This window comes from Bacillus sp. NMCC4 (assembly GCF_002998555.1).
GTDB lineage: Bacteria > Bacillota > Bacilli > Bacillales > Bacillaceae > Bacillus.
On the sequence record NZ_PVRA01000006.1, the window covers coordinates 1 to 210,946 of the forward strand.

The following is a 210,946-nucleotide window of genomic DNA, read 5'->3' on the forward strand; positions in this document are numbered from 1 at the left end:
GAATACATTTATTATTATAACAACATTCGTATTCAAACGAAACTAAACAACCAATCACCGATAAACTATCGGCAATTGGCTGTATAAAGGTGTTTTGATCCCTGTCTCAAAAACGGGGGTCAGTCCCGACTTCCAGGCTTTTTTTACATATAAAGTATTTGCTTTAAGCGGCGGACACCCTCTTGAATCATGTTTTCGTCCGTACAGGCGAAGCCTAGCAGTAATCCCTTTCGATTGCTCTCAAAACAATAAGGACTTAATGGATAAATGCCAACGCCCGCTGCTTTGGCTGCTTCAATACTGCCTTTTTCGTCAAAGTCTGGCGCTCCTTCTAAAAAGACATGAAGACCCGTATCGGTTCCATAGATATGAAAGTGCTTGTCAAAGTGTTGTGTCAAAAGGGCATCCATCATAGCAGCCTGTCTTTTTTTATACAGCTGTCTCATTCGCCTGACATATCGCGTGAATTCTCCTTCTCTGAAAAAAGAAGCGAGTGTGATCTGTTCCATAATGGGCAGCTGTCTTTGAATGAGTGATTGCAGGGAAGCGATTTCTTTTATGACCGCTTTGGAGCCGATAATGGCAGCAAGGCGGATGCCGGGTGTCAGCACCTTGGAGAAGCTTAAGATGTAAATCACATGGTCGGGTGCTTCTGAAAATAATGAAGGAAGCGGTCCGCCATGATAACGATAATCTCCATCAAAATCATCCTCTAGTATATAAGACTGATGGCTGACAGCAAATTTCAGCAGCTGCTGCCTTCTGTTGACACTCATACATACACCGGTTGGACGCTGATGGGAGGGCGTCACCGCAATCAGCTTTGTTTGCCGTGGCACTGTATTCACCATGATTCCTTCTTCATCGACGGGTGCGGGATAAATGTTCATTTCACGATGCATAAATGAAAGCCTTGCCCCAGGAAAGCCTGGATCTTCAACAGCTACTGTATCGCCTTTTTTAAGCAATACCTGTGAAATCAAATCAATGGCTTGCTGCGTGCCACCTGTTAACACCATTTGATCTTCTTCTACATCGATTCCGCGTTCTACAGATAAGTATTGGCGTATTTCTGAACGTACTTCCCATAATCCGTGCGGGGAGGAATAGCCCCAATCTTTCATATCTAATCGCTGTAATGCTTTCGTGAGCGACCGTTTCCATATATTTTGAAAATGTTCATCGATGGCTGGCTCCTGATGTCGAAAATCAATATCGAGTTTCTCATGAAATTGATTGGCCGACAGCCAGTGGTCCATTTGTTTCTCCGCCTCTTGAAAGTGTGGTCTTACCGGAAGAGGGAAAGGCGGCTCACTTTGATGGGGAGTGGAGGCTGCATAGTGGTCACTCGAAATGACCTTTGTACCGCCTCTTCTAGATGTGCTGACATATCCTCTTGCCAGCAGTTCATCATAGGCAAGCTGTATAGTTGATCTTGATACATTGAGCTCCTGTGCTAATACCCGTGTTGGTGTTAACTGATCGTCAGGATTCAGTTTTTGTGAATGAATTTGTTGAATGATCCCAGTCACGATTTGCTGCCAGAGCGGGGTTGTACTTGAGCGGTCTAAATAAATATACATCGGACACCTTCTCTCATTGTCACATATAACATGATGATGACACGGAATTATGGAGTGGTCAATAGCATCATTTTTGGATATAGGAAGTAAGCCAAAAGGTGTGTACACTGTTCTCATATGCTTATGACTAGAGGAGAGAGTCAAATGATCCCTGCATCTAAAGAAGAAACAGCACACCTATCCATCATTCCATTTATATTCGTTTTATTTGGTCTTTTTATGATTACGACCGCAGTGAATCTGCAAGTGCCCCTTTATACGTTGTATGCCGAACAAGCAGGGTACGGAAAGGCGGCTACAGCACTTGTATTTGCTGCATATGTGTTCGGACTGATTCCAGTCTTGCTTTTTATTGGCGGCATATCTGATCGGGCTGGACGCAAACCGGTTTTATTGGTCGCGCTAAGCTTTTCGTTATGTGCTACCCTATTGATGATCGTGCACCCTACCATACAAATGCTCTTTGCGGCCCGGCTACTGCAAGGGGTGGGGCTTGGCCTGAGTGTTGGCACATGCACCGCTTATTTGATTGCTTTATATCCAGAAAAATCAAGCTGGATTCCAACTTTTATTGCGTTATGCAGTTCGGTTGGCTTTGGGGGCGGTGCTCTTTTTACGGCACTGCTTTCTTTTCAGCGTATGTCGCTTGCGCCTCTTAGCTATTGGATTGTGCTGGGCCTTTTAATCCTAACCATCGTGGGTGTCTTCTTTTTCGTTCCGCCTGTACAAGGAGATTCAGGTAAACCGATGATGAACATGCCAACATTTCCAAAAGGAACAATGCCGGCGAATGCAGCGATTGCCATCGCGTGGTCGGTGTGCGGCCTCGTCATTTCGGTTTTGCCAGCACAGCTTAAATTGAATGGATATGAATTATGGGTAGGGCCGGCACTCTTTTTGATTAATATGGCAGGTGTCCTGATGCAGCCTTTTGTTCGAAAGATGAATAGCACAGTAGCGCTCTTTGCCGGGTTTATCTGTCTTCCATGCGGATACGGCCTTTTGCTATTTGGAGCAAATAGCGGGTCCATCCTTCTTGTGCTTGCCGGAACGATGCTTGCGGGTACTGCCTGCTATGGATTTACTTATTTAGGTGGTCTTCAGCTTATTGTCGAACGGGGGAAAAAGGAGGCAGCTAGAGCCGTTGCAGGGTTTTACTTGTTTGCCTATTTAGGCCTGGGTATTCCGAGTGTTTTTATCGGTCTTTTTGCTGATCTGTACGGGACCCAGATGGTGTTAACCGTCTTTTTCTTGGTCGTTTTGGCTGCTTGTCTCATCCTTTTGATCTCAAGTGTCAGACAGAAACAAAAGTGAGGAGTCCCGCTTTCTCTTTTTCCTTCTGTTCGTTTAAAATAAAGGCATGAGAGGGGAAGATGACATGAAAAAATTGCAGCTGGACGGCGCATCGTGCAGGTCGCAAGAAGAGCTTCATGACCAACTAAAAACAGTTTTACACCTTCCTGACTATTACGGGAAAAATCTTGATGCCCTATGGGACTGTTTGACAGGAGAAGTAAATCTTCCAATAGAGCTGACATGGGTAAATTTTGAAACGAGCAAAGACGCTCTTGGCGAGTATGCAGAAAGCGTAAGGCAGTTATTTCAAGAAGCAGAAGAGGAATTGAAAGGACAATTTCAAGTGAGCATTCAATAATGGTGAAAAAGCAGCCGCTGCCGCAGGCTGTTTTTTCATGAGTTTCCGTCTTTCTCAATCTGCTATTGAATATTTTACTAGATATGATAATATATGAACTGTCGCTTAATTGATAATGATAATCATTTTTAGCGGAAAGAGCTTGATAGAAAGAGAGAAACCAGTATGAAGTTGTATCAATTAAGTTTATTATTTGTATGTTTGGCATGTGTATCACTGTTTGTCGGTGTACAGGATCTGTCCATTTTACAGATGTTTCATTTAACAGATGAACAATTACATACGTTAGTTTCAAGTCGCATCCCGCGTCTCATGAGTATTGTGCTTGCTGGCATGAGCCTTAGTTTATGCGGCTTTATTATGCAAAGCATGACGAGGAATAAATTTGTTTCACCAACCACTGCAGGAACGATGGATTGGGCGAAGCTTGGTATTTTAGCAGCAATGCTTGTTTTTACACATGCGAGCCCGCTCATGAAAATGGGAATCGCGTTTCTATTTACTTTAGCTGGGAATCTTCTTTTCTTAAAAATCCTGCGGCATATTAAGGTGAACGATACGATCTATGTACCGTTAGTCGGCTTAATGTTTGGCGGGATTGTCAGTTCAATATCTACGTTTATAGCCTATAAATATGATCTGATCCAAAACGTATCTGCATGGCTTCAAGGGGATTTTTCTCTTATTGTTCAGGGGCGTTATGAACTGCTCTATGTGAGTGTTCCACTATTGATCATCGCGTATTTATATGCTGACCGCTTTACAGTGGCGGGTATGGGTGAGAGCTTTGCCATCAACTTAGGTTTAACGTATAAACGTGTGATGGCGGTTGGTTTGGTGATCGTTTCGATGATTACATCTGTCACCATATTAACTGTCGGAATGTTGCCATTCCTAGGCTTAATCATTCCGAATATTGTATCGATCTACCGCGGCGATCACTTGAAAAAGAGCCTTCCGCATACAGCCTTACTAGGAGCCATTTTTGTTCTGATTTGTGATGTGCTCGGAAGGGTGATCATTTATCCATATGAAATTTCAGTTGGGCTCATGGTAGGCATCGTCGGAAGTGCGATCTTCCTGTACATGTTATTAAGGAGGAAACGCTATGCATAAGAAACGTACATTATGCCTGATTGCAGCCATTGCAGCCGTGCTGATCGTGATTTTCATTACCTTTCAAATGGGGTACTGGCCGTACACAGTGCCAAGTCGTTTAAAGAAAGTGCTGGCGATGACATTGACGGGAGGCGCGATTGCCTTTTCATCTGTTGTCTTCCAAACCTTGACCAACAATCGAATCTTAACGCCGAGCATACTGGGTTTAGACGCACTGTACTTGTTTTTGCAGACAGCGATTATTTATCTGTTTGGCTCGGCCAATTTTATGATCGTCAATAAAAACCTGAATTTTTTCCTTTGCGTTGGGCTGATGATTCTATTTTCTGTGCTGTTATATACGGTGATGTTCAAACGCAAAAATAAACACATTTTCTTGCTTCTGCTTGTTGGTATTGTCTTTGGGACATTGTTCAAAAGCCTTTCTTCTTTTATGGAAATGCTGATTGATCCAAATGAATACCAGGTCGTACAAGATAAATCCTTTGCAAGCTTTAATCACATGAACACAGATATCTTACTCATTGCTTCTGTTTTATTTGCGGCGCTGTGCCTTTACATTTGGACATTCCGCTCCAAATTAGATGTCATGTCACTTGGGAAGGAGCATGCGGTGAATCTGGGAATTGACTATGACAGCATCACAAAAAAGATGCTGATCGTGATAGCCGTTCTTGTGTCCATCGCAACAGCACTTGTCGGACCGATTACGTTCCTCGGCTTACTCGTCGTGAACGTGGCAAGAGAGCTATTTCGTACATACCGGCATACGTACTTGCTGCTAGGCTCTTTTTTCATCAGTGTGATTGCCCTTGTAGGCGGGGAGTTTCTTGTCGAAAAGGTATTTACTTTTCAAACGCCGCTGAGTGTCCTGATTGATTTAGTAGGCGGATTGTATTTTATTTACTTACTTTTAAAGGAGAGTCGTTCATGGTCGTGATGAAGGGAGTCAGTAAGACATATAACGGAAAAACAGTGCTTCACGAAACAACTGTCAGTGTGAAAAAAGGACAGCTGACCTCTCTCATTGGTCCAAATGGTGCGGGTAAGAGCACGCTTTTGTCCATCATGAGCCGCCTGATTCAGCCAGACACAGGTGCAGCTTATTTACAGGACAAACCATATAGCGCGTATCCTCCGCAGGAGCTAGCGAAAAAGATGAGCATTTTAAAGCAGGCCAATCACATGAGTGTGCGCCTGACCGTACGGGAGCTTGTCAGCTTTGGCCGTTTTCCTTACTCACAGGGCTATCTGACAAAAGAAGATGAGAAGATGATCGATGTGTCTCTTCAATACATGAGGCTTGCCGATATCCAGCATCAATATGTAGATGAACTGAGCGGCGGACAAAGGCAAAGAGCCTTTATTGCGATGGTGCTGGCTCAGGATACGGATTATATTTTCTTAGATGAGCCTTTAAACAATTTGGATATGAATCATTCTGTTGAGATGATGAAGCTCTTTCAGCAGCTCGTCAAAGATCTTGGGAAAACAATTGTTGTGGTTCTCCATGATATTAACTTTGCATCTGTGTATTCCGATCATATCGTCGCTTTAAAAGATGGACAGGTGATCAAAGAAGGCGGAGTAGAAGAAGTGATTCAAACAGATGCACTTGAACAAATTTATGACATGCGCATACCGATTGAAGTCATTCACGGTGAGCGTATTTGCTTATATTTTTCCTAAAAAAATGAAGAGGTGATCAAGTATGAAAAAATGGAAATGGATGATGACTGTATTAACAGCGATTGTTGTACTCGCTGCCTGCGGGAACCAAGGAAAAACAGAAGGAACAAAAGAGGAAACCGTCACGGTAAAAGACATGCTCAATAAAGACGGCGTGAAGATCAAGAAAAACCCGAAAAAAGTCGTCGTGTTTGATATGGGAAGTCTTGATACGCTGGACAAACTAGGTGTGGATGTGACAGCTTTACCAAAACAAGTCGTGCCTAAATATTTATCCAAATATGAAGGTGACAAATATGAGAATGTCGGCGGTTTAAAAGAGCCGAACTTCGAAAAAATTGCAGAGTTAGATCCTGATTTGATCATTATCCAGAACCGTCAATCAGATGCATTCGATGAATTTTCTGAAATTGCTCCTACGATTTTGATGGATGTAGACACTGCCAACTATATGGAATCATTTAAAAAGAATGCCACGACGTTAGGGGAAATTTTTGATAAGGAAGACGAAGTCAAAAAAGAACTAGCAGCCATTGATCAAAAAGTAGATGCATTAAAGAAACAGGCAAAAGAGTTGAAACAGAATGGTTTAATGATCATGGCCAACGACAGTAAAATGACAGCCTTTGGTGCTAAGTCAAGATACGGACTCATCCATGATGTGTTTGGTATCACGCCGGCAGATCAAAAGCTTGAGCCATCTGACAAACACGGACAAAGCATTTCATATGAGTACATGGTCAAAACGAATCCGGATTACTTATTTGTCATTGATCGAGGCGCAGCGATCGGAGAAGAAACTTCTGCGAAACAGCTTGTTGAAAATGATTATGTGAAATCAGTCAAAGCGGTCAAAAACAACCATGTGGTGTATTTGAACTCTGACATGTGGTATTTATCTGGCGGCGGCCTTGAATCATTGACTGCCATGATTGATGAAGTAAAACAAGGAATTGACCAAAAATAATGGAAGAAAAGCTGCTCATACTGAGCGGCTTTTTTTTATTGTGGATTCATAAAAATATGTTGCGTGCAGGAAACTTTCATCAAAATATGTTATAGTGGAACCTACATTGATAGACTAAGATAGAGTGAGGGTTCGGAAAGGATGAAGGAAAAAACAAGATCAAAAAGAAGGCTGAGACCTTGGGTGAAAGCCGTGCTGTTTATCATGGCTTTTGTCATGGTGATGGCAGTGTCCGTGACAGGATATGCTTACTATAAAATTTCAAAAGCGTCGGATAAGGCGCAAGTGTCATTAGAAAGAGGAGACACCTCGCAAAAGCGTGTGAAAGCTTTTGATCCAGGAAAAGACAGCTTCTCGGTGCTGCTGCTTGGAATTGACAGCCGTCCAGGTGAAACGGTAGACGAAGCAAGAAGTGATGCGGTCTTACTGGCGGCGGTGAACCGAACAGAGAAAACCATCAAGCTCCTCAGTATTCCTCGTGATTCTTATGTTGATATACCGGGAAGAGGATATGATAAAATCGCCCACGCCCATGCGTTTGGGAGTGCAGATTTGTCAGTCAAAACGGTCGAAAACTTGCTGAACATTCCTGTAGATTATGTGATTTCAGGGAACTTTAAGGCGTTTCAAGACATTGTGGATGAGTTAAATGGAATTGACGTCACGATTGAAGATGAAGGTATCGCAAAACAAATGGAAAAGGATTCAAAGGGAAAAGTTCATGTGCAGACAGGCGCCCATACATTAAATGGTGAAGAAGCATTAGCCTTTGTGAGAACGAGAAAGGCAGACAGTGACCTCATGCGCGGAAAGCGCCAAATGGAAGCACTTCAAGCCATCTTTGAAAAATCTAAATCCATTTCTTCGATCCCGTCATATGACAACATCATTGATACACTTGGTGATAATGTTTCAACCAATCTGTCCATGAAGCAGTTTATCGGTCTTTTCCCGTTATTGAGCTCATTGAAATCAGTGGATACCATTCAGCTGAAGGGCCATGATTATCAGCCTGGGAATGTGTATTACTTTGAGTTAGATGGCGCTGGATTAGAAGAAGTGAGAACAGAGCTGAGAGAACAGCTTGAATTATCATAAATAAGTAGGAGCCTGCCGCTGTGGCAGGCTTTTTGCTTTGAATGGGTAAGCGCGACAATGAAGCAAATTCAGTTCGCTTGATGAAGAAAATACTGAGTCAGCAGTTCCTCTACCCGGTGGCGTATACGTGGATTAAAGTATTTATGCTTTTCTTCATAGCCATCTATGATAAATAGATAAGTTGTAAATCCTTCATCGTGTTCAATTTGCTGTACCTTCATTTTTTCTTTACGTAAATGCTGCTTCAGTTCATAAAGTGCTTTCTGTGCTTCCTTTAAGGCAGAGGTCACAAGCTGAATGTATGGTTCATTTAGTTTAAATGTTTGATGTTGTTTTAAGTGAGTCAAATCACGATTGAGGATGGAGATGACCATTGGAAGAAAGATGGCCTGTTCCATCATCTGAAGCTGTATTCTTGATAGTCTCGTCATGTCCAAGCCTGCTTTCTTTATATATGTATAGAACACTTGTTCTTATTTATTATATCGAATGAGTCAACCAATCTCAAGGGGGCAGGGTGGATTCATTTGTATATTTTTATGTTTTCCATGTAAAATGAAAAGTAGACAAACCTTGAAGGAGTCAAAGAAGTTGACATCATTTCTTTCCCTATTTACTCATGAAAATATCACATCATTTTTTGAAAGCTACAAGGCCTTTGGACCGATTGTGGCCATATTGCTACCCTTAATAGAAGCATTTCTTCCGTTTTTACCACTCGTTGCGTTTGCTGTAGCGAATGCAAATGCATTTGGCCTTTGGGAAGGCTTTTTATTGACCTGGATTGGCGCAAGTGCAGGGTCTATTCTTGTCTTTTTGCTGATCAGAAAATTTGGACAGATGAGAATGCTCAACTTTATCAGTAGGCATCCTTCCATTAAAAAATTGATGCTTTGGGTGGAGAAGCGAGGGTTTGGTCCGTTATTTATTTTACTTTGCTTTCCTTTCACGCCCTCTGCTGCTGTCAATGTTGTAGCGGGTTTATCAAGAATTAGCTTTTGGCAATTCTCATTAGCTGCTTTATCTGGCAAGTGTGTCATGCTTTTTATCATTAGTTTTATTGGCTATGATCTTTCTGCTTTAGTTAAGAATCCGTTAAGAAGTGTTTTTGCGGTTCTAGTTATCGCGTTATTATGGTATGTTGGAAAGAGAGTAGAAAATAGGTTGAACATTCGAATGAGCAAGCGTGAGGACAAAGGAGGCTCTTAATGAAAAAGAAGCCATTGCTATGGTTGATGATTATTACAGGCATCGTCTTATTGTTCCAAGTAAAGAATTTCATGTTTGTCACGTACAAAGTAGAAGGGGTTAGTATGGACCCAACTTTTACAGATGGAACAGAATTATTAATCAATAAGTTCTCGCCAAAACTCACGAAAATTAGCCGGTTTGATTATGTGTTATTTCACGGACCTAAAAATCAAATCTTGATCAAACGGGTCATTGGACTCCCAGGAGAAACGATCAAGTATGAAGATGATCAGTTATTTGTCGATGGTGAAAAAAAGAAGGAACCTTATTTAAAAGAGCAGAAAAAACATAAAATGGGGAACGTCCTGACAGGAGATTTTCAGCTGAAAGCCATCACAGGAGACGATAAAATCAAAAACAATCATTACTTTGTGGTTGGAGATAACCGAATACATAGCTTTGACAGCCGGCATTTTGGCACCATTTCAAAGGATCAAGTCGTCGGTGTCAAAAGGAATACCAGCGAATAAAAAAGGCGCTCTGCATATGCAAAGCGTCTCTTTTTTATTTTGCGGCTTTATAATCAGGCTGCCTTTTTGCCCAGACATGATGTAAGAACCGGAAAAACGGTGGCAGCATTGCAATGACGAGAATAATTCTGACGACTTGTACAGCCACAACAAAGGTAGAATCCTCGTGAAGTGTGACCGCTGTTGTTGCCATCTCTGCAATACCGCCAGGCGAAAAGGCAAGAATGGCTGTAATGACAGAAATGCCTGTAATCTCAGCAATGGCAATAGAGCTGAGGACAGTCGCAGCAATTAGCCCGGCTGAGCTGACGACAGCCACAATGAGAGTGTTTTTTAGTCCAACAAACATCTGTTTATTCATTTTTGATCCGATGGTTGCACCTAGAAATACTTGAGACGCAATGTTCGCTTGTGCCGGCCAATAAGGAATCAAATCATAACCTATGAGTGCGCCCGCACCAACTTGAAGAGCTGCGACGCCTAGCATGCTGCCGATCAGCCAAGGGGCAGGGAAATGAAGACGAACTGCCAGGCGTGACATGAGCCAGGCACCTAAAATAAGTGCAGCGGTCCAAGAGATGTTTGACAGGGTGAAAACGCCCGAAGAAAAGGCACTTCCTTGCGTAGCTACAACCGCATCCGCTTCGTTTTTTGTATTTAAATAAAACACTGTAAAAGGGATAGTGAGTACAACCATTAATACACGTATCGTTTGCACGAGACTCACAACAGCTGTATTTGCTCCCACCTCTTGGGCAATCCCCGGCATAGCGGATAAACCGCCGGGGGCAGTTCCGACAAAGCTTGTCAGCATATCTGTTTTGCTCAGCTTCCATAAGACAAAGCCTGAGAGCATCGCCAGTAGAATAGAAAAGACGAGCATGAAACTCACAGGGAGCCAATTTTCAGCGAAAATGTGAAGGACCTTCATATTCATTTTCTGTCCGAGTTCGATTCCGAGAATGAATTGACCAAGGAGCAGCCATCTGCTGTGAATACGTAAGGTGCTAGTTCCTTTACGCTGAAACAGGGTGGGGCGGCGCATGGCAATAAAAGCTGCTGTGATTAATGTACCAACCATCCAGCCAATAGACATTCCTGTTAAAGACAAAAGAAATCCACCTAAACCGCTTATCGCAATCAGAATGAGATCGGTTCGAAGGCTGTTTCCTTGTTTCATCACATGTAAACCTTCTTCCTATATGTTTGTTCAGTAAGTGAAATGTTGTTATCTTCACTATAATACAAAAGTCTCTATAAATAAAATACGATTTTTTTTACCATTTTCATAAGATTATCTTATCAATAAATGGTTAGCAAATTCTTATAAAGAAAGAAATAATTTTTACCAAAAGCAAAGTCAATATACAACGATTTTCCCCTATTTATCTTATCAGTTGACTATCATTTTCAATTACACTACAATGCTTATTGTTAATTAAGATTTTATTGATAGAAATGCTTATTTCAGCTATGTTAATTATGTAAAAATGCCTTAAATTATATGTATTTTATTAGTTATGGAGTATTTGTGGAGTACAATACTCCATTTTTTTGTTCTCAATAAAGAAAAAAGAAATGAGCTGTACTCATTTCTAAAGGAACGACAAAGAATCTAATTTCTTCGAAAGCTGCTTTTGTCTGCTAGGGAAGAGATGTCCATAGGTATCTAAAGTGAAGGTTACTGATTTGTGTCCTAAGCGTTCGGAAATCAATAGTAATTCTTCACCTTGATGTATTAGTAGTGAAACATGTGAATGTCTAAAGCCATGAAATTTAATTACTTTTAAAGATTGACTTGTTGATTCATTTATCTTGTGGCAAGTTTCTTTGATGAGTTGGTTGATATAATGAGTGCTGGGGATTTTCCCATCTTTTTCAAAGATTGGAGTCTGTGGTGTTTGAATTAAACCTAATTCATCATACTTATTTTTTTGCTGTTTTCTCCATTTTAGTAACATATCGGTTAGTTTTTTGTTGATGCTGATTGATCTTATAGAGTTGGGTGTTTTCGGTGTAGTGACAATATTTTTTTGGTTTAATCTGTGATATGTTTTGTTGATGTTTATTACTCCTTCTATTGTATCTAAATCTTCCCAAGTTACTGCTTGTGCTTCTCCTATTCTTGTGCCTGTCAAATATGCGAATGTATATAGTGTCTTATAATAATTTTGTTTTGGCTTCAGAAAGTTTATAAACAATTTGAAGTCTTCAGGAGTCCAGATGATTATTTTATTAGAAGTGTCTCGAAGATTTTTTACATCAACACAAGGATTCTTTTTAACAATTCCTTCTTTAATTCCTATTGAAAAAATGTTGTGTAGAATTATCATAATTTGATTTATTGTTGATACTTTTAAATCTTTATTTATTAAATGTTGCCTGAAATTTGTTACTTCTGTGTAAGTGATTTTATTTACAAGGGAATCTTTGAAGAATGGAACGATATGTTTATTAATCGAAAGTGTTCTGTTATGTACAGTAACTTCTTTTAAATTTTGTTCCATATGATTAAAATATAGAGCTAATAAATATTTAAAATTTGCATTCTTTTCATAATCTAATTCACCATTTCGGTACTTACTTTTAATGCGGTAATAAATTTCTTCGGCTTCTTTTTTGGTGCTGGCAATTTTAGTTTTTCTTCGTCTTGCTCCGGTTATGGGATCGAAGCCTACACTTATATCCACTTTATATTTTCCATTAGACATTTTTTTTATAGGCATATCTTAAACTCCTTTCTATACAATTATTTTCCCAACGTTCTGAAAGTTTTGAGGAGTTGGATTAAACAACCTAAGTTGAGCAGCTTTTTGTTCTACAATAAATTCTGGTAAGTCATTAAGAAAGGCAATTTGTTGTATTCTCCATTTATTTAGATGATAAGTAAATGTGTTTATTAAGTTGTCGGGTAATAAAAGTTCAGCAGCGAAGACGTTTGCTTGATCTTCTAATTTCTTTTCTAACTCAATTGAACAATTGTGTAATTTAAAAGAGTTTAAATCTTTGTGTAAAAAGTAGTGTCCTAGTTCGTGAGCTATTCCGAATTTTTCCCATTCATAATTAGAGTTTATGTGTATGAGATAGGTATCTGTATTTTCATGATACTGTAAACAACCTCTTACGGTGCCTAGGTCGTTTTTAAGAATTGGTATATTTAAGGATTGGCAAATATTATAAATGTCGTTGCCATTATGCTCTTTTAATAAGTGTTGTACTTTGTGTTTGATTCTTTTGTCTGTATAAATCTTTATCACTCTTTCTTTTTCATGGCCTCGGCATACTCAATGCCATTTTTTAAAGCTTTTTTTATTAGATTGGCTGTTTCCTCATCAATGTCACCATTTTTGAGGAACATAAGTGTTTTTTCTTCTTTTAATTCTTCAATGGCTTCATTAATAGCCTTTTCTAAATTATTTCTTTCTTTACTAGGGCGATCCAATAAATAGTCAGTGGAAACATCAAAGAAGTTAGCAATTTTATTTAATGTGTCACTTGTTGGAAGTATCTCTTCATTCTCGAAGCGAGCAATAGAACTTTGACTTAAATATAAAAGATGTGCAAGTTCTTTTTGGGTAAGTTTTTTTGATTTTCTTAAAGTTTTTAATTTATAACCAAAACTCATATTTCCGACCTCTTTTTTTCTTATAATATTACATATAGTAATAAAATAAACAATGAACATCAGTTTTTTATGCGTAATATGCATTTTTTATGTTGACTTTATGCGTATACTCATTTAATATAAGGTTAAGAAATGATTATACGCATATTTCAGGAGGCGATATGATGAGTTTTTTAAACGTCAAAGATGTCCAGAGAATATTGAATGTTAAACAGGCAACTGCATACGAAGTCATTAGAAAATTAAATGCGCAGTTAACAATGCAAGGGTATCAAGTTGTTAGAGGTAGAGTGGACAAAAGTTATTTTGAAAAAAGTTACCTTTATTCAGATAGTAGAGAAAAGGTGACAGGCTAATGAATTATTCTCAAACAAAAGACACAATGAAAAAGGCTGTATCATTAGCAAAGCAGCTTGAAGGGAATTGGTCAGCGAGAATGAAGATGGCACTTAATAAAGTGTACATAGAGCATTATTTATCGCAGCCATTGACACGAGAAGTAATTGAAAAGTTGTTACTAAAAGGGATGTCATTTCGACGAATCAAAAAACATTATAATGTCGGAATGCAAGAAATTTCTTCTCTTCTCGCTAAATGAATAGTGTGAGTTTACACCACTATAAAGCGTGAGAGAAAAGAGAGGTTGTGAAGTAATTGAGCCTTTTAGAATTTTTCGATCAATCCTTAAAGAGGTTTGAAAATGAAAAAGAACCAATTACATTTGCTCTAGCAGCAGTAATTCAAAAAAAGATTGATGAGTCACTGCACGAAGAATATGAGGAATTTGATCAATGGTTTAGACAAACGTTTTATTCAGAGGGGAAGCCGACGCATTATTTTAGGGTGCCTCTTGTTGACGAATCACCAGTCATATTCGGCGGTAAACCAAAAGTTATTCTTTTGAATGGCCCATATGTGAGTGGAGTATCTGTTTAAAAAGGAATGATGTTCCTTGAAAAATACATACAGACAAAAAAAGCGTCCTTGACTGTATCAAGAACACTCATAATAAAACCTAGACAATTTTATTATATGTGATTTTTGATCAAAAGTCATGCGTGAGTATTTGACGATTAACAGTAATCATGTTTCAAATACTGTAGCAGGCTAGAAGAAGCGTGCGAAATAGCTGTAAGCAGCTTGATGATCATAAATGATCTACTAGGTTGCCATGACTGGCTATGCTGTGAGCGACTGATAAGCGCCATGAGGACAGATTCAGAGTCGGAGCGATTCTTTTTTAAATATAAATCTGGAGGGCATTAAATGACCATCCAATATTTTAGAGATTCAGAAGGTAAAAAAGGTTCAATTGGAACGAAAGTGATAATTATTCATGCATTTTGGAAGTCTGTTGAAGAGAAGATTCTTACTGTAGATCGAATAGTCAGCATAGGTGAGGGAAGAACTCGCCTCTATTTTAAAGAACGTGGTTTTGCTAATCCAAAGTTAGTTAAAATTATTGAAAAATAAAAATCGTGATGAACACGTAAAAAGAGGAGATTTATAATGGAATTGAAATTTATTGTACCTAATATTTCAGAAACTTTCGGCGAAGTTAAATTTATGGGCTTAAATCGTGATCGATTCGTCTTTGATAGAGTACGTAACCAAAGAACGGATCAATTGGAATCAAGAACTTATAACTTAGGGTCTAGCTGTCAAGGTGGTCAAATTGAAGTTACATTGCCCGCAACGGTCGAACTTAAAGAGTTTGATTTTATGAGTAGTGTTGAATTAGTAAATCCAATTATTAAAGCGCAAGCACGTGCCAATGGAAACTTTGCTAATGTGTCGTGGACTGTTGTTGCTGATGATATTATTCTTAAAGGCTCAAATGCTAATGCTGCAAAAGTAACACCATCAGCCCCAGCGACAAATGATAAAAAGTAATAGTGTTAGGGGTGGATGACCATTTCTAAGCTATGGAAGTATAAAGGGACAAAGATTCGTCCTAGACATAAAAATAACGTGGTGAAAACAGGTGCATTAATAAGTGTACCTGTTTTTTTGTTGCTCATGATACTCTTTTGGAAAGATCATCTTTGGATTATATATGATAAGGGTTTAGAGGCTACATTTCAAAACTTCACCTTTAATAAGCCGTTAATTATTAAGAGTTTATTGGTGTCTCTCATAGTACCTGCGGCTTTAATTTTTGTGTGGTATTTCATCTTTCATCATAACTACAAAAAAATTTATCATAGGCAGAAAATAGCACGAATGATATTTTCTAATAAATTCTATGAAACAAAAAACGTAAAGAGTAAGGTGACTGATAGGATGATTCAAAAAATCTCCTATTTTCCTAGGTTTTATTATAGGGTCAAGGATAATCATTATATTATTATCAAAATTGCTATGGATATGAGTCGCTTTCAACAAAGGTTTATGGAATTGAACAAGGAATTTGAAAATGGGTTATTTTGCGATTTGGTCTCAACTGATATGGAAGAAGGTTATTACACCTATAAGTTGCTATTTGATGCAGGAAGAAACCGCATATCAATCGATGAAGCGGTCGTTGAAAAAGGTTCTATGACACTAATGAAACATATTAAATGGGATTTTGATTCGTTACCGCACATGCTTATTAGTGGTGGCACAGGTGGGGGGAAAACATACTTCATTCTTACCCTTGTAAAGTCTTTTGTTGCTTTTGGTGCGGATGTACGTATATTAGACCCTAAAAATGCCGATTTGGCTGATTTAGAAGGAATTTTTGAAAGGAAGGTGTTTTCTCGTAAAGGCGGTATTATGATGACTTTGAAAAATTCTGTTGAGGATATGATGCAGAGAATGGAGGATATGAAAAGTCATCCGAATTATAGAACTGGGGAAAACTATGCTTATTATGGATTTAAGCCTGTTTTTATCATATTTGATGAGTACGTGGCGTTTATGGATATGCTAGATTTTAAGGAGCGTGATAAAGCGATTCAAGATATTAAGCAAATAGTCATGCTTGGAAGACAGGCAGGCTTTTTTCTCGTTGCAGGAGCGCAACGTCCAGATGCGAAGTATTTTGCTGACGGAATAAGAGACCAGTTCAATTTCCGAGTATCTTTAGGAAAAATGTTTGATACAGGTTATGGGATGCTTTTCGGTGACACAGATAAAGCATTTGTAACTAAAGATATTAAAGGAAGAGGCTATGCATATGCAGGATCGGACAATATTATGGAATTTTATAGCCCTTTGATACCAAAAGGTTATGATTTTATTGAAGAAATCCGACTTGCTAAGGAAGGAGCGCAGGGCGCGCAGGCGGCGACAGCCGCAAGCGACAGCGAAAGCGCCCGAAGTGACTTAGGAGGAGTGAGCGCAGCGAATGACGGGGAAAATGAAACCCCCCCACGCTAACAGGGGGGTAGTAATGTAAAATGAATAGAATAGAAAGTGCTGAAAATCCTTTAGTATCAATGGTTGACTACATACGTGTTAGTTTTAAAACACATGATGTAGATGACATTATCGAAAATATTTTGCACATCAATAAGGATTTCATGACAGAGAAACAAACTGGCTTTTATGGTTATGTGGGCACTTGGGAAATGGATATGATTAAAGTGTTCTACAGTACCGAAGGTGATGACAGAGGAACTTTGATAGAGTTTTCTGGTAAAGGATGCAGACAGTTCGAATCCTTCCTAGATTGCCGAAAAAAGACATGGTTTGATTTCTTTCAAGAGTGTCTTGATAGAAAAGGTAAATTCACAAGATTGGACTTAGCCATTGACGATAAAGAAACATATTTTTCAATTCCCGAGCTATTACAAAAAGCTCAACAAGGTGAATGTATTTCTCGTTTTAGAAAGTCGGACTATAATGGTTCATTCAGTTTAAACGATGGGCTATTGGGTGGAACAACTATGTATTTCGGTTCTAAAAAATCGGAAGCGTATTTGTGCTTCTATCAAAAGGGACATGAACAAGCTGAAAAATTTAATATTCCGTATGAAGAAATTCAGGATTGGAATAGATATGAAATCCGTTTGAAAAATGATAGAGCGCAAACGGCTGTGTGTGAGTTGATCAAGGAACGAGATTTAACTTATATAGCATTGCAGATCATCAACAATTATATAAAGTTTGTTGATCCTAACGAAAGAGACAGGCGATTTTGGGAACCAAGTGAATTTTGGTCAAGATTTGTCGGTGATGTGGGTAAACTGAGTTTGTACATGAAGCCGGAAAAGGACTTTTATGAAAAGTCCCGTAACTGGTTGAAAAATAGCTGTGCACCCACAATGAAGATGATCTTAGAAGCTGATAGAGCAACAGGTCAAAATGATTTGTCTGACATGATAATAAACGCAGAGTTGCAAGATAAGCATGAAAAGATGTTGGAAACATTCTTAACGCCAATTCATGAAATGGTGGTTTGATTTTAGGTGCTTGCTGCTAATAAACACAGGTGATGCGTATATCGTTTGTGTCAACGGTAAGCGCACCGTAGGGAGCATTAAGGAGTTGAAACAATCAGCGCCCCCAAACCCTTTTAATGTCTCAAAAGGTCATCACACCTTTTGAGCTGCCTACCGGCGAGGGAGTCCCCCGAAGAATCGGGGGAATAGGGGGATGAGTTCTTAAAGGATAGTCAAAAGACTGTCCTTTTTGTTTTGATGAAAGGAAGGGATTGTTTTGAATGAAACAGTGCATGACCTTAAAATAATGCACCAGTTTTTTTGGGCATTAAAAACAGGGATAAAGGGTTTTGAAATTCGCAAAAATGACAGAGATTTTCAAGTAGGTGATATCGTTCGTTTACGTGAATATAAGGAAGGACAGTATACAGGAAGGCTTGTTTTGGGGAGGATCACTTTCATAACTTCCTTTGAACAGAAAGGTGATTATGTTGTTTTGAATTTCAAAAGGCTTCGATTGGATGAAGCTGTGTAAGTATGGGGGGATGACTTTGGCGAGTAAATTAAACACAAAAATTCTTGTTGTTGAGTCCAATGAGCCTAACTATAAAAACATTGCTGAAGCAGTTTTAGTATTAACAAGGGACGTTGATCTCTCCTTTAAGAAGGATGAAGCCGTATGAAGTATGAAGGGTATCAAAAATTCGCTTTTAACTGCTTTTCAATATTAGTTCCGATACTTTCTTTGTTGTTGAGTTTTTATCTTTTAGTGGCTGTTTTAGCGTCTTTTCTTTATGTTGAACAAAGTGATTTGATGAATGCATTAGGAATAACTATTTTTGTGTTTGGTCCTTTATGTGTGATCTTTACGAATATATATCATTATGTGAAAAAGGATAGTTTGCTTAAAAGATTAATTAGGAAAATGTGCGATTTAGAAATGTCTTTCTTCTATATCGTTGGCATGTTTCTATTAGTTTTTTTACTCCTGCATAATGGAATTGCTTTTGTTGTTGACTGGTGGAATAGGTGAACCATCATGAGCCAATGGAAAGGGTTAGATCATAGGCTGAATAATTTGGGTTTTATGGTTGGTGTTCCTTCTTTGGTGTATGAAAGGCAATTGAGTCGTGAGTGGTTTTTGATTGTAGAGGGGGAACGTATAAAAGGATTTTCGGAATATAGATACTCCTTTTATAAAACTAAGTTTATGAAAGATGGAAGGATGACCAGTACCAAGGTATTTATAGAAAGAACCAGTGTGAGACAGGTGTATAATAAGGTGCTAAATTACATCAATTATTTGGAAAAAAACTAAAGTTTTTGATGTAAAATACTACAAAAAATGGTATAATTGTATTAAGAATAAAACGAAAAAAGAAGGAGTCGGGGAGACTATGAAAGCGAAAAAAGTTGTAATTAGTCTAGGGTTGGCGGGCGCATTAGTTGGTGGAACTATTTGGGGGTTCTCTGCTGCAAACGCAAAGCAGCAGACACAAGATAAACACCAACCAAAAACAGCTATTGTTAAAGAAAAGGCGGAAACTAAGAAACTTAAACCGAAAAAAGAACAAGTGAAGAAGAAGGAAGTAAAAGAGATAAAAGAAGTTAAGAAGGAAAAGCCTAAAAAGGTAAAGAAAGTCGAAAAGCAGCAAAAACAGGTCGTTAGTGAGCAGCCGCAACAAAAAGAAAGAATTGTTGCTGTCAGTGAACCGAAAAAGAATAGCAATAGTAGTGTTAGTAATGCTCCTGTGAAAAAACAACAAACAAAAGTATATAGAAATACAACTGGTTCTTCTAGTCCTTCAAAAAGTCATGTTCAGCCAAAAAAGAAATACGTGAGTAATGGCGGTTCAAATCACCGCCAAAGTAAATCCAGTTCGCCTAAAAAATCAACTGCTGTTCCTAAAAAGTCCCCTAGTTCTTCTGGTGGAACATCTACTACAGGTGAAAAAACTGGCGGGGGGAAAATAAAAAATTCTGATTCAACTTATGAAACTGGTACGTTTGATGCTAATGATTTAAATGGTGTCCCGTGGGATGAATTGAATAAGTAATTAACTGAAGGTGTTCAAAAATTTGAGCACCTTTTTATTTTTAGGGGGGGAAAAGTTTTTAATGATTAGAAGGAGATCATTTAAAAGTATAGTCTTACTCATGATTGTGGTTATGTTTTCTGTTTTTCCGAAAGCGGAAGCGACTGAGGGAGGCGTGAAAACCTTCGGTATAAACTATGATGGCTATTTAGAAATGAATGGTGAAGTTCTGTATATGTCCGTTGATGGTAAACGAGAGAAAGCAACGCTAGAAGAATTAATCCAGAAGGGGGACAAAGATCAAGAACTATTATTAGAAAGCGATATTGAAGAGAATGATAAAGGAGTTTTATCTTTTATATTCTCGTTTTTTGCTACTGGTAAAGTAAAGGCAGCAGCACCCAAGATTGAATATAAAGGTGCAATTAAGTATCGTGGCTCAGTAGTAGGGGATTTTAGAGTAGACGGTAAACAAGCATTTTGTTTTCAGCATTCTAAAGCGTCTCCCCCTACGGGATCAAAGTATAAAGAATCTGTTCCTTACGACAACGAAAAGGTACAAAGGGCTTTGTATTATGGTTGGGGTGGTCAAGGTAATATTTTTACGGATAGAAAACAAGGGATTGTAATTACTTCTTTAATACTCGATAGGCTGTATTCAAATGGTGATTCGGGAAAGAATCTCCCTGGCTATGAAAAATTGTGGGATTTAACCTTGAATGGAAAAGATTTAAATAGAAAAGTAAGATTCACAAATACTAAACTGACTGTAGCTGTAAAGGGAAACAAGCAAGTTTCTGAAACGACGAAACTTAATGCGGACAAAGAGAATTATGTTACAATTTCTGTTCCTAATGGTATAACTTTAGTTAATGAAACAAGTGGTAAGAAGGTAACTGAAGGCAAAATGAAAGTTTATGGGGAACAGAAAATACATCTAGAAGCTGATTTAGATAAAAAATATAATTACAGCACTGGGGAATTAGGCAGCAACATGAAAATATTTCAGCCTTTAATAACGAAGCCTAGTGGGGGGAATACACAGGTTTTGGGTTATGGGGATTGGTATACTGACCCGAACAATACAACATCTTTTACTGCTGTATTTAAAGTGCGCCAGAAGAAAATCAATGTGCAGCACATTGATAAATATTCTGGAGAAGTCTTGGAAAAGGAGAGCTATACAAGAAACATAGGTTCAACGTATTCATTTACGCCTAAAGCGTCCATTGCAAAAGGGAAAGAAAAATTCATCCCTGTGAACACCAACAAGAAAACGGGCACATTAGGAAACAAAGATGTGACGGTAAAGTTTTATTACATTTTGGAGAGATCTGTGACGGTTAATTATTATGATAACCGTACAGGCGATAAGATCAAGGAAACCAAAAAGTATAAAAAAGTGCGTGGTGAAAATTATTCAGAAAAACATCCTACAATAAAAGAAGGTGAATACACATACCGTTATGTGAAATCGACAGGAGACAAAGAAAGTGGAACGATTGGCGGCAAGAATATTGTCATCAATTATCATTATGATAAGCCATTAGCAAAGCTATCGTTTGATAAGCTGCAAATTTATACAGCGCAATGGGAAAAGGGTCTTCCTGTCAAAGTGTATTTATCAAAGGATTTGAATTACAAGTCTAGCTTGAAAGATATGAATGACAAAAAAATCACAGTGGCGTTATATCGTGGCACGACAAAAGTCACGTCAAAAACGTATACTGCAAAAGAATTGCCTAAGAAAATTAATATGACAATTCCTTCAAAGTATTTGAAGATTAATGACAAGGCTCTTTACACTGTGAAATTCACAGGCTTCGACAAAAATGATTTTAAAATTTCTGCTGCTGTATCTGAATTAAGTACGGATGGATATGCAGCAAGCGAAAAAACGATCAAGGCAACTTCTGAAAAGCAAAAAGAATTGTCATACAAAGGCGTTGTGATGACTGAAAAAACGCCATCAGCAGGAAAGGTTTATTATGAAACACTTACTTTCCCATTAGCGAAAATTGAAAAGAAGAAAACGGGCTATGGAACGAAACGTGAAATTGATCTTCATTATGAAAATGAAATTGGCAGCAGCATTAAGCCATCATTTGACTTTGAAGTTCCCACACGTTTAGTCGATAGTTATTTGTCGTATAAAAAAAGCGGCGATAACTCGATGATTACTATGGAACAAACGAAAGCGACTAACAAAAAACAGGGAGAAACGTCAGTCTATGACCTTGTGTATGAGCTTCCGCATATAAACGTTGAGCGACACACAGGCAACCTGTTCAGCGATCAACAGGTGAATGATAAAGACAAAAGAATTTCTTATGAATTGATTGACGGAGGGCGAAAATTTTACACGCCAATTTGGTCAGACTTGGGGAATTACGAAACGAAAATCAAGTCAAAACCAATGGGTGTCAATTTAATAAAGACAGAAGTCACCGAACAATTGGAGCTTTATGCGTCCATGTATGCTCACATGGACAGTAAAACCATAGATCAAGATGAAGTGTTGCTGAAACCTGTTTATGCTAGTGATCCATTCCCTAATGGATTACCAGAAGGATGGACTAAAAAGGACTTAGATTGGGTCATGTCTAATTAATTTTGCATCTGTATCAGTATCAATTAAGGAGAGATGAAGATATGAAAAAGGAAATAGAAATATATTTTGTTATTGTTGGTTTTTTCGGATGTGAGGATGGAGTTAGTACGAAAGAGATTGGTGCATTCGGTAGCTATCCCAGTGATGATCAAATAAAGTGTGCTGTGGAAGAGATGTCTCATTCTCAAAAGAACTTTTTATATTTGAAGGTGGAGAAAAGATACAGTTAAGTGATGCGAATATTGCTTGTGTCAACGGTACCGGAACGTAGTGAGGATAAGGAGTTGAAACAATCAGCGCCCCCAAACCCTTTTAATGTCTCAAAAGGTCATCACACCTTTTGAGCTGCCTACCGGCGAGGGAGTCCCCCATGAGTGGGGGAATAGGGGGAAGAGTTCTTAAAAGATAGTCAAAAGACTGTCCTTTTTTGTTTCAAAAGGAGGTGAATGTAATGCCATGTGTGAGGATCAAAAGACTGTAAAAACTAAAGCTTTTTATCTTACTAACAGAGATCAATATATTCTTGATTTAGAGGATAATGGTCTATTAGATGATGGAGAATCAATATACTCGGAAGCCCTTGAAGAATCTCTTAATTCGTTTGGAGAAATAGTTAGGACAGAAGTTTATGCGTATAGAGAAGAAATAATAGAGGATGAATTTCTAAAAGGAAAATTAATACGACTAGAATTTAGGGTGATACCATCCGAGAGTCATTCGGAATTAATAGAATTGTGCTATATGGGGTACAGCATACTTTTAAAATGAAATCTTTTCTGAAATAAAGGAGGGAAAACATTGATTTTACATTTATGCTGGCTTTGAAGTACAAGATTAATGGAAGGAGATTATAAATAATGTCATTTGTTTTTGAAAACATATCTACTTTCCAAAACGAGCTGCAAAGGGTTGGGTCTCAATCGCCTAGTGGCTCTTTTTTGAGAGCTTTACGAGAGAATGTTGCAAGTGGGGCTGAATCTTTTGAGGTTCATGGAAATTTGGAAGAAGGAGAAGACTCTTATATTTTGAGAGTCTTCTTTACAATTGATGGCTCGAATGAAAATGCTGAAACGCCTATAGCTGCTTTACCTGTCTGTCGCTTTGATTGTTTGTGGCTGGAAAAAAAGAATGAAGATTAAAGATAAATAAGGAGGTATTGAAAATTGAGCTATGACTTAAAGAACCAAAATGACTTGGTAAACGAGTTAGAAAGAGTCGGATGTTTAGGAGTCTATCACAACATAATGATGGAACTCGATTATTTTCCAGTAGATGAAAAAGCCGTCGTTGTTGAATTTGTCAAAATTGAAGGGATTCGCCATAGGCTTGCGGTGACTTTTGTGCGTAATGAAGGAAAAGGCGATCAGTTTTGGCGATCGTGGTCATTTGATCATTTGGTGCTAGAAAAAAGAGAGTGAGGGAGCTGGAAAGGAGGTTAAAGATTATGCAGCATAGTTTTATAAATTACGGTACTTATCAAAAACAAATGTCTGAAATCGGCTGTTCTTCCTTAGCAGATGATTTGTATATTCAACTTGTCGAACGTATAAAAGGTGGAGAAACTGGAGCAATTGATCTTACAGGAAATATTACTTTAGGTGATAAGGACAGTAATGGGAATTACAAATTAAGCCTTGTGACTGTTTCTTTCAATGCTCATATGAATGACGATGGGGTATGTGAAGTGTCTTTTGAACGTGTCAATGTCTCGGAAGTTGATTGGTGAAAAAATCCGTTGAAGGGAGGGAGGGGATTTGAAAGAATTACCCTTAAAAATGATCTTACTGGCGTTTGCGATATTTGTTGTTAGTATTCTTGTCTATTACTATACGACTGATTACAAGCAGCATAGCATTATCAACACTATGAATGAATCGGCTCGTATAGCCAGTATGCGGAATGTTGATAACAGTATCCGTACAGAAGAAGGAAAGGTTGAATTATCCGAAAGGGCTTTTGAATTGAATTTTGAAAGCTCTTTTAAAGAAAAATCCAACGTAAATCTTGGGAAAACATCTTTCAAATATCAGTATTTGAAAGACATAGATGGGAAAATGAAAGCTGTAAAAATTGCTTTGACTGACGAAAAAAAGAAAACCTATCGGACGACATTAGTCGTCGATAAGCCGAAAGGAGAACGTAAATGAATAATGCTGCAAATGTTGCGGTTGATGAACGAAAGCAATTGATAGAGAAGGTTCGGGCGCATTTGAAACGACATCACAAGTCTGACTTGTTGAATGCTTACGTTGATTCACAAGAGAGACAGAAGATGAAAGAAACACTCAAAAAAGATTTCCCACATTTGAGTGATGAAGAATTGGAATATTCCATGAGGGAGATTGTAGGATTCGGAGTAATTGAAGAAATTATGGAGCAATATAAAGACGTTACTGATATTTCCTTCAATGGTACACACCTTGATGTTGTAACAAACACAGGAAAAATACGATATGGGAAAATTGATGAAGAATATATTGTGAAGATCATTAAAAAATTTGGAAATGCATGCAAAAAAGAGTTTACACCCAATTCTCCAATTATAGATGCAACCTATGGAAATTTGCGCTTAAATGCTGTTCACAAAAATATCGCTCAATATGGAACTACAATGGCCTTGCGAATTGTAAGACCCAGATTGGCGCTTACTAAAGAAAATTTTACTGCTTTTGCACCAGAATACGTCTACTCAATTTTTGAAGCAATTATTGCTTCAAAATCAAATGTTATTATCAGTGGAGAAACTGGCACTGGTAAAACAGAATTACAAAAATTACTGATCTCAATGATTGACTACAAAGATCATATTATTATGATCGAGGATACACCAGAGAGCCACGTAAAAACTCTATTTCCTGATAAGGATATCAAATCATGGGTTACGAATGCTTCTACAAGCATTGGAGATTTGGTGAAAGCTGGACTAAGAAATAATCCAGTTTGGATGATTCCTGCGGAAGTTAGAGGTAAAGAAGCCAGTGAAATGATACAGGCTGCCCTGACTGGTCATAGATTGATTGCTGGACTTCATTCAGAAAGTGCGCGAGCTATTGTATCAAGACTTATCAATATGATGAAGATGGGGGATGTAATTGATGAGGAATCAATGAAAGAAGACCTTTACCGTTATTTAGATTTCGGAGTGCATCTTGAAAAAATTACTGGGAAAGATGGAAAAGTAATTAGGTATCTAAAAGAGATCGTGGAGTTTTTGCCAGGTGGTGAAGTCTTGACGGTTTTTAGGTGTGATCTAACAAATGATGGTTTCAAATATCATGATGGTGGAAGAATAAGCAGCAACTTTGTCAAAAGAATGATGGAAAAACTGGTCCCGATTGAGTTGCAAGAAAAACTAGCTGAAAGGTTGACTATGCATGAAGTTAATACGTAAGAGGAAACTCTATAGGTTAAATGAAATTCATGCGATGGCTCAAGCATTTGGGCAACCATTAAAAAAGAAGGCATATGTTAAATTCGCTGTAGTCCCTTTTCTTTGCTTTGGTGGGTTTTCATATCTCCTTTTCCATTATTGGTGGATGGCTTTGGCTGGTGGATTTATAGGGAGCTTATACGGGTGGTTCTTTCTAATGCAAAAACAAGTCAAGAACGACTATGAAAGAGCAGCCCTTGAAGAAAGAAACAGGTTCTTGAACAATATGACGCAGATGCTAACCAATGAGAATATGACTTTATTAGAAACCTTCTCTACCTGTACTGGTTATGCAGAAGGGGAGTTGAAAGAAAAGCTTATTGATTTAAGAGCTGTCTTGGTTGATGGAACTGAAAAAGAAATAATTGAAGCGTTTCGTGTGTTGAGAGATTTTTATAAAAGTGATGTGCAATTCGATCAGTTCTTGGAACAACTGGCAATTATGTTAGTCGAAGGGAGCACATCTATTGATTCATTACGAGACACTAAAAACTTTCACAATCAAATTCTAGTGAAGCAGGAAAAATTTATTCAAATGAAAAAAGCTCGTAGACGTGACTTTAATACGATGATTTTTTATTCAGTAGCATTTATTGGTGCTTTGATGTTTTCGTTCACCATTCCAAAATTCATCAACATCTATGCACATACTGTGGTGGGAATGATTACGAGTTCCTTGTACCTGCTTATTATATTTGGGCTGTACCACTCTTTTAACAAAAAGTACTTCGATGACACCATAACGGAGGTGAAGATTTAAATCGTGAAAAATAAAAAGAAGACAAATTTAGGCGGTCAATCTATGACGGTCTTTTCTTTTTGGGAAAAAATCGCCGAAAGCGATTTGAAAAACATGATTGATTACTTAAATGAAACTAATGTGAACAGTTTTCAGAAGCAGCGTTTGTTTAAGGCTTGCTTATTTTTGCTGATGGGTATTCCCGTATTCTTTCTGAAACCCATGATTTCATTAGTATTTTTAGGGCTTGCGTTTGCTTTTTATTTCTATGAGTATCTGCGAGTTAAGTCAAAATTCAATGCAGCTCGCTTTCAAAAGGAGCTTGTTTTCTTGGAGTTTTCCAAAGAAATTTATATTTATTTGTTGGAAAACAAGACAACAATCTATTCTGCATTTGAAAAAATGAAAGAAAGGGAGCAGGAAGGCGTTTTAAAAGATGCCTTGCAGGATTTACTAATCGACTTACATGAACGTCCCGATGATGTGCAGCCGTTTATAGATTTTGCCAATAGAACGAGTGGCAGCGATAGGTCAAAGCTCTTTATGATAACGCTCTTTGAATATCATCAAAATTCAAAAGACGATTCGATCATCTATCAGCTAGGGAAAATGACTAGCGAACAATTATTCTTAGTGGTGGATGAAATTATCGAATTCAAACATGGAAAGTTTTTAAACTTTCCAATGAAAATAACAATGCCTGTAGTTGCTGTCGTGCTTGTCTTTTTCATTTCTCTTCTAGTGGATAGTCTAAAAGCTATTCAATTTGGGGGCGGTTAAATGTTAGACGGCATTCAAATGACGTTTTTAAAAATCTATATTGTTCTTCTGTCAATCTCCTTAATTGTTGATGTGACAGGATATTGTATTCGATTGAATCAGACCAATGATTTTAAGCAACAAGTTAACTATCAAATAGAGAGGAATGGGGGGTTAAATTCAAATGCTATTAAGGAAATTGAGAAGAAGAACAAAGAAGCGTATGGGGGCAGTTTTCAAGTTCACAGCGACTCTTTAAACAAGACTTTGCCATATGGTAGCGAGGTCACTTATAAAATTACCACAACGTATAACTTTCAGCTTGGTGGTCATAAAGAAGTGATCGAGGTAAAAGGAGGGGCGCTGTCTTTAATTAGGTGAGGAGGGAGGTAAATGGCCGGTAATATCATTAGGATAGGAATGCTATCCTGTTGGGCTGTGGTCTTAGGAACGTGTGTTTATATTTTTAAAAGTCATTACCCTGATTTTATGACAGGGGTTCAATTATTTGTTGAAAGCATCACAGAAGGTATGTATTAAAAAAGTTAATCAAAGGAGAATGAAAAAATGACAGGTCAAAATATTACAGAAATTGGTTGGGGAATTATTGGAGCAGGTGTAATTGTGATTATGGGAGCAGCAGTACATGCATTCTTTCCAGATTTGATTCCAGAGATTTTAAACGGAATGAAATCACAACTTCTCGGAATTTTTAAGAAGTAATTTTCTGGGGCGAGTCTTTCGGGGCTTGCTCTTATTTATTGAAAGGAAAGAGATTTCTTAAAAGAAAGGTAGGTTATTATGTCTTTTCCGAAGTGGATCGCCAGCATTGCTAGGTATTTTTTAATTGCTTTATTGTTTTTCATAATACTTATTGCATCTGGTGTTTCTCTATATAGATTGTTTACTCATGAATCTATTGTTATACGTCACTTTTCTGTTAATTCTTTGGGGTTTCCCTTGATATTACTAGCTCTTTACTGCTGCATCCGTTTGCTCAAGTGGTCATTCAATGCAAAGGAGGAGGAAAATGAAAAAGAAAAAGAATGACAGTAAGGTGGCTACCGAAAACAATCCAATGCTTTCAGCTTTTAAGAAGAAGTTGAAAGCTGTTAAAAAGCCAGAAAAGAAACCTAAATCAATTCCAAAAGATCGTTCAAAAATGATTGCTGTCGGAGTCTGGACAATGATTGGAACGCTTGTCATTTTTGTTTTCTTGTCTGTGTTGCTGTCGATCAATACTAGGTCTGTAGTAAACGACATTGAAAGGAATCAAGTGAAGAATAGCAAACAAAAAGAAGAAGTGTCTATTGTTGCTGGTGAGCGTTTTTTATCTGGATTCATTGAGCAGTACATCAATGTGAAAAATGAAAATGATGCTATTGAACAGCGACATAAAAAACTAATGACTTATCTTGCTAAAGAAAGCGATGAATTAGAACAAGAAACATTATTTGCTATATCTGGTGCGCAAGGTGATCGAGTTTTAAATAATTACACTCTTTTCAATGTGAAACAGGATAAAGAAGCGACTCTATTTCAATATGAAATCGAGTATTCAAACATTGTAAAGGTGAAAAAGAAGGAACATGAAATTAAAAAACAAGCATTGCTGAACATTCCAGTAAAAAACAAGGGAGATCAATTTGCAGTCAGCGGAACTCCCTACATTTCAGAGATATATGACCTCAAAGGTGATATTGCGAACTCGAAAGAGGATCGTGAGGAGTATGACGGAGATCAAACAGCAGCTGTAAAGGAGTTCTTGCATACTTTCTTTCGGAAATACGCCGAAGAAACAAAGAACGATATGACTTACATCATGAAAACACCAGAGACTTTAAATGGTCATCTGGTATTTGGTGATGTCGAAAACTTCAGCATTTACAAAAATGATGATGGCTTTGAAATATCTTCTGTTGTCATTTTTAAAGAAAAAGAAACGAGCATACCGGTAAAAGAACGATTTACTTTGTTCGTTACCAAAAACAGTGGTCAGTATTATGTAAATCAACTAAAACATCAATAAGGAGTGGAGAAAATGGAGTTTTTAGATTATCTGATCTTAGGAGCCAAAGCAGACTTACCAACAATAGGCGGTGTACAAAGTTGGGGGAAGCAAATTGTTGCGCAGGTTATAGCAATTATAGCTATGTACTTGATTACAAAGCATCTTGCGAAAGTAAGTATCGGTAAAATGGTGGGTGCAATAGTGTTTACAAGTGCTGGTGTATGGTGCATTCAAAACTGGTCTACTGTCACAGGTTGGGTTGGTGCACTACTTAAAACGATGTAAGAGGTGATAGTGTGTCGAGGTTTGTATTCAACTATCGCAAAGCAATGAGGGAACCAAAGAAAATTCAAAGGATAACTGAAAATTATAGTTTACCATTTGCGATAGAGTTGATCCCGATGATCAACTATTTTATTTTTGTCGCTATTAGTTTTGGCTTTTTCTTAGGTGTTAGGAAGTTTTTTCCTAGCGCCTTTGAAAATACTTATGTGATCGTGATCTTTGGCATTCCACTAGGTTTAACAATTTTAATAACCAAGATTAAACCAGAAGGAAAAAATATTTATCTGTATTTTTGGGGTTTGATAAAGTATCTTGTTCTAATCAAATTGCCAAAGAGAAAATATTGTAATGATAAAATTATGGACTTTGCAAATGATCAAGAAATAAAATTCAAGTCTCTAGTAAAGGTGGTGCGGAAAAATGGTGGTGAATTTGAAAACACCAATGAAGAGTATATTAAACAACATGATCTTGACGAAAACGGGAGACGTTTGGGCGTATTATCGGATCAAAAGTAGCTCAATCCCAAGCAGAAATCAAAGTGAGATAGAAGATTATAAAGGCAAGTGGACGTCTTTTTATGAAGAAATAACAGAGTATGAAGATTTCCATTTGATGATGTATCCGAGTCGCTTTGATCTCGAAGGGCGTTTGAATGTATTGAAAAAGGATATACATGAGGACTCTATGGAAGTTGCTTCTTATTACATGCAGGAAAAAGTGAGTGTTTTGCAGCAACGCTTGGGGAGATTGACCAGACCCGACTTTATTATAGGTATTAAATTGAACAAAACCCTTCTTAGTATGGATGCTGATATTAAAGATAACGTTGTATCTATGTTTAACACTGTCACAGACACCGTTGTAAATATGCTTGGGTGGGAACAAGATGTATCATCCCAATTTTTTGAACAATATAAAGAGATTGAGGATGATTTGGCGAGTACGGTTACATCTGTGTTTGGAGAGAGATTGAGAGAAGCCGAGCTTAAATATATCAATCGTTATCACTTTATAAGAGGGCTTTATCACGATGTTGAGGAAGAAAGCCAAAATGGAGATATTCATTCAATTACAAACACTGTTATAGACCCAACAATTCCAGGCTCTTTAAAACTCGTTAGTGATCAAGATGAAGGTCATATTTCAATGATTGTTGTTGACGAATTTCTAGACAATATGGCAAACAGTAACCTATTTTATGAGGTTCAGTCTTTGCCTTTTCCAGTGGAGGTAGAGGTAAAGGCAAAAGTAGAAAGTAAGTCTATGACAAAGACAGCATTAAATATTAAGCACCAGCAATTGAGAGAAGAACAAAATGAAAAGTATAGTGTTGGAGACGAAAGCGACCAGTCAACCATGACAAGTGCGTTTCTCGTCAAAGACCTTCAAAATAAAATCAAAAAAGAGGAAGTGTCTTTGATTAACTGGCTTGCGGTTGTGATTGTTGATGGACGAACAAAAAAAGAATGCACTGAAAAGGCTCGATTAGTCGTGAGACATCTAAAAGGGGCAGGAATTAAATGCAGAATTCCAATCGCTGATCAACTGTCTTTGTTTTATAAAATGTTGCCTGCTGAAAAGTTAGATTTGATGGACAAAAATTGGGTTCAGAAGACAACCCAAAACGGCTTAGCAGAATGTTTGCTAGGTGTTGATTCTTTTGTTGGTTCTAAGATCGGTTTTTTCCTCGGTTGGGGTGATCGCTTTGATAAGCATACAGATTTAGAAAGCGCTATACGATCAAGTCGAGACTTTGTTTTGTTTCATCCTTTTCTTGCTAATCAGCAAATAAAAGGATCTAAAACCAGATCGCCACATTGCCTAATAACAGGCGATACTGGTAACGGAAAATCATTTTTAGCGAAACTGATATACACGTATATATCCTTCATGGATATAAAATCGCTTTATATTGATCCGAAAAAAGAAATGAGAAAGTGGATTAAGAAAGTTATCAATAATCCGCAAACACGAAAAAACTTTCCTTTGTATATTGATCATTTGAAAAAGTATCATTTCATCACGCTTGATCATGAACAGGAAGAAAACTGGGGCGCATTAGACCCAATTACCTTCATGCCGCCAACTAAAGCTAAGGACTTGTTAGAAGTTATATTTGAACAGGTCTATGATTTTAAAGGGAAAGATGATGTGAGCACTGCTTTTTTGAGAGCCATTACAAAAGTTCTCGAAATGAAAGAGCAAGGTGAACAAGTAGGATCGCTGCATGTTATTTACGAAATGCAGAGACATAAAGAAGAAGTAGTGCAAAAAGCTGGAGACTATTTATATGAGGTTGTACAGGACTCTATCATGAAGCTGTTAGTTCATGATGGTTCTAATCCTTCACTATCCCTCAGTGAACGAATTACTATCTTGGAAGTTGAAAATATGGATTTACCAGACTTCGGAGAGCGTATAGAAAATTTCACGAAGTCACAATTGAAATCAAGTGCGGTCATGTTTGCACTCGGTAAATTCTGTGAATTGTTCGGTATGAATGCGGATGAAAAAACAGCCGAGTTCATAGACGAAGCATGGATATTTACAGCTTCACCACAGGGTAAAAAAGTAGAGCGTCAAATGAGACGTATTGGACGTTCTTATAACAATGCTGAATTCTTCATCTCACAATCAACAAAGGATGCTTTACATGAGGATGACACAGGAAACTTCGGTGTCGCATTTGCTTTCGATGAGCCGAACGAACGTGAAGAAGTCTTGAAATGGATGAATCTTGAACCGAGTGAGGAAAACAAAAAAATGCTTGAATCCATGTTTCAAGGTCAATGCTTATTCAAGGATATTTACGGGCGTACTGCAAAAATTTCAATTGAATGTTTGTTTGATGAGTGGATGGGAGCATTTGAAACAATTAATAAAAGTGATGTTGCGTATGCTGAAGAGATGTATTTGTAATTCTTGAGTTAATGACCTTAAACTTGTCCTAATTAAAAAATTACACATACCCATCTACATGTATATAGATATGTGTAATTATGTTATAATTCAAATATACGTCACTTAACATAAGTTAACTTAACTTAAGTTATGTTAAGTGACTTTAACTACACTACACTGTATTGCACTACACTTTTATTAAATAAAACAATTGCAAATAATACACACCTTATCTTGTCTTTCTGGACATTTTTCAACGATAAAGGGCGAAGAGAAGGCGGCAGCACAGCGGTATTAGACGAAAGATTATACATGAGATGCAACAAATAATTGCAAAATGATGTGTTTCCATTTTGAATAAAGTACAAATAACACATATCTTATCTTGTCTTTCTGGACGTTTTTCAACGATAAAGGACGAAGAGAAGACGGTAGCACAGCGGTATTAAACGAGAGATTATACACGAGATGCAACAAGTAATTGCAAAATGATGTGTTTCCATTTTGAATAAAGTACAAATAACACATATCTCACCTTGTGTTTCTGGACATTTTTCAACGATAAAGGACGAAGAGAAGGCGGCAGCACAGCGGTATTAAACGAAAGATTATACACGGGGCGCAACAAATAATTAAAAAATGATGACTTTCCAGTTTTTTTTCTTGGAGCTAAAAGATGAAGAGAAAGCATAAGCAAGGCGTTAATAAATAACAAATAACATATATATCCGATGAGGTCTTCTAATTTGAAGGCGGAGGAAAAACAAAAAATGGCCCAACAATGGACCATTCTTTGCTTGTTTACTTGATGAAAATCAAATGTGTTTGATTAATAGCAGCATATTAATGATCAGATTACTAAAGGCAATGATCAAAAATAATGCTGTGCTTATTTTCATCAAATTTTTCACCTCCTTTGGGGTGAAATGAGTTTGGGCTACTGCCATAGCCTAAACTCTTTTTAAATTATACATTAAATCACCAAGGATTTGGTGCTTTTATGCAAAAAGTAAATTTTGAACTTCAAGTTATATAAATGGACTAGTAAATAGTCATTTTTAAGCCGTTCCTTAAATGGACGGCTATTTTTATTTCAATTTATGGGAGTGATGAGATGAAAAAGCATTTAATCATTGTTTCTATAATCCTCTTAATATTAATTTCTATTATGGCTGTTGCAAGTGCGGAGGATAAAGATGGTGATAAAACAGTACAACCGAAAGTAGAGAAAGTGGGGGGAGTCGAGCTTGAAATAAGTCGATTTCCATTGGAGCATTATCAAGCCCACAACCAAGCCGAGGATGGAATGATAAAGGGAGCGATTGTTTCTTTGTCTAATGTAATGCTAGGCACAACGCAAATAATAGTTCTTGTCGTTGATAAAGCGATGGACTTATTTATGAGTGCTGAACCGATAGAAGGATTTAGTGATGCTGTGACAGATGTCTCAAAGAAAATGTACAGCGTTCTAAAGAATAGTTTCGGAGAAATAATCTTTGTATTTATGATAGGCTTCGTAGTCTATCTATTTTTAATTCGTGGAAGTTTTAAAGAAGGTATGAGACGTTTTGTTTTATTTTTTATGGTCATGATTGTGGCAGGACTGTGGGTCGGTAAAGCTGGATATTGGATAGAATCTCTTAATGCTTTGTCGATAGAAGCACAAGGGAAATTAATCACAGTTGGTAATAAGTTGACCGATTCGTTTTCGAGTAAAGGTGATTCTTCTTTGACCATGGATGACGTAAAAAAAGGTCAAGAGCTTAAAGGGACGACAGCCGTTCTTAGAAATTTTTATTTTAATGCTGCCTTGAAAAATCCTTATTTGGTGACTAACTATGGTACACCGAATGAAAAAACAATTTTGAAGAAAGGGGATGGAAAAGGTGGTCTTGATCGCATAGACACGCTACTGTCTTTCAAATTGACCAGTGAGGGTAGAAGTGCAAAGAAAGAGTTCATTAATGATAAAGAGGTAAAAGAATATAAAAACCAAAGTATTGCAGAGGGAAGTATTTATGCACAGTTAGGCTATTCATTTATAGGGATGCTTGCCGCAATTTCTCTAGGCGTTCCGTTCTTTTTGATTCCGTTTCTTAACTTCTTGATTCAAATTATCGTTCTGGCGATCGCATTCTTTCTTCCTTTTGCGTTTATTCTTTCTTATGTTCCACAATTTGCCTATAGTGGCTTTGTGTCGCTTGGGAGGATGTTCGCTTTGTTTATTATGAAAGCAATGCTAACTCTTGTTCTTGTATTTGTTTATGCTGTCTGCGTAATTGTTAATAAGACCATCCCCCCTACCAATTTAGGGATGTATTTTTTAAATGTGGCAGCATTGTCGGCTATTCTGATCTTTGCATTTTTAAAACGTGACAAGATCATCAATTTTGTTACGGCTGGTAAAGTCCAGTCTGTAGACGCAAATTTATTAGAGAATACTAGAAAGGCAGTCGTTCAGCCTTCATGGGAAGGTGCGAAAAAAGTCGGTAGTGGTATTAGCGAATGGAAAAAGAAACGTGATGCCAAAAAAGCTGCTGAAGAAAAGAAAAAGGCAGAAGAAGAGCAACAGTATTTAGCAGAAAGACGAAGTGCGCCACAAAATCAATCAACTACTGGAAATTCTAAATTTGATAGAACTTCACAAAATAATTCTTTGAAAAATGATGCGTCTGCGAAAAAAGAAATTGAAAGAGGGCGGCAGCTTGATGGTTCAAGTATAGATTCTAAAGCAGATGATTATAAGCCACCGTTGTATGTGACAGATGGAGAAGATGTGGAAAGAACAGATCAAAAGGAAACAGGTGCAAGTGCTTCTAATCAATTACCAAAAGTGGATATTGAAAGAAGCGAACAAGCAACAAAAGACCAACTTGCGGAGGAAAGTAATAATAAGACAAATGTTTCTAATCAACTACCAAAGGTTGATATAGAACGAGGTGAACAAGCAACAAAAGATCAGTTGGCAGAAGAAAGTAATAACATGTCAAACGTTTCAAATCCTATGTCGAAAGTGGATGTAGAAAGAAGCGATCAAGCAGCCAAAGATCAACTAGCAGAAGAAGGGAACAATAATTCAAGCGCATCAAGCAAAATACCAATGGTGGATGCTGAAAGAAGTGATCAAATTAAAGAACATATTGCCGAAGAAGAAAAGACCAATAGTCCAAAGGCTTCAACATCAGTTCCTAAGGTTGATGTTGAAAGAAGCGATCAAGGTTTTAATGAAAAAACGTTAACAAACGTAAGTAATCAAAAGCCTTTGAATGCTGTTCCTAACGTAGCAAGAAATGAACAAATAAAAGTAAGTTCATCTGTTCCAAAAACTGAAAATGAAACAGTTAAGACGTCAGATACACAACCAAAAACTAAAAGAGTTATTCAGCAACCGAAACACGTAAAAATTGAGTTAGACCAAATAGAGAGCCGTCAAAGCAAAAGTGATCGAGGTAATCGAACATGAAAAAGCTATTGACGGCTTTTTTTACTTCTCTTCCAATTATCTTTTTTGGAGGAATGTTGATTGTGGTTGTGTTGATTTTTGGTGGAAGTAATCAAAAAGAAGAAATTGGGGGTGGAGATGAAGAGTTTGTAACAAATGGTATTGCTCCAGAAATTGAAAGGCTGCGTCACGTATTTGAGAAGTATGCCCGTAAAGAAGGTGTTTACGATCAATTGAATATCATCATGGCTCTTACTATGCAGGAGAGTGGTGGGCGTTACCTCGACATCATGCAATCAAGCGAATCAATAGGTTTGCCGCCTAACTCTATAACAAGTCCAGAGTATTCCATTCAAGTAGGAGTAAAGCATTTTGCGGCTGTCTTTAAAAAAGCAGGTGGAGACGTGCGCCTTACATTACAGTCTTACAATTATGGTGGTGGATTTATTGACTTCGTAAAAAAACGTGGGGGAAAGTATACAAAAGCCCTTGCGTTAGAATTTAGCAGATTCCAAGCTCTTAAATTGGGTTGGCGTAGTTACGGTGATCCAAACTATGTAGATCATGTTATGCGCTATTTGAAGGGCGGTGGCACTGTAAAGCCTGTCAACGGAGCTATGGAGGGATATGAAACTGTAATGAATGAAGCTCTTAAATATGAAGGGAATCCATATCAATGGGCTGGTTCAACTCCAAAAACGGGTTTTGATTGTTCGGGTCTTGTGCAATGGGCTTACAGAAAAGCGGGTATTTCATTGCCCAGAACTGCACAAGAACAATACGGTATCACAAAAAAGATTGCTGAAAGTCAGGCAGTACCAGGAGACTTAGTCTTCTTCACAGGTACGTATCAAGGTAAATTTATCACACACGTGGGAATTTATGTAGGGGATGGAAGAATGTATAATAGTAATGACAGTGGCGTCCAATACTCTACTCTTAAAAAGGGATATTGGCGTGAACACTTGGTGTCGTTTGGAAGAATAAAAAATTAGGGGGATTTTATGAAAAAAGTATTTTGGGTATTGGGTGGTGTGATTTTGATTTTAGGGATTACGAGTTATTACATGACATACAGCAAGTTAAGTGCTGAAAAAAATCAAGCTCTAAAAGAAAAACAAAGGATCGAGAATAAAATGAATCATATGACGAATTCAGAAGCTGCTGACATGAATCAAAAGTTTTTTGAAGCGTTCTTTCAATATGAAGATGCTGATGATCGAGAAGGTGCGGTTAGAAAGCTAGCAACCGATAAGGCTATGAGTTATGCGTTTCCTTCAAAGAGTCCTGAAAAACATAGTGTAACAATGCAGGGAGATTTGTTATCTCTCGAAAGCTATTCAAAGAAGGTAGATGAAGACAGGGAGCTTTATTTGAATGAAGCAAAAATTGCGCTTACTGTGAATGCTGTGACAACTAAACAAGAATTGATTATTCAAACAGAATTGAAAAAAGAAAAAGGTGGATGGGTTGTTGATAACGTTCAAGTGAAAGGAAGTAATTGATTAATAGTGTAAAAAAATAGATATATTTGTTATTATTTACGAAAGTAAGAATAATCAAGGAGGTGTAAGGGTTATGCGTGATTTGATACCATATGATCTAGTGACTACCAAGTTGAACGATTGGTATAGAGCCATCAAAATAGAAAACGTTGATTTGGCGAGAGAAATTAAGCAGCAAGTGAAGTTTGAACTAGATAGTATGGAGGAAAATCAAGATGCCCGTTTGTATTTTTCTTTATTGGAATTTAGACACGATTTGTTAGAAAGTCATCTTAATGCAAAAAATCCTCAAGATTTAGACAAAACATATCTGACATTGAAAAAAGTTGAGAGGCAAGAAAATTTGACAGGTATGTTAGAGTATTACTATTATTTTTTTATGGGTATGTATGAGTTTCGGAGGAAGGAACTAACGACCGCAATATCTGCTTATAGAAAAGCTGAAATGATGATTTCTGAAATTAATGATGAAATTGAGCAAGCTGAGTTTTATTTTAAAGTTTCTTATGTTTATTATTATATGAAACAAACTTACTTTTCTTTAAATTACGCTGAAAGAGCTTTAAAAATTTACGAAAAGTATGATGATTATTTAGTGCAAGCTCTTAGATGTCGGTTTGTAATAGGTGGCAATTTAATAGACGAATCGAAGTTTAAGAAAGCTCTTCATATGTTTCTAGAAATATTAGATATTGCTGAAAAAAATAAACTGGCTCATATTAAAGGGATGGCACATATTAATGCTGCTATTTGTTATGAGGAATTGAAGCAGTATGGTGATGTATGTGAACACCTTGATCTAGCTCTAAATTACTTAGAGAACCATAATAACAGTTTCGTGACAAAGGCTTTATTTAATCAAACTCATGTTTATTTAAAAAGAGGTATGTTTTTAGAAGCAAAGTATTATTATATTAAAGGGTTAAGATATGTAGAAGAATTTAATGATGAAGAATACAAGTTGAAATTTAAGATTTTAACCGGTTTATATTATGAAGATGATCACTCATTAATTTTGGAAGCTTTCGATTCCCTTTTAGAGAAAAACATGTATGCTGATGTTGAAAACTTGGCTTTGGAAGTGGCTGAATATTTTAGTTCAAATGAGAACTTCAAACTCGCAAATGATTACTTTAGAATGAGTATTGATGTTAGAAGAAAAATTAGAGAGGAGGAGCTTATTGATGAAAAAAATTCTGGTTACATCTATAATGTTGATTAGTCTAGTTGCATTTTCACAAATTGTTGAAAATAATATTGATAAAACTGAAAATGTATATCAAGTTGCTGATAGAGTGGCAGCATAATTTAATGGGGAGTTCATTTGTTCTTTTTAAAGAATTATCCAGATGAACTCCTTTAATTTTCAAGAAGTATGCAATGTTATTGGAGTAAAATGGAGTATCAAAAAAACTGTATTATAAAGAAAACCCTAGGAATCAAGGGATTATAGTTGAAAATTTTGCTTATTTACACTACAATGCTTAGTGTGGGGTGATAACATGAAAATTCCTTCTTTTAAATATAATGAAAAGGGATTGAATCGTTTTTTTGGTCCTTTAGAGGGAAGAATTATGGAGATCCTTTATCAAGGTGAGGATATGCCGATTAAAGAGGTGCAGCAGAAGCTGTCAGATGAAAAGCCGATTAATTTCAACACGGTGATGACTGTGCTGAACCGCTTAACCGAAAAAGGAATTGTGGAGAAAAAAACAAAAGGGCGCTCATCTATTTATAATCCCATTTTAACAAAAGAAGAATTTCTAAATGAGCAAACAAAATGGATTACGCAAGGATTGATGGACGATTTCGGTCCATTGGCAGTGAATCATATGGTGGATGCGATTGAAAGTGCTGATCCTGAATTACTCAAAGTTCTAGAAGCAAGGCTAGCATCTAAAAAAGAGGAGCAGCAAAATGAATAAAATGAAGTCGAGTCTGCTGTTTTTAGGCGGTATATTGATTGGTTTAGCCATTTTTTATCAGATGGGGTATTACGTGCTTTCAAGCTTTTTTGGCTGGAACCAAGCATATAACCTGATCCATGTATGCCAGTCCGTGCTCGAATTTTATGGATTCACTCCTTTAAAGTATTTTCTAGATGCCTTAGTCCTCTACACATTGGGATTTGCAATTTTCTATATGGCAAAGCAAATCAGCAAGTACATTCAATTCAAACGACATATGATGTTGGCATTCGAACAACAGTCAACCGAATTTCTGTCAGAGAAATATCAAAACGATATCATTGTGTTTCACTGTCAAGAACCGCTTGCCTTTGCAATGGGGATGCTTCACCCAAAGGTTTATTTATCAACAGCCCTCATGGACATGCTGGATAAAGAGGAGATTGACGCTGTTATTCATCATGAATTGCATCACAAATACAGCTATGATCCCTTAAAAGCTTTCATGTTCTCAATGCTCACAAAAGTCATTTGGTACATTCCAGTGTTAAAGCATATGAGACAAAGCTACTCTGTTTTTCGCGAAGTGATTGCAGATGACTATGCCATTCAGCAGACAGGTACTGAGCTTGGAGTAGGGCAGGCCCTTTTGAAACTGATTAAAAAGAAAACCCAGTTTCAAAAACAAACAAAGTTTGCGGTGTCCTTTGGAGATCGGGCATTGAATTTAAGAATACAAAAAATCTTAAATCCAACTTACAATATTCCTTTTAATGTACCAATTATTCCAATTGTCACATCAGCCATTCTGATGGTGGTCTTAATGATTATGCTCAACTTAAATTACTAATTTTTTTACTTATTAACATTACATTATGTAGTGTAAAAACAGGAGGAATTCACTATATGAAAACGAATCAAGAAATAGGAACACTTTTTGTACGCGTTATTTTAGGTATTATTTTCTTTTTACATGGACTTCAGGCATATCAAGGAGGACTGGGAGGAACAGCAGCATTCTTTGGGCAAATCGGTTTACCCGAATTTATGGCCTATATTGTCAAGACAATTGAGCTAGTCGGGGGTATCGCCTTGATTTTAGGTCTAGGAACACGTATTTTCGCAGCATTATTTGTACCAATTATGGCTGTAGCGATTATTACTGTTGGTTTTTCTAAAGGATTTGTTGGCGGTTATGAATTTGAACTTTCTCTGCTCGTCATGGCGCTTTATTTAACACTTAGCGGCAGTAAGCTGCTGTCAATTGATGGGGTTCTCAAGCATCAGCAGCAAAGCAATGAAGCAAAATTTCATTAAAAGATCATGAAAAAACTCCTTCTGCATTTGTGGCAGAGGAGTTTTTTTAATGGTCAAATTCTCATTTTCTCGTTTGAAAATGAGGAAGGGATGTGAGACTTTGCTACATTTAGCGCTAACTTTGACATATTGAAGGAACAAAAAATCGATTTCATTTTTTGACGGAACATACGATCTCCTATTAAAATAGGACTATCTAAGACACATGGTGCGTTAAAAGGTATAAAAACCATACAGCATGCTGCTGTTCATCTTGAGCGATACGTTTCATTAGCTCTTTTGTTCCTTGGTCACGGACATAGTCTGATACGCTTAAGTAAAAATCGACCGTTTTTTGTTCATCTTTAAAGGCAAACATAAGTCCTTCTCTGAATTGTTCTGGACAAGGTTCTGTTACGCTTGGTTTGTGGTTTCTACCTGTTAAAGAATAATATAGCTTTGAAAATAGTTGATAGTGTCTGACTTCATCCTGACGTATTTCTTGAATGACCTTTTTCGCCTCAGGGTTTTTTGCTTTTTGGGCAAGTTTTTCGTAGCATTGGATCGCAGAATATTCACCATTGATCGCCTTCTCAAGGTCTGAAATGATCCTTGTGTTTTGGCGCATGTCATATGGCGAGTAGTCATAGTAATCGTAATACATGATATTGCCAGCCTCCTTTTTGTTCATGATGGTTTATGATATGAAAAGAGTGAGGAAAGGTGCCTATGTTATTTCAATCAGATAGGAGAACGGGAACGTGATAGGAAAATAGCTATTTCCCTTTATTTTCGCTAGAATATGAGTACATAAGAAAGGTGTTGTGGAACGTGGAGATTCAGTTTTTAGCAGGCAGATCGGGGAGTGGAAAAACGACTGCAATCTTAAAGGAAATCAAAGAACAGCTTCGGCTTGATCCGTTGGGTCCGCCAATCATTTTTTTAGTCCCGGATCAAATGACATTTTTAATGGAATATGAGCTTGCAAAAACGTCTGAAGCTGGCGGAATGATCAGGGCCAAAGTATTTAGTTTCACACGTCTTGCTTGGTCTATTTTACAGCAGACTGGCGGAGCGAACCGGCAATTTGTGACAAGCACAGGAATTCAAATGCTTTTAAGAAAAGTGATTGAAGAGCAGAAAGAAAAGTTTAAAGTGTTCAAAAAAGCGAGTGATAAGCCGGGATTTGTGGAGCAAATTGAAAAGACGATGGCTGAATTCAAAAGGTATTGTATGTTGCCGGAGGATATTGAAAAAATTTCAATGTCGAGCATGTATTCAGAGTATACAGAAGAAAGACGGGCAGCCGAAAAATTGCATGATCTGCATGTTCTTTATCAGCAGATGGAGCAGCATTTACAAGATGAATATGTGCACTCAGAAGACTATTTGACACTTCTCACGCAGCAAATTCCTTCATCTGAAGAAATAAAAGGAGCACACATTTATATAGATGGTTTTTATCAATTTACACCGCAGCAACTTCTTGTCATTGAACAGCTCCTGCTGCATGCAGCAAAAATAACTGCTGCTTTCACAGTGGATCGCTCCTATCATGATAGGCAGCCAAATGAACTTGATTTATTTCGTATGACAGGGAAAACGTATTTCCAGCTCTATCAGCTTGCTAGAGAGTGCGGAGCTGACATTTCTGAAAACGTTTTGGAAAGAAATAAACGGCACATTTATACACCAGATCTTGCTTATTTAGAACACCAATATGAGCAGAGACCAGTGCAGCCATATCAGGAAAACACCCCTCATCTCACAGTGTCTAAAAGTGCAAATAAACGAGCTGAAATTGAGGGTGTAGCCAGAGATATACTTGATTTAGTGAGAGAAAAAGGACTTAGATTGAGAGATATCTCGATTGTTGCACGACATGTAGACGACTATAAAGATACATTAAAAGAGGTTTTTCGAGATTGCGATATTCCTTTTTTTATTGATGGAAATGAATCGATGCAGTATCATCCGCTCATTGAATTGATTCGTTCGAGCTTGGATGTCATAAAGGGAAACTGGCGGTATGAAGCGGTATTTCGCTGCGTGAAAACAGAGTTCTTATTTCCGCTTGAACTCGCTAAGAACAAAGCGAGAGAGCAGGCAGATCAGCTCGAAAACTATTGTATTGCTTATGGTGTAAAAGGAGAACGCTGGACAAACGGTTCCCGGTTTCATTACAGGCGCTTCCAATCATTAGATGAGGATTTTGGACAAACAGATCAAGAAATTGAAATGGAACAAATGCTAAATGACGTCAAAGAATGGATCGTGCCCCCGCTTTACCAGTTGCAGAAAAGGCTCAAAAAAGCGCAAAAGGTAAGAGACATGGTAGAGGCTGTCTATGTCTTTTTAGAAGAGATACAAGTACCAGATAAGCTTGAAAAAGCGAGGCTTGAGGCTGAAGAAGCAGGTAGATTAGCTGAAGCAATGCAGCACGGACAAGTATGGGATGCGGTTATTCAATTAATGGATGAATTTGTTGAAATGCTAGGTGAAGAAGAGCTCTCATTTCCTTTATTCCAACAAATGATGGATACAGGATTAGCTTCTCTAAAATTCGCTTTGATTCCGCCTTCACTCGACCAAGTATTTATTGGAAGTATGGATTTATCGAGAATGTATCAAGTGAAGTGTACGTTTATCGTTGGTGTAAATGATGGCGTTATTCCCGCACGCCCCTCTGATGAGAGTGTATTGTCTGAGGATGACCGTGAATGGTTAAAACGAGCAGGAGCAGAGCTGGCAGAGACAGGAAAGGAACGGCTGCTAGATGAGCAATTTTTAATTTACCAAGCGTTATCGAGTCCATCACGTCATTTGTATCTATCCTATTCGGCTGCTGATGCAGAAGGACGTTCTCTTTTGCCTTCGACACTTATCAAGTATTGCCAAGAGCTTATGCCAAATCACCAGCAGGCTCTTTATGTGTTAGATCCAGAACAACTGGATGACGAGGAGCAATTAAAATTTGTAGCGAATGAGCATGTTTCGTTATCGTATACCGTTTCACAGTTGCAGCAATGGCTCAATCAATATCCCATTAGTGGTGTATGGTGGAGTGTCTATAACTACTTAATGACATCTCCTCATCGGGATGTATCAAAAAACATCATGTCAAGTTTGTTTTTTACAAATCGAGCGAAGCCATTAAAGCCTAATGTCACAAAAGAGCTTTATGGTGATCATATTCAGGGCAGTGTTTCAAGAATGGAGAAATTCAATGCGTGTGCATTTTCTCACTTTGCTTCCCATGGGTTAAAACTAAAGGATCGACAATTTTACAAATTGGAAGCACCTGATATCGGCCAGTTGTTCCACTCGGCTTTAAAACATATTTCAGATACGCTTGTTGAACAAAAAAAGGATTGGAAAAACCTAACGAAGGAAGATTGTGTCACTTATTCAAAACATGCGATTGAACAGCTTGCTCCGCGTCTTCAAAAGGAAATTCTATTAAGCTCTAATCGGCATGCTTATATTAAAGAAAAGCTCCAGAAAATCTTGATTCGAGTCTCTTCTATATTAAGTGAACATGCCAAAGTGAGTGGATTTTCTCCAGTAGGGCTAGAGTTAGGTTTTGGGGGGCAAGGGCCATTGCCGCCGTTTACTTTTCAATTAAAGAATGGCTGCACGATGGAGCTTGTCGGAAGAATTGACCGGGTAGATAAAGCAGAAGGTTCAAAAGGGCTGCTCTTGAGAATAGTCGACTACAAATCCAGTGAGAAAGGTCTTGACTTAGCAGAAGTATACTATGGGCTGGCCTTGCAAATGCTCACTTACTTAGACCTGACCATTACGTATTCGAAAGAGTGGCTCGGGGTTGAAGCGACGCCTGCTGGCATTTTATATTTCCATATCCATGATCCGCTCATTCAAGCACCTATTCCGCTTGCGGAGGATGACATTGAGCAGGAAATATTCAAGAAATTTAAAATGAAGGGTTTATTGCTTGAAGATGTAGAAGCAGTAAAACTCATGGATCAAACGCTTGATTCAGGTAGATCACAAGTCATTCAAGCCGGCTTGAAAAAGGATGGGTCTTTCCGTTCTGACTCTGCAGTTTTAAGTGAAGATCATTTCCATATACTCACACAACACGTTCGGCGCACATTTGAAGAAGCAGGCGAAAGAATTACAAATGGAGAGGTCGCAATTAATCCATATAAATTGAAGGATCAAACACCTTGCCGCTTTTGTTCATTCAAGTCTATTTGCCAATTCGATGAATCAATAGAGGATAATGATTTTAGGGTGCTCACCTCTGAGAAAGATGATGTTGTGATAGACCGGATCAAAAAAGAAGGGGATCAGTATGCAAATACCAAAACCGAATAACAGTACGTGGACGGATGACCAATGGGAAGCCATCGTTTCAGAAGGACAAGATATCTTGGTTGCGGCGGCGGCAGGGTCAGGAAAAACAGCTGTTTTGGTTGAACGGCTGATTCGAAAAATGACCCGGCCTGAACATCCAGTTGATGTGGACCGTCTGCTCGTTGTGACTTTCACAAATGCATCTGCGGCAGAGATGAAGCATCGGATTACAGAAGCACTTGAAAAAGAATTAGCCAAAAACCCTGGGTCCCTTCATATGAGAAGGCAGCTGTCCCTCATGAATCGTGCCAATATTTCTACCTTGCACTCCTTTTGCTTGCAGGTTTTGCGCACCTTTTACTATGAAATTGATCTTGACCCAGGCTTTCGTTTGGCAGATCAAACAGAAGGAGAATTATTAGGAGATGAAGTGTTAGATGAACTGTTCGAGGATGAATATAAGGCTGGAAAGCCATCATTCTTTGAACTGGTTGATCGTTACACTTCTGACCGCCATGACTTAGATTTGCAATGGCTTGTGAAGAGAATTTATGAGTTTTCTAGGTCTCATCCTTTACCTGAGCAATGGATGAGGGCATTCCTTTCACTTTATGATGTAGATGCACAAACAAAAGTAGAAGAATTACCGTTTTATCCATATATCAAAGAAGATCTTTCTCTCGTTCTCCGGAGCTGCCAGGAGCTGCTTGAACGAGCTCTTTCGCTATCAAAAGAGCCGGATGGCCCAGCACCGAGAGCAGCGAATTTTATAGATGATTTAGAGCAAGTCAATGAATTAATCCGTCATCAAGATGATTTTGAGAAGCTTTATGAGCTTTTGCCGAACGTCAATTTTAAAAGGCTCAAAACGTGCAAAGGTGACGAATATGACCCTGCTTTATTAGAAAAAGCCACTGATGCACGTAATCAAGCAAAAAAACAATTAGAAAAACTAAAAGATGAATACTTCATGCGCAGTCCTGCCCAGCATTTAAAAAGCTTAGCTGAAATGAAGCCAGTTGTGGAGACGCTTGTAGAGCTTGTGATCCAATTTGGTGAGCGTTTCGAGAGAGCGAAGCAGGAAAAGTCAATTGTCGACTTTTCGGATTTAGAGCACTATTGCTTACGCATTTTAGCGGAGCAGGATGCAGAAGGACATTTGATCGAAACAGAAGCTGCCAAGTACTATCAACAGCAGTTTGAAGAAGTGCTCGTTGATGAATACCAGGATACAAACCTCGTACAAGAAACGATTTTAAAGCTTGTGTCTAAAGGGGAACATTCTGCAGAGGGCAATCTGTTTATGGTTGGTGATGTAAAGCAGTCCATTTATCGTTTTAGACTGGCTGAGCCCATGCTCTTTTTAAACAAATATAAACACTTTCAACCAGACGGCAAAGAAACAGGGAAGAGAATTGATTTAAATAAAAACTTCCGAAGCCGTTCAGATGTTTTAGATAGTACGAACTTTTTGTTCAAGCAGCTGATGGGGGAAACAGTTGGAGAAATTGAATATGATGAACAAGCTGAATTAAAGCTTGGAGCGAGTTATCCAGAAAGCAAAGATACAACGACAGAAATGCTCCTTGTCCACTTAGATCAGCAGGAAGCAGAAACCGGCGAAGAGCGAGAAGAACTTGAGACCGTCCAATTTGAAGCGAGAATCATTGCTAAAAAAATAAGAGAATTGGTGGAGCAGCCATTTCAAGTGTACGATGCAAAACAGCAAATGACCCGTAACTTGCAGTATCGTGACATTGTCATTTTGCTTCGGTCTATGCCGTGGGCCCCGCAAATGATGGAAGAATTAAAGAAGCAGGGAATCCCAGTATATGCGAATCTTTCCTCTGGTTATTTTGAAGCAACAGAGGTGTCTGTCATTCTTTCTTTGTTAAAAGTCATCGATAATCCGTATCAGGATATTCCGCTTGCAGCTGTTTTAAGATCACCTATTGTTCATTTAGATGAAAATGAAATGGCACTTATTCGAACGAGTGATAAAAAAGGCACTTATTATGATGCTGTAAAGGCATTCATGAGTGTGACGCATTCTGATCACCCTACATGCAAAAAATTAGAGCGATTTTTCCAATTGCTGCGTAAGTGGCGTGATTTCTCCATCAATCATTCGGTGGCAGAATTAATTTGGGAAGTATACCGAGATACGCAGTATCTTGATTATGTTGGCGGGATGCCTGGAGGTAAGCAGCGGCAGGCGAATCTTCGTGCCCTTTATGATCGAGCCAAGCAATATGAAAAAGCTGCCTTTAGAGGGCTATTTCGATTCCTTCGTTTTATTGAAAGAATGCAGGAGCGTGGAGATGATCTTGGTGCGGCAAAAACGTTCAGTGAAACAGAGGACGTTGTGCGCATGATGACGATCCACAGCAGTAAAGGATTAGAATTTCCAGTCGTCTTTACTGCAGGACTCGGCAGGAACTTTAATATGATGGACTTAAACCAGTCCTACTTACTTGATAAAGAGCTAGGCTTTGGAAGCAAGTATATCCATCCAGAGCTGAGAATTAGTTATGCGACATTACCGCTTGTGGCGATGAAAAAAAAGATGAGAAAAGAGTTATTATCTGAAGAGCTGAGGGTCTTATATGTGGCGCTCACAAGGGCTAAGGAAAAATTATTTCTGGTCGGCTCTGTCAAAAATCAGGTGAAAGCATTAAGCAAATGGCAAAATGCCGCGACTGGAGAAGAGTGGCTGCTCCCTGATTTTGAACGTTATCAATCGAAAACATACTTAGATTTTATTGGCCCTGCCCTTATCCGTCATCAAGCGATGTCATCTGTTTTAGAAGAAACAGGCGATGTTGTTCTTTCGCATCCGTCTACATTCACTATCTCGTTTACGCAAGCTTCTGATCTTCTAAAGGAAGATATGTCACTTGAAAAGAAGCAGCAAGACGAGGTAGTACAAGCATTGATGGATGGTCTGCCTGTTGAAGGATATGGTGATGCTGATGAGAAGGTGGCAGAGAGACTTTCATGGAAATATCCATATCTAGCGGCCTCGCAAGTCGGCACAAAGCAGTCTGTTTCCGAGATAAAAAGGATGAAAGAAATACAGGATGAGTACAGTGTTCCTTCTTCTATTCGAAAAGCTCGTGCAACATTGTATGACCGGCCGGCTTTCATGAAGAAAAAAACACTCACTGCCGCAGAACAAGGCACCGCAATGCATACAGTCATGCAGCATATCACGCTTCCTTCTGAGGAGCCCTATGATGAATCACGTATAAGGCACCTGCTCGAATCCTTACAGCAGCGAGACTTGCTAACAGATGAGCAAGTCCAGTCAATTGATCAAGAAGGAATTGCTGCTTTCTTCTCTACTTCAATTGGTCAAAAACTGCTGAAAGCGGACTGGGTAAAACGAGAGGTATCATTTAGTATGGTGTTACCTGTTAAAGAGGTATACAGTCATATTGATACTGAGGGAGAGCCTGTTCTGATTCAAGGAATGATTGACTGTTTATTTGAAACAGATGGAAAGCTATATTTACTAGATTATAAAACGGATAGAGTGCAAGGCAGATATACAGGTGGACTTGACGCTGCTGAACCTATCTTGAAAAAGCGCTATGAAACCCAAATAGCGTTATATGCAAAAGCAGTAGAGCGTTTGACAAACAGAACATTAGAGGAGAAAATTCTCTATTTCTTCGATGGGAATTTAGAAATCTCTTTATAAATGTATCGGAATGAGAGGTGAATCACATGAGGATTCTGCATACAGCGGATTGGCATTTAGGGAAAACCCTTGAAGGTCGAAGCCGGCTTGATGAGCAAGCACAGTTTTTAGATGAACTGTATCAAATCGTGAAAGACGAACACATTGATGTCATTGTGATGGCCGGTGATGCCTTTGATACAGTGAATCCGCCTGCTAGAGCAGAGCAGCTTTTTTATGAAAGTCTATCTGCCTTATCTGATAAAGGAAAACGGCAGGTAGTGGTCATCTCAGGCAATCACGATAATCCGGATCGCTTATCAGCCGCATCTCCTTTAACAAATGATCAGGGTATTCATTTAATTGGATATCCGACAAATGACATCATCCGTGTCGATGTTCCTTCTTCGAGTGAACGTTTATCCATTGCAGCACTCGCTTATCCGTCTGAGGCTAGACTAAATGAGGTGCTGGCTGAAACATTTGAAGAGAAAGTGCTTCGTGATCATTACAATTTAAAAATTCAACAAGCGTTTCAACATTTAAGTACTCAATTCCAGCCGGATACAGTTAATATTGCAACAAGCCACATTTATGTGGCAGGAGGAAGTCAAACAGATTCAGAAAGACCGATTGAAGTAGGCGGCGCATATACCGTTGCGGCTGAAAGCCTGCCAGAAGCAGCTTGCTATGTTGCACTTGGTCATTTGCACCGCCCGCAAACGATCAAACGTGCCAAAACGATTGCCCGGTATTCTGGATCACCTCTTGCTTATAGCTTTTCTGAATCAGGCTATGCCAAATCAGTCACAATTGTAGAGGCAAAACCTAATGAAAAGGCAAGCTGGAAAGAAGTGTTTTTATCAAGCGGAAAACCACTTGTGAAATGGAAGGCGACTGAGGGACTGAGTCAAGTGCACGAGTGGCTGGATGAAAAACGTGATCTTCAGGCGTGGATTGATTTAGAGATTCATTTAACAGACCAGCTCTCTATTGAAGAGATTCATCAGCTCCGTAAGCAGCATAGTGGGTTTGTTCACATTCGACCAAAGTTCAAAGAACTACAGCAAATAGAAGAGCAAAAGCAAGTGGAAAAGCTCTCGATCGAAGAGCGGTTCGTGAAATTTTATGAGCGCCAGACAGGTGGCGGTCTACCCGATGAAAAAACAGTCAAACTGTTTTTAGAGCTAGCCAATGAAATGCAAGAGGAGGAAGCGACTTGAAGCCGATTACGCTGACCATTAAAGGACTTCATAGCTTCAGAGAAGAACAAACAATTGACTTTAGCTCATTATGTGATGCAGGTGTGTTTGGCATATTTGGACCGACAGGAAGTGGAAAGTCGTCCATATTAGACGCCATGACCCTGGCACTCTATGGCAAAGTGGAACGTGCGTTAAATAATACACATGGTATTTTGAACCAAGCGGAAGAAAAGCTGTCGGTTTCCTTTACATTTGCTTTGCAAAAGGAACACCATATTTCTTATAAAGTTGAACGTGCTTTCAAACGAGCGGATGAAATGAAAGTCAGAACGACATTATGCCGCCTGATTGAAATCGGTGATACGCAGACCGTTCTCGCAGATAAAGCGAGTGAGGTCAATCGTAAAGTAGAAGAATTACTCGGATTAACCATTGATGATTTTACGCGAGCGGTTGTCTTACCTCAAGGGAAATTTGCAGAATTTCTCTCCCTAAAAGGGGCAGACAGACGTCAAATGCTTCAGCGGTTGTTTAACTTGGAAAAGTATGGGGATCAGCTCGTCAAGCGTTTGCGTGCAAAAGCTCAGAATCAATATGGGCAAAAAAATGAACTGCTGGCTGAACTGAATGGTTTAGGGGAAGCTGGCCCAGAGGCGCTGGCAAAAGCAAAGGAAGCAGCAGAGCAGGCAAAAGCCATTTTTCATGAGAAAAAACAAGCGCGGGACGAAGCGTTCACTGCTTTTACAAAGGCGCAAGCGATCTGGCAGTATCAAAAGGAACAAGAAGCTTATGAGACTGAACAAAACAAACTGAATCTACTGGCACCATCAATGGAAGAGAAAAAGGCCAAGCTCAATATCGCAGAGCAGGCAGAGGCGCTAAAGCCCTATGCGGATGCATTAACAAAGGCTGAAAAACAGCTTTCTCAAGCATCAAAGGAGAAGCAGGAAGCAGAAAAGCAGCTGCTGCATCAACGAACGATCTATGATCAAATGACGCATGAGTATGAGCAAGCCCGGCAAAAGAAAATAGAGACTGAGCCAGAACTTCTCCAAAAGAAAGAGCAGCTGATTCATCTAAAGGAAATTGAACGAAAAAAAGAGACAGCTTTTCAGGAAAAGACAGGAATAGAACAGCAAAAAAATGAAAAAACGCAGCAATTCATACAAAAGAAAAAAGAAGCGGACAATCTTCAATCTCTATTAGAGCGTGCACTGACGAAACAAACACAGCTGAAGCATGAGCTGGAGCAGTTACAAGTCTCAGTAAAAGAACGGAAAAGTGTACAGGATGCTTTACGTTTAAGTGAAAATGTTGAAAGAATAAACCGCAGCATTCAAAAAGAAAAGCAAAAGCTGGAGGAGCTCAAAAAGCGAGCCTCACAGACTTCAGAAGCATATGAAAAGCTTCAAAAACAGCAAAACGACCATCATGAAAAAATAGACCAATCGTTTCAAGCAATTGAACACCTCTATTTTTATGTATGTGAATTCGAACGAGCTCTAACAGAATGGAATAAAAAAGAACAACATCAGAAGCTCGAAAAATTAAAACAGCGTGATGTTGTAAGGGCGGCTGAATTAAGAAAAGAATTAGCGGCAGAGCTAGTAGATGGTGAGCCATGTCCGGTTTGTGGATCAATTCATCATGATCCAAAGGCTTTGGAATCCAATGACCATGAAGAAACCGTGGCACAAGTCGATGAAGTCATTCAACGGATGGACAAAGAGCTCAAGCAGGCAGAGGAGTATGCGAGAGACATGTATGCCGCAAAGCAGCTCCTCGAAACGAATGCCAATCAATTAGTGAAACAATTCGCTTTCTTATCTCAGAAAGCCCCGGGAGCAGAAGTAGCTGCAGCAGTAGAAACCGTACAAAATCCGCAGTCTTTGCAGGATCTGATGCAAGAATGGAGAGGCATAAAGCAGGATATTCAAGAAGTTGAACGTAAACGAGCTCGTTTAATGGATGAAACGCATAATCAAGCAGCAGAGATGAGCAAGATGAAAGAGCAAATGACTTTTGAACAGCAGCGCATCGAAGAATTAGAGGTGCTGATCAAAGAGCTTCAATCTGAGCTTTCAGAGCAAACGACTCAATTTGAACAGGCCTTCCCTCATTTTACATTGAATCAAGTACAAGAGCTGCAAAAGCAAATCGATGAAAAGGACCAACAAGCGGAAGGCTATAAAGAACGTATTGAGAAAAGCATTTCGTTTTTGGAAGAAAAACAGCTAGCAAAAGAGCAGCTGCAGACAGCGATATACAATGTCGAGAAAGAACTTGATAAACTAGCGCATCAGCTAGAAAGTCAGCATCAGCTTATCCATCAATATGAAACAGATTTAGGCCGATATCCATTAAAAGCTGCCTCTATTTCTGATGAACTTATTGAGGTTGAACATTCTCTTGCTCTTCTTTATGAAAAAGAACAGCAATCGTACAAGCAATTGCAGCACGCACAGCAGTTGTTTAGTGAGGCGCAAAGCCATTTTTCAAGCAGTGAGCGTCAGCTTCAAGAGGCGAACCGGCGAAAACAAGAAGCAGAAGCAGCATGGGAAAAAGAAACAGAATCCTCTCCTTTTCATATGCCGCAGGAAATTGAGTCTGCTTCAATGGAACAGGCAGTACGTCAATCGGTCAAACAGGAAATGGAGGAATTTGAGGATAAAAGAAAGGAATGTGCCGCAAACTTAAAGCGAATTTCTGAATTACTGAAAGAAGAGTCACTGGATGAAAAGCAGTGGACTGACATTCAGCACAGAAAAGATGCAGCTGAAAAAGCATTGGAAGAAGCGACAGCAATGAGTGGGTCCGCACATGAACACCTGCGTGTGATTGAAGAAAATCATCAGCGCTTTGCAAGTATTCACGAACGCTTGGAAGCACTGCAGCAAGAAATTGATCGCCTCGATAAACTGCAAACCGTTTTTAAAGGGAATACGTTTGTTGAATTTTTAGCAGAAGAACAGCTGGAAAGTGTCAGTCGTGATGCATCCGCCCGCTTGGGTATGTTGACGAGACAAAGATATGCGATTGAGGTCGACTCAGAAGGCGGCTTTGTTATGCGTGATGATGCAAATGGTGGTGTCAGGCGTCCTGTGTCCAGCTTGTCCGGCGGGGAAACCTTCCTGACATCGCTGGCGCTTGCCCTTGCTCTTTCTGCACAAATTCAGCTGAGAGGTGAATTCCCGCTGCAATTCTTTTTCCTTGATGAAGGATTCGGTACGCTCGATCAAGACTTGCTTGATACGGTCATTACCGCATTAGAGAAACTGCAGTCTCACAATTTAGCAGTTGGTGTGATTAGCCACGTGGAAGAATTGAAAATGAGACTGCCGAAGAAACTGATTGTCCATCCAGCAGATCCAAGCGGGAAAGGGACAACGGTCTCAATGGAATTAATGTAATTGTTGAGGTGATGACAGGGTGGCAAAGCAAACCATTGGATTATGTGAGCTGTGCGGAAGACAAAATGTCCTGCTCACAGAACACCACTTAACACCAAGAGAAGAAGGTGGGGCTTTTTTAGCGACTGCCTTCCTGTGTATCCCCTGCCATAAACAAGTGCATGCACTCTTTACAAACCAGGAGCTTGCCGCACGCTTGAACACACTTGATGCACTAAGGCAGGATGAAAAGCTTGCTTCGTACATCAAATGGATTCGAAAACAGCCGGCAAGCAAGCTGGTTAAAACAAAAAAATCGAGACAACGCAGAAAAAAATAAGCATAAAAAGCGCTCCTCTAAATGAAATGACTGTAGAGGAGCTGCTTTATGCATTGCCTACCATATTCTGATCATTTAAGTCAGGATCCACATAGTTGGTGGCGCTAATGCCATTATTTAATATCAAGAAATCTCCGGTATTTCCCGCTCCAGAGCCTAAAGCAGATTTTGACGAACTTTTAGGCGACAGGTAGAATGAGTCACCGACGTTTACGACGCCTCCAGAAATAGAGTTAATGTAAATGGGTCCGACAATTGCTGGCATAATCGACATCCTTTATTCGAAGTCATATCACCATCATATGCGTAGGTAGATCCATTTGTGAGTTTGGCGGACTTTCGTCGTTGCTAAATAACTCTCGAATATGCTTCACTCTTGCAACGCCATTCACTCCACACGTAGAGCCAATTTGAAACACAGAGGAGGAAGACACCCCTTCTACATGTATTGAAGACACTTTAATCACAGGCTTTTCATGGTAAAATGCTGTTCTGACGGATCGTTCCGGCAGCATCAATGGAATAGGCTCATAATACACTTCAAATTCTTTCGCATTTAAGTTTTCTGCTTCATTGCCATAAAACAAACTAATGGTTCGTTGAACAGCTAACACCTTAACCTTCGGGCATAGCTCCTGAGTATCACCGATTTGAACAACACTTGAAATCCCCACAGAATTCACCTTCGTGAAACTCACTTGAGATGTGCGCTTTATCATTATCGAGGTGCCAGAGGAACAAACGGGCCAATGATAAGAGATTCTGGCGGTGTATCAAAAATGGAGGATAATTGTACATGATCTGTGTCCCCGATGATAAATAGGGAAGAGGACGAAACCCCAACTACTTTAATGCATCCGGTCTCGATGTTGCGGTTGACGACTGTGAAATTCATCCGTTTTCCTCTCCTTTCGTTTCATTTGGAATATGGGCTAAGAAATGCTCAATCGCTCGTTTGACATCATGCTTCACATATTCAGCAATTTGCTCTGAACGCTGCAGCGGGGTCATATCTTCCCGGTGCGGGAGCTGTCCTGCATAGTATTTGATTCTGCTGTCAATTTGCTTGCGAATGTCCTCAATGATGTGGTGTTTGTTGCTCTCATCAAGAGACCCTTCATATCGCTGCTCTAGCTCTTCAAGAAGTTCTGGCGCTTCTTCATTTAAGAATGCGTCGACAAGCTGGCGTGTTTGATTGAAAAATTGATCAGCCATTTCTTGCTGCATCATTCCAATACCCGGGGTTGTTGTTTGGCCCACTTCAAAGTTTTGAACACTGTTTGGATCAGATGGATTGAGGCCGATGTTCAGTGTGCCTTCAAGCCGCTCGATTTTCAGTTGATCAAATTGATAATCAATCCGTTCAATCGTCGTTGTCGGTTTATCTTTGATCATTTGCATTTCCTGCTGAAGTTCGTTAAGCCTTTTTTCAAGCATCATAATTTGTTGTGTTTGCTTTTGAATGATGCCATGCACCTGTGAAGCGTTGCTTTGATAATCATACATTGACATACACCTCCGGGGATAGCAGATGAACTTAAGTTGTTGGTGACTGAAGCGGTACAAAAGGTGTTGTGATTGCGCCTTGGGATTCTTCAATTCCTTGTGTACCTGCTGCGGCAGGTGCTGCTTCTACGTAGCTGCCCGTGTTATACAGATTAGAAAGAGCTTTAATTGAACCAGCGCTCCCAATTTGCAGCACAGAGGAGTTACTGACAGACTCTACACGCAAATAATTAATTTGTATCGCTTGATTAATATAGAAGTTCAACGGATTCTCACTCCTTACAAGTTACCAACAAGCGGTTGATCAATGACATCACTGTCGTACGTATTTGTCACACTTTTATAGTTGCTAATGCGCAATTGATCACCAGTGTTAAAACTGCCTGCGCCAGCAAACGTTTTAACCTGACTATTTGGAGAAATGGTGATGCAGTCTCCAACATGAACGACTCCGCTCGTTCCGACGGCATTTACTTTAAAGGCTCCAACAATAGCCGGCATAGCGGTGCACATCCTTTATAAAAATAAGGCACTTTGTTTTTGGGCGTTTCACCATAGCTTATGATGGGTCTTTTAATGTGTGATTGTCTTTTTGAAAGCTTTTGATGAGAGGAATTAGGTGTATGGTTTACCCTTTTTTAGAGCATTCATTCGAGGTGTATTTGATGCCTTTATTTAAGAGTGTATCAAGCTCTTGACTGCACCTGATGGTTTCTTCGGCATTCATCCCGAATTTTTTTGCTGTCTCAATTAAATGTAATCTTTTTTGTTCAATTTCATAATTGATCATAACGGACGCCAACTCTCACATTTTTTATATAATAGAAGGATATGGTTAGTATACCCTATTTTTCTATAAAAAAAGCTGTTTCGTCAATATGAGTAATAAAGTGACAAAATTCGAAAGCGTCCTTACGTGCCATATATCTCTTTTCTTATTTCAGCCTGTAAATAACGTCGTCTTTTGTTGATATACTGCCGGATGACCTCTCGTTCTGATTGTAGGATGTCTTTTCGATCTCTCGTATAAGGATCATCTCCAATTCGGTTCTCGATAGAGGCATGCCATTTCTCGATGATTGGACAAAGCCGGTCTTCTAAAAAATGTGTATCGAGTACATGCTGAAAAAGCGTGTAATAGGCTCTCTTAAATGAAGGGATATCTAGTAACCTAGCAGTTAAAGTATTAAAGCCGTTTACTGGAATATAATCAAATGCCATTTCTTCTCCATGAATGTCACGGCCCCATGTCGCATCATAATCCCAAGGAAGTACTTGAAATTTTCCTTGTTCATTCACATAAAGAGCGTAGTTATGGACAAAGCCGTCAAAGTTTTGTGTGCACACGACACCAATGAGCCAGCGGAAATACTGTGTTACATCTAGGTATTGCTCAATTTTTTCTGCAAATATGTCATCTTTCGCTGTGTTGAGAAAGTAAATAAATTCACTCAGCTGCTGATCGTGTTGAGAAGTCCCCGTTTTTTTCTCGTACCCGAGGAGAAGGTGTTTTTTGGGCTTTTTATCAAACGAACTCAAAAGGGAGAAGTTGGCATCGTCATCGACTGCATAATAAATGCCGCCTCCTGAAAGCTGCCTTTTCTGAAAAAAGTGCTCATCGACGGATTCTATTTTTAAATAAATGCCTTCTTTTCTACCATTTATAGTGAGAAACACATGAGAAGCAGCAGGGCTTAGCACCCCTATCTGCTCGAAGAAATAAAAGGACAGCCTGTTTCGGATAAACGAAGGGTCATTGTACTCTGCATTTAAATGAAAGATAGATTCGCCTTGTCTTTGCTTTGGCTTACGATATTCAATTTGATAGGACTTTTTTTTCAGCTTTCTAATGTGAGACCCGCGGTATGAAGCATAAATATGTGATTTGATCTGGCCGGTTTTCAAAATGGCCTCAACAGGTTCGTCGTTCCATATGTCTTTTCTTAATTCAATCAGGTCCTTTGGATGAATCCAAATATCCATTTGCTTTAAAGGTTCTGTGGTCATGCGTTCATCATCCTCCTATGCTCTTCTTTACGATATGAAAATGAAGGAATGTCCTGTACCCGTTTGTTAGGTATTCATGGAGTTTTAAAAGAAAGGGGCATCCGCCAAGAACACTTGTCTACCAAGTCTCGTAACATAAAGCAGAGAAGATAAACAGCTTGATCTGTTTGTTTTGTCAAAGTATAGACTGGGAGGGGAATCGTTCGTGAGCACATTTGATCATTCACATATTGAACATGCAGTGGATTCACTTCGAAGTGAAGGACGTGATCATCACTTAGATCGTGAACCAGAATCGAGACGATCGCACAAGTCAGCACGTTCTCGCCATTCAAAACGCCGTCATTGGTTCTTTGGTGGAGGCGGATGCCGTAAATCACACCGCAGTAAAAAAAGCTGTAAGAGCTATCGTTCGAAAAAAAGTCGCTGTTCAAAGAAAAGCGTGAAAAGTGAGAAACCATGCAAAAGTAAAAAGTCGTGCAAAAGCAAGAAATCTTGCAGAAGTAAAAAGAGTGAACCGAAAAAATCATGCCGCAGCAAACACAGATCCCATCATAAGAAAAGCTGCCGCAAGTCACATCGCAGCCATCGATCTAAACGATCTCATCACCATAGAAGCTGCCATCGATCTAAACGATCTCATCACCATAAACGCAGCCGCTCTTGCAAAAGATGTGGAAAGAAAAAGCATCATTCCCACAGCAGAGGAAATGTTGATCGCAAATGGGACCAAGGGAACATGTGGGAGTATCGCCGCTACCGCTAAACATCAGATCATCTTTTTTGAAACCCTTTTTAAAAGAGAGTATGATAAAAAAGGGTTTTTTTTATTTCATAGAGAAATAAAATGAGACATCATCACTTAGCGAAATGAAGATTGTGAGGGGAAGACATGAAGTTTTTTACAGGTGAGATACATAGCAGAATGTTTATTGGGGTAGTGATTGATGATGAATGGGTCATGGACGTCAAAAAGGCAGAAGCCAAATTATTTGAGCTTGAGACACTGCCAAACTCTTTAGCTGAATGTATTAATATGGGGGACAAGTTTGTTGTGCATGTCAAACAGCTCCTTGACTGGGCTGAGAAAAAAGAAGAAGACCGCGGTTCTTATGTATATCCGCTTTCGGAAGTGAAACTCCATGCGCCGATTCCAAAGCCAGCTAAAAACATCATGTGTGTTGGAAAGAATTATCAAGATCATGTCATGGAGATGGGAAGTGCAGCGGATATTCCTAAAGATGTGATGATCTTTACAAAGGCACCTACTTCAGTCGTTGGACATGAAGCGGATATTCTCCTTCATGAAGATGTGACCAGTGAGCTGGACTATGAAGGGGAGCTTGCGATCGTGATGGGCAAATCAGGGAAGAGTATTCCACCTGAAGAGGTCCGTGATTATCTATTCGGTTACACCATTTTAAATGACGTAACGGCAAGAGATTTGCAGAAAAAACACAAACAATTTTTCATAGGTAAAAGCTTAGATACAACCTGCCCGATAGGACCTTATATTGTGCATAAGTCAGTGGTCGAGGATCATGGTGCGCTCCATGTGGAAACAAAGGTAAACGGAGAGGTTCGCCAGTCTGCCAGTACAGAATTAATGATTTTCTCCATCGAGAATATTGTTTCTACTCTTTCAAAAGGGATGACACTAGAAGCTGGTGACATCATTGCAACGGGAACACCTTCTGGGGTTGGCAAAGGCTTTGAACCGCCTAAGTTCTTAGCTTCAGGGGATCGAATTGACATCACGATTGAGCCGATTGGAACGCTATCGAATCGCGTCAAATAAAGAGTGCGATGACACAGGATTGTCGCTTTGTGTTCGACTTATTTCGTGGTACGATGAGAAGGTAATTGTTCTGATAAAGGGGGAAATAACAGATGGGAACGCATTTACATATTACAGCATGGGTGCTAGGGATTATTTTATTCTTCGTTGCCTTTGCTCTAGCAGGTAAAAATGACAAAGGTGCTAAAATTGTGCACATGATTGTCAGACTATTGTACTTGATCATTATCGCAACAGGCGTAGAGCTGTATGTTCGCACAGGAATGAAAATTCCAGGTTTCGGTGGCGAGTATATCGGTAAAATGATTCTCGGTATCCTTGTGATCGGCTTCATGGAAATGGTTCTTGTACGCAAGAAAAAAGGAAAATCGGTGACTGGTGTATTGATTGGTTTTATCGTATTCGCCATTGTGACCATTCTTCTCGGTTTACGTCTGCCGATCGGTTTCCATATCTTTTAACATAAAAAGGGCATTGCTTATACGAAGCAGTGTCCTTTTTATATGCCATCAAACTGTGAAACCGACCGGTGACCGTCAGAAGTGGTCCATTCAAAACGAATTTGACCTGCGGCGGAGTCATGGTGACATTGAAGGGCAAGTGATTGTGAATCTGTCGAAAACTGAAAGAAAGAAACTCGTTGAAAAGAATGAAAGGAGGAGAAAACACAATCGTAGACGGAAAAACCAAGCTGCTCTACCTGTGCAATGATTTCATAAAAAACGTTTTCAGGAACGAACATCAGGAGGTCAAGCCATCCTTTGGCAAGTGATGCCGTATATTGAATCACTTCACCGCCTTGTACTTCTACTAGCTGCCCACTTTCATGAAGTATCATGGACCCGAGCAGTTCCCCTTTTGTCCACCTGCCATTTTCCTTCAAACAGATCATCGTGCTTTGAAGACTTTCTGGCAGCATGATGTCTCCTTCTTCATCTTCAATCAGACAATACCCGTTTTCAATCAGTAAATACCCGCTGCACCATCTTCGACTGCAGCGTTCAAGCTGCTTCATTCGTTTTTCCATTTGCAAAAGCTCCTTTCCTCTTTCTTTTCTTACCAAATCATGCTTGTCCTATACGCCCGAGAAAAAAAGGACAAATCAACTATCAAGGAGACGATGCATAAACTAAGAAAGGCTGAATGAGAACACTTGAGGAAAAACGGATGGGAGCTGATGATGATGTGTGGAATAACAGGCTGGGCAGACTTTAAAAAGCAGCTCATCCAACAGGATCATGTAATCAATCAAATGACAGATACATTATCTAAAAGAGGGCCAGACGATACAAATACGTGGAAAAGTGAGCACGTTCTATTTGGGCATAAAAGGTTAGCGGTTGTAGATGTAGAAGGCGGAAAACAGCCGATGACATATACACATCAAAACCATGCTTATACCGTTGTATACAATGGAGAGCTCTATAACACAGAAGATATAAGAAAAGAATTGTTAAAAAGGGGCCACCGCTTTCTTGGACATTCTGATACAGAGGTTCTTCTTCACGCCTACACAGAATGGAAGGAAGAGTGTGTGACCCATTTTAATGGTATTTTTGCATTTGTGATCTGGGATAGTGAGCGTGAATTATTATTTGCAGGGAGAGACCGGCTCGGCGTCAAGCCATTTTTCTATACAGAACGTCATCATTCCTTTTTATTTGGTTCGGAAATCAAAGCGCTACTTGCTCACCCTGATATGAAAGCAAAAGTCGATCATGAAGGATTATCGGAGATCTTTGGTTTAGGACCGTCTAGAACACCAGGGCAAGGAGTGTTTAAAGGGGTAAAAGAGCTGAGACCTGCTCATGCTTTGACTTTTTCAAAAGACGGACTGCGTGTGTGGAGATACTGGAATGTCAAAAGCAAGGCGCATACGGACTCACTTGATGACACCGCCCAGCACGTCAAGCATCTCTTTACAGATGCCGTCACAAGACAGCTCGTTTCTGATGTGCCTGTTTGTACATTTTTATCGGGTGGCGTCGATTCGAGTGCCATTACCGCCATTGCCGCTAAGCACTTTGAGAAAATAGGGAAAGCACCGCTTCATACGTATTCGGTTGACTACGAAGGAAATGATCAATTCTTTGAAGCAAGTCAATTCCAGCCGAATGCTGACGGTCCATGGATTGACCGCATGACCAAGGCGTTTCAAACGAATCATCACAGCTGCGTCATTGGACAAAAGGAGCTGGCTGCTTATTTGAAGGAAGCGGTTGAGGTCCGAGACTTACCGGGTATGGCAGATATTGATTCTTCTTTGCTTTGGTTCTGTCGAGAAATTAAAAAGGACTTTGTTGTCGGTTTGTCAGGTGAATGTGCGGATGAAATTTTTGGAGGTTATCCTTGGTTCCATGCGGCAAATGAAACGAATGGTTTTCCTTGGATGAGATCGACGGAAGCTAGAACGCAGCTCTTACAAGATTCGTGGCAAAAGAAGCTGTCACTAAGAGAATATGCACAAAGCAAATATGAAGAAACCGTGGCTGAAACGCCTCTTTTAGATGGAGAAACTGGAGTGGATAAAGCCCGGAGAGAACTTTTTTACTTAAATATGGTCTGGTTTATGACAACGCTGCTAGATCGAAAAGACCGAATGAGTATGGGGGCGAGTCTTGAGGTACGAGTGCCATTTGCAGACCATCGCCTTGTCGAATATGTGTGGAATATTCCTTGGGAAATGAAAATGCATGGAAATCGTGAAAAAGGGGTTTTACGAAAAGCATTAGAGGGAATTTTACCGAATGAAGTACTTTATCGCAAGAAGAGTCCTTATCCGAAAACACATCATCCAGCCTATACCCAGGCTGTGAAAGAGATGTTAACAGATTGCCTTGCGCAAAAAGATTCTGTCCTTCACGAATTTCTAGATGCACATCAATTAAACCAGCTGATTGAAACGGAAGGAGCCTCCTTTCAAGTGCCTTGGTATGGCCAGCTCATGAAGGGCCCGCAGTTAATCGCTCATCTGGCGCAGATTCATCATTGGTTTGAAACGTATCGAATTGATATAGAAGCGTAATAAAGGGTCGGCTTTCTTACATTTGTTGAAGGGAAGCCGGCTTTTTTAATACATAGCATGAGACGAATAGAGCACATCAAAAGTTGATCTAATCTTTCTAATTTGTATAATTAACTTAAAGTGAATTAATTTGGAGGAAAAAGGATAATGAAAATCATTGTGATCGGAGCAGGACCAGGGGGACTTGCGGCAGCTATGATGCTTCAAAGCAAAGGACATGATGTTCAGGTATACGAAAAACAGCCCTTTGTTGGCGGACGTAACTCTAAGTTTCAACTCGGTGATTTCACGTTTGATACGGGTCCTACCTTTCTCAGCATGATTCATATTGCAGAGGAGTTGTTCACCTTTGCTGGTAAAAATCTTTATGACTATATTGATGTGATCGAATTAAAAGAAATGTATAGATTGATTTTTCAAGACGATCAGCTAGATATGATTCGAGATCGTGATGAAATGTATAGACGGTTAGAAGCCTTTGCACCTGGTGAGGGCGAAGGGTATTTACGATTTATGAACGATACAAAGCGCAAAATGGATCAGCTTACACCTATTTTACAAAGTAAAATGGATCGTTTTCATCACTATTTGCGTCCAAAGGTGCTCAAAGCACTTCCGCAGCTTTCATTGAATAAGAGTTTATATGATGTGCTGTCAGATTATTTCTCAAATGAATCAGTGAAATATGCGTTTACATTTCAATCAAAGTATTTAGGCATGTCACCGTGGGAGTGCCCTGGTGCTTTCTCCATTCTATCGTTTATGGAACATGACACAGGTGTTTTCCATCCGAAGGGCGGGGTCAATCAGCTGTCAGAAGCGATGGCAAAAGCAGCGGTTGAAGCTGGAGCGACGATTCATCTGTCAGCTGGCGTCGAAAAATTGCTGACGGAAGGCAGGAAAGTAAAAGGCATTCGCTTAGAATCTGGGGAAGAAATACAGGCAGATGAGGTTGTCGTAAATGGAGACTTTGCACATGTGATGACAAAGCTTGTAGAGCCAGGACTTTTAAAGAAATATAGCGAGAAAAAATTAAAAAAGAAAAAATTCTCATGCTCCACCTTTATGCTTTATTTAGGATTAGATACCATGTATGAGGAGCCGCATCATACCATCGTATTTTCCGATGATTATGCTCAATTTGTCAAAGGCATAACGAAAACGTATGAGCTGCCAGATGATCCTTCTATTTATATTCAAAATGCAAGTGTCACAGATGACTCGCTTGCGCCAAAAGGAAAGTCAGCTCTTTATGTGCTGGCACCTGTTGCCAACAATCAAAGCGGTATTGACTGGGAAGCGCATCAAGATGAATTTAGAGAACTTGTGCTGGACACACTTGAGCGAAAAACCGGTTTTAAGAATGTGAGACAGCATATAGAAGTCGAACGGATGATCACACCGAAGCGATGGGAGGAAGACCTTTACGTATACGAAGGAGCTACATTTAACCTTGGCCACCAGCTGACGCAGATGATGGTCCTAAGGCCGCACAATGAATTTGATGAATTGGACCATTGCTGGCTCGTAGGAGGAGGGACGCACCCAGGAAGCGGGCTGCCGACCATTTTAGAATCAGCACGTATCACGACAAATGCGATTCTTTCAAAAGAGAAACATACGCACAAAACATTGCCGCACCAAGAAAAGGGGAGTGCCTCATGAAAAAACATATATTGATTGCAGGTGGCGGGATTGGCGGGATGATCTCAGCACTTTATTTAAAAAAAGCTGGACATGATGTCACGCTTGTCGAAAAAAATGAGCGACTTGGCGGAAGACTTGCTTTTGTACGTGAGAAAGGATATAAAGTAGATGAAGGTCCGACCATTGTCCTACTTCCTGATATGTTAAAAGGTATTTTACATGAGGTTGGAATGGACGAAGCATCTCTTGATCTTTTGCAGCTTGATCCGCTGTATACGATTCAATATCAAGATGGAACCTCCTACACGAAGTACTCTGATGCATTTCGTCAGCTAGAGGAAATCAGACGTGTATTTCCAAAGGAAGATCAAGGATTTCTAAGGTTTATGGAAGAAATGACAGACCGTTTTCAAGAAGGGCAGCAAGCCTTTCTAGAGAAATCATTTCATGAAAAACGTACATTTTTTACAAAAGCAAACATGAAGATTTTAATGAAATTAAAGGCGTATCGAACGGTTCAAAGTGCTCTGAAAAAGTATTTCTCAGACGAACGCCTGCGAGATGCATACGCACTGCAAACCCTCTATGTCGGAGGGAACCCGTATGAAGCATCTGCTATTTATTCGCTCGTTTCATATAGTGAGCACGCACATGGAATCTACTATTTAAAAGGCGGCTATGCGAGCTTAGTAGATATACTGGAGAGGCAGCTCATAAAAATGGGTGTGCATGTAAGAAAAAATGAAGAAGTCACGGAGCTAGAGTTTGAGGGGAAACGCGTGGTTAGAGCAAAAGTCAGTGACGACCGTATAGCAGCTGATGCATTTGTGATCAACGGAGATTATCCAGCTGCGTTAAAACAGCTTGGTTTAGACGAACAAGATCGGCGTAAATACGTGCCGTCTTCTGGCTGTGTGATGGTGTATCTAGGGTTAAACAAGATGTACCATGATGCGCCTGTTCACCAATTTTTTATGGGCGAACACTTTGATCAGCATATGAAAGAGGTTTTTCAAACGAAGACGATCCCTCAAGATCCGTCGTTTTATACGTTTAATCCATCGATTATTGATCCATCTCTTGCCCCGGAAGGCTGTAGTGTTTTATATATGCTGATTCCCGTTCCCTCAGGAGATCATATCAACTGGGAAGAGGAGACGGATTTTGTAGAGAAAATGGTCGATCGTCTTGAGAAAAGAGGCTTTCCAAGATTGCGAGAGTCGATTGTCTGGAAAAAAATCAGAACACCAAATGATTCCTTGCGAGAAGGATTGTTTGAAGGCGGCAGCTTTGGACTTGCGCCTAACTTGTTTCAATCAGGTGTCTTCCGCCCGCAAGTGAAGGTAGCTGAGACGGGCAATCTTTATGCGGTAGGTGCTTCCATCCATCCTGGCGGCGGGGTGCCGATCGTGATGCAAAGTGCGAAGCTGATGGCTTCTGTGCTGTTAAAAGATTTGAATGACAGAAAGGAAGTGAAACTAAGTGGTTGATGTACAAACAGCATTGAAATTGTGTGAGGAGACCATTCAAACCCATTCCAAAACGTTTTACCGTGCCTTTTCCATGCTGCCTAAAAAGAAAAGACAGGCCGTCTGGGCTGTGTATTCCTTTTGCCGGAGAGCAGATGATATTGTAGATGAGTCCCCCTCACCAAAAGAGGAGCTTGCCTCCTTTCGAGAGACGTTTGATCGATTTTTACATGGTGAGGTAGATCGGAATGATCCGATGTGGGTAGCGCTAGAACATACATTTCAAGAGTTTCGTATGGATGAAGCCCCGTTCCGTGACTTGCTCCAAGGTCAGGAGATGGATTTAGAGCAGCACCGGTATGAAACGTTAGATGAACTGCTCATCTATTCCTACCATGTGGCTAGTACCGTTGGACTCATGCTGCTTCCCATTATTGCACCGCGTAAAAAAGAGCAGCTGAAAGAAGCAGCGATTTCATTAGGGATTGGCTTGCAGCTGACCAACATCCTTCGTGACATCGGCGAGGATAAGGCTGAAAGAGACCGCATTTATTTGCCAAAGCAAGTCATGGATCAATTCGGATATACAGAGCAAGAATTGCAAGAAGGCATTGTCAATCAAGCATTTCAGCACGTATGGGAGTACATTGCCTTTGAGGCAGAGGCATACTACGAGGAGTTTTTTGACCATCTTCATGAATTCCCGCTTTATTCACGTATACCAGTGAAAGCAGCTGCTCACTTTTATAAAGCCATTTTAGATAAAACAAGAGAAAATGAATACCGCGTGTTTACACAGCGATTATTTATTTCAAATCAGGAAAAAGCACTTACTTTAGAAGATATTACGTAAAAAAGGACTGCACCCGCAGTCCTTTTTATGTGGAAGAAAAGCGATACTCTGTCCATACCCTTGAACGCCACCGCCTATACATAAAGATGCCTCTTACCCATTCATCCACGATAAAAGAAATCCAAACTCCAATGAGACCCATCTCAAGCTGAATGCCTAAAAAGTAAGCGATCGGAAGCCCAATGCCCCACATTGAAATCATCGCCATATACACTGGAAACTTCGCGTCACCAGCAGCCCGCAAGGAATTAATAATGACCATATTAAAAGAACGGCCAGGTTCCAAAATAATTGTCAATAGGAGGAGTGTGGCGGCGATTTGAATGATCTCGCTGTTGCTAGTGAAGAAAGCAAGCAAATGCGTCGATGATAAAGATAAAGCAGTGGAAGAAAGAAGGGAGATGCCAATGGCCCAGTATAAGCTTTTCATGCATCTGTGATAGGCAGCATCGAATTCCTTCGCCCCAATATGGCGCCCGATTAAAATTTGTGTCCCTTGGCTAATGGCTGCACCAAATAGCATAATGAACATCATTAAATTTTGAGTATAGACCTTTGCTGCTAATGCCTGCGTCCCCATAAACGTAATAAACAGTGTAATGATCATTTGAGAGCCGTTATAAGAAAGCTGCTCTCCAGCAGAAGGAATCCCGATTTTCAGAAGCTTTTTTAAATGTGTCCGCTGGATGTGAAACATCTTCTTCAGTGAAAAGCGTAATCCAATTCGGCGGCGTACAATGAGGATCATTGCCATTAATCCGATCAACCGAGCAAGTGAGGTAGAAAAAGCGACCCCCATCACACCTAATACGGGGAAGCCAAACGGACCGAAAATGACCAGATAGTTACCGGCAACGTTTAGCAAGTTCATTCCGATGGTGACATACATCGTATCTCTTGTATATCCGTAGCTTTTTAAAATAGCACTATACGTCATAATGAGCGCTTGAATAAAAGAAAGCAGTCCGACAATTTGTAAAAATACCGCCGCATCCGGCATGAGCTCACTTGATAGGCCCATCAGGTGTAAAATGGGAACAGCTAATACAAACATGAGAAGACTAATGACAAAGCTAATCAAGAAGTTGGTTCCTAGTGAGACATAGGCGACTTGAGTCGCTTCCTGCCTGCGGCTAGCTCCTAAAAGCTGCGCAATCACAATCGTCGTTCCAGTTGTAATGAAACTGAACATGACAATCAATAAATTCAGGAGCTGGTTGCTTACACCAACTGCGGCAACACTATTATCGGAATATTGACTGAGCATGAGGGTATCCGCGCTTCCCATGAGCATATATAAAGAGATTTCAATAAAAATAGGCCAAGTTAATGCAAATAATGAAGGATGGGTTTTCTTACCCCTAGCTTGAACCTTTTGAATTGGCAGTGATTGAGGTTTCATCAATCAACCTCCTTTCGTATAAATCCGATTTATAGTGTACCTTGCATCGACTATAATAAGAAGAGATGAAACCGAAACTTATTGGAGAAATCCGACTTCATAAGGGGATGAATATGAATCGATTTATTACATTTACTGTACCGCCGTTCCCGGTTTATATTGCTTCAGGCAAAGGTGTATTTCATCAAGGAGAAAGACATATCTCTAGAACCTTCACTGTGTTTGATCTTCTTTATGTCACAAAGGGGGAACTATGGATCACAGAAGACAGAGAGGCTCATCACGTAAAAGAAGGAGAATATATCATTCTCTCACCTGGCTTGTCTCATGGGGGACACCTGCCATGCGAAGAAGAAACTCACTATGAGTGGCTGCATTTTTCAATTGATCCATTTGAGTTGACGAATCGGCTGAGAGAACACTGGTTTGATATGAAACAAAATCAAGCCACCTTTGAAAAGCCGGCAACATATGAATTTAGCCTGCCTCGTATAGGAAAAGTGAAAGGAAGAAATGTGTTCGAAAAACATCTTTCAGCAATGCGTGCACTAAATGATGACGCGTCTGAACTGCCGCTGAAAAAGCAGCTTCAGTTTGAGGAAATGCTCATTCATTTACAAAAAGAAGCATTTCATATTCCAAGTGCAAAGGAGAATGTCGCCTCAGAAGTGGTTCATTATCTTGAGCGTCACTTTATGAAGAAACTACAAATGGAAGAGCTTGCAGAGAAGCTGCATTATCATCCTGATTACATGACAAGGTGCATGCAGACGGTATATGGACTGACGCCAAACCAATACATCAATCGTCTCAAGGTCGAAAAAGCCAAAAGCATGCTTGCCTCAACGAATGATAAAATCGCAGCTATTGCTGATCACGTAGGCATTGACGACCCTACTTATTTTTCTAAACTGTTTCGGCAAAACGAAGGCATGACGCCTATCGAGTACCGTCATCTAGCAAAAAGAACGACAAAGTAAAGGAACGTGAACAGATGAAAAGGGAAAAGGAAGAGCATGTGAGCATACAAGCATTAAACGAAGCCGATTTAGAGATGGTATGGCATTTAAAATTCAAAGCACCAGATCAGTCCTATCGAAAGTGGAATGCCCCATATTTTTATGAACACGAAATCCCGCTTGCTGCATTTAAAAAACGATACTTACAGGACACATCCATTCCGCCAAAGCTATATGGCATTGAAATAGACGGCGAAATCAAAGGCACCGTGTCATATTATTGGGAGAATGAACGTACACGGTGGCTTGAATGCGGCATTCTCATTTATGACTCGCGCTTTTGGAGCGGTGGCGTTGGGACAAAGGCGTTAAGTCTATGGACTGATGAGTTATTTACACACATTGATATCCCTCGAATTGGTCTTACCACATGGTCGGGAAATGAACGGATGATGCGGTGCGCAGAGAAATGCGGATTTGTCCTTGAGGGGAGACTGCGAAAGGTCCGTTACTATCAAGGAGAATATTATGATTCGATGCGCTATGGGATGCTGAGAGAGGAATGGAAAAGCCTCCCGCGACATGCTACTTAACAATGATGAATCGTTTTAGGACAAAAGGATCGAATGTTTGAATAAACTGAAGAAGAAGGGGGGCTAAAAAGCATAATAGAGAACATGTAATTTACATAAGGAGGAGTTTGAACGTGAGAATTACGGGGTTATTCGTTTCACTTGCTGTTGCCATTTATTTATGGTTTGATGCGCCAAAGCATGATAAAGACAAATGGCTGTGGGCCATTTTAGGTGTCCTATTTAGTACCATCGTTCTCGGTATTTATTTGATCAAGACAGAGAGGAAGGGACTTGGCTGGACCATTCTCATTTTAACGATCTTGTTTTATCTCATGCTGCTCATCTCTGTTTTGATCGGTATCATTCTTTTTTATCAGGTGAGTCCTTCATGAAGAAGGGCTTTTTTCTTTTACCTTTTGCGCAGGCACACCTGCAATAACAATCTTCTCCTCGTGAAAAGAACGGTTTACAACAGCATTTGCTCCGATTGAAATATGATTTGCAATATAGATGTCCCCAAACAGCTTAGCACCAGGGCCAATCCATACATGATCCCCAATGGTTGGCACATCCTTTTCATGATGGTTCTGACCAATATTCACCCCTTGATGAATATCACAAAATGCCCCAATTTTTGCATGCTTGTTCACAATTAAGAGACCCGTATGATTGATTCTAAGGCCAGGGCCGAAGACACCAATCGGAATATCAAAGCCAAGCTGCATGCCTTTCTTTTTATGTAAATAGCGATAAAACCATTTGCGAAGTGTAGCGCCGCTATTAGAATAGTATTCATATTTTCGTAAAATCCTTTGATATTTCCATATATCATCCCCAAACCACTTAGGTCTTTTGCGCTTAATGGCTAATGCTTTCTTGTCCTGAGCTAAATAGTGGTGAAGATCATGCTTTGTTACAATCATCAGATCCCTCTCCAATCCCTTTTGTTTCAGAGAAATTATACCATTATAACCATTTATATCAATATAGAATGACGTTTCTTTCTTTCTTTTTCTACATCACTTTCATCCACTTACCTGTATAAAATAAGTGCTTTGTCATGAATAGAACAAAAGAACCAGGAAGAATGATTTGTAATTTTTTTCTACATCATTCCGTCTCACGCGTTTATTTACCTTATAGCAGTAGAGGTTTGTCAAAATGACACGAAATTACTCGCTAAAAAGAGAATATAGCATTCATATGCTTTTCGAATCATCTTTTTGAATACAATTGACTTTCATATCTCACATCCTCTAGGCTAGTAAATGAAAATGATAATCTTTATCAATTGGAGGAGTGTTTTATTATGTCCATCAAAACCGTTTCTAAAAATCAGCAATTTTTAGAGCAGCAAAGTCAAAGAGAATCGAATGCAAGGTCTTACCCGAGACGGTTCCCATTAGCCATGCAAAAAGCCGAGGGTATGATCGTGACAGATGCGGATGGCAGAGAGTTTTATGACTGCCTGGCAGGCGCAGGAACACTTGCACTTGGTCACAATCATCCAGTTGTGATAGAAGCTATTGAACGTATGCTTCATGAAAAAAGACCGTTGCATACGTTGGACATAACCTCAGAAATTAAAGAAGAGTTTGTGAATGAAATTTTTTCTCACTTGCCAGAAGAGTTTGCAAAGAGAGCCAAAATTCAATTTTGTGGGCCAACTGGTGGTGACGCCATAGAAGCAGCTATTAAATTAGTCAAGACAGCGACAGGTAATCGTTCCATTCTTTCATTCCACGGTGCGTATCACGGTGCGACACATGGCACGATGTCATTAAGCGGGAATTTATCTCCAAAGGAAAGAGTGCAAGGGTTAATACCTGATGTTCATTTTATGCCTTACCCATATGAATATCGCTGCCCATTTGGAATTGGAGGGAAGGATTCGCACCGCATTTCAAGTTCGTATATTGAGCGCGTATTAAATGATCCTGAAAGTGGTATTCTTCCGCCAGCAGGTATGATCTTTGAAGCAGTGCAGGGCGAGGGAGGCTCCATTCCAGCATCTATTGAATGGATGAAGGAAATGAGAAGAATCACAAAAGAAAAAGGGATTCCGCTCATTATTGATGAGGTTCAATCAGGCATCGGCCGAACAGGTAAGATGTTTGCCTTTGAACATGCAGGAATTGTACCTGACGTCATTGTGCTGTCAAAAGCCATTGGTGGAAGCCTGCCGCTTTCAGTTGTGATTTATGATAAAGATTTAGATCAATGGAATCCAGGTGCACACATCGGGACATTTAGAGGGAATCAAATGGCGATGGCTGCAGGAACCGCTACGCTTAAATTTATAAAAGAAACCAACCTGCTTGATCATGTAGAACAGTTAGGAAATCGTATGCAGGCTCACCTAAAAGACATTCAAAAACAAGTACCTGCTCTCGGTGATGTTCGAGGAAGAGGTTTAATGATTGGCGTTGAAGTAGTCAATCCAAATGAGAAACAGGATGTGGACGGAAGCTATCCAGCGAATCCAGAGCTGGCCAGTCTTATTCAAAAGAATTGCTTCGATAAAGGCTTAATTGTGGAGACAGGAGGCCGTTTCGGAAGTGTGATTCGATTCCTGCCGCCACTCATTATGACAGAAGAACAGCTTGAAAAAGTCATCGCTATTTTTAAAGAGGCCGTGTACGATGCAATCAACTAAAGCTTCTGTGGATTCATTATTTATGAATCAAAGCCAGCTTGGAAGAGAGTCCTTCCAAGCGGCTCTTCATACATCTATCGACAGCTTACTGGAGCAATGGCAAAAAGACACAGGACCATACAGCGGAATATTGCCTGGGAAATTAGCGGCTAGTGTCGAATCGTTATTCCGATTTCAACCGTTTGGAGAATCAATTGAATCTGTCTTTCAAGATATAAAAGAACATCTTTTGCCGCATTTGATTGATGTATCGCATCCTAAATGCTTGGCACATCTGCATTGTCCGCCGCTCATTCCTGCACTTGCCGCAGAGGTGATGGTGAGTTCCTTTAACCAATCAATGGATTCCTTTGATCAAAGCGGTATTGCTTCTTTGGTTGAGGAGGAAATCCTCAAGTGGCTATGTGCAAAGTTTTCTTATGGCGGCTTAGCAGATGGGACATTTACAAGCGGTGGAACCCAATCTAACTATATGGGGCTGCTTCTGGCGAGAGATGCCTTTTGTGAAAACACATGGCAGTGGAATGTTCAGCAGAAAGGCTTACCAAGTGAAGCTCACCGCATGAGAATTCTTTGCTCTAAAAATGCTCATTTTACGGTGAAAAAATCTGCATCCCAGCTCGGTTTAGGGGAGCAGGCTGTTGTACTGGTCGAGACGGATGAGCATCACCGAATGGACCTCAATGATTTGAAAAAGAAGATGGTTGAATTAAAGGATCAGAACCTGCTTCCTTTTGCGGTAGTAGCGACTTGCGGGACAACTGATTTTGGAAGTATTGACCCGGTTCGAGATGTGTATGACATCGTCAAACCAGACGGTCTGTGGATTCACGCAGATGCTGCCTACGGCGGAGCACTTGTATTAAGCGAAACCTACCGAAGTAAATTAGCCGGTATGGAGCTTGCTGATTCAATCACGATCGACTTTCATAAGCAATTTTATCAGCCGATTTCTTGCGGGGCATTTTTGCTGAAGGATAAAAGACATTTTGGTTTGATCGATTATCATGCAGATTATCTTAATCCAAAGGAAGATGAACTAGATGGTATTCTACATCTCGTCAATAAATCTATCCAAACGACGCGCCGGTTTGATGCTCTGAAGTTACTTCTCTCTCTTCGTCTAATTGGAGAAGAAGGATTTGGTGACATCATTGACCATACCATTCATTTTACGAAGGATGTGGCCGCGCTTATTGAGAGAAATGATCACCTTGAAGTAATCAATCCTGAGCCAGAAATCAATGCGATTGTGTTCCGATTTAAGGATGAGCACCGAACAGATGACATCAATAAAATCATTCATCGGACATTGTTCAAAACGGGAACTGCTGTCATTGCGAAAACAGTGGTTGATGGCCGAACATGCTTAAAATTCACTTTGTTAAATCCGAGAACGACAATCACACATATTGAGGAAATCCTTTCTGACATCGTTGATATCGGGATCGCTCATATTCAATTCGGGAGGGTACTACGTTGAGTCAATATAAACAAATGGCTGAAAATGCAACTATGCAAAGCTTTTTAAACTGTTTTTTACGTGAAACAGGAATCGATCGATCTGCAAAAAAAGAGACGAGAGCAGATGGCTCGCTTGTATTCATCGCAAAACTAGCAAAGCAAGATCTAGAGCTTGTGATTCCGATCCGATATGTTTCATCTGTTGGCCGCCATCTCTTTGATTTTCCGATTCGCTTCCGTCCGCAAGGCAGTGAACAAGAGGGCGCAATCGCCGATTACACGACACTTGTTGCTCTATGTTCAAAGGAGCTTCTCATTGAATATGGCCGCACAGATGCAGAGGATGAATTCATGCTTCGCATCATTTTAAGCTGCCGAAATATTGAACGATTCTTAAAGGAGCGAGAAAGTGATCGAGCAGCTCTTTCTGAAGCCGATTTTGAGTATATCGAGGCTGAGCAGTCACTTCTTCTTGGACATTTAACGCATCCCACTCCAAAAAGCAGACAAGGGATGACGGAGGAGGAAGAAGCGGTCTATTCTCCTGAGCTGAAAGGGGCTTTCCAGCTTCATTACTTTAAAGCGCACCATTCGATTGTGCTTCAGGATTCGTCTATTGCACAGTCTGCGGCAAGCCTCATGTTAGAAGAGCTCTTGCGCCAGGTACCAGAAGAAACAGAGAGACTGAATACGTTAACAGAAAACGGAGAATATGTGCTCATTCCGATTCACCCGCTGCAAGTCAAAGTGGTCATGGAGAAAGCGTTCGTCCAGCGTTATATAGAGGAAGGGAAACTGACTTATTTAGGACCGCTGGGGTCTGAATACACAGCGACCTCATCCTTTAGAACTGTCTATCAAAAAGATTCTGCTTACATGCTCAAATTCTCTGTTCCTGTGAAAATTACAAACTCCTTACGTGTCAATAAACAAAAGGAACTGGATCGCGGAGTTGAGATGTCTCGCATTTTAAAAACAGAATTAGGCATTTCTTTATACGATAAATTCTCTGGATTCCGGGTCATTGAAGATCCTGCCTATTTATCCATTCAAGGAGAAGAGGCGGAATCTGGCTTTGAAGTAGTCATTCGTCAAAATCCATTTTTGCATCGTGAAAAAGGGGCAAGCTTAATTGCTGGATTATGTCAGGATCATGCGTATGGTGGAAAATCGCGATTAGCAGGGATCATTCATGACCTTGCAGACGCAGAAGGCCGATCAACAGATGCTGTGAGCCAAGATTGGTTTAAGCAATATTTAACCATTTCGTTAGAACCGATGCTCTGGCTGTTTGAAACATATGGTCTTGCACTGGAAGCCCATCAGCAAAATGCTGTTGTGCAAATGAAGGCTGGTTACCCGGACACCTTCTATTATCGTGACAACCAAGGCTACTATTATAGTGAATCGAAAAAGGATAAACTCGCAAACCTTGTCCAAAACTTGAGCGTGAGAAGTGAAACCATTTGTGCAGATGATGTAGCCGTTGAGAGACTGCGTTATTATTTCTTCTTTAATCATTTATTTGGTCTCATTAACGGCTTTGGCACAGAAGGACTGGCAAAGGAAGAAGACTTGCTGGCACTCGTGAGAGACACATTGCTCGCTCATGAGGAAACATACGGGGCATCTGAACTGACAAACAGCCTTCTCCGCTCAAAGGAGCTGCCTTCAAAAGCGAATTTGCTGACACGGTTTGAAGATATGGATGAGCTGACAGGATCTCTGGAAACACAGTCTCGTTACACAGCTGTCTTGAATCCGCTCTTTTTACATAAGGAGGCGCTGATTGGATGAGGCATCGTATTAGGTTTATTCGCGCTGAATATGAAAGGGATGTCCGGCTTGTCCACAAGTGGATGCAAGAAGAGTATGTTCACCCATTTTGGCATTTGAATATTCCGTTTCCTGCTTTTGAAAAGCATTTTTATCAGGCGATTCATGATCCGCATCAAACTCTTTATTTAGGAACAATTGATGGGACGCCAATGAGTTATTTTGAGGCATACAACGTCAAAGGTGACGTCATTGAATCCTACTATCAGCCTTCTCCGCATGATCAAGGAATCCATCTATTAATAGGGGAGCCGGATTATGTGGGGAAAGGATTTGCGGCCCCGCTGCTTCAGGCAATGACAGCCTTTCAATTTGAGCAGAACAAACGAACAGAAAAAATCGTCGCTGAGCCGGATATTCGCAATGAAAAAATGATCCATGTATTTGAAAAATGCGGATTTGAACGTGTAAAACCAGTCAATTTACCCGATAAAACAGGTCTTTTGATGTTTTGTGATCGAGAACGATTCGAAAGGAAGTATAACCATGACGCGGTTCAACAAGCAAAATAATGTAGTGGATGTAATTGGAATCGGCATTGGTCCGTTTAACCTGGGACTGGCCGCATTATCTGAAGAGGTAAATGAAATCGACGCTTTGTTTTTTGAAAGAAGTGAAGCCTTTCATTGGCACCCAGGTATGCTCATTGAAGGGACGACACTGCAAGTCCCCTTTTTAGCGGACCTTGTCAGCATGGCAGATGTGAAAAACAAATATAGCTTTCTTAACTATTTGCAGGAGCAAAACCGTTTGTATTCATTTTACTTTCTAGAGGATTTTCATATCCCGCGCAAGGAATATAGCCATTATTGCCGCTGGGTCGCAGATCAGTTAGACTCTTGCCGATTTGGCATGAACGTCGAATCTGTCTCATTGATTGAGAAAGCAGGAGAAAAGCGATATGAAGTGCATGTCCGTCATGTGAATGATCAAACCGTAGAGGTATTTGAAAGTAAGCATCTCGTCTTAGGAATTGGTACACAGCCGGCGATACCAGCATCGCTCCAGCCAGCTTTAGGAGAGAAAGTTTTTCACTCTGCTGACTATTTAAAACGAAAGAAAGAAGGCTGTTTTAAAGGGAAATCTGTGACAGTTATCGGCTCTGGCCAAAGTGCGGCAGAAGTGTTTTATGATATTTTATCAGATGATGAGGCAAAGGATATTCACTGGTTCACACGCTCTAAAGGATTTTTCCCAATGGAATATTCAAACCTTGGTCTTGAATATTTCTCTCCAGATTATATTGATTTCTTTTATGAGCTTCCCCAAACAAAAAAGGATGCTTTGTTAAAGCAGCAAGACTTGCTGTATAAAGGCATCAGCTCTGCAATGATCCGTGATATTTACCATTTGCTTTATGAACGTTCTGCCTGCGGAGAGCAGTTGAACACAGTGCTTCAAGCAATGACAGAGGTCAACTTGATTGAGGAAACAGCGGACGGCTTGTCCCTTTCATGCATGCAATGGGTCAAAGAGGACACCTTTACCCATGAGACCGATATTGTTGTGCTGGCGACTGGCTATCAATCGGTACTGCCGCCGTTTATCAACCCAATTTCTCATCATATTCAATGGGACGATCAAGGACGATTCCAGGTCGAACGTGAATATCGTTTAAAAACAAATACAATGGGTGAAAATGATATTTTTGTGCAAAATGCTGAGCTTCATACACATGGGGTTGGCGCTCCGGATTTAGGGCTTGGCGCTTACCGAAACAGTGTAATTATCAATGAACTTGCTCGTCAAACCGTGTATCCACTTTATCAAAAGCACGTCTTCCAGACATTTGGTACACACAAGAACGTTAACACATTTGAAGAAATCAAAGGTTAAGGAGGATGAAGCGATGAGTGTACAAGATGAATTGAAAAAAGCGGTGAATCCTGCTGCTTGGAAAAAGGCAAATCAGCGAATGGTGGCAAAAATGCTGTCTGAATACATGTATGAGGACATGCTTCATCCAGTGCAGCTAGATCGTAAGGATGGCATCGCTCAGTATGAATTAATCATTCACGAACATAAGAAATATCGCTATCTCGCAAAACCTCGTTTGTTTGATAGTTTTGATACAATCGCTGAATCAATCGAGTGCTGTCAAGACGGAAAATGGTCAAAGGATGTCAGTGCGATTGTGTTTTTACTAGACATTCAGCCGCTCATTCCAATGTCTTCTGATACAACAGGCCATCTTATCAAAGAGCTTCATCATACCCTGTTAGCAGATGTACATTTGCTGTCGAAAAAAGCACTTCGTGCGGATGAACTGACAGATACAGATTACGCTTGGATTGAAGGAGAGATGACAGGCCATCCTTGGATTGTGTATAACAAAGGACGAATTGGGTTCAGTTACGATGACTACCTAGCCTATGCACCTGAAAGGCAAGAAAGTGTGCAGCTGTCTTGGATTGCTGTTCACCGGGACCTTGCGACATTCCATGCGGTCGATCATGAAAATTATGAGCAGGTGATCGCCAAAGAATTAGATGAAGTCACGATCCGTCAATTTCACCGCGTGTTAAAGGATGAAGGATTGAATGCAGCTGATTATTATTTGATGCCTGTTCATAAGTGGCAGTGGACGCATATGATTATTCAGCATTTCCCGGAAGATTTGGCCTTGCGCCGGATTGTGTATGTAGGAGAGGGACTGGATCAATATATCCCGCAGCAGTCCATCAGAACCTTTACAAACATCTCAAATAAAGGCAAGCATCATATTAAACTGCCAATGAGTATTTTAAATACACTCGTGTACCGGGGACTTCCGTCAGAACGGACAGTCATTGCCCCTCGTATTACAGCGCATATTAAAGGGATTGCGGATCAAGACTCATTTTTATCGGATGTCTGCCGCGTGATTTTACCTGGTGAGAACGCAAGTATCAATGTCGATCATCCTTACTACAGCAAACTGCCTGGTGCGCCGTATCAATATCTTGAGATGCTCGGTGTGATTTTTAGAGAAAGCATTTATACGTATTTAGATGAAGGAGAGAGCCCTGTTACACTTGCAGCACTCACTTATGAGGATCATGAAGGTGAGCCATATGTGAAACAGCTGATTGAAAAATCTGGTCTCTCAGCAAAGGAATGGATGGCGAAATTTTTCCATGTGGTGATGCCGCCGCTGCTGCACTTTATGTATCAATACGGCACCGTCTTTTCACCGCACGGACAAAATACGATTCTTGTGTTAAAAGATCATCAGCCGCATCGTTTGGCGATCAAAGATTTCGTTGATGATGTGAATATTAGTGATCAGCCGCTGCCTGAATTAGCTTCACTAGGAGAAGATTTAAAAGAAGTGCTGCGGAGTGAGCCGCCGGAAGGGTTAGTGCAGTTTATCTTTACAGGACTGTTTATTTGTAACCTGCGTTACGTATCAAATGTGTTAGACAATCATCAATTGTTAGATGAAACGACTCTTTGGCGCTTGCTTGCAGAAGAAATTCAGCATTATCAAAAACAATTCCCGCAGCTGAAGGACCGTTTTGAACTATTTGATCTATTCCAGCCGAAGCTGACAAAGCTGTGCTTAAATCGTAATCGAATGATTGATTATGGGTACGGAGATGGAGATGACCGCCCGCATGCGTCAGAGCATGGGAAGGTCAAAAATGCACTCGCTCATGTTCTTTCGTCCGCCTGTGAGAAGTAATAGAAAAGCTGTAGACATCAACTGTCTACAGCTTTTATTTTTTACGAAAATGCTTGAGAGGCAAGGAAATAAAGAAGTGCGGGATCGTTCTGCTTTTCTTTTCCGCGAATCATCATAAAATGCGCTTTGTTTGTTTTCGTAAAACCTGCTTCAACAAGTGTTGCGTGCAGGCGCTCAGCTGTTTCCTCCTGCATATCTAAACGAATCGCACCCGAATAAGACGAGATGAGCGAATGGATGAGCGAAAGAGCTGTAAGTTCATCAATTGCTGCAAGCGGTCCAATCATTAAATTGGCAGGTGTTTCAACGCCAAACGCAAAGCCAGTTGTTTCGTGATGTTCATTCTTTGCAATGATACGCCGTGCTGCCCGGTTCATCCGGTTTTTTAAAAAGCTTGATCGATTTGTACCTGCGCCTTTTTCATCAAGTGCTTCAATGGACGGAAGGTGCGTTTCATCGGCAGGAGACAGGTGAATGTCATCTGACACACGAAGCGCCTCTGGGTTCGATTTTTGCGCTTTGTAAGTATGAATGTAACCAGCCGTGTGAAACCCGATTTTTTCGTAAACAGGCCGCCCTTGGACAGTAGCAGTTAAAACGACAGGAATGCTTTGATCACTTTGACCTATCAGGGTGTCAATCATTTTCCGTGCAAGACCTAATCCGCGATGTGTCTCAGATACAATGACTGCCCCAATTGACGCCAATTGATCATATTGGAAAAGTCCCGCACATGAGATGACTTGTCCGTCCGTTGTTGAAAAACCTGTGAAATATCCATTTGTTAAAAGAGATGTGAGTTCTTCCGCATTGTAATCAGGCCATTCTACCTCTTTAGACAATGCGATGAGATCTGGTATGTCATCAATTGTTAATGCTCGTTGAACAACGTTTGTCATGACACGCAACTCCTTCTTAGCTGAATTCATTTATATGTATCGTACCATAAGAAGCATAGTGTAAAAATTGGTGTTTACAATCAAAAAAGAACCTCCAATTCCGGAGGCCCTGCATTAATGAACATTAAAATATCGAGCTTCAGGATGAGAAACGACGATTGCTGAAACAGATGCTTCAGGTTCCATCATGAACCCTTCTGTCAGATGGATGCCAATTTTTTCAGGCTGAAGCAGCTTGAACAGCTTTTCTTGGTCTTCAAGATTTGGACAAGCGGGATAACCAAAGGAATAGCGCTGCCCTTGATATTTTGCCTGAAATCGTTTTTCCATTGTGAAATCGACTGGGTCAGGGAAGCCCCATTTGTCACGAATCACTTGGTGGGTTCTTTCGGCTAATCCTTCTGCAAGCTCAAGCGCCAGAGCTTGGACCGCATGCATTTTTAAATAATCTCCTTCTTGCTTAAATTGCTGCGCAACTTCACGTATACGCGCACCAGCTGTGACGGCAAATAAGGCAATATAATCTTTCTCGTTTTCGCCGCTTTTCCGCACATAATCAGAAATAGAGCGGTACGGAAGCTTCTCCTGTCTTGGGAATTGGAACGTTTCAATGATGCGGTCAGGCGCTGCGGGATCATAAATACGCAGATCATTTCCGTTTGAACTGGCAGGGAAAAATTGATACACAAATGCCGGCGCAAACCAGTTTTTCTCTCTGCCTTCGTTTAGAAGGTCTGTGACAAGCTGCTTTAATTCCAATGCTTTTGGATGCTGGTTAGCTAACAATGTTTTGACCTTTCCTTTTAATCCAAGGTGGTGACCAATGAGCATTTGTTCATTCACATAAGGCATAATGTGATGCAAATCGATGTCCCGCACATAATGACGTGCCATAGTCTCTGGCGTAAAAATAGGTGCCTGCGGGAGTGCCGCACGTTTTTCTAGTAATTCAATGACAGCTTGTGGCTGCTTTGCTTCTTTCTCTTTGAAAGGTGCCACAGGCTCTTCTCCGGACTTTGTTTGAAACTGAAGAGGATTCGCTTTTAACTCATTGGCTAAAGATAAGCCGTCCATGGCATCTTTTGCATAAAGAACCGGTCCGTCATAATGAGGCGAAATCTTCATTTTCGTAAATTTCCGAGAAAGTGCAGCGCCGCCGACCAAAATGGGCACGGAAATATTCGCTTTTTGTAAATCCTGAGCGGTGAGTACCATTTGCTGAGCTGATTTCACAAGCAATCCTGATAATCCAATCATATCTGGTTTTTCCTTTTGCACAGCTTCGATCAATGTTTGAGGTGTCACCTTGATGCCGAGATCGACCACTTGAAAGCCATTATTGCTCAAAATGATGTCGACAAGGTTTTTCCCGATATCATGGACATCTCCTTTTACAGTTGCAAGTAGAATCTTACCTTTCCCGCTTGCATGCTGCTTTTCCATATATTGCTCGAGATACGATACAGATGCCTTCATGACCTCTGCCGATTGAAGCACTTCCGCCACAATCAGCTCGTTTTGATTAAAAAGACGTCCAACCTCAGCCATTCCCTGCATTAACGGACCATTGATGATATGAAGTGGTGATTCAAATTGCTCTAGAGCAAGGGATAAATCATCGATAAGTCCTTCTTTTGTTCCTTCGACGACGTAGAGTGCCAGCCTTTCATCAAGTGATATGGAGACCTTTGGTTTTTTCTCCGTTTTCTTTTTGCCTCGGTAAAATTGGGTGAATTCAGCAAGTGTTTGATCATTTGTTTCATAGAGCAGCGTTTCAGCCAGCTTGATTTCTTCCTTTGGAATGGAAGCGAAGCGTTCAAGCTTTTCCGTATTCACAATGGCGTAGTCAAGTCCTGCTTGGACGCAGTGATACAAGTAGACGGCATTCAAGTTTTCTCTGCCAAGAGGCGGGAGTCCGAAAGACACGTTGCTGATGCCTAAAATCGTCAGGCACTCAGGCAGATTTTCCTTGATCATTTTGATGCCTTTGATCGTTTCTTCGGCAGCCCCAATATACTGCTCATCTCCAGTGCCTACTGGAAAGACAAGTGGATCAAAAATGATGTCACTTGCGGGAATTCCATATTTCTTCGTTAATAGATCATGAGAGCGTACGGCAATCTCGAGCTTTCGTTCTGCTGTTACGGCCATCCCTGTTTCATCGATCGTGCCGACAACAAGTGCACCGCCGTACAGCTTCACAAGAGGGAGAATTTCTTCAAACCGTTCTTCGCCATCCTCGAGGTTAATGGAATTGATGATGGCTTTCCCTTGGGAATACGTGAGCGCCTTTTCAATCACGTGTTTATCTGTTGAATCAATGACAAAAGGGGCTTTGACTTTTTTCATGGCCTCTTGTAAAAAGCCTTCCATGTCAGCTGCCTCGTCACGGTCTGGATCAGCGAGACACACATCAATCACGTGAGCGCCGTTTTTTACCTGTGCGCGAGCAATTTCTGACGCTTCTTCAAATTTTTGTTCCGCAACGAGTCGTTTGAACTTGCGTGAACCAATAACATTGGTCCGTTCTCCTACAAAAAGAGGACGCATTGATTCCTCATACATAAGGGGCTCAATTCCTGATACGGTATGCTGAGACGATTCATGCGCGATGTGACGCGGCTGAATCGTGCGTACTTCATCTGACAAAGCTTGAATATGTGCAGGTGTTGTTCCGCAGCAGCCGCCAACAATATTTAACCAGCCTTCCTTCGCAAAAGCGGCGATTTTTTTAGCAAGAGAAACAGGGGATTCGTGATATTGACCTTCTTCATCTGGAAGACCAGCATTTGGATAGCAGCTAACCGCTGACTTGGCGATGGAGGAGAGCGTGCGGATATGGTCTGTCATAAATTCAGGACCAGTCGCACAGTTAAGGCCGACACTAATTGGTTTCATATGTTCAAGAGAGATATAAAAGGCTTCAATATCCTGACCAGCAAGGGTGGTTCCCATTGGTTCAATTGTACCTGATACCATGAGTGGTAATTGAATGCCTGCCTGCTGAAAGGCTTCCTGAATGCCTTTGAATCCAGCTTTTACATTCAGCATGTCTTGGCTTGTTTCTAAAAGAAGGGCATCACATTTGCCATCAATCAGGGCGCGGGCCTGCTCCTCATAGTTGGCAACGAGCTCACCGAAGGTTGTGCCGCCTGTCACAGATAATGTTTTTGTTGTGGGTCCCATTGCGCCTACAACAAATCGAGGCTGCTCCGGCGTGGAGTAACGGTCAGCTTCGTCCTTTGCCAGCTGGGCAGCCCGTACATTGAGTTCATAGGCAAGGTGGCCAAGCCCGTATTCATCAAGGACGAGCTTTGTAGCCCCGAATGTATTTGTTTCAATGAGATCGGCACTTGCTTCAAGGTATTCCCTATGAATCGCGCGGATGATGTGAGGGGCTGTTACATTCAAATACTCGTTACAGCCCTCATACTCTTCTCCGCCAAAGTCTTCTGCTGTGAGATTGGCATTTTGAATCATGGTCCCCATTGCACCATCAAGGACGAGGATGCGTTTCTTTAGCTGTTCAGTGATAGTTGACATGGATGTTTGACTCCTTTTCTTTCTGATGAATGTAGGTGGTCAGTTCTGCTGTTAAATCTGATCGAAGGAAAGGGGTAATTAAATAAATGCCATTAAACAATTCACAGGCTGTATCTAATAAAGAGCGGGCAATCGCTAAGCCTTCTGCTCGCTGCTTTTCCTTATCCTCGCCAGCCTTGGCCATAATGTCACGAATGGAATCAGATAATTTGATGCCTGGAATTTCATGATGAATAAACTCTGCATTTCGGCTGCTTGTTAACGGCATAATGCCAATATAAATCGGTTTATCCAAATGACGGCTCTCCTCATGAATTTTCACAAGCTGTTCCTCAGAATAAACAGGCTGTGAAATAAAATAATCAGCGCCGTATTCGATTTTTTTCTCAAGACGTTTGACCGCTTTATCAATGTGACGAACATTCGGGTTAAACGCGCCAGCTACTGAAAAATTGGTCTTTTTACCAAGCGGCTTCCCTGAGAAAGAAAGACCTTCGTTAAACTGCTTGATCAGCCGGATCAAATCAAAGGAGGTTAAATCATAAACCGACGTTGCACCTGGGAAATCTCCAATCTTAGAAGGATCGCCTGTAATGGCTAAAATATCAGTTAAACCAAGTGTGTCGAGACCCATCAAATGGGATTGAAGCCCAATCAAATTACGATCACGGCACGTAATATGGACAAGTGAACGCATATCAAGCTGCTGTTTCAATAATGCGCCGCAAGCCACATTGCTAATGCGCGGGGTCGCAAGAGAATTATCAGCTAATGTCAAGGCATCAATGCCTGCATTCTTTAACTCATTTGCCGCGACGAGAAATTTTTCGAAGTTCAGCTTCTTCGGCGGATCAAGTTCTACAATAATCGTCCGTTTTTCCGCAGCCAGCTCATCAAGACCTGGTTCAGTCCGCTGATCTTGAATCGAAATGATTTCTTCTTTTAATACTTTCACTTCTTTTTCAGTGATCGGCGCTAAATCCTTGACCGCTTCAGCCATTGCGTGAATATGCTGAGGCGTTGTTCCGCAGCAGCCACCGATAATACGTGCGCCTTGATTTCTAAATTCAAGTGCACTTTTTCGAAAATAATCGTTATCTGTATCATAGACGAGTCTGCCTTCTTCAAGAGAGGGAAGACTGCTGTTAGGATAGACTGATAAATGGGAATTTTCTAAAATCGGTACGCCTTCGAGTGCCTGAATCATATGATAAGGGCCTAGCCTGCAGTTGATGCCGACGACATCTGCGCCAAGAGAGGACAATTCAGATAAACCATCCTTGAGCGGGGTTCCATCCTGCAAAACACCTTGTTCATGCATGGAGACGTTCATGACAATCGGGAGAGTCGTTTCTTTGCGTGCAATTTGGAGAACGGCCTTCGCTTCTTCCATGTCATAGTACGTTTCTAGCAATAATCCGTCAGGCTGTTCATTTAATAGAATGTACAACTGCTCTCTAAAGCTTCGTTTAATTTCTTCAATAGAGTAGGCATTTTTGTTAAATGTTCGAATGCCGCCGATCGTTCCGAGTACATAAGCGGAGCCTGCGGCTGCTTTTGCGATTTGTACGGCCTTTGTATTGATGCGCTTCGTTTCTTCCTCTAAGCCGTAGCGGGATAGTTTAATATAATTCGCACCGTACGTATTTGTTTGGATGATGTCAGCACCAGCCTGCACATATGCCTCATGCACGCGCTTTACTTCCTCTTCTTTCGATAAATTTAATTCTTCAAAGCAGCGGTCAATGCCGTAAGAGTATAAAAGTGTTCCCATTGCACCGTCAGCAATCAGTACGCGGTTTTGTAAGTCTTGTAATAGGCCCATTGGTTTCCTCCTTATTTCTATGTAACAAAAAAAGCCTTCTGATAAGAAGAAGACTTTTTGGCTGTATCGTAATTCTTCTCCTTATCTTCCAAGCAGTTGCTTGCTGGATTTAGCACCTTGGTCATAGAAAATATATTTCTACTACACCGGTTGCTGAGGCTTCACAGGGCCAGTCCCTCTGCCTCTCTTGATAAGAAAGTGATATGAACATGTCAATGAATTGAACTTCCATCAACTGTATCGAAAAAATCGAAAATAATCAATGGAAAATTTGAAATTTATCGAAAATTTATAAATTGAACGTCAATCGGTAAATCTGCCTTGCGCATAAGTGAAATAACCTCTTGTAAATCATCTTTATTTTTCCCTGTTACACGCACTTGGTCATCTTGAAACTGTGACTTCACTTTGATGCCGGATTGCTTAATGAGTGCATTGATCTTTTTGGCGTTGTCTTGATCAATCCCGCTGATCAGCTTCGCGCGCTGGCGTACTGTTCCGCCAAGGGCATGCTCGGTTTTTCCGTAGTCGATGTTTTTGGTAGGAACATCTCGTTTGATCAGCTTTGTCACAAGCACATCTTTTAGCTGCTCCAGCTTAAAGTCATCATCAGAGATGAGAACAAGCTCTTCTTTTTCAAGAGAAATATCACTTTTACTTCCTTTAAAATCATAACGGTTTTTAATTTCTTTCAGCGCTGCTTGAACAGCGTTTTGCACCTCTGGCAGTTCAACCTTCGATACAATGTCAAATGAGCTTTCTTTTGCCATAACACATGACCTCCATGTATAGATATTGCGTCTATTTTATCATGCAAATAGGAGAAGAAGAAACTTTATCGAAGAGACGAGTCAAAGAGTTCAGCCGGCAGCGGTATAAATCGTGTCCAGTTTGTCCACTTTAGCTAACAGAACTAGAGATGTTCATGTGAGGAGAAGTATAGTAGAATAAAGTGAATCAAAAGATGAACGAACGCTCTTTTATGGGCAGATAGGAAGGAAGAGAACATGAGACCAGGTGAGCAACTGACCTTGCAAATAGAGAACGAGATGGAATACGGCTACTTTTTGACAGATGGTGAAGATTCGGTCCTCTTGCACCGCAGTGAGATGACAGAGGATATTGGTGACCGAGATGAAGTAGAGGTCTACTTATATGTAGATCATGAAGAAAGACTGGCTGCCACGATGAAAATACCTACAATCAATGCGCATACATATGGCTGGGTAGAAGTCGTAGACGTGGTAGAAGACATGGGCGCATTTGTCGATGTCGGGCTGTCAAAGGATGCACTTGTTGCAACAGAACACCTCCCGCCTTTTGAGGAAGCATGGCCAAAAAAAGGAGACAAACTCTACTGTATGCTGAAAGTCACAAGCTACGGCAGAATGTTCGCAAAGCCAGCGACTGAAGATGTGATCAGTGAATTGTTTACTGAGGCACCTGAAACCTTAATGAACAAAGAAATCACTGGTACCATTTATCGCTTAATTGCGACAGGCTCTTTTATGCTGACAGATACAGGCGTGCGTGGGTTTATCCACCGTACGGAACGAAAGGAAGAACCAAGATTAGGATCGACCGTGACAGGACGCGTCATTGCAGTGAAAGAGGATGGAACCGTGAACGTTTCTCTGCTTCCTAGAAAACAGGAAGCGTTATCTGTCGATGCAGAAGAAATCTTAACCTATATGAGAACGAGAAATGGTGCCATGCCTTATGGGGACAAAAGTGATCCAGAAGACATCCGCGAAAGATTCCAAATGAGCAAGGCAGCCTTTAAACGAGCATTAGGTCATTTGATGAAAAATGACTTAATCTACCAAAAAGAGGGCTGGACATACGAGAAAAAATGAGCAGCGTGAAAACAAACCCTGACTTCAAGGGTTTTCATATCACACTGAAAAGAAGAAAAAGGGATAAAATCATCATGATTTTATCCCTTTTTTTATATTTGTTATAAATAATGGGTTTTTTCAGTGAAAAAAGTCATGAAAAAAGCTGAAAAACCTTCACTTAATCATTGAAACAACGCCTCTCAAATCCGATAAGAAAGGAGTAAGGATGATAAAAGGAGTGTGTGTGTGGATGAAAGTGAAAATTTCATTGCTTCTGGTGGCAGCCCTGCTTATGGTGCTCGCCGCATGCAGCAATCAGCAAGGGAAACCACCGGCATCAAATGCGAAGCATATTGGCGTTATGCTCACAGATGATGGTCTTGGTGATCAATCATTTAATGATTCATCATTTAAAGGATTAGAAAAAGCACGTGATGACCTAGGGATTGAATTTGATTATAGAGAAATTGCAGAAACCGATACATATGAAAAAGGACTGACCGAGCTCGTAAAAGATGGCAATGACCTCGTCATCGGAGTAGGCTTCAGTATGCAAGAAGATTTAGAAAAAGTCGCAAAGAAATATCCGAAGAAGCAGTTCCTTCTCATCGATGCCATATCTGAGCTGAAAAATGTGACCTCCGTGACGTTTAAAGAAGAGCAAGGCAGCTATTTAGCGGGCGCACTTGCTGCCATGACAACGAAAAGTGATGTCATTGGATTTGTTGGCGGTGTCGATGCGGATTTGATCCATCGTTTTGAAAAAGGGTTCCAAAAAGGCGCTAAATCAGTAAATCCGAACATCAAGATCTTATCCACCTATGCTAATACGTTTAGTGATGCGGGCAAAGGCAGTAAAATAGCCAAAGGCATGATCAAAAAGAAAGCTGACGTTTTATATGCCGCAGCTGGCTATACAGGTGTCGGTGTATTAAAAGAAGCGCAAGCGCAGGGCAAATATGCCATTGGTGTAGATAGTGATCAGTACTACACCGCTGAAAAAGCGGTAATTTCGTCCATGGTAAAAAAAGTCGATGAAGTGGTCTATCAATTCAGCGAACAGCTCGTCAAGAACAATCAAATCAAAAATGGGCATGTTATCTACGACTTAAGCAATGACGGAATCGATATGGCAAGAATTCGGGTGCTGAAGAATGCTGAGACATTGACCAAAAAAGTAAATGAACTGAAGCAGAAACTTCTAAAAGAAGAGGGGGACGCATCATGAGCTTGCGCATCAAAATTTTACTCAACTCACTCGTCTCACTTCTTTTAGCAGTTGGCGTAATCGCCTTTATCATTGTCAGTATGACAAAGATCCAATCATCAAATGAAACAGAAGTTCAAACCTTATTAAACGTTCAAAAAACAAAAGCAAGCTTTGAAAGCGTCGAACAAGCCATGACCAATTATTCAATGACACTTTCTGATGAACAGCTAGAGGTTGTTCAAACCGATATTTCTACAGCAAAAAAACAGCTGCAAACGTTAAACAAACATGCAGGAAATATCAACAAAGATGCATTAACAAGGTTAAATGCAAAATATGACACGTGGACCAAGGAAGCAAATAATGCCATTGGTGAAAAAAACGCATCGGATGCAAGACGGGTCGCTGCAAGAATTGATGGTGTTTTAAACGACGTCCATACAATGAATAAAAGAGCAGAAGAAGCGTATAAACAAAATCAAGAGAATACATCTGATAATGTGCAATGGATCATCACCAGTGCACTCGTTGCAGCCCTCACACTAATTGTCATTGCTGTCTTTTTAAATATTGGGTTAACAAGATCCATCGTGACCCCTATCAAATCACTATCCTACCGAGCGAAGCAGATCGCAGAAGGCAACCTTGCTGTCGAACGGATGGACATTCAGCGCAAGGATGAAATCGGCGGCTTGAATGAATCCTTTAATCAAATGACAGATCAGCTGATTAGTCTGATTAAAGAAATCAGCAATGTCTCAAGTCAAGTAGAGACATTCTCGATCCAGTTAGATGATGAAAACAAAAAGCTGATGGAATCTGCAAATCAAGTATCTGTCTCGACAGACGAAATGGCAAATGGGTCACAAGCCATTTCAGAGGATCTCCAGCATGGCGTCAGTTTGATTGAAAAAATGGATCAGCATGGACGTAAAAATTCTGAACGTTCACAAACAGTCATCCAAAGTACTGAGGATGCCATAGAAGCAGTGGAAAGTGGAAAGCACACGTTAACAGAAACAAAAACGGCGATTGAAAAAAATACACATGCCACAAGGCAAATCGAGCAGTCAGCAGGAGAATTCACGCAATACGCCAGCGGCATCTCGGCCATGGCCAAAACTGTTTCTGACATTGCGGATCAGACAAACTTACTTTCGCTAAATGCGGCGATTGAAGCGGCAAGAGCAGGTGAAGCTGGAAAAGGCTTTGCTGTTGTTGCAGATGAAATTCGTAAGCTTGCCGATGAATCATCTAACGCTACAAGACAAATCTTTGATATGGTCAGTCATATTGAAAGAGGCATTCAATCCATTAGTCAAACTGTCAAAGAAGGAGTCAAGCTTTCACTTCAACAGCAGGATGCGATGGACAAAACCTCACACTCCTTTGAAGATATAGAAACAAAAGCGCAGCACATTAAACAAGAAATGGCTGTCTTAAATGACCAAATTGTTCAATCAACAGAGCTTGGCGGACAAGTGCTGAACTCGATTGAAAATATTAGTGCGGTTGTAGAAGAAACAGCAGCTGGCAGCGAAGAAATTTCTGCCTCTGCCAATGAACAGCTGCAATCATTCCATCAAATGAACAAACAGGTAGAAGAACTGATGAGTATGACGGCAAGGTTAAATGAAACCGTCCATCGGTTTAAACTTTCATAAGTCATAAGAAAAGCACCCTTCCCGTGATGTGTCAGGGAAGGGTGCTTTTTATGATGGTTTGCCTGTAAAGAAGATTGCAAGCGTGCCTGGGCCTGAATGGGACCCAACAGCCGCGCCGACAATCTGAATATCAATTTCTTTTGGATGAAATTCGGCTTCAATCAATTGTCTCATGTCTTCTGCAAGTGCAGGATCATCACCATGACTAATGCCCACCGTTTGATTTGGCCAATCCGTTCCACGTTCTTTCATCAGTTCAATAATGCGTTTCAACAGCTTTTTACGTCCGCGGATTTTCTCAAGTGGTATGAGCTTTCCATCCTCGACGTGTAAAATGGGCTTAATGCTTAATAAACCGCCAACAAATGCGGACGCTTTACTGATTCTTCCGCCTCTTGCTAAATACGATAAATCGTCTACAGTAAAAATATGTTGTAAAGATTCGCAAAAATGCTTTACAGACGTTTCAATTTCTTGTATTGTATTTCCGTCAATGGCAAGTGATTGAGCGTGTTTGACAGCAAGCCCATAGCCGAGTGAAGCACATTTAGAATCAATGATTCGCAAATCAAAATCAGGGTATTCTTCCTTCACTTCGTTTGCCATCATCACAGCTGTTTGGTATGTACCGGAAAGCTCTGATGAAAAGGCAACATAGATTGCAGATGTATGAGTTTGTGCGAGAGAAACAAAGGCTTCTTTGATTCGGTTTGGTGAAGCTTGTGACGTCTTTGGGCTGGCACCTTGTCTCATCGCATCAAATACTTGTTTTGGTTCAATGGTGATCAAATCTTCAAATTCCTGCTCGCCAAGTAACACACGCAGCGGAATGAGCGTCATGTTATGTTCATCATAATAAGAAAGAGGCAGATCAGCAGCACTGTCTGCTATGATATGAACAGTCATCAAAATCCCTTCTTTCTAAAAATATCAGCCATATTTTACATCTTTTTAGCCTAACTATATCACAGAAATCATCTTTTCGTGTTCAAATTCTAAATTTTAGGGAAAACCATAGAGAGAATGGTAAGTGGAGGAATGACAATATGTTCATTGGAGAAGCAAAAAAACTCATTGTCGTCGTCATTGGTGCACTGCTCAATGCGATTGGACTGAACTTATTCTTAATCCCAGCTGATGTATACGCGAGCGGGTTTACAGGGGTAGCCCAGCTGTTATCCAGCTTAATGGATCAATATGCGCCATTTTATATATCAACAGGGATCCTATTATTTATTTTAAATATTCCAGTCGGCATTTTAGGCTGGATGAAAGTTGGCCGTTCCTTTACGTTATACAGCATCATCAGTGTTGCACTGACGACCATTTTCCTCGGCATCTTACCGGAAACGAGTGTTTCACAGGATATATTACTAAATGCTGTGTTTGGCGGCGTCATATCTGCACTCGGGATTGGGATCACCCTCAAATACGGGGCATCAACAGGAGGGCTCGACATCCTTGCCATGATCTTAGCGAAGTGGAAGGATAAACCAGTCGGCACATATTTCTTCATTTTAAATGGAATCATCATCTTTACAGCAGGATTATTACAAGGTTGGGAGAAAGCATTATATACCCTTGTCACATTATATGTGACCACAAGGGTCATTGATGCCATCCATACAAGACATGAGAAGCTGACCGCGATGATTGTGACGAAGAAAGCTGATGAAATCAAAGAAGCCATTTATGGAAAAATGGTCAGGGGCATTACGACTGTACCTGCAAAAGGAGCTTTTACCAACGAGCAAAAAGAAATGATGGTGATCGTCATTACAAGGTATGAGCTGTATGAACTTGAACAAATTATTAAAGAAGTCGATCCAAAAGCCTTTACAAATATTGTGCAAACAACCAATATTCTAGGATTTTTCAGACGAGATTAAAAGGTGGGTAGCAAATGAAAAAAGGGTTGGTGCTTCTTCTCGTTTTATTGATTTTAGCCGCTTGTGGACAACAAAAAAAGGATGAACCAGACAAGGAGGTATCCGGTCAAATGGGAGAAAAAACGGTTGTACTCACAGTAGACCCCGTCCAGAAAGGTTCTTCGGTTCAATTTAACATGTCGCTGAAAAATGAATCAGATCGAGATATTGAATTTACTTTTAACACAAGCCAGAAATTCGAGCTCAGTGTGTATGACGAAAACGGAAATGAACAATACCGCTATTCGAAAGACCGTATGTTCACACAGGCCATCCAATCATTTGTGCTGAAGAAAGGCGAAGCCTATGATTTTCAAGATACGTGGTCAAACGGTGTCAAGCCGGGAACGTATGAAGCGATCGTCACATTTAAAGGAAAAGCAGAAGGGCTGAAGCAAATCACGGAAAAGAAAACGTTCCAAGTGAAATAAGTGCTTCCTGCTTCATGAGAATCAGAAAAAGCTGTCCAATGGTGGACAGCTTTTTTTATGTTAGAGATCATCGAGCAAGTCTTGGAAGGTATGCAGCTGGTTTCTTTCTGCATCTGTCGAATTGGCAAATGCAGAAGATACGGCATTTTTGGCTCGTTTGACCGCCTGTTGACGCTCTAACCCAGATGAAAATGAAGAAGTAAGGGCTTCTTCAGTAAATGATTTGGCTTGATCAAAAAGTTCGTTTCTCACAATGAACCTCCAGAAGCATCAGTCTTCATATTTCCCCTGTCCGCTGCCGCTTCTTCAAGTGTCGAACGATAAGGAAAACGTGCGTCATGCAGACTGACTGAATCTTTACCTTGTTGTATAAAGCGTTTCGATTTGCTTCTTTTACCCATTCGGAATCCGCCCCTTTACACAAGCTGACAGGACAACCTGTCTAACGGTAGTATGCCCGCTTCCTTCGGTTATGTATGAATGGAAAAATTAAAGCGAGAAGTAATTCGTTAGAAACTTTGCAATCCCATCTTGTTCGTTCGTATCAGTGACTTCGTTTGAAACACGTTTCACCGCATCGATTCCATTGCCCATTGCCACGCCGCATCCAGCAAATTCAAGCATTTCTAAATCATTGTCTTCATCTCCGAATGCCACAATCCGCTCCTGTGGAACGCCGTAATAATCACTGATCTTTTGCAGTCCAACGGCCTTGTTCATGCCTGTTTTAATGATTTCAATCACGTGCCACGGAGCAGCCCATCGCCGGTGATCAATCACTTCTGCATGAACATCTGATAAATAGCTGCGAATGGCTCCGACGTCCTCTTCTTTTGCATGGATTAACACGCTCGTCACATTTTCTCCAAGGTTGTCCCGAAGGTCTCCCACGGTGACTTTATTTGCATTCATATTAAATATATCAATGAGCTTCTCATCATGATAATGGAAATACAAATCGTCTAACACTTCAGCTAACACATTGTGCACTTTATACTCCTCACTAATGTCTACAAGCTGTTTAACGACTTGGAGATCAAGTGACGTATGAAATCTGCCCCATTTTTCATCAAGAGGATGATGGACAAACGCTCCATTAAAATTCACAATGGGTGAATCAAGCTGTAATTGCTGATAATAAGGAGAGCTGGAACGAAATGGCCGGCCGGTTGAAATACAGACATGATGCCCGCTGTCTTTCACTTTTTGAATGACGTCAAGCGTGTGTGTAGAGATGGTTTTATCATCTTTTAATAACGTGCCATCCAGGTCAAGTGCGATTAGATAAGGTTTAGTCTCCATAAAATCTCCTTTGATCTGTAAGTGATAGGAGGCAGTTCGTGCGGCGCCTCTATCTATAGTGTATCTTTATCACATCTTTGTTGTCTACATGTTAAAATAAACAAAGACGGGAATGATAAAGGAGGATTCATAGGCTGTGATCACCATTGATGAGCAAACTGAACACGATATTCCATTTTTACATATCGTAAAAGCTGAAAATAAAGACAAACCGCTGCCGCTTGTATTTTTCATACACGGATTTACAAGTGCACGTGAGCACAACTTACACTTCGCCTTTCATTTGGCAGAAAAAGGCATGAGAGTGATTTTGCCTGACTGTGCTTATCATGGTGTAAGATCAGAAAACCTCAGCTTAGAGGAACTGGCATCAAAGTTCTGGGAAATTGTCCTGAACGAAATACGTGAAATCGATATACTCAAAACATACTTTCAAGAAAAACAATTGATTGAAGCCGATCTGATAGGTGTTGCGGGTACTTCCATGGGCGGTATCACCACCTTTGGTGCACTGGCCAAGCATGATTGGATTAAAGCAGCAGTCAGCTTGATGGGCAGTCCGAAATATACGACATTTCTACAAGCACAAATCATGGACATGCGGCACAAAGGGTTGATGAAAGAGATTACAGACGAAGAGGTTCATCAGCAGTTAGACGCCCTGCGCCCTTATGATTTAACGCTGCAAACAGATCGATTAAACAAAAGACCACTGTTATTCTGGCATGCAGAAAACGATCCAGTTGTCCCTTACCGGCATGCAAAGGCTCTTTATGACGAGTTAGCAGCAACCCAATATAAAGAAGACCCGCACCTGATTCGTTTTACCACAGACGGACAAGCTGGCCATAAGGTCTCAAGACAAGCAATGTTTGAAACGATTGACTGGTTTGTGACACATCTGAAAAGCACAAACGTTTAGTCAAAGGAAAAAGTACGTTATACTAATGGAAAAGGAGTGGATATCATGGATGAAGCATTGAAAGAAAATATTTTAGGCGCCCTAGAACAGGTGATTGACCCTGAGCTAAATGTCGACATCGTCAACCTTGGACTTGTCTATGATGTCGATCTTGATGAGAATGGAAAAGCGGATGTCACCATGACCTTAACATCAATGGGCTGTCCTCTTGCACCAATTATCGTGGATGAAGTCAAAAAAGCATTAAGTGATCTTCCAGAAGTAAAAGAAACAGAAGTTCACATCGTATGGAATCCGCCTTGGACACGAGACAAAATGTCAAGATACGCAAAAATCGCGCTCGGTATTCAATAAGCAAAAATGAAAATGCCTGGTATGAGTTGAACTCATGCCAGGTTTTTTTTATGAAAAAATAAGGTGGAGGAAGAGAACGTATTGATATAATGGGTGTAATATAACAGATCGGAGCCTCATAATGAAACGAAAATGGTTATGGATTGTTCTTTTAGTGGGATACGCTGCTGCATTTTTTGCATCAATCACCATTCGTGAGGAGCAAGCACACAAAAGCCAAGATCTTGAAGCCTTTACAGATGTCAGTCATCTTATGCCTGTCAAAATAAAAAAAGTCGTTCAAGGAAAAGAAATAGACACTTTAAAAGAAGTATTAAAAGAAGCGAAAGCAAAAAACCTGCCGATATCCATTGCAGGGAAACAGCATAGCATGGGTGGCCACACGTATTATGAAAATGGCATCGTGCTTGATATGACCAAATTCCGTCAGATTTTAGCATTTGATGAAAAAAAGAAAACCATCCGTGTCCAAAGCGGCGCTACATGGGATGATATACAAACTTATGTGAACCCCTACGGTCTTGCCGTGAAGGTCATGCAATCACAGAATATCTTCACGATTGGCGGTTCTCTCAGTGCAAACGCACACGGACGTGACATTCGCTACGGATCACTCATTGACACGGTTCGTTCCTTTAGGCTGCTAAAGGCAGATGGGGAGATCGTTACAGTGAAGCCAGGCGATGATTTGTTTACAGCCGTGATTGGCGGATATGGTTTGTTCGGCGTGATTTTAGATGTTGAGCTTTCGCTAACGAGAGATGAATTATACAAAATGGAGACAACCTCTCTTGATTATCGTGAATACACCGATTATTTTCAAAAGCATGTCAAACACAATAAAGAAGTACGCATGCATCTCGCAAGAATCTCAACAGCGAAAACAAACTTTTTGAAGGAGATGTATGTAACGAACTATTCCCTCTCAACTCATCAAGAGCTCGAACCATACCGAGAGCTAAAGGAAGATCAGCTCGTCATGCCATTGAAATTTATGCTCGGCCTTTCAAGAAGATTTGATATGGGGAAAGATCTGCTCTGGAATTTGCAAAAAAAGTATTTCCAAAGTCAAAATGATCAGCTGATCACAAGAAACAATGTGATGCGTTCAGATTCTGCTTTTTTAGAATATGAAAATGAGTCAGACACAGATGTGCTTCAGGAATATTTCGTCCCAGTTGACCGCTTTCGTGCGTATATCGATGAAATGAGAGACTTTTTACAACAGGAAGAATTGAATTTAATGAACATCACGATACGCTACGTACAAAAAAATGAAAAAGCGGATCTCTCATATGCGAAAGAAGATATGTTTGCCCTTGTTCTTTTAGTGAATTGTGGTTTTGAGAAAGAAGAGAAGGCAGAAGCAGAGCGGATCATCCGGCAAATGACAGATATCACGCTGCGGCACCATGGAAGCTATTACTTACCGTACATGCCTTATCAAACGAAGGCACAAATGAAGCGGGCGTATCCTAAAACCGATGTATTCTTCCAAAAGAAAAAGCAAGCAGATCCAGATGGCAGGTTTATCAATTACTTTTATGAAAGGTACAATACACAATGAATGCAAAAGCAATGAAATGGTTCGTCTACTCACAAAGCCTGCTGTTTTTCGCCAGCAGTTTGATTTTCCCTTTTTACATTCTTTTTATTAAAAATGTTGGTTCAAGCTATTCACAGTTTGGTCTTGCCTATGGCCTCTTTGGTTTAAGCGGAGCGTTTATTCATTTACTCTTAGGGAAACTACCCGAAACTACTGACAGGCGTCTCTTTTTAATCATTCATTCGTTCGGTATGGCGTTTCTTTTACTGCTATTTCCGCATATAACAGAAGTGGAGCAAGTGTATATGATTCAGCTTGCACTTGGTGCGTTAGGCGGCTTTCAAAAACACGGGGAGAAACTGCTCGTCACGGAACTGACAACAGGTAATAAAAGAATGAAGGAGGTTGGCCACTATCATTTTTGGACAGCTCTTTTTTCATCCATCGCGATTATGCTTGGCGGTCTGTTTGCTGATTTCTTTACCGTTCATTTCATTTTTTATGCAAGCTCCATATTATATTTATGCAGTGCGCTCATGGTCATCTATATCAAAAACGAAAGATAAATCCGCATGTCTCATGAAGATATGCGGATTTTTTGTTGAAAAAAAATGAAAACAAATATTAAATATACAATTGAATTAATTTTTATACATGTTATAATGTTAAATAATTTCACAAAGATCAAGAGGGTGTATTGACGTTGAAAATAGGTATTATAGGTGCTACAGGGTACGGTGGTGCGGAATTGGTTCGTATCTTCAAGCATCATCCACATGTGGAGGAATGTATATTGTATTCATCAAGTGGTGATGGGCAATTATACAGTCAATCTTATCCGCATCTGACAACTATTACTGATCAAACATTAAAAGCCATTGATCCAGCTTCCATTGTGCGAGAAACAGATGCTGTGTTTTTAGCGACACCAGCAGGCGTATCAAGTGAACTTTCGCCGAAGCTCATGAATCAAGGAGTGCCCATTATTGATTTATCAGGTGATTTGCGCATTCAAGATGGCGCAACCTATGAAGCTTGGTATAAACGAAGGGCAGCTGATCAAGCATCTGTTCAACAAGCTGTGTACGGATTATCTGAATTAAATCGTGAAACAATTGAGCAGGCTGAAGTTATTGCAAACCCAGGGTGCTTTCCTACCGCAGTTCTTCTCGGTTTAGCACCGCTGATGAAACAGAATCTAATCGATGAATCTATGATCATAATAGATGCAAAAACAGGCGTGTCCGGTGCAGGACGATCTGCCTCACTTGGAACACATTTTTCAGAGCTAAACGACAATTTCAAAATTTATAAGGTAAATGAACATCAACATACACCTGAAATAGAGCAAATATTAAGAGAATGGAATCCGCAAACGGCGAACATCACATTTTCAACGCATCTTGTCCCGATGACAAGGGGGATTATGGCGACGATGTATACACAGCTGAAATCAGATATCACAAAAGAGGAATTGATGAAGCATATGAAAGGCTTTTATGAAGATTCCTATTTTGTCAGAGTGAGAGATCACGGCGTGTATCCGCAAACAAGGGAAGTCTACGGCAGTAATTTCTGTGACATTGGCTTTCATTTAGATGAACGTACAGGCAGACTCACGATTGTGTCTGTGATCGACAATCTCATGAAAGGCGCAGCCGGCCAAGCGGTTCAAAACTTCAACATCATCAAAGGCTTAGATGAAGAGGCGGGCCTCACAATGACACCTCTCTATCCATAAGAACAGGGGAGACAACAAACATGATCGAATTGAATGAAAAAAGCATTGTAAAAATAGACGGTGACGTATCATCACCAAAAGGCTTTGAAGCAAAAGGGATTCATATTGGATTACGCTATTCAAAAAAAGACCTTGGACTGATTGTCAGTGAGGTGCCGGCAGCGAGTGCAGCGGTATATACACAAAGTCACTTTCAAGCTGCACCTCTACAAGTCACTCAGAAAAGCTTAAAAAAGACAGGGCAATTAAAAGGTGTCATTGTCAATAGTGCCATCGCCAATGCATGTACCGGTGAGCAAGGTTTGAAGGACGCATACGAAATGCAGGCAGCCTGCGCAGATATGTTAGGGGTAGAACCTGATTACATTGCTGTTTCTTCTACTGGTGTCATTGGAGAGTGTCTGGATATGGATAAAGTCAAAAAAGGCATCTCGCAGCTGAAAGAAGCAAAAGCAGGAAATGGTCATTTTGAAGAGGCAATCTTAACGACAGATACAGTCATTAAAAATACAACATACACCCTGACGATAAACGGCAAAGAGATTCTGATTGCAGGTGCAGCAAAGGGCTCTGGCATGATTCATCCGAACATGGCAACGATGCTTGGCTTCGTGACAACGGATGCAAATGTCGAACAGGAAGCCCTGCAAAACGCACTTCGTGACATTACCGATGTGACCTTTAATCAAATTACCGTCGATGGGGAAACATCGACAAACGATATGGTACTCGTAATGGCAAATGGCATGGCAGAAAATGAAGCACTCAATGAAAAGCATCCAGAATGGCCATTGTTCAAAGAAGGATTAAAGCTAGCTTGTGAGGATCTTGCCAAAGAGATTGCAAGAGACGGAGAAGGTGCAACGAAATTAATTGAAGCGCAAGTTGCTGGCGCCAAAAATAATTTAGAAGCCGGCATCATAGCGAAGAAAATCGTTGGTTCAAGTCTTGTGAAAACAGCCGTCTACGGCACCGACGCCAACTGGGGGCGAATCGTTGGAGCCATTGGTCATAGTGCAGCTTCCGTCACACCACAAGAGGTAGAAGTTTATTTAGGCGGACAATGTCTGTTTAAACATAATGAACCGCAGCCATTCTCAGAAGAGGAAGCAAAAGCGTATCTAGAGCAGGATGAGATCACGATTTTGATTCAAATGAATGAGGGAAATGGTAAAGCAGCAGCATGGGGCTGTGACCTTACCTATGATTATGTGAAAATTAACGCGAGCTATCGCACATAATGAAGGAGATAGACATGGATAAAACGATCGTATTTAAGTGTGGAGGTAGTGTCATTCGAGAACTTTCAGATACCTTTTATGAAAATGTCCGCTCACTTCAAGCTGCTGGATTTAAGCTGGCTATCGTCCATGGTGGAGGTCCTGAAATCACTAGCATGCTGCAAAAATTAGAAGTGAAAACAGAATTTGTTGATGGACAGCGCAAAACAACGAAGCCTGTGTTAGAGGTAGCCGAAATGGTCCTCTCGGGAACGGTCAATAAATACTTTGTGTCAGAGCTCGCAAAGCATGATATCTCATCTGTCGGCGTGTCTGGGAAAGATGGGCAGATGCTTGTCGCGGATTTCCTCGATCAAGACGTGTACGGATACGTTGGTGAAATCAAAGAAGTCCATCCAGAGATGGCAGAAGCATTAATGGAAAAACAATTTATTCCTGTGATTGCACCGCTGTCTATGACAGAAGAATGCCAAACGTTAAACGTAAACGCTGATTTAGCAGCATCAGCTGTCGCAGGAGCCATGAAAGCTGATAAGCTCATGTTTGTCACAGATGTGGAAGGCATTTTAAAAAATGGTGAATTATTAGATGTCGTCACCGAACAAGAAGCCCTTTCACTCATTGATGAAGGCATTATTTCCGGGGGAATGATTCCAAAAGTGCAATCCGCTTTGAGTGCTTTATCAGGAGATGTGGATGAAGTCATGATCGTGAATGGCAAAGGCAGTATCTTTACAGGGGAAACCTTTAAAGGAACAAGAATTGTGAAACAAAAGGAGGCGGTCCTGTGAGTCATCTCTTTCAAACGTATGGACGGTGGAATGTTGAAATTAAAGAGGCAGCAGGTTCTTGGGCAGTCGATACAAATGGAAAAAAATACTTAGACTTTATACAAGGCATTGCGGTTACAAATCTAGGCCACAATCACCCAAAGGTCAATCAAGCCATCAAGAAGCAGCTTGATCACGTCTGGCATGTATCGAATCTATTTGAAAATGGACTGCAGGAAAAAGCAGCAGAAAAGCTTGCGGCAAACAGTTCAGGAGACCTCGTGTTTTTCTGCAATAGCGGGGCTGAGGCAAATGAAGGTGCGATCAAATTAGCGCGTAAAGCAACAGGGAAAACAAATATCGTGACATTTTTGCACTCTTTTCATGGGCGCACGTATGCTGGTATGGCTGCTACAGGTCAAGATAAAATTAAAACTGGCTTTGGCCCTATGCTGGAAGGCTTTCATTATGTACCGTTTAATGACCCAGACGCTATTGCCACGTGTGAAGTCGATGATGTGGCAGCGGTGATGCTTGAGGTTGTGCAAGGAGAAGGTGGAGTAAATCCAGCGACAGCAGAATTTCTAGAAGCCGTTCAAGCGTTTTGCCAAAAGCATGAAGCACTGCTGATCGTAGACGAAATTCAAACGGGTATTGGACGTACAGGAACAGCGTTTGCATACGAACAAACGGGACTTGATCCTGATATTATCTCTTCTGCTAAAGGCTTAGGAAACGGCTTCCCAGTCGGTGCGGTCATAGGGAAAAAGGCTTTAGGAGATGCATTCTCACCAGGTTCACACGGAACAACCTTTGGTGGCAACATGCTTGCCATGGCCGCAGTGAATGCAACACTCGATGTCATTTTCAAAGAAGAGTTTCTTTCAGAAGTCAAAGAAAAAGGCGCTTATCTGTTAGAAAAGCTGCAAGATCTGAAACAACTGAATATTGTAAAAGAAGTACGCGGAAAAGGATTGATGGCAGGGATTGAATGTCATCAGCCAGTCGGTGATTATATCACAGCTCTTAGAGAACAAGGGTTGCTGGTACTTCCAGCTGGTCCAAATGTGATTCGGTTATTACCTCCGCTGAATGTAGAAAAAGCAGAAATAGATCATGCAATAGAAGCGATTACTCAGGTTTTAGCAAATGAAGCAGTGACGGTATAAATTTTTTTACACCAAAACGCATAAAAATGCATTTATATTACTAATTATTCAATTTGGGGTGACACAAGCATGAAAGGTTATTTAAATTTAGAAGATGGAGCCTCTTTTGAAGGAGATCTGACAGGAGAAGCTGGCATGACAGGTGAAGTGGTTTTCTTTACAGGGATGACAGGTTACCAAGAGGTGCTCACAGATCCTTCTTATAAGGGACAAATCATTGTTTTCACATATCCACTCATCGGAAATTACGGTATTAATCATGAAGACTTTGAGAGCAAAAAACCACAAGTGAAAGCTGTCGTTGTGTATGAAGCAGCTGATCATTTCTCTCATCATCTTGCAGCGGTTAGCTTAAAAGATTATTTACAGAAGTGGAACATTCCGCTTCTGACGCATACAGATACACGTGCAGTCGTGCAAAACATCCGGGCAAATGGGACGATGAACGCTGTGATCAGTGTAGACGAAAACGAAACACCGCCGGCCATGAAACAAGACAATGTGGTCGCACAGGTGACAGAGGACGAGATCTACACACAAGGCAGCGGCGAGGAACATGTAGCGCTCATTGATTTTGGCTTTAAAAAATCAATTGCAGATTCGCTTGAAGCGCGTGGCTGTAAAGTAACCGTCATTCCGTACAAACAGCTGGAAAAGGTGTTTGAGATCAAGCCAGATGCGATTCTGCTGTCAAATGGACCTGGTGATCCCAAAACAATGAAGCCATATTTAAAAACCATTCATGACATCATGATGACCTTCCCGACACTTGGAATCTGCTTAGGTCATCAATTAATCGCTCTCGCACTTGGCGGGGATACGTATAAGCTTCCATTTGGCCACCGCGGGGCGAATCACCCTGTACAAGATACAGAATCCAAACGTGTTTTCATGACAAGTCAGAATCACAGCTATGTGGTGAATGAAAAAAGCATGAATGACAAAGAAGTGGACGTGAAATTCCTTCATGTCAATGATGGATCTGTAGAAGGTTTCATTCATAAAGAGAAGCTAATTATGTCAGTTCAATTTCATCCAGAAGCACACCCAGGTCCTGCTGAAAGTGAATGGGTATTCGATGATTTTATTGAGAAAGTGAAACAAGCAAGGAGAGAAGTTGCACATGCCTAAAGATCAAAGCATACAAACCATTCTAGTCATCGGGTCTGGTCCAATCATCATTGGTCAGGCAGCAGAATTTGATTACTCAGGAACACAAGGATGTATAGCCTTAAAAGAAGAGGGCTACAAAGTCATTTTAGTGAATAACAACCCAGCAACCATTATGACAGACGAATCATTTGCTGATGAAATCTATTTTGAACCGCTTTCAGTTGATTCAGTGACAAGAATCATCGAAAAGGAAAAACCAGATGGTCTTTTAGCCAACCTTGGCGGACAGACCGCTTTAAACCTTGCTGTCGAGCTAGAAAAAGCCGGTGTGCTGAAGAAGCATGGGGTAACCCTGCTCGGAACGTCAGTTGAAACAATTGAAAACGGTGAAGATCGAGAGAAATTCCGTGCTCTCATGAAGCAGTTGAACGAACCTGTGCCAGATAGTGAAATTGTGGATAATGCGAAAGATGCCCTTCAATTTGCAAAAGAAGTAGGCTTCCCAGTCATCCTAAGACCAGCATACACACTTGGCGGAAAGGGCGGCGGAATTGCCTTAACAGAAGAAGCGTTTAAACCGCTCATTGAAGGAGCCCTTTTAGCGAGCCCGATTCATCAGTGTTTAGTTGAAAAAAGCATCGCTGGCTTTAAAGAAGTCGAATATGAGGTCATGAGAGACCGTCAAAATACGTGTATTACGGTTTGTAATATGGAAAATATCGATCCAGTTGGTGTGCATACAGGAGACTCGATTGTCGTTGCACCTTCCCAAACATTAACAGACCAGGATTATCAAATGCTTCGTTCAGCGAGCCTGAAAATCATTTCAGCACTGGATGTAGTCGGCGGATGCAACATCCAATTCGCCCTTGATCCACTCAGTAAAGAATACTTTGTCATTGAGGTGAATCCACGGGTCAGCCGTTCATCTGCTCTTGCCTCAAAAGCAACAGGCTATCCAATTGCTAAAATGGCGGCAAAGCTTGCGGTAGGCTATACACTAGACGAACTCAAAAACCCGCTCACAGGCACAACTTATGCTAGTTTCGAGCCGGCACTCGATTATGTCGTCGTGAAATTCCCACGCTGGCCGTTTGATAAATTTAAACAGGCAGATCGTCAATTAGGAACAAAAATGAAGGCGACTGGCGAAGTCATGGCGATTGACCGTAATTTAGAGTCAGCCATTCAAAAAGCCGTCGCCTCCCTTGAAATCAAAACAAAGGGCTTCTACCTGCCAGAATTGAAAGACCAATCGACTGAACAACTATTTGAACTGATCAAAACACCAGACGATCGACGTTTCTTCGCTGTCATGGAGCTTCTTTCAAGACAAGAAACGGTCGAAACGATTCATCAAGCGACGAAAATTGATCTATTCTTCTTACATGTGTTCAAGAATATGATCATTCTCGAACAGGAATTGAAGAACCATGAAGGAACGCTCTCAAAAGACACCTTGAAAAAGGTAAAGGAAAAGGGCTTCCTTGATGAAACGATTGCTTTTCTTACAGGCCACAGTGAAGAGGCTATTAGACAGCTTCGTCAAGAATATGACATTACGGCTTCATTTAAAATTGTCGACACATGTGCGGCAGAATTTGATGCAAAAACGAACTACTTCTATTCCACATACTTTGGCAAAAGTGATGGAGAGCATCAGGAGAAAACAAAGCAGCGTGCACTCATCATTGGCTCTGGTCCGATTCGAATTGGGCAGGGAGTCGAGTTTGACTATAGTGCAGTTCATGGCGTTCTTACCCTGCAAAAGCTTGGCTTTGAAACCATCATGATGAACAACAATCCAGAGACGGTCAGTACGGATTATGAGATCGCAGATCGTTTATATTTTGAACCCATTACATTAGAGCACATCTTAAACGTTGTCGAAGCAGAAAAAATTGATTTCGTCATCGTCCAATTTGGCGGACAGACTGCCATCAATGTAGCAGAAGGCTTAGAAAAAGCCGGTGTCACGTTGTTAGGTACATCCTTTGACACGCTAGATGCGCTCGAAGATCGTGATTTGTTCTATCAGCTTCTTGATGAACTGAATCTTCCTCATGCAGAAGGAAATACGGCTGACTCAAAAGAAGAAGCACTCGCACATGCCAGAATCATTGGTTACCCTGTGTTAATTCGCCCATCGTATGTCATTGGCGGAATGGGGATGATCGTTGTCCAGTCAGAAGCACATTTGACATCATTGCTTGATCAGCCAGATCATTTGCCGTACCCGATCTTAATTGATGAGTATGTCACTGGAAAAGAAGTTGAAGTGGATCTGATTTCTGACGGAAAAACGACCTTCATTCCAACGATCGTGGAGCATATAGAGAAAGCGGGCGTCCATTCAGGTGACAGCTTTGCCATTTTACCAAGTGTCTCCATCAGCGAAGACATCAAACAGCAGGTGCATACTGCGTCCGAACAAATAGCGAAGAAATTAGCGTTTAAGGGCATTATGAATATCCAATTTGTGATCAAAGGGGATCAGGCGCTTGTACTAGAGGTAAATCCGCGGGCAAGCCGGACGGTTCCAGTCGTCAGCAAAGTAATGGGCATTGACATGATTCCGCTTGCGACTCAATTATTAGCGGGTGCGACGCTTGAAGAACTGAACCCTGCAACGAAAAACAAAGGGGGAACAGCGGTCAAATTCCCAGTCTTCTCATCACATGCCATTCAAGATATTGACTTAAAGCTGACACCTGAAATGAAAGCGACAGGAGAAGGAATGTGTGTAGGCAAGAACGCCGAAAGCGCTTTGAAAAAAGTGTTTGCGTCAATCTGGCATCAGAAAGGCAGCCTCTTTATAAAAGGCAGTGAACAATTGGTAGATAAAGCGAAACATGCAGGCTTTGACGTCTGGACGGACAGCTTTGAAACTTGGCTGCAAAACGAAGATAAGTCGCTTCATATCCATTTAGGGGAAGATGAAGAGGCAAAAGAGCAGCGTGTAAAAGCACTCACACATGGCGTCCAAGTTCTAACCGAAGATGAAACAGCTCAAGCATTCCTGCAAGGGAAAAATGGAGATGTATCACCAGTATCGCTCAAAGAATTATATAAAAAGGAAGTGACGGCATGAGTCAAGTCGACGTGCAACCGGCATTATACGGAAAAGACTTTTTATCGTTAAAAGATTTCTCAATCAATGACATTGCTTATTTAATTGAAAAAGCGGAAGAAATGAAACAAAATCCCTATCAGGATTTATTCAAAGGGAAAACGTTAGCGATGATCTTTGAAAAATCGTCAACTAGAACCCGTGTATCGTTTGAAGCGGGAATGACGCAGCTAGGAGGACATGCGCTCTTCCTCAGCTCAAATGATTTGCAAATTGGCAGAGGAGAAACGATCAGTGATACGGCACAAGTGCTGTCTGGCTATGTAGATGGCATTATGATTCGGACCTTTGAACATGAGAAGGTCGAGGAGCTAGCACAATACGCGTCTATTCCTGTCATCAATGGACTGACTGACTACTCCCATCCATGTCAGGCACTTGCTGATTTATTGACAATCAAAGAAGTAAAAGGAACATTAAAAGGAATCAAAGTAGCCTATATTGGTGACGGAAATAACGTGGCTCACTCCTTGATGGTTGGCTGTGCGCAGCTAGGCTGTGACATTGCTGTTGCATCACCAGAAGGCTATGAACCGCTCCAAGAAGTAACAGACACGGCACGTGAGTTTGCAAAACAATCGGGCGCAGAAGTCATCGTTACGACAGACCCTGTCGCTGCTGTTCAAGATGCAGATGTCATTTATTCCGATGTGTTTACAAGCATGGGGCAGGAAGAAGAAACAGAGAAACGTCTTGCTGAATTTAAAGAATATCAAGTCAATGACGAACTAATGAGTTATGCAGCAAAGGATTATATTTTCCTTCATTGTCTCCCGGCACACCGCGGAGAAGAAGTGACAGCAGACATTATTGACGGGCCGCACTCAAAAGTTTTTCGGCAGGCAGAAAACCGTTTGCATGTACAAAAAGCGTTAATCAAAGAGCTCATGTATCAACAAACCAATTAAATGAAAAGTGTCCCTGACTCGTAGGAGCAGGGACTTTTTGCATAAAGGATTGGAGAGGCAAGTGACGGGACATAATAACATCATCGAGAAAGGAGGATGGGAATGGGTCAGAAGCATCAATTTAAATCAGGGAATAAAGCACCGAATAATGGTGTGTATATCGAGATCGGTGAAACCGGCAGTATGGTGAAAGATCCTTTAAAGATTAAGCTTCAAGCAGGCGACGTCTTTCCGGATAACTCGAACCATAATCGTGTTTGGACCTACCAAAGAAAGCCATAAGCAATTGACTAAGAGTCAGAAGGAATAAGTCTTTAGAGGCATGTGTCATGCCTCTTTTTTCTTTATAATAAAAATCAATTAAGTTCCAATTTTCAAAAAACAGTATAAAAAAAAGAAAATTTAAGGTAAAATATGTAATTGGAATATATTGTTGAAAGGATTTGTGTGATGGAAAAGACGAATCTCAGTGAAAGTGTTTGGAATAAACGCTTCACCTCATTATTCATATCAAGACTGATTAAAAACACAGGAGAAAGTTTTGCTTTTACATCCGTCCTTTGGCTATTGATTTTGAGAGGGGATGGAGCACTCGGTACAGGACTTCTCCTAGCAGTAACCGTTCTTCCTTCATCTTTGTTAGCCCCAATACTAGGACCTCTTATGAAAAAGCACCATTTGTCTAAATGGATGTTCGCTTCAGACGTCGTTCGAGCAACAATTGTACTCATTATTCCGCTTCTGCATTTTTCGCATCTATTGCCTTTATGGTTATTGATCTCATTAATGGTTATTCAATCGGCAACAGGTGCAGCATATAATCCAGCCTCTGTGGCCATTTTACCGCAGATTGTTCCGAAGCATCTGATTCAAAAAGCAAATGCCATCCTGCAATCTTCTTTTGAGATTGTCGCACTTGCAGCAGTCATGGTGGCTGGTCTCTTGGTCAAATTAATCGGACCTGCAGATACCCTGCTCATCACCACTGCCTTATTCATCATATCCGGCCTGTTTATTATCGGCGTCAAACTAAAGAAAACCGATGAAGAAAAAGCAGCAGGCATTAAACAAGCAAAGAATACATATTTGTATAACTTAAAAAGAGGTTTTCTCGTCGTCAAAAATCATCACATTTTATTTGCACTGACGCTGTATTGTATTTTAATGAATGTCGCCGCAGCACCGTGGCAGGCACTATCTGCTGTATACGTAGCAGAAGCACTGCAAAGCGATTCCATGGTGTATTCCATTTTAAGAGGTGTTGCCGCAGTCGGCGCGTTTATGATGGGCTTTGCTCTAGCGAAAGTGAAAATTAAGAGATTTGGTTTGTTCTTTATTGTCGCTGGTATGATTGAAGGAGCTGCGTTCTTTATCACAGGGATGAGTACATGGCTGCCGGTCGTTCTACTTGCATCCTTTATATTCGGTGCCGCCGTTAGTGCGATCAATGTACCGGAAATGGTCATTATTCAAACGTCTGTCGACCAAGACGATCAGCCGCAAGTATACGCCGTGATCAATGCTTCATCAAATGTTTTTCTCCCGCTTGCAGCTGTCGTATCAGGTGTTCTGGCAGAAAGGTTTGGAGCAGGACCTGTCATTGCTGGCGGTGGGGTCCTTGAAATTTTATCCGGTATCGCGATCTTCCTGTTTACAGGGCTTGCGAAAAGCCATTTGACAGCAGACAAACAGAAGTCCGAAACCGTCGAGGTGTAATCGATAAAAAAACCCCCTGTAGCTGCAGGGGGTTTTAGCGTACCGCTTTTCAATCAAAAAGAAAAAGAGCTAAAATCAACATCATTTTAGCTCTTCCTCAGCAATCAAGTCTTACGTATTAAGAGTGTTTTGTTGAACTTTCCGTTTCTTTCATTGGACTTACTTCAGCAAAGACGAATAAAATAACCGTAAACACCACTGCAAGAATAGAAGTCAAAGTAAAGTCATAAGCAGCGCCATTCATCGAGGCAACGATGTAGCCAGCCATATGTGTCAGCAGAAAAGTCCAAATGAGGGTGATAATATAATGCATAATCCCACCGTCCTTTATGTAACAATCTATTGATTATCATACCATAGATACGAGTGAGGGGAAAAGACTGTTTTAGCCTTTATGTGACCATTTTAAGACCTTCTGCTATAAAAATAAAAAGAATTCTTCTCTCTTTAGGGGATTTCCTTATTCCTACAAGAGTTGTTGTTCATATCATAGAAAGCAGAATCACTGAAAGGAGGCTGGCCATATGGGTGTAAGCGAACGGTTTTTCCAGCTTGGTTCCCAGTGGAACGTCATTCACCTTCCTCAAAAACCAAATGGCTTTGGCATTCTTATCCTCGGTGACCGAAATCACTTTGTGCAGGAAAATACATCATTCTGGCTTCAGCACTATGGAAGAAACCAGCTTTTAACTGCCTTAAAGGATGAAGGATATACATTGTTTAATAGTCATCTTCATGGGAATCACTGGGGATGCGAAGATGCTGTTTTTAGTGCAAAGCAGCTCGTTCATCACACATTAAAACAAGAAATATTAAACCGGGAAATTCATGTGCTGGCAGAGGGGATGGGCGCACTCGTTGCCATGAGCCTTGCTGAAGAGATGCCAGAAGTGCTAAGGTCCATTGCGCTCGTGAATCCATGTCTGCATCTCTATGCACAACGAGAAAGAGAAAAGGAACACAAATTCTTTTATAAACAGCTGATCAAAGAATTAGCGAAAAGCTACGGCTGCTCTGAAAAGGAAGCGGAAACGTACCCGCTCCCTGCTTGCCCTGTTCATTCTGCTCATGTACCGATTCACATATGGCAAAGACTAAACGGCGCACCGTATGCATATGAACTGCATGCAAAGCCTTTTATAGATCAGCATATGAAGAATCCAGAGCATTGTCAGATCGATCTCACCTTGCATATGTTTGATCATCCGAGAAGAATCTTTCAATCCATTCACAAGTTTTATAAATCGCATGAAAGAGAATTGTGATGAATAGGATGATAACAGCCCTTCATGGAAAGGGCTCTTCTTTTTATTCGATAAGCTAAAAAAGGGGACATGAACATGGAAACAGGACTGATCATAGGGGCAGATGAATTTTTTGGTCTAGCGCTGTGTGAATATATGATGAAAGAGGGCATTCAAGTGGATATCACATGTCCTCATGATCATACAGAAGAGCAAAAGATGTTATTAGAAGAGCGAATGATGTGGCTCGGCAGAAATGATCTCTTCCGTGTCATTGACCTTCAGGATGGAAAAGACACGTATGACCTCATCTTTATTCAATCAGAGGAATCAGATAAACGACACAAAGACATGAAAGCGAAGCATGGCATGTACCGGGTTCTTTACGAAAAACCCGAAGACGAATCGTCCAATCAGAATGTGCCGGCTGTTATTCTCCCTCGCATGTTCGGACCATGGGCACTTAATAAAGAAAGAACTAAGCGTGATGAAGCATTTTTTGTAGAAGATGTGGTAAGGGATTTGTTCAAGTGGTCATCGGGCTCTGAACAAAGACAGGAAATGATATATGAATTGAAGGTAGAAAGACAAACGGATGACAAACAAGCAGAAGAAATGATGGTAGAATGGAAAAGACAAAACTCAACATTTTTCGACAAAAAGCAAGAATGATCTTCCATCTTATCTTTTTTCAGTATAAAATAAACCTATATTTAACATACAGGTTCATGCCTGCATGTGGCAAAGGGAGTTGAACATGGCATGAAGTATCAGCGGCTTTTCATGATCTTTTCGTTCCTTCTCCTATTATCTGCCTGCTCACAGGCACCTTTAAAAGGACAGATTGAGAAGGTGGGTTTACTCGTCCCCGATACAATTAATGATCAAGTTTGGGGAACGAAAGGTTATAAAGGCTTATTAAATATTCAATCAACATTTGGTGTAGATGTTTATTATAAGGAAGGAATGGTCGACAAAGAGAAAATCGTTGATGCCATTGAAGAATTTCACAAAAAAGGAGTCAATTTGATTATTGGCCATGGCAATGAATACAGCGAAATTTTCAACTTAATTAGTGAAGATTATCCGAAAACACAATTTATCACGGTAAATGGAAACAAGCCTCAGGCGGATAATGTCGCGAATGTGACGTTTAAAGGTGAAGCGATGGGTTTTTTCGGAGGCATGACAGCAGCACATATGTCAAAAACAAAAAAGATTGGTATTCTTGCTACATATGATTGGCAAAGCGAAGTAGATGGCTTTATCAAAGGTGCAAAATATCAAGATGAACATGTACAAGTGCTTGCCGAGTTTGTCGAAAACTGGGATGATGCGGACAAAGCCGTGGAGCTCTATCAAAAATTGAAAAAGCAGGGCGTAGATGTTGTATATCCAGCAGGCGATGGTTATAATATCCCTGTCATTGAACAAATCAAAGCCGATAATTTATCAGCGATCGGATATGTCACTGATCAATCCAACCTCGGCAGTCATACCGTCTTAACAAGCACAGTCCAGCATGTGGATAAAGCGTACACTATTATTGCGAAGAAATTTAATGAAGGCAAGCTAAACGAACAAGGTGACTACTCCTTTGATTTTAAAGAAGGAGTGATCGAAATGGGGAAATTTAGTTCCACCATTGACCGTGCTTTTGTGAAAGATATTGAAAGTGATATTGCGACTTACAAAAAAACTGGCAAACTGCCAAATGAAAAGTGAGGATACGACGATGCAGCACGAAAAATCGATGGAGTTTTTACAAATTGCCATGAAGTATTTTCCGCAGGCAAAAGAAGAATTAGATAAAGCGGGTATTCAGCTTGAGCCCGAAGCTCTTCAGCCGCTTTTATCATTGTTTACATCTGTCATGCAAGAGGCATATGAGCTGGGGAAAGCAGATGCAGAATCAGAAAAAGCCACAGAATAGTGGCTTTTTTTATGATAATTTTTTCTTGAAGGCACTAATCATAGGGCCAACATCTTTAAACACAGGCTTCAGTTCATCGATGGAGTTCATAATGTTCCCAATTTGATTCATGACATGCATGTAATCAATTGAGTCTTCACTTGGAGATGTCTCCTCACGTTCCTCCTTTGCTTCTGTCTTGCTTTTCTCCTTTTCAAGCGGCTGGCCAAACATCATAGCCGAAAAAATATCTTTTTGCGCCATATCACATGCTCCTTTCTACTATCGGTATATCAATAATCTATGAAAAAAGTGAGAGGAAAGGTTAGACGTTTGTATTGCCAAGGAGAAAAAAATAAGGTAAAATTAGTACCAGATACTAATATAAGATCACAATATTACATGCTCGTATGAGTAAAAGGAGTCTTATTCAATGAATGCTGGAATTATTGGCCTTGGCCGCTATATACCTGAAAAAGTGTTAACAAATCTTGATTTAGAAAAAATGGTTGAAACTTCTGACGAATGGATTCGTACTAGAACAGGTATAGAAGAAAGAAGAATTGCTTCTGATGATGTCAATACATCTCATATGGCGCTTGCTGCTGCAAAAAAAGCATTAGCTGACGCAGATGTGGCTGCAGAAGATATCGATATGATTCTTGTGGCGACAGTCACGCCAGATCAAGCATTTCCGACAGTCGCTTGTATGATTCAAGAGCAGCTCGGTGCACATAAAGCATGTGCAATGGATATTAGCGCTGCGTGTGCTGGCTTTATGTATGGGCTTGTTACTGGAAAACAATTTATTGAATCAGGTACGTTCAAGCACGTGCTCGTCGTTGGCGTTGAAAAGCTTTCTCGCATTACCGACTGGGATGACCGCAATACAGCTGTTCTGTTTGGAGATGGAGCAGGCGCTGCTGTGTTAGGAGAAGTCAGCGAAGGTAAAGGAATTCTCTCATTTGAGCTTGGAGCCGATGGAAGAGGCGGGAAGCACTTGTACTTAGATGAAAAAGATCATACAATCATGAATGGACGAGAAGTATTTAAATTTGCTGTAAGACAAATGGGCGAGTCAAGCGTAAACGTCATCGAAAAAGCTGGACTATCAAAAGAAGACGTTGACTTCTTGATTCCGCATCAAGCAAATATTCGCATTATGGAAGCAGCCCGCGAACGCCTAGAGCTGCCAGTTGAAAAAATGTCGAAGACAGTCCATAAATATGGAAACACATCAGCAGCATCTATTCCAATTTCACTATGTGAAGAAATCGAAGCCGGAAAAATTCATGACGGCGATGTGATTGTAATGGTTGGTTTTGGTGGCGGATTAACGTGGGGCGCAATCGCTATGCGATGGGGCCGATAAAAGAGTGAGGTGCACAAATTAATGGATAAAAAACGAGTAGTTGTTACAGGATTAGGTGCTTTGACACCTCTTGGCAACGATGTAGAGTCAACATGGAAAAATGCTGTAGCAGGTGTATCAGGAGTTGGACCAATCACACGTGTCGATTCAAGTGAATATACCGCAAAAGTAGCAGCAGAACTAAAAGATTTTAACATTGAAGATTACATGGAGAAAAAAGAAGCGCGAAAAATGGCACGCTTCACGCAATATGCAGTCGTTGCTGCTCAAAAGGCGCTAGAAGATTCACGTCTTGAAATCACAGATGAAATCGCACCGCGTGTTGGTGTATGGGTTGGGTCTGGTATTGGCGGACTTGAAACATTTGAAGAGCAGTTTGAAGTGTATTCAAATAAAGGGGCAAGACGCGTAAGCCCATTCTTCGTTCCAATGATGATTCCAGATATGGCAACAGGCCAAATTTCAATTGCACTTGGCGCAAAAGGGGTTAACTCTTGTACAGTGACAGCATGTGCAACAGGGACAAACTCAATTGGTGATGCATTTAAAGTCATTCAGCGCGGAGATGCAGATGCGATGATCACAGGCGGAACAGAAGCGCCGTTAACAAAAATGTCGTTTGCAGGTTTCTGTGCGAACAAAGCCCTTTCGACAAATCCTGATCCAGAGACAGCAAGCCGTCCATTTGACAAAAACCGTGACGGATTTGTTATGGGTGAGGGTGCAGGGATTATTGTTCTTGAAGAACTCGAGCATGCGTTAAAACGCGGGGCGACGATTTATGCAGAAATTGTTGGATATGGTTCAACTGGAGATGCGTATCATATTACAGCACCGGCTCCAAACGGAGAAGGCGGCGTCCGCGCAATGAAAGAAGCGATTCGAGATGCTGGTTTGTCTGTGGAAGAAATTGATTATATCAATGCCCACGGAACAAGCACACCTTACAATGATAAATTTGAAACAATGGCCATTAAAGAAGTGTTCGGAGAGCATGCGAATCAGCTTGCCATCAGTTCGACAAAATCAATGACAGGTCACTTACTTGGCGCAGCAGGCGGAGTAGAAGCTATTTTCTCTGTTCTTGCGATTAAAGACAGCGTCATTCCTCCAACCATTAACCTTGAAACACCGGATGAAGAATGTGATCTTGATTATGTGGCAAATGAAGCACGTTCAAAAGAAGTACAAGTGGCTCTAAGTAACTCACTTGGCTTTGGCGGACATAATGCGACAATTATCTTTAAAAAATACGAAGCGTAATATTTCCTAAGAAGGCGGCGATCTATAAACAGATCGCCGCTTTTTTGCATATGATGAAAATGGAGGTGTTTAGCGGTATGGGTCTAGTCAATACACAATATCTCATTCATCAATCATCATCATTTCAGGAGCTGGCATCGCGCTTTATTCCTTATTTTAAAGGGGCAGAGGAAAAAGAATGGTCCTCTATTCTCTCCCACCTGCAGCATCACGGAATGATTCGGTCTTTTAGATCATGCAAAGACATGATCGACAAGCTCAAAGAAAAAGGGTACTTCCAGCTCGTCATGAAAGAATACCAAACGCTGCAAAAGCAGTGGAAAGGCCCTGACATTCCTGTCTTTATTTTGCCAGTTAATGAGAGCAGCAAAGAAATTAGAGAACAATTTTATTATCAATCCGGCATGGCATTTGACGACAAGGTCTTTCTCTTTTTGTCGCCAAATACTCTGAAAGAACGTATCGGTACATTGCTGACTCATGAATATCACCATGTATGCAGGTTGCATTTTCTCACGAAAGAAGAAAAAGATTTTACATTCCTTGATACAATCATGATGGAGGGGCTCGCTGAATATGCTGTGTATCATAGATACGGAGAAAGCTATACAGCCAAATGGACCACTCTCTATGACGAAACGCAGCTTCAGCACTTGTATAAGAAATGGGTATCCAGTCATCTTGATCAAAAAGTGCAGGACGACGAAAGACTGATACAGAACCTCCTTTATGGAAAAGGGAACTACCCCAAAATGCTTGGTTACGCCACCGGGTTTTATATCGTGAAAAAGTATTTCAGTGAGCACCAAATCAGCGAGGAGTCTATGATTGCAGAGCCGTCCGAAACTTTTTTAAAGGCGGTAGACTCATAAAGTGAATGATTAACATAAAAAGAGACATATTACAAATTTACTAAATTCTTCTTGATTTCGTCATAACAATGTAATAATATACAAATATAAATTTTGATAATTCTTTTTATTCAAAAAAGACAGAATTTTTTATTCATTTCTATTGTCTATGGAGAAAGGGGCGAATGAATGACCAAGCTGCTTGAAGTGCAAAACTTAAAAACATATTTTTTTCGAAAAAAAGAACCGATACCTGCTGTTGATGGCGTTGATTTCAGCATCAACAGAGGAGAAACTGTCGCATTAGTCGGTGAGTCTGGATCTGGTAAAAGCATTACGTCCTTATCCATTATGGGGTTGATAAACGGCACTGGTGGAAAAATTATGGACGGTTCCATCAAGCTTGATGGAAAGGACCTAGTTACATATGGAGAAAAGGAATTATGCAGCATTCGTGGTAATGACGTATCTATGATCTTTCAGGAACCCATGACCTCACTTAATCCCGTCCTAACCATCGGGGAACAAATAACAGAAATCCTCATCTATCACAAAAAACTTTCAAAAAAAGAAGCGACGAAAAAAGCGATTGATCTGCTGAAGATTGTTGGTTTTTCCAGACCGGAACAAATCATCAAAGATTACCCGCACCGTTTATCAGGCGGCATGCGGCAAAGAGTGATGATTGCCATTGCGCTAAGCTGCGATCCGAAGCTTCTCATTGCAGATGAACCGACAACTGCCCTAGATGTAACGATTCAAGCCCAGGTGCTCACATTGATGAAAGATTTATGCACGACATTTGGTACATCTATTCTTCTCATTACTCATGATCTAGGTGTCGTGTCTGAAGTGGCAGATCGAGTCATTGTCATGTACTGCGGACAGGTTGTTGAAAATGGGACCGTCGAAGAATTATTTGATCAGCCGCTTCATCCTTACACAGAAGGGCTGCTTGAATCGATTCCTGTCATTGACGGAGACATACAGCCGTTAACGGCGATCAAAGGGAATGTCCCTGCGCCAGATCAGCTTCCGGCTGGCTGCCGCTTTGCTCCTAGATGCCCGCAAGTGAAGGAGCGCTGCCTAGGAGAGCTGCCTAAGCTGAGGACATTTGAAAATGGCAGAAGCGTCAGATGCTTCTTATATGAGGAGGCAGACCATACATGACCCTTGCTCAAAATCAACCACAGCCAACAGATCTAACAGAGAAAGAAACCATCCTTGAACTGAAACAGATCCGAAAACATTTTCCGATTAAAGCGGGCGTCTTTCAGAAGAAAGTCGGTGCAGTTAAAGCTGTTGACGGCATAGACTTGAAGATTTATAAAGGTGAAACGTTAGGCATTGTTGGGGAGTCAGGGTGCGGTAAATCTACACTAGGCCGGACAATGATTCGCTTATATCAGCCAACTGACGGTCAAATCTTTTTTAAAGGGCAAGATATCTCCCGCGTATCAGAATCAAAGCTAAGACAATCAACACGAAAAAACATCCAAATGGTTTTTCAAGATCCCTTTGCATCACTCAACCCTAGAAAAACACTTCGAAGCATCATCAAAGAACCCTACAAAACACATCACTTATATTCCTTAAAAGAAAGAAATGAAAAAGTAGAACAGCTTTTATCAAAGGTGGGCCTTCATCCAAGCTTTGCAAATCGCTACCCTCACGAATTTTCTGGCGGGCAGAGGCAGCGAATCGGCATCGCTCGTGCGCTTGCCATGAATCCCGAAATGATCATCGCAGATGAGCCGGTATCAGCACTTGATGTATCCATTCAGGCGCAGGTGATTAATCTGATGGAGGAGCTTCAGGAGGAATTTGACCTGACATATCTATTTATCTCTCACGATTTAAGTGTGGTCAGGCACATTAGTGATAGAGTCGGCGTGATGTATCTGGGCAAAATGATGGAGCTTGCCGATAAGCACAGCCTGTATGATGAACCGCTCCATCCATATACACAGGCACTGCTTTCTTCTGTTCCTGTTACCCGTAAAAAGGGTCAGATCAAAAGAGAACGTATCATGCTTCAAGGCGATCTGCCAAGTCCTGCGAATCCGCCAAAAGGCTGCGTATTTCACACAAGATGCCCGCATGCAAAGGGAATCTGTAAAGAAAAAATACCAGCATTTCAGGAATTAAAAACAAACCACTTCGTTGCCTGCCACCTCTACGACGCTTAATCAGCTTGGAAGATCTCATCTTTGAGAGGGGGGATGAAGCGGCATCTGTCGTCATTTCTAAAAAAGGATAGGGGGAATTGTATATGGAAGGTAGAAATAGAAAACCCATTTTGGTCAGTTTACTGCTGATCTTTACACTCATGCTTGCGGCTTGCTCTAGTGGAAATAAAACATCTGGAGACAGTGAAAAGAAATCAACTGGAAAACCTGTACAAGGCGGAGACCTTGTCATCGGTTCAATTGCAGAGCCTACGTTATTTAACTCGCTGTATTCAACAGACGTGGCAAGCTCTGATATTGAGGAAAGAATCTACAGCTTCTTACTTCAAACTGACGGAAAGCTGAACCCTCAGCTATCGCTGGCAGAGGATATTAAAGAATCTGATGACGGCAAGCAGTTTGATGTGACCATTAAAAAAGGCGTAAAGTTTCATGATGGTGAAGAACTGACGGCTGATGATGTTGTGTTTACATACAGCATTCCGATCAATAAGGACTACAATGGAGAGCGCGGATCAGGCTTTGAAGTATTAGATTCCGTTAAAAAGACAGGGGATTACTCAATCGAATTCAAGCTCAATAAAAAAGATCCCTATTTCTATAATGTCACACTAGGAAGCTATGGCATTTTGCCTAAGCATATTTTAGGTGATGTGCCTGTAAAGGATCTCGGTGAAAATGAATTTAACCGAAAAAATCCAATTGGTTCAGGTCCATTTAAATTTGCCGAGTGGAAAGAAGGAGACTACGTTAAACTAGAAGCCTTTGACGATTATTGGGATGGACGTCCATACCTTGATACCGTCACGATTAAAACCATTCCTGATCAGAATGCAGCGATTGCCCAGCTGTCAGCAGGCGATATTGATTTCTTTGCTGTACCGGGAGCAGAGCTGCAAACAGCTGAAAAAGTCAGCAACATTAAAATTGAATCTGATCTAGGGCTCAATTATTCATACATTGGCTGGAACCAAAAAAATGATCTCTTTAAAAGTAAAAAGATCCGCCAAGCGCTGACACATGCCATTGATCGCCAAACGATTGTCGATCAAGTGTTAGATGGAGACGGCAAAGTAGCCAACATTCCAGAAAGTCCGCTGTCATGGAACTATCCGAAGAATGATCGTGTTCCAGTATTTGAGTTTGATCAAGAAAAAGCGAAAAAGATGCTGAAAGAAGAGGGCTGGGAGGATACAGATGGAGATGGCTATCTTGATAAGAACGGCAAAAAATTCTCCTTTGTCTTAAAGACCAACCAAGGAAACAAAGTCCGTGAAGACATCGCTGTCGTTGTCCAGCAGCAGCTCAAAGAAATTGGTGTTGAAGCGAAGCCGCAAATTGTGGAATTCAGTGCACTCATTGAGCAGACGACACCGCCTAAATGGGATTACGATGCGCTGCTGCTCGGCTGGAGCCTTGCCACATTCCCTGATCAATTCAGCATCTTCCACTCAAGCCAGTCAGAAAAAGGCTTGAATAACATCTGGTATAAAAATGAAGAGGTCGATAAGCTGTTAGTGGATGCTAAGAACTTAAGCGATCGAAAAGAATATTCAAAGGCATATGAAAAAATTTATGAACTGATCGCAGAAGATCAGCCATATACGTTCCTTTATTATGCCAACTCACATCGCGCGATGCCATCTAATCTCCAAGGCTACTCTTACCACCCGAAAGATGAGTATTACAAAATCGAGAAATGGTGGATTGAACAGTAGGCTGCTATTGAAGAAGGGGAGGTTTCTCCCCTTTCAGTGTGAAGACAAACCTTTCTATTCGGTGTCAGTCCGGCGCGCTGGTGCTCACGGTGATTTCATTCACCAAGCACCAGTTAGATTTAAAGGGTTCTCATATCACGCTGCAAAGAAGACAGAGGGCTAAAATAAAGACTATTTTAGCCCTTTTTCATCACAGTATGGCGATCCGATGAAAAAGGAGTTGTGCATATGGTTACATATATCATTAGAAGGACACTGCTTTCCATTCCCATCTTATTTGGGATTACCATTTTGTCCTTCGCCATTATGAAAGCAGCACCAGGCGATCCGATGTCACTCATGATGGACCCGACCATTAGTGCCGCAGACCGGGAAGCCTTTATTGATAAGTACGGCTTGAACGATCCTGAATATGTGCAATATATGAAATGGCTTGGCAATATGCTTCAAGGTGACTTTGGCACCTCCATTGTTAAAAAGGGAACGCCCGTGGCTGATTTGATTTTTGCCCGGCTGCCAAATACCCTCATCCTCATGATCTTTTCTACATTAGTCGCACTGATTATCGCCATCCCATTTGGTGTTCTTTCAGCAAAACGTCCATATACAAAGCTTGACTATGGCATTACGGTTACATCTTTTATCGGACTGGCTATTCCGAACTTTTGGTTTGGACTCATTCTGATTATGGTTTTATCTGTGAATCTAGGATGGTTCCCGACAGGCGGTGTTTCTACCTTAAATGCCGATTTTAATGTGTTTGACCGGCTCCATCACATCATTTTACCAGCCTTTGTTTTAGCAACTGCTGATATGGCAGGGCTCACCCGGTACACAAGGTCGAGTATGCTTGATGTCATGAGGCAGGATTATATTCGCACCGCAAGAGCGAAAGGCTTTCGAGAAAACAAAGTCATTTTCAAGCACGGGTTAAGAAACGGTCTTATGCCTGTCATTACGATTTTCGGATTGATGGTTCCATCCTTTATTGGCGGCGCAGTCGTGGTGGAACAAATTTTCACTTGGCCAGGGCTTGGAAAGCTGTTCATCGATTCTGCCTTTTCGAGAGATTATCCGGTCATTATGGCGATGACTGTTATTTCCGCAGTGCTCGTGGTGGTTGGAAATTTAATAGCGGATATTCTATATGCGATCGTTGATCCGCGTATTGAATATTAGAAGGGAGCTGAAGCACAATTGGCACAGCCTAATATGGGAACACCTCCTGTTGATCTCAAATTAAAAGAGGGTCTTCCGCCAAAGCCAGAGACGATGCTGCGTTTATTTTGTGAGAAATTTTTCAAAAATAAACTGGCGGTTGCCGGCTCCGTGATCTTATTGGTCATTATCTTTTCAGCCATTTTCGCTCCAGTGATTGCCCCTTATGCACCAGAGCAGCAAGATTTATTGAAGCGGCTCCAGCCGCCAAGTGCTGAGCATTTGATGGGAACTGACAAGTTTGGCCGAGATATTTTCTCAAGGGTGCTTTATGGAGCGAGGGTCTCTCTGCTAGTTGGCTTCGTCTCAGTGGTCGGGGCGATCACCATTGGCACCGTCGTTGGAGCGGTAGCAGGGTATTTCAAAGGATTTGTTGATTCTATCTTAATGAGATTTGTTGATGTGGTATTGTCGATTCCTGACATTTTTCTATTGATCACGCTTGTTACCATTTTCAAACCGGGCATTGATAAATTGATATTAATCTTTGCTTTGACCGGCTGGACCACAACCGCGAGACTGATCCGCAGTGAATTCTTATCACTACGAACAAGAGAATTCGTACTTGCGGCAAGAACCATTGGAACGAAAAACCATGTCATCATCTTTTCGCATATTTTACCGAACTGTATCGGTCCTATTATTGTGTCAGCTACACTAAAAGTAGGTTCCGTCATTTTAGCCGAATCAACGCTGAGCTATCTAGGGTTTGGCATACAGCCGCCAACAGCAAGCTGGGGCAACATGCTGCAAGATGCACAAAACTTCTCGATTATGGTGCAAGCGTGGTGGTATCCGCTCTTCCCAGGTTTACTGATATTGCTGACCGTTTTATGCTTTAATTTCTTAGGAGATGGGCTGAGAGATGCGCTTGATCCTAAAAAGCTAAAGTAATGCCTCATTTTTTATGACAAGATGAAAGGGACTCTGCGACACGCACTTTGTTTTCTTTATAAAAATAAAAAAATGCACGCCATCATTCGCTCCGCTTGAAGTTTTGATAAAGTTGGAATAATTTCTCTATCCCTTGCCCATACTGTGGACAACAGTTTTTAAAAAGTGAGGGATTGGTTATGTTATTTCTTCATGACGTATGGGTGAATTGGTTTGAAGGGGAAGAAAATGGCTACAATGTCTGTCATTTTCATGAGTGGCGCAAGGAGGATAGCGTTGAGCTGTTAGATCAAGTGCCTTTACTCAAGGTGCAGAGTCCTTTGTTTGATTACATAGAGAATGATCTTTCAGAGCTGCCGAAGACGCTGCTAGAATCTGTATTTGAGAAATCATATATTCGAAAAAATCATGAACGGCGTAAATTAGAGTATTGCTTTGTGGTCACAGACGGCATTCGAATCATTGCCGTGGATACGATTGGGTACTCCATTCCTGTGAGGAAAAGCCGTTTAATCCCAAGGCAGGAGCAATTGGTGTATGAAATGGTGAAAGATGTGAAGGCTGAGGAATATGAATTCTCTCAGGGCAGCCTTGAGTCGGCGAAGGAGTATCATATTTTGTCATTGCCGCCGCAGCACATCAGTGGATTAACGAGAAAAGAAAGACAGCTGAAGCAGCTAATGTTTATGGCGCTCGATCAATTAAAAGGTCTTCAAAACAGGGCGGAGATTGCGTATTGGTATACGGAATGGAACCCGCACATGTACAACCAAATCAAACGAATGTCATTCGAAGAGATTTGGAACATGCTTTACAATGAAACCATTGATGGATGGTCAGAGAATCATTTAGCTTTCTGTGAAAAAATGATTAAAGGACAGCCGTTTTTTGAAAAGCTTTGGGAAATGGAAAACGAATCAAAGGTGAATTAGAAAAAGCTTGCAGCGTGATGTGCTGCAAGCTTTTTTTATTTGCGTTTTCTGCCAAGACCCATCGCATTCTCCATTTTTTTCAGCATTTTGTTTGCTGCGCGGTTTGCTTTTTCAGCACCTTCGTCAAGAATGCGGTCAAGCTCGTCTGACTCAATGAGTTCATAGTACCGATCTTGTATTGGTTTTAAAGCATCAACGACTACGTTCGCAAGATCTCCTTTAAACTCACCATACCCTTTGCCTTCGTACTTTTGTTCCAGCTCTGAAATCGATACGTTACCTAATACAGAATAAATCGTCAGCAAGTTGGCAATACCAGGCTTGTTCTCTTTGTCGTATTTGACGATGCCTTCTGAATCCGTCACAGCACTTTTGATTTTCTTTTCTAGCTGCTTTGGTTCATCTAATAAGGTAATGAAGGATTTTTGGTTCGGATCGGATTTGCTCATCTTTTTCGTTGGATCTGTTAAAGACATAATCCGAGCGCCTTCTTTTGGAATTTTCACTTCAGGTACAGTGAAGATGTCATTGTATTTTCGATTAAAACGTTCAGCAAGCGTTCTAGTCAATTCAAGATGCTGCTTTTGATCTTCTCCAACAGGGACTAAATCAGTACCGTATAATAAAATATCGCCAGCCATTAATGGGGGATACGTTAATAGGCCTGAAACAACCGCTTCCTTACCAGCGGATTTGTCCTTAAATTGGGTCATTCTTTCTAATTCCCCAATATAAGCAACACATTGCAGCATCCATCCTGCCTGGGCGTGAGCAGGTACCTCTGATTGGATAAACAATGTTGCCTTCTCTGGATCAAGTCCAACTGCTAAATAAAGAGCTGCTAAGCTTCTAATATTTTGGCGAAGAGCTAGCCGGTCCTGACTCACCGTAATCGCATGTTGATCGACTACACAAAAATAGCCATGATAATCATGCTGCAAATCGACAAATTGCTTCATTGCTCCAATATAGTTCCCTAAAGTCACAGAACCGCTCGGCTGAATGCCTGAAAAAATTGTCTTCTTTGTCATACTAAAACCTCTTTTCTTCAATATAAAAAGGCCCACCCGTCACTTTTCAACAGAAAAGGGACGAATGAACCGTGGTACCACCCTTGTTATTTCACATAGAAATCACTCAAGACGTTGATATCGGAGACTGCTCCGTCTAAGCCTACTAACTTTCAAAAGTGTTCGGTTAGCTGCTCCAAAGCCCATTCCATACATGCCATTATCTGCTCGCACCAGCCGCAGACTCTCTGTAAATGGTGAATATATGTACTCTTCTTTTTCATCGCAACAGTATGTCTATCTATTATAAAGGATGACCATAAAAAAGTCACGAAGCCCCCAAGTGACCTTCTCATCATGCCGTTTGACACTTAAAATTTTAGATAAAAAACCAACTATCTGTCAGAATTTTTTAAAAAAGGATGATTAATTATATGTATAAAACATTATTCCTGCTGAATTTGTTAAATTATTTTAATCAATTTACGCTTTAATTTGTTGAAGTGATTGAGACTTTAGTTTATAAAAATCCCTCTTTATCCCCATTTACGTTTTTTTAAAATATATGAAATTGATATTGCAATAAATTATTCTATTCATTATAATTAATTTGTTCACACGTTTGTGCTAGGCTCTTTACATAGTGAAAATTCAGAAAAAACAAAAGAAATAGAAAGTAAGCTATTTAGGGACTTTTTTACGCTATTTCTTAAATCTGAATCTCATCTTCTATCGAGACCTTTGAACTAAAACATATTATAAGGGGGAATACAGTTGAAAAAGCGTTGGTCTGTTGTTACTTTAATGCTTATTTTCACACTTGTATTAAGCGCTTGTGGTTTCAGCGGAAACAAATCAGGCGACAGCACGAGCAGTTCTGGAGAGGCTAAAACAACATTAAATGTGAATATCTCCACTGAGCCTTTTTCTCTACATCCGGGATTGGCAAATGATTCAACTTCAGGAAGTGTCATCCGTCAGACTTTTGAGGGATTAACAAGAATTAACGCTGAAGGTAAGCCAGAAAATGCAATGGCTTCTGATATCAAAACAAGTGCTGATGGTAAAACATACACATTCACACTTCGTGATGCAAAATGGTCTAATGGTGACCCTGTCACAGCTAAAGATTTCGAATATGCTTGGAAATGGGCATTAGATCCTAAAAATGAATCTCAATATGCTTACCAGCTTTATTATATTAAAGGTGCTGAAGCAGCGAACAAAGGGAAAGCGAAAGTTGCTGATGTTGGCATTAAAGCTAAAGACGACAAAACGCTTGTAGTTGAGCTGGAGAACCCAACACCGTTCTTTACTGAACTAACTGCATTCTATACGTATATGCCAGTCAACAAAAAAGTGGCTGAAAAGAATAAAAACTGGTTCACAAATGCTGGTGAAAACTACGTATCTAACGGACCATTCGTTCTTTCTAAATGGAAACATGGCGGTTCTATCACGCTTGAAAAGAACAATGAATACTGGGATAAAGATACTGTGAAATTGAAAAAGATCAACATGTCTATGATCAAAGATACAAACACTGAGCTTAGCATGTTCAAAAAAGGCGAGCTTGACTGGGCTGGTTCACCAACTGGAAGCCTTCCAACTGAGTCTTTAAAAACATTGAAAAAAGAAGGCGGTCTTAAAATCCAAACGATCGCAGGTATCTATAACTACAAATTCAACACAGAAGTAAAACCTTTAAACAATGCAAACATCCGTAAGGCCCTTGCATACTCAATCAACCGTCAAGCGATCGTTGACAAAATTACGCAAGGTGAGCAAGTGCCAGCTATGGCAATCGTTCCTCCAACAATGGAAGGATTCACTGATAACAAAACTGGCTACTTCAAAGATCACGATGTAGCAACTGCGAAAGAATTTCTTGAAAAAGGTGTGAAAGAATTAGGTTATAAGTCAGTTTCTGATCTTCCAGCATTGAAACTTTCTTACAACACAGATGAAGGCCACCAAAAGATTGCACAAGCAATTCAAGAAATGTGGAAGAAAGACTTAGGCGTGAAAGTTGAACTTGATAACTCTGAGTGGAACGTATACATCGACAAGATCCACAGCGGAGATTACCAAATCGGACGTATGGGCTGGTTAGGTGACTTCAACGATCCAGTGAACTTCCTTGAGCTTTACAAAGATAAAGACGGTGGAAACAACGACACTGGATGGGAAAGCAAAGAGTACAAACAATTGTTGAATGATTCTGCGAAAGAAACAGATAAAACGAAACGTGAAGAAATGCTGAAAAAAGCAGAAGAAATCATCATCAACGATATGCCTATAGCACCAATTTACTTCTACACTCAGCTTTGGGTACAAGATCCAAAACTAAAAGGTGTGGTTGTATCTGGACTAGGTGATGTTCAATACAAATGGGCACATTTCGAAAAGTAAGAATTATAGTGTAAGAGATCTACGGCAAGGATCTTAAGGTATATGGAGGATGTCTCTCCATATACCTTTCTTGCTGATTAGAGAAAATGTTGTAAAATCATGGAGGTGCAATTCCGTTGCTTAAATATATCGGTAAGCGATTAATATATATTTTAATCACACTGTTTGTTATTGTAACTGCAACTTTCTTTCTCATGCAGGCAGCACCGGGTGGTCCATTCTCTGGTGAGAAGAAACTTCCTGCTGAAATTGAAGCAAACCTAAACGAGCACTACGGGTTGGACAAGCCCTTATTTGTTCAATATGTAAACTACTTAGGTTCAGTTGCAAAATTAGATTTTGGTCCCTCATTTAAATATAAAGGACAAACTGTAAATGACTTAATCAGTTCTGGATTCCCCGTTTCCTTTACCCTCGGAATTGAGGCAATTCTCCTCGCATTAGCATTTGGTGTATTGTTTGGGGTCCTTGCAGCGCTCTATCATAACAAGTGGCAGGACTATACGATTGCCATTTTAACGATCTTTGGAATTTCAGTTCCAAGTTTCATTTTAGCTGCGCTGCTACAATATGTATTTGCATCTGAGGCAAGCGTTTTAGCGATTTTCCCAGTTGCAGGATGGGAGTCTTGGGCCAGCACCGTACTACCTTCTATTGCACTTTCCTTCATGCCTATGGCATTTATCGCTAGACTTGCACGGTCAAGTATGCTTGAAGTTCTAAACAGTGATTACATTAGAACGGCTAGAGCGAAAGGATTAACGAAATCAGCTGTGACGATTAAACACGCAATTCGAAACGCATTGTTACCTGTCATTACATATATGGGACCAATGGCTGCTTCAGTGTTAACAGGTAGTTTTGTCGTGGAGAAGATTTTCGGTATTCCTGGATTAGGCTCTCACTTTGTCACAAGTATTACAAACCGTGATTACACCGTCATCATGGGTGTCACAGTCTTCTACAGTATTATTCTATTAATCAGTATTCTAGTCGTTGACGTCCTCTACGGTATTATCGATCCTAGAATTAAACTGACGAAGGCGAAGAAAGGGGTCTAACACATGGAAGAGATGAGAAAAGATTTATTTGTTCCTGCGACAGCTGACGCAGCAGAATCTGAAAAAATTTCTAAACCTAGTCTATCTTTATGGAAGGATGCTATGCTTCGCTTCCGTGCAAATAAACTTGCAATGGTTGGTCTTTCAATCATTTTTATTATTGTGATGCTGGCCATCTTTGTTCCGATTTTTTCTAAATATGATTACTCGACGACCGATTTACTGAATGCAGACCAGCCACCTTCAAAAGAGCACTGGTTCGGTACAGATGATTTAGGACGTGACATGTTTGTCCGTACATGGGTCGGGGCAAGAATTTCGATCTTCATCGGTCTTGCTGCAGCGGTCCTTGACGTGATCATCGGTATTATCTGGGGAAGTATTGCTGCGTTCAAAGGCGGCCGTACAGATGAAGTCATGATGCGTATCGCAGACGTTTTATGGGCAATTCCAACACTATTAATGGTTATCTTAATGATGGTTGTTCTGCCAAAAGGATTATTAACAATTATCCTCGCCATGACAGTCGTAGGCTGGATAAACATGGCACGTATCGTTCGGGGACAGGTTCTACAATTAAAGAGTCAAGAGTACGTTCTTGCTGCACAAACATTAGGTGCGAAAACATCTAGACTTTTATTTAAACACTTAATTCCAAACTCAATGGGACCAATTCTTGTCACAATGACACTCACCATTCCTTCAGCTATTTTCACGGAGGCATTCTTAAGCTATCTAGGACTTGGTGTACCGGCTCCATTAGCGAGCTGGGGAACAATGGCGTCTGACGGAATTCCGGCCATGACGTACTATCCTTGGAGATTATGGTTCCCAGCCGCATTTATCTGTATAACAATGTTTGGTTTTAACGTGGTTGGAGACGGACTAAGAGACGCTTTAGATCCGAAGTTGCGTAAATAAGGAGTGATTAGGATGGAACGTGAACGTATTCTAGAGGTGAAAGACCTTGCAATCTCATTTAAAACATATGGTGGAGAGGTTCAAGCCATTCGTGGTGTGAACTTCCACTTAAATAAAGGCGAGACACTTGCTATTGTAGGTGAATCTGGCTCTGGTAAAAGTGTGACATCACAGGCCATCATGAGATTAATACCGATGCCGCCGGGTTATTTCAAGCGCGGACAGATCCTGTTTGATGGGCAAGATATCGTCAAGAAAACAGAAAAACAAATGCAAACCATTCGAGGAAAAGACATCTCAATGATCTTCCAGGATCCGATGACTTCTTTGAATCCAACGATGAAAGTCGGGAAGCAAATTACAGAAGTACTGTTCAAGCACGAACAAATTTCAAAAGAAGCGGCTGAAAAAAGAGCCATTGAATTACTGGAGCTTGTTGGAATTGCAATGCCTGAAAAAAGAATCAAGCAATACCCGCACGAATTTAGTGGCGGGATGAGACAAAGGGTTGTCATCGCGATGGCGCTCGCAGCAGATCCAAAGCTATTGATTGCCGATGAGCCGACGACAGCACTAGATGTAACGATTCAGGCGCAAATTTTAGAATTAATGAAAGAAATTCAGCAAAAGGTTGAAACATCTATTATCTTTATTACGCATGATCTAGGTGTTGTCGCCAACGTCGCTGATCGTGTAGCCGTTATGTATGCAGGACAGATTGTGGAGACAGGGACTGTTGATGAAATTTTCTACAATCCAAAACATCCATATACGTGGGGACTTTTAGCATCAATGCCGAGCCTTGACACAGATGGCGGAGATGAAGGAAAGCTGACTGCAATCCCAGGAACACCGCCAGATCTGACAAACCCGCCGAAAGGAGATGCATTTGCACTCCGAAGCGATTATGCAATGAAAATTGACTTTGAACAAGAACCGCCAATGTTCAAAGTATCAGATACGCATTATGTGAAATCATGGCTACTTCATCCAAATGCACCTAAAGTTGAACCGCCTGCTTCTGTAAAGGCGAGAATGCGTGAACTAGAAGGTAGCTACGAAAAACCTGTATTAGTAAAAGAGGGTGAATAGCATGGCAGAAAAACTGTTAGAAATCAAAAATTTGAAGCAACATTTCCATACAGCAAGAGGGACTGTGAAAGCAGTTGACGGAGTTTCATTTGATATTTATAAAGGTGAAACACTTGGCCTTGTAGGGGAGTCTGGTTGTGGTAAATCCACTACGGGCCGCTCCATCATTAGACTTTATGATGCGACAGATGGTGAGGTTCTTTATAAAGGGGAAAGTGTACACGGGAAGAAATCAAGACAAAAAATGCTTGAGTTCAACCGTCAAATGCAGATGATCTTCCAAGATCCATATGCCTCACTCAACCCTAGAATGACAGTGCTTGATATCATTGCAGAAGGCATCGACATTCATGGCCTTGCGAAAACAAAGCAAGCACGTAAAGAGCGTGTATACCAATTGCTTGAAACCGTTGGATTGAACAAAGAGCATGCAAACAGATACCCGCATGAATTCTCAGGTGGTCAAAGGCAGCGTATCGGAATTGCCCGTGCATTAGCAGTTGAACCAGATTTCATCATCGCCGATGAACCAATCTCTGCATTAGATGTGTCGATCCAAGCACAGGTCGTCAACTTAATGAAAGAACTTCAAGAAGAAAAAGGCTTAACGTACTTATTCATTGCCCATGACCTGTCTATGGTAAAATACATCAGCGATCGTATTGGTGTGATGTATTTCGGAAAATTGGTTGAGCTGGCACCAGCGAATGAATTATACGAAAATCCGCTTCATCCATATACAAAATCATTACTATCTGCGATTCCGCTCCCAGATCCAGATTATGAGCGTAACCGCAAACGAATCAAGTATGATCCATCTGTTCACAAAGGAACGAACACCGAGTTCCGTGAAGTGAAGCCAGGTCACTTTGTGAGCTGCACAGAGGAAGAATTCAAAGAGCTTCAAGCTAAACAATCATAAGAAGAAAGAAGCGCTGCTATGTCAGTGCTTCTTTTTTTATTTTACAAAAAAATAAGATGATGGTAATTTCTAGATAACAACAAGCAGGTTCTAGGAGGAAATCAGATGTCCATATGGAAGACGTTTCGCTACTCATTATTTCACTTTCTAATTGTATTCATGCTTTTTTCAACGTCTTTTTTGAGGAAACCAAATGGGGGACAGTGGATGCTCGTGTTTATGGTGCTCATTGGCATTGTGTCTTTTTCGGTGGAATATATGCTTAACCGAAAGACAAGCAATCAGAAGCAAGAAGCACGGCGCATGAAGTATCTTTATTTCATTATGTTTCAAATAGCGATGACACTTATCCTCTTTGTTTGTTTTCAACTACTCATGGACCGTTCGATATAAAACTTTTTTCTGTTGTTTGAAAAAAAGTGAAACTAGTGAAGACTTTGCTGCGTCTTACTAGTACAGGCGTTTAAATAATAGGAAATCGGGAATATCTAAGGAAGTGGTTCTTAACGATATCATAAGGAGCGGATCCATGAATTGGTATGAAAAGCTCAGTGAATACTTCCCGATAGAAGAAATGAAGTCAAAAGAGCATATGGAAGCTTTATTAAAGGAAAGAAGTGATGTTTATCATAAGGAGGAAGGACCTCATCATGTGATGATGTACGCCGAATTTGATTCTTTCATCTTTATTGATTATTTATTTGTTTCCAGAGATGCAAGAGGTGAAGGCCTCGGATCAAAGCTCATTCATAAGCTGAAGGAAAAAAAGAAACCGATCTTGCTTGAGGTCGAGCCTGTAGATGAAGATGATGCAGATACTGCAAAACGCCTAAAGTTTTACCAAAGAGAGCACTTCAAGCACGCAGAATCAATCGGTTATAAACGCAGGTCACTTGCAACAAATGAAGTGAACCGCATGGAAATCCTTTATTGGTCGCCTCTTACAGATAATGAGGAAGAAATGATGGAGGCTATGAGGAAGACCTATGAACGAATCCATACGTATAAAGATGAAGAATGGTATGGGCAGTCGTATGAGGATGTTGATGATGTATTGAAGGTCATTGAAAATAGAAAACAAAAAAATATTTTCGATCATCTCGACTAAATGAGAATGTTCAGACATCAAACGGCACCACAAAATGAATGAAATTGTCTAGTTTTTGTCACAAAAATTGCAAGAAAATCTGTTCACACTTACTTTTTTATAGTATAATCACTATAAAGATTACTTATTTAGAACAATTTTAATTTAAGAATACAGATCAATATTCATTCTACAAATTGAGGAGTGAAGATTTATGGTAACATTATACACATCACCAAGCTGTACATCATGTAGAAAAGCAAGAGCGTGGTTAGAAGAGCACAATATCCCGTATCAAGAGAGAAACATCTTTTCTGAGCCTCTTTCAATCGATGAAATCAAAGAAATTCTTCGAATGACTGAAGACGGTACAGATGAAATTATCTCAACACGTTCAAAAGTATTCCAAAAGCTAAATGTGAATGTTGAGACAATGCCTCTTCAACAATTGTATAAACTGATCAATGAGCATCCAGGTCTTTTAAGACGTCCAATCATCTTGGATGAAAAAAGACTACAAGTTGGCTACAATGAAGATGAAATTAGACGTTTCCTTCCAAGAACGGTTCGTACATTCCAACTAAGAGAAGCTCAGCGACTTGCTAACTAATTGAAAAACGAAAAGCTGCCGATCATTTGGCAGCTTTTTTTATTTGTTTTCAGCTGTTTGTTCGTAAAATAAGCTGGCTAAAATGACCATTACAACCGTTAAAAACGGGAGCATGAATTCAAGAGTCGCATGCTGAGCCATAAATTCATTCAATTTCACATCACGAACAATCATTTCACCGCCAGTAAAAGCCAAAAGAGCACTTCCTCCGTATAAAAGAAACGGGAATTTGGTTAAAGCGGCATGAATTAGCTTACTTCCCCAAATAATAATCGGTACTGAAATCATAAGGCCGAAAGCGGTCAGCAGCATGTTGCCTTTTGCCGCACCTGCAACTGCAATCACATTATCAAGTGACATAAAGAGATCTGCAATCACAATGGTCTGAACCGCACGCCAAAGGGAGCCGCTGCTTTTAATGCGAATCGATTCTTTCTTTTGTTCAATTAACAAATTGTATCCTATATAAAGGAGAAAAAGCCCGCCGATAAATTGCAAATAAGGGATGGTCAATAAATAAACTGCGGCACCTGTCATCGTAATTCTCATCAGCACTGCCAAAAGTGTACCGATCCATATGGCTTTATTGCGTTTGTCATTTGATAAGCTGCGGCTAGCCATCGCAATGATCAACGCGTTATCTCCGCCTAAAATCAGATCTATGCCAATAATCATCAGTAAGGATATGATCCACTCTGTTTCCATCCATTTCACCTCATGTCTAATAGAGCTCGTACAACCAATATATGAGGACAATTCAAATATATGTTTCTGTAAGTTTTCTCTGCAAAAAATGCGTTTTTATTTCTTTTATTCATGTTTTATCATAAAATAGACAGTACGAAGCAATACCTCAATTCTTTAAAAGGTTAACATGTAGACGGAACGGGTAAAGTGTAGTAAAGTACTATTAATTGGGAGCTTGTATGTCCCTTCAACATCTTATATAGAAGGGAAGGTTGGCAAAATGGAAATCGAAAGAATTAATGAACATACAGTGAAATTTTATATTTCCTACGGTGATATTGAAGACCGCGGATTTGACCGTGAAGAAATTTGGTATAATCGTGAACGCAGTGAAGAGCTGTTTTGGGAAGTAATGGACGAAGTGCACGAAGAAGAAGAATTTGCAGTTGAGGGACCTCTTTGGATTCAAGTGCAGGCACTTGACAAAGGTCTTGAAATTGTCGTGACGAAAGCCCAACTTTCTAAAGATGGACAAAAGCTCGAATTGCCGATTCCAGAAGATAAAAAAGATCAAACAGATGAAGAAAGTCTAGACGCACTGCTTGATGATTTTCAAAAAGAAGAGCAGGATCAAGAAGACCATAATGAGAAGGACAAAAAACTTCAACTTCAATTTGTGTTGAAAATGGATGACTTTGAAGATTTGATTGCACTTTCTCAATTAAATATGCAGGATTTTACCACAAGTTTATATTCGTTTGAAAACCGTTATTATCTATATGTTGACTTCCACGAGGATTTGTCAGATGAGCAAGTGGAGAATAAGCTCAGCATTTTGCTTGAATATGCTCATGAATCAGTGGTCAGCATTTACAGACTGAAAGAATACGGTCAGCTGATTATCGAAGGAAATGCCCTTGAAACGATTCAACAGCACTTCTCGTAACCAACAAAAGTCGATTTCTATAGAGGAATCGGCTTTTTTATCTGAATGAATAGGTAAATAAAGAGATCGGCAAGGAGAAAATGAAATGAGAAATTTAGTCAAAGTTCTATTTTTTCTTATCATTACGATAGGTGCTTATTTAGTCATTCAATTAATTGCTGGTGATTTAGCGGTAAGTGTATTAAGTTCTGTCAGTGTTCTATTCACTTTATCGATTATCTTCATCGGGTTTGTCATATTCTTGGAGAACCGGAATCCATCTCAAACAATAACGTGGCTTGTCCTGCTTGGCAGCTTTCCGTTATTCGGCTTTCTGTTCTATATTTTCTTTGGACGCAATATCAAAAAACGCAGGCTGTTTGAAAAGAAAGCCATTCTAGATGAACAGTTAATCCAGGAAGATGAGCATATTCATAGAGAAGCGATTGAGAAAATGACGCATATGGGTGATCATCAGCAGCTCTTATTTAAGCTGGCCCACAGACTCGGACATACCCCTATTACGTATCGCACGTCCTCTAAAGTCCTGACGAATGGAGAAGAAACATTCTCTCATATTTTTGAAGAAATCAAAAAGGCGACACATCACATTCATTTAGAATATTATATTCTCCGCCACGATGACCTTGGACAAGAATTAAAAGATATTCTCATTGATAAAGCGAAAAATGGCGTGATTGTCCGCTTTTTATATGACGATGTAGGAAGCTTAAAGCTCTCTCGTCAATATATTGCTGACCTCGAAAAGGCCGGCGTTCAGATCGTTCCATTTTTACCTGTGAGACTACCCCTGTTAAATAATAAAATCAATTTCCGAAATCACCGAAAAATTGTCGTGATTGATGGAGAAGTTGGATTTGTTGGCGGGCTGAACATTGGAGACGAATATTTGGGCAGAAGCAGACAATATGGTTTTTGGCGTGACACGCATTTGATGATTAAGGGTGAAGCTGTACGTGATCTGCAGCAGATTTTCATGCAGGATTGGTACTATATGACGAATGAAAGATGCGCAGGTGTAGACTACTTTAAAGATTTCAGTCACCTTGAGAGCACAACAGAAGGCGTACAAATGATTGCTGGCGGTCCTGATAAACAGTGGGAGGTCATTAAAAATCTCTTTTTCTCCATGATTATCTCTGCCAAAAAGTCTATTTGGATCGCTTCACCGTATTTTGTGCCGGATGATGATATTTTGTCTGCATTAAAAATTGCTGCATTAAGCGGAGTAGACGTACGGATTATTGCTCCGAAGAATCCAGATAAACGGATCGTCTTCCATGCGTCCCGTTCATACTTCCCAGAGCTTTTAGAAGCAGGAGCAAAGGTGTATGAGTATGATCAAGGCTTTATGCATAGTAAATTTATCATTGTGGACAGCGAGCTGGCTTCGATAGGAACGGCCAACATGGATATGAGAAGCTTTCATTTGAATTTTGAAGTGAATGCCTTCCTATATAAAACGAAAAGCACAGAGAAGCTCGTGAACGACTTCTTAGGTGATTTAGAGCAGTCGCATGAAATTGTCCCAGAAGAATTTGCAAAGAGACCGTTAAGGGTAAGACTGTTTGAATCCACAGCAAGATTATTATCACCATTACTATAAAGATTGTATTTTCCCCCTTTTTATCAGGGGGTTTTTTCATTTTCCTCAGGAAAACATCAGTAAAATCATGTTTTGATATGATAAAAGTTCAATTTGCCTATTCGCTTCTTAATAGACGAACAAGCTATAATACGGTCATCAAAGAGTAAGGGGCGAGCAGAATGAATACAGCGATCATGGATAATGGAAAGCTTATTCGAATTACACATCATTTATCTAAAAACCGGCTGGAGCATGTAAGGACGACGTGCAAATTTTATTGTCCTGATTGCAGGGAAGAGGTGCAATTAAAGCTTGGTGAACAACGTGTGTATCATTTTGCACATAAACAGCTGACAGCATGTCCACTAGCCTCAAGCGAAACGGCTTATCATCAGGCGGGGAAAGAAGCCATCATGAATTGGCTTCAGCAGCTGGGACATAAACCGGTGCTTGAAAAGTATGTGTCAAAAGTTCATCAGCGTCCTGACGTGGCCGTCTCTATTGGAGGAACAAGCTATGCAATTGAATATCAATGTTCAAATATTTCCCGGCAAGAGCTGCGTAAAAGAACGGCAGGACTCCGTGAAGCGGGGCTCATCCCTATATGGGTAATAGGGGCAAATCGTTTAAAGCGAATATCTGCCCAGCTCTTTTCCTTCTCCTCCATTCATTGGGGAATGTTAAGGGAATCACAGAAAGGGAGTCTGATTTTTTACTGTCCGCTCCAGAATAGATTCATCCATCTTGCTCAACTTCTCGTATTTCAACCAACGAAAATATGTGCCGCCATGACTGTCAGACCGCCAACAGCATACCGCGAACTTTCGGCGCTCCTATCTCAGCCCTCAAGCAAGCGTCCAGTCTTCAAGCAATGGCTTAGATGTATACAGCAATTTAGGCAGCGGCCTCCCCGCATTTTATCAAATGAAAGCAAACGGTTGAGAGACATTTTCTATGAGCATCATCAAATGGCTTTCCCTTTTCTGCCAACTGAATTATTTATCCCGCTAAAAGAAACGTATATTTTTACAAGTCCTGTTTATGTCTGGCAGGGGTGTCTGTATGATTGGATGATGAGGAAAAAAGGAAGCAGTCCAGTAACGGTTCAACTGCTGATGAAAGAAATCAAGCGGTGTGTCCAGATGAAAGAAGTAAAGCTCCGATACGGTGATGTTTCAATAGAAGAAATACAAGAGGTCATCACTGCATATGTTAAGGCGCTTGTCAGACAAGGGTTTTTACACATGACGAAAGAGGGTAATTATGAAGTAGCGTCGAATCAAATGCCGATACGAACAGTAGATGAAGCGTTCAAACGAGATGCTTTCTTATTTCATTAGCATGTTTCATGCCCACTTTGATCATGATAAGAAAAAGGTGGTGCTGCGATTGAATAGAAAGAAACGCTTTTTTCTCATTTTTTTAGTCTGTTTGGTATTTATTTCTGCATATGATTTGACAAATATAGTTCAAAACAAAGAAGATAAATACAACACCAATTTCTTTCACTTTCCGAAAGGTTGGTTCAACACAACTTATGCAAGGGGGATTCATATGACTTCACAAAGCAAAAATAACCATTTACCAGACAGAAGCGAAGTAAAAGAAGAAAACAAATGGCGTCTTGAAGATATTTTTGAAAGCGTTGATGCATGGAACAAGGAATTCGAAGCTGTCAAAAAAGAAATTCCTAAGCTAGCCCAATTTAAAGGCAAGCTGGCCCATTCTGCTGATGTACTGTATGAAGCCCTAACCTTTCAGGATCAGCTTTCTGAAAAGCTTGGTAAGCTTTATACATATGCGCACATGAAATACGATGAGGATACAACTAACTCATCATTTCAAGCGCTGAATGATAAAGCATCGAATTTATTTACACAGCTCTCTAGTACTTCTGCTTATATTGTTCCAGAGATTTTATCGATTCAAGAAGATAAATTGCAGCAGTTTATTCTGGAAAAAGAAGAATTAAAACTGTATTCCCATGCTCTCGAAGAAATTAATAAAGAGCGTCCACATATTTTAAGTGAGGAGCAAGAAGCTTTATTAGCTGAGGCCTCTGAACCACTCTCAACTTCATCTACTACTTTTAGTATGTTTAACAATGCTGATATTTCGTTCCCTTCTGTAAAGGATGAAAATGGGGAAGAAAAGAAGATTACCCACGGCAACTTTATCACATTTTTAAACAGTGATGACCGTGAAGTGAGAAAGAATGCCTTTAAAGCTGTGTATAAAACGTATGATCAGTATAAAAACACGCTTGCTTCGACACTGAGCGGTTCGATTAAAAAGGATAATTTTTATGCAAAAGTACGAAATTATAACTCAGCAAGAGAAGCGGCACTATCTCGGAACAGTATTCCAGAAGAAGTATATGACAATCTGATTGATACAGTTCATCAATATTTACCGTTATTACACCGTTATATTGAATTGCGTAAAAAGGTATTAAAGCTTGATGAAGTGCACAATTATGACTTGTATACACCACTTGTAAAAGATGCTGGTATGAAGCTAACCTACGATGAAGCAAAAGATTATATGCTAAAAGGGTTAGCGCCATTAGGAGAAGAATATGTGTCCGTGTTAAAAGAGGGACTGAGCAATCGCTGGGTAGACGTTTATGAGAATAAAGGGAAACGCAGCGGTGCGTATTCATCTGGAAGCTATGGTACAAATCCATATATCCTCATGAACTGGCAAAATAATATTGATAATTTATTTACACTGGCTCATGAATTTGGGCACTCTGTCCACAGCTACTATACAAGAAAGCATCAGCCATATCCGTATGGAAACTATAGTATCTTTGTAGCTGAAGTGGCTTCTACGACAAACGAAGCGTTACTTGGCGAATACCTGCTGAATCATCTAGATGATAAAAAGCAGCGTTTGTATGTGTTAAATCACTTGTTAGAAGGATTCAGAGGAACGGTATTCAGACAGACGATGTTTGCTGAGTTTGAGCATCTTATTCATGTGAAAGCGCAAGAAGGAGAGGCTTTAACGCCGGAATTTATGACGAACCTTTATTACGACCTGAATAAGAAGTATTTTGGAGACGGCATGGTTGTGGATAAAGAAATCGGATTAGAATGGACGAGAATTCCTCACTTCTATTACAACTATTATGTATATCAATATGCAACAGGCTATAGTGCTGCACAGGCATTAAGCAAGCAAATATTAGAAGAAGGAAAACCTGCGGTGGAGCGCTACACAGACTTCCTTAAAGCAGGAAGCTCTGATTATCCAATCAATGTGTTGAAAAAAGCAGGTGTTGATATGGCTTCCAAAGAACCAATCAAAGCAGCATGTCAATTGTTCGAAGAAAAGCTGAAAGAAATGGAAGAGCTCATCTCTAAAACGGGTGAGTGATGAAAAGACTTCTGTCAGACGCGTGAGTGCAAACTCATCTTTTGACAGGAGTTTTTTTCTCATAAAAAAAGACCTCTTCGCATATAGAGGCCGCTTCTTATCATCAACCTTTAAATCCCTTAAAGGTCTTCCGGTGGTTCATTCGATAAAGTGTAAAAAGAATAGAAGCAAATAAGAGTGGGGATGTTAGATAAAGAGGAAGCATTTTCATTAAACCTAATATATTTAAAAAGAAACATAAGCCAATGGAAACAAGTCCAATGGTTGTGCTGCGCATGCAGATCCCTCCATTTTTTCGTTACTTTCACTATATGAAAGTGACAACCCTCTTATGTTTTGTGACAAAAATATGAACATATAGTATATCTGTTGTCATAAGTCGACAAAATTTGATATACTACAGATGTGAAATTAATCACATACAAACATTACCCCTTTGTTTGACCGTGAAAAATTTCTCCCATCCCCTTTGTTGTCGTTAAGACATAGTGAAACCGCGCTTATCCCGGCGCGGTTTCTTCGTGCTTAAAAATAGAACGTATATTCCTTTTTAGGGTAAAGAAAAAACATGGGTCAGCACCCATGTTCATTTTCACAGCGGTAGAGATCAAGATCTGAATGATGATCATCTACTTTATAGCGCCAAAACATTTCTTGATGTACTTGTACACGTTCTACCTTTTTAGCGAAAGCCAGCTTTTTCATTTCTCGTTCAACTTCTTCAAGTGTCAGGTCATAAACGACAGCAATCTCTTTTGCAGATGCAAATTGAAAGTAAGCAATAAACCATTCAATTGGAGGCCGTTCTGAAGGTGTTGGTTTTTCACCAATCATTTCAAAAAGGATTTCCTCGTATACATCATAAGAGTACGCACCTGAAATTTTTAAACCTTCATCCCCGTTTACTGTATTAAAAAAGGCAAAGGTTGGAAGCTCAGATACGTCCATTTCAGCTGCAATTTTCATATCACATTGTAGTGCTTTAACAGCACTTTGAGAATGAATATCGCGCTGGAATTCCTCGATGTCCAGTCCAGCACTTTTTGCATTTTCTAGCAGCAAATGTTCACTTGTCACATCTTGCTGATGGCAAAAAAGTGATTCTTGAATGAGACGCAGAAACTTCATTCCGCATTTTCTGCCTTGAAGCTCAGCCGCTTTTAATGCAAGCGAGGCGAGGTAGGGTGAAGTCACAATTTGTTCGGACAGCATTTGTTCTTTTTTGGTCTGAGTTTTGGTAGCAAATTTCCCCCATGCTTCGGTCAGTAAATGCTTTTTTCGTTTTCGATTCAATGCATTAATACTAGAACTTGTCACCGTTCGTAAAGTGAAAAAACGGCCGTACTTCATTTTCAATTTTTTAATGGATGGCTCTAATAACCAGCAGTCTGGACTTAGAGGGTCAATGAATACATAGATTTCAATCGGCTTTTGAGGATGTCCGTGACAGTGTGAGAAATATTGATCGTGCGTATTGCAGCTCAAGATCGTCCATCCTTTTCAGGTGTTTGATTGACCATATGACGAGCCGTTAGAGAAAGCCGCTCAAATAAAAAGTCACGAATATCGCCGGTTAATCCTACTTGATCCATCGCATCCTCCATGCATTCAAGCCATGCGTCAGCCCGCTCCTCAGTAATCGGAAAAGGGAGATGTCTCGCCCGCAGCATAGGGTGACCATGCTCCTCTGTATAAAGCGGGGGTCCGCCTAAATATTGAGTTAAAAACTGTTTTTGTTTTCTTGCTGTTTCTTTTAAGTCATCCGGGAAAATAGGATGAAGCAAAGGATGACACTTTACATTTTCATAAAAAGTATCAACAAGTTGCGATAGAAGTTCCTCTCCAACCGCTTCGTAAGGTGCGTTAAACGATTGTACCATGTTGACTACTCCTTTTACTCGTAGTTAATAGGATGAAGCGCCCTATTGTGAATTCATTTATTTCAAAAGTGATATTCAGTTTGTTCTATTTTATTGTTTCTATTCTTGTATACTTATTTTAACAACCTCAACTCAATTCCACAAACAAACCGCTTTGGTCTATTGGAAATAAGGGGAGAGGCGGGTTCCGTGATCAATTGACCATATCATAACACATTCAGTCAAAAAAGGGTGAAAAGCGACATACAAAAAACCGAAGAGGTTATTCTCTTCGGTTTAAGCGAAATATTGTGCTGTGATTTTCTTTACATAATTTTGTGTTTCTTTAAATGGTGGAATGCCACCGTATTTATCAACATTTCCTGAGCCTGCATTATAAGCAGCTAAGGCAAGTGAGACATTTCCATTATATTTCTGAAGCATTTGTTTTATATACTTCGTGCCGCCTTCGATGTTTTGGGCCGCATCAAAGGCATTATTCACACCAAGTGACTTAGCAGTAGATGGCATAAGCTGCATGAGGCCAAGTGCTCCTGCATGACTGACCGCATTCGTACGATAGCCGGATTCTTGCTTGATGACCGCATGAATCAGCTTCTCTGGAACGCCATGCTTTTGAGCCATTTGTGACACGATTTGATTAATTTCTTTTGATGATGAACCGTTTGAAACAGCCTTTTGAAGCGGCGGCGTGTAGCTGTTGTTTAAGACATTCCCAATGCCGTTCGCTGTATTCAATTGAGCGTCATTCGCATATGAAGATGGAGATTGAAGCTGCTCACTGCCAGCGATAGCAGACAAGTATGGGTTTGTACGCGCGTATTGCGTGTTCGGAGCCGTTGATGGGTCCGTTCCCATAAACGCAGAAATAGAAAGCGGCAGGCGTGATAATTCTGATCCGCCTAAAAAATCTTGCAGCAGCGACTGAAATGAAGCTTGTGCATTCGATTCTTGGCCGGCCGGTATTTGTGTTTGTCCAGGGTCTGATTGTAACGTTTTAAGCGCTTGAAGCTGCATAAAGGATTGAAGTTGATTGACGTTCATCATGTTCCTCCTTCAAGGAATTCATCTATTCTGTGTTTTCATTTTCTCTTCATAAAAACGTACGACTTTGTTTTTCGTGTTTCGTACAGGGATTTGGAATTTTTGGAGCAATGCGGAGAATGCGGCTTGTCCGATTTCCAGGTCGCTCACTTCAAATTCAAGTTCATAGTCCTCTACTGTTAAATATCGGCTGTGATCCAAAACAATTAAGCCTTCTTTGATCATTTTTTCAGCTCTTGACGTTTCAAGTGAACCAAAATACACAATTTGATCCTTTTGAATGTTCAGATGGTCTAGCCTGTCAGCCACTTCACCTTCTGGCAGCTGAAAATCGTCAAGGCTTGATGGAGGAGCGATCGTTTGGTGGGTTTCGAGCAAGCCTATTTCGTGTGGTTCCTTTAACGTGAGAACCCACTGACCGTCTTTTTCTCTCATTCTTAATGCTGCGAATTGAGATTTTATATCAAATTGGGGTGTATCAAAGTAATAGTTGGTTTGTGTGTGAAAATCCGAATCCTTCAATTGAAAATGTTGTTTCAACTGTTCAAATTCTTCTTTCATTAACAATTGCTTTAGTTCTATTTCAATTTCCTGTGCCATTTTGACATCAACCTTTCATTTAGAGGAAATATGATTATTGTACATGAAGTATGTTCATCATGTAAAAGACTGTTTTTATCTCTTATTTCTCTTTCCGCATGTGCCAAAATCAATGGATAATTACGTGAAAGGATCATTTATAAGAAGAAAATAGGATTTTCTCAAAAAGTTCGGTTTATCAATATTGAACTCGATATGATAAAATAAAGCTGTACTTTGTTGTAAAGGAGATCATGATGCAAAACCGAATTGAAATCGCAGAAGCAACTTTAAAAGAAGACAGGCTGATTTTGACGACCAAGTCAGAAGAGCAAATCCAAAAAGCAAAAGCATCAGGACAAATGCTTGTTGATTCTGATCACTTTGCGTTCGTTTACATACTTGAAAATGAGGAGTTCTTTTCATATCTTATCTTAGGGGAACATACATGGGCTCCATTAAAAGAAGCAATGAATCTTGACATCCCTGTCTATTTGGCAGCGGGAGGACATTCGTTAGAACTCATTCAGCTTCATCAAGAATTACATTATTTAATCGACAATATTAAAGACAATGCCAATTACGGAGATATGGAAGAGAAAGTGAAGAGCACATTCCTCTGAAATAATTAGGTATATGGAATTGGGGGAAGTTTCATGGACAAAAAACAATGGGATCAATTCCTCGCACCGTATAAACAAGCAGTCGAAGAATTAAAAGTGAAACTAAAAGGCATTCGAAAGCTGTATGAATTCGAGGATGATCATTCACCAGTAGAATTTGTCACAGGCCGAGTGAAACCCGTTGCCAGCATATTAGAAAAGGCAAAGCGTAAAAACATCCCAATGCATGAAATCGAAACAATGCAGGATATTGCTGGGCTTCGCATTATGTGCCAGTTTGTAGAAGACATACAAGTCGTGAAAAAAATGCTTCAGTCACGAAAAGACTTCGTGGTTGTTGATAAACGAGACTATATTGCAGAGCATAAAGAAAGCGGATACCGTTCGTACCACCTTGTTGTGTTATATCCGCTGCAAACGATCAATGGAGAGAAGCAGCTCCTCGTCGAAATCCAAATTCGGACACTTGCGATGAATTTTTGGGCGACCATTGAGCATTCTCTGAATTATAAATATAGCGGGAATATCCCGGAGAAAGTCAAGCTGCGCCTTCAAAGAGCTTCTGAGGCAGCATCTCTTCTTGATGATGAGATGTCTGAAATAAGAGGGGAAATTCAAGAAGCACAAGTGGCATTTTCCCGGAAAAAGAAAAACGATAGCTAAGCCTGAGCTTGATCAAATATGATGCTGCCCTCTCATAGCAGCAAGGTGGAAAAGGAGAAGAATTCATGAAATTTGCAGTTTCTTCGAAAGGGAATTCTGTATCTGACACACTCAAAAATAAAATTCAGACCTACTTATTGGATTTCGGGATGGAACTCAACGAAGAGGAACCGGATCTTGTCATTACGGTTGGTGGAGACGGCACCCTTCTTTATGCGTTTCACCGTTATAGCGACCGTCTGAATGAAACAGCTTTTGTCGGTGTTCATACAGGTCATCTTGGTTTTTATGCTGACTGGGTGCCAAGTGAAATTGAAAAACTCGTCTTAGCTATTGCGAAAACGCCTTATCACATTGTGGAATATCCGATCTTAGAAGTCATTGTCAGATACAACGACGGCGGCAGAGAAGAGAAATATTTAGCGATGAATGAATGTACCATTAAAAGTATGGAAGGGACGCTTGTGGCAGATGTTGAAATTAGGGGTCAGCTGTTTGAAACATTCAGAGGTGACGGTCTTTGTCTGTCTACACCGTCTGGCAGTACAGCCTATAATAAAGCACTTGGAGGCGCCATTATTCATCCTTCCATTAGAGCCATTCAGCTGGCAGAAATGGCTTCAATCAACAACAGAGTGTTTCGAACGGTCGGTTCACCGCTTATTTTGCCAGACCACCATACTTGTGTCATTAAACCGATGAATGATGTCGATTTTCAGGTAACCATTGATCATTTGACGCTGCTTCATAAGGACGTTAAATCCATTCAATGCCGGGTAGCAGACGAGAATGTCCGTTTTGCCCGATTTAGACCTTTTCCGTTTTGGAGAAGGGTGCAAGATTCCTTTATCGGAAAAGGAGAATAAGAAAGAGGTCGTTCTCGCTGGAATACTTTACGCTAAACAAAACCATGACAGCCAAAGAAGAAGGGCTGCTTTTAAAGGATTATTTAATAGATCTTGGCATTTCGAAAAGGATGCTGACGGATATTAAATTTGATGGCGGTGATCTCCTCATTAATGGAGAGCATGTGACTGTGAGATACAAGCTGCATAAGGGAGACAGGCTCACCATTTTATTCCCAGAGGAAAAAGTGAGTGAAGGGCTGAAGCCTGCTCCGATTCCGCTTGATATTTTATTTGAGGATGAGCATGTCCTTGTGCTGAATAAAAAGCCATATATCCCGTCCATTCCTTCTCGGGAGCACCCAGAGCACAGTATTGCGAATGGATTGCTGCACCATTATGCAGAGCAGTCTGTTCGGCTGACGGTTCATTTGGTGAACCGCCTTGATCGTGATACATCGGGCGTCATGCTCGTGGCCAAGCATCGCTTTGCCCACAGCCTTTTATCAAAAGCGCAAAAAAGTGGAGCGGTCAAACGAACATACAGAGCGTTTACACATGGCATGATCTCGGAAAAGTATGGAACCATTCGTGCAAAAATTGCCCGAAAAGGAGATAGTATCATCGAGCGAATGGTCGATGATACTGGACAGGAAGCAGTGACGCATTTTACAGTGCGAGCGGTGGATGCTGAGTTGAACATGTCAGATGTGGCTCTATCACTTGAAACTGGGAGAACACATCAAATTCGTGTTCATATGAAGTATCTTGGTCACCCGCTCATCGGAGATACGCTATATGGCGGAACGAGTGAGCGGATGAACCGGCAGGCACTGCATAGTGAGACTCTTGTCTTTCCTCATCCGATGACTGGGGAGGAAATGACATTCTCGGCTCCGCTTCCTGAAGACATGAAATCATTGCTGCTTTAAATAGAGAAACCCGGCTACCTGCAAGCGCAGGACCGGGTTTTTTTATGATGTGAAATGCTGAAACCTTGAATCTTCATAAGGTATAGAGGAAGGAACAGAGACCGTTTCAAGCTCAGGATATGTGAGGGCAGACAGCCGGTGGCCAAATACGCAGCCTGTATCAATATTGACGGTTCTGCCAACGAATCGGGGTTCTTTCACTGGTGTATGTCCGTATACAATCCACGGTTTTCCGCGATATTCCTTTGCCCAATCCTTCCGCACAGGTCGTCCATCTGGCCATGTTTCTCCTGTGACCGCGCCAAATAATAGATAGGATCGCATCTGTTTGTTCGGCTTTCTTCCAATGTCCTTTTCCTTCATCGCTGCGTGAGCAATAATCAGTTCATCAGGAATGAGTACATCGTAAAGCGGAGCCTTCTCAAATAGCTGCTTAAATTCATGTGACAATTTGGTTTGTTCATGAAGGGGCAGCTTTTTTATTTCGTTCACTGTGGTTTCGATGCCATGAAGTAATTTCACGGGATTTCCTTTCAAATAGCGATAAAGCTTAAAGCAATGGTTGCCAGGTACGTAGCGGATCGCGCCGTGTGCGTAGGCATGAATGACAAATCGCATCACATCTACTGACTGAGGGCCTCGATCTGTTAAATCACCGACAAGGGCTAGCGTTCTTTTATCAGGATGGACGGGTAATCCATGTTTGAGTTCGTATCCTAGTTTGTGTATGAGGGTAAGCAGCTCTTCGTAGCAGCCGTGGATATCTCCAATGATATCAAATTTCATAAGATTTCCTCCTGATCTTTCTCATCCATTCATCGGGGTTAAAGAAGTTTGAATTTTAGAACATATAACGAATGGCTTTCTTTTCATTTAGGCAATTGTTAAAATCAATGCTTTAACGTAAAACTTAAAAGATTAAACATCAATGTTAGGAGGCTTTAGCCAATGGAGCATACATCTGTTTCATCACTCGTTGTCGTTATTATTGTCGCCTTTTTCACCCCACTTTTATTGCACCGATTTAAGCTGACCATTCCGGTCGTTGTTGCTGAAATCATCATGGGGCTCATCATTGGAAAAAGCGGTCTTCAACTGGTAGTTGAACATGATGCATGGTTAGACACGTTATCCATGCTCGGTTTTATTTTTTTGATGTTTTTAAGTGGACTTGAAATAGATTTTTCTTCTTTTGAGTCAAAGAAGAAAGCACGAGAACTGCCAAATGGTCTAAAAGAACCAAATACGTTTAAGGCAGCCACGATTATTTTTCTTGGCGTATTTAGTATTTCTTTTATCCTGTCCTATGCGTTTGTACTTGCAGGGTTTATCCAAAATGCCTTTTTAATGACGCTCATTATATCGACCATCTCATTAGGGGTCGTGGTTCCTACCTTAAAAGAGGAAAAGTTAATGCAGACGAATATCGGTCAAATCATCTTGCTTGTCGCCGTCATTGCTGATTTGGTGACGATGATTTTACTTGCTGTGTTTTCCTCCATTTATGGCGATGGTACAGGGAATATGTGGCTTCTGCTCTTATTATTTGCTGCGGGCATTCTGCTTTATTTATTTGGCCGCGTATTTAAGACAAAGTCGATTTTTCAGTCCATGTCAAAAGGGACCGTGCAAATTGGGACAAGGGCGATCTTTACTCTCATTATAGTCTTAGTTGCCTTATCTGAATCACTCGGTGCTGAAAATATTCTTGGGGCGTTTTTAGCGGGCGTACTTGTGTCCCTTCTTTCGCCGAATAAAGAGCTTGTCCAGCAGCTGGATTCATTTGGCTACGGATTTTTGATCCCCATCTTCTTTGTGATGGTCGGAGTGGATTTAAATATATGGGCACTGTTCAAGGACCCAACCATTATGATCATGATCCCGCTGCTGTTTATTGCATTACTGGTTAGTAAGCTCATCCCGATTCTTTATTTGAAAAAATGGTATGACATGAAAAAAGTGATCGGTTCTGGCTTTTTATTAACATCGACGTTATCACTCGTCATTGCAGCTGCGACGATCGGGGAGCGGCTCGGAGTCATTGACCATAAAATGTCTGGAGCGCTGATTCTAGTCGCGGTACTGACGAGTATTTTAACGCCTGTTTGGTTTAAAGCGCTGTTTAAAAAAGAACAAGCTGCGAGCCATAAAAAACGTGTGACCTTTATTGGTGCAAATCAGCTGACCTTACCTGTCACACTTGATTTACATCAGGATGAATATGATATTCGGATTTTACATGTTTTTCAAGAAAATAAAGAAGCGCTGCTTGCTGACTCCATCTTTGAAGTCGAATCGATTGAAGAGTACGACGATGAGACGCTGCGAAAGGCAGGCGTTGGCCAGGAGGATGTCCTCGTCGTCGCAACAGGCAGTGAGACGAAAAATAAGGAAATTGCTATATTTGCAAAGGAAGAAGGAGCGAAACAAGTCATTGCTAGTGTCAACAAAGCTGAGACAGAGCTGACATTGAAGGAAGCAGGCATTGATACGTTTTCTAATTTCCTATCATCTAAAACGGTGCTAAGAGCCTTGATTGAAGCACCGGATGCGATTCGATTATTAACAAATGAGGATACTTCTTTGTATCAAATTCAAATGAACAATCATCGTTATCACAATGTCATGCTGAGGGAGTTTCCGTTTACCGGTGATTTGGTCTTTGTCCGTATTTTCAGAGGGGTAGACAGCTTAGTACCACATGGAGATACGACGCTTAAAAGCGGCGACCGTGTGCTTGTGTCAGGCTCTCGTGAGTATGTGGCAGGACTAAGAGCCCAATTAGAGTAAGAATGAATCCTTGACCAATGAACAATTCCTGATTAAGATAGAAGTACAACATCATATATTTGATCCACTAGGGGAGTCCTTTAAAAGGGCTGAGATAAAAGTGTCGACTTTTAGACCCTCATTACCTGAACAGGTTCATACCTGCGTAGGGAAGTGGTGCGGTTTTTGACTATGCTTTTTACAAATTCCAAGCCACTTTCCACGCGGAAAGTGGCTTTTTTATATGGAAAAACAGGAGGAGAGAAACATGACGTTTTCAACTGAATGTAAAGAAGCAGCAGCAACATGGTGGAATGGAAGCTTCACACACCCATTTGTCAAAGGGATTGGAGATGGCACGCTTTCACTCGATCGTTTCACGTATTATGTGATGCAGGATTCATATTATTTAACTCATTTTGCAAAGGTGCAAGCATATGGCGCAGCGATTAGTGAGGACTTACATACGACGGGCAGAATGGCGTATCATGCGCAGGGTACGTATGAAGCAGAGCTGTCGCTGCATAGAAAGTTCACAGAGCTTTTGCAGATTTCAGATGAAGCCATCGAGAACTTTAAGCCTTCTCCGACTGCTTATGCGTATACCTCTCATATGTACCGATCTGTGAAAAGCGGGCGATTTGAAGAGATTTTAGCCGCATTATTGCCGTGCTACTGGCTATATTATGAGGTGGGTGAAAAGCTGAAACAAACCACACCTGACCATCCGATTTATCAGGAATGGATTTTGACATATGGAGGGGATTGGTTTAAGGAGCTCGTCTTTGAACAGGTCAACCGCTTTGATGAACTAGCCGAGAAAGCACCAGAACATGTACTGACCAATATGAAAGAAAATTTTGTGATTTCAAGCTATTACGAATACCATTTCTGGGAAATGGCGTATCAAAAAGAAACATGGCAAACAGCATGCTTAGATGGGGTTGGTGCAAATGGAACTCCACGCAGTGACAAATGATTCGCTTCCTGTGGATGAACTGATCAAACAAATAAAAGCCATCGTACCTGAAGTGGATTTTATTCATATCCGGGAACGGTCTAAAACAGCAAGTGAGCTTGTTGATCTCGTGAAAAGACTCTTTTTAGAAGGTGTACCGAAAGAGAAGCTCATCATCAACGACAGAGTAGACGTTGCACTGCTCACCAATATTCACCGGGTACATCTCCCAGGCCATAGCTTTTCGCCAAAAGAGCTGCGGCAAAAATTCCCTCACCTTCATGCGGGTGTCTCTGTTCATTCGATAGAAGAAGCGAAAGCAGCGGAGAAAAATGGAGCAGAGTATGTCATGTTTGGGCACGTATATGACACCACTTGTAAACCAGGACTTCAGGCAAGAGGCGTACAGCTTGTGAAAGAACTGACATCTGCACTGTCTATTCCAGTGGTGGCGATCGGTGGATTGACACCTGACCGCATTCCAGAATTGAAACACGCGAATGTGAAAGGGATTGCTGTCATGTCTGGGATTTTTACTCATCATCAGCCGCGCATGATGGCACAAGCATTTTCTAAACAGGTAAAGGAGCATCCTTATGAAGAAGCATTATGACGTTGCAATCATTGGTGGTGGAATCATAGGAATGTCCATTGCCTATCACCTTGCAAAAGCAGGAAAGCAGGTCGTCTTATTTGAGGCGAATGAGGTAGGGAAGCAAACGACAAGTGCGGCTGCTGGGATGCTCGGTGCACATGCTGAAGGAGAGGGTCATGAGGATATTTTTTTCCAAGCAGGCAGAGCAAGCCAGGCATTGTACGAGAAGTTAAAAGTCGATCTACAACATGAATCTGGTATTGATATTCGGACATCAGCGGGCGGTATCATGAAGGTAGCTTTTACAGAAGAAGAGAAACAAGCACTTTGCCGGATGCAGTATTTGTCTACATTTGATTGGCTTGACGCAAGCAGCGTAAAAAAATGCATGCCTCAAATGGCAGATAACATCTTAGGGGCAGGTTTGATTAAAGAGGATGTTCATGTCGAACCTTATGCGGTATGCCGGGCATTTTGGCAGGCGGCGGTCCGGTACGGGGCGGATGTGAAAGAGTGTACATCTGTGATTGAAGTGAAGCGGGAGAAAGAAGCGTTAACAATTAGAACAACGAAGGGAACATTCACATGTGATGATCTGACTGTAGCGAGTGGTGTATGGTCTGGCCGTTTTTTTGAAGAGCTTGGATTATCTCATTCTCTTTATCCAGTAAAGGGGGAGTGTGTGTCTGTATGGAATAATGGCCCAGCACTCGCACACACCATTTACCATGATCATTGTTATATCGTTCAACGAGATAGCGGCAAACTGGTCGTTGGCGCAACGATGAAGCCAAACGAATGGCAGGCTGTTCCAACGCTTGGCGGCATCGAAGCTGTGATTCAAAAGGCGTCTCAGCTTATGCCTTCGATCAAGGAGATGCCGATTGATCAGTGCTGGGCCGGTCTTCGCCCGGCGACAAGCGACCGGCATCCCTACATTGGAAGACATCCAGAAGATCAGCGTATTCTTTTTGCTGCAGGGCATTACAGAAATGGCATTTTACTTGCCCCGATTACTGGAGAGATCATTCGCGACCTGATATTAGGTGAACCGGTCAAAAAGGAATGGCTTCACGCGTTTCGTATTGGCCGAAAGGAGGCACTGTTTGTATGAAAATTCAATTGAATGGCAGAATCGTTGATTTCGATCAAGAGAATGGAACGATCTATGATCTGCTATCAGCCTATCAGCTTGAAAATAGAGTAGTGATCGTGGAAAAGAACCAAGAAATTATTGACAAAGAAGCGTTTCAACAAGTAAAAATTCAATCTAATGACACGATTGAAATCGTTCACTTTGTAGGAGGAGGATGACAACATGCTGCACATTGGCGGAAAAACATTCACATCAAGATTATTACTTGGTACAGGGAAGTATCCATCATTTGAAGTTCAAAAAGAAGCCGTGAACGTATCAGAAGCAGAAATTTTAACCTTTGCTGTGAGAAGAATGAACATTTTCGAAGCATCTCAGCCTAATTTTTTGGAGCAGCTTGATTTATCAAAATATACGCTGCTTCCGAATACAGCTGGTGCAAGTACTGCGGAAGAGGCAGTTCGTATTGCTCGTTTAGCGAAGGCTTCTGGACTGTGTGACATGATCAAGGTAGAAGTCATTGGCTGCTCAAGGTCTCTTCTGCCAGATCCAGTCGAAACGTTAAAAGCATCGGAAATGCTACTCGAAGAAGGGTTTATCGTGCTGCCCTATACATCTGATGATGTGGTGCTGGCGAGAAAATTAGAAGAGCTCGGTGTCCATGCTATCATGCCAGGGGCTTCTCCGATTGGTTCAGGTCAAGGCTTACTAAACCCTCTGAATCTCTCATTTATTATCGAGCAGGCGAAGGTACCGGTGATTATTGATGCTGGTGTAGGCTCTCCAAAGGATGCAGCTTATGCGATGGAGCTAGGGGCTGACGCTGTATTACTGAACACAGCGGTGTCTGGTGCAAAGGACCCTGTGAAAATGGCAAAAGCCATGAAACTGGCAATTGAATCAGGAAGACTAGGCTTCGAGGCAGGACGGATTCCTTTGAAAAATTATGGGACAGCAAGCAGTCCGCAGGAAGGAATGCCGGCATTTTGAGCACACGTTATTCACGTCAAGAGCTCTTTCAGCCAATCGGCACAGAGGGGCAAAAGCGGCTAAATGACTCAAAGGCCGTCATTATTGGTGCAGGGGCGCTTGGAACAGCTAGTGCTGAAATGCTCGTTCGTGCTGGCGTTGGATCTGTCACCATTTTGGATCGAGATTATATTGAATGGAGCAACCTTCAGCGTCAGCAGCTTTACACGGAGCAAGATGTGCATGATCGGCTGCCAAAGGCTGTGGCGGCTGAAAATAGACTCAAGCAGGTGAACAGTGACGTACATGTCAAAGGAATTGTCATCGATGTGACCGCTCAACATATTGATAAACTTGTCAGCGGGGCTTCGATTATCGTGGATGCAGCGGATAATTTTGAGGTGAGAATGATCGCAAATGATGCAGCTGTCAAACATCAAATTCCGTTCCTTTATGGAGCCTGTGTCGCCAGCTACGGCATTCAATTCACTGTGATTCCTGGTGAGACGCCATGTTTACACTGCCTGCTTGAACATTTACCCGCACAAGGCATGACCTGTGATACAGCCGGTATCATTAGTCCAGTGGTGCAGCAGGTGGCGGCCTATCAAGTGGCAGATGCCCTTAAATATTTAACAGGCCATCAAGTGACGCCAATTTTAAGATCCTTTGATTTATGGACCAATGAACGATCTGACATCCGATCAGCCAGTTCCTTAAAGAAGAAGCAATGTCCAAGCTGTGGGCTGAAGACATATCCTTTTCTCTCCTATGACAAGAGAGCGAAGGCAGATGTACTATGCGGCCGCAATACGGTACAAATCCGCAGTGCTGCTGAAATCCCGCCGCCATTACACGAAGTGGCTATTCGCTTAAAGAAAGCAGGAATGGATGTGCTTGAAAATCCGTATTTACTTTCTTGTCAAAAGGATGAATATAAGCTTGTTTTATTTAAAGATGGCAGAGCACTTGTACATGGTACAAATGATATGGCCAAAGCAAGAACCATTTATCATCAATGGATTGGCTAATGAGAGGTGTGATGAAATGACGATCAAAAAAGCATTCACCATCGCGGGTTCTGATTCGGGCGGCGGAGCTGGCATTCAGGCAGATTTGAAAACCTTTCAGGAGCTCGGTGTGTACGGAATGTCTGCGATCACAGCGATTACAGCACAAAACACACTTGGCGTTCACGGTATATACCCTCTTTCAATCGAGGCGTTAAAAAGTCAAATAGATGCAGTCGCAGAAGACTTGCTGCCAGATGCCGTCAAAACAGGAATGCTGTGGAGTGCCGAAATGATCAATACGGTTGCTGAAAAAACGGTTCAATATGAGATGAAGCTGATTGTCGATCCAGTCATGATCGCAAAGGGAGGGGCTTCTTTATTAAATGAAGATGCGGTCTCTGCGTTGAAAACACACTTGCTGCCTGTCAGCTATGCCGTAACGCCGAATCTTCCTGAGGCAGAAGTGCTGACAGGCATGCGCATTCAGACAAAAGAGGATCGCTATCTAGCAGCGGAACGTCTATATGAGCTTGGTACGAAACATGTCGTGATCAAAGGGGGACACGGCCCCTCTGGCGGTATGATAACAGATCTGTTGTATGATGGAAAAGGCTTTATAGAAGTCACAAACGAACATATCGATACCCCACATACACATGGCACAGGCTGCACGTTTGCAGCGGCATTAACAGCTGAAATTGCGAAAGGATACTCCATGAGAGAGGCTTTTGAAACAGCAGAAACCTTTGTCCATGAAGCCATCAAATTCCCTTTGAATATTGGCGCTGGACATGGACCTACCAACCATTTTGCTTATCAGCAAAACAGGCTCAAACGATAAGAGAATCGAACCGTCTTCACTTGCGAGGACGGTTTTTTGATGAAAAAGAAACTTTCTTTCAGCGGAAATTGTCATTCTCTCATGATCTGTGATAATATTGTGATCAGGTACTAATACTATGTCTTGAAAAAATAGGAGGCTTTATTACATATGAACTTTTCTTTAGAAGGCCGTAATATCGTGGTGATGGGTGTTGCCAATAAACGAAGCATCGCTTGGGGAATTGCCCGCTCACTTCACGAAGCTGGAGCTCGTTTGATTTTTACTTATGTTGGAGATCGTCTTGCTGAATCTGTAAAAGAACTTGCAAGCACACTTGAGCGCAATGATTCAATCATTCTTCCATGTGACGTGACAAGTGACGAAGAGATTGAAAAATGTTTCGCTACAATTAAAGAAAAAGTACAAGTCATTCATGGCGTTGCGCATGCGATTGCATTTGCAAACAAGGAAGAACTTGTCGGTGAATACTTAAACACGAACCGTGAAGGTTTCCTTTTGGCGCACAACATTAGTGCATACTCATTAACAGCTGTAGCAAAAGCAGCACGTCCATTGATGACAGAAGGTGGAAGCATCGTCACGCTTACATACCTAGGCGGAGAGCGTGTGGTATCTAACTACAACGTAATGGGTGTAGCGAAAGCAGCACTTGAAGCAAGTGTGAAATACTTAGCAGCTGATTTAGGCGCAGAAGGTATCCGTGTGAACAGTATTTCTGCTGGTCCAATTCGTACGCTGTCTGCAAAAGGCATCAGCGGCTTTAATACAATCCTGAAGGATATTGAAGAACGTGCACCGCTTCGCCGTACAACGACTCCTGAAGAAGTTGGCGATACAGCTCTATTCTTATTCAGTGATCTATCACGCGGCATGACAGGTGAGAATCTGCATGTTGATTCTGGCTTCCATATCATTGCCCGCTAAACGAATCATTGAATTGCAGCATACCAAAGATGGGTATGCTGTTTTTTTATTTTTCTTCTGATTTGAGACATCCGCTCATATATATAAGGAATGAATCATTCGGGAGGGATTAGTATGTCAAATAAAGGTGATGAGAACCAGAAGCCGCTTATGTATATTGTTCAGCCGAGCTATGATGAATCAATGCCGGCCATGCAAAATATCGTGAGAAAACGAAAGAAATCAGAAAAACCGCAAGAAAGTCATCAGAGTGCAAAAGACGTGATCGAAGAAAGCACGCACGAGGAACCCGTGGCTCAAGAAATAGAGAAGAAAAAAGAAGTCGGGCCGCCTGAACTTCAGCAAGAACAAGACATCACACAAGAAGCAGAACTTGCACAAGAACAAGACATCACACAAGAAGCAGAATTTACACAAGAACAAGACATCACGCCAGAAGCAGAGCTTACACAAGAACAAGACATCACACAAGAACCAGAACTTATACAAGAACGAAAACCCCAGCGAGAAGAGGAAAAGCCGCCAGAAGGTGTATTTCATGAAACAAAAGAAGAACGTAGAAGAAAACGAGTGAAAAAGCCTTTAAGTCAGATGAGTATTGACGAAAAAGTCGATTTTCTCACAAGCCTGCCTCATAATATGCCAAGAGCCCTTTGCCTGATTGAAGCTGATGGTAAAACATATAGAGGGATTATCATGGATCGAAAAGAAGATCTAGTGGTCATTCGAACAGCGGGCGGGGGAAATCCAGTTGAATTAGCAATAGATGAAATTTCCTCGATTCATCCGCTTGGCTTTTAACGAATAAAAAAAGTCCCATAGAGGGACTTTTTTTGTTAGCAGTTACGGTTGATGAGTCGTGGATTTAAGCACTCGATTGCGCAGAAGCAGTCAAGATCTACTTCAATGCAATACTTCGATTTTTCTAATCGGAACACATCACATAAGGAATCTTTATCTGTAAAATCTAAAATATGACGGTCTTTGTCAAATGCAATAAGCAAGCTGAGTGTTGCGCAGTGATCACAGATGTGTTCGACTCTGAAAAATGCAGTGCTGAAGCAAGGACCTGCATCTACTTCTCCGACGTTTCCGAATGCGACGAATGGTTTTGATTTGGATGTAAAGAGAACAAACGGGACAGTGTCACCTAATGAATGTGATGGAGAAAGGAGATTGCTGTAACAGCTGGTCGGGCAATCTTCTTCGACGGCACTTTGTAAGTCGTTAATATTTTCAACAGCCTCTGCTACACAGCTCCATGAATGTTTGCGGCTCATATTCAACCCTCCTATACTAGGAAATTTGTTTGAGTGTTTGAGCACTGTCATCATCTACAAGCTTTTTTGTTTTGCCAGTTGATACTTCTACTTTCAATCAATGCGGAAGCGGCAGCTCTTATGCTGACTGCTCCGCATGATTGGCTGTCATTCGTAAGGAAGGGGATGCTTTGACTCATGACAAGTTAGGTCAACGGACGATTGGTTTAGCCGTGGTGATGATGCTTTTTATCTTTCGATGGCATGACTCTGTCGACAAGCTCTGGGTTTAAACATTGGATCGCGCAGAAGCAGTTTAGATCAACCTCAATACAAAAGTCCGTTTTTTCTAGACCAAAGAAGTCAGGGTCACAAGGGTGACACACGCTTAGCGTATGTCCGTGTACATCAACAGGTCTTAATACAGATAACGTAGCACAGCAGTCGTGTAATTTTTCAACCCGGAAGAAAATGGATTCGAAGCATTGGCAATCGTCAACAAATCCTCCAATGTTTCCGAAAGTAGAAAACAATCCGCCCTTTTTATCAAAAATTAAAAACGGAATTGTATCTTTTCCAGAAACTGTCGGGCTTAATAAATTACTGTAGCAGCTCGTAGGACACTTATCTTCTACAGCTTCCTGCTCTGCTAAAATCTTATCAACCGCATCGCATACACAGTTTTCATCATGTCGGCCATGGTGTTTTCCGCAGCTCATGGATTTCAGCTCCTTTAACAAGGTATTTGACTTTAGTCCTTAACAACATATGTATGCGCCCTCTAGTTGGTGTGGGTAAATGACTATTTATATTTGTTGTATTTTTATAAAAGGAAAAGCAGAGCTTTTCGCTCTGCTTTTGGACATTAAAGGATACCAATTGCAACGATTGTCGCAACAAGTGTTTGAGTAAGTGTTTGAATCGCGATCGAGATATCCGCATCGATTGTCGATACTGTAACGTTTCTAGAGTTTTCGATGACAAGTTTCTGGCGGTTTGTTTGTTTGTGAGTAGCGGCTTGTAAAAGATCTTGTGTGACGCGGTCAGCCAGATCACCGTCTGCGATTGAGATATTTGTAATGGTGATGATCGCTGTTTGAACAGCTACTTGGATAGATGCTGCAACCTGTGCATCAACAGAAGAGACGTTAATGTCACAAGAGTCTCTGACGATAATGACTTCCTCAGATGTCTGCTTTGTAAAACTCAATTGATCAAAGTCTTGCAAGACATCTTCATCATCATAATAGTGGCCATCACAAACTGCTTTTCTTTCATAGTTGTAATCGCCGTGGTGTCCGTGGTGTCCGTGGTGTGTACAGTTACGATCTAGAGCGACCCAAGAATATGGTTTAGAATCCATTTCTATTCCTCCTTCCGTTTACTTTATTAAATGCTGGAATGCGTGGTTTTGTCTCGGGCATTTACCCTAGCAGGCAACCCATTTTTATTTAATCGTTATTACGCTGCGCATCACGGCGCTGCTGAATACGATCTCGAAGTGAATTTCGTTTTGGACGTACTTTTGGTTCAGGCTGTACTTCTTCCGCATGTTTTGCTGCCTCAGCCTGCCTTTTTTTCTCCTGCTGCTGTTCTACGAAATCATTTGCTTTCTTTTGTAAGTCCTCGACTAATTTCAAAATCATTCTTCTTTGATCATCTGAGATATTTGCTTTCTGATCATCTGTGATATTGTTTTTGTTTAACACATCACTTACAAGAAGACTCGTTAATGGATCAACATCAGTATTGATTTGAAACTCCTTTTTTTCGTTCTCTTCAGCCACGATGATTTCACCTCTTTCATACGTCATGTTAGAAAAGAAAGGGTCAAAGAATGCCGGCTTCAACTAAGAGTACATTCAATGTTTGAGTGAGAATTTGGACGGAGTTCATAATGGATGCATCTGATAATGTAATCGTAATGTTATAGCAGTTGATGATTTGAATCACAGTTTTCTTTTGGACTGTCACTTGTTGTGTGGATAAAAGCTGATCTGTGATGTCTGCAGCCAATTCATCGTCTGGTACAAGAAGTTGAATTAAAAGAGTAATGATTGTCGTTACGGTCGCTTGAAGGGAGAGTGCAGCTGTTACATCTGTTTTATGAATTGTGACATTTTCGGAATCTTTGATCTCAATGAAATCATCATAACTGCTGATTAATTCGTTTAACAGTTGTGTGTATAATAAATCAGCACTTTCTTCAATAGACAATACTTTCACTCCTTTCTTATCTATACATTATTTAATGCAGCAGAGGCTCAAGGTGGAATCGGAAAGCGTGAAAAAGTACAACCCAATTTTATTTCCGCTCGATTCATCATGGCGGTCTTTCTTTTTGCATATATAAAGAAAGGACGCAAAAAAGAAGAAAAAAGGAGGTGGAGGCTCCTGAGTGGTGCTTTGTCATTTGTCGTGTTTGCCCTCGCATCCTTTAGACTGACGAGGCTGATTGTGTTTGATACCATTACTGCTCCTTTCCGCCGTTTATTTCATGAAGAACAGGAAGAGGTCAATGAACAAGGTGAAGTGGAGACATATATCATCATTAAAGGTAAAGGGCTGCGGTCTTGGGTAGGAGAGCTGTTAAGCTGTTATTGGTGTACTGGCATGTGGTGCACTGCTGCTTTACTTCTGATATACATACTATTTCCTGTCATCAGCATGTGGCTTAATTTACTATTAGCAATTGCCGCGGCAGCAGGCATTATTGAAGCGATCGTCTCAAAGCTGGTGAAATAAACAGGCATACTGATCAGACACGCTTTCAAAAAATGCATATACTATCATGGAATAGGAAAGGAAGGGTTGCGATGAAACCAACTGAAACACCGTCACATATGCTTCAAGGTTATCCAGCGCAGTCAAATCAACAATCTGTTTATACGAAGAAAATCAAAAAAGCAGATTGCGGTTGTGGAAAGAAAAAGAAACCTCAATAGAAGAAAAAACAAAAGCCGGATTTATCCGGTTTTTTTGTTGCCCTTTTTTTGAGTGATGCATATGTAAGAGAGAAGGGGTGACCAGAATGGATGCATTCGAACAATTAATCGGCTCCTTGTTCACTAAACCTCATGATGGAAAAGAACAAGCGCACGAAAAGGGTGAAATGGATCTAGCGGATAAAGCGAATGATCTTGAGCAGCACTTAAAGGTATTTGGCGAGAAGATGGATGCTTTTGCGAAAGAAACAGAAGCATTCATGATGCGTCATGGAGAGGCAGATTACGTCTTTAAACAGCAGAAATAAAAATTCCGCACTTTTTTATGTGATCGTCCAAACCATTTGTAGTATTTTTCATATTTTGTAAGGGAGAAGAGGAGGTGCTTATATATGAGTTGTTACGGTTACGGTGGCGGTTCTTGCGGCGGCTACGGCGGAGGTTATGGCGGCGGATATGGATCAACATTTGTTCTTGTCGTCGTGCTTTTCATCCTTCTAATCATCGTTGGTGCTTCTTTCTTTAACTAAACAGTAAGAAGGTGAGGGAAGCAATGGGGGAGCCTTTTGCTTTCCTTTCTCTTTGGGCAAACAAGGCTTTAGGATAGGCACATATCTCGCCTATTTTCATATAGTAAGGTGATTACTCCACAAAGAGGAGGCAAATGAATGGATAATAAATTCTTTAAAAGCGTTGAAAATAAAACGGGTGTGAATATGAATGATGTTTTTAAGCTTGCAGGTTCTTTGCAAAATGCCAACTTTAAAGATGAAGCAACGGTTCGAGGCGTCATTAAAAAAGTAGCGCAGCTTGCGAATAAGCGTGTACCTAAAGAAATGGAAGACAAAATCGTTCAATCGATTACAAGTGGAAAAGAAAAGCTTGATTTCAATACAATCGCTAAAATGATGAACAACAAAAAATAAACAACAGGCTCTCCGCTTAAAGGGGGGCCTGTTGTTTTTCTGTGAATAATTCTCGGTTTTTCTTTAGTAGGGGATACAAAAAGCGCGAGCGATGAGCGGTTTTTCCTCGCCTAAATGATGGAACAGATAGATAAAGAGATTGTTCAGCTCTTGTCATGGCCACGTATAATAAACGGCGTTCTTCTTCTAGGGCTTCTTCATCACCGTTTCTTAGTTCATCGAGTGAGAAATCATGAGGCAGTGCTCCGTCGACCACGCAAGTGATGTACACCGTTTGGAATTCAAGTCCCTTTGCGCGGTGAATCGTCATTAGCTGAACACCTGGTTCATCTGTTTTTTCCTTTTCGGCAGATTTCATATGTTCGGCATGTGCGAGAAAGGCTTCAATCGTTTCAAAGCGTTTGGCGGCGGTTTTTACATCTCGTACATCATCCGCCCCTTTTTCAAGCACATTCGTATCGTTCACTCGTTTTTTTAAGTAATCACCAAGTCCCATCTTTTGTTCAATAAACGCCACAGCGTCAGACGGCTTTAACGTTCGTAACGTGCGGAACAGAGGAACAATGGATTGCAGCTTTTTCCGTTGAAACGGCTGAATATCTGTTAGTTTTCCGAGTGCGTCTACCATTGAACAATCTTCCGTGATGGTCAGTGCCTTCATCGTGTTCAAGGCCTGCTGCTTTAAAAAGAAAACCGGAAGCAGCTGTTTCATAGCAGCCACATCATCGGCATCCTGACTTAAAGAGAGGAAGGCGAGAAGAACCCGAACAATTCGTCTGCTGTAGAAGGCTTTGACACCAGCCTCCGTCTCATACGGAATCGCGGATTGATGCAGACGCTCATAAATCGCGCGGCCTCCTGTATTGGTGCGAAAGAGTACGCAGATATCATTCGGCTTTGCGCCGTTTTTAATTTTCTCCTGAATATCTGCCACGATCATGGTCGCTTCCTCTTCCTCGTCAAATGGATAAAAGAGCGTAGGCGGGATTGTCTCCGCACGGACGGCTTTTAACGTTTTTTCATAACGATGCTGATTTTTCTTAATAATGGCATCCGCACTTGCGACAATCGTATGATGCGACCGGTAATTCGCATGTAAATGGACGATTTGAGCCGAAGGATAGTCCCGTTTGAATTCAAGAATGAAAGCAGGATTGCTGCCCCTAAAGGCATAAATGGCTTGATCATCATCACCTACACAAAATAGCTGCTCAGATTCTCCAGCTAAAAGCTGAATCAATTGATATTGAACTGGATTAATATCCTGAAATTCATCCACTAAAATATACTTGAACCGTTCTTGATATCGTTTCAGCAATTCAGGCTGTTCTGTCAGCATGTGCAAGCAGGCGATTGCCATGTCATCAAAGTCAAATTGCTGATTGTCTCGTTTTTGCTGTTCATAAGATTGATAGATCGTCCACATGTGTTTTTCCTTTTCATCCTTCAAATCAGGAAGCTCGCCTGGTAAAAAAGCATTTTTCCAAAAGCCGATCGATTGCAGTACTTGATCGGTAGGGTAGTCTTTTTCATCAAGTCCTTCATTCATGATGGCTTTTCGAATGTACTGTTCCTTCTGCCAGTCAAACTTGATCAGGTGCTGGCCGTTCCATTTGCTTGCATCGTCATGAAGCAGCATTTTATAAAAAAGACTGTGGAAGGTGCCTGTCACCACTTGGCTTGCTTGTGATGGGTGAAGCTGGTATTGCTTGCGCAGTCTTTCTTTCATTTCACTGCTGGCTTTTGTGGTGAAAGTCACGAGTAAGATATGGTGAGCAGGAATATGATGATGTGACATGAGATATGCCGCTCTTGCTGTCAAGACTCTTGTTTTTCCGCTGCCAGCGCCAGCCAGCACCAGCATTGGACCGTCTTTATGTGTGACAGCTTGAAGCTGCGGTGTGCTAAAGGTAATATGCGGAAAGAGATCGATGGTATGTGCTTGTTCATTCTCTTCTAAATGTAACGCATCGCTAAATTGAATCGACCTTGGTTCCTGCCAGTCATATGATTCATTCGTTTGCGAGATGATCTGTTTACCTGTTGGAAAACGGAAGCCCCCAAGTTCTTTATAGGAAGCACTTTCCTCTTGCTCTGCATTTTTTTTCTGATCTTCTTGTTCTTCTGCTTGTTCACACATCTCTTGCTGCGTCATATGTTTATGAATAAAGGCAGGTTCTTCATGTATATTTAATCTGAAAAAGACTGGTTGTCCGCAATATGGGCAGGATAAGTGCCCTTTTTTTCCCTCGTCATGGAGGAATTGATAATGTTCTCTCGAATACGTATGTAATGAGATCGTTCGATCATGTCGTCGTGCGCATTTCAAAGCTAGTCCTCCAATAGTTAATCAATCTTAAAAAGAAACACATCTAATCATATCAAATGAGACGTGTTTCAAACAGTCATAATTAGGGAATAGTAGAGTAGAAGAGAAGCAAAGGAGGCGTTCTTGATGGGATATATAGCCCCGATTCAGCCGGATCTGTATTTTCAATATATCAATCGTCCTGCTCCTCAGGATAAAGAAGACTACGCGAAAGTAACAAAGGTTACTCGCACCTTTCATGACAAGGTATACAGAGAGCTGGAGAAAAAAGAGGACTTAGTGACAGAAGCAGAAACGAAAGTACAGCAAAAAAAGCGGGAACGCTTTGTACGAGATATGTTTATGGAAGAAGGCAAAGGCGTTCATATTAATGCGTATATATAAATGATTGCGCTTTCTTCCCTTGACGAACGATGATAAAGAAAAGCGAGGGCATCATGGATGCTCTCGCTTTTTCTTTTGGTCAAACAGATAGTGTTTTTGTCATTTTGACATGTGTGATCCCTGCTTCTTCAAACGGTTCAGAAACGGCTTTGTAGCCTTTCTTTTCGTAGAAAGGAAGAGCTTGGACTTGTGCGTGCATAACCGCTTCCTTCGCTCCATTAGCAATGGCTTCTGTTTCCAGCGCTTCTAATAGTTTGTGGCCAAGGCCGAAAGCGCGCGCCTCTTTTAACACACAAATTCGTTCCAGCTTTGCCTTTGGCCCTTCAATGATCCGCAGTCTAGCGGCTGCCTGAGGCGTCATTTCATCATTATAAATGACAAAATGAATGGCCTCGTCTTCTAGTTCATCTATTTCAATCTCTAACGGGACTTCTTGTTCTTTGACGAACACTTCTTTTCGAACGTAGTATGCATCTTCTCGTTGTGTTTGTGCTGTTGCGATGACTGTTTTCAAATGTCCTTAACCCTCTTCTCCTAAAATAAATGTTTCATAGACGGTCCAAGATCCGTTCTCTAACTGATATAAAAGGTGGAAGCGATCCACGGTTTCTTCATGGTCAATCTTTCTCAGCTTTAATGTACCAAGTACGTCTGAATGCTCATCATCTGATAGTTTTTGAGCTACTGTCACATGCGGAACAAAAGCATATTCAGGTGTGCCAGCAAGTGGATCTGCGTACAACCTTTCATTGAGCGCCATGATTTCCTCGTTCGGTTCTACTTTCATATAAATGACGTTGTTTACAGGAGCGAATGAACTGAATTTTTTAATACGTAACGTAATAGGAGAAGCATTTTTTGCATACTCTCTTAACGTTGAGACGACCTCAGCCGCTTCTAGATCCGTTAATTCAAAAGGTGTCCTTAATGTTAAATGAGGCGGTATGAGTGCATAGTTCGGATCATAACGCTTCCGGTAAGAGTTCGCAATATCTTGCAATTTTTTTGATGGAAATAAAACAACTCCGTATTTCATCGTGTTCCCTCCTGATTAAGAAAGTATTTATTATTGTTTATTATAACAAAATTCAGTTGATTAACGAATATGGGAGCATTCTTTTTAACGAAGGCGCAATGAGCGGCTGCCAAAACGTCCATTTATGATCCCCTTCGAATGTCTCAAATAAATAATCCGCACCTGACTGTTCAAGAAGGGCTTTTAAATCTTCGTTCGGCTGAATAAAATCAAGCACTTGGCCATCTGTCGTTTTCACAGCCGTTTCTTCCACCCCAATTTGATGGATAATGGCATAAGGAGAAAGGGCTGTCGACTGTTTAACGGCTTCTAGGACTGAATCATCAACGTAAGGAGACTGCAAAATCAGCCCGCCAAATAAAGAAGGATAATCAATCGCTGTCATAAGAGAAATCGTAGCACCTAGCGAATCACCAATAAACGTGCGTCCTGATCCAATTTGATAGGTTGGATAGTGCGTATCAATATAAGGGACAAGTTCATTTGCTAAAAAGCGTTTATATGCTTCAAACTTTGTGCCATCTGGATGATACGTATTCCGTCTTTCCGAGACATTTTCATAAGGGACACCAATGATAATCGAGCGTTCCATTTCTTTGTTTTGCATCAATTCTTCCGCCTGTCTGCCTATTTTGCCTAAGCGGAAATAATCATGACCATCTTGGGCAATGATGACATGATATGTATAAAGGGGGGAGTAATTGACTGGTAAATAGATCAAAAGGGTCATATCCGCCCCAAGTTCTTTTGAATGTAAGGTTTCTTCTTGAATAATGCCTGTTTTCTTCACCATAATCCATTCCTCCAGCTAACCAATTTCATCACAAAGTGAAACGTTTCCATTCATTGTAACATGAAAAACAGCGTTGTTCCTATATGCTAACATGCAATCCATTCAGTTGACATCGAATCTGTTATAAAATACAGAAAATTTTAATTAATTGGTCCGATTCCTCTTGAAAAATGAGATTTAATGCGTTACAGTATTAAGAATTAGAACAGACAGACAACACATTCTTATCGTGAGAGGTGGAGGGACTGGCCCTTTGAAACCTCAGCAACCGGTATGCATCACTTCATGTGATGTACCAAGGTGCTAAATCCAGCAAGCAGCTTTTTTGCTTGGAAGATAAGAGGAAGCGATTAAAACCCCTTCTTCTTATGAAGAAGGGGTTTTCTGTTTTGAAATCAGATTTTTACTTAGGATGGTGTCAAATGACAGAACATGTGGAAACGACATTAGCGCAAATTGGAAACCGCAGCGAAGAGGCGACTGGCACGGTCAGTCCCCCCGTTTATCTTTCAACAGCATACAGACATAGAGGCATAGGGGAATCAACCGGATTTGATTACATTCGAACGAAAAACCCAACAAGGCAGCTTGTAGAGGATGCGATTGCTTCACTCGAAGAAGGGACGGCCGGCTTTGCCTTCAGTTCGGGAATGGCTGCGATCCAAACGATCATGGCATTATTTGAAAGCGGAGATGAACTCATCGTCTCATCAGACCTATATGGCGGTACATACCGTTTGTTTGAAAACGAATGGAAAAAGTACGGCTTACGGTTTCTTTACGATGATTTTTCAGATGAAGACTGTTTACGTTCTAAAATCACGCCAAACACAAAAGCGGTCTTTATTGAAACGCCGACAAATCCACTTATGCAGGAAGCAGATATTCAAAAAATAGCAAAGATTGCAAAAGAATATGGCGCTTTGGTCATTGTCGATAACACCTTTTACACACCCGTTTTGCAAAAGCCGATTACACTTGGAGCGGACATTGTCATCCATAGCGCAACCAAATATTTAGGCGGACACAATGACGTCCTTGCCGGTCTTGTGGTGACAAAAGGAGAGCAGCTGTCTGAAGACATGTTCCAGCATCAAAACGCAATTGGAGCCGTTTTATCTCCGTTTGACTCATGGCTTTTAATGAGAGGAATGAAAACACTGGCTCTTAGAATGCGCCAGCACGAGGCAAATGCGAAGGAGCTGGCAGAGTTTTTAAAGAAACAGCCAGAAATTCAAGATGTCCTTTACCCAGGCAAGGGAGGAATGCTGTCATTCCGTGTAGCCAAGGAGGACTGGGTCAATCCATTTTTGAAGCAGCTGAAAACGATCTGTTTTGCTGAAAGTCTTGGCGGAATCGAAAGCTTTATTACGTATCCTGCAACGCAAACGCATATGGATATCCCAGAGGAGATTCGCATTGCAAATGGCGTTTGTAACAAACTGCTCCGTTTCTCCGTTGGCATTGAGCACGTAGATGACCTGAAAGCAGACCTGAAACAGGCACTATCACAAGTGAAAGAGGAGGTACACGCCAAATGACCACACACGATTGGACACTCGAAACCCAACTCGTTCATAATGCGTTTAAAACAGATCGTTCAACAGGTGCAGTCAGTGTGCCAATTCAGCATGCATCCACCTTTCATCAAAGCAGCTTCGATGAATTTGGTCAATATGACTACTCAAGATCGGGGACTCCTACACGTCAAGCATTAGAGGATACGATTGCGGCGCTAGAAGGAGGAACAAGAGGGCTTGCTTTTGCATCAGGCATGGCAGCCATCTCAACTGCTTTTCTTCTATTATCAAAGGGGGATCACGTCCTTGTCACAAGAGAGGTGTACGGTGGTACATTTCGGATGATCACCCAAGTACTTTCTCGATTTGGCATTGAGCATACCTTTGTGGACATGACGGATTTGAATGAAGTCAAAAGAGGCATTCAATCGAATACAAAAGTCATTTACATGGAAACACCGTCAAACCCGACTCTAGGTATTACGGATATTGAGGGCGTCGTCCAGCTTGCGAAAGAACATGACTGTCTAACTTTTTTAGATAATACATTTTTAACACCCGCTCTTCAGCGTCCGCTTGACCTTGGCGTTGACGTAGTCCTGCACAGCGCAACGAAATTTTTGAGCGGTCACAGTGATGTACTGTCAGGCTTAGCTGTCGTGAAAGACGAGAAGCTGGGAGAAGAACTCTATTCGCTGCAAAACTCCTTTGGTGCGGTGCTTGGCGTGCAGGATTGCTGGCTTGTGTTAAGAGGGTTAAAAACCCTTCAGGTCAGATTAGAAAAAGCAAGCCAAACGGCCTTCGAACTGGCCTCATTTCTCAAAGAGCATCCTGCGGTGAAAAAAGTGTACTATCCAGGCTTAGATGACCATCCAGGGGCGGACATTCAGCGAAAGCAGGCAAGCGGAGCAGGAGCTGTTCTTTCATTTGAATTAGAAAACCAAGCAGCTGTCAAAGAATTGGTGGATGCTGTCACATTACCTGTATTCGCCGTCAGCCTTGGCGCCGTCGAATCCATTCTGTCATACCCAGCCAAAATGTCACATACCGCTATGCCAAAAGAAGAAAGAGAAAAAAGAGGGATTACAGATGGCCTGCTTCGATTAAGTGTAGGGGTCGAAAACGGAGAAGACCTTAAACGCGACTTCAAACAAGCACTCGATCAACTTAAGCCAGTTCTTGTGAACCAATCATAAAGGAGAGAAAAAAGCCGGTCCGGTTACCGGCTTTTTGACCTTTTTTGAACAAAACCATTGACGACTGATCATGATGGTTATATAATAGAGAATGTCAGTAACAGAAAGCCCAGAACTGATACATAACCCGATTCCGTAGCTCAGCTGGGAGAGCGCTACCTTGACAGGGTAGAGGTCGCTGGTTCGAGCCCAGTCGGAATCATCGTTGAAACCCTTGCTAAGCAAGGGTTTTTTGTTTTTTTGACAACGAATATTTGTTCTGTTTCTTTTGATTGGGGACGAATTGGGGACGAACTTTATCCACCAGATTGTTTCTCAGTATTTTTAGGATCAAAACGACTAAAGTGTTCGACTTACCATCTGGCATCGTTAAAGTGACCGAGCCTTTGACAAGGGGTGCTAGAGTAAAAGCTCTACAGGAAGCACTGTCTGCTGTATTTTTCTATCCTGAAAAGGAAGCCAAAAACAATGGGATAGACGGCTACTTTGGACCAAAAACAGAAAATGCGGTCCCAGCTCATGCATGGCTTAGCGCTGAAGGTATCTATGGTCCGAAGACAAAAGCAGCTCTTCAAAAAGCATCGAAATAAGTAAATCCTGTCCTTTATTGGATATGGGTTTTTTGTGTTTTAATTGGTAAAAGTTGGTTATAAGGGTAGGTAAAACGTGATATGATTGTAAAAAGGAGGTAATATGATGACATTTAAAAGAGCGTTCAATATAGGTTATTTTGTTTTGCTTTTATTTTTTATTGTCGTATATTTCTTGCTTCCAGTCGATCAAATATTTACTGCAATCATCATCCTAACCGTACTATTTGGAGTATATCAATTTGTGATTTTCAAAAAACTAAAAGAACAAAAACAGCAATAAAAGACACCCTAGTCTGCATTAGAATGGGGCTATTTTTTTTCAACCAGTTCCACACATATACATTTTTCCTGGAGAACTTATTTCGTCCAGTTTTTTATTTTTACGTTTACTGTCCGAGAACATTTTTAAATGTCTCTTTCTCCATAAGTAACAAATGTCAGTGTCTGCACGTGTTCCCCAACGTGCGGAGAAGTAACCTGTTTTCATTTTCAATTGGATCATTACTTGAGCAGCGGCAGCAGCAATCCAGCCAACATAAGGAATATGGTTTAAAATTGCTGCTGCAATTACTCCCAGCTGCCTTTCCCTCTACTGTAACACGGTAATGAACATATTTGGACCACGCCCATTTTCCCTTTTGTTTTTGTGTTGTGAAATTATTATTCGCTAACTGTTCAAGAGAATTACTAACTTTATTCATTTGATTTTCTAATACAACGCTATTTGCAATCTTATTTACTTGTTCTTCAATTGCGGCTATTTCGTAAGATTTTAGTTAATTACTAGAAGCAGAAATATTACCTGTCTCTTTGTTAGAGGTATAGGTGGTTGTTCCAAGTTTAGTTTTAAAAATTGTAGATTAATAGCTTTATGCACTTTTCGAATAAATTAAAAGAAGCCCTAATCTAGAAATAACAGAGGAAAGATAAACTGATAACGTTCAGGAGAATACACATTTGATAAAATATTTAGTGGAGGAGAGAAAGATATGAAGTCACTTTTACTAATTGGACAATCAAATATGGCGGGGCGCGGCTTCAAGCATGAAGTGCCTCCGATTTATAATGAAAGAATCATGATGCTGCGAAATGGTAGATGGCAAATGATGACTGAACCCATTCATTTTGATAGGCCGGTAGCTGGCGTAGGACTGGCGGCTTCCTTTGCGGAGGCTTGGTGCAAGGATCATGAAGGAGAGAAGATTGGTCTTATTCCATGTGCCGAAGGTGGCAGTTCCATTGATGAGTGGTCGCTAGACGGAGCATTATTTCGTCATGCAATAAATGAAGCTAAATTTGCAAAGGAAAATAGCGAATTGGTCGGGATATTATGGCATCAAGGAGAAAGTGACAGCCAAGATGGGAAATACAAAGAATACTATGAAAAAATACTAAGATTATTTCATGAACTAAGAACTGAATTATCTGTACCTAACATTCCGCTTTTAATAGGAGGTTTGGGCGATTACTTGGGAAAGGTGGCATTTGGCCCAGGGGGTGTGGAATATCAACGTATTAATGAGGAACTACAAAAATATGCACATCATAATGAAAATTGTTATTATGTTACTGCGAAAGGTCTTATATCTAACCCAGACGGAATTCACATCAATGCGATGTCCCAGAGAATATTTGGTATAAGGTACTATGAAGCATTTCGAAAAAAAGAACATATACATGAGCCATTACCAAATGAAAATGAGTTAGTCAATGAATGTCATAATAGAATGAATACCTCAGCGGAGAAAAAATACATAGCACTAGAAAAGTTCACGTTGGGCAAGATTACTTACGAAGAGTTGCTGGAGGCTTTATCGTAGGTTAAGCTTATGGTAGCCTTTGAATGAAACCGTTATAACTCATAGTTGTGATAGACAGAAACATAACATATCTCTTGAAAGGATGATTGTGGTGGTGAAAACAGATAAAGTCTCCTCCTGAATACATGAAATCACATTCAGGAGGAGATAAAAAATGTTTAAACAAATAGACGAAAATTACCCGCGAAAAGAGCACTTTCATCATTATATGACTCTAACCCGATGCTCATATAGCCTGGTGATCGATCTAGACATCACGACATTGTTTTCAATATTGAAAGAAAAAAAGTTAAAAGTATATCCTGTGCAAATTTATTTATTAGCAAGAGCTGTGCAAAAAATACCGGAGTTTCGAATGGATCAATTGAACGATGAACTTGGTTACTGGGAACTTCTCCATCCTAGTTATACGATTCTAAATAAAGAAACAAAGACATTTTCAAGTATTTGGACGCCTTATGACGAAAACTTTGCTCAGTTTTATAAAAGCTGTGTAGCCGACATTGAAACATTTAGCAAAAGCAGCAAGCTGTTTCCGAAATCTCATATGCCAGAAAACATGTTCAATATTTCAAGTCTACCGTGGGTTGATTTTACTTCTTTTCATCTTAATATATCTACAGATGAAACTTATTTACTACCAATATTTACGTTAGGTCAATTTAAGATGAAAGAAGAAAAAATCATCTTACCAGTCGCCATTCAAGTACATCATGCTGTTTGTGATGGCTATCACGTCGGTCAATATGTGGAATATTTGAGATGGCTTATAAAACATTGTGAAGAGTGGTTAAATGATTCATTGCATATTACCTGAAGACAAAAGGTGTTCCCATGGAAATCTAGAAGATGAAGGCAGACTGAAATGAGTCTGCCTTTTTGTTTTGTGATGATCATGAAATGTGCCAAAGGTTTACGATGCTACATTTGTTCTTTTTGCGGTTTCTTTTCGGTGCTTTGTAAATTATTGTATGTGATAATAAATGTAATATAAGGGAGTCTAGTGGAAGGGGAATAAGGGATGGAGAAAGTTCTTTCTTCACATGTAGGTGTGAAAATAAATGAATGGTATAAAATGATTCGGCAATTCAGTGTACCCGATGCAGAGATTTTGAAAGCTGAGGTAGAACAAAAAATTGAACGGATGGAAGAGGATCAAGATCTGCTCATTTATTATCAATTAATGTGTTTTCGACATCAGCTTATGCTCGATTATATTAAACCTTCAGAAAAACGATCGCCTTCTGTTTCTGATTTGGTTGATAAAATCGAAAATTCAAATCATCAACTTTCTGGTATGCTGCAATACTATAATGCTTTTTTTAGAGGAATGTATGAGTTTAGTAAAAAAGAATACATACAGGCTATCCAATATTATAAGATCGCTGAAAGGCAGCTCGCATTGGTTGTTGATGATATTGAGCAAGCAGAGTTTCACTTCAAGGTGGCTGAAGCCTACTATATTATGAAACAAACTCATGTTTCTATGCATCATATTATAAAGGCCTTAGACATCTATAAGCAGCATGAACAATATAAAGTTCGCCAAATACAAAGCTTGATTGTTATTGCAGGAAATTATGATGATTTCAAGCGATATGACAAGTCATTAGAGCATCTAAATACAGCTTTTTCTATAGCAGAAGAGCTCGCCGATAATATGTTAATTGCTAAAATTCTATTGAACATAGCGAATACATATGATCGACAACAAAAGTACACTGAAGCAATCATACGCTACAGAGAAGTTTTAGACATTATTACACCACGAAGTATTGATATAAAACCAATCACCCTATTTAGTTTAAGTTGGTCGTTGTATAAGTCTAGTCAACATGATGAAGCCGCTCCACTCGTAGAAGATGGTCTTAAGTGCTCCTTAGAGAGAAATGATTCGTTGTGTTTGATGTTATTTAAAGCTTTAAAAGCGATTTATATAGATGGTAATGAGAAAGCAATTCAAGAAGTGCTAGATTATTTTGAGGAAAAGCAACTATATGTCTATGTCGAGGCATTTGCTCAAAGTATAGGATTATCTTCTGAAAAAAAGGGGGACTTTGAAAAAGCTGCCGAATATTATAGAAAGGCTCTTAAAGCTCAAAATGATATTCAAAAAGGAGAGTGTCTGTATGATTATTAAAAAATTACTAGTCATTGTATCCATTGTATTGTTAAGTGTTTCAACAGCAGAAACTTTGAAAATCATTGGAACAAAATCAATTCGGAATACAACAATGGAGGAACAACAAAAATCAAATCGAAACACGACTATGATTGATCGAAATACAACCTCTGAAAACGTATAGACAAGATTAAAACAGACTTTAATAGTCTGTTTTTTTATGAAGTAGAATGAGCAAATGAACAGTTGGTCAATGTTATACTTATCTCAATAGATATAGGGAGGCACCCACTTTGAAGCCATTTTGGGAGAAAGAAGAAGAGAGTCCTTTCACGTTAGAAAAGGTAGATGAGGAGAAAATTCGTGAAGCAGAGGGAAGACTTGGTGTCACTTTACCTGCTACATACAAAAAGCTCATTTTAGATTGGAACGGTGGTTTTACAGTGCGTAATGCGTTTCCAACTGATCGGCCGAACTCATGGGCAGATGATCATGTTCAATTTGACCATCTAAGAGGAATTGCCATAGGTGATGGAATTATGACTAGCCCTCAGTTAAGTGATGAATTGGAGCTGCCTCAGGGACTTATTTTCATCAGCGGAGAAGAAGATACATGGATCGCAATGGATTATCGACAAACGAAAGAACACCCGTCTATTCACTATTTTGATTTAGAGATGGGAGTCGATTTTAAACTGGCGGATACTTTCGAAGATTTTATTGAGCAGTTATATACAGCTGAAGATGCAATGATCGAGGTTTTAGAGATTGATGAGGAATCTTCGGATTTGTATGTCAGTAAAGAAGAGCTTGAACAAATTTTTGAGAGACAAGACCTTCGTCATCAGAACCTCTTTAAAATGGCACATTATCCAATGGAAGACATTGAAGAGATTGAATGGTTTTTCGATCGTATGAAACAAAGCATCAAACACATAAAAGATCAGAATGTTTTGTATGAAGCGGCCACGACGGTTCACTCCATCCTTTTGTTAAATCCAGATATGCCGAGGAATGACCGTATCAATAAAGAGCTGAAAGAAATAGCGGAGTTTCTAGAAAATAGTGGTGAGTCTAATACCGCTTTTTTGGGAGAAGACATTCATCCAGTGAAAAAACGATAGTGAAAGAATAAAAGCCCTTCAAAAGGGCTTTTAAAACGTGGTTTAAGACCTCTTTAAAGTTTTCATGATGAATAATGCTACATATGAAGCAATGAATGAGCCTAAAGTGTAAACAACTGACCACCCTAAGAAAGAGACATTAAAAAGTGTAAATGTCAGGATGAGCAAAATGATAAAGCTCACAACTGGCATAAAATAAATCTTTTGTACAAACAATGTGACGATAAAAGAAGCGATGATTATACTTACTGGAAGCAAGCCGAATACGAATTCTAAATGAGTCATACCAATTCTCCCTTTAAATGACTTAGCTACATTTGATTTGTTCTAATTGCCTCTCATACACTCAAAATTCATAGTACATCGGGTTTTTGAGTTTAATAAATTTATTAGACAAAAGAATCAATAACCATATCATAACATAAGTAAATGCATTTATTACATTATATGTAATTCGATGGGAAGTCGGATGATTTTAAATCCTTTTTTTTGTAATCTTATTGAAAGTCATATTTAAATAAAGTATAGTAACTTTATATGACAAAGAGGAGGATGGTTAAAGATGATGCATGCAGGAAGATTACGCCAGCAAACTTTGAACAATCAATAATTTCATATGTTCAAAGGCTCTGTTTTCATCAAACAGAGTAAACGGGGTAGTCTGCACATTTTTAAACATCTTCAGCGGTCAAGTATGTAACTTTACTTGAAGACAGACAGATATCGTTTCTGTCTTTTTTTGTAATTTTTTATTGATATAAAGAGAGATATGAGTCTAGCCGTGTTTACTCTAGCCACAGATAGCAGCCTATTTGTGGTTTTTTTGATGATTTTCTTAACGCCTGTTGATCATGAATAAATGAGCAATTGGAGGAAAAGAATATGAATAGACTAGAATTAAAGCAGTTAGCCAATCATCACGGTTTAGAAATTTTAGAGAATACCATCAAAATAAATGAATCAGGTGTGGATTTCCGTGTCGCACATGTCGAAGATTTACATGGTGATCAATGGATATTACGAATGCCTCGCAGACCTGAATCAATGAAACATACCTTACAGGAAAAAAAGACATTAGATCATATTAGTAAGCAGGTTCACTTTCAGCTCCCTAAGTGGTCTATCTTTACAGAAAGTCTGATTGCTTATAAACAATTAGAGGGGGTACCGGCAGCTAGTATTGATGTGGAACAGCAATCTTATGTGTGGAGTTTTGATCAAACGAATGTACCGCAAGCTTATTATGAATCATTAGGAAGAGTTTTAGCGAATGTACATTCCTTAGATCAACAGGCTTTTAAAACGATCGGTGTGGAGATGCTCAGTGCTCATGAATTAAGAGGATCAATGAAACAGCGAATGGAACGTGTCAAATCGCAATACGCCATTAACAGCGGTTTATGGGAGCGCTGGCAAGAATGGCTAGCTAAAGATTCTTTATGGCCGCCTTTTGTGGGGGTGAAGCATGGAGATTTACATCCAGGCCACATCCTGATTGATGAAAATCAATGTGTTACGGGTGTGATTGATTGGTCTGAAGTGGGGGTTGGTGATGTATCTGCAGACTTTTTGTCGCATCAACTTCTCTTTGGGAAAGAAGGATTAACAAAACTTATCCATGCGTATGAAAAAGCAGGCGGGAGAACTTGGCCAGGAATGGATGAACATATAATAGAACTTCTGGCTACAAGTGCGATCACTGTGGCCGAGTACGCACAGAGATCAGGATTGAAAGATATGCATCAAACTGCAGCATACATGTTGGCAAACGAAAGCTAATCAATCAGAACGAATCCAAAAAAAGCCCTGAAAAGGGCTTTTTTTAATCTAATTCATGAAAAAACTGTTTGAGTTGATCGATGAAAACTGATTTGGATCTTCCTTTTTTATAAATGAACTCGATATTGATGTTGAAATTGATGGATGGATCGATTGAAATTTGTTTTAATGTTCCTTGTTCTACCTCATTTCTAACACAATGATGAGGAAGAAACGATAGTCCCATTCCTTAAAGCACTAAATTTTTTGCGGTTTCCATATGATCAACCTCAATGGAAATGTTCGGTGTGATGTTGTTTTTTTGAAATAATCGGTGGAGCATCAACCAATCAAATGATCCATAGTCAAAGAAAATAAAAGGCTGTTCTTCTAGTTCTTTCATATTGATGTTGTCATGGCTGGCGAGCGGGTGATGAGTTGGGACGAACAGCCCGATTGGATCGCTGAAAATAGGGATTGATTCAATTTGAGGATGTGTTTCAGTTCTGACAATCCCAAAGTCTACTTGGTTGTTAATCACTTTTTTGACAACATCCTTTGAATGTCCTGTTACGATTTTCACTTTCAGGTTTTCGTATTTTTCTTTTAGTGCGGGTAATATGTTAGGCAATAGATTATTGGAAATAGAGGATGCGCATCCAATCGTCAATTCATAAGGGATCATCGTTTGTTTGAGACTATGCTTTGCTTCTTGATAAGAATGGAGGATCTTTTTGGCATGCGGGTAAAACTGTTCACCTTTTTCCGTCAGAGATAGTTTATTTCTCTGTCTATCAAATAATTTCAGGTCTAATTCTTTTTCTAACGATTGAATACGTGCCGAAACAGAAGGCTGGGTTAAATACAGTGCTTCCGCAGCTTTATTGATACTGCCTAGCTGGCATACATAAATAAACACTTCTATATTCTCAATATTCATTTTATCCCCTTATATTACGTTCTTTAAATGTTTAGCTTTTCAAGCTCATACACTAATTTTACAGCTTCTTTCGCCAAAATGACAGTAGGGTCAATCACTTTCACATCTTTAGTTGACCTTAGTACTAAGGGGATTTCTGTACAGCCGGCAATGATGGCTTCTGCTCCTTGATTGATTAAAATTTCTGCAGCTAACGCCAATTCACTTTCGCCTTTACTTAATTTTCCTGCTTTCACCGCATATATCCTATTCATAACGTTTCTGAAGATTTTCACTAGGAATCATGACGTCAATCTTGTGATGAGCACAAGCCCTTTGATAGAGCTGGGTTTTTAATGTTCCATCAGTACATAGTAAGCCCACAGATGTATAGTGATGTTTGTTCAGATAATTTGCGGTTTCTAATGGCATATTCATAATAGGGATATGGGTGGAATGTTGTACGTTTTCTAAAAAGAAGTGAGCGGTATTGCATGCAATGAGAATAAAGTCCGCTCTTGCACGTTCTAATCTCTTAGCTGATGCAATCATATAATCTGTAGGATCTTCGCTTTTCCCAAATATGGCATTGGTTCTATCAGGGATTTGAGGATAATTATCAGCAATCACATGGATATGATCCTGATCTTTTATCGCTGGTGTATGAGAAATGATTTTTTTCATCAGATCAATCGTTGCTAAAGGACTCATCCCGCCCATAATTCCGATCGTTGTAGACATATACGCCACCACATTTCTTTTTTTCTATTATAAAAAAAGAAAGCATGGTGAGCGTTATAGAAAAGTTCTATATGTATATAGAAGGTTTATCAAAAGCGTCTTTTAATAGCGCTTAGCGGCCCTCTCTGATTGAAATTGGCGAATAACAACCCGGTGTGTCCTTGTAAATATGCTGTTTGCACTCATGTTTTACCCTCATTTTTTAGTTTGTTTTTGATTTGAAAAAGTCTATCAGCCATTCAGATAGCTGCTGCTGTGCTTTACTGACAAATCGATCTGCATAATAAGTTAATTCCAAGTGACGAACAGGCGCCGGATCAGCAATAGGAATCGAAACAATATTTGGCCACGTCGAATGGTATTGTAGCAACCCTCGCGGCTGAATGGTTGCACCGATGCCGGCTTCAACCAGCTGCAATAATGAAGATGCGGACCCAACTTCCATGACGGTGTCCAGTTCAACACCCTGTTCTTTACATACGTCATCTACTAAATCCCTTCCTAGATATCCCTTCGGATACATAACCAAGGCATGCTGCGTCAGCTCTTCCAATGTCACTTCACTCTTTTGGGCTAGATCACTTTCTGAATGAACAAATAATTCGTAGGGCTCACTTCCAAGTGGAATTTGAACGAGACGCTTATCCGCAGGCCCTCGCAGCCCGATGCCGAGATCCACTTTATGCGACAGTACTTCTTCACGAACGAAGATCGTTGAATATGCTTTCAGATTGGTTTCGGGATAAAGTGTTTTAAATTCTACAAATAGCGGAACAAGCTGAAAGTCAAGATCGGAGGGGAGTACTGCAAGTCGTACGGTTCCTCGTTTTTCAGATAACAGTTCTTTCATCGCATTTTTTGCATCTCTTTCAGCTTGAAGCATTTTCATACCATATTGATAAAGCAGAGAACCCGCTTCAGTTGCAACGACTTTTTTACCGATTCGATCAAAGAGCGGCATCCCAACTTCAGCTTCAAGCAGCCGAATCTGTTGGCTTAATGTAGGTTGTGATATCCCTAATTGCTCAGCAGCTTTTGTAAAATGTAAATGATCGAATACAGCCATGAAATATGTAATATGACGAGTATCCATTTGTCATCCTTTCATGAATAATAGTTTTTTACTATCATCATAATACGAATTATTGTATTGATCAATGAATGCAGCAGATTTATACTCAAAGTAACTTCAACAAGATGAGAGAGGAAGAAGAGCATTGATGAAAAAAATATTTTATTTAACCGCTTTATTTTTAGCTGCACTAAACTTGCGCCCAATTATTACGTCCGTGGCTTCTATGATGAGCATGATCCAAACAGACCTTGGTGTCAGTGCACTGACAGCAAGTCTTCTAACTACTTTACCGGTCTTGTGCATGGGGGTCTTTGCACCTGTAGCAACTAAACTAAGCCGCCGTTTTGGTTTAGAGAGAACCCTCTTTTTCTCGATTCTTCTCATCACGATCGCTACTGGATTACGTGGGACGAGTCAAACGGTTGCCATCCTTCTCATCACTGCATTTGCAGGAGGAGTTGGAATTAGCTTTGCAGGACCATTGTTGTCTAGTTTTATCAAAAAGTATTTCCCGAAAAACCCGGGGATTGTGAGTGTCTATTCTATTTCGATGACGATTGGTGCAGCACTTGCTTCTGGCTTCACCATTCCGATATATCTTCGCAGTGAGCATAACCTTCCGCTCGCCTTGTCTTGCTGGGCGGTTTTAGGGATCATCGCATTGATCTTATGGCTAGGGCTGGCTCGGAAAAAACAACAGGCTGATCATGCAGTTTTACCGCTAAGGCTACCGCTGCGAAACAAAAAAGCCATTCAATTCACCTTGTTCTTTGGCTTTATGTCCAGTATGTTCTATTCGTTAACAGCATGGATTTCACCCATCGCCCTTAGTTTTGGAAATAGTCCACAGTATGCCGCCATGCTGCTAACGATATTTACACTGATTCAGATTCCGGTGGCACTACTCGTTCCAGGAGTCGTCACTCGCTTAGGAAAACCGAAATTATTTCTGATTTTATGCAGCGTGTCAGAGCTGATCGGCCTTATTTTCCTTCTACTTCCAATGCCTATTTTGCCAGCCGTCATTTTTCTAGGGATTGGGGCAGGTGGATTATTTCCTTTAGCACTTATGCTGCCCATTATTGAGACGCGTACACCGGAGGAGGCTGGTACATGGTCCGCTATGTCGCAGATGGGCGGATACATCATGGGCGGGTTTGGTCCGTTTTTCATTGGCTTGGTTTTCGATCTAAGCGGACATTTTCAAGCTTCCATTGTCGCAATGCTCGTCATTGTCTCATTGATGATTGGTGTTCAGTTATCAATGAAATTAGGTAGAAAAGAGGAAGAAGTGTCGAGTTAAATCATGCTGCTTCACATTTCAATCAAAACGGGGAGGTTTTATTGCTTAAGAAGGGGAGCCTGGGGAGAGATACTGGGTGCTTGTTTATGATGGAACGTAAGGAATGTCTTCATTTTTCGCAGCCGCTTTTATAGCTTTTCTTTATTGAGTTTGCGCAATAATGGAATATTTCACAAAATAATAGAGTCACCTAAAGGAGGCAAGTATTGTCTCTCTTTTGTTGTTTTAGGAGTAAACACCAGTGATACTTTCATTTAACCAGAAATGCTATTGCTTTTTTGCTCGATTAAGAGTTTGATTATAATAGAGACTGTAAAACAGAAGGCGATAGAATAATTCAGTATCATGAGCTCCAGTTATTTTTGCAAGATATGTTCCGAGAAAAATTTGCATAAAAGAACTAGAGGTGAATAATATGACAAGCTATGAGTCGAAAGACATTTTAAAGCAAGCAATCATGAAGACGTACAATCAATACGATGAAGAATTCAATATGATTCCAGAAGAAATGAAAGATGATCGAATAGAGGATGTAAGCCGAACTCCTGCAGAAAATTTGGCCTATCAAGTTGGTTGGACAACCCTGCTGCTTCAATGGGAGCAACACGAAACTGAAGGAAAGGTTGTCCATACGCCAGCAGAAGGTTATAAATGGAATCAGCTTGGCACATTATATTCTCTTTTTAATGAGAAGTATGCCTGCCAATCACTAGTCGCATTAAGAGCTCAGCTCAAACAGAATGTTTTAACTATTTGTGATATGTTGGATCGTATGAGTGAAGAAGAAGTGTTTGAACCTCATCAACGAAAATGGGCGGATGATGCGACAGCAAAGGCTGTTTGGCCAGTTTATAAATTTATTCATGTGAATACCGTTGCTCCTTTTAAAAATTTCCGTACTCAAATTCGTAAATGGAAACGATTAAAACAAGTATGACGTGAAGGATATACGATGTACATATTTCGTTAGAACTAAACTTGATTGTATCATCTTATTTTAGAGAGAACAGGGGGCGCTGATTCGAGCCCAGTTATTCCTTCTTATCAAAATTACGATCACTCACATGGCTTCTTTACAGGAGCTTTTTTTCTTATTTTTGCGGTTTCTTTTCGGTGTCGGACGATTCACAAAATGATAATATATGTCATTATAGGGAAAATAGAGGGAGGGGTAAGGACGGATGGAGAAAGTGCTTTCTTCTCACGTCGGCTTGAAAATCAATGAATGGTATTATCATATTCAAAGATTTAACGTACCGGACGCCGAGGCATATAAAGAAGAAATCAAATCAATGCTTGATCATATGGAAGAGAATCAGGATTTATTATTGTATTTCTCACTTATGGAGTTCAGACATAAATTAATGCTTGATTACTTGAATCCTTTAGAAAATGGAAAAGAGCGGGCGAACTTTAGGGAACTCGCAATGAAGATCAAAAGGGATCAAGAGAAATTAACAGGATTGCTCGAGTATTACTTCAATTTTTTCTACGGCATGTACGAATTTGAAAACTACGAATACCTCAATGCGATTACCTTCTATAAGCGGGCAGAAAAAAAGCTGTCTCTTGTCAGCGACGATATTGAACGTGCCGAGTTCAATTACAAGATGGCAGAAATCTATTACCACATGAAACAAACCCATATGTCGATGCACCATATCGCACAGGCAATAGAATGTTATCGAGAAAAAGATACATACACAGTAAGAGAAATCCAATGTTCTTTTGTCATTGGATTAAACTATATAGATATGGGCTGCCCCGAAAAAGCAATACCCCATTTTCAACACGCACTAGAAAAAGCCGCCGACAACTCAACAAAACGATTAAAAGGATCAGCACTTTATAATTTAGGGTTGAGTTATTTTCATAACAAAGAATTAGCACAAGCGATTATTCACTTTAATGACTCGATTAGAGCATTTAGAGAGCAGGGATACGAGCATTTAAATAGAATCTTAGATCCGCTCATTATGTTGTCAAAAGCCTACTTCAAAATGAAAGAACAGGATTTAGGTACATACGCTTTAAATAACGGAATAGAACTATCTGAAAAGCTGAAAGATCATGTTCTATTATTGATATTCAAGTTTTTAAGATCACTATACATTGACAACAATTTTGAGCAGTTGGAAAAAATAATGGAATTGTTAGAAATAAAGTCAATGTATCCTGACCTGGAAGATTTAGCAAAAGATGCTGCAAAATATTATAATGAGATGGGAGATAAAGACAATGCGATGCATTTCTATGAAAAGATTCTTTATTTCCAAACTCAAGTGAAGCGGGGGGACTGTCAGTATGAAATTTAAAACGTTATCAGTAGTATTCGTGATGATTAGTGTCATAAGTGTTGTTAGTTATTTTACGTCAGAAGTGACAGCAAGTCATGATGAAGCTAGGAGAGGTCATACTGCAAGTATTGGTTATACTGCTTAAGTAAAAAGCCCTTTAAGGGCTTTTTACTATAAAACGGAATATATGCTATGAATAAAGAATATTTTTTCCATAGAAAACATACTGAGGAGGAAGTAAAATGACAATGTTAAAATCAACATTATTTCGAAGGATTTTCATTATATTTTTTGCTTTAACCTTTATGATTAGTCTGTTCAATATGGCTGTGTTTCCAGGGACGCCAGCGTCTTATTATGTTGGCCTGATTTGTAAGATGTTGTTTATCAGTTTGTTAAATGGTCTATTTTTCGGAACAATTATCTATTTGATTGTCACCCTTCTCTTTGCTAAATCTTCAAAGGAAAATCAATAAACAAGTGAGCGGCTAAAGACCGTTCTTTTTTATTTTTAAAAATTGGACATGCTATTTTAAGAGAAAATGAGATGACTTAATTTATGATCTAAATCGCAATTCCTGTAAATGTTTTTCCATCATACATTCAATTATTTTTAATAACTTACTGCATTATATTTTAAAGGGTGTTACCGTTGGATGTAAGGAATGATTGGCCAATCTTCCAATAAGAGTTGGAGGGAAATCATGAATTGCAAAATTGAAATATTAAGCAATATGAAGATGGTGTATATGAGGAATATAGGACCGTATGGAAGCAAAATGAATATAGAAATGATGAAGCATTTTAAAAAATGGATCAATAAACATCAATTAAATGATGAATTAAAGAAACATGGCATATACGGGGTTCCTCAAGATGATCCTGCAAGGACTTTACCTGAAAAATGCAGATATGACCTCATGATCATGACAAATAGAGATTTCTCTAATGATCAAATGGTTCAGACTGGTCATTTTGAAGGGGGAAAGTATGCTGTTTTTACAATGAGGCATACAACTGAAAAAGTGAATTTGTTTTGGAGTCAATTACCTGACTATATTCAGAACAATCAATTGAACATGCGTCAGGCACCTACTATAGAGCGATATAGAGAAGAGGAAGGCGAAGATAAGGTGTGTGAATTCTTACTGCCTATCTTTTAGACAATTTATCGAACGTCAATGAAAACAGACCTTTATGGTCTGTTTTTATGGTTAAATCATCTAGGACTCGTTGCTTCAAATGCTATACTAAGGCTAAACTATAAATGAAGGGTCATGATAGGAGGAGCATTGTGTGATATTCATCATAGGCATTGTCATTGCTTTTATGATTGCTATTTTAGGTTTTACTGTTTTCGTAGATGTAGGGAATGGATTGGGGACGGCTCTCAGCATCATCGGGGGAATGGTCATTTTATTCATAGCCGGCAGATTACAAAGACGAAAAGAACAGAATGACCCCAACATATTATTAGAGAAGATGATGATGCTTTTTCACGAAGGTGGATTTCAGGCATCTGCATATATCTTTTCAGAGCAAGTTGATAAGGGATTTGCGATTGATGATGAGCTAGAGAAATTGCGCTATATTGAACATCAACCTGGCGGCTCATCTAGAAAATATAGATTTGCAGTCACTGAGCTTTCCTTGAAAGATTTGAAACAAGTTGAGATGTTAGAAGATGGTGTGCCAATTGAATATTCAGCTGAGAGTGATGATAAAGAAGAGGTCTCGACGCTTGAATTAAGATTAACTATGAATGATCAAGAATCATCAACGATCACGATCAACTTCTTGCAATTTGATGGACCTGTTCGTAAAAGCAACGCTCATTACTTAGCTGAACGGGAAAATTTGCAGGAGGTTTATGATGATATTGAAGCAATGATGAAATCTGCTAATCACCGCTCATAGAGAAGAAATCACAGTTTGATGTGGTTTCTTTTTTTTATGTGTACCCAAGAAAAGCTGGTCCGGTCATTGTAGTTGAATGTTTTTCTCAAAAATGAATAAAGATAGACTAGACGCGAAAGCGAACATGGAGATAGAAAGAACTCTCATGTGATGAGGAGGAAAAATAAATGAAAAAGCTATGCAGGGAAGTTTGGATCGAAGTCAACCTTGACGCGATTAAAAGAAATATCGGGGCCATTCAAGCGCATATTCCGAGGAAAAGTAAGATCATGGCTGTCGTGAAGGCGAATGCTTATGGACACGGTTCAGTGGAGGTAGCGCGGCAGGCACTGGAGAGCGGTGCGACGGAGCTCGCAGTTGCTAGCTTGGAAGAAGGCATTGTATTGAGGAGAGCAAAAATTGAAGCACCGATTCTGGTCCTTGGATTTACGCCGCTTGACTGTGTGAAAAGGGCTGCAGCCTGGAGAATTGACCTTTCAGGCCTTCGTGAAGACTGGATTGTTCAAGCAAATGAGATCTTAGCGGAAGAAGAAAGTCAGCGTCGGCTTGGGATTCATGTCAATGTCGACACAGGTATGGGGCGATTAGGTGTACGAACGAAGGAAGAGCTGTTAAGAGTGGTGGAAGCCCTTGAAAAGAGTGAAAACCTTAGATGGGATGGGATTTTTACGCATTTTTCCACTGCAGATGAGCCTGACCCTGATTTTACGCAGCTGCAGCACAGCATTTTTATTGATTTTCTTCGTTTTTTGAAAAAACAAGGAATTAAGCTGCCGACCGTACATATGAACAATACAGCGGCTGCCATCGCGTTTCCTGAATTTAGCGCCGATATGATTCGACTAGGCATCGGGCTATATGGGCTGTATCCTTCGCAATACATTGAAAGCTTAGACGCTGTTCAGCTAGAGCCCGCTCTCAGTTTAAAAGCAAGGATTGCGTTCGTGAAGGAAATGGTGACAGAGCCAAGGACCGTCAGCTATGGTGCAACATATGTAGCAAAACCTAATGAAGTCATTGCGACCATACCGATCGGTTACGCAGATGGGTACTCACGCGCCTTATCAAATCGAGGGTTCATGCTTTTCCGCGGAAAACGAATGCCGATTGCTGGCCGAGTCACAATGGATATGACGATGATCAGTTTAGGAGAAATGAAAGCAAAGAAAGGCGAGGAAGTGGTCATTTACGGCCGTCAAAAGGACGGAGAAATTTCTGTCGATGAAATCGCCGAAATGCTCAATACGATCAACTACGAAGTCATCGCCACCTTAAGCCGCCGCGTTCCTAGGTTTTATCGTCGAGGCGGGAAGATTATTAAAATATCGACACCGGTGATGTATGTGTGAGAGTAAATAACAGGTGCAATTTGAGGATATTTGTTCTGGTGTACAATGATAAAAATTAAATTTTATTACAAATATGTCGATAAAAGGAGGGATATTTAAGATATGGAGGAAAGAAACGATGAAAAAAGGTTTATTTTTAGTGCTTTTGACTATTTTTATGATGGTCACAATTCATCCGTTAAAAGCTCATGCAGCTGAGACAAATGGGTGGACGAAGCGAGCAGACTTACCGGAAGAGCGAATCGGAGCAAGTGTAGGAGTAGTTGACGGGAAAATATATGTATTCGGTGGAGCAAGTCAACAGTCTAAATTCAACAATTCAACATATATGTATGATCCTAAAATTGATTTGTGGTCAGAAAAAACAAGTATGCCTAGATTAAGAACAGGAGCTACCTACGCAACAGTAGGTAAAAAAATCTATGTCATTGGCGGCCTTACTGATACAACTAAAACAGTTCACAAAACCATCGATGTTTATGATACAGAACTAGATCAATGGACAGAAGAACCAATTAAGATGCCTGAGAAATTTATATATACATCATATATAACTGGTTCCTTAAGAGCAGTTACAGTTGGAGAAAAAATTTATATAGTAGCATCTTTATCAAGCTCTCAAGTAAATTTTTATTCCTATGATACGGTAAGTGGAGAGTGGGAAAGTTTAGATAATTCTCAATTAGCTTCTCGTCAGGGTAGAAGTATTTCAGAGATAAATGGAAAGTTATATATTGCTGGTGGTGAGGCTAACGTTAGCCGAGTGAATGATAAAGATATATTAGAATATGATATGACGCTAGGGAAGTGGCAACGGTTAAAGGATGTTCAGTTAAATTCTTTTGCATATGAAGCTGCTTATGCGACATACAATCATAAATTATTTTTGATTGGCGGTCAGCAAATTGGAGATAGATCAAGTAAGTTATTAAAACAAGTTCAGATATTTGATCCACAAACTAGACAAGTCCAAGATTCTTTATATGAAATTCCTGAAGGTAGAGTTGGATCTGTAGCAGTTATTACTGATGATCAATTATATGTCATTGGTGGAAGAGATTATGCTGAGTCAATTGGTAGTCATTCTGTCAAAAACACTTTTAAATCTGTTATCTCAATTCCATTAAAAGATCTGCAAAAAGTCACTAAGGATCAGGATGAAACAAAACCAGATGATGGTTCAGCAGAAGAACCAAAAGATCAGGATGGAACAAAGCCTGGTGATGGGTCAACAGAAGAACCGAAAGATCAGGATGGAACGAAGCCTGGTGATGGGTCAACCGAAGAACCAAAAGATCAGGATGGAACAAAGCCTGGTGATGGGTCAACAGAAGAACCGAAAGATCAGGATGGAACAAAGCCTGGTGATGGGTCAACCGAAGAACCGAAAGATCAGGATGGAACGAAGCCTGGTGATGGGTCAACCGAAGAACCAAAAGATCAGGATGGAACAAAACCTGGTGAAGAAGCAACAAAAGGTATACTTTCAATTACCATGATAAACGGGCTGCAAAAGGATTATTTGCTTTCAATGAAAGAGATTAATGATTTTCTAAATTGGTACAAAGAAAGAAGCTTTGGAATTGGGATGAACTTCTATGAAATCAATGATGAACACAATAAAGGTCCTTTCGCAAGTAAGAAGGATTATGTGGTGTATCCAAATATCTTAATGTTTGATATCAAGCAATACTGATATCATAAAACGATAGAGCTGCTGATTATAGATCAGCAGCTTTTGTTTTTATAGGATTGTTAAAATTAGGATTAACGTCATGAGAAAAATGCGATATTTTTTTAAAAATCTGCTAAACATCCTATAACAACATCCGATAATAGAATTGTCAGGGTTGATAAGCCCTAGAATCAAGGACTTTTTTCAGACAAGGACGTCTGTCAGGTCCCGCATACATGGAGGTAATAGGAAATGAGAATTAACCACAATATCGCAGCACTTAACACATTGAACCGTTTGTCTGCAAACAACGGTGCGAGCCAAAAGAACATGGAGAAACTTTCTTCTGGTCTTAAAATCAACCGTGCAGGAGATGACGCAGCAGGTCTAGCAATCTCTGAAAAAATGCGTGGACAAATCCGCGGATTAGAAATGGCTTCTAAAAACGCACAAGACGGTATCTCTCTTATTCAAACAGCTGAAGGTGCATTGACTGAAACTCATGCAATCCTTCAACGTATGCGTGAACTAACTGTTCAAGCAGGTAACACTGGAACTCAGCAAACTGAAGATTTAACAGCTATTAAAGATGAAATGGATGCATTAATCGAAGAGATTGATGGCATTTCTAACCGTACAGAATTTAACGGTAAAAAATTACTAACTGGAGAATATGCAGTTAATACAACTACTCCTGCAGACCAAAAGGATTTAATCTTCCAAATTGGTGCGAATGCTACGCAACAAATTAAAGTTAACATTGAAGCAATGTCTGCTGATGCTCTAGGAACAAGTGATACTTTAAATGTTTCTTCTTTAGATGTAACTAAATTTGCTACTAATGCACCTGATGTAGCAGCTGATGGTTACGATGCACAATTGAAAATTGTTGACGATGCAATCAATAAAGTTTCATCTCAACGTGCTAAACTTGGTGCAGTACAAAACCGTCTAGAGCACACAATCAACAACCTGGGTGCTTCTGGTGAAAACTTAACAGCTGCTGAGTCTCGTATCCGTGACGTTGATATGGCGAAAGAAATGAGTGAGTTCACAAAGAACAACATTCTTTCTCAAGCTTCACAAGCAATGCTTGCACAAGCGAACCAACAGCCACAAAACGTACTTCAATTACTACGTTAATGAAGAGCCCCTTTTATGGGGCTTTTTTTTATGCTGTTTTTTTCTTCTCATTTTCTCCAGTCTTATGATTCTTAAATCCCTCTGATAAATCATGAAAAATGACCTTTAAATTTGGCATACTCTAGCGAAACGATCATAATGAATGAGACTTATTCCTTATTTATCCCTTTTTTGTTAAACAAATTCCATCAGTGTTCGATAAATGGATTGTAAGGCTTACAAAAAAATTCTAATTTAGAACTTTTGGACAAGGATGTTCAATTGGTTCAAACACATGGAGGTAATAGGAAATGAGAATTAACCACAATATCGCAGCACTTAACACGCTGAATCGTTTGTCTGCAAACAATGGAGCAGGGCAAAAGAACATGGAGAAGCTGTCTTCTGGTCTTCGCATCAACCGTGCAGGAGATGACGCAGCAGGTCTAGCAATCTCTGAAAAAATGCGTGGACAAATCCGCGGATTAGAAATGGCATCTAAAAACGCACAAGATGGTATCTCTCTTATTCAAACAGCTGAAGGTGCATTAACAGAAACACATGCGATTCTTCAACGTATGCGTGAACTAACTGTTCAAGCGGGTAACGTTGGTACTCAACAAACAGAAGATTTAACAGCGATTCAAGAAGAACTCACTGCTTTGGTGGATGAAATTGATGGGATTTCACAGCGTACAGCATTTAACGGAAAGAATCTGTTGGATGGTAGCGTAGAAGATGGATTCCAATTTCAAATTGGCGCAAACATTGAGCAAAATATCAACGTACAGATCGGCAAAATGGACGCTGAAACCTTGACTGTCAAAGATATTAAAGTGAATGAAGATGGTTTTGACTTTGACGTCGAAGTAGCAAAAATTGATGAAGCAATCGGCGCAGTATCTAAACAACGTTCAGCACTTGGTGCAGTACAAAACCGTCTAGAGCATACAATCAACAACCTTGGTGCTTCTGCTGAAAACTTAACAGCTGCTGAGTCTCGTATTCGTGACGTGGACATGGCGAAAGAAATGAGTGAGTTCACAAAGAACAACATTCTTTCTCAAGCGTCTCAAGCGATGCTAGCTCAAGCAAACCAACAGCCGCAAAACGTACTTCAATTATTACGTTAATGAAAAAGCCCCATGAAGGGGCTTTTTTTGTTTCAATCTAATGAAAGTAAGTGCTGCAAACGAAAGTCAGGAACCGCTTCATGGAAAAAAGCTCGATTGTCTTCATCATCCTCTTTATCCCACTGACTCCACCATTCAGCAGTTTCTCCAGAGGCGTCGGATTGAATCATGTCATGCAGCTGTTCTAAGTTGATAACATTGATAAAACTTTTGCAGCGAGCATTCCCGTCATACCGCCGCCAATGGCGATCGCCTGCTCATATGTCATAGGTTGTCTCACAACATGCGCCTCCAATGAATATACAAAATGATTACATGACCATTTCATCATATGTTGATGCTTAAATTATAGCAAATTTGCGTTTTGTTGAATATAGAGAGGGAATCTCCTTCTTTTTACTCGTACATATGAGAAATAACTTTAAACATCATCATTATTTTTAAAAAATAACTATTATTTTAAGAAGGACTACCGATAAATAACATAAGGGGGTAGAGAAATTGGATATACTACAGAGTATTGTGACAGCAGCACCTTATATGATGCAGATTTTAAAAAATGAAGTGACGATGGGTATCATTGACCGAGAGAAATTTTTGCTGTATTTGCCATCGAAAGATGTTGATTTTCAAATTCGAGCTGGTGAACATATTAAAGCAGATGATCTGAATATGAAAAAAGCGCTGAGAGGTGAGACATCAAGTATGTTTGTACCTGAATCAGTGTATGGAGTACCATTAAATGCAATGGGATTGCCAATTTATGATGAAAATGGGCAAGTGATTGGTGCCCTCGCTTTAGGATTTCCGCTCAAAAATCAAATAGAGCTTGAAGCATATATGGAGTCATTAAATGACATCATTCAAAGTATTCAAGAAAAGGTGCACGTGGTGGCGGCACATTCAGAGGAGCTTTCTGCTACAAGTGAGGAGATGACCTTACAAACGCAGCAAACACTTGAAAGCTCGAAACAAACAGCCGATATTACAAAAATGATTAAAGGCATCTCGAAACAAACGAGTTTGCTAGGATTGAATGCGTCAATTGAAGCGGCCAGGGCAGGAAAAGAGGGAGCTGGTTTTAGTGTTGTAGCAAGTGAGGTTCAAAAGCTTTCAAGTGAAACTTCACGTGCAACAGAAAACATCGAAAGCTCATTGCAAGGGATTTCCTCCAATATACATACATTACTTGAGAGTATGGGCCGTATGAAAGGTTCTTCATCTGAACAGGCTTTACTTGTGACGGAGTTTAGCGAAATTGTGGAACGATTGACGATCGTAAGTAAAGAAATGAAAGAATTCATGCAGCATGTGATGTCAACTTAAAAAACGAATCCAAGAGGGATTCGTCTTTTTGATGCGCTATTTTCTCTTGTTCTGATCAAAGCGATAATCATACGTGTCGCCCTTCACCACATTTAAAAACTCATGTCCAATTTGAACAAGCTGTCCGTTTTTCCATTTGATGAGAGGGTCTTTGTCAGGGTATTTCCAGTAAATCGTCTTCTTACGGTGGGTCAGTTTGTTTTCAATTTCTGCTCTAACTGCGTTTTCCTTTAGCTTTCCTCCGCTATGCTGATAGGTGTTGATGATGTACATTCCGTCAGGTGATGACATCGAGCGGATGAATGTTCCGTGAGACACGCCTTGAAGAGAGAAGCATTTCCAATAAATAATGCCAGCGAAGCTAAGGAGTAAGATGATAAGGATGAGGGTGGTTTTCTTTTTTAACATGAAAAATTCCTCCAGATGTAGATCACAATATTTCTAATTTATGAGAGAGAATACAAAAAGATTCATATAGTCCAAAAGTTCTATTCGTTTCAATTATCGGTCATTTTTTCTCAAAATTCAACAGAAAGCCGTAAATGTAAGGAAAATTTAAGGAAGAATTCAAGTGGTGTATTTGATTCGAAACCTCTTTACAAAAGAATAAGGGATCAGTAGACTTATGCTCATATAGAGAAATGGGGCAGATGACATGAGACAAATCATCGATACGTATCAAAGTTATGAAGAGCTTTCCGCTCATGAAAGAATAGGAATTGATTATCGAATTCTTCACGAGCGGAAAGGTGACCAGCTTCTGGTTTTGTCGCCTCATGCCGGAGGAATTGAATCCGGCGTGAGTGAGCTCATTCATGAAATATCTAGTGATTATTCTATGTATTTATTTGAAGGCCTTAAAGTAAAAGGCAATCATGTTCTTCATATTACAAGTACACGTTTTGATGAGCCGGTTTGCCTTTCACAGGTGCATACCCATCATTATACGTTTGCACTCCATGGTTACGGAGAAACAGAGGTGCTTCAAACGTTAGTGGGAGGTACGGACAGAGAAAGAGCGGCAGAAACTGTGAAACGTTTAACGCTAAATGGCTTTCACGCATTGCTTCTATCTGAATCTGATCGTTTTTCTGGAACACATCCTGATAATATTAATAACCAATGTCTGACGGGAAAAAGTGTACAACTTGAAATTAGTCAGGCGCAAAGAAGAGCATTTTTTCAAGACTTTAGGCGTCGCTACCGGCGTGATACACAAACTGAACAATTTTATCGGTACACAAATGTACTCAAACAAGTATTAGCCCTTTATGAATAAACTATTATCGTTTTATGTGATGATTTACGTTTGATAAACAGCTTCTTTTTCTGCGACCTTTTCTGCTTTCATTAAATAAGACGTAAACTCCTGTTGAAAGCGAATGCCTGCTTTTCGCTGTTCGAATAAGGCAAGCCGCTTTTCAGCAAAAGCTCTGGTGACGTGAAACGTTTGAGCAATATGCAAAATGGCTTGCTGCCGAAGGGTTGGAAGCTTCATTTGCAGCAGCATAAAGGTTGGAACACAAAAGTGATACATGAATTGTTTTGCCTGAAACTCCTGCAGTTCTCGAAAAAGTTTGTTCATTTTGAAATGATTGCCTGTATGCTTTAGCACATGACAAAGCTCGTGGGCAAAATCCTGCCATTGTTCTTCAGGTGATAGGGATCTGTTTAATATAATACTGTAAAGACCTTGATGTTGGATCATCATGCTGCCAGTCTCCTCGTAGTGGACCCATACATGAAATTCAGAAGCGATCCTTTGCATCTCTCTATAAGCGGGACCGCTTATTTGTAATTGAGCATATAACCGCTTAATATCTTCTTCTAAATGGGTTAAAAAACCAGTCATTTAAAAAACCTCCATACAAACGTATGTTCTATTTTTGGCGTAAAAGAAAAGCCCATATAGGACTAAATAGCTAATTGAGCTATTACTTACTTTTTATATCGGCTTATTTTTAACAATTTTAACATAAATTCAAGGAAAAATGGAAGTAATTCCTGTTTTTTTCTGTATTTTTGCACTTTCCACTACTAAAAAGAGTGATTGAATTCAAATTTTACCATAGTCTTCTCATGAAAACAAACAAGTATTGTCTTACGAACGCCACCGATTGATGAGAAAGATCAATTCAATCTAGCAAAAGGGAGTGCAGAACATGGTACAAATTTATCAAGATTTTATTCCAGTTGGAAACGGAAACCGCCCAGGATATGCGATGACACCAGAGTATGTGACGGTGCATAACACAGCAAACACGTCAAAGGGAGCGGATGCGAAAAGTCATGCGGCCTATGTAAAACGCCCAGCGACAGAGGTGAGCTGGCATTTTACAGTGGATGATCATGAAATCTTTCAGCATCTGCCGTTAAATGAAAATGGCTGGCATGCAGGGGATGGACATGGGAATGGTAACCGGAAGTCGATCGGAATTGAAATTTGTGAGAATGAAGATGGAAATTTTCAGCAAGCGGTCAAACATGCACAATGGCTTATTCAAAAGCTATTAAAAGAACATCACATTCCGCTAGCAAACGTGGTCACACATCAGTACTGGTCTGGAAAAGCATGTCCACGCCAGCTTCTTTCTACATGGGATGAATTTAAAAAAGGGATTGAAACGGCAGAAGATCCGGAGCCGGTCATCACGTATGTCGTGAAAAGCGGAGATACGTTAACGAGTATTGCGAAAGCTCATGGGGTCACAGTTCAAGATTTACAGAAGTGGAATGACATTAGTGATCCGAATAAGATTCAAATTGGACAGGTTCTCAAAATTTATCGTAACGATGCAAAGAGCACGTATGAGCTGCCAGATGGGGTTTTAAAGGTGACGTCTCCATTGACAAAGGGAGAGCACGTACGCCTCGTCCAACAGGCGCTTGCTGCTGTTTATTTTTATCCTGATAAAGCAGCTGCAAATAAAGGAATAGACGGAGTTTACGGAGAAAAAACGGCGAACGCCGTAGCGCGTTTTCAGCTGGTAAATGGTCTGACAAGTGATGGGGTATACGGACCTAAAACGAAGGAAAAACTTCTGAAGCTGTTAAGTAAGTGAGTGTTTCTGTTTGTATGATTGGATGACTGCTTCACTTTGCTCATTTAATCGACGCATATAAGGCGACGACTTATATTCAGCAAACTGAACATATCTCAATTGTTTGATTTTCTTTTTCATTTATTGGCACCTCAATCGTTGCAACGTATAGATTATTGTATGCAAGTCTATGTAAAAATGGAAGCAGGACGCGGATTTTGTTCCGCGTCCTTTAGTGTAATCAAGCCCTTTTATTTTTATACTCATCCAATAGCTGTTCATTCTTTTTAAAAATACGCTCTGTATGGGGACTTACCTTGTAATCCGCCATACTGATATGTTGCTTTTTCTTTAAAATCTTAAAAGGGTTTTTCTTGCGATTGTTGTTATCCCCTTGAAGTGCGTGGTCCATCTTCATCACCTTCCTCTTCGTCAGGCAAGATTAGGTCATAAATTGTTGTAAGTGACGTCATTAATAAATAGTCGAACTCAGTGACAATGTCATCAGAGGTAAGCTTAATGACGAAGTGATCATCTGCTACAGAAAACGGGATGAGCACCAATTTGCCGAAATCATCGTAATAGACTTCCTGCCTGTCAAGCTTCGCCTGAATAAGAGCTCGCTGGTCAAGTGTCCGCAGCAGGTCATCTTTTTGTTCCTGCGTATCGTATGGACAAAGAACCGCTTGAATATTCATCTTGTCGGCAAAAGAATAAATGAGCCGTTCAATTCCCTCTATATATGCCTCTACACTTCCATAATATACATGGATCGGTTCGTTTTTCAATAGGTATTGGTACGTTTTTAGTTTGTTGAGATAAGAATGAAGTAGATCGTTATTTTGTTCTAGGAGTTGGTGGGTGTCGATTTCTAGTTCGTGATTTCCGAGTTTTTTAATATAGGAGCTGAGAAAGATGAATGCATCGGTTAATGCAAAAAAAACAGCAATAATCAAGTAGTGCATCCAATCGGTGAAGATTGAAGAAGGGTCATTTGTCCAGTACACAACAGCACCAGCTACATAAATCCAATACCACGTTTTTCGAATGGCAAACATCTTTTCTTTTACTTTTTGTTCAAAACGCCATACGGCAAATACATATACAGCAAGGGCACCTAGCAATAACCACACGGTCAATTGAAAAAATAATAGCATGTTCTTCTCTCCCATAGACAGATGGATACTTATTTATTTCTATGGATATGATTGGAAACCCTGCTTCATGAAAAAATGCCTTGTAGGAACAAGGTGTTGAAGTGTGCGGGCAAATAAAAAAAGACCTGTCTGACAGGTCTTTGATATTAGATAATCGCATTTAACACAAAGTATATAAGAGCCCCTAGAGTTCCTGAAATCGGTAATGTGATCACCCAAGTGACAAGCATGCGTTTTGCCGTACCCCAGTTTACTCCTTTTACTCTGTGTGCAGAACCTACACCTAGAATAGAAGATGAGATCACGTGAGTGGTACTAACAGGTAAGTGAATAAATGTCGCACCGAAGATAATCGCTGCACCCGTTAAATCGGCAGATACTCCGTTTACTGGACGAATTTTCATAATTTTACCGCCGACTGTTTTAATAATCTTCCAGCCGCCAATAGAAGTACCTAGTCCCATTGCAAGCGCACAAGAGAATTGTACCCAGAAAGGAATGTCGTCTGTTGTATGCAAATTACCTGCAATTAAAGCCATCGTAATAATTCCCATCGCTTTTTGCGCATCGTTTGTTCCGTGGGTATACGATTGCAGTGCAGCAGTTAAAATTTGAACACGTCGGAATTGTTTATTTGTTTTTGCGAGATTGTTGTTTCTGAATACAAATTTGATAATGGTATACACGATATATCCCAATACGAAAGCTAGGATAGGTGAAAGCAATAGTGCTTGAATGATTTTAATGAATCCCGAATAGTTTAAAGCGCCAAAACCAGCAGAGGCAATAACAGCTCCTGCGATTGATCCGATCAGTGCATGTGAAGAACTACTCGGAATCCCGTAATACCAAGTAAGCAAGTTCCAAGTAATGGCCGCAATTAAAGCAGCCAAAATGACAACAGAACCGTTTTGAAGTGTAAAAGGATCTGCGATGTCTTTTGTGATGGACTTTGCCACACCTGTAAATGTCATTGCTCCTAAGAAGTTCATGAACGCTGCCATAATAATAGCATGTCTAGGCTTTAACGCCTTTGTTGAAACCGAAGTGGCAATGGCATTTGCTGTATCGTGAAATCCGTTGATGAAATCAAAAGCAAGTGCACAAATGACAATAAATATGGTAAGGATGAGTAATGTGTCCATGTTTAACTAACCCCGTTACGCATTCTTCATAATGATTGTTTCTAGATTGTTGGCAACACTTTGACAGGAATCAGCGATTTCTTCAAGTGTTTCGTAAATTTCTTTGTATTGAATGACCTTGATTGGATCAGTTTCTTTTCCAAACAAGTTCTTTAGTGATTTACGATAAAGATTGTCACAATTATGCTCGATCTCTTTGATTTTGATTGCGTGTGGTTGAATATCTTTTAAGCGATTTTCAGCCAGTAAATCGATTGTAATTAAAATTTCCTTTGCACATTCTCTGATGTAGTGGCTGAATTTGTCGATATGTTCGTCAGAGCTTGTCATTGAATAAATTTCCATTGTCGCTGAAAAATGCTCAATTCCATCTAAAACATCGTCGAGGCTATTCGTCAATTGAAGAATGTCTTCACGTTCAATCGGTGTAATAAAGGCTTTGTTCAGCTCTTTAATCATAGTATGAACATGATTATCACCTTTTGTCTCATATTCCTTCAATGTGTCAGAAAATTCTTTCAGAGTGGTTTGATTTGTTACTTTATAGCTAACAAAATACTCAGCAGTTTCATCTAAATTTTTAGCAATTTCCGTTAACAAGACGGAAAACTTGTCTTTTTTCCTTTTTAACATGTAAAAACCCTCCATTGTATAAATGAGACAATGCACACATCAAATAATTATATATTCTTTTGTCGAAAAAAAACAGGTGTAGTCGAAAATTTCTTCACTTTTTCTATTTGATCTTATTCTGACCTAAAGATGTGTTCTCAACACACCTTTTTCAGAAAGGAGAAAAGAAATGAAAAAAGCGGTCCATTTTTGGCGCCGCTTAAAGCTTAAGAAGCTGAATAAATAAGTTTAAATCGCTCGCAAACAAGGAGCATGTCTTCTTTGAATTCTAATCCGTACGGTTTGAGTGCTTCTGTAAAAAATTCTTGATGGGCTCTGTACCAATAGTTATATGAAAGATCGCCTTCACCTTCTGCTTGTGCAAATGATTCTGGAACCTCATTCATTGGCATGACATCTACATGCGTGATCTCTATGATGGCTTTTGGTTCGTCATGGCTGTCCAAAATGACCGCATATTGTCCTGCCTTTGGAAGCGGCTCCTGTTCCTTTTCGTAAAAAAGGTGTCCAGAACAAGTCGCTGTTTTTTTCCCTTGCAGAACAAGGTCAAGCAATTGATCTGGGTCTGCTCCAAATGCCCAAGCGGAAACAGACGCGTCAATTGGTGCACTTTCTGATTTTTCTTCCCAATATGTTTCCCAAAATAAGGTGCTTTTCTGATTCATCATTCTTCCCCCTTTGTGATGTGTTTATTATACCGTGAAATCAAATACATGGAAGTATAGTGTCTTTATCCCTACTGAGTAAGTATGTCATATGTTTTGAAAATCCGCTTTATATTTGATGAATATAGGATGATAGAATGAAAAATTTAGAAATTTTAGAATAATCTATTGTATTCTGGTCAAGAAGTCGGTAAGGTCAAAGTAAGAATATGGAAGGGGTGTTGTGTATGAAACGCATTTCTCTAACTATTTTGTCCATATGTCTGTTGGTTTTCTCGTTTTTTCTGCCTGTCAGTCAGGTCACTGCAAACGAAACTCATGGGAATAAAGTAGCTGTTGGGAAGGATGGCATGGTGGCTACTGCCCATCCGCTCGCATCAGAAGTGGGTGCAGATGTATTAAAGAAAGGTGGAAACGCTGTTGACGCTGCTGTTGCCATCCAGTACGCACTGAATGTGACAGAGCCAATGATGTCTGGAATTGGCGGCGGAGGATTTATGATGGTTTATGATGGGAAGACTAAAGAAACATCCATCATCAATAGTCGAGAAAGAGCACCACAAGGCGCAACACCAGACATGTTTTTAACAGATGAGGGGGAAGTCATCCCGTTCGCTGAGCGATCCACACACGGTAATGCTGTTGGTGTTCCAGGGACTGTAAAAGGTCTTGAGGCGGCATTAGATAAGTGGGGGACCCGCTCGATGAAGGAATTGATTAAGCCTTCCATTCAGCTTGCAGAGGATGGATTTGAAATCGATTCTGTCCTGGCAAAAGCCATTGATGATCATCAAGGAAAATTGAAAAAAACGGCCGCAGCGTCAATCTTTCTTCCAGATGATCAGCCGCTCAAAGAAGGGGACCTCCTAGTTCAGCCAGGTCTTGCAAAAACATTTAAGCTCATTGCGAAAAAAGGAAGCAAAGCATTTTATGAAGGAAAAGTAGCAAAGGCACTTGCAAATACAGTCCAAGATTTTGGCGGAACGATGACAACTGATGACATTGATCGTTATGAGGTCAAGACTGACAAGCCTATCTGGGGAGACTATAAAGGATATCAGCTTGCAAGTATGCCTCCACCAAGCTCAGGCGGGGTGTTTATGCTGCAAATGCTCAAAATACTTGATCACTTTAACCTATCTCAATATGACCCCAAATCATTCGAAAAATATCAGCTGCTTGCTGAAACGATGCATCTCTCCTATGCTGACCGTGCTGCATATGCCGGCGACCCCGAATTCGTAGATGTTCCACTAAAAGGACTATTAGACGATGATTACATTTCAGAAAGAGCCTCTCTTATTGAATTAGATCAAATGAATCGTAACCCGAAAGAAGGAGATCCATGGGCGTATGAGGATGAAAAAACCCCATCCCCTATTGTCCCGCAGCCAGAAGATAAAACCATTGGTGAGACCACACATTTTACTGTTGCCGATCAGTGGGGAAATGTTGTGTCATTCACAACAACCATTGAACAGTTATTTGGTACAGGGATTCTCGTCCCGGAATATGGATTTTTCTTAAACAATGAACTAACAGATTTTGATGCAAGACCTGGCGGAGCAAATGAAGTTCAGCCGAATAAACGTCCATTATCCAGTATGACACCGACCATCATATTCAAAGATAACGAGCCTGTCATGACAGTAGGTTCACCGGGAGGAACGACCATCATTGCTTCTGTTTCACAAACCATATTGAATTTGCTTGAATATGACATGGAGCTTCAGGATGCAGTTGAAGAACCAAGGATTTATACAAACAGCCCAACTTCTTATCGTTATGAAGTAGGTGTCCCTCTCGATGTGAGAACAAAGCTTAATGATATGGGGCATCGTTTTGGCAACTCGCCTATTGATATAGGAAATGTTCAAGCTCTACTCATTGATCGAAAAGCAGGAACCTTTACTGGAGTGGCTGACTCCTCGAGAAACGGGACTGCTGTTGGCGTCAATTTAAAGCTCTCTGCCCAATAAGAACATTTCCCGGGAAAAGAAGCGCCTCTTATGGCGTTTCTTTTTTGTCTAAATATAAGGAAAACAGTAGAAAACTGAGAATAGTTTGAATCATACATAGCTGATCAGACAACCGAAGGCTCTTGGCCATTTGAAGTACAGGACTGTGATGTATTTCAATGGCTAAGGGCCTTTTTTGCGTATGAATGACAAGGTTGTTGCTGACATCAAAGAGCAAGTACATGAGCTTTTAGAGAGAGGAAGTCACATTTAATAAGAAGTAGAGCATAGTTGAAGAAAGATGCAAAAAAGACTGCATCTTTTTTTATAAAATTTTTCCTAGGACATTGACTTATAATTTAGAATATTATAATATCTTTACAAAGGTAACAACATTGAACATTTTTCGGTAATTATATTTGTAAGCGCTTTATAAAAGGTTCTATTCCAAAATGTTCTTTCTTTTTGTTACATGTGTTCATATTTATGCCAAATGAAAGGGGTGGTTGTTTGAACAACTTGTTTGAGTTAGATGAACAGCTGATCAAGCTGCAGTACGATGCATCTTCGAGAGAGGAGGTGACCACATATTTAGCGGAGCGATTAGAAGCGGGAGGATATATTAAGTCGAGCTTTTTACCAGCGGTACTTGAAAGAGAAAAAACATATCCTACGGGCCTTCCACTTGCGACCTTTGGGGTAGCGATTCCACATACAGATCCTGAGCATGTGAACAAACCTGCGATTAGTGTAGCCACTTTAAAGGAACCTGTTATCTTTCACAAGATGGGGAGCCCTGATGAAACTGTGCTAGCCAAAATTGTGTTCGTCCTAGCAATCTCTGAACCTAGTAAGCAGCTCGTGATGTTAGAGAAGCTCATGACACTTTTTAGAAAAGAAGAGGTGATGACGAGGCTGTCTCACATGACATCGTATGAAGAAGCGGTTGCCGTGCTTGAGCAAGAATTAAACCAATAGCCTTTCACAAAAATAATGTAAGCGCTTTATTTGAGAAATCCAGGAGGTGGATGTATGATCAAGCAAGTTGTCGATTTTATATTAGACCTTGGGCCAACTATTATGCTTCCGATTATTATGACGATTTTCGGTATGATTTTAAGGCAAGGCTTTAAGAAATCCTTCCGAGCCGGTATTACGATCGGAATTGGATTTGTCGGCGTCAACCTTGTCATTAATTTGCTTGTGAGCGGCCTTGGGCCAGCAGCAAAAGCCATGGTTAATTCCCTTGGGCTAAAGCTCGATATTTTGGATGTTGGATGGCCGATTGGAGCTGCTATATCCTTTGGTACACCCGTTGCCCCTTTGATGATTCCTCTTGTGCTTTTGTTAAATGTCATCTTATTGTCCGTTAACTTTACGAAAACGCTGAATGTGGATATTTGGAACTTCTGGCATTTGATTTTCGCAGCCTCCGTGACTTACTACGCTTATCATAATATGTTCTTGGCCCTTGCTGTTGGTTTAATCGTCTCTGCTATCACGCTTAAATTAGCCGATTGGACGGCACCGACAATCGAACACCATTTTGGATTAAAAGGCGTATCGATGGCTCATGCTGAAACGGTCAACTTCGCGCCGCTTATGTATGCGTCCAACCGTATCATTGACAAGATCCCTGGCTTAAACAAAATTCATGCTGATCCAGAAACATTGAAGAAACGTTTTGGCATTTTTGGCGAACCGCTTGTGATGGGTCTCATACTTGGTATCATTATTGGTCTTCTAGGCGGCTATGATGCGAAAGGCGTCATGACGCTTGGTATTCAAATGGCAGCAGTTCTTGTACTAATGCCAAGAATGGTTGCGTTATTAATGGAAGGTCTTATTCCAATCTCTGAGGGCGCTCGTTCTTATATTCAAAAGCGTTTCCCTGGGAAAAATGTCTATATTGGTTTAGATACAGCGATTGTGATTGGTCATCCGGCGAATATGGCGGTAGCCCTTCTCATGGTGCCGATTACGATTTTACTTGCTGTCGTTCTGCCTTACAATGGCATGCTCCCGTTTGCAGACTTATCGGTTCTTCCATTTACAGTTGTTTGGGCAGTAGCAGCCGCTCGTGGAAATATTATTCGCGGTCTTATTAACAGCATTTTTACATTGATGATTGTCTTCTTTATCGCAACGAATCTCGCACCGCTTGCGACAACAATGGGGAAAGCAGTCGGCTTTGATTTCCCAGAAGGGGCCAACATGATTTCAGGTATTGACCTTGGTTCCCACGTCATTCCTTGGATCATGGTGAGACTTCTTGATCCGAGCAACCCGTACTTTATTGCAGCCATCATCTGTGCTCTGGCTTATGCGCTTCTATGGTACTGGGTGCGAAATGATATTAAAAAGCAGTATGCGAAAGAAATGGGCTTAGATCAGAAAGAACAATAAACGAGCTGGAGGGATTCTCATGGCAAAGAAAATATTGGTTTCATGCGGAACGGCAGTTGCCACATCGACGGTTGTTGCAAAGAAGGTCGAAGAGACGTTAAAGGAAAAAGGCTATGATGTCGTGGTGGAACAGTGTAAGGCATCTGAAGTCCCGCAAAAAGCGGAGGGCGCCGATTTAATCGTGACGACCACGCCAGTGAGTGACACAAAAGGAACGCCTGTGATTCAAACATTATCCTTTTTAACCGGATTTGGCATTGAAGATGATATTGAAAAAATCATAGATCATATTAAGTAAGCACTCATTCCATTGAGGAGCTTTCGCGGCTCCTTCCATTTACCTGAAAGGAGGACGTCTCATGCAGCATCATGCTTATAGCCGAACGTCTGCAGTGTTGTCCATTTTTCTTCCAGCCGTGCTCATCTGTCTGCTTTTCCTCTGGTCTCTTTATACGTTAATGTCAGCAGGACCTGAGCCGTTAGCTGTGTTAGGCGTTTATACGCTGCCTATCCTCATGCTTTCTAGTATTACTGGACTGAACCAGCCGACAAACGTCATCATTAGTGAAGATAAGCTGAAAATCGGAGCTTTTGGCAGATGGCACACATATGCGGTCTCTGATATTAAAGGAAAGCTTTTTATCAAGCCATATCCTCATATCGGGAAAGTCTATGTCAGGGTGGGCCCATCGCGCATATTCGGAGGACGTTACTGGATATCCAGTGAGATGAGTGAGTACAAGCAGCTTGTGCAAACGTTGCAGGATTTTGCGAAGGGTGATGAAAAGGAGGATGCAGCTACATGAAATCAGCTGTCTTTTATTCTTCAGAGAACATTCGGTATGAGGAGCGGAACCGGCCTGCGATTGGTGATGATGAAGTGCTATTAAGAATGCGTGCCTGCGGCTTATGCGGCACGGATATTTACAAGGCAACACATGAGACGGTACCCTCTGGAACGGTGCTAGGGCACGAAATCGCTGGTGATATTGTTGAAACCGGAAAGCATGTGACAAATATCCGAACGGGAGACAGGGTTTATGTTGCGCACCATGTGCCTTGCTTTACCTGTGACTTTTGTCAAAAGGGATTTTATACAATGTGTCCGCAGTTTGCGGCCACTAATGTAGAGCCGGGCGGGTTTTCAGAGTATATCCGCGTACCTGCATTGCATGTCAAGCACACAATGGGCAAGCTCCCGAAGGACGTCTCATATGAGCAAGGGGCAATGGTGGAGCCAGTCGCCTGCTGTCTCCACGGGTTTGAACGAGCACCTGTTCATCCAGGAGATTCTGTGCTGATCCTTGGAGCAGGGCAAATTGGCTGTATCCAACTACAGCTCGCCAAACATTACTTGGCTGGAAAAGTGATGATAACGGATGTGAATGAGAACCGGCTGCTGCAAGCGAGAAATTTAGGTGCAGATGTTGCTTTTCATCCAGCCTCTGAGCCGGTGGAAGACCGGGTCATGAGAGAAACAAATGGAAAGGGAGCAGACCTCGTCATGATATCTGTTGGGAGCAGTGCACTTTTAAAAGAAGCGTTTCAAGCGGTAGCGAGAGGTGGAACGATTTTAGTGTTTGCTCATTTTCCAAAGGGAGACGTCTCCATTCCGGCTGATCGGTTTTTCCATGATGAAGTGAAAGTCGTAGGAGCCTATTCCTCGCATCCTTATCACTATCGTGAAGCCCTTGAGCTTCTAAGGGCAAAAGTAGTCAACACAGAAAATATGGTGACGCACCGTTATCCGTTAAGTCAGCTGCTTCAAGCGATAGAATGTGCAAGGCACCCTGAAGGAGAAAGTGTCAAAATCATGATGTATCCAGATGAATGAGAACATGGGAGATTGGAAGAGAAAGAGAAGTTCTTTAGAAAAGGGCTTGCCTTTCTCTTTTTTCTGACAAAAAATGAAAACGCTTAAAAATGAAAGAGAATTGCTTGACTTCAATGATACTTAAACGTATGATAATTACAAATGTAACATATAAGAACAAATGTAAAGGGGAGAGAAGAAATGCAAAAACAAATCACTTTGCCTGAACAGATTAGTCATGAGAGATTAGCAGATTTATATAAACAAATGTGGTTAGTGAGATATTTTGATGAAAAGGTCGATCAATTCTTTGCCAAAGGACTTATCCATGGAACCACTCACTTATGTGTCGGACAGGAAGCGTCAGCTGTTGGATCGATTGCCGTATTAAAGAATGAAGATAAGATCGTCAGCACACACCGTGGACATGGTCACTGTATTGCAAAAGGTGCAGAGGTCAATAAAATGATGGCAGAACTATTCGGACGTGAGACTGGCTATTGCAAAGGAAAAGGCGGCTCGATGCATATTGCTGATTTAGAAAAAGGGAACCTTGGCGCAAATGGAATCGTTGGCGGCGGTATCCCGCTGGCAACAGGCGCGGCACTTACATCTAAAATGAAACAGGAAGGCTTTGTTGTTCTTTGTTTCTTCGGAGATGGTGCCACAAATGAAGGCAGCTTTCACGAAGCGCTAAATCTTGCATCCATTTGGGATCTGCCTGTTGTGTTCATTTGTGAAAACAACCAGTACGGCATGTCTGGCCCTGTAAAAGAAATGATCAACATTGAAGACATTTCAACAAGAGCAGAAAGCTACGGAATACCAGGAAAATCGATTGATGGAAATGACATGGTCGAGATTATGAACACAGTAGATGAAGCAGTCAGACGCGCAAGAGCTGGAGAAGGTCCATCACTTATTGAAATGAAAACGTATCGCTGGAAGGGTCACTCTAAGAGTGATGCGAAAAAATACCGTACACGTGAAGAAGAAACAGAGTGGAGACAAAAAGACGGAATCAAACGCTTTAAGTCTCTCTTGATTGAACTGAATGTTTTGACAGAAGAGCAGGCAGCGGTTTTACAGGAAGAAGCGAAACAGGAAATTGAAGCGTCTGTTGAATTCGCCAAAAACAGTAAAGAACCGTCAATCGATACACTATTAGAGGATGTATACGCCTAATTAGGAGGGGAATCACGTGACAAAAACAACAGTGAGAGAGATTTCATATTTAGAAGCCGTTCGAGAGGCTATGAGTCAGGAAATGAGAGAGAACCAAGATGTATTCATTTTAGGTGAGGATATCGGCGTATATGGCGGCGCTTTTGGGGTCACGCGCGGCATGATTGAAGAATTCGGTCCAGAGCGTGTACGTAATACACCGATCTCAGAGGCAGCCATCGCAGGAGGCGCAGTCGGAGCGGCTTTGACCGGTATGCGTCCGATTTTAGAACTTCAATTCTCTGACTTTATTACAATCGCGATGGATCAGCTTGTAAACCAAGCGGCCAAAACACGATACATGTTTGGCGGAAAAGGAAAAGTGCCGCTCGTTGTGAGAACACCAGCAGGATCAGGGACGGGTGCCGCAGCGCAGCATTCACAAAGCTTAGAAGCGTGGATGGCTCATATTCCGGGACTAAAGGTGGTTCAGCCTTCAACAGCTTATGATGCCAAAGGACTTTTAAAAGCAGCAATGGATGATGACAACCCTGTCATTTTCTACGAGCATAAGCTTTTATATAAAACAATCGGCGAAGTGCCTGAAGAGCCTTATTCGATTCCTTTAGGGAAAGCTGATGTGAAAAGAAGCGGGAAGGACGTCACGATTGTAGCAACAGCGATTATGGTACACAAAGCGTTAGAAGCGGCGAAGGAACTAGAAGCAGAGGGAATCGATGTTGAAATCATTGATCCAAGAACACTCGTCCCATTAGATGAAGAAACCATAATCGAATCTGTGAAGAAAACAGGTAAATGTATCGTGGTTCATGAGGCGGTCAAACGAGGCGGCTACGGCGGAGAGATTGCAAGTATGATAGCGGAAAGTGAAGCGTTTGACTACTTAGATGCGCCGATTAAACGACTTGGCGGTCTTGCAGTCCCAATACCATACAACCCGACACTGGAAAAAGCGGTCATTCCACAAGTACCAGATATTATTGAAGCAGCAAAAGAGCTTGTACGCTCTTAAATAAAGGGGAGAAGATCATGCCAAAAGAGATATTTATGCCGAAGTTAAGCAGTACGATGGAGATCGGAACCTTGCTTCAATGGTTTAAAGAAGAAGGAGATTCGGTTGAAATCGGTGAGCCTCTTTTTGAAATTATGACAGACAAGATCAACATCGAGGTGGAAGCCTATGATGACGGCATTTTTCTAAAGAAATACTACGAAGCTGATGATCAAATTCCAGTTAATGCTGTTATTGGATATATCGGAGAGGCAAATGAACAGGTACCAAGCGAGCCGCCAGCACAGGCAGATGAAGATTCCTCAGAAAGCAGCGAATCGTCTTCACCAGACACAGCTTCATCCAGTTCTACTGAAGCCCCAAAAACATCTGATGAAAAAGTACGTGCCACGCCCGCAGCGAGAAAAACGGCAAAGGATCATCATGTGGCGATTCAAGAGGTATCTGGCACAGGGCCAAAAGGCAGAGTCCAAAAGCGGGACGTCGAGGCAGTCGTTCATTCTAGCGAGAAAGACCAGCGCGTCTCACCGCTTGCAGAAAAAGTCGCTGCTCGTGAAGGAATCGATTTAGCAGCAGTTTCTGGATCTGGCGCTCATGGCAAAATCATGAAGAGTGATGTAAAAGCAGCAGCACAAACAGCAGAGGCTTCGCCTGTGAAAACACAAAAACTAGCTGGGATGAGAAAAGTGATTGCTGATCGCATGTCACAAAGTGCCTTTACAGCACCGCACGTCACATTAACAAGTGAAATTGATATGACGAAAGCAAAAGAAGTGCGTCAGCAGCTACTACCAGCGATTGAAAAAGAGACAGGCTACCGATTGTCGTTTACAGAAATCATCATTCATGCGGTCAGCCATGTACTCACGCGCCACCCGCATATCAATATGACATTTGAACAAAATGAGCTCCATTTCCGTGAAGATGTACACATTGGTCTCGCTGTTGCGGTGAAAGACGGCTTGATGGTACCAGTCATTTCTCATGCGAATCAAAAAGGATTAAAACAACTGACAAAAGAAGCGAAAGAAATTGGCCGAAACGCACGTGATCAAAAACTGCTGCCAGACCAGCTGAAAGGGTCCACTTTTACGATTAGTAACTTAGGCATGTATGCCATTGATACTTTTACCCCGATTATTAATCAGCCAGAAGTGGCAATTTTAGGTGTAGGACGCATTCAAGATAAACCTGTTGTGGTAGATGGAGAGATTCAGGTGCGGCCAATGATGGGTGTCAGTTTATCGTTTGATCACCGAGTCGTAGATGGCGCACCAGCGGCTGCCTTTTTAACAGACCTTAAAAAAGTGCTTGAACAACCATTTGAATTGCTAATGTAGGAGATGAATCGGATGACGAAAACGTATGATCTGACAGTCATTGGCGGAGGACCTGGCGGGTATACTGCCGCCCTTCAAGCAGCTGAGCGCGGACGGAAGGTTGCTTTGATTGAAGAGGATTTTTTAGGCGGTACTTGTTTAAATCGAGGCTGTATCCCTTCAAAGACCCTGCTGAAACATGCAGAAGTGATTGAATCCATTGAAAAGGCGAAAAGCTGGGGAATCGAAACAGGTGACATGATCCTTTCCTTCGATAAAATGAGAAAGCGCAAAGATGACGTCATTGAAAAGCTCAGAGGCGGAATCGCCTTTTTATTAAAGCAAGGAAAGATTGATGTGTATAATGGCAGAGGCACAGCTGTGACAAAGCATCGGATTGAGATTGAAAAACAAGGTGGATCACAATCGATTGAAACGAAAGAACTGATCATTGCCACCGGATCTACACCGGCCATTCCGCCAATACCGGGGCTTAGAGACATTCAATTTGATACAAGTGATACGATCTTTGACATCTCAGATATCCCAGCTTCTGTCGTCATCATTGGCGGAGGTGTCATTGGGCTTGAGCTTGCTTGTATTTTCCAGAGTCTTCAATCAAAAGTCACCATTATTGAAGCAGCACCGTCCATTATTCCGCAAGAGGATGAAGAAGCATCTAAGCTGCTAGAAAGAGAATTGAAGAAAAAGAGCATCCATATCGCGAAGAAAACCACTGTGACAGAGGTAACGGAAAGCGAAGGAGTCAAAGCGGTTCATGCAACAGATGATAAAGGGGAGACACACATCTTTACGGCGGAAAGACTGCTTGTCTGCGTTGGAAGAAGACCGAATGTATCAGCTGTTAGCCAGCTTGATCTTCAACTGGATGGTCCGTTTATCAAGGTGAATGATCAGATGCAGACAAGTGCTGAGGGTGTATATGCAGTTGGGGATGTCGCTGGCGGCTATCAGCTGGCTCATGCGGCGATGGCAGAGGCAGCCGTTGCAGTCAGCAATATTTGTGGTGAGCATGAAAAAATGAATGCTGATATTATGCCTAGATGTATTTATACATTACCAGAGGTAGCAAGTGTCGGTCTTACGGAGAAAGAGGCAAAAGCCAAAGGGCTTCACGTACAAACAGAACGATTTGATTTAGCGGCTAGCGGTAAAGCGCTAGCGGCAGGTGTTCAATCAGGCTTTATTAAATTGGTGTACGATACAGTATATGGTGAAGTAATCGGCGCGACGATGGTTGGTCCGCACGTCACAGAGATGATTTCAGAAGCTTCCTCCTTTATGTATTTAGAAGGAACAGCAGAAGAGATGGCGAAAATGATTCATCCGCATCCGACCATCTCAGAAGGTTTTTATGAAGCAGCTCTTGATATCGTGAGTAAGCTGAGAAAATAAATGCCAAACAAGGGATAGGGAGGAGATGCATGTGCACGTCCAGCTTCATCAGAAAGCGGCACTTGTGACAGGTAGCACAGATGGATTTGGAGAAGCCATCTGCCTGGCTTTAGCCCGGGCAGGTGCACATGTTTTTTTACACACATTTTATGATGAATCAAAGGCTAGATCCATTTATGAAGACATTCAAAAAATGGGCGGTCAGGCGAGTATCATCATGAACCCGCTAGAAACACCGCGTGATGCCACGCGTATGCTGAGGCAAGTGATCGATACATGCGGGAAACTAGATATTTTGGTCAATCAAGCAGCGCAAGGAGCGGAAGCGGAGCTTGATGCCGCTCACCCTGATAAATGGGTGGACGAAGTGGAATCAGCTGTGAATACTGTCTTTCTTTCCAGTCAAGCCGCCGTATGGCACATGGTGGACCAGAAGCAAGGCTGTATTATTAATATATCGTCATCAGGCAGTATTACAGGTGATGGCGGGATCTCACATGCTACATCGAATTCTATGCTGAATGCCATGACAAAAGGGCTGGCGCGAGAATTTAAAGACAAAGGTATCCGTGTGCTCGCCCTATTGCCGCCTCCTCTCCATTTGGTTTCTGACACAGAGCAAATCAAGGAGACTGTGGCCCATATGACGGTCTTTTTAAGTACATCATATGGCGCATTTACAGATGGTGCAGCGATTATGCTTGATGGGGGTGAGAGTGCTGGATAATGATCAAAAACCAGTTCTCATCGTTGGCGGTGCCCAAGGGATTGGAAAGGAAATTGCCGAGCGTTTTTTAAAAGAAGGATACAGAGTGGCTGTGTCCGATATAGATGAACAAGGACTTTCACTTTTAAAAAAACAGCACTCTGAGCTGCTGACATTTCAAGCTGACGTTTCATCGTGGGAAAGTGTTCAGCAGATGATCTCAGCAGCTGAAAGGGAGCTAGGCGGCATTGCTCATCTTGTGTATTCAGCAGGGATGACAAAATCACTTCCTTTTTTAGAAGTCGATTTTTCACTTTGGAAAAAGACACTGGCTGTGAACTTGTATGGTCTTTATTATTGCATCAAAGCGTCAGCACCTTATATATGTGAGCGGCAAGAAGGAAGCATTGTCATGATTGGATCAGGATCTGCTATAACTGGCTCAGGCGGCGGAATTCAGTATTACGCCTCAAAAGCAGGTGCTTTTGGCCTGATGCGTTCGCTTGTAAAGGAATTAGGGGCACACCATGTGCGTATCAATGTGATTGCACCCCGTGTGATTGAATCTCAAATGCTTGATACGCTCTATCCTACTGAGGAGGAGAAAAAGCAGCTGCAATCGCTTATACCTGTTGGGAGATTAGGAAGACCTGAGGATATCGCAGGACTCACTTTATTTCTCACAAGTGACGAGGGAAGCTATTTGCACGGACAAATTATCCTGCTAGACGGCGGGAGAACGTATCAGCCAAAATATACGGAGGGAAAAAGAGCGAAGAGGTAATCGCTCTTTTTGTCATTTTCGTAACAATTGTTCCAATTAGAAACGAATGTTTGGTATACTGGGAATCATAGTATATTAAAAGGATGATGTCACATGCTGAATTGGGAAGAAAGACGACAGCTCGTCAAAGTTGCTCATCTTTATTATACAGACGGGTGGACGCAGCAGGAAATCGCAAAAAAGCTCAATGTCTCAAGACCAGTCATTTCAAAGCTCTTACAAAAAGCAAAAGATGTGGGAATCGTTGAGGTGTACATTAAGGACGAAAGTATTCATACGGTGGAGCTGGAAAAGCAGCTAGAAACAACATTTCAATTAACAGATGCTGTCGTTGTCCCAAGTGTCGGGACAATGTCTGAGATGGTGAAACGGGCAGTCGGTCAAGCAGGTGCCTATTATCTATCTAAAAACATGAAAGATGCGGAGAAAATCGGCATTTCATGGGGAACCACACTGGCTGAGCTTGTAAAGGAATACCCGTTTGAGCGAAGAAACGATGTGAAGGTCATTCCATTAGAGGGCGGAATGGGCAGGCAGGCAGTCGACATTCATGCCAATCAGCTGGCATATGAGCTGGCAAAGAAAATGAATGGCACGTGTTCCTATTTATATGCCCCGGCGATTTTAGAAACAGAAGAATTAAAAGAGCGGCTTATGGCAATGCAGGATATAGAAGCTGTGCTTGAAGAAGGTAGAAATGTAGATATTGCCCTCATCGGTATTGGCAACCCGCATAAAGGTTCAACGTTAAAAACAGTTGGTTACTTAAAAGAAGAGGATTTATCTGGTTTAAGGCAATCAGGGGCTGTTGGTGATATTGGCTTTCGTTTCTTTGACGGTCAAGGCAAACCTGTCCAAGATGAACTGAACCAAAAGGTCATTGGTTTATCACTGGAGCAGTTAAAAAGTGTCAAAACGGTCATCGCTGTTGTAGAAGGAACCCATAAAGCTGAAAGTATTTTAGGGGCTTTAAATGGCGGCTTTATTCAAGTGCTGGTGACAGACGAACTAACGGCGGCAGCCATTTTAAAGGAAGCTTCCGTCCAATAAACGGCTGATAGCAATCGAATTGTATAAAAAGAGCAACATCAAACGAGAAAGGAGCTGTGTATCTTGAAGAAAACCGAAATGGAAGCAAACCTACATTGTACTCGGTGCCAAGAAGAGACCCTCCACAGCATCGTTTATGTGAATGATCAGATGAAAAGCGTTGAGTGTACAGAGTGTCATCAGAAGATCAGTGTGCAAGTCGACATCATGAAGGAATTTTACAAAGAAGTATACGAAAAAATTGCGACAAAGCCGAAGCGGATGACGCAGGAATATAAGGCGAATTTGAATGGATTTATCTCAAGACTCCCAATCCGCGTGCTTAGTAAGCCATACCGGCTCATGAGATATTTAAACGAATCATACAAAGTGATCAAGCAATATAAAAAATAGCAGAGCGCTGTTTAGCGCTCTGCTTTTTTTTGTGCTTTTTTCATATAATAATAAATAGGCAGTCCAGCAATCCCGATCAGCATGGAGATTAGACAGCTTTTCCAGTCGGTGATCATGGTGCTGATTAAGACGAATAAAGAACCGATAATTGCAACGATCGGTGTGAGCGGGTAAAGTGGTACGCTATAAGCACGCTCCATTCCGCTATTTTGTTTTCTCAGCTTAAAGACTGCGAAAAAGGCCATGACATAAAAGATGTAGATCATGAAGATCGAAACCTCTGACAGCTTTTCTGGATTACTGACGATCATAAACACAATGGCGATCAAAATTTGCACAAATACAGCAATCCAAGGTGTTTTGAAGGTAGGGTGAATACGCGAAATCGCGTTTGCGAAAGGAATTTGCTTTCGTTCAGCCATCGCGAAAATCACACGTGGGAATGAAAGAACCTTTCCGTTCAAACAGCCAAAGATACTAATGATGATTCCGATACTAATGATCTTACCGCCCATTGGTCCAAAGAGCATTGTCGCAGCAGTACTTGTCGCATTTTCACCTAGCTGGACGATTTGATCTGCTGGTAACACGTGCAAAAGAGCGACATTAATAAAGAGATAACAAGCCGTGACGATTAAAATCCCGCCTGCCATTGCACGAGGAAGCAGCTTCTCTGGGTTTTTCATTTCACCGCCAAGTGCTGCAAGCAATATCCAGCCATCATAGGCAAACAACGTAGCCAAAATCGCTGCACCGAAGTTCATTTGAGCGATACTATCGTTGACAGCCATAAAGATATTTTCGTTTCCTTTCCATAAGCCAAACACAATAATAGCGGCAATCGGGACAAGCTTTCCGATGGTGGTCAGCCCTTGTACAAAACCACCGTATTTCGTTCCCATAATATTGATCAAACATAAAAATAAAACAGTGATAATGCCAATTGTTGTCGACCATAAAGAAGAAAGAGAAAATAAATTGGCTAATAATGAACCAAAATAAAGACCGAGCGCTCCAATGATGGCAGGTCCGTAAATGATAATCTGCACCCAGCCGCATAAGTAGCCCCAAAACTCACCGTACACTTCTTCAAGATAAGCGTACAATCCGCCAGTCCGAGGGATTTGTGTGCCAATTTCAGCAACAGTCAGTCCGCCTGCAAGGGTTAAAATTCCACCTAGCAGCCAAGCAAATAAGGCGATGTCTGAGCTTCCTGAATAGGAAAGGACGTTGCCTGGCTTCATAAAGACGCCGGACCCGATAATGGTCCCGATGACAAGAGATAGGGCAAAAAATAAGCCGATGTCCTGTTTTAACGCTGGTTGTTCTTTGTTCATTACACACGACCTCCTGCATCACTTTCGTACGTTACTGTGACATGTATTTTGTTCATTGTAATACGATTTTAGGAAAACAAGAATTAAAAAAATTTTCTGATTTTCGCATTTGTATTTAAAAGTGTTCGTTTATTGGAGATATCAGGATGAACGTTGCTTTAAAAACGAACGATAAAAGATTATTTTTGATTTAATGTTAATTTTATCGTCAGAAACCGAACTTCTAGCCAAATGGTTGACTTTTCTTGAAAAATGACCTATTTTATTCATAAGGGTATTATCTTGAATTCGAGATATTTTGAAATAGGAGTGAACGTAATGAAAATCAATGGGATTCACCACGTATCTGCATTAACAGCCAATGCTCAAAAAAATGTTGATTTCTACCGCCAGATTCTTGGCTTAAAACTTGTAAAGAAAACTGTCAATCAGGATGACCCATCTATGTATCATTTGTTTTATGGAGATGAGGTTGCTTCACCGGGTACGGAGCTCACCTTCTTTGAAATTCCAATGCTTGCCCGTCGTTTGAAAGGAACAAACGCCATCACAAGCACAGGCCTTCTCGTTTCTTCTGAAGAAGCACTTTCATTTTGGGAAAAGCGGTTTGATGAGACAGGTGTGCAGCAAGAAACGGCTTCCTTGAGAGGCGGAAGACCTGCCTTGCGTTTTCAAGATCCAGAAGGGCAGCAGCTATTTTTAACAGTAGAACCGAACGCACAAGAAGCGGGCTCACCGCCAGTGCATGACGATATTCCGGCAGAGTTTGCAATTAGAGGCTTGGGTCCAGTTGAATTAACCGTTGCAGAAGCGGACAAAACGATCCGTGTTTTAACAGACATCCTTGGCTTCACTGAAAGAGCGCGTGAACAATCAAATGATGGTGAGATCGTGACCATTTTTGAGTCAGGAAATGGCGGTGCTGGAACAGAAATTCATGTGATCGAAAAAGCTGAAGGACCTTCTGAGCGTTCCGGCAGAGGAAGTGTGCATCACGTAGCTTTTCGCGTGGAAGATGCAGAGGAGCTGGAAAAATGGTATGACAAAATATCAAAAGCAGGCTTCACGAACTCTGGTGTTGTGGAACGTTTCTACTTTAAAGCCCTTTACTTTAGAGAGCCGAATGGTATCTTATTTGAAATTTCAACAGACGGCCCTGGGTTTACAGTCGATGAAGGGGTAGATGAGCTTGGTGATCAATTAGCCCTTCCGCCATTTCTAGAGCACAAACGAGCAGAAATAGAACAAAGATTAACGCCAATTCAGTCATCATAAAAAAGCAGCTCATTCATGAGCTGCTCAGATTGTAGAGAAACTCATGTTTTTCTACAATCTTTTTTATTTTCATCGTAATTATGATGGATGGGATTTAATGAAAAAGGCCTCCCACACACCTAGCCTAGCTTCGCTAGGTGTGTGGCAATC

At 40.7% G+C, this 210,946-nt stretch carries 223 protein-coding genes, 1 tRNA gene, 5 pseudogenes, 3 riboswitches and 1 other annotated feature; of the genes and pseudogenes, 171 read left to right on the forward strand and 58 right to left on the reverse strand.

The window, feature by feature from the left end; translation table 11 throughout:
- Window positions 1–87, forward strand: an 87-nt coding sequence (locus C6Y02_RS19180; RefSeq protein ID WP_133257282.1) for an IS3 family transposase, incomplete at its 5' end; no start/stop codon positions are given.
- Between the two features lie 56 nt (window positions 88–143).
- Here the strand turns inward: C6Y02_RS19180 and pdxR are convergent.
- Window positions 144–1,583: a MocR-like pyridoxine biosynthesis transcription factor PdxR gene (gene pdxR, locus C6Y02_RS13080; protein ID WP_060595941.1), complete on the reverse strand. Its 1,440-nt coding sequence runs from the start codon at window positions 1,581–1,583 to the stop codon at window positions 144–146.
- A gap of 144 nt (window positions 1,584–1,727) precedes the next feature.
- On the opposite strand from pdxR, the gene C6Y02_RS13085 reads away from it, so the two are divergent.
- From C6Y02_RS13085 to C6Y02_RS13115, 7 genes are all read left to right on the forward strand, one after another.
- Window positions 1,728–2,897 (forward strand): MFS transporter, encoded by a 1,170-nt coding sequence (locus C6Y02_RS13085; protein WP_106031439.1) that lies wholly within the window; start codon window positions 1,728–1,730, stop codon window positions 2,895–2,897.
- Between the two features lie 64 nt (window positions 2,898–2,961).
- Window positions 2,962–3,237, forward strand: a complete 276-nt coding sequence (locus C6Y02_RS13090) for a barstar family protein (protein ID WP_106031440.1) — start codon at window positions 2,962–2,964, stop codon at window positions 3,235–3,237.
- Window positions 3,238–3,402: 165 nt separating this feature from the next.
- Window positions 3,403–4,353: an ABC transporter permease gene (locus C6Y02_RS13095; RefSeq protein ID WP_066031073.1), complete on the forward strand. Its 951-nt coding sequence runs from the start codon at window positions 3,403–3,405 to the stop codon at window positions 4,351–4,353.
- Complete coding sequence (locus C6Y02_RS13100) at window positions 4,346–5,296, forward strand: iron chelate uptake ABC transporter family permease subunit (protein ID WP_034663507.1); 951 nt, start codon at window positions 4,346–4,348, stop codon at window positions 5,294–5,296. The genes C6Y02_RS13095 and C6Y02_RS13100 overlap by 8 nt, the downstream gene beginning before the upstream one ends.
- The gene (locus tag C6Y02_RS13105; protein ID WP_106031441.1) at window positions 5,287–6,045 is read left to right on the forward strand and encodes an iron ABC transporter ATP-binding protein; all 759 of its coding nucleotides are present in this window, start codon (window positions 5,287–5,289) and stop codon (window positions 6,043–6,045) included. The genes C6Y02_RS13100 and C6Y02_RS13105 overlap by 10 nt, the downstream gene beginning before the upstream one ends.
- Before the next feature lie 22 nt (window positions 6,046–6,067).
- On the forward strand, window positions 6,068–7,012 hold the full coding sequence (locus tag C6Y02_RS13110) for a siderophore ABC transporter substrate-binding protein (RefSeq protein ID WP_106031442.1): 945 nt from the start codon (window positions 6,068–6,070) through the stop codon (window positions 7,010–7,012).
- A gap of 141 nt (window positions 7,013–7,153) precedes the next feature.
- Entirely contained in the window at window positions 7,154–8,110 is a 957-nt protein-coding gene (locus C6Y02_RS13115) for an LCP family protein (RefSeq protein ID WP_106031443.1), read from the forward strand.
- A gap of 68 nt (window positions 8,111–8,178) precedes the next feature.
- On the opposite strand, the gene C6Y02_RS13120 is transcribed toward C6Y02_RS13115, so the two are convergent.
- Entirely contained in the window at window positions 8,179–8,541 is a 363-nt protein-coding gene (locus C6Y02_RS13120) for a YhjD family protein (protein WP_060595947.1), read from the reverse strand.
- A 160-nt stretch (window positions 8,542–8,701) separates the two neighbouring features.
- On the opposite strand from C6Y02_RS13120, the gene C6Y02_RS13125 reads away from it, so the two are divergent.
- A complete protein-coding gene (locus C6Y02_RS13125) occupies window positions 8,702–9,319 on the forward strand; it encodes a TVP38/TMEM64 family protein (RefSeq protein ID WP_034663493.1) in 618 nt (205 codons plus the stop codon).
- Window positions 9,319–9,831 carry a signal peptidase I gene (gene lepB / locus C6Y02_RS13130; protein WP_034663490.1) on the forward strand — a complete coding sequence of 171 codons (513 nt, stop codon included), beginning with the start codon at window positions 9,319–9,321 and terminating at the stop codon, window positions 9,829–9,831. Before C6Y02_RS13125 ends, lepB begins: the two co-directional genes overlap by 1 nt.
- Window positions 9,832–9,865: 34 nt before the next feature.
- Here the strand turns inward: lepB and C6Y02_RS13135 are convergent, their stop codons facing one another.
- The 4 genes from C6Y02_RS13135 to C6Y02_RS13150 form a co-directional block, all read right to left on the reverse strand.
- Window positions 9,866–11,011 (reverse strand): AbrB family transcriptional regulator, encoded by a 1,146-nt coding sequence (locus tag C6Y02_RS13135; RefSeq protein WP_060595948.1) that lies wholly within the window; start codon window positions 11,009–11,011, stop codon window positions 9,866–9,868.
- 415 nt (window positions 11,012–11,426) lie between these two features.
- A complete protein-coding gene (locus C6Y02_RS13140; RefSeq protein WP_106031444.1) occupies window positions 11,427–12,557 on the reverse strand; it encodes a tyrosine-type recombinase/integrase in 1,131 nt (376 codons plus the stop codon).
- 15 nt (window positions 12,558–12,572) lie between these two features.
- On the reverse strand, window positions 12,573–13,088 hold the full coding sequence (locus C6Y02_RS13145; RefSeq protein WP_106031445.1) for an ImmA/IrrE family metallo-endopeptidase: 516 nt from the start codon (window positions 13,086–13,088) through the stop codon (window positions 12,573–12,575).
- Complete coding sequence (locus tag C6Y02_RS13150; protein WP_073979209.1) at window positions 13,085–13,456, reverse strand: helix-turn-helix domain-containing protein; 372 nt, start codon at window positions 13,454–13,456, stop codon at window positions 13,085–13,087. The genes C6Y02_RS13145 and C6Y02_RS13150 overlap by 4 nt, the downstream gene beginning before the upstream one ends.
- Before the next feature lie 164 nt (window positions 13,457–13,620).
- Here C6Y02_RS13150 and C6Y02_RS13155 point away from each other — a divergent pair, with 164 nt between their 5' ends.
- The 37 genes and pseudogenes from C6Y02_RS13155 (at window position 13,621) to C6Y02_RS13320 (ending at window position 40,769) form a co-directional block, all read left to right on the forward strand.
- Window positions 13,621–13,812 (forward strand): ICEBs1 excisionase, encoded by a 192-nt coding sequence (locus tag C6Y02_RS13155; protein WP_306744906.1) that lies wholly within the window; start codon window positions 13,621–13,623, stop codon window positions 13,810–13,812.
- Window positions 13,812–14,054: a hypothetical protein gene (locus tag C6Y02_RS13160; RefSeq protein ID WP_106031446.1), complete on the forward strand. Its 243-nt coding sequence runs from the start codon at window positions 13,812–13,814 to the stop codon at window positions 14,052–14,054. Before C6Y02_RS13155 ends, C6Y02_RS13160 begins: the two co-directional genes overlap by 1 nt.
- A 56-nt stretch (window positions 14,055–14,110) precedes the next feature.
- Entirely contained in the window at window positions 14,111–14,392 is a 282-nt protein-coding gene (locus C6Y02_RS13165) for a hypothetical protein (RefSeq protein WP_106031447.1), read from the forward strand.
- Window positions 14,393–14,722: 330 nt separating this feature from the next.
- A complete protein-coding gene (locus C6Y02_RS13170; RefSeq protein WP_106031448.1) occupies window positions 14,723–14,929 on the forward strand; it encodes a hypothetical protein in 207 nt (68 codons plus the stop codon).
- Between the two features lie 36 nt (window positions 14,930–14,965).
- Window positions 14,966–15,349 carry a YdcP family protein gene (locus tag C6Y02_RS13175; protein ID WP_106031449.1) on the forward strand — a complete coding sequence of 128 codons (384 nt, stop codon included), beginning with the start codon at window positions 14,966–14,968 and terminating at the stop codon, window positions 15,347–15,349.
- A 15-nt stretch (window positions 15,350–15,364) separates the two neighbouring features.
- Window positions 15,365–16,819, forward strand: coding sequence for an FtsK/SpoIIIE domain-containing protein (locus C6Y02_RS13180; protein ID WP_106031450.1), 1,455 nt, complete (start codon window positions 15,365–15,367; stop codon window positions 16,817–16,819).
- Window positions 16,788–17,844: pseudogene (locus C6Y02_RS13185) on the forward strand (replication initiation factor domain-containing protein). The gene C6Y02_RS13180 and the pseudogene C6Y02_RS13185 overlap by 32 nt, the downstream one beginning before the upstream one ends.
- Before the next feature lie 256 nt (window positions 17,845–18,100).
- Window positions 18,101–18,358 (forward strand): ASCH/PUA domain-containing protein, encoded by a 258-nt coding sequence (locus C6Y02_RS13190; protein WP_106031451.1) that lies wholly within the window; start codon window positions 18,101–18,103, stop codon window positions 18,356–18,358.
- A gap of 16 nt (window positions 18,359–18,374) precedes the next feature.
- A complete protein-coding gene (locus C6Y02_RS19625) occupies window positions 18,375–18,506 on the forward strand; it encodes a hypothetical protein (RefSeq protein ID WP_262982273.1) in 132 nt (43 codons plus the stop codon).
- On the forward strand, window positions 18,503–18,856 hold the full coding sequence (locus C6Y02_RS13195) for a hypothetical protein (protein WP_106031452.1): 354 nt from the start codon (window positions 18,503–18,505) through the stop codon (window positions 18,854–18,856). Before C6Y02_RS19625 ends, C6Y02_RS13195 begins: the two co-directional genes overlap by 4 nt.
- Window positions 18,857–18,862: 6 nt before the next feature.
- Window positions 18,863–19,141, forward strand: a complete 279-nt coding sequence (locus C6Y02_RS13200; RefSeq protein WP_106031453.1) for a hypothetical protein — start codon at window positions 18,863–18,865, stop codon at window positions 19,139–19,141.
- Window positions 19,142–19,220: 79 nt separating this feature from the next.
- Window positions 19,221–19,880, forward strand: coding sequence for a hypothetical protein (locus C6Y02_RS13205; RefSeq protein ID WP_106031454.1), 660 nt, complete (start codon window positions 19,221–19,223; stop codon window positions 19,878–19,880).
- 22 nt (window positions 19,881–19,902) lie between these two features.
- The gene (locus C6Y02_RS13210) at window positions 19,903–22,470 is read left to right on the forward strand and encodes a thioester domain-containing protein (RefSeq protein WP_106031455.1); all 2,568 of its coding nucleotides are present in this window, start codon (window positions 19,903–19,905) and stop codon (window positions 22,468–22,470) included.
- A gap of 41 nt (window positions 22,471–22,511) precedes the next feature.
- A complete protein-coding gene (locus tag C6Y02_RS13215; RefSeq protein WP_073980122.1) occupies window positions 22,512–22,700 on the forward strand; it encodes a hypothetical protein in 189 nt (62 codons plus the stop codon).
- Window positions 22,701–22,926: 226 nt separating this feature from the next.
- A complete protein-coding gene (locus tag C6Y02_RS13220) occupies window positions 22,927–23,238 on the forward strand; it encodes a hypothetical protein (protein WP_106031456.1) in 312 nt (103 codons plus the stop codon).
- 89 nt (window positions 23,239–23,327) lie between these two features.
- Entirely contained in the window at window positions 23,328–23,609 is a 282-nt protein-coding gene (locus tag C6Y02_RS13225) for a hypothetical protein (RefSeq protein WP_106031457.1), read from the forward strand.
- Window positions 23,610–23,633: 24 nt separating this feature from the next.
- Entirely contained in the window at window positions 23,634–23,888 is a 255-nt protein-coding gene (locus C6Y02_RS13230) for a hypothetical protein (protein WP_106031458.1), read from the forward strand.
- Between the two features lie 26 nt (window positions 23,889–23,914).
- Window positions 23,915–24,196: a hypothetical protein gene (locus C6Y02_RS13235; protein ID WP_106031459.1), complete on the forward strand. Its 282-nt coding sequence runs from the start codon at window positions 23,915–23,917 to the stop codon at window positions 24,194–24,196.
- Window positions 24,197–24,224: 28 nt separating this feature from the next.
- Entirely contained in the window at window positions 24,225–24,617 is a 393-nt protein-coding gene (locus C6Y02_RS13240; RefSeq protein WP_106031460.1) for a hypothetical protein, read from the forward strand.
- The gene (locus C6Y02_RS13245) at window positions 24,614–25,861 is read left to right on the forward strand and encodes a CpaF/VirB11 family protein (RefSeq protein WP_106031461.1); all 1,248 of its coding nucleotides are present in this window, start codon (window positions 24,614–24,616) and stop codon (window positions 25,859–25,861) included. Before C6Y02_RS13240 ends, C6Y02_RS13245 begins: the two co-directional genes overlap by 4 nt.
- On the forward strand, window positions 25,845–26,660 hold the full coding sequence (locus C6Y02_RS13250; RefSeq protein ID WP_106031462.1) for a hypothetical protein: 816 nt from the start codon (window positions 25,845–25,847) through the stop codon (window positions 26,658–26,660). The genes C6Y02_RS13245 and C6Y02_RS13250 overlap by 17 nt, the downstream gene beginning before the upstream one ends.
- 3 nt (window positions 26,661–26,663) lie before the next feature.
- Window positions 26,664–27,419 (forward strand): hypothetical protein, encoded by a 756-nt coding sequence (locus C6Y02_RS13255; protein WP_223250498.1) that lies wholly within the window; start codon window positions 26,664–26,666, stop codon window positions 27,417–27,419.
- A complete protein-coding gene (locus C6Y02_RS13260) occupies window positions 27,420–27,779 on the forward strand; it encodes a hypothetical protein (protein ID WP_106031464.1) in 360 nt (119 codons plus the stop codon).
- Between the two features lie 12 nt (window positions 27,780–27,791).
- Complete coding sequence (locus C6Y02_RS19340) at window positions 27,792–27,938, forward strand: hypothetical protein (protein ID WP_189318263.1); 147 nt, start codon at window positions 27,792–27,794, stop codon at window positions 27,936–27,938.
- Window positions 27,939–27,965: 27 nt separating this feature from the next.
- The gene (locus C6Y02_RS19345; protein ID WP_175297160.1) at window positions 27,966–28,121 is read left to right on the forward strand and encodes a hypothetical protein; all 156 of its coding nucleotides are present in this window, start codon (window positions 27,966–27,968) and stop codon (window positions 28,119–28,121) included.
- 307 nt (window positions 28,122–28,428) lie between these two features.
- The gene (locus tag C6Y02_RS13270) at window positions 28,429–29,427 is read left to right on the forward strand and encodes a conjugal transfer protein (protein ID WP_106031466.1); all 999 of its coding nucleotides are present in this window, start codon (window positions 28,429–28,431) and stop codon (window positions 29,425–29,427) included.
- A 12-nt stretch (window positions 29,428–29,439) separates the two neighbouring features.
- Window positions 29,440–29,694: a hypothetical protein gene (locus tag C6Y02_RS13275; RefSeq protein WP_106031467.1), complete on the forward strand. Its 255-nt coding sequence runs from the start codon at window positions 29,440–29,442 to the stop codon at window positions 29,692–29,694.
- An 11-nt stretch (window positions 29,695–29,705) separates the two neighbouring features.
- Window positions 29,706–30,212, forward strand: coding sequence for a conjugal transfer protein (locus C6Y02_RS13280; protein ID WP_106031468.1), 507 nt, complete (start codon window positions 29,706–29,708; stop codon window positions 30,210–30,212).
- Complete coding sequence (locus C6Y02_RS13285) at window positions 30,121–32,616, forward strand: ATP-binding protein (protein ID WP_189318265.1); 2,496 nt, start codon at window positions 30,121–30,123, stop codon at window positions 32,614–32,616. Before C6Y02_RS13280 ends, C6Y02_RS13285 begins: the two co-directional genes overlap by 92 nt.
- 1,096 nt (window positions 32,617–33,712) lie before the next feature.
- Window positions 33,713–36,061, forward strand: coding sequence for a CD3337/EF1877 family mobilome membrane protein (locus tag C6Y02_RS13290; protein ID WP_106031470.1), 2,349 nt, complete (start codon window positions 33,713–33,715; stop codon window positions 36,059–36,061).
- Complete coding sequence (locus tag C6Y02_RS13295; protein ID WP_106031471.1) at window positions 36,058–37,035, forward strand: bifunctional lytic transglycosylase/C40 family peptidase; 978 nt, start codon at window positions 36,058–36,060, stop codon at window positions 37,033–37,035. Before C6Y02_RS13290 ends, C6Y02_RS13295 begins: the two co-directional genes overlap by 4 nt.
- Window positions 37,036–37,044: 9 nt before the next feature.
- Window positions 37,045–37,545: a hypothetical protein gene (locus tag C6Y02_RS13300; RefSeq protein ID WP_106031472.1), complete on the forward strand. Its 501-nt coding sequence runs from the start codon at window positions 37,045–37,047 to the stop codon at window positions 37,543–37,545.
- 73 nt (window positions 37,546–37,618) lie between these two features.
- The gene (locus C6Y02_RS13305) at window positions 37,619–38,767 is read left to right on the forward strand and encodes a response regulator aspartate phosphatase (RefSeq protein ID WP_106031473.1); all 1,149 of its coding nucleotides are present in this window, start codon (window positions 37,619–37,621) and stop codon (window positions 38,765–38,767) included.
- Window positions 38,730–38,852, forward strand: coding sequence for a hypothetical protein (locus C6Y02_RS19630; RefSeq protein ID WP_262982274.1), 123 nt, complete (start codon window positions 38,730–38,732; stop codon window positions 38,850–38,852). The genes C6Y02_RS13305 and C6Y02_RS19630 overlap by 38 nt, the downstream gene beginning before the upstream one ends.
- Window positions 38,853–39,047: 195 nt before the next feature.
- The gene (locus tag C6Y02_RS13310) at window positions 39,048–39,470 is read left to right on the forward strand and encodes a BlaI/MecI/CopY family transcriptional regulator (RefSeq protein ID WP_024425495.1); all 423 of its coding nucleotides are present in this window, start codon (window positions 39,048–39,050) and stop codon (window positions 39,468–39,470) included.
- Window positions 39,463–40,302, forward strand: coding sequence for a M56 family metallopeptidase (locus tag C6Y02_RS13315; RefSeq protein WP_106031474.1), 840 nt, complete (start codon window positions 39,463–39,465; stop codon window positions 40,300–40,302). The genes C6Y02_RS13310 and C6Y02_RS13315 overlap by 8 nt, the downstream gene beginning before the upstream one ends.
- A 56-nt stretch (window positions 40,303–40,358) precedes the next feature.
- Complete coding sequence (locus tag C6Y02_RS13320) at window positions 40,359–40,769, forward strand: DoxX family protein (protein WP_034663477.1); 411 nt, start codon at window positions 40,359–40,361, stop codon at window positions 40,767–40,769.
- Between the two features lie 196 nt (window positions 40,770–40,965).
- Here C6Y02_RS13320 and C6Y02_RS13325 read toward each other — a convergent pair whose 3' ends face one another.
- On the reverse strand, window positions 40,966–41,412 hold the full coding sequence (locus tag C6Y02_RS13325) for a ferritin-like domain-containing protein (RefSeq protein WP_034663474.1): 447 nt from the start codon (window positions 41,410–41,412) through the stop codon (window positions 40,966–40,968).
- A gap of 167 nt (window positions 41,413–41,579) precedes the next feature.
- On the opposite strand from C6Y02_RS13325, the gene addB reads away from it, so the two are divergent.
- Genes addB through C6Y02_RS13350 form a run of 5 tightly spaced genes read left to right on the forward strand, consistent with a single transcriptional unit; the run spans window position 41,580 to window position 53,684 of the window.
- Window positions 41,580–45,089, forward strand: coding sequence for a helicase-exonuclease AddAB subunit AddB (gene addB / locus C6Y02_RS13330; protein ID WP_106031475.1), 3,510 nt, complete (start codon window positions 41,580–41,582; stop codon window positions 45,087–45,089).
- On the forward strand, window positions 45,067–48,771 hold the full coding sequence (gene addA, locus C6Y02_RS13335; protein ID WP_106031476.1) for a helicase-exonuclease AddAB subunit AddA: 3,705 nt from the start codon (window positions 45,067–45,069) through the stop codon (window positions 48,769–48,771). Before addB ends, addA begins: the two co-directional genes overlap by 23 nt.
- Before the next feature lie 26 nt (window positions 48,772–48,797).
- Window positions 48,798–49,973 (forward strand): exonuclease subunit SbcD, encoded by a 1,176-nt coding sequence (sbcD, locus tag C6Y02_RS13340; protein WP_060595952.1) that lies wholly within the window; start codon window positions 48,798–48,800, stop codon window positions 49,971–49,973.
- Complete coding sequence (locus tag C6Y02_RS13345) at window positions 49,970–53,365, forward strand: AAA family ATPase (protein WP_106031477.1); 3,396 nt, start codon at window positions 49,970–49,972, stop codon at window positions 53,363–53,365. The genes sbcD and C6Y02_RS13345 overlap by 4 nt, the downstream gene beginning before the upstream one ends.
- Before the next feature lie 19 nt (window positions 53,366–53,384).
- Entirely contained in the window at window positions 53,385–53,684 is a 300-nt protein-coding gene (locus C6Y02_RS13350) for a hypothetical protein (protein WP_060595954.1), read from the forward strand.
- Window positions 53,685–53,730: 46 nt separating this feature from the next.
- On the opposite strand, the gene C6Y02_RS13355 is transcribed toward C6Y02_RS13350, so the two are convergent.
- The 8 genes from C6Y02_RS13355 to C6Y02_RS13390 form a co-directional block, all read right to left on the reverse strand.
- Entirely contained in the window at window positions 53,731–53,949 is a 219-nt protein-coding gene (locus C6Y02_RS13355) for a spore germination protein (RefSeq protein WP_003211468.1), read from the reverse strand.
- A gap of 22 nt (window positions 53,950–53,971) precedes the next feature.
- Window positions 53,972–54,403, reverse strand: a complete 432-nt coding sequence (locus C6Y02_RS13360; RefSeq protein WP_060595955.1) for a spore germination protein GerPE — start codon at window positions 54,401–54,403, stop codon at window positions 53,972–53,974.
- Complete coding sequence (locus C6Y02_RS13365) at window positions 54,403–54,579, reverse strand: hypothetical protein (protein WP_060595956.1); 177 nt, start codon at window positions 54,577–54,579, stop codon at window positions 54,403–54,405. The genes C6Y02_RS13360 and C6Y02_RS13365 overlap by 1 nt, the downstream gene beginning before the upstream one ends.
- The gene (locus C6Y02_RS13370; protein ID WP_066031066.1) at window positions 54,576–55,190 is read right to left on the reverse strand and encodes a spore germination protein GerPC; all 615 of its coding nucleotides are present in this window, start codon (window positions 55,188–55,190) and stop codon (window positions 54,576–54,578) included. The genes C6Y02_RS13365 and C6Y02_RS13370 overlap by 4 nt, the downstream gene beginning before the upstream one ends.
- Before the next feature lie 31 nt (window positions 55,191–55,221).
- Window positions 55,222–55,455: a spore germination protein GerPB gene (locus tag C6Y02_RS13375; protein WP_060595958.1), complete on the reverse strand. Its 234-nt coding sequence runs from the start codon at window positions 55,453–55,455 to the stop codon at window positions 55,222–55,224.
- 14 nt (window positions 55,456–55,469) lie between these two features.
- Complete coding sequence (locus C6Y02_RS13380) at window positions 55,470–55,691, reverse strand: spore germination protein (protein WP_003211745.1); 222 nt, start codon at window positions 55,689–55,691, stop codon at window positions 55,470–55,472.
- Between the two features lie 127 nt (window positions 55,692–55,818).
- Window positions 55,819–55,980, reverse strand: coding sequence for an aspartyl-phosphate phosphatase Spo0E family protein (locus tag C6Y02_RS13385; RefSeq protein WP_012009503.1), 162 nt, complete (start codon window positions 55,978–55,980; stop codon window positions 55,819–55,821).
- Window positions 55,981–56,102: 122 nt separating this feature from the next.
- Window positions 56,103–57,197: a CotH kinase family protein gene (locus C6Y02_RS13390; protein WP_106031478.1), complete on the reverse strand. Its 1,095-nt coding sequence runs from the start codon at window positions 57,195–57,197 to the stop codon at window positions 56,103–56,105.
- Between the two features lie 205 nt (window positions 57,198–57,402).
- On the opposite strand from C6Y02_RS13390, the pseudogene C6Y02_RS19800 reads away from it, so the two are divergent.
- From C6Y02_RS19800 to C6Y02_RS13405, 4 genes and pseudogenes are all read left to right on the forward strand, one after another.
- Window positions 57,403–57,477: pseudogene (locus C6Y02_RS19800) on the forward strand (CotG/ExsB N-terminal domain-containing protein); the annotation flags it as partial.
- A 232-nt stretch (window positions 57,478–57,709) separates the two neighbouring features.
- Window positions 57,710–58,048: a hypothetical protein gene (locus C6Y02_RS19805; RefSeq protein ID WP_189318264.1), complete on the forward strand. Its 339-nt coding sequence runs from the start codon at window positions 57,710–57,712 to the stop codon at window positions 58,046–58,048.
- A gap of 41 nt (window positions 58,049–58,089) precedes the next feature.
- Window positions 58,090–58,995 carry a fumarylacetoacetate hydrolase family protein gene (locus C6Y02_RS13400; RefSeq protein WP_106031480.1) on the forward strand — a complete coding sequence of 302 codons (906 nt, stop codon included), beginning with the start codon at window positions 58,090–58,092 and terminating at the stop codon, window positions 58,993–58,995.
- A gap of 92 nt (window positions 58,996–59,087) precedes the next feature.
- Window positions 59,088–59,456 carry a YisL family protein gene (locus C6Y02_RS13405; protein WP_034663442.1) on the forward strand — a complete coding sequence of 123 codons (369 nt, stop codon included), beginning with the start codon at window positions 59,088–59,090 and terminating at the stop codon, window positions 59,454–59,456.
- A gap of 38 nt (window positions 59,457–59,494) precedes the next feature.
- On the opposite strand, the gene C6Y02_RS13410 is transcribed toward C6Y02_RS13405, so the two are convergent.
- Window positions 59,495–60,022 carry a DUF2777 family protein gene (locus tag C6Y02_RS13410; protein ID WP_106031481.1) on the reverse strand — a complete coding sequence of 176 codons (528 nt, stop codon included), beginning with the start codon at window positions 60,020–60,022 and terminating at the stop codon, window positions 59,495–59,497.
- Between the two features lie 156 nt (window positions 60,023–60,178).
- On the opposite strand from C6Y02_RS13410, the gene asnB reads away from it, so the two are divergent.
- The 4 genes from asnB to C6Y02_RS13430 all read left to right on the forward strand — a co-directional run bounded on the left by asnB (window position 60,179) and on the right by C6Y02_RS13430 (window position 65,989).
- On the forward strand, window positions 60,179–62,020 hold the full coding sequence (gene asnB, locus C6Y02_RS13415; RefSeq protein WP_034663432.1) for an asparagine synthase (glutamine-hydrolyzing): 1,842 nt from the start codon (window positions 60,179–60,181) through the stop codon (window positions 62,018–62,020).
- A gap of 147 nt (window positions 62,021–62,167) precedes the next feature.
- Window positions 62,168–63,685: a phytoene desaturase family protein gene (locus tag C6Y02_RS13420; RefSeq protein WP_106031482.1), complete on the forward strand. Its 1,518-nt coding sequence runs from the start codon at window positions 62,168–62,170 to the stop codon at window positions 63,683–63,685.
- Complete coding sequence (locus C6Y02_RS13425; protein WP_106031483.1) at window positions 63,682–65,157, forward strand: phytoene desaturase family protein; 1,476 nt, start codon at window positions 63,682–63,684, stop codon at window positions 65,155–65,157. The genes C6Y02_RS13420 and C6Y02_RS13425 overlap by 4 nt, the downstream gene beginning before the upstream one ends.
- Entirely contained in the window at window positions 65,150–65,989 is an 840-nt protein-coding gene (locus tag C6Y02_RS13430) for a phytoene/squalene synthase family protein (RefSeq protein WP_106031484.1), read from the forward strand. The genes C6Y02_RS13425 and C6Y02_RS13430 overlap by 8 nt, the downstream gene beginning before the upstream one ends.
- Window positions 65,990–66,014: 25 nt before the next feature.
- Here the strand turns inward: C6Y02_RS13430 and C6Y02_RS13435 are convergent, their stop codons facing one another.
- Window positions 66,015–67,391, reverse strand: a complete 1,377-nt coding sequence (locus C6Y02_RS13435) for an MATE family efflux transporter (protein WP_060595966.1) — start codon at window positions 67,389–67,391, stop codon at window positions 66,015–66,017.
- 113 nt (window positions 67,392–67,504) lie between these two features.
- Here C6Y02_RS13435 and C6Y02_RS13440 point away from each other — a divergent pair, with 113 nt between their 5' ends.
- From C6Y02_RS13440 to C6Y02_RS13450, 3 genes are all read left to right on the forward strand, one after another.
- Window positions 67,505–68,371: an AraC family transcriptional regulator gene (locus C6Y02_RS13440; protein ID WP_060595967.1), complete on the forward strand. Its 867-nt coding sequence runs from the start codon at window positions 67,505–67,507 to the stop codon at window positions 68,369–68,371.
- Between the two features lie 14 nt (window positions 68,372–68,385).
- Window positions 68,386–68,943 carry a GNAT family N-acetyltransferase gene (locus tag C6Y02_RS13445; protein ID WP_106031485.1) on the forward strand — a complete coding sequence of 186 codons (558 nt, stop codon included), beginning with the start codon at window positions 68,386–68,388 and terminating at the stop codon, window positions 68,941–68,943.
- 113 nt (window positions 68,944–69,056) lie between these two features.
- Window positions 69,057–69,317, forward strand: coding sequence for a hypothetical protein (locus C6Y02_RS13450; RefSeq protein WP_081311424.1), 261 nt, complete (start codon window positions 69,057–69,059; stop codon window positions 69,315–69,317).
- On the opposite strand, the gene C6Y02_RS13455 is transcribed toward C6Y02_RS13450, so the two are convergent.
- Entirely contained in the window at window positions 69,312–69,848 is a 537-nt protein-coding gene (locus tag C6Y02_RS13455; RefSeq protein ID WP_066031057.1) for a serine O-acetyltransferase, read from the reverse strand. The genes C6Y02_RS13450 and C6Y02_RS13455 overlap by 6 nt on opposite strands.
- A 386-nt stretch (window positions 69,849–70,234) precedes the next feature.
- On the opposite strand from C6Y02_RS13455, the gene C6Y02_RS13460 reads away from it, so the two are divergent.
- Genes C6Y02_RS13460 through C6Y02_RS13485 form a run of 6 tightly spaced genes read left to right on the forward strand, consistent with a single transcriptional unit; the run spans window position 70,235 to window position 78,545 of the window.
- Complete coding sequence (locus tag C6Y02_RS13460; protein WP_034663402.1) at window positions 70,235–71,581, forward strand: aspartate aminotransferase family protein; 1,347 nt, start codon at window positions 70,235–70,237, stop codon at window positions 71,579–71,581.
- Entirely contained in the window at window positions 71,568–73,064 is a 1,497-nt protein-coding gene (locus C6Y02_RS13465) for a pyridoxal phosphate-dependent decarboxylase family protein (protein WP_106031486.1), read from the forward strand. The genes C6Y02_RS13460 and C6Y02_RS13465 overlap by 14 nt, the downstream gene beginning before the upstream one ends.
- On the forward strand, window positions 73,061–74,842 hold the full coding sequence (locus C6Y02_RS13470; protein ID WP_106031487.1) for an IucA/IucC family protein: 1,782 nt from the start codon (window positions 73,061–73,063) through the stop codon (window positions 74,840–74,842). The genes C6Y02_RS13465 and C6Y02_RS13470 overlap by 4 nt, the downstream gene beginning before the upstream one ends.
- On the forward strand, window positions 74,839–75,393 hold the full coding sequence (locus C6Y02_RS13475) for a GNAT family N-acetyltransferase (protein WP_060595973.1): 555 nt from the start codon (window positions 74,839–74,841) through the stop codon (window positions 75,391–75,393). The genes C6Y02_RS13470 and C6Y02_RS13475 overlap by 4 nt, the downstream gene beginning before the upstream one ends.
- Complete coding sequence (locus C6Y02_RS13480) at window positions 75,368–76,717, forward strand: lysine N(6)-hydroxylase/L-ornithine N(5)-oxygenase family protein (RefSeq protein ID WP_060595974.1); 1,350 nt, start codon at window positions 75,368–75,370, stop codon at window positions 76,715–76,717. Before C6Y02_RS13475 ends, C6Y02_RS13480 begins: the two co-directional genes overlap by 26 nt.
- A 13-nt stretch (window positions 76,718–76,730) precedes the next feature.
- A complete protein-coding gene (locus C6Y02_RS13485; protein ID WP_106031488.1) occupies window positions 76,731–78,545 on the forward strand; it encodes an IucA/IucC family protein in 1,815 nt (604 codons plus the stop codon).
- Window positions 78,546–78,586: 41 nt separating this feature from the next.
- Here C6Y02_RS13485 and C6Y02_RS13490 read toward each other — a convergent pair whose 3' ends face one another.
- From C6Y02_RS13490 to C6Y02_RS13505, 4 genes are all read right to left on the reverse strand, one after another.
- Complete coding sequence (locus tag C6Y02_RS13490; RefSeq protein WP_106031489.1) at window positions 78,587–79,444, reverse strand: GNAT family N-acetyltransferase; 858 nt, start codon at window positions 79,442–79,444, stop codon at window positions 78,587–78,589.
- Between the two features lie 114 nt (window positions 79,445–79,558).
- A complete protein-coding gene (metH, locus tag C6Y02_RS13495) occupies window positions 79,559–82,987 on the reverse strand; it encodes a methionine synthase (protein WP_106031490.1) in 3,429 nt (1,142 codons plus the stop codon).
- The gene (locus C6Y02_RS13500) at window positions 82,971–84,812 is read right to left on the reverse strand and encodes a bifunctional homocysteine S-methyltransferase/methylenetetrahydrofolate reductase (RefSeq protein ID WP_060595978.1); all 1,842 of its coding nucleotides are present in this window, start codon (window positions 84,810–84,812) and stop codon (window positions 82,971–82,973) included. The genes metH and C6Y02_RS13500 overlap by 17 nt, the downstream gene beginning before the upstream one ends.
- Before the next feature lie 78 nt (window positions 84,813–84,890).
- Window positions 84,891–85,009: riboswitch (SAM riboswitch) on the reverse strand.
- A gap of 81 nt (window positions 85,010–85,090) precedes the next feature.
- Entirely contained in the window at window positions 85,091–85,582 is a 492-nt protein-coding gene (locus tag C6Y02_RS13505; protein ID WP_034663377.1) for a YajQ family cyclic di-GMP-binding protein, read from the reverse strand.
- 237 nt (window positions 85,583–85,819) lie between these two features.
- Here C6Y02_RS13505 and C6Y02_RS13510 point away from each other — a divergent pair, with 237 nt between their 5' ends.
- The 3 genes from C6Y02_RS13510 (at window position 85,820) to C6Y02_RS13520 (ending at window position 89,524) form a co-directional block, all read left to right on the forward strand.
- A complete protein-coding gene (locus C6Y02_RS13510) occupies window positions 85,820–86,668 on the forward strand; it encodes a CvfB family protein (RefSeq protein ID WP_066031051.1) in 849 nt (282 codons plus the stop codon).
- Between the two features lie 232 nt (window positions 86,669–86,900).
- Window positions 86,901–87,878 (forward strand): BMP family lipoprotein, encoded by a 978-nt coding sequence (locus C6Y02_RS13515; protein WP_106031491.1) that lies wholly within the window; start codon window positions 86,901–86,903, stop codon window positions 87,876–87,878.
- A complete protein-coding gene (locus tag C6Y02_RS13520) occupies window positions 87,875–89,524 on the forward strand; it encodes a methyl-accepting chemotaxis protein (RefSeq protein WP_034663367.1) in 1,650 nt (549 codons plus the stop codon). Before C6Y02_RS13515 ends, C6Y02_RS13520 begins: the two co-directional genes overlap by 4 nt.
- Window positions 89,525–89,572: 48 nt before the next feature.
- On the opposite strand, the gene C6Y02_RS13525 is transcribed toward C6Y02_RS13520, so the two are convergent.
- Window positions 89,573–90,430: a DegV family protein gene (locus C6Y02_RS13525; protein WP_106031492.1), complete on the reverse strand. Its 858-nt coding sequence runs from the start codon at window positions 90,428–90,430 to the stop codon at window positions 89,573–89,575.
- A gap of 140 nt (window positions 90,431–90,570) precedes the next feature.
- On the opposite strand from C6Y02_RS13525, the gene C6Y02_RS13530 reads away from it, so the two are divergent.
- Window positions 90,571–91,413: a YitT family protein gene (locus tag C6Y02_RS13530; RefSeq protein WP_034663360.1), complete on the forward strand. Its 843-nt coding sequence runs from the start codon at window positions 90,571–90,573 to the stop codon at window positions 91,411–91,413.
- 14 nt (window positions 91,414–91,427) lie between these two features.
- Window positions 91,428–91,883, forward strand: coding sequence for a BsuPI-related putative proteinase inhibitor (locus C6Y02_RS13535; RefSeq protein WP_106031493.1), 456 nt, complete (start codon window positions 91,428–91,430; stop codon window positions 91,881–91,883).
- Window positions 91,884–91,943: 60 nt separating this feature from the next.
- On the opposite strand, the gene C6Y02_RS13540 is transcribed toward C6Y02_RS13535, so the two are convergent.
- The 3 genes from C6Y02_RS13540 to C6Y02_RS13550 all read right to left on the reverse strand — a co-directional run bounded on the left by C6Y02_RS13540 (window position 91,944) and on the right by C6Y02_RS13550 (window position 93,185).
- The gene (locus C6Y02_RS13540; RefSeq protein ID WP_024425070.1) at window positions 91,944–92,135 is read right to left on the reverse strand and encodes a DUF3813 domain-containing protein; all 192 of its coding nucleotides are present in this window, start codon (window positions 92,133–92,135) and stop codon (window positions 91,944–91,946) included.
- Window positions 92,132–92,284 carry a hypothetical protein gene (locus tag C6Y02_RS13545; RefSeq protein ID WP_034663354.1) on the reverse strand — a complete coding sequence of 51 codons (153 nt, stop codon included), beginning with the start codon at window positions 92,282–92,284 and terminating at the stop codon, window positions 92,132–92,134. The genes C6Y02_RS13540 and C6Y02_RS13545 overlap by 4 nt, the downstream gene beginning before the upstream one ends.
- 88 nt (window positions 92,285–92,372) lie before the next feature.
- Complete coding sequence (locus C6Y02_RS13550; protein ID WP_012009535.1) at window positions 92,373–93,185, reverse strand: Cof-type HAD-IIB family hydrolase; 813 nt, start codon at window positions 93,183–93,185, stop codon at window positions 92,373–92,375.
- A 136-nt stretch (window positions 93,186–93,321) separates the two neighbouring features.
- Between C6Y02_RS13550 and C6Y02_RS13555 the strand changes: the two genes are divergently transcribed.
- The 13 genes from C6Y02_RS13555 to C6Y02_RS13615 all read left to right on the forward strand — a co-directional run bounded on the left by C6Y02_RS13555 (window position 93,322) and on the right by C6Y02_RS13615 (window position 107,795).
- The gene (locus tag C6Y02_RS13555) at window positions 93,322–94,107 is read left to right on the forward strand and encodes an alpha/beta fold hydrolase (RefSeq protein WP_106031494.1); all 786 of its coding nucleotides are present in this window, start codon (window positions 93,322–93,324) and stop codon (window positions 94,105–94,107) included.
- Window positions 94,108–94,152: 45 nt separating this feature from the next.
- Window positions 94,153–94,461: a metal-sulfur cluster assembly factor gene (locus C6Y02_RS13560; protein ID WP_060595986.1), complete on the forward strand. Its 309-nt coding sequence runs from the start codon at window positions 94,153–94,155 to the stop codon at window positions 94,459–94,461.
- Between the two features lie 121 nt (window positions 94,462–94,582).
- Window positions 94,583–96,028, forward strand: coding sequence for an FAD-binding oxidoreductase (locus C6Y02_RS13565; RefSeq protein ID WP_060595987.1), 1,446 nt, complete (start codon window positions 94,583–94,585; stop codon window positions 96,026–96,028).
- Window positions 96,025–96,573 carry an MFS transporter gene (locus C6Y02_RS13570; protein WP_034663338.1) on the forward strand — a complete coding sequence of 183 codons (549 nt, stop codon included), beginning with the start codon at window positions 96,025–96,027 and terminating at the stop codon, window positions 96,571–96,573. Before C6Y02_RS13565 ends, C6Y02_RS13570 begins: the two co-directional genes overlap by 4 nt.
- 137 nt (window positions 96,574–96,710) lie before the next feature.
- Entirely contained in the window at window positions 96,711–97,748 is a 1,038-nt protein-coding gene (gene argC / locus C6Y02_RS13575) for an N-acetyl-gamma-glutamyl-phosphate reductase (protein ID WP_060595988.1), read from the forward strand.
- 20 nt (window positions 97,749–97,768) lie between these two features.
- Window positions 97,769–98,989 (forward strand): bifunctional ornithine acetyltransferase/N-acetylglutamate synthase, encoded by a 1,221-nt coding sequence (argJ, locus tag C6Y02_RS13580; protein ID WP_106031495.1) that lies wholly within the window; start codon window positions 97,769–97,771, stop codon window positions 98,987–98,989.
- 14 nt (window positions 98,990–99,003) lie between these two features.
- A complete protein-coding gene (argB, locus tag C6Y02_RS13585; protein WP_034663330.1) occupies window positions 99,004–99,780 on the forward strand; it encodes an acetylglutamate kinase in 777 nt (258 codons plus the stop codon).
- The gene (gene argD, locus C6Y02_RS13590) at window positions 99,777–100,928 is read left to right on the forward strand and encodes an acetylornithine transaminase (protein ID WP_106031496.1); all 1,152 of its coding nucleotides are present in this window, start codon (window positions 99,777–99,779) and stop codon (window positions 100,926–100,928) included. The genes argB and argD overlap by 4 nt, the downstream gene beginning before the upstream one ends.
- A gap of 69 nt (window positions 100,929–100,997) precedes the next feature.
- Complete coding sequence (locus C6Y02_RS13595; RefSeq protein WP_066031043.1) at window positions 100,998–102,059, forward strand: carbamoyl phosphate synthase small subunit; 1,062 nt, start codon at window positions 100,998–101,000, stop codon at window positions 102,057–102,059.
- A complete protein-coding gene (carB, locus tag C6Y02_RS13600; RefSeq protein ID WP_106031497.1) occupies window positions 102,052–105,132 on the forward strand; it encodes a carbamoyl-phosphate synthase (glutamine-hydrolyzing) large subunit in 3,081 nt (1,026 codons plus the stop codon). The genes C6Y02_RS13595 and carB overlap by 8 nt, the downstream gene beginning before the upstream one ends.
- Window positions 105,129–106,079: an ornithine carbamoyltransferase gene (gene argF, locus C6Y02_RS13605; protein ID WP_106031498.1), complete on the forward strand. Its 951-nt coding sequence runs from the start codon at window positions 105,129–105,131 to the stop codon at window positions 106,077–106,079. The genes carB and argF overlap by 4 nt, the downstream gene beginning before the upstream one ends.
- A gap of 102 nt (window positions 106,080–106,181) precedes the next feature.
- Window positions 106,182–106,361, forward strand: a complete 180-nt coding sequence (locus C6Y02_RS13610; protein ID WP_034663316.1) for a YjzC family protein — start codon at window positions 106,182–106,184, stop codon at window positions 106,359–106,361.
- A gap of 168 nt (window positions 106,362–106,529) precedes the next feature.
- Complete coding sequence (locus tag C6Y02_RS13615; protein ID WP_034663308.1) at window positions 106,530–107,795, forward strand: MFS transporter; 1,266 nt, start codon at window positions 106,530–106,532, stop codon at window positions 107,793–107,795.
- A gap of 118 nt (window positions 107,796–107,913) precedes the next feature.
- On the opposite strand, the gene C6Y02_RS13620 is transcribed toward C6Y02_RS13615, so the two are convergent.
- Window positions 107,914–108,108 (reverse strand): YjzD family protein, encoded by a 195-nt coding sequence (locus C6Y02_RS13620; RefSeq protein ID WP_106031499.1) that lies wholly within the window; start codon window positions 108,106–108,108, stop codon window positions 107,914–107,916.
- 211 nt (window positions 108,109–108,319) lie between these two features.
- Between C6Y02_RS13620 and C6Y02_RS13625 the strand changes: the two genes are divergently transcribed.
- The 4 genes from C6Y02_RS13625 to C6Y02_RS13640 all read left to right on the forward strand — a co-directional run bounded on the left by C6Y02_RS13625 (window position 108,320) and on the right by C6Y02_RS13640 (window position 110,972).
- Entirely contained in the window at window positions 108,320–109,060 is a 741-nt protein-coding gene (locus C6Y02_RS13625; protein WP_060595993.1) for an alpha/beta fold hydrolase, read from the forward strand.
- A gap of 75 nt (window positions 109,061–109,135) precedes the next feature.
- A complete protein-coding gene (locus C6Y02_RS13630; protein ID WP_066031042.1) occupies window positions 109,136–109,711 on the forward strand; it encodes a nad binding enzyme in 576 nt (191 codons plus the stop codon).
- Between the two features lie 90 nt (window positions 109,712–109,801).
- Window positions 109,802–110,764 (forward strand): BMP family ABC transporter substrate-binding protein, encoded by a 963-nt coding sequence (locus tag C6Y02_RS13635; protein WP_066031041.1) that lies wholly within the window; start codon window positions 109,802–109,804, stop codon window positions 110,762–110,764.
- Between the two features lie 10 nt (window positions 110,765–110,774).
- Window positions 110,775–110,972, forward strand: coding sequence for a ComZ family protein (locus C6Y02_RS13640; RefSeq protein WP_003211983.1), 198 nt, complete (start codon window positions 110,775–110,777; stop codon window positions 110,970–110,972).
- Between the two features lie 9 nt (window positions 110,973–110,981).
- On the opposite strand, the gene C6Y02_RS13645 is transcribed toward C6Y02_RS13640, so the two are convergent.
- On the reverse strand, window positions 110,982–111,215 hold the full coding sequence (locus C6Y02_RS13645; RefSeq protein WP_034663296.1) for a hypothetical protein: 234 nt from the start codon (window positions 111,213–111,215) through the stop codon (window positions 110,982–110,984).
- A gap of 169 nt (window positions 111,216–111,384) precedes the next feature.
- On the opposite strand from C6Y02_RS13645, the gene C6Y02_RS13650 reads away from it, so the two are divergent.
- From C6Y02_RS13650 to C6Y02_RS13690, 9 genes are all read left to right on the forward strand, one after another.
- Window positions 111,385–112,323: a beta-ketoacyl-ACP synthase III gene (locus C6Y02_RS13650; RefSeq protein ID WP_012009552.1), complete on the forward strand. Its 939-nt coding sequence runs from the start codon at window positions 111,385–111,387 to the stop codon at window positions 112,321–112,323.
- A gap of 21 nt (window positions 112,324–112,344) precedes the next feature.
- Window positions 112,345–113,586: a beta-ketoacyl-ACP synthase II gene (gene fabF, locus C6Y02_RS13655; RefSeq protein ID WP_034663293.1), complete on the forward strand. Its 1,242-nt coding sequence runs from the start codon at window positions 112,345–112,347 to the stop codon at window positions 113,584–113,586.
- Window positions 113,587–113,663: 77 nt separating this feature from the next.
- Window positions 113,664–114,458, forward strand: coding sequence for a DUF2268 domain-containing putative Zn-dependent protease (locus C6Y02_RS13660; RefSeq protein WP_106031500.1), 795 nt, complete (start codon window positions 113,664–113,666; stop codon window positions 114,456–114,458).
- A gap of 168 nt (window positions 114,459–114,626) precedes the next feature.
- Window positions 114,627–115,607 carry an ABC transporter ATP-binding protein gene (locus C6Y02_RS13665; RefSeq protein ID WP_045210037.1) on the forward strand — a complete coding sequence of 327 codons (981 nt, stop codon included), beginning with the start codon at window positions 114,627–114,629 and terminating at the stop codon, window positions 115,605–115,607.
- Complete coding sequence (locus C6Y02_RS13670; protein WP_034663288.1) at window positions 115,604–116,626, forward strand: ABC transporter ATP-binding protein; 1,023 nt, start codon at window positions 115,604–115,606, stop codon at window positions 116,624–116,626. The genes C6Y02_RS13665 and C6Y02_RS13670 overlap by 4 nt, the downstream gene beginning before the upstream one ends.
- An 83-nt stretch (window positions 116,627–116,709) precedes the next feature.
- Window positions 116,710–118,344, forward strand: a complete 1,635-nt coding sequence (locus C6Y02_RS13675; protein ID WP_106031501.1) for a peptide-binding protein — start codon at window positions 116,710–116,712, stop codon at window positions 118,342–118,344.
- 228 nt (window positions 118,345–118,572) lie between these two features.
- Window positions 118,573–119,523, forward strand: coding sequence for an ABC transporter permease (locus C6Y02_RS13680; protein ID WP_060595999.1), 951 nt, complete (start codon window positions 118,573–118,575; stop codon window positions 119,521–119,523).
- Between the two features lie 33 nt (window positions 119,524–119,556).
- Entirely contained in the window at window positions 119,557–120,456 is a 900-nt protein-coding gene (opp4C, locus tag C6Y02_RS13685; protein ID WP_081311422.1) for an oligopeptide ABC transporter permease, read from the forward strand.
- 179 nt (window positions 120,457–120,635) lie between these two features.
- A complete protein-coding gene (locus tag C6Y02_RS13690; protein ID WP_034663278.1) occupies window positions 120,636–121,388 on the forward strand; it encodes a YjbA family protein in 753 nt (250 codons plus the stop codon).
- Window positions 121,389–121,423: 35 nt separating this feature from the next.
- On the opposite strand, the gene trpS is transcribed toward C6Y02_RS13690, so the two are convergent.
- A complete protein-coding gene (trpS, locus tag C6Y02_RS13695; RefSeq protein ID WP_034663275.1) occupies window positions 121,424–122,419 on the reverse strand; it encodes a tryptophan--tRNA ligase in 996 nt (331 codons plus the stop codon).
- 53 nt (window positions 122,420–122,472) lie between these two features.
- Window positions 122,473–122,691 (reverse strand) — a binding site (T-box leader).
- Between the two features lie 481 nt (window positions 122,692–123,172).
- Here trpS and C6Y02_RS13700 point away from each other — a divergent pair.
- From C6Y02_RS13700 to spxA, 8 genes are all read left to right on the forward strand, one after another.
- Window positions 123,173–124,810, forward strand: a complete 1,638-nt coding sequence (locus tag C6Y02_RS13700; protein ID WP_034666712.1) for a peptide ABC transporter substrate-binding protein — start codon at window positions 123,173–123,175, stop codon at window positions 124,808–124,810.
- Window positions 124,811–124,926: 116 nt separating this feature from the next.
- Window positions 124,927–125,871 carry an ABC transporter permease gene (locus C6Y02_RS13705; protein WP_060596003.1) on the forward strand — a complete coding sequence of 315 codons (945 nt, stop codon included), beginning with the start codon at window positions 124,927–124,929 and terminating at the stop codon, window positions 125,869–125,871.
- Between the two features lie 3 nt (window positions 125,872–125,874).
- Window positions 125,875–126,792, forward strand: a complete 918-nt coding sequence (locus C6Y02_RS13710) for an ABC transporter permease (protein ID WP_034663265.1) — start codon at window positions 125,875–125,877, stop codon at window positions 126,790–126,792.
- 12 nt (window positions 126,793–126,804) lie between these two features.
- Entirely contained in the window at window positions 126,805–127,884 is a 1,080-nt protein-coding gene (locus tag C6Y02_RS13715; RefSeq protein WP_034663262.1) for an ABC transporter ATP-binding protein, read from the forward strand.
- A 1-nt stretch (window position 127,885) separates the two neighbouring features.
- A complete protein-coding gene (locus C6Y02_RS13720; RefSeq protein WP_034663259.1) occupies window positions 127,886–128,806 on the forward strand; it encodes an ABC transporter ATP-binding protein in 921 nt (306 codons plus the stop codon).
- A 105-nt stretch (window positions 128,807–128,911) separates the two neighbouring features.
- Entirely contained in the window at window positions 128,912–129,199 is a 288-nt protein-coding gene (locus C6Y02_RS13725) for a hypothetical protein (RefSeq protein WP_106031502.1), read from the forward strand.
- Between the two features lie 136 nt (window positions 129,200–129,335).
- Window positions 129,336–129,914 carry a GNAT family N-acetyltransferase gene (locus tag C6Y02_RS13730; protein ID WP_060596005.1) on the forward strand — a complete coding sequence of 193 codons (579 nt, stop codon included), beginning with the start codon at window positions 129,336–129,338 and terminating at the stop codon, window positions 129,912–129,914.
- 193 nt (window positions 129,915–130,107) lie between these two features.
- Entirely contained in the window at window positions 130,108–130,503 is a 396-nt protein-coding gene (gene spxA / locus C6Y02_RS13735; RefSeq protein ID WP_003211421.1) for a transcriptional regulator SpxA, read from the forward strand.
- Window positions 130,504–130,542: 39 nt separating this feature from the next.
- Here spxA and C6Y02_RS13740 read toward each other — a convergent pair whose 3' ends face one another.
- Window positions 130,543–131,208 (reverse strand): TerC family protein, encoded by a 666-nt coding sequence (locus tag C6Y02_RS13740; protein ID WP_060596006.1) that lies wholly within the window; start codon window positions 131,206–131,208, stop codon window positions 130,543–130,545.
- 175 nt (window positions 131,209–131,383) lie between these two features.
- Between C6Y02_RS13740 and C6Y02_RS19750 the strand changes: the two are divergent.
- The 5 genes and pseudogenes from C6Y02_RS19750 to pepF all read left to right on the forward strand — a co-directional run.
- Window positions 131,384–131,504 (forward strand): annotated as a pseudogene (locus C6Y02_RS19750) (hypothetical protein); the annotation flags it as partial.
- The gene (gene mecA / locus C6Y02_RS13745; protein ID WP_012009573.1) at window positions 131,471–132,136 is read left to right on the forward strand and encodes an adaptor protein MecA; all 666 of its coding nucleotides are present in this window, start codon (window positions 131,471–131,473) and stop codon (window positions 132,134–132,136) included. The pseudogene C6Y02_RS19750 and the gene mecA, both read left to right, overlap by 34 nt.
- Before the next feature lie 85 nt (window positions 132,137–132,221).
- Window positions 132,222–133,742: a cardiolipin synthase gene (gene cls, locus C6Y02_RS13750; protein WP_088003078.1), complete on the forward strand. Its 1,521-nt coding sequence runs from the start codon at window positions 132,222–132,224 to the stop codon at window positions 133,740–133,742.
- 161 nt (window positions 133,743–133,903) lie between these two features.
- Complete coding sequence (locus C6Y02_RS13755) at window positions 133,904–135,064, forward strand: competence protein CoiA (protein WP_106031503.1); 1,161 nt, start codon at window positions 133,904–133,906, stop codon at window positions 135,062–135,064.
- A gap of 214 nt (window positions 135,065–135,278) precedes the next feature.
- Window positions 135,279–137,105, forward strand: coding sequence for an oligoendopeptidase F (pepF, locus tag C6Y02_RS13760; protein ID WP_282959334.1), 1,827 nt, complete (start codon window positions 135,279–135,281; stop codon window positions 137,103–137,105).
- 103 nt (window positions 137,106–137,208) lie between these two features.
- On the opposite strand, the gene C6Y02_RS19520 is transcribed toward pepF, so the two are convergent.
- From C6Y02_RS19520 to C6Y02_RS13780, 5 genes are all read right to left on the reverse strand, one after another.
- Window positions 137,209–137,382 carry a hypothetical protein gene (locus C6Y02_RS19520; protein WP_034663238.1) on the reverse strand — a complete coding sequence of 58 codons (174 nt, stop codon included), beginning with the start codon at window positions 137,380–137,382 and terminating at the stop codon, window positions 137,209–137,211.
- A gap of 296 nt (window positions 137,383–137,678) precedes the next feature.
- Window positions 137,679–138,590: a ClpXP adapter SpxH family protein gene (locus C6Y02_RS13765; protein WP_106031504.1), complete on the reverse strand. Its 912-nt coding sequence runs from the start codon at window positions 138,588–138,590 to the stop codon at window positions 137,679–137,681.
- Complete coding sequence (locus C6Y02_RS13770) at window positions 138,587–138,985, reverse strand: globin domain-containing protein (protein ID WP_008355333.1); 399 nt, start codon at window positions 138,983–138,985, stop codon at window positions 138,587–138,589. Before C6Y02_RS13770 ends, C6Y02_RS13765 begins: the two co-directional genes overlap by 4 nt.
- A gap of 276 nt (window positions 138,986–139,261) precedes the next feature.
- Window positions 139,262–140,029, reverse strand: coding sequence for a lytic transglycosylase domain-containing protein (locus C6Y02_RS13775; RefSeq protein ID WP_034663232.1), 768 nt, complete (start codon window positions 140,027–140,029; stop codon window positions 139,262–139,264).
- Between the two features lie 21 nt (window positions 140,030–140,050).
- A complete protein-coding gene (locus C6Y02_RS13780) occupies window positions 140,051–140,629 on the reverse strand; it encodes a CYTH domain-containing protein (RefSeq protein WP_034663230.1) in 579 nt (192 codons plus the stop codon).
- 236 nt (window positions 140,630–140,865) lie between these two features.
- Between C6Y02_RS13780 and C6Y02_RS13785 the strand changes: the two genes are divergently transcribed.
- From C6Y02_RS13785 to C6Y02_RS13800, 4 genes are all read left to right on the forward strand, one after another.
- Entirely contained in the window at window positions 140,866–141,231 is a 366-nt protein-coding gene (locus tag C6Y02_RS13785; protein ID WP_106031505.1) for a UPF0738 family protein, read from the forward strand.
- A 33-nt stretch (window positions 141,232–141,264) separates the two neighbouring features.
- Window positions 141,265–141,894, forward strand: coding sequence for a GTP diphosphokinase (gene yjbM / locus C6Y02_RS13790; protein WP_003211990.1), 630 nt, complete (start codon window positions 141,265–141,267; stop codon window positions 141,892–141,894).
- A gap of 65 nt (window positions 141,895–141,959) precedes the next feature.
- Complete coding sequence (locus tag C6Y02_RS13795; RefSeq protein ID WP_106031506.1) at window positions 141,960–142,760, forward strand: NAD kinase; 801 nt, start codon at window positions 141,960–141,962, stop codon at window positions 142,758–142,760.
- Window positions 142,761–142,804: 44 nt separating this feature from the next.
- On the forward strand, window positions 142,805–143,671 hold the full coding sequence (locus C6Y02_RS13800) for an RluA family pseudouridine synthase (protein ID WP_106031507.1): 867 nt from the start codon (window positions 142,805–142,807) through the stop codon (window positions 143,669–143,671).
- A 42-nt stretch (window positions 143,672–143,713) separates the two neighbouring features.
- Here C6Y02_RS13800 and prpE read toward each other — a convergent pair whose 3' ends face one another.
- The gene (gene prpE, locus C6Y02_RS13805; protein ID WP_106031508.1) at window positions 143,714–144,457 is read right to left on the reverse strand and encodes a bis(5'-nucleosyl)-tetraphosphatase PrpE; all 744 of its coding nucleotides are present in this window, start codon (window positions 144,455–144,457) and stop codon (window positions 143,714–143,716) included.
- Window positions 144,458–144,619: 162 nt separating this feature from the next.
- On the opposite strand from prpE, the gene C6Y02_RS13810 reads away from it, so the two are divergent.
- The 10 genes from C6Y02_RS13810 (at window position 144,620) to C6Y02_RS13855 (ending at window position 153,640) form a co-directional block, all read left to right on the forward strand.
- On the forward strand, window positions 144,620–146,461 hold the full coding sequence (locus C6Y02_RS13810) for a monovalent cation:proton antiporter family protein (protein WP_106031509.1): 1,842 nt from the start codon (window positions 144,620–144,622) through the stop codon (window positions 146,459–146,461).
- Window positions 146,462–146,520: 59 nt separating this feature from the next.
- Window positions 146,521–146,630: riboswitch (TPP riboswitch) on the forward strand.
- A gap of 78 nt (window positions 146,631–146,708) precedes the next feature.
- Complete coding sequence (gene tenA / locus C6Y02_RS13815) at window positions 146,709–147,419, forward strand: thiaminase II (RefSeq protein WP_106031510.1); 711 nt, start codon at window positions 146,709–146,711, stop codon at window positions 147,417–147,419.
- On the forward strand, window positions 147,394–148,011 hold the full coding sequence (gene tenI, locus C6Y02_RS13820) for a thiazole tautomerase TenI (protein WP_106031511.1): 618 nt from the start codon (window positions 147,394–147,396) through the stop codon (window positions 148,009–148,011). Before tenA ends, tenI begins: the two co-directional genes overlap by 26 nt.
- Window positions 147,995–149,107: a glycine oxidase ThiO gene (gene thiO / locus C6Y02_RS13825; RefSeq protein ID WP_106031512.1), complete on the forward strand. Its 1,113-nt coding sequence runs from the start codon at window positions 147,995–147,997 to the stop codon at window positions 149,105–149,107. Before tenI ends, thiO begins: the two co-directional genes overlap by 17 nt.
- Window positions 149,104–149,307: a sulfur carrier protein ThiS gene (thiS, locus tag C6Y02_RS13830; RefSeq protein WP_034663206.1), complete on the forward strand. Its 204-nt coding sequence runs from the start codon at window positions 149,104–149,106 to the stop codon at window positions 149,305–149,307. The genes thiO and thiS overlap by 4 nt, the downstream gene beginning before the upstream one ends.
- 4 nt (window positions 149,308–149,311) lie before the next feature.
- A complete protein-coding gene (locus C6Y02_RS13835; protein WP_034322849.1) occupies window positions 149,312–150,079 on the forward strand; it encodes a thiazole synthase in 768 nt (255 codons plus the stop codon).
- Window positions 150,076–151,089, forward strand: coding sequence for a thiazole biosynthesis adenylyltransferase ThiF (locus C6Y02_RS13840; protein ID WP_106031513.1), 1,014 nt, complete (start codon window positions 150,076–150,078; stop codon window positions 151,087–151,089). The genes C6Y02_RS13835 and C6Y02_RS13840 overlap by 4 nt, the downstream gene beginning before the upstream one ends.
- Window positions 151,090–151,105: 16 nt before the next feature.
- Complete coding sequence (thiD, locus tag C6Y02_RS13845; RefSeq protein WP_066031030.1) at window positions 151,106–151,912, forward strand: bifunctional hydroxymethylpyrimidine kinase/phosphomethylpyrimidine kinase; 807 nt, start codon at window positions 151,106–151,108, stop codon at window positions 151,910–151,912.
- Window positions 151,913–152,062: 150 nt separating this feature from the next.
- Window positions 152,063–152,839: an enoyl-ACP reductase FabI gene (fabI, locus tag C6Y02_RS13850; RefSeq protein WP_034663198.1), complete on the forward strand. Its 777-nt coding sequence runs from the start codon at window positions 152,063–152,065 to the stop codon at window positions 152,837–152,839.
- 114 nt (window positions 152,840–152,953) lie between these two features.
- Window positions 152,954–153,640, forward strand: a complete 687-nt coding sequence (locus C6Y02_RS13855) for a CotO family spore coat protein (protein ID WP_106031514.1) — start codon at window positions 152,954–152,956, stop codon at window positions 153,638–153,640.
- 35 nt (window positions 153,641–153,675) lie between these two features.
- Here C6Y02_RS13855 and C6Y02_RS13860 read toward each other — a convergent pair whose 3' ends face one another.
- The 5 genes from C6Y02_RS13860 to C6Y02_RS13880 all read right to left on the reverse strand — a co-directional run bounded on the left by C6Y02_RS13860 (window position 153,676) and on the right by C6Y02_RS13880 (window position 156,315).
- Window positions 153,676–154,119, reverse strand: coding sequence for a CotY/CotZ family spore coat protein (locus C6Y02_RS13860; protein ID WP_106031515.1), 444 nt, complete (start codon window positions 154,117–154,119; stop codon window positions 153,676–153,678).
- 206 nt (window positions 154,120–154,325) lie between these two features.
- The gene (locus C6Y02_RS13865; protein ID WP_034663191.1) at window positions 154,326–154,817 is read right to left on the reverse strand and encodes a CotY/CotZ family spore coat protein; all 492 of its coding nucleotides are present in this window, start codon (window positions 154,815–154,817) and stop codon (window positions 154,326–154,328) included.
- Between the two features lie 146 nt (window positions 154,818–154,963).
- Window positions 154,964–155,461 carry a spore coat protein gene (locus C6Y02_RS13870; RefSeq protein ID WP_034663188.1) on the reverse strand — a complete coding sequence of 166 codons (498 nt, stop codon included), beginning with the start codon at window positions 155,459–155,461 and terminating at the stop codon, window positions 154,964–154,966.
- Between the two features lie 88 nt (window positions 155,462–155,549).
- Window positions 155,550–155,885: a hypothetical protein gene (locus C6Y02_RS13875; protein WP_034663892.1), complete on the reverse strand. Its 336-nt coding sequence runs from the start codon at window positions 155,883–155,885 to the stop codon at window positions 155,550–155,552.
- A 43-nt stretch (window positions 155,886–155,928) separates the two neighbouring features.
- On the reverse strand, window positions 155,929–156,315 hold the full coding sequence (locus C6Y02_RS13880; RefSeq protein ID WP_106031516.1) for a spore coat protein: 387 nt from the start codon (window positions 156,313–156,315) through the stop codon (window positions 155,929–155,931).
- 177 nt (window positions 156,316–156,492) lie between these two features.
- Here C6Y02_RS13880 and C6Y02_RS13885 point away from each other — a divergent pair, with 177 nt between their 5' ends.
- The 5 genes from C6Y02_RS13885 (at window position 156,493) to spoVIF (ending at window position 157,969) form a co-directional block, all read left to right on the forward strand.
- Window positions 156,493–156,843, forward strand: a complete 351-nt coding sequence (locus C6Y02_RS13885) for a DUF1360 domain-containing protein (protein ID WP_034620057.1) — start codon at window positions 156,493–156,495, stop codon at window positions 156,841–156,843.
- Window positions 156,844–156,914: 71 nt separating this feature from the next.
- Complete coding sequence (locus C6Y02_RS19635; RefSeq protein WP_258182060.1) at window positions 156,915–157,043, forward strand: hypothetical protein; 129 nt, start codon at window positions 156,915–156,917, stop codon at window positions 157,041–157,043.
- Between the two features lie 86 nt (window positions 157,044–157,129).
- Window positions 157,130–157,351 carry a hypothetical protein gene (locus tag C6Y02_RS13890; protein ID WP_060596024.1) on the forward strand — a complete coding sequence of 74 codons (222 nt, stop codon included), beginning with the start codon at window positions 157,130–157,132 and terminating at the stop codon, window positions 157,349–157,351.
- Window positions 157,352–157,435: 84 nt separating this feature from the next.
- Window positions 157,436–157,573, forward strand: coding sequence for a YjcZ family sporulation protein (locus C6Y02_RS13895; RefSeq protein WP_003212017.1), 138 nt, complete (start codon window positions 157,436–157,438; stop codon window positions 157,571–157,573).
- Window positions 157,574–157,711: 138 nt separating this feature from the next.
- A complete protein-coding gene (gene spoVIF / locus C6Y02_RS13900; protein ID WP_003212292.1) occupies window positions 157,712–157,969 on the forward strand; it encodes a sporulation-specific transcription regulator SpoVIF in 258 nt (85 codons plus the stop codon).
- 16 nt (window positions 157,970–157,985) lie between these two features.
- On the opposite strand, the gene C6Y02_RS13905 is transcribed toward spoVIF, so the two are convergent.
- Window positions 157,986–160,298: a UvrD-helicase domain-containing protein gene (locus tag C6Y02_RS13905; protein ID WP_106031517.1), complete on the reverse strand. Its 2,313-nt coding sequence runs from the start codon at window positions 160,296–160,298 to the stop codon at window positions 157,986–157,988.
- Between the two features lie 126 nt (window positions 160,299–160,424).
- Between C6Y02_RS13905 and C6Y02_RS13910 the strand changes: the two genes are divergently transcribed.
- Window positions 160,425–160,682, forward strand: a complete 258-nt coding sequence (locus tag C6Y02_RS13910) for a hypothetical protein (protein ID WP_034663177.1) — start codon at window positions 160,425–160,427, stop codon at window positions 160,680–160,682.
- Window positions 160,683–160,761: 79 nt separating this feature from the next.
- Here the strand turns inward: C6Y02_RS13910 and C6Y02_RS13915 are convergent, their stop codons facing one another.
- Genes C6Y02_RS13915 through C6Y02_RS13925 form a run of 3 tightly spaced genes read right to left on the reverse strand, consistent with a single transcriptional unit; the run spans window position 160,762 to window position 162,511 of the window.
- Window positions 160,762–161,196 carry a GNAT family N-acetyltransferase gene (locus C6Y02_RS13915; RefSeq protein ID WP_106031518.1) on the reverse strand — a complete coding sequence of 145 codons (435 nt, stop codon included), beginning with the start codon at window positions 161,194–161,196 and terminating at the stop codon, window positions 160,762–160,764.
- Between the two features lie 6 nt (window positions 161,197–161,202).
- The gene (locus C6Y02_RS13920) at window positions 161,203–161,718 is read right to left on the reverse strand and encodes a YjcG family protein (protein ID WP_106031519.1); all 516 of its coding nucleotides are present in this window, start codon (window positions 161,716–161,718) and stop codon (window positions 161,203–161,205) included.
- Between the two features lie 52 nt (window positions 161,719–161,770).
- A complete protein-coding gene (locus tag C6Y02_RS13925; RefSeq protein ID WP_034663170.1) occupies window positions 161,771–162,511 on the reverse strand; it encodes an alpha/beta hydrolase in 741 nt (246 codons plus the stop codon).
- A gap of 221 nt (window positions 162,512–162,732) precedes the next feature.
- Window positions 162,733–162,854: riboswitch (SAM riboswitch) on the forward strand.
- 79 nt (window positions 162,855–162,933) lie between these two features.
- On the opposite strand from C6Y02_RS13925, the gene C6Y02_RS13930 reads away from it, so the two are divergent.
- The 10 genes from C6Y02_RS13930 (at window position 162,934) to C6Y02_RS13970 (ending at window position 170,886) form a co-directional block, all read left to right on the forward strand.
- Complete coding sequence (locus C6Y02_RS13930) at window positions 162,934–164,052, forward strand: methionine biosynthesis PLP-dependent protein (protein WP_066031026.1); 1,119 nt, start codon at window positions 162,934–162,936, stop codon at window positions 164,050–164,052.
- Complete coding sequence (gene metC, locus C6Y02_RS13935; RefSeq protein ID WP_106031520.1) at window positions 164,049–165,227, forward strand: cystathionine beta-lyase; 1,179 nt, start codon at window positions 164,049–164,051, stop codon at window positions 165,225–165,227. Before C6Y02_RS13930 ends, metC begins: the two co-directional genes overlap by 4 nt.
- 129 nt (window positions 165,228–165,356) lie before the next feature.
- A tRNA-Val gene (locus tag C6Y02_RS13940) sits at window positions 165,357–165,429 on the forward strand.
- Between the two features lie 142 nt (window positions 165,430–165,571).
- On the forward strand, window positions 165,572–165,817 hold the full coding sequence (locus C6Y02_RS13945; RefSeq protein ID WP_307499469.1) for a peptidoglycan-binding domain-containing protein: 246 nt from the start codon (window positions 165,572–165,574) through the stop codon (window positions 165,815–165,817).
- Window positions 165,818–165,923: 106 nt separating this feature from the next.
- Complete coding sequence (locus tag C6Y02_RS19355) at window positions 165,924–166,100, forward strand: hypothetical protein (protein WP_187704447.1); 177 nt, start codon at window positions 165,924–165,926, stop codon at window positions 166,098–166,100.
- Between the two features lie 709 nt (window positions 166,101–166,809).
- Complete coding sequence (locus C6Y02_RS13950; protein WP_106031522.1) at window positions 166,810–167,640, forward strand: sialate O-acetylesterase; 831 nt, start codon at window positions 166,810–166,812, stop codon at window positions 167,638–167,640.
- A 154-nt stretch (window positions 167,641–167,794) separates the two neighbouring features.
- A complete protein-coding gene (catA, locus tag C6Y02_RS13955; protein ID WP_106031523.1) occupies window positions 167,795–168,457 on the forward strand; it encodes a type A chloramphenicol O-acetyltransferase in 663 nt (220 codons plus the stop codon).
- Between the two features lie 204 nt (window positions 168,458–168,661).
- Window positions 168,662–169,780: a Rap family tetratricopeptide repeat protein gene (locus tag C6Y02_RS13960; RefSeq protein ID WP_106031524.1), complete on the forward strand. Its 1,119-nt coding sequence runs from the start codon at window positions 168,662–168,664 to the stop codon at window positions 169,778–169,780.
- Window positions 169,770–169,946 (forward strand): hypothetical protein, encoded by a 177-nt coding sequence (locus C6Y02_RS13965; RefSeq protein WP_060596049.1) that lies wholly within the window; start codon window positions 169,770–169,772, stop codon window positions 169,944–169,946. Before C6Y02_RS13960 ends, C6Y02_RS13965 begins: the two co-directional genes overlap by 11 nt.
- Before the next feature lie 109 nt (window positions 169,947–170,055).
- On the forward strand, window positions 170,056–170,886 hold the full coding sequence (locus C6Y02_RS13970) for an SMI1/KNR4 family protein (protein ID WP_106031525.1): 831 nt from the start codon (window positions 170,056–170,058) through the stop codon (window positions 170,884–170,886).
- 42 nt (window positions 170,887–170,928) lie between these two features.
- Here the strand turns inward: C6Y02_RS13970 and C6Y02_RS13975 are convergent, their stop codons facing one another.
- Window positions 170,929–171,171 carry a DUF2651 family protein gene (locus C6Y02_RS13975; RefSeq protein ID WP_106031526.1) on the reverse strand — a complete coding sequence of 81 codons (243 nt, stop codon included), beginning with the start codon at window positions 171,169–171,171 and terminating at the stop codon, window positions 170,929–170,931.
- Window positions 171,172–171,768: 597 nt separating this feature from the next.
- Here C6Y02_RS13975 and C6Y02_RS13980 point away from each other — a divergent pair.
- Entirely contained in the window at window positions 171,769–172,665 is an 897-nt protein-coding gene (locus C6Y02_RS13980) for a macrolide 2'-phosphotransferase (RefSeq protein WP_066031016.1), read from the forward strand.
- A 43-nt stretch (window positions 172,666–172,708) separates the two neighbouring features.
- Here the strand turns inward: C6Y02_RS13980 and C6Y02_RS13985 are convergent.
- From C6Y02_RS13985 to C6Y02_RS13995, 3 genes and pseudogenes are all read right to left on the reverse strand, one after another.
- Window positions 172,709–173,584: pseudogene (locus C6Y02_RS13985) on the reverse strand (LysR family transcriptional regulator).
- Window positions 173,585–173,607: 23 nt separating this feature from the next.
- Window positions 173,608–174,304: pseudogene (gene cuyB / locus C6Y02_RS13990) on the reverse strand (cysteate racemase).
- Between the two features lie 202 nt (window positions 174,305–174,506).
- Window positions 174,507–175,397 carry a LysR family transcriptional regulator gene (locus C6Y02_RS13995; protein ID WP_106031527.1) on the reverse strand — a complete coding sequence of 297 codons (891 nt, stop codon included), beginning with the start codon at window positions 175,395–175,397 and terminating at the stop codon, window positions 174,507–174,509.
- Window positions 175,398–175,524: 127 nt separating this feature from the next.
- Between C6Y02_RS13995 and C6Y02_RS14000 the strand changes: the two genes are divergently transcribed.
- The 9 genes from C6Y02_RS14000 (at window position 175,525) to hag (C6Y02_RS14050) (ending at window position 186,175) form a co-directional block, all read left to right on the forward strand.
- Window positions 175,525–176,682 carry an MFS transporter gene (locus tag C6Y02_RS14000; protein ID WP_106031528.1) on the forward strand — a complete coding sequence of 386 codons (1,158 nt, stop codon included), beginning with the start codon at window positions 175,525–175,527 and terminating at the stop codon, window positions 176,680–176,682.
- Window positions 176,683–177,097: 415 nt separating this feature from the next.
- On the forward strand, window positions 177,098–177,619 hold the full coding sequence (locus C6Y02_RS14005) for a ClbS/DfsB family four-helix bundle protein (RefSeq protein WP_060596056.1): 522 nt from the start codon (window positions 177,098–177,100) through the stop codon (window positions 177,617–177,619).
- Window positions 177,620–177,863: 244 nt separating this feature from the next.
- Window positions 177,864–178,997: a Rap family tetratricopeptide repeat protein gene (locus C6Y02_RS14010; protein WP_034663131.1), complete on the forward strand. Its 1,134-nt coding sequence runs from the start codon at window positions 177,864–177,866 to the stop codon at window positions 178,995–178,997.
- A 686-nt stretch (window positions 178,998–179,683) separates the two neighbouring features.
- Complete coding sequence (locus C6Y02_RS14025) at window positions 179,684–180,142, forward strand: AraC family transcriptional regulator (RefSeq protein ID WP_060596057.1); 459 nt, start codon at window positions 179,684–179,686, stop codon at window positions 180,140–180,142.
- A gap of 133 nt (window positions 180,143–180,275) precedes the next feature.
- Entirely contained in the window at window positions 180,276–180,896 is a 621-nt protein-coding gene (locus tag C6Y02_RS14030; protein WP_106031529.1) for a hypothetical protein, read from the forward strand.
- Window positions 180,897–181,063: 167 nt separating this feature from the next.
- On the forward strand, window positions 181,064–182,245 hold the full coding sequence (gene alr, locus C6Y02_RS14035; protein WP_106031530.1) for an alanine racemase: 1,182 nt from the start codon (window positions 181,064–181,066) through the stop codon (window positions 182,243–182,245).
- Between the two features lie 118 nt (window positions 182,246–182,363).
- Complete coding sequence (locus C6Y02_RS14040) at window positions 182,364–183,941, forward strand: Kelch repeat-containing protein (protein ID WP_106031531.1); 1,578 nt, start codon at window positions 182,364–182,366, stop codon at window positions 183,939–183,941.
- Between the two features lie 231 nt (window positions 183,942–184,172).
- Entirely contained in the window at window positions 184,173–185,063 is an 891-nt protein-coding gene (gene hag, locus C6Y02_RS14045) for a flagellin Hag (RefSeq protein ID WP_106031532.1), read from the forward strand.
- Between the two features lie 290 nt (window positions 185,064–185,353).
- Entirely contained in the window at window positions 185,354–186,175 is an 822-nt protein-coding gene (gene hag / locus C6Y02_RS14050; protein ID WP_044141245.1) for a flagellin Hag, read from the forward strand.
- Window positions 186,176–186,207: 32 nt separating this feature from the next.
- Here hag (C6Y02_RS14050) and C6Y02_RS14055 read toward each other — a convergent pair whose 3' ends face one another.
- Entirely contained in the window at window positions 186,208–186,345 is a 138-nt protein-coding gene (locus tag C6Y02_RS14055) for a hypothetical protein (RefSeq protein ID WP_189288326.1), read from the reverse strand.
- A gap of 331 nt (window positions 186,346–186,676) precedes the next feature.
- Between C6Y02_RS14055 and C6Y02_RS14060 the strand changes: the two genes are divergently transcribed.
- Window positions 186,677–187,501 carry a methyl-accepting chemotaxis protein gene (locus tag C6Y02_RS14060; protein WP_106031533.1) on the forward strand — a complete coding sequence of 275 codons (825 nt, stop codon included), beginning with the start codon at window positions 186,677–186,679 and terminating at the stop codon, window positions 187,499–187,501.
- Window positions 187,502–187,537: 36 nt separating this feature from the next.
- Here the strand turns inward: C6Y02_RS14060 and C6Y02_RS14065 are convergent, their stop codons facing one another.
- Window positions 187,538–187,909 (reverse strand): DUF5412 domain-containing protein, encoded by a 372-nt coding sequence (locus C6Y02_RS14065; RefSeq protein WP_034663103.1) that lies wholly within the window; start codon window positions 187,907–187,909, stop codon window positions 187,538–187,540.
- Between the two features lie 247 nt (window positions 187,910–188,156).
- On the opposite strand from C6Y02_RS14065, the gene C6Y02_RS14070 reads away from it, so the two are divergent.
- Window positions 188,157–188,780, forward strand: coding sequence for a poly-gamma-glutamate hydrolase family protein (locus C6Y02_RS14070; RefSeq protein ID WP_034663100.1), 624 nt, complete (start codon window positions 188,157–188,159; stop codon window positions 188,778–188,780).
- A gap of 24 nt (window positions 188,781–188,804) precedes the next feature.
- Here the strand turns inward: C6Y02_RS14070 and C6Y02_RS14075 are convergent, their stop codons facing one another.
- A complete protein-coding gene (locus C6Y02_RS14075; RefSeq protein ID WP_060596065.1) occupies window positions 188,805–189,353 on the reverse strand; it encodes an ImmA/IrrE family metallo-endopeptidase in 549 nt (182 codons plus the stop codon).
- Window positions 189,354–189,663: 310 nt separating this feature from the next.
- On the opposite strand from C6Y02_RS14075, the gene C6Y02_RS14080 reads away from it, so the two are divergent.
- A complete protein-coding gene (locus C6Y02_RS14080; RefSeq protein WP_060596066.1) occupies window positions 189,664–190,563 on the forward strand; it encodes an N-acetylmuramoyl-L-alanine amidase in 900 nt (299 codons plus the stop codon).
- A 220-nt stretch (window positions 190,564–190,783) separates the two neighbouring features.
- Here C6Y02_RS14080 and C6Y02_RS14085 read toward each other — a convergent pair whose 3' ends face one another.
- From C6Y02_RS14085 to C6Y02_RS14105, 5 genes are all read right to left on the reverse strand, one after another.
- Window positions 190,784–190,960 (reverse strand): type II toxin-antitoxin system SpoIISB family antitoxin, encoded by a 177-nt coding sequence (locus C6Y02_RS14085; protein WP_080984789.1) that lies wholly within the window; start codon window positions 190,958–190,960, stop codon window positions 190,784–190,786.
- Window positions 190,929–191,699: a type II toxin-antitoxin system SpoIISA family toxin gene (locus tag C6Y02_RS14090; RefSeq protein WP_106031534.1), complete on the reverse strand. Its 771-nt coding sequence runs from the start codon at window positions 191,697–191,699 to the stop codon at window positions 190,929–190,931. The genes C6Y02_RS14085 and C6Y02_RS14090 overlap by 32 nt, the downstream gene beginning before the upstream one ends.
- A 146-nt stretch (window positions 191,700–191,845) precedes the next feature.
- Window positions 191,846–192,844, reverse strand: a complete 999-nt coding sequence (locus C6Y02_RS14095) for an inorganic phosphate transporter (protein WP_034663089.1) — start codon at window positions 192,842–192,844, stop codon at window positions 191,846–191,848.
- Between the two features lie 15 nt (window positions 192,845–192,859).
- Window positions 192,860–193,477 (reverse strand): DUF47 domain-containing protein, encoded by a 618-nt coding sequence (locus C6Y02_RS14100; RefSeq protein WP_003212390.1) that lies wholly within the window; start codon window positions 193,475–193,477, stop codon window positions 192,860–192,862.
- 206 nt (window positions 193,478–193,683) lie between these two features.
- A complete protein-coding gene (locus tag C6Y02_RS14105; protein ID WP_106031535.1) occupies window positions 193,684–194,142 on the reverse strand; it encodes an ASCH domain-containing protein in 459 nt (152 codons plus the stop codon).
- 227 nt (window positions 194,143–194,369) lie between these two features.
- On the opposite strand from C6Y02_RS14105, the gene ggt reads away from it, so the two are divergent.
- From ggt to C6Y02_RS14175, 14 genes are all read left to right on the forward strand, one after another.
- Window positions 194,370–196,121 carry a gamma-glutamyltransferase gene (ggt, locus tag C6Y02_RS14110; RefSeq protein ID WP_106031536.1) on the forward strand — a complete coding sequence of 584 codons (1,752 nt, stop codon included), beginning with the start codon at window positions 194,370–194,372 and terminating at the stop codon, window positions 196,119–196,121.
- Window positions 196,122–196,610: 489 nt separating this feature from the next.
- Window positions 196,611–197,078 (forward strand): PTS sugar transporter subunit IIA, encoded by a 468-nt coding sequence (locus C6Y02_RS14115; protein ID WP_060596068.1) that lies wholly within the window; start codon window positions 196,611–196,613, stop codon window positions 197,076–197,078.
- 54 nt (window positions 197,079–197,132) lie between these two features.
- Entirely contained in the window at window positions 197,133–198,506 is a 1,374-nt protein-coding gene (locus C6Y02_RS14120; protein ID WP_060596069.1) for a PTS galactitol transporter subunit IIC, read from the forward strand.
- 19 nt (window positions 198,507–198,525) lie between these two features.
- Entirely contained in the window at window positions 198,526–198,804 is a 279-nt protein-coding gene (locus C6Y02_RS14125; protein ID WP_003212259.1) for a PTS sugar transporter subunit IIB, read from the forward strand.
- A gap of 61 nt (window positions 198,805–198,865) precedes the next feature.
- Window positions 198,866–199,312: a hypothetical protein gene (locus tag C6Y02_RS14130; protein ID WP_106031537.1), complete on the forward strand. Its 447-nt coding sequence runs from the start codon at window positions 198,866–198,868 to the stop codon at window positions 199,310–199,312.
- Window positions 199,309–200,340: an alcohol dehydrogenase catalytic domain-containing protein gene (locus C6Y02_RS14135; protein ID WP_106031538.1), complete on the forward strand. Its 1,032-nt coding sequence runs from the start codon at window positions 199,309–199,311 to the stop codon at window positions 200,338–200,340. Before C6Y02_RS14130 ends, C6Y02_RS14135 begins: the two co-directional genes overlap by 4 nt.
- A 180-nt stretch (window positions 200,341–200,520) precedes the next feature.
- Complete coding sequence (locus C6Y02_RS14140) at window positions 200,521–201,504, forward strand: thiamine pyrophosphate-dependent dehydrogenase E1 component subunit alpha (protein WP_066031003.1); 984 nt, start codon at window positions 200,521–200,523, stop codon at window positions 201,502–201,504.
- A 31-nt stretch (window positions 201,505–201,535) separates the two neighbouring features.
- Window positions 201,536–202,516 carry an alpha-ketoacid dehydrogenase subunit beta gene (locus tag C6Y02_RS14145; protein WP_034620051.1) on the forward strand — a complete coding sequence of 327 codons (981 nt, stop codon included), beginning with the start codon at window positions 201,536–201,538 and terminating at the stop codon, window positions 202,514–202,516.
- Between the two features lie 17 nt (window positions 202,517–202,533).
- Window positions 202,534–203,856: a dihydrolipoamide acetyltransferase family protein gene (locus C6Y02_RS14150; RefSeq protein ID WP_106031539.1), complete on the forward strand. Its 1,323-nt coding sequence runs from the start codon at window positions 202,534–202,536 to the stop codon at window positions 203,854–203,856.
- 12 nt (window positions 203,857–203,868) lie between these two features.
- Entirely contained in the window at window positions 203,869–205,251 is a 1,383-nt protein-coding gene (gene lpdA, locus C6Y02_RS14155) for a dihydrolipoyl dehydrogenase (protein WP_066031002.1), read from the forward strand.
- A 25-nt stretch (window positions 205,252–205,276) separates the two neighbouring features.
- Complete coding sequence (locus C6Y02_RS14160; protein ID WP_223256578.1) at window positions 205,277–205,978, forward strand: SDR family NAD(P)-dependent oxidoreductase; 702 nt, start codon at window positions 205,277–205,279, stop codon at window positions 205,976–205,978.
- Complete coding sequence (locus C6Y02_RS14165; RefSeq protein ID WP_106031541.1) at window positions 205,956–206,741, forward strand: SDR family NAD(P)-dependent oxidoreductase; 786 nt, start codon at window positions 205,956–205,958, stop codon at window positions 206,739–206,741. Before C6Y02_RS14160 ends, C6Y02_RS14165 begins: the two co-directional genes overlap by 23 nt.
- A gap of 93 nt (window positions 206,742–206,834) precedes the next feature.
- Window positions 206,835–207,791, forward strand: a complete 957-nt coding sequence (locus tag C6Y02_RS14170) for a sugar-binding transcriptional regulator (RefSeq protein WP_034663059.1) — start codon at window positions 206,835–206,837, stop codon at window positions 207,789–207,791.
- 63 nt (window positions 207,792–207,854) lie between these two features.
- Window positions 207,855–208,184: a hypothetical protein gene (locus C6Y02_RS14175; RefSeq protein WP_008358910.1), complete on the forward strand. Its 330-nt coding sequence runs from the start codon at window positions 207,855–207,857 to the stop codon at window positions 208,182–208,184.
- Window positions 208,185–208,195: 11 nt separating this feature from the next.
- Here C6Y02_RS14175 and C6Y02_RS14180 read toward each other — a convergent pair whose 3' ends face one another.
- On the reverse strand, window positions 208,196–209,521 hold the full coding sequence (locus C6Y02_RS14180) for an APC family permease (RefSeq protein ID WP_106031542.1): 1,326 nt from the start codon (window positions 209,519–209,521) through the stop codon (window positions 208,196–208,198).
- A 318-nt stretch (window positions 209,522–209,839) separates the two neighbouring features.
- Here C6Y02_RS14180 and C6Y02_RS14185 point away from each other — a divergent pair, with 318 nt between their 5' ends.
- The gene (locus C6Y02_RS14185; RefSeq protein WP_066031000.1) at window positions 209,840–210,796 is read left to right on the forward strand and encodes a ring-cleaving dioxygenase; all 957 of its coding nucleotides are present in this window, start codon (window positions 209,840–209,842) and stop codon (window positions 210,794–210,796) included.
- The last annotated feature ends 150 nt before the right edge of the window (window positions 210,797–210,946 follow it).

Coding starts and splice junctions, on each gene's coding strand:
- pdxR (WP_060595941.1), bottom strand. CDS start 1,583: ATGTATATTTATTTAGACCGCTCAAGTACAACCCCGCTCTGGCAGCAA.
- C6Y02_RS13085 (WP_106031439.1), top strand. CDS start 1,728: ATGATCCCTGCATCTAAAGAAGAAACAGCACACCTATCCATCATTCCA.
- C6Y02_RS13090 (WP_106031440.1), top strand. CDS start 2,962: ATGAAAAAATTGCAGCTGGACGGCGCATCGTGCAGGTCGCAAGAAGAG.
- C6Y02_RS13095 (WP_066031073.1), top strand. CDS start 3,403: ATGAAGTTGTATCAATTAAGTTTATTATTTGTATGTTTGGCATGTGTA.
- C6Y02_RS13100 (WP_034663507.1), top strand. CDS start 4,346: ATGCATAAGAAACGTACATTATGCCTGATTGCAGCCATTGCAGCCGTG.
- C6Y02_RS13105 (WP_106031441.1), top strand. CDS start 5,287: ATGGTCGTGATGAAGGGAGTCAGTAAGACATATAACGGAAAAACAGTG.
- C6Y02_RS13110 (WP_106031442.1), top strand. CDS start 6,068: ATGAAAAAATGGAAATGGATGATGACTGTATTAACAGCGATTGTTGTA.
- C6Y02_RS13115 (WP_106031443.1), top strand. CDS start 7,154: ATGAAGGAAAAAACAAGATCAAAAAGAAGGCTGAGACCTTGGGTGAAA.
- C6Y02_RS13120 (WP_060595947.1), bottom strand. CDS start 8,541: ATGACGAGACTATCAAGAATACAGCTTCAGATGATGGAACAGGCCATC.
- lepB (WP_034663490.1), top strand. CDS start 9,319: ATGAAAAAGAAGCCATTGCTATGGTTGATGATTATTACAGGCATCGTC.
- C6Y02_RS13135 (WP_060595948.1), bottom strand. CDS start 11,011: ATGAAACAAGGAAACAGCCTTCGAACCGATCTCATTCTGATTGCGATA.
- C6Y02_RS13140 (WP_106031444.1), bottom strand. CDS start 12,557: ATGCCTATAAAAAAAATGTCTAATGGAAAATATAAAGTGGATATAAGT.
- C6Y02_RS13150 (WP_073979209.1), bottom strand. CDS start 13,456: ATGAGTTTTGGTTATAAATTAAAAACTTTAAGAAAATCAAAAAAACTT.
- C6Y02_RS13155 (WP_306744906.1), top strand. CDS start 13,621: ATGAGTTTTTTAAACGTCAAAGATGTCCAGAGAATATTGAATGTTAAA.
- C6Y02_RS13160 (WP_106031446.1), top strand. CDS start 13,812: ATGAATTATTCTCAAACAAAAGACACAATGAAAAAGGCTGTATCATTA.
- C6Y02_RS13170 (WP_106031448.1), top strand. CDS start 14,723: ATGACCATCCAATATTTTAGAGATTCAGAAGGTAAAAAAGGTTCAATT.
- C6Y02_RS13175 (WP_106031449.1), top strand. CDS start 14,966: ATGGAATTGAAATTTATTGTACCTAATATTTCAGAAACTTTCGGCGAA.
- C6Y02_RS13180 (WP_106031450.1), top strand. CDS start 15,365: ATGACCATTTCTAAGCTATGGAAGTATAAAGGGACAAAGATTCGTCCT.
- C6Y02_RS13195 (WP_106031452.1), top strand. CDS start 18,503: ATGAAGTATGAAGGGTATCAAAAATTCGCTTTTAACTGCTTTTCAATA.
- C6Y02_RS13200 (WP_106031453.1), top strand. CDS start 18,863: ATGAGCCAATGGAAAGGGTTAGATCATAGGCTGAATAATTTGGGTTTT.
- C6Y02_RS13205 (WP_106031454.1), top strand. CDS start 19,221: ATGAAAGCGAAAAAAGTTGTAATTAGTCTAGGGTTGGCGGGCGCATTA.
- C6Y02_RS13215 (WP_073980122.1), top strand. CDS start 22,512: ATGAAAAAGGAAATAGAAATATATTTTGTTATTGTTGGTTTTTTCGGA.
- C6Y02_RS13220 (WP_106031456.1), top strand. CDS start 22,927: ATGTGTGAGGATCAAAAGACTGTAAAAACTAAAGCTTTTTATCTTACT.
- C6Y02_RS13225 (WP_106031457.1), top strand. CDS start 23,328: ATGTCATTTGTTTTTGAAAACATATCTACTTTCCAAAACGAGCTGCAA.
- C6Y02_RS13235 (WP_106031459.1), top strand. CDS start 23,915: ATGCAGCATAGTTTTATAAATTACGGTACTTATCAAAAACAAATGTCT.
- C6Y02_RS13245 (WP_106031461.1), top strand. CDS start 24,614: ATGAATAATGCTGCAAATGTTGCGGTTGATGAACGAAAGCAATTGATA.
- C6Y02_RS13250 (WP_106031462.1), top strand. CDS start 25,845: ATGAAGTTAATACGTAAGAGGAAACTCTATAGGTTAAATGAAATTCAT.
- C6Y02_RS13260 (WP_106031464.1), top strand. CDS start 27,420: ATGTTAGACGGCATTCAAATGACGTTTTTAAAAATCTATATTGTTCTT.
- C6Y02_RS19340 (WP_189318263.1), top strand. CDS start 27,792: ATGGCCGGTAATATCATTAGGATAGGAATGCTATCCTGTTGGGCTGTG.
- C6Y02_RS19345 (WP_175297160.1), top strand. CDS start 27,966: ATGACAGGTCAAAATATTACAGAAATTGGTTGGGGAATTATTGGAGCA.
- C6Y02_RS13270 (WP_106031466.1), top strand. CDS start 28,429: ATGAAAAAGAAAAAGAATGACAGTAAGGTGGCTACCGAAAACAATCCA.
- C6Y02_RS13275 (WP_106031467.1), top strand. CDS start 29,440: ATGGAGTTTTTAGATTATCTGATCTTAGGAGCCAAAGCAGACTTACCA.
- C6Y02_RS13290 (WP_106031470.1), top strand. CDS start 33,713: ATGAAAAAGCATTTAATCATTGTTTCTATAATCCTCTTAATATTAATT.
- C6Y02_RS13295 (WP_106031471.1), top strand. CDS start 36,058: ATGAAAAAGCTATTGACGGCTTTTTTTACTTCTCTTCCAATTATCTTT.
- C6Y02_RS13300 (WP_106031472.1), top strand. CDS start 37,045: ATGAAAAAAGTATTTTGGGTATTGGGTGGTGTGATTTTGATTTTAGGG.
- C6Y02_RS13305 (WP_106031473.1), top strand. CDS start 37,619: ATGCGTGATTTGATACCATATGATCTAGTGACTACCAAGTTGAACGAT.
- C6Y02_RS19630 (WP_262982274.1), top strand. CDS start 38,730: ATGAAAAAAATTCTGGTTACATCTATAATGTTGATTAGTCTAGTTGCA.
- C6Y02_RS13310 (WP_024425495.1), top strand. CDS start 39,048: ATGAAAATTCCTTCTTTTAAATATAATGAAAAGGGATTGAATCGTTTT.
- C6Y02_RS13315 (WP_106031474.1), top strand. CDS start 39,463: ATGAATAAAATGAAGTCGAGTCTGCTGTTTTTAGGCGGTATATTGATT.
- C6Y02_RS13320 (WP_034663477.1), top strand. CDS start 40,359: ATGAAAACGAATCAAGAAATAGGAACACTTTTTGTACGCGTTATTTTA.
- C6Y02_RS13325 (WP_034663474.1), bottom strand. CDS start 41,412: ATGTATTACGATTACTATGACTACTCGCCATATGACATGCGCCAAAAC.
- addA (WP_106031476.1), top strand. CDS start 45,067: ATGCAAATACCAAAACCGAATAACAGTACGTGGACGGATGACCAATGG.
- sbcD (WP_060595952.1), top strand. CDS start 48,798: ATGAGGATTCTGCATACAGCGGATTGGCATTTAGGGAAAACCCTTGAA.
- C6Y02_RS13355 (WP_003211468.1), bottom strand. CDS start 53,949: ATGCCAGCAATTGTCGGACCCATTTACATTAACTCTATTTCTGGAGGC.
- C6Y02_RS13360 (WP_060595955.1), bottom strand. CDS start 54,403: ATGATAAAGCGCACATCTCAAGTGAGTTTCACGAAGGTGAATTCTGTG.
- C6Y02_RS13365 (WP_060595956.1), bottom strand. CDS start 54,579: ATGAATTTCACAGTCGTCAACCGCAACATCGAGACCGGATGCATTAAA.
- C6Y02_RS13370 (WP_066031066.1), bottom strand. CDS start 55,190: ATGTATGATTATCAAAGCAACGCTTCACAGGTGCATGGCATCATTCAA.
- C6Y02_RS13380 (WP_003211745.1), bottom strand. CDS start 55,691: ATGCCGGCTATTGTTGGAGCCTTTAAAGTAAATGCCGTCGGAACGAGC.
- C6Y02_RS13385 (WP_012009503.1), bottom strand. CDS start 55,980: ATGATCAATTATGAAATTGAACAAAAAAGATTACATTTAATTGAGACA.
- C6Y02_RS13390 (WP_106031478.1), bottom strand. CDS start 57,197: ATGACCACAGAACCTTTAAAGCAAATGGATATTTGGATTCATCCAAAG.
- C6Y02_RS13400 (WP_106031480.1), top strand. CDS start 58,090: ATGAAGTTTTTTACAGGTGAGATACATAGCAGAATGTTTATTGGGGTA.
- C6Y02_RS13405 (WP_034663442.1), top strand. CDS start 59,088: ATGGGAACGCATTTACATATTACAGCATGGGTGCTAGGGATTATTTTA.
- C6Y02_RS13410 (WP_106031481.1), bottom strand. CDS start 60,022: ATGGAAAAACGAATGAAGCAGCTTGAACGCTGCAGTCGAAGATGGTGC.
- asnB (WP_034663432.1), top strand. CDS start 60,179: ATGTGTGGAATAACAGGCTGGGCAGACTTTAAAAAGCAGCTCATCCAA.
- C6Y02_RS13420 (WP_106031482.1), top strand. CDS start 62,168: ATGAAAATCATTGTGATCGGAGCAGGACCAGGGGGACTTGCGGCAGCT.
- C6Y02_RS13425 (WP_106031483.1), top strand. CDS start 63,682: ATGAAAAAACATATATTGATTGCAGGTGGCGGGATTGGCGGGATGATC.
- C6Y02_RS13435 (WP_060595966.1), bottom strand. CDS start 67,391: ATGAAACCTCAATCACTGCCAATTCAAAAGGTTCAAGCTAGGGGTAAG.
- C6Y02_RS13440 (WP_060595967.1), top strand. CDS start 67,505: ATGAATCGATTTATTACATTTACTGTACCGCCGTTCCCGGTTTATATT.
- C6Y02_RS13445 (WP_106031485.1), top strand. CDS start 68,386: ATGAAAAGGGAAAAGGAAGAGCATGTGAGCATACAAGCATTAAACGAA.
- C6Y02_RS13455 (WP_066031057.1), bottom strand. CDS start 69,848: ATGATTGTAACAAAGCATGATCTTCACCACTATTTAGCTCAGGACAAG.
- C6Y02_RS13460 (WP_034663402.1), top strand. CDS start 70,235: ATGTCCATCAAAACCGTTTCTAAAAATCAGCAATTTTTAGAGCAGCAA.
- C6Y02_RS13465 (WP_106031486.1), top strand. CDS start 71,568: ATGCAATCAACTAAAGCTTCTGTGGATTCATTATTTATGAATCAAAGC.
- C6Y02_RS13475 (WP_060595973.1), top strand. CDS start 74,839: ATGAGGCATCGTATTAGGTTTATTCGCGCTGAATATGAAAGGGATGTC.
- C6Y02_RS13480 (WP_060595974.1), top strand. CDS start 75,368: ATGACGCGGTTCAACAAGCAAAATAATGTAGTGGATGTAATTGGAATC.
- C6Y02_RS13485 (WP_106031488.1), top strand. CDS start 76,731: ATGAGTGTACAAGATGAATTGAAAAAAGCGGTGAATCCTGCTGCTTGG.
- C6Y02_RS13490 (WP_106031489.1), bottom strand. CDS start 79,444: ATGACAAACGTTGTTCAACGAGCATTAACAATTGATGACATACCAGAT.
- metH (WP_106031490.1), bottom strand. CDS start 82,987: ATGTCAACTATCACTGAACAGCTAAAGAAACGCATCCTCGTCCTTGAT.
- C6Y02_RS13500 (WP_060595978.1), bottom strand. CDS start 84,812: ATGGGCCTATTACAAGACTTACAAAACCGCGTACTGATTGCTGACGGT.
- C6Y02_RS13505 (WP_034663377.1), bottom strand. CDS start 85,582: ATGGCAAAAGAAAGCTCATTTGACATTGTATCGAAGGTTGAACTGCCA.
- C6Y02_RS13510 (WP_066031051.1), top strand. CDS start 85,820: ATGAGACCAGGTGAGCAACTGACCTTGCAAATAGAGAACGAGATGGAA.
- C6Y02_RS13515 (WP_106031491.1), top strand. CDS start 86,901: ATGAAAGTGAAAATTTCATTGCTTCTGGTGGCAGCCCTGCTTATGGTG.
- C6Y02_RS13520 (WP_034663367.1), top strand. CDS start 87,875: ATGAGCTTGCGCATCAAAATTTTACTCAACTCACTCGTCTCACTTCTT.
- C6Y02_RS13525 (WP_106031492.1), bottom strand. CDS start 90,430: ATGACTGTTCATATCATAGCAGACAGTGCTGCTGATCTGCCTCTTTCT.
- C6Y02_RS13530 (WP_034663360.1), top strand. CDS start 90,571: ATGTTCATTGGAGAAGCAAAAAAACTCATTGTCGTCGTCATTGGTGCA.
- C6Y02_RS13535 (WP_106031493.1), top strand. CDS start 91,428: ATGAAAAAAGGGTTGGTGCTTCTTCTCGTTTTATTGATTTTAGCCGCT.
- C6Y02_RS13545 (WP_034663354.1), bottom strand. CDS start 92,284: ATGGGTAAAAGAAGCAAATCGAAACGCTTTATACAACAAGGTAAAGAT.
- C6Y02_RS13550 (WP_012009535.1), bottom strand. CDS start 93,185: ATGGAGACTAAACCTTATCTAATCGCACTTGACCTGGATGGCACGTTA.
- C6Y02_RS13560 (WP_060595986.1), top strand. CDS start 94,153: ATGGATGAAGCATTGAAAGAAAATATTTTAGGCGCCCTAGAACAGGTG.
- C6Y02_RS13565 (WP_060595987.1), top strand. CDS start 94,583: ATGAAACGAAAATGGTTATGGATTGTTCTTTTAGTGGGATACGCTGCT.
- C6Y02_RS13570 (WP_034663338.1), top strand. CDS start 96,025: ATGAATGCAAAAGCAATGAAATGGTTCGTCTACTCACAAAGCCTGCTG.
- argJ (WP_106031495.1), top strand. CDS start 97,769: ATGATCGAATTGAATGAAAAAAGCATTGTAAAAATAGACGGTGACGTA.
- argB (WP_034663330.1), top strand. CDS start 99,004: ATGGATAAAACGATCGTATTTAAGTGTGGAGGTAGTGTCATTCGAGAA.
- C6Y02_RS13595 (WP_066031043.1), top strand. CDS start 100,998: ATGAAAGGTTATTTAAATTTAGAAGATGGAGCCTCTTTTGAAGGAGAT.
- carB (WP_106031497.1), top strand. CDS start 102,052: ATGCCTAAAGATCAAAGCATACAAACCATTCTAGTCATCGGGTCTGGT.
- argF (WP_106031498.1), top strand. CDS start 105,129: ATGAGTCAAGTCGACGTGCAACCGGCATTATACGGAAAAGACTTTTTA.
- C6Y02_RS13610 (WP_034663316.1), top strand. CDS start 106,182: ATGGGTCAGAAGCATCAATTTAAATCAGGGAATAAAGCACCGAATAAT.
- C6Y02_RS13615 (WP_034663308.1), top strand. CDS start 106,530: ATGGAAAAGACGAATCTCAGTGAAAGTGTTTGGAATAAACGCTTCACC.
- C6Y02_RS13620 (WP_106031499.1), bottom strand. CDS start 108,108: ATGCATTATATTATCACCCTCATTTGGACTTTTCTGCTGACACATATG.
- C6Y02_RS13625 (WP_060595993.1), top strand. CDS start 108,320: ATGGGTGTAAGCGAACGGTTTTTCCAGCTTGGTTCCCAGTGGAACGTC.
- C6Y02_RS13630 (WP_066031042.1), top strand. CDS start 109,136: ATGGAAACAGGACTGATCATAGGGGCAGATGAATTTTTTGGTCTAGCG.
- C6Y02_RS13635 (WP_066031041.1), top strand. CDS start 109,802: ATGAAGTATCAGCGGCTTTTCATGATCTTTTCGTTCCTTCTCCTATTA.
- C6Y02_RS13640 (WP_003211983.1), top strand. CDS start 110,775: ATGCAGCACGAAAAATCGATGGAGTTTTTACAAATTGCCATGAAGTAT.
- C6Y02_RS13645 (WP_034663296.1), bottom strand. CDS start 111,215: ATGGCGCAAAAAGATATTTTTTCGGCTATGATGTTTGGCCAGCCGCTT.
- C6Y02_RS13650 (WP_012009552.1), top strand. CDS start 111,385: ATGAATGCTGGAATTATTGGCCTTGGCCGCTATATACCTGAAAAAGTG.
- fabF (WP_034663293.1), top strand. CDS start 112,345: ATGGATAAAAAACGAGTAGTTGTTACAGGATTAGGTGCTTTGACACCT.
- C6Y02_RS13660 (WP_106031500.1), top strand. CDS start 113,664: ATGGGTCTAGTCAATACACAATATCTCATTCATCAATCATCATCATTT.
- C6Y02_RS13665 (WP_045210037.1), top strand. CDS start 114,627: ATGACCAAGCTGCTTGAAGTGCAAAACTTAAAAACATATTTTTTTCGA.
- C6Y02_RS13670 (WP_034663288.1), top strand. CDS start 115,604: ATGACCCTTGCTCAAAATCAACCACAGCCAACAGATCTAACAGAGAAA.
- C6Y02_RS13675 (WP_106031501.1), top strand. CDS start 116,710: ATGGAAGGTAGAAATAGAAAACCCATTTTGGTCAGTTTACTGCTGATC.
- C6Y02_RS13680 (WP_060595999.1), top strand. CDS start 118,573: ATGGTTACATATATCATTAGAAGGACACTGCTTTCCATTCCCATCTTA.
- opp4C (WP_081311422.1), top strand. CDS start 119,557: ATGGGAACACCTCCTGTTGATCTCAAATTAAAAGAGGGTCTTCCGCCA.
- C6Y02_RS13690 (WP_034663278.1), top strand. CDS start 120,636: ATGTTATTTCTTCATGACGTATGGGTGAATTGGTTTGAAGGGGAAGAA.
- trpS (WP_034663275.1), bottom strand. CDS start 122,419: ATGACAAAGAAGACAATTTTTTCAGGCATTCAGCCGAGCGGTTCTGTG.
- C6Y02_RS13710 (WP_034663265.1), top strand. CDS start 125,875: ATGGAAGAGATGAGAAAAGATTTATTTGTTCCTGCGACAGCTGACGCA.
- C6Y02_RS13715 (WP_034663262.1), top strand. CDS start 126,805: ATGGAACGTGAACGTATTCTAGAGGTGAAAGACCTTGCAATCTCATTT.
- C6Y02_RS13720 (WP_034663259.1), top strand. CDS start 127,886: ATGGCAGAAAAACTGTTAGAAATCAAAAATTTGAAGCAACATTTCCAT.
- C6Y02_RS13725 (WP_106031502.1), top strand. CDS start 128,912: ATGTCCATATGGAAGACGTTTCGCTACTCATTATTTCACTTTCTAATT.
- C6Y02_RS13730 (WP_060596005.1), top strand. CDS start 129,336: ATGAATTGGTATGAAAAGCTCAGTGAATACTTCCCGATAGAAGAAATG.
- spxA (WP_003211421.1), top strand. CDS start 130,108: ATGGTAACATTATACACATCACCAAGCTGTACATCATGTAGAAAAGCA.
- C6Y02_RS13740 (WP_060596006.1), bottom strand. CDS start 131,208: ATGGAAACAGAGTGGATCATATCCTTACTGATGATTATTGGCATAGAT.
- mecA (WP_012009573.1), top strand. CDS start 131,471: ATGGAAATCGAAAGAATTAATGAACATACAGTGAAATTTTATATTTCC.
- cls (WP_088003078.1), top strand. CDS start 132,222: ATGAGAAATTTAGTCAAAGTTCTATTTTTTCTTATCATTACGATAGGT.
- C6Y02_RS13755 (WP_106031503.1), top strand. CDS start 133,904: ATGAATACAGCGATCATGGATAATGGAAAGCTTATTCGAATTACACAT.
- pepF (WP_282959334.1), top strand. CDS start 135,279: ATGACTTCACAAAGCAAAAATAACCATTTACCAGACAGAAGCGAAGTA.
- C6Y02_RS19520 (WP_034663238.1), bottom strand. CDS start 137,382: ATGCGCAGCACAACCATTGGACTTGTTTCCATTGGCTTATGTTTCTTT.
- C6Y02_RS13770 (WP_008355333.1), bottom strand. CDS start 138,985: ATGGTACAATCGTTTAACGCACCTTACGAAGCGGTTGGAGAGGAACTT.
- C6Y02_RS13775 (WP_034663232.1), bottom strand. CDS start 140,029: ATGAACGTCAATCAACTTCAATCCTTTATGCAGCTTCAAGCGCTTAAA.
- C6Y02_RS13780 (WP_034663230.1), bottom strand. CDS start 140,629: ATGGCACAGGAAATTGAAATAGAACTAAAGCAATTGTTAATGAAAGAA.
- C6Y02_RS13785 (WP_106031505.1), top strand. CDS start 140,866: ATGCAAAACCGAATTGAAATCGCAGAAGCAACTTTAAAAGAAGACAGG.
- yjbM (WP_003211990.1), top strand. CDS start 141,265: ATGGACAAAAAACAATGGGATCAATTCCTCGCACCGTATAAACAAGCA.
- C6Y02_RS13795 (WP_106031506.1), top strand. CDS start 141,960: ATGAAATTTGCAGTTTCTTCGAAAGGGAATTCTGTATCTGACACACTC.
- C6Y02_RS13800 (WP_106031507.1), top strand. CDS start 142,805: ATGACAGCCAAAGAAGAAGGGCTGCTTTTAAAGGATTATTTAATAGAT.
- prpE (WP_106031508.1), bottom strand. CDS start 144,457: ATGAAATTTGATATCATTGGAGATATCCACGGCTGCTACGAAGAGCTG.
- C6Y02_RS13810 (WP_106031509.1), top strand. CDS start 144,620: ATGGAGCATACATCTGTTTCATCACTCGTTGTCGTTATTATTGTCGCC.
- tenA (WP_106031510.1), top strand. CDS start 146,709: ATGACGTTTTCAACTGAATGTAAAGAAGCAGCAGCAACATGGTGGAAT.
- tenI (WP_106031511.1), top strand. CDS start 147,394: ATGGAACTCCACGCAGTGACAAATGATTCGCTTCCTGTGGATGAACTG.
- thiO (WP_106031512.1), top strand. CDS start 147,995: ATGAAGAAGCATTATGACGTTGCAATCATTGGTGGTGGAATCATAGGA.
- thiS (WP_034663206.1), top strand. CDS start 149,104: ATGAAAATTCAATTGAATGGCAGAATCGTTGATTTCGATCAAGAGAAT.
- C6Y02_RS13835 (WP_034322849.1), top strand. CDS start 149,312: ATGCTGCACATTGGCGGAAAAACATTCACATCAAGATTATTACTTGGT.
- thiD (WP_066031030.1), top strand. CDS start 151,106: ATGACGATCAAAAAAGCATTCACCATCGCGGGTTCTGATTCGGGCGGC.
- fabI (WP_034663198.1), top strand. CDS start 152,063: ATGAACTTTTCTTTAGAAGGCCGTAATATCGTGGTGATGGGTGTTGCC.
- C6Y02_RS13855 (WP_106031514.1), top strand. CDS start 152,954: ATGTCAAATAAAGGTGATGAGAACCAGAAGCCGCTTATGTATATTGTT.
- C6Y02_RS13860 (WP_106031515.1), bottom strand. CDS start 154,119: ATGAGCCGCAAACATTCATGGAGCTGTGTAGCAGAGGCTGTTGAAAAT.
- C6Y02_RS13865 (WP_034663191.1), bottom strand. CDS start 154,817: ATGAGCTGCGGAAAACACCATGGCCGACATGATGAAAACTGTGTATGC.
- C6Y02_RS13870 (WP_034663188.1), bottom strand. CDS start 155,461: ATGGATTCTAAACCATATTCTTGGGTCGCTCTAGATCGTAACTGTACA.
- C6Y02_RS19635 (WP_258182060.1), top strand. CDS start 156,915: ATGAAACCAACTGAAACACCGTCACATATGCTTCAAGGTTATCCAGCG.
- C6Y02_RS13890 (WP_060596024.1), top strand. CDS start 157,130: ATGGATGCATTCGAACAATTAATCGGCTCCTTGTTCACTAAACCTCAT.
- C6Y02_RS13895 (WP_003212017.1), top strand. CDS start 157,436: ATGAGTTGTTACGGTTACGGTGGCGGTTCTTGCGGCGGCTACGGCGGA.
- spoVIF (WP_003212292.1), top strand. CDS start 157,712: ATGGATAATAAATTCTTTAAAAGCGTTGAAAATAAAACGGGTGTGAAT.
- C6Y02_RS13910 (WP_034663177.1), top strand. CDS start 160,425: ATGGGATATATAGCCCCGATTCAGCCGGATCTGTATTTTCAATATATC.
- C6Y02_RS13920 (WP_106031519.1), bottom strand. CDS start 161,718: ATGAAATACGGAGTTGTTTTATTTCCATCAAAAAAATTGCAAGATATT.
- C6Y02_RS13925 (WP_034663170.1), bottom strand. CDS start 162,511: ATGGTGAAGAAAACAGGCATTATTCAAGAAGAAACCTTACATTCAAAA.
- C6Y02_RS13930 (WP_066031026.1), top strand. CDS start 162,934: ATGACAGAACATGTGGAAACGACATTAGCGCAAATTGGAAACCGCAGC.
- metC (WP_106031520.1), top strand. CDS start 164,049: ATGACCACACACGATTGGACACTCGAAACCCAACTCGTTCATAATGCG.
- C6Y02_RS19355 (WP_187704447.1), top strand. CDS start 165,924: ATGACATTTAAAAGAGCGTTCAATATAGGTTATTTTGTTTTGCTTTTA.
- C6Y02_RS13950 (WP_106031522.1), top strand. CDS start 166,810: ATGAAGTCACTTTTACTAATTGGACAATCAAATATGGCGGGGCGCGGC.
- catA (WP_106031523.1), top strand. CDS start 167,795: ATGTTTAAACAAATAGACGAAAATTACCCGCGAAAAGAGCACTTTCAT.
- C6Y02_RS13960 (WP_106031524.1), top strand. CDS start 168,662: ATGGAGAAAGTTCTTTCTTCACATGTAGGTGTGAAAATAAATGAATGG.
- C6Y02_RS13965 (WP_060596049.1), top strand. CDS start 169,770: ATGATTATTAAAAAATTACTAGTCATTGTATCCATTGTATTGTTAAGT.
- C6Y02_RS13975 (WP_106031526.1), bottom strand. CDS start 171,171: ATGACTCATTTAGAATTCGTATTCGGCTTGCTTCCAGTAAGTATAATC.
- C6Y02_RS13980 (WP_066031016.1), top strand. CDS start 171,769: ATGAATAGACTAGAATTAAAGCAGTTAGCCAATCATCACGGTTTAGAA.
- C6Y02_RS13995 (WP_106031527.1), bottom strand. CDS start 175,397: ATGGATACTCGTCATATTACATATTTCATGGCTGTATTCGATCATTTA.
- C6Y02_RS14000 (WP_106031528.1), top strand. CDS start 175,525: ATGAAAAAAATATTTTATTTAACCGCTTTATTTTTAGCTGCACTAAAC.
- C6Y02_RS14005 (WP_060596056.1), top strand. CDS start 177,098: ATGACAAGCTATGAGTCGAAAGACATTTTAAAGCAAGCAATCATGAAG.
- C6Y02_RS14010 (WP_034663131.1), top strand. CDS start 177,864: ATGGAGAAAGTGCTTTCTTCTCACGTCGGCTTGAAAATCAATGAATGG.
- C6Y02_RS14025 (WP_060596057.1), top strand. CDS start 179,684: ATGAATTGCAAAATTGAAATATTAAGCAATATGAAGATGGTGTATATG.
- alr (WP_106031530.1), top strand. CDS start 181,064: ATGAAAAAGCTATGCAGGGAAGTTTGGATCGAAGTCAACCTTGACGCG.
- C6Y02_RS14040 (WP_106031531.1), top strand. CDS start 182,364: ATGAAAAAAGGTTTATTTTTAGTGCTTTTGACTATTTTTATGATGGTC.
- hag (WP_106031532.1), top strand. CDS start 184,173: ATGAGAATTAACCACAATATCGCAGCACTTAACACATTGAACCGTTTG.
- hag (WP_044141245.1), top strand. CDS start 185,354: ATGAGAATTAACCACAATATCGCAGCACTTAACACGCTGAATCGTTTG.
- C6Y02_RS14055 (WP_189288326.1), bottom strand. CDS start 186,345: ATGATTCAATCCGACGCCTCTGGAGAAACTGCTGAATGGTGGAGTCAG.
- C6Y02_RS14065 (WP_034663103.1), bottom strand. CDS start 187,909: ATGTTAAAAAAGAAAACCACCCTCATCCTTATCATCTTACTCCTTAGC.
- C6Y02_RS14070 (WP_034663100.1), top strand. CDS start 188,157: ATGAGACAAATCATCGATACGTATCAAAGTTATGAAGAGCTTTCCGCT.
- C6Y02_RS14075 (WP_060596065.1), bottom strand. CDS start 189,353: ATGACTGGTTTTTTAACCCATTTAGAAGAAGATATTAAGCGGTTATAT.
- C6Y02_RS14080 (WP_060596066.1), top strand. CDS start 189,664: ATGGTACAAATTTATCAAGATTTTATTCCAGTTGGAAACGGAAACCGC.
- C6Y02_RS14085 (WP_080984789.1), bottom strand. CDS start 190,960: ATGAAGATGGACCACGCACTTCAAGGGGATAACAACAATCGCAAGAAA.
- C6Y02_RS14090 (WP_106031534.1), bottom strand. CDS start 191,699: ATGCTATTATTTTTTCAATTGACCGTGTGGTTATTGCTAGGTGCCCTT.
- C6Y02_RS14095 (WP_034663089.1), bottom strand. CDS start 192,844: ATGGACACATTACTCATCCTTACCATATTTATTGTCATTTGTGCACTT.
- C6Y02_RS14100 (WP_003212390.1), bottom strand. CDS start 193,477: ATGTTAAAAAGGAAAAAAGACAAGTTTTCCGTCTTGTTAACGGAAATT.
- C6Y02_RS14105 (WP_106031535.1), bottom strand. CDS start 194,142: ATGAATCAGAAAAGCACCTTATTTTGGGAAACATATTGGGAAGAAAAA.
- ggt (WP_106031536.1), top strand. CDS start 194,370: ATGAAACGCATTTCTCTAACTATTTTGTCCATATGTCTGTTGGTTTTC.
- C6Y02_RS14120 (WP_060596069.1), top strand. CDS start 197,133: ATGATCAAGCAAGTTGTCGATTTTATATTAGACCTTGGGCCAACTATT.
- C6Y02_RS14125 (WP_003212259.1), top strand. CDS start 198,526: ATGGCAAAGAAAATATTGGTTTCATGCGGAACGGCAGTTGCCACATCG.
- C6Y02_RS14130 (WP_106031537.1), top strand. CDS start 198,866: ATGCAGCATCATGCTTATAGCCGAACGTCTGCAGTGTTGTCCATTTTT.
- C6Y02_RS14135 (WP_106031538.1), top strand. CDS start 199,309: ATGAAATCAGCTGTCTTTTATTCTTCAGAGAACATTCGGTATGAGGAG.
- C6Y02_RS14140 (WP_066031003.1), top strand. CDS start 200,521: ATGCAAAAACAAATCACTTTGCCTGAACAGATTAGTCATGAGAGATTA.
- C6Y02_RS14150 (WP_106031539.1), top strand. CDS start 202,534: ATGCCAAAAGAGATATTTATGCCGAAGTTAAGCAGTACGATGGAGATC.
- lpdA (WP_066031002.1), top strand. CDS start 203,869: ATGACGAAAACGTATGATCTGACAGTCATTGGCGGAGGACCTGGCGGG.
- C6Y02_RS14160 (WP_223256578.1), top strand. CDS start 205,277: ATGCATGTGCACGTCCAGCTTCATCAGAAAGCGGCACTTGTGACAGGT.
- C6Y02_RS14165 (WP_106031541.1), top strand. CDS start 205,956: ATGGGGGTGAGAGTGCTGGATAATGATCAAAAACCAGTTCTCATCGTT.
- C6Y02_RS14170 (WP_034663059.1), top strand. CDS start 206,835: ATGCTGAATTGGGAAGAAAGACGACAGCTCGTCAAAGTTGCTCATCTT.
- C6Y02_RS14180 (WP_106031542.1), bottom strand. CDS start 209,521: ATGAACAAAGAACAACCAGCGTTAAAACAGGACATCGGCTTATTTTTT.
- C6Y02_RS14185 (WP_066031000.1), top strand. CDS start 209,840: ATGAAAATCAATGGGATTCACCACGTATCTGCATTAACAGCCAATGCT.